The organism is Micromonospora sp. CA-246542, from assembly GCF_050942905.1.
In the GTDB taxonomy this organism is placed as follows: domain Bacteria; phylum Actinomycetota; class Actinomycetes; order Mycobacteriales; family Micromonosporaceae; genus Micromonospora.
Map to the genome: position 1 here is coordinate 2,857,843 of NZ_CP192040.1, position 227,957 is coordinate 3,085,799.

The 227,957-nt window shown below is 71.9% G+C and carries 208 protein-coding genes, 6 pseudogenes and 3 riboswitches (2 of these 217 only partly in view); of the genes and pseudogenes, 122 read left to right on the plus strand and 92 right to left on the minus strand.

Going from position 1 to position 227,957, the window contains the following annotated elements:
- The 10 genes in view from ACQP0N_RS13340 to ACQP0N_RS13385 are tightly spaced (at most 59 nt apart) and all read left to right on the plus strand, a layout consistent with a single transcriptional unit that may run on beyond the window.
- Positions 1-338, plus strand: partial view of an anthranilate synthase component II gene (locus ACQP0N_RS13340; protein ID WP_433120381.1) — the 3' portion only. Its footprint begins 355 nt before the window's first position; only the last 338 of its 693 coding nucleotides appear in the window; its start codon lies beyond the left edge, outside the window; it ends in the stop codon at positions 336-338.
- Complete coding sequence (locus ACQP0N_RS13345) at positions 335-1,123, plus strand: B3/B4 domain-containing protein (RefSeq protein ID WP_433120383.1); 789 nt, start codon at positions 335-337, stop codon at positions 1,121-1,123. Before ACQP0N_RS13340 ends, ACQP0N_RS13345 begins: the two co-directional genes overlap by 4 nt.
- A complete protein-coding gene (locus ACQP0N_RS13350) occupies positions 1,120-2,355 on the plus strand; it encodes an ATP-grasp domain-containing protein (RefSeq protein WP_433120385.1) in 1,236 nt (411 codons plus the stop codon). The genes ACQP0N_RS13345 and ACQP0N_RS13350 overlap by 4 nt, the downstream gene beginning before the upstream one ends.
- On the plus strand, positions 2,346-3,566 hold the full coding sequence (locus ACQP0N_RS13355; RefSeq protein ID WP_433120387.1) for an MFS transporter: 1,221 nt from the start codon (positions 2,346-2,348) through the stop codon (positions 3,564-3,566). Before ACQP0N_RS13350 ends, ACQP0N_RS13355 begins: the two co-directional genes overlap by 10 nt.
- Before the next feature lie 29 nt (positions 3,567-3,595).
- Positions 3,596-4,900 (plus strand): TrpB-like pyridoxal phosphate-dependent enzyme, encoded by a 1,305-nt coding sequence (locus ACQP0N_RS13360; protein WP_433120389.1) that lies wholly within the window; start codon positions 3,596-3,598, stop codon positions 4,898-4,900.
- Between the two features lie 59 nt (positions 4,901-4,959).
- A complete protein-coding gene (locus ACQP0N_RS13365; protein WP_433120391.1) occupies positions 4,960-5,658 on the plus strand; it encodes a flavodoxin family protein in 699 nt (232 codons plus the stop codon).
- Positions 5,648-5,995, plus strand: a complete 348-nt coding sequence (locus ACQP0N_RS13370; protein WP_433120393.1) for a cupin domain-containing protein — start codon at positions 5,648-5,650, stop codon at positions 5,993-5,995. The genes ACQP0N_RS13365 and ACQP0N_RS13370 overlap by 11 nt, the downstream gene beginning before the upstream one ends.
- Positions 5,992-6,360 (plus strand): chorismate mutase, encoded by a 369-nt coding sequence (locus tag ACQP0N_RS13375; protein WP_433120395.1) that lies wholly within the window; start codon positions 5,992-5,994, stop codon positions 6,358-6,360. The genes ACQP0N_RS13370 and ACQP0N_RS13375 overlap by 4 nt, the downstream gene beginning before the upstream one ends.
- Positions 6,357-6,788 (plus strand): hypothetical protein, encoded by a 432-nt coding sequence (locus tag ACQP0N_RS13380; protein WP_433120397.1) that lies wholly within the window; start codon positions 6,357-6,359, stop codon positions 6,786-6,788. The genes ACQP0N_RS13375 and ACQP0N_RS13380 overlap by 4 nt, the downstream gene beginning before the upstream one ends.
- Positions 6,749-7,816 (plus strand): UbiD family decarboxylase domain-containing protein, encoded by a 1,068-nt coding sequence (locus ACQP0N_RS13385; RefSeq protein WP_433120399.1) that lies wholly within the window; start codon positions 6,749-6,751, stop codon positions 7,814-7,816. Before ACQP0N_RS13380 ends, ACQP0N_RS13385 begins: the two co-directional genes overlap by 40 nt.
- Here ACQP0N_RS13385 and ACQP0N_RS13390 read toward each other — a convergent pair.
- The gene (locus tag ACQP0N_RS13390) at positions 7,761-9,272 is read right to left on the minus strand and encodes a PLP-dependent aminotransferase family protein (protein WP_433120401.1); all 1,512 of its coding nucleotides are present in this window, start codon (positions 9,270-9,272) and stop codon (positions 7,761-7,763) included. The two genes, ACQP0N_RS13385 and ACQP0N_RS13390, sit on opposite strands and share 56 nt — an antisense overlap.
- A 23-nt stretch (positions 9,273-9,295) precedes the next feature.
- Positions 9,296-9,790 (minus strand): MarR family winged helix-turn-helix transcriptional regulator, encoded by a 495-nt coding sequence (locus tag ACQP0N_RS13395; RefSeq protein ID WP_433120403.1) that lies wholly within the window; start codon positions 9,788-9,790, stop codon positions 9,296-9,298.
- A 153-nt stretch (positions 9,791-9,943) separates the two neighbouring features.
- Here ACQP0N_RS13395 and ACQP0N_RS13400 point away from each other — a divergent pair, with 153 nt between their 5' ends.
- A complete protein-coding gene (locus ACQP0N_RS13400) occupies positions 9,944-10,366 on the plus strand; it encodes a DUF6069 family protein (protein ID WP_433120404.1) in 423 nt (140 codons plus the stop codon).
- A gap of 56 nt (positions 10,367-10,422) precedes the next feature.
- Here the strand turns inward: ACQP0N_RS13400 and ACQP0N_RS13405 are convergent, their stop codons facing one another.
- Entirely contained in the window at positions 10,423-10,806 is a 384-nt protein-coding gene (locus tag ACQP0N_RS13405; RefSeq protein WP_433120406.1) for a DUF6223 family protein, read from the minus strand.
- A gap of 790 nt (positions 10,807-11,596) precedes the next feature.
- Between ACQP0N_RS13405 and ACQP0N_RS13410 the strand changes: the two genes are divergently transcribed.
- The 3 genes from ACQP0N_RS13410 to ACQP0N_RS13420 all read left to right on the plus strand — a co-directional run bounded on the left by ACQP0N_RS13410 (position 11,597) and on the right by ACQP0N_RS13420 (position 13,787).
- On the plus strand, positions 11,597-12,139 hold the full coding sequence (locus ACQP0N_RS13410) for a sensor histidine kinase (protein WP_433121613.1): 543 nt from the start codon (positions 11,597-11,599) through the stop codon (positions 12,137-12,139).
- Complete coding sequence (locus ACQP0N_RS13415) at positions 12,136-12,798, plus strand: response regulator (RefSeq protein WP_433120408.1); 663 nt, start codon at positions 12,136-12,138, stop codon at positions 12,796-12,798. Before ACQP0N_RS13410 ends, ACQP0N_RS13415 begins: the two co-directional genes overlap by 4 nt.
- An 80-nt stretch (positions 12,799-12,878) precedes the next feature.
- Positions 12,879-13,787: a hypothetical protein gene (locus ACQP0N_RS13420; protein WP_433120410.1), complete on the plus strand. Its 909-nt coding sequence runs from the start codon at positions 12,879-12,881 to the stop codon at positions 13,785-13,787.
- 112 nt (positions 13,788-13,899) lie between these two features.
- On the opposite strand, the pseudogene ACQP0N_RS13425 reads toward ACQP0N_RS13420, so the two are convergent.
- A pseudogene (locus tag ACQP0N_RS13425) lies at positions 13,900-14,292 on the minus strand (helix-turn-helix domain-containing protein); the annotation flags it as partial.
- Positions 14,293-14,399: 107 nt separating this feature from the next.
- A complete protein-coding gene (locus tag ACQP0N_RS13430; protein WP_433120412.1) occupies positions 14,400-14,537 on the minus strand; it encodes a hypothetical protein in 138 nt (45 codons plus the stop codon).
- 145 nt (positions 14,538-14,682) lie between these two features.
- On the opposite strand from ACQP0N_RS13430, the gene ACQP0N_RS13435 reads away from it, so the two are divergent.
- From ACQP0N_RS13435 to ACQP0N_RS13465, 7 genes are all read left to right on the plus strand, one after another.
- Positions 14,683-15,501: a basic amino acid ABC transporter substrate-binding protein gene (locus ACQP0N_RS13435; protein WP_433120414.1), complete on the plus strand. Its 819-nt coding sequence runs from the start codon at positions 14,683-14,685 to the stop codon at positions 15,499-15,501.
- A 78-nt stretch (positions 15,502-15,579) separates the two neighbouring features.
- Positions 15,580-16,374 (plus strand): amino acid ABC transporter permease, encoded by a 795-nt coding sequence (locus tag ACQP0N_RS13440; protein WP_355050116.1) that lies wholly within the window; start codon positions 15,580-15,582, stop codon positions 16,372-16,374.
- Between the two features lie 5 nt (positions 16,375-16,379).
- Entirely contained in the window at positions 16,380-17,216 is an 837-nt protein-coding gene (locus ACQP0N_RS13445) for an amino acid ABC transporter ATP-binding protein (protein ID WP_433120416.1), read from the plus strand.
- Between the two features lie 232 nt (positions 17,217-17,448).
- On the plus strand, positions 17,449-18,453 hold the full coding sequence (locus ACQP0N_RS13450) for a multicopper oxidase domain-containing protein (RefSeq protein WP_355050114.1): 1,005 nt from the start codon (positions 17,449-17,451) through the stop codon (positions 18,451-18,453).
- 19 nt (positions 18,454-18,472) lie between these two features.
- The gene (locus ACQP0N_RS13455; RefSeq protein WP_433120419.1) at positions 18,473-22,423 is read left to right on the plus strand and encodes a ThuA domain-containing protein; all 3,951 of its coding nucleotides are present in this window, start codon (positions 18,473-18,475) and stop codon (positions 22,421-22,423) included.
- Positions 22,424-22,431: 8 nt separating this feature from the next.
- Positions 22,432-23,961, plus strand: coding sequence for an OmpL47-type beta-barrel domain-containing protein (locus ACQP0N_RS13460; RefSeq protein ID WP_433120422.1), 1,530 nt, complete (start codon positions 22,432-22,434; stop codon positions 23,959-23,961).
- A 32-nt stretch (positions 23,962-23,993) separates the two neighbouring features.
- Positions 23,994-24,971: a hypothetical protein gene (locus ACQP0N_RS13465; RefSeq protein ID WP_433120424.1), complete on the plus strand. Its 978-nt coding sequence runs from the start codon at positions 23,994-23,996 to the stop codon at positions 24,969-24,971.
- Positions 24,972-25,089: 118 nt separating this feature from the next.
- Here the strand turns inward: ACQP0N_RS13465 and ACQP0N_RS13470 are convergent, their stop codons facing one another.
- The gene (locus tag ACQP0N_RS13470; protein ID WP_433120426.1) at positions 25,090-25,719 is read right to left on the minus strand and encodes an HD domain-containing protein; all 630 of its coding nucleotides are present in this window, start codon (positions 25,717-25,719) and stop codon (positions 25,090-25,092) included.
- 536 nt (positions 25,720-26,255) lie between these two features.
- On the opposite strand from ACQP0N_RS13470, the gene ACQP0N_RS13475 reads away from it, so the two are divergent.
- The 3 genes from ACQP0N_RS13475 (at position 26,256) to ACQP0N_RS13485 (ending at position 28,367) form a co-directional block, all read left to right on the plus strand.
- A complete protein-coding gene (locus ACQP0N_RS13475) occupies positions 26,256-27,467 on the plus strand; it encodes a helix-turn-helix domain-containing protein (protein WP_433120428.1) in 1,212 nt (403 codons plus the stop codon).
- Positions 27,468-27,802: 335 nt separating this feature from the next.
- Positions 27,803-27,982 carry a hypothetical protein gene (locus ACQP0N_RS13480; RefSeq protein ID WP_433120430.1) on the plus strand — a complete coding sequence of 60 codons (180 nt, stop codon included), beginning with the start codon at positions 27,803-27,805 and terminating at the stop codon, positions 27,980-27,982.
- Positions 27,983-28,193: 211 nt separating this feature from the next.
- The gene (locus tag ACQP0N_RS13485; protein ID WP_433120432.1) at positions 28,194-28,367 is read left to right on the plus strand and encodes a hypothetical protein; all 174 of its coding nucleotides are present in this window, start codon (positions 28,194-28,196) and stop codon (positions 28,365-28,367) included.
- A gap of 1,662 nt (positions 28,368-30,029) precedes the next feature.
- Here ACQP0N_RS13485 and ACQP0N_RS13490 read toward each other — a convergent pair.
- Positions 30,030-31,154 (minus strand): DUF1996 domain-containing protein, encoded by a 1,125-nt coding sequence (locus ACQP0N_RS13490; RefSeq protein WP_433120434.1) that lies wholly within the window; start codon positions 31,152-31,154, stop codon positions 30,030-30,032.
- Positions 31,155-31,931: 777 nt separating this feature from the next.
- On the opposite strand from ACQP0N_RS13490, the gene glsA reads away from it, so the two are divergent.
- The 4 genes from glsA (at position 31,932) to ACQP0N_RS13510 (ending at position 36,524) form a co-directional block, all read left to right on the plus strand.
- Complete coding sequence (glsA, locus tag ACQP0N_RS13495; RefSeq protein ID WP_433120436.1) at positions 31,932-33,485, plus strand: glutaminase A; 1,554 nt, start codon at positions 31,932-31,934, stop codon at positions 33,483-33,485.
- Positions 33,486-33,548: 63 nt separating this feature from the next.
- Positions 33,549-34,568 carry a glutamine synthetase gene (gene glnII, locus ACQP0N_RS13500; RefSeq protein WP_396799678.1) on the plus strand — a complete coding sequence of 340 codons (1,020 nt, stop codon included), beginning with the start codon at positions 33,549-33,551 and terminating at the stop codon, positions 34,566-34,568.
- 80 nt (positions 34,569-34,648) lie between these two features.
- Positions 34,649-35,968 carry an ammonium transporter gene (locus tag ACQP0N_RS13505; RefSeq protein WP_433120438.1) on the plus strand — a complete coding sequence of 440 codons (1,320 nt, stop codon included), beginning with the start codon at positions 34,649-34,651 and terminating at the stop codon, positions 35,966-35,968.
- A gap of 178 nt (positions 35,969-36,146) precedes the next feature.
- Positions 36,147-36,524, plus strand: coding sequence for a MerR family transcriptional regulator (locus ACQP0N_RS13510; protein WP_433120440.1), 378 nt, complete (start codon positions 36,147-36,149; stop codon positions 36,522-36,524).
- Here the strand turns inward: ACQP0N_RS13510 and ACQP0N_RS13515 are convergent.
- Positions 36,500-37,666: an ROK family protein gene (locus tag ACQP0N_RS13515; RefSeq protein ID WP_433120442.1), complete on the minus strand. Its 1,167-nt coding sequence runs from the start codon at positions 37,664-37,666 to the stop codon at positions 36,500-36,502. The two genes, ACQP0N_RS13510 and ACQP0N_RS13515, sit on opposite strands and share 25 nt — an antisense overlap.
- A gap of 41 nt (positions 37,667-37,707) precedes the next feature.
- Here ACQP0N_RS13515 and ACQP0N_RS13520 point away from each other — a divergent pair, with 41 nt between their 5' ends.
- Positions 37,708-38,928 (plus strand): MFS transporter, encoded by a 1,221-nt coding sequence (locus tag ACQP0N_RS13520; protein ID WP_433120444.1) that lies wholly within the window; start codon positions 37,708-37,710, stop codon positions 38,926-38,928.
- Positions 38,929-38,944: 16 nt separating this feature from the next.
- Here the strand turns inward: ACQP0N_RS13520 and ACQP0N_RS13525 are convergent, their stop codons facing one another.
- Positions 38,945-40,330 (minus strand): serine hydrolase domain-containing protein, encoded by a 1,386-nt coding sequence (locus ACQP0N_RS13525; RefSeq protein ID WP_433120446.1) that lies wholly within the window; start codon positions 40,328-40,330, stop codon positions 38,945-38,947.
- A gap of 228 nt (positions 40,331-40,558) precedes the next feature.
- Here ACQP0N_RS13525 and ACQP0N_RS13530 point away from each other — a divergent pair, with 228 nt between their 5' ends.
- Positions 40,559-41,935, plus strand: a complete 1,377-nt coding sequence (locus tag ACQP0N_RS13530) for an FAD-dependent oxidoreductase (protein ID WP_433120448.1) — start codon at positions 40,559-40,561, stop codon at positions 41,933-41,935.
- Between the two features lie 49 nt (positions 41,936-41,984).
- On the opposite strand, the gene ACQP0N_RS13535 is transcribed toward ACQP0N_RS13530, so the two are convergent.
- Together ACQP0N_RS13535 and ACQP0N_RS13540 are read right to left on the minus strand one after the other, a co-directional pair.
- The gene (locus ACQP0N_RS13535) at positions 41,985-42,461 is read right to left on the minus strand and encodes a heme-degrading domain-containing protein (protein ID WP_433120450.1); all 477 of its coding nucleotides are present in this window, start codon (positions 42,459-42,461) and stop codon (positions 41,985-41,987) included.
- A gap of 17 nt (positions 42,462-42,478) precedes the next feature.
- Positions 42,479-43,930: an SDR family NAD(P)-dependent oxidoreductase gene (locus tag ACQP0N_RS13540; protein ID WP_355050097.1), complete on the minus strand. Its 1,452-nt coding sequence runs from the start codon at positions 43,928-43,930 to the stop codon at positions 42,479-42,481.
- Positions 43,931-44,081: 151 nt separating this feature from the next.
- On the opposite strand from ACQP0N_RS13540, the gene ACQP0N_RS13545 reads away from it, so the two are divergent.
- Positions 44,082-44,339, plus strand: a complete 258-nt coding sequence (locus ACQP0N_RS13545; protein WP_433120453.1) for an AfsR/SARP family transcriptional regulator — start codon at positions 44,082-44,084, stop codon at positions 44,337-44,339.
- Positions 44,336-45,157 carry an AfsR/SARP family transcriptional regulator gene (locus ACQP0N_RS13550; protein ID WP_433120455.1) on the plus strand — a complete coding sequence of 274 codons (822 nt, stop codon included), beginning with the start codon at positions 44,336-44,338 and terminating at the stop codon, positions 45,155-45,157. The genes ACQP0N_RS13545 and ACQP0N_RS13550 overlap by 4 nt, the downstream gene beginning before the upstream one ends.
- A 2,099-nt stretch (positions 45,158-47,256) precedes the next feature.
- Here ACQP0N_RS13550 and ACQP0N_RS13555 read toward each other — a convergent pair.
- Complete coding sequence (locus ACQP0N_RS13555; RefSeq protein WP_355050095.1) at positions 47,257-48,084, minus strand: ABC transporter permease; 828 nt, start codon at positions 48,082-48,084, stop codon at positions 47,257-47,259.
- Positions 48,081-49,061: an ATP-binding cassette domain-containing protein gene (locus tag ACQP0N_RS13560; RefSeq protein ID WP_433120457.1), complete on the minus strand. Its 981-nt coding sequence runs from the start codon at positions 49,059-49,061 to the stop codon at positions 48,081-48,083. Before ACQP0N_RS13560 ends, ACQP0N_RS13555 begins: the two co-directional genes overlap by 4 nt.
- Positions 49,062-49,339: 278 nt before the next feature.
- Between ACQP0N_RS13560 and ACQP0N_RS13565 the strand changes: the two genes are divergently transcribed.
- The 4 genes from ACQP0N_RS13565 (at position 49,340) to pdxY (ending at position 52,531) form a co-directional block, all read left to right on the plus strand.
- Entirely contained in the window at positions 49,340-50,281 is a 942-nt protein-coding gene (locus tag ACQP0N_RS13565; RefSeq protein WP_433120459.1) for a hypothetical protein, read from the plus strand.
- Between the two features lie 151 nt (positions 50,282-50,432).
- Positions 50,433-50,576, plus strand: a complete 144-nt coding sequence (locus tag ACQP0N_RS13570) for a hypothetical protein (protein ID WP_433120461.1) — start codon at positions 50,433-50,435, stop codon at positions 50,574-50,576.
- Between the two features lie 171 nt (positions 50,577-50,747).
- Positions 50,748-51,533 (plus strand): S1 family peptidase, encoded by a 786-nt coding sequence (locus ACQP0N_RS13575; protein WP_396832748.1) that lies wholly within the window; start codon positions 50,748-50,750, stop codon positions 51,531-51,533.
- A gap of 146 nt (positions 51,534-51,679) precedes the next feature.
- Complete coding sequence (gene pdxY / locus ACQP0N_RS13580) at positions 51,680-52,531, plus strand: pyridoxal kinase PdxY (protein ID WP_396799663.1); 852 nt, start codon at positions 51,680-51,682, stop codon at positions 52,529-52,531.
- A gap of 24 nt (positions 52,532-52,555) precedes the next feature.
- Here pdxY and ACQP0N_RS13585 read toward each other — a convergent pair whose 3' ends face one another.
- On the minus strand, positions 52,556-53,482 hold the full coding sequence (locus tag ACQP0N_RS13585; RefSeq protein ID WP_396832746.1) for an acetamidase/formamidase family protein: 927 nt from the start codon (positions 53,480-53,482) through the stop codon (positions 52,556-52,558).
- 94 nt (positions 53,483-53,576) lie between these two features.
- A complete protein-coding gene (locus ACQP0N_RS13590; protein WP_433120463.1) occupies positions 53,577-54,644 on the minus strand; it encodes a hypothetical protein in 1,068 nt (355 codons plus the stop codon).
- A 353-nt stretch (positions 54,645-54,997) separates the two neighbouring features.
- Between ACQP0N_RS13590 and ACQP0N_RS13595 the strand changes: the two genes are divergently transcribed.
- Positions 54,998-55,756: a cellulose binding domain-containing protein gene (locus tag ACQP0N_RS13595; RefSeq protein WP_433120465.1), complete on the plus strand. Its 759-nt coding sequence runs from the start codon at positions 54,998-55,000 to the stop codon at positions 55,754-55,756.
- Positions 55,757-55,788: 32 nt separating this feature from the next.
- Here ACQP0N_RS13595 and ACQP0N_RS13600 read toward each other — a convergent pair whose 3' ends face one another.
- The 10 genes from ACQP0N_RS13600 to ACQP0N_RS13645 form a co-directional block, all read right to left on the minus strand.
- The gene (locus ACQP0N_RS13600) at positions 55,789-56,586 is read right to left on the minus strand and encodes an SAM-dependent methyltransferase (RefSeq protein WP_433120467.1); all 798 of its coding nucleotides are present in this window, start codon (positions 56,584-56,586) and stop codon (positions 55,789-55,791) included.
- Between the two features lie 108 nt (positions 56,587-56,694).
- Entirely contained in the window at positions 56,695-57,075 is a 381-nt protein-coding gene (locus ACQP0N_RS13605; protein ID WP_433120470.1) for a YccF domain-containing protein, read from the minus strand.
- A 51-nt stretch (positions 57,076-57,126) separates the two neighbouring features.
- On the minus strand, positions 57,127-57,396 hold the full coding sequence (locus tag ACQP0N_RS13610) for a cellulose binding domain-containing protein (protein WP_433120472.1): 270 nt from the start codon (positions 57,394-57,396) through the stop codon (positions 57,127-57,129).
- Between the two features lie 85 nt (positions 57,397-57,481).
- Positions 57,482-57,859 (minus strand): hypothetical protein, encoded by a 378-nt coding sequence (locus ACQP0N_RS13615; protein ID WP_433120474.1) that lies wholly within the window; start codon positions 57,857-57,859, stop codon positions 57,482-57,484.
- 71 nt (positions 57,860-57,930) lie between these two features.
- The gene (locus tag ACQP0N_RS13620) at positions 57,931-58,314 is read right to left on the minus strand and encodes a DUF742 domain-containing protein (RefSeq protein ID WP_433121615.1); all 384 of its coding nucleotides are present in this window, start codon (positions 58,312-58,314) and stop codon (positions 57,931-57,933) included.
- Positions 58,289-58,738 (minus strand): roadblock/LC7 domain-containing protein, encoded by a 450-nt coding sequence (locus tag ACQP0N_RS13625; RefSeq protein WP_433120475.1) that lies wholly within the window; start codon positions 58,736-58,738, stop codon positions 58,289-58,291. The genes ACQP0N_RS13620 and ACQP0N_RS13625 overlap by 26 nt, the downstream gene beginning before the upstream one ends.
- Positions 58,735-60,705, minus strand: a complete 1,971-nt coding sequence (locus ACQP0N_RS13630; RefSeq protein ID WP_433120477.1) for a nitrate- and nitrite sensing domain-containing protein — start codon at positions 60,703-60,705, stop codon at positions 58,735-58,737. The genes ACQP0N_RS13625 and ACQP0N_RS13630 overlap by 4 nt, the downstream gene beginning before the upstream one ends.
- 25 nt (positions 60,706-60,730) lie before the next feature.
- On the minus strand, positions 60,731-61,441 hold the full coding sequence (locus ACQP0N_RS13635; RefSeq protein ID WP_433120479.1) for a helix-turn-helix transcriptional regulator: 711 nt from the start codon (positions 61,439-61,441) through the stop codon (positions 60,731-60,733).
- Complete coding sequence (locus ACQP0N_RS13640) at positions 61,327-63,297, minus strand: hypothetical protein (RefSeq protein ID WP_433120481.1); 1,971 nt, start codon at positions 63,295-63,297, stop codon at positions 61,327-61,329. Before ACQP0N_RS13640 ends, ACQP0N_RS13635 begins: the two co-directional genes overlap by 115 nt.
- Positions 63,298-63,302: 5 nt before the next feature.
- Complete coding sequence (locus ACQP0N_RS13645; RefSeq protein ID WP_433120483.1) at positions 63,303-64,574, minus strand: Hsp70 family protein; 1,272 nt, start codon at positions 64,572-64,574, stop codon at positions 63,303-63,305.
- Between the two features lie 296 nt (positions 64,575-64,870).
- Between ACQP0N_RS13645 and ACQP0N_RS13650 the strand changes: the two genes are divergently transcribed.
- The 4 genes from ACQP0N_RS13650 (at position 64,871) to ACQP0N_RS13665 (ending at position 75,030) form a co-directional block, all read left to right on the plus strand.
- Positions 64,871-65,758 carry an IniB N-terminal domain-containing protein gene (locus ACQP0N_RS13650; RefSeq protein WP_433120485.1) on the plus strand — a complete coding sequence of 296 codons (888 nt, stop codon included), beginning with the start codon at positions 64,871-64,873 and terminating at the stop codon, positions 65,756-65,758.
- A gap of 115 nt (positions 65,759-65,873) precedes the next feature.
- The gene (locus ACQP0N_RS13655) at positions 65,874-67,730 is read left to right on the plus strand and encodes a dynamin family protein (RefSeq protein ID WP_433120487.1); all 1,857 of its coding nucleotides are present in this window, start codon (positions 65,874-65,876) and stop codon (positions 67,728-67,730) included.
- Positions 67,727-69,187 (plus strand): dynamin family protein, encoded by a 1,461-nt coding sequence (locus ACQP0N_RS13660; protein WP_433120489.1) that lies wholly within the window; start codon positions 67,727-67,729, stop codon positions 69,185-69,187. The genes ACQP0N_RS13655 and ACQP0N_RS13660 overlap by 4 nt, the downstream gene beginning before the upstream one ends.
- A 218-nt stretch (positions 69,188-69,405) precedes the next feature.
- On the plus strand, positions 69,406-75,030 hold the full coding sequence (locus ACQP0N_RS13665) for a GH92 family glycosyl hydrolase (protein WP_433120491.1): 5,625 nt from the start codon (positions 69,406-69,408) through the stop codon (positions 75,028-75,030).
- A gap of 307 nt (positions 75,031-75,337) precedes the next feature.
- Here the strand turns inward: ACQP0N_RS13665 and ACQP0N_RS13670 are convergent, their stop codons facing one another.
- Genes ACQP0N_RS13670 through ACQP0N_RS13680 form a run of 3 tightly spaced genes read right to left on the minus strand, consistent with a single transcriptional unit; the run spans position 75,338 to position 76,931 of the window.
- On the minus strand, positions 75,338-75,940 hold the full coding sequence (locus ACQP0N_RS13670) for a histidine phosphatase family protein (RefSeq protein WP_433120493.1): 603 nt from the start codon (positions 75,938-75,940) through the stop codon (positions 75,338-75,340).
- Positions 75,937-76,737: a CbtA family protein gene (locus tag ACQP0N_RS13675; RefSeq protein ID WP_433120495.1), complete on the minus strand. Its 801-nt coding sequence runs from the start codon at positions 76,735-76,737 to the stop codon at positions 75,937-75,939. Before ACQP0N_RS13675 ends, ACQP0N_RS13670 begins: the two co-directional genes overlap by 4 nt.
- Positions 76,728-76,931: a CbtB domain-containing protein gene (locus ACQP0N_RS13680; RefSeq protein ID WP_433120497.1), complete on the minus strand. Its 204-nt coding sequence runs from the start codon at positions 76,929-76,931 to the stop codon at positions 76,728-76,730. Before ACQP0N_RS13680 ends, ACQP0N_RS13675 begins: the two co-directional genes overlap by 10 nt.
- 35 nt (positions 76,932-76,966) lie before the next feature.
- Positions 76,967-77,106: riboswitch (cobalamin riboswitch) on the minus strand.
- 142 nt (positions 77,107-77,248) lie between these two features.
- Positions 77,249-77,462, plus strand: a riboswitch (cobalamin riboswitch).
- A gap of 194 nt (positions 77,463-77,656) precedes the next feature.
- Between ACQP0N_RS13680 and ACQP0N_RS13685 the strand changes: the two genes are divergently transcribed.
- Positions 77,657-79,993: a ribonucleoside-diphosphate reductase subunit alpha gene (locus tag ACQP0N_RS13685; RefSeq protein ID WP_433121617.1), complete on the plus strand. Its 2,337-nt coding sequence runs from the start codon at positions 77,657-77,659 to the stop codon at positions 79,991-79,993.
- Between the two features lie 50 nt (positions 79,994-80,043).
- Positions 80,044-81,039, plus strand: coding sequence for a ribonucleotide-diphosphate reductase subunit beta (locus ACQP0N_RS13690; protein ID WP_433121619.1), 996 nt, complete (start codon positions 80,044-80,046; stop codon positions 81,037-81,039).
- A gap of 164 nt (positions 81,040-81,203) precedes the next feature.
- Here the strand turns inward: ACQP0N_RS13690 and ACQP0N_RS13695 are convergent, their stop codons facing one another.
- Both ACQP0N_RS13695 and ACQP0N_RS13700 read right to left on the minus strand, forming a co-directional pair.
- Positions 81,204-83,018, minus strand: a complete 1,815-nt coding sequence (locus tag ACQP0N_RS13695; RefSeq protein ID WP_433120499.1) for a family 43 glycosylhydrolase — start codon at positions 83,016-83,018, stop codon at positions 81,204-81,206.
- A 404-nt stretch (positions 83,019-83,422) separates the two neighbouring features.
- Positions 83,423-84,193: a FadR/GntR family transcriptional regulator gene (locus tag ACQP0N_RS13700; protein ID WP_433120500.1), complete on the minus strand. Its 771-nt coding sequence runs from the start codon at positions 84,191-84,193 to the stop codon at positions 83,423-83,425.
- 151 nt (positions 84,194-84,344) lie between these two features.
- Between ACQP0N_RS13700 and ACQP0N_RS13705 the strand changes: the two genes are divergently transcribed.
- From ACQP0N_RS13705 to ACQP0N_RS13740, 8 genes are all read left to right on the plus strand, one after another.
- Positions 84,345-85,613 carry an ABC transporter substrate-binding protein gene (locus ACQP0N_RS13705; RefSeq protein ID WP_433120502.1) on the plus strand — a complete coding sequence of 423 codons (1,269 nt, stop codon included), beginning with the start codon at positions 84,345-84,347 and terminating at the stop codon, positions 85,611-85,613.
- A 4-nt stretch (positions 85,614-85,617) separates the two neighbouring features.
- Positions 85,618-86,598: a carbohydrate ABC transporter permease gene (locus ACQP0N_RS13710; RefSeq protein ID WP_355050069.1), complete on the plus strand. Its 981-nt coding sequence runs from the start codon at positions 85,618-85,620 to the stop codon at positions 86,596-86,598.
- A complete protein-coding gene (locus ACQP0N_RS13715; protein ID WP_355050068.1) occupies positions 86,598-87,425 on the plus strand; it encodes a carbohydrate ABC transporter permease in 828 nt (275 codons plus the stop codon). The genes ACQP0N_RS13710 and ACQP0N_RS13715 overlap by 1 nt, the downstream gene beginning before the upstream one ends.
- Before the next feature lies 1 nt (position 87,426).
- Positions 87,427-88,662, plus strand: coding sequence for a mandelate racemase/muconate lactonizing enzyme family protein (locus ACQP0N_RS13720; protein WP_433120505.1), 1,236 nt, complete (start codon positions 87,427-87,429; stop codon positions 88,660-88,662).
- A gap of 137 nt (positions 88,663-88,799) precedes the next feature.
- A complete protein-coding gene (locus tag ACQP0N_RS13725; RefSeq protein WP_433120507.1) occupies positions 88,800-89,828 on the plus strand; it encodes a zinc-dependent alcohol dehydrogenase in 1,029 nt (342 codons plus the stop codon).
- Entirely contained in the window at positions 89,825-90,586 is a 762-nt protein-coding gene (locus ACQP0N_RS13730) for an SDR family NAD(P)-dependent oxidoreductase (RefSeq protein ID WP_425733489.1), read from the plus strand. Before ACQP0N_RS13725 ends, ACQP0N_RS13730 begins: the two co-directional genes overlap by 4 nt.
- Entirely contained in the window at positions 90,583-91,461 is an 879-nt protein-coding gene (locus ACQP0N_RS13735; protein ID WP_433120510.1) for an amidohydrolase family protein, read from the plus strand. The genes ACQP0N_RS13730 and ACQP0N_RS13735 overlap by 4 nt, the downstream gene beginning before the upstream one ends.
- A complete protein-coding gene (locus ACQP0N_RS13740; protein WP_433120512.1) occupies positions 91,458-92,429 on the plus strand; it encodes an aldo/keto reductase in 972 nt (323 codons plus the stop codon). Before ACQP0N_RS13735 ends, ACQP0N_RS13740 begins: the two co-directional genes overlap by 4 nt.
- Before the next feature lie 84 nt (positions 92,430-92,513).
- On the opposite strand, the gene ACQP0N_RS13745 is transcribed toward ACQP0N_RS13740, so the two are convergent.
- On the minus strand, positions 92,514-96,068 hold the full coding sequence (locus ACQP0N_RS13745; protein WP_433120515.1) for a ThuA domain-containing protein: 3,555 nt from the start codon (positions 96,066-96,068) through the stop codon (positions 92,514-92,516).
- A gap of 524 nt (positions 96,069-96,592) precedes the next feature.
- Here ACQP0N_RS13745 and ACQP0N_RS13750 point away from each other — a divergent pair.
- The 7 genes from ACQP0N_RS13750 to ACQP0N_RS13780 all read left to right on the plus strand — a co-directional run bounded on the left by ACQP0N_RS13750 (position 96,593) and on the right by ACQP0N_RS13780 (position 106,523).
- On the plus strand, positions 96,593-98,104 hold the full coding sequence (locus ACQP0N_RS13750) for a sugar ABC transporter ATP-binding protein (protein ID WP_433120517.1): 1,512 nt from the start codon (positions 96,593-96,595) through the stop codon (positions 98,102-98,104).
- On the plus strand, positions 98,101-99,075 hold the full coding sequence (locus tag ACQP0N_RS13755; RefSeq protein ID WP_355050060.1) for an ABC transporter permease: 975 nt from the start codon (positions 98,101-98,103) through the stop codon (positions 99,073-99,075). Before ACQP0N_RS13750 ends, ACQP0N_RS13755 begins: the two co-directional genes overlap by 4 nt.
- A 2-nt stretch (positions 99,076-99,077) precedes the next feature.
- Positions 99,078-100,055, plus strand: coding sequence for an ABC transporter permease (locus tag ACQP0N_RS13760; protein WP_433120519.1), 978 nt, complete (start codon positions 99,078-99,080; stop codon positions 100,053-100,055).
- Positions 100,056-100,065: 10 nt separating this feature from the next.
- Positions 100,066-101,256 (plus strand): substrate-binding domain-containing protein, encoded by a 1,191-nt coding sequence (locus ACQP0N_RS13765; RefSeq protein WP_433120521.1) that lies wholly within the window; start codon positions 100,066-100,068, stop codon positions 101,254-101,256.
- A gap of 6 nt (positions 101,257-101,262) precedes the next feature.
- The gene (locus tag ACQP0N_RS13770; protein ID WP_433120523.1) at positions 101,263-102,114 is read left to right on the plus strand and encodes a sugar phosphate isomerase/epimerase family protein; all 852 of its coding nucleotides are present in this window, start codon (positions 101,263-101,265) and stop codon (positions 102,112-102,114) included.
- Between the two features lie 72 nt (positions 102,115-102,186).
- Complete coding sequence (locus ACQP0N_RS13775) at positions 102,187-104,583, plus strand: ricin-type beta-trefoil lectin domain protein (RefSeq protein ID WP_433120525.1); 2,397 nt, start codon at positions 102,187-102,189, stop codon at positions 104,581-104,583.
- Positions 104,584-104,846: 263 nt separating this feature from the next.
- Complete coding sequence (locus ACQP0N_RS13780; RefSeq protein ID WP_433120527.1) at positions 104,847-106,523, plus strand: glycoside hydrolase family 27 protein; 1,677 nt, start codon at positions 104,847-104,849, stop codon at positions 106,521-106,523.
- Between the two features lie 135 nt (positions 106,524-106,658).
- Here ACQP0N_RS13780 and ACQP0N_RS13785 read toward each other — a convergent pair whose 3' ends face one another.
- On the minus strand, positions 106,659-107,684 hold the full coding sequence (locus ACQP0N_RS13785) for a LacI family DNA-binding transcriptional regulator (RefSeq protein WP_433120529.1): 1,026 nt from the start codon (positions 107,682-107,684) through the stop codon (positions 106,659-106,661).
- 361 nt (positions 107,685-108,045) lie between these two features.
- Between ACQP0N_RS13785 and ACQP0N_RS13790 the strand changes: the two genes are divergently transcribed.
- Genes ACQP0N_RS13790 through ACQP0N_RS13805 form a run of 4 tightly spaced genes read left to right on the plus strand, consistent with a single transcriptional unit; the run spans position 108,046 to position 112,348 of the window.
- Positions 108,046-109,401 carry an ABC transporter substrate-binding protein gene (locus ACQP0N_RS13790; RefSeq protein ID WP_433120531.1) on the plus strand — a complete coding sequence of 452 codons (1,356 nt, stop codon included), beginning with the start codon at positions 108,046-108,048 and terminating at the stop codon, positions 109,399-109,401.
- Positions 109,398-110,369: a carbohydrate ABC transporter permease gene (locus ACQP0N_RS13795; protein ID WP_433120533.1), complete on the plus strand. Its 972-nt coding sequence runs from the start codon at positions 109,398-109,400 to the stop codon at positions 110,367-110,369. Before ACQP0N_RS13790 ends, ACQP0N_RS13795 begins: the two co-directional genes overlap by 4 nt.
- Positions 110,366-111,190, plus strand: coding sequence for a carbohydrate ABC transporter permease (locus ACQP0N_RS13800; RefSeq protein WP_433120535.1), 825 nt, complete (start codon positions 110,366-110,368; stop codon positions 111,188-111,190). Before ACQP0N_RS13795 ends, ACQP0N_RS13800 begins: the two co-directional genes overlap by 4 nt.
- Positions 111,191-111,193: 3 nt before the next feature.
- Positions 111,194-112,348 carry a serine hydrolase domain-containing protein gene (locus tag ACQP0N_RS13805; protein ID WP_433120537.1) on the plus strand — a complete coding sequence of 385 codons (1,155 nt, stop codon included), beginning with the start codon at positions 111,194-111,196 and terminating at the stop codon, positions 112,346-112,348.
- A 100-nt stretch (positions 112,349-112,448) separates the two neighbouring features.
- Here ACQP0N_RS13805 and ACQP0N_RS13810 read toward each other — a convergent pair whose 3' ends face one another.
- Positions 112,449-113,876 (minus strand): endo-1,4-beta-xylanase, encoded by a 1,428-nt coding sequence (locus ACQP0N_RS13810; protein WP_433120539.1) that lies wholly within the window; start codon positions 113,874-113,876, stop codon positions 112,449-112,451.
- 667 nt (positions 113,877-114,543) lie between these two features.
- Between ACQP0N_RS13810 and ACQP0N_RS13815 the strand changes: the two genes are divergently transcribed.
- From ACQP0N_RS13815 to ACQP0N_RS13825, 3 genes are read left to right on the plus strand one after another with little or no spacing between them, the layout of a single operon-like run.
- The gene (locus tag ACQP0N_RS13815) at positions 114,544-115,551 is read left to right on the plus strand and encodes an ABC transporter permease (protein ID WP_433120541.1); all 1,008 of its coding nucleotides are present in this window, start codon (positions 114,544-114,546) and stop codon (positions 115,549-115,551) included.
- 40 nt (positions 115,552-115,591) lie between these two features.
- A complete protein-coding gene (locus ACQP0N_RS13820) occupies positions 115,592-116,644 on the plus strand; it encodes an ABC transporter substrate-binding protein (RefSeq protein ID WP_355050047.1) in 1,053 nt (350 codons plus the stop codon).
- Positions 116,644-117,453, plus strand: a complete 810-nt coding sequence (locus tag ACQP0N_RS13825; protein ID WP_433120543.1) for an ATP-binding cassette domain-containing protein — start codon at positions 116,644-116,646, stop codon at positions 117,451-117,453. Before ACQP0N_RS13820 ends, ACQP0N_RS13825 begins: the two co-directional genes overlap by 1 nt.
- Before the next feature lie 88 nt (positions 117,454-117,541).
- On the opposite strand, the gene ACQP0N_RS13830 is transcribed toward ACQP0N_RS13825, so the two are convergent.
- Positions 117,542-118,237 carry a FadR/GntR family transcriptional regulator gene (locus ACQP0N_RS13830; RefSeq protein ID WP_355050045.1) on the minus strand — a complete coding sequence of 232 codons (696 nt, stop codon included), beginning with the start codon at positions 118,235-118,237 and terminating at the stop codon, positions 117,542-117,544.
- An 8-nt stretch (positions 118,238-118,245) separates the two neighbouring features.
- Positions 118,246-119,640, minus strand: coding sequence for an enolase C-terminal domain-like protein (locus ACQP0N_RS13835; protein WP_433120545.1), 1,395 nt, complete (start codon positions 119,638-119,640; stop codon positions 118,246-118,248).
- A gap of 407 nt (positions 119,641-120,047) precedes the next feature.
- Between ACQP0N_RS13835 and ACQP0N_RS13840 the strand changes: the two genes are divergently transcribed.
- Positions 120,048-120,542, plus strand: a complete 495-nt coding sequence (locus tag ACQP0N_RS13840; RefSeq protein ID WP_355050043.1) for a GNAT family N-acetyltransferase — start codon at positions 120,048-120,050, stop codon at positions 120,540-120,542.
- A 70-nt stretch (positions 120,543-120,612) separates the two neighbouring features.
- Here the strand turns inward: ACQP0N_RS13840 and ACQP0N_RS13845 are convergent, their stop codons facing one another.
- Together ACQP0N_RS13845 and ACQP0N_RS13850 are read right to left on the minus strand one after the other, a co-directional pair.
- A complete protein-coding gene (locus ACQP0N_RS13845; protein ID WP_433120547.1) occupies positions 120,613-120,966 on the minus strand; it encodes a TraR/DksA family transcriptional regulator in 354 nt (117 codons plus the stop codon).
- A gap of 37 nt (positions 120,967-121,003) precedes the next feature.
- A complete protein-coding gene (locus ACQP0N_RS13850) occupies positions 121,004-121,951 on the minus strand; it encodes an ion transporter (protein WP_433120549.1) in 948 nt (315 codons plus the stop codon).
- Positions 121,952-122,137: 186 nt separating this feature from the next.
- On the opposite strand from ACQP0N_RS13850, the gene ACQP0N_RS13855 reads away from it, so the two are divergent.
- The gene (locus ACQP0N_RS13855; protein ID WP_433120551.1) at positions 122,138-122,266 is read left to right on the plus strand and encodes a hypothetical protein; all 129 of its coding nucleotides are present in this window, start codon (positions 122,138-122,140) and stop codon (positions 122,264-122,266) included.
- Between the two features lie 415 nt (positions 122,267-122,681).
- Here ACQP0N_RS13855 and ACQP0N_RS13860 read toward each other — a convergent pair whose 3' ends face one another.
- Positions 122,682-123,821: an ice-binding family protein gene (locus tag ACQP0N_RS13860; RefSeq protein WP_433120553.1), complete on the minus strand. Its 1,140-nt coding sequence runs from the start codon at positions 123,819-123,821 to the stop codon at positions 122,682-122,684.
- A 379-nt stretch (positions 123,822-124,200) separates the two neighbouring features.
- Between ACQP0N_RS13860 and ACQP0N_RS13865 the strand changes: the two genes are divergently transcribed.
- Positions 124,201-124,893 (plus strand): TetR/AcrR family transcriptional regulator, encoded by a 693-nt coding sequence (locus ACQP0N_RS13865; protein WP_433120555.1) that lies wholly within the window; start codon positions 124,201-124,203, stop codon positions 124,891-124,893.
- A 59-nt stretch (positions 124,894-124,952) separates the two neighbouring features.
- Here the strand turns inward: ACQP0N_RS13865 and ACQP0N_RS13870 are convergent, their stop codons facing one another.
- Complete coding sequence (locus ACQP0N_RS13870; RefSeq protein ID WP_433120557.1) at positions 124,953-125,810, minus strand: SDR family oxidoreductase; 858 nt, start codon at positions 125,808-125,810, stop codon at positions 124,953-124,955.
- Between the two features lie 96 nt (positions 125,811-125,906).
- Here ACQP0N_RS13870 and ACQP0N_RS13875 point away from each other — a divergent pair, with 96 nt between their 5' ends.
- A complete protein-coding gene (locus ACQP0N_RS13875; protein WP_433121621.1) occupies positions 125,907-126,293 on the plus strand; it encodes a winged helix-turn-helix transcriptional regulator in 387 nt (128 codons plus the stop codon).
- Between the two features lie 27 nt (positions 126,294-126,320).
- Here the strand turns inward: ACQP0N_RS13875 and ACQP0N_RS13880 are convergent, their stop codons facing one another.
- Together ACQP0N_RS13880 and ACQP0N_RS13885 are read right to left on the minus strand one after the other, a co-directional pair.
- Entirely contained in the window at positions 126,321-126,956 is a 636-nt protein-coding gene (locus ACQP0N_RS13880) for a DUF6624 domain-containing protein (RefSeq protein ID WP_433120559.1), read from the minus strand.
- Positions 126,957-127,011: 55 nt separating this feature from the next.
- The gene (locus ACQP0N_RS13885) at positions 127,012-127,974 is read right to left on the minus strand and encodes a helix-turn-helix transcriptional regulator (RefSeq protein ID WP_433120561.1); all 963 of its coding nucleotides are present in this window, start codon (positions 127,972-127,974) and stop codon (positions 127,012-127,014) included.
- Between the two features lie 366 nt (positions 127,975-128,340).
- Here ACQP0N_RS13885 and ACQP0N_RS13890 point away from each other — a divergent pair, with 366 nt between their 5' ends.
- The 3 genes from ACQP0N_RS13890 (at position 128,341) to ACQP0N_RS13900 (ending at position 132,719) form a co-directional block, all read left to right on the plus strand.
- The gene (locus tag ACQP0N_RS13890) at positions 128,341-129,003 is read left to right on the plus strand and encodes a hypothetical protein (RefSeq protein ID WP_355050036.1); all 663 of its coding nucleotides are present in this window, start codon (positions 128,341-128,343) and stop codon (positions 129,001-129,003) included.
- Between the two features lie 84 nt (positions 129,004-129,087).
- Positions 129,088-131,040, plus strand: a complete 1,953-nt coding sequence (locus ACQP0N_RS13895; protein WP_433120562.1) for a Xaa-Pro dipeptidyl-peptidase — start codon at positions 129,088-129,090, stop codon at positions 131,038-131,040.
- Positions 131,041-131,210: 170 nt separating this feature from the next.
- Positions 131,211-132,719 (plus strand): phosphoesterase, encoded by a 1,509-nt coding sequence (locus ACQP0N_RS13900; RefSeq protein ID WP_433120564.1) that lies wholly within the window; start codon positions 131,211-131,213, stop codon positions 132,717-132,719.
- 73 nt (positions 132,720-132,792) lie between these two features.
- Here ACQP0N_RS13900 and ACQP0N_RS13905 read toward each other — a convergent pair whose 3' ends face one another.
- On the minus strand, positions 132,793-133,317 hold the full coding sequence (locus tag ACQP0N_RS13905) for a MarR family winged helix-turn-helix transcriptional regulator (protein WP_433120566.1): 525 nt from the start codon (positions 133,315-133,317) through the stop codon (positions 132,793-132,795).
- A gap of 113 nt (positions 133,318-133,430) precedes the next feature.
- Here ACQP0N_RS13905 and ACQP0N_RS13910 point away from each other — a divergent pair, with 113 nt between their 5' ends.
- Genes ACQP0N_RS13910 through ACQP0N_RS13920 form a run of 3 tightly spaced genes read left to right on the plus strand, consistent with a single transcriptional unit; the run spans position 133,431 to position 136,913 of the window.
- The gene (locus ACQP0N_RS13910) at positions 133,431-135,023 is read left to right on the plus strand and encodes an LLM class flavin-dependent oxidoreductase (RefSeq protein WP_433120567.1); all 1,593 of its coding nucleotides are present in this window, start codon (positions 133,431-133,433) and stop codon (positions 135,021-135,023) included.
- Between the two features lie 40 nt (positions 135,024-135,063).
- The gene (locus tag ACQP0N_RS13915) at positions 135,064-135,660 is read left to right on the plus strand and encodes an ArsR/SmtB family transcription factor (RefSeq protein ID WP_433120569.1); all 597 of its coding nucleotides are present in this window, start codon (positions 135,064-135,066) and stop codon (positions 135,658-135,660) included.
- Positions 135,657-136,913, plus strand: coding sequence for an MFS transporter (locus tag ACQP0N_RS13920; RefSeq protein WP_433120571.1), 1,257 nt, complete (start codon positions 135,657-135,659; stop codon positions 136,911-136,913). Before ACQP0N_RS13915 ends, ACQP0N_RS13920 begins: the two co-directional genes overlap by 4 nt.
- A gap of 196 nt (positions 136,914-137,109) precedes the next feature.
- Here the strand turns inward: ACQP0N_RS13920 and ACQP0N_RS13925 are convergent, their stop codons facing one another.
- From ACQP0N_RS13925 to ACQP0N_RS13940, 4 genes are all read right to left on the minus strand, one after another.
- Entirely contained in the window at positions 137,110-137,805 is a 696-nt protein-coding gene (locus ACQP0N_RS13925) for an alpha/beta fold hydrolase (RefSeq protein WP_433120573.1), read from the minus strand.
- Between the two features lie 39 nt (positions 137,806-137,844).
- Entirely contained in the window at positions 137,845-138,225 is a 381-nt protein-coding gene (locus ACQP0N_RS13930) for a VOC family protein (RefSeq protein WP_433120575.1), read from the minus strand.
- 65 nt (positions 138,226-138,290) lie between these two features.
- Entirely contained in the window at positions 138,291-139,328 is a 1,038-nt protein-coding gene (locus tag ACQP0N_RS13935; RefSeq protein ID WP_433120577.1) for an L-dopachrome tautomerase-related protein, read from the minus strand.
- A gap of 109 nt (positions 139,329-139,437) precedes the next feature.
- Positions 139,438-139,848: an MmcQ/YjbR family DNA-binding protein gene (locus tag ACQP0N_RS13940; RefSeq protein WP_433120579.1), complete on the minus strand. Its 411-nt coding sequence runs from the start codon at positions 139,846-139,848 to the stop codon at positions 139,438-139,440.
- A gap of 144 nt (positions 139,849-139,992) precedes the next feature.
- Between ACQP0N_RS13940 and ACQP0N_RS13945 the strand changes: the two genes are divergently transcribed.
- On the plus strand, positions 139,993-141,795 hold the full coding sequence (locus ACQP0N_RS13945) for an acyl-CoA dehydrogenase (protein WP_433120581.1): 1,803 nt from the start codon (positions 139,993-139,995) through the stop codon (positions 141,793-141,795).
- A gap of 12 nt (positions 141,796-141,807) precedes the next feature.
- On the opposite strand, the gene ACQP0N_RS13950 is transcribed toward ACQP0N_RS13945, so the two are convergent.
- Positions 141,808-141,984 (minus strand): hypothetical protein, encoded by a 177-nt coding sequence (locus tag ACQP0N_RS13950; RefSeq protein WP_355050023.1) that lies wholly within the window; start codon positions 141,982-141,984, stop codon positions 141,808-141,810.
- 244 nt (positions 141,985-142,228) lie between these two features.
- Complete coding sequence (locus ACQP0N_RS13955; RefSeq protein ID WP_433120583.1) at positions 142,229-142,942, minus strand: spermidine synthase; 714 nt, start codon at positions 142,940-142,942, stop codon at positions 142,229-142,231.
- Between the two features lie 126 nt (positions 142,943-143,068).
- Here ACQP0N_RS13955 and eccB point away from each other — a divergent pair, with 126 nt between their 5' ends.
- Entirely contained in the window at positions 143,069-144,439 is a 1,371-nt protein-coding gene (eccB, locus tag ACQP0N_RS13960) for a type VII secretion protein EccB (protein ID WP_433120585.1), read from the plus strand.
- Between the two features lie 45 nt (positions 144,440-144,484).
- Here eccB and ACQP0N_RS13965 read toward each other — a convergent pair whose 3' ends face one another.
- The 4 genes from ACQP0N_RS13965 to ACQP0N_RS13980 form a co-directional block, all read right to left on the minus strand.
- Positions 144,485-145,090 (minus strand): class I SAM-dependent methyltransferase, encoded by a 606-nt coding sequence (locus tag ACQP0N_RS13965; protein WP_355050020.1) that lies wholly within the window; start codon positions 145,088-145,090, stop codon positions 144,485-144,487.
- A 61-nt stretch (positions 145,091-145,151) separates the two neighbouring features.
- Positions 145,152-146,018 (minus strand): carbohydrate ABC transporter permease, encoded by an 867-nt coding sequence (locus ACQP0N_RS13970; protein WP_433120587.1) that lies wholly within the window; start codon positions 146,016-146,018, stop codon positions 145,152-145,154.
- A complete protein-coding gene (locus ACQP0N_RS13975) occupies positions 146,018-146,968 on the minus strand; it encodes a carbohydrate ABC transporter permease (RefSeq protein WP_357172154.1) in 951 nt (316 codons plus the stop codon). Before ACQP0N_RS13975 ends, ACQP0N_RS13970 begins: the two co-directional genes overlap by 1 nt.
- The gene (locus tag ACQP0N_RS13980) at positions 146,965-148,359 is read right to left on the minus strand and encodes an ABC transporter substrate-binding protein (protein WP_433120590.1); all 1,395 of its coding nucleotides are present in this window, start codon (positions 148,357-148,359) and stop codon (positions 146,965-146,967) included. The genes ACQP0N_RS13975 and ACQP0N_RS13980 overlap by 4 nt, the downstream gene beginning before the upstream one ends.
- A 116-nt stretch (positions 148,360-148,475) precedes the next feature.
- Between ACQP0N_RS13980 and ACQP0N_RS13985 the strand changes: the two genes are divergently transcribed.
- From ACQP0N_RS13985 to ACQP0N_RS14005, 5 genes are read left to right on the plus strand one after another with little or no spacing between them, the layout of a single operon-like run.
- Positions 148,476-149,513, plus strand: coding sequence for a zinc-dependent alcohol dehydrogenase (locus tag ACQP0N_RS13985; RefSeq protein WP_433120592.1), 1,038 nt, complete (start codon positions 148,476-148,478; stop codon positions 149,511-149,513).
- The gene (locus ACQP0N_RS13990) at positions 149,514-150,335 is read left to right on the plus strand and encodes a TIM barrel protein (protein ID WP_433120594.1); all 822 of its coding nucleotides are present in this window, start codon (positions 149,514-149,516) and stop codon (positions 150,333-150,335) included.
- Entirely contained in the window at positions 150,332-151,672 is a 1,341-nt protein-coding gene (locus tag ACQP0N_RS13995) for an MGH1-like glycoside hydrolase domain-containing protein (RefSeq protein ID WP_433120596.1), read from the plus strand. Before ACQP0N_RS13990 ends, ACQP0N_RS13995 begins: the two co-directional genes overlap by 4 nt.
- 57 nt (positions 151,673-151,729) lie before the next feature.
- The gene (locus tag ACQP0N_RS14000) at positions 151,730-152,128 is read left to right on the plus strand and encodes an NUDIX hydrolase (RefSeq protein ID WP_433120598.1); all 399 of its coding nucleotides are present in this window, start codon (positions 151,730-151,732) and stop codon (positions 152,126-152,128) included.
- A gap of 54 nt (positions 152,129-152,182) precedes the next feature.
- Complete coding sequence (locus ACQP0N_RS14005; RefSeq protein WP_433120600.1) at positions 152,183-152,686, plus strand: DUF2267 domain-containing protein; 504 nt, start codon at positions 152,183-152,185, stop codon at positions 152,684-152,686.
- A gap of 22 nt (positions 152,687-152,708) precedes the next feature.
- Here ACQP0N_RS14005 and ACQP0N_RS14010 read toward each other — a convergent pair whose 3' ends face one another.
- Together ACQP0N_RS14010 and ACQP0N_RS14015 are read right to left on the minus strand one after the other, a co-directional pair.
- Positions 152,709-154,052, minus strand: a complete 1,344-nt coding sequence (locus ACQP0N_RS14010) for a hypothetical protein (RefSeq protein ID WP_433120602.1) — start codon at positions 154,050-154,052, stop codon at positions 152,709-152,711.
- A gap of 49 nt (positions 154,053-154,101) precedes the next feature.
- Positions 154,102-154,617 (minus strand): NUDIX hydrolase, encoded by a 516-nt coding sequence (locus ACQP0N_RS14015; protein ID WP_433120604.1) that lies wholly within the window; start codon positions 154,615-154,617, stop codon positions 154,102-154,104.
- A gap of 64 nt (positions 154,618-154,681) precedes the next feature.
- On the opposite strand from ACQP0N_RS14015, the gene ACQP0N_RS14020 reads away from it, so the two are divergent.
- Entirely contained in the window at positions 154,682-155,173 is a 492-nt protein-coding gene (locus ACQP0N_RS14020; protein WP_433120606.1) for a type II toxin-antitoxin system PemK/MazF family toxin, read from the plus strand.
- A gap of 27 nt (positions 155,174-155,200) precedes the next feature.
- Here the strand turns inward: ACQP0N_RS14020 and ACQP0N_RS14025 are convergent, their stop codons facing one another.
- Positions 155,201-155,851, minus strand: coding sequence for a flavodoxin family protein (locus tag ACQP0N_RS14025; RefSeq protein WP_433120608.1), 651 nt, complete (start codon positions 155,849-155,851; stop codon positions 155,201-155,203).
- A gap of 152 nt (positions 155,852-156,003) precedes the next feature.
- Here ACQP0N_RS14025 and ACQP0N_RS14030 point away from each other — a divergent pair, with 152 nt between their 5' ends.
- From ACQP0N_RS14030 to rox, 4 genes are all read left to right on the plus strand, one after another.
- A complete protein-coding gene (locus ACQP0N_RS14030) occupies positions 156,004-156,348 on the plus strand; it encodes an ArsR/SmtB family transcription factor (protein ID WP_433120609.1) in 345 nt (114 codons plus the stop codon).
- A complete protein-coding gene (locus ACQP0N_RS14035; protein WP_433120611.1) occupies positions 156,332-156,805 on the plus strand; it encodes an SRPBCC family protein in 474 nt (157 codons plus the stop codon). Before ACQP0N_RS14030 ends, ACQP0N_RS14035 begins: the two co-directional genes overlap by 17 nt.
- Positions 156,806-156,954: 149 nt before the next feature.
- Complete coding sequence (locus ACQP0N_RS14040; RefSeq protein ID WP_433120613.1) at positions 156,955-157,893, plus strand: phosphotransferase enzyme family protein; 939 nt, start codon at positions 156,955-156,957, stop codon at positions 157,891-157,893.
- 142 nt (positions 157,894-158,035) lie between these two features.
- On the plus strand, positions 158,036-159,460 hold the full coding sequence (gene rox / locus ACQP0N_RS14045) for a rifampin monooxygenase (protein ID WP_433120615.1): 1,425 nt from the start codon (positions 158,036-158,038) through the stop codon (positions 159,458-159,460).
- Here rox and ACQP0N_RS14050 read toward each other — a convergent pair.
- Positions 159,457-160,104, minus strand: a complete 648-nt coding sequence (locus tag ACQP0N_RS14050; protein ID WP_396799779.1) for a GGDEF domain-containing protein — start codon at positions 160,102-160,104, stop codon at positions 159,457-159,459. The genes rox and ACQP0N_RS14050 overlap by 4 nt on opposite strands.
- A gap of 270 nt (positions 160,105-160,374) precedes the next feature.
- Here ACQP0N_RS14050 and ACQP0N_RS14055 point away from each other — a divergent pair, with 270 nt between their 5' ends.
- The 8 genes from ACQP0N_RS14055 to ACQP0N_RS14090 all read left to right on the plus strand — a co-directional run bounded on the left by ACQP0N_RS14055 (position 160,375) and on the right by ACQP0N_RS14090 (position 166,170).
- The gene (locus ACQP0N_RS14055; RefSeq protein ID WP_355050003.1) at positions 160,375-160,614 is read left to right on the plus strand and encodes a DUF397 domain-containing protein; all 240 of its coding nucleotides are present in this window, start codon (positions 160,375-160,377) and stop codon (positions 160,612-160,614) included.
- Between the two features lie 138 nt (positions 160,615-160,752).
- Positions 160,753-161,640, plus strand: a complete 888-nt coding sequence (locus ACQP0N_RS14060; RefSeq protein ID WP_355050002.1) for a helix-turn-helix domain-containing protein — start codon at positions 160,753-160,755, stop codon at positions 161,638-161,640.
- A gap of 124 nt (positions 161,641-161,764) precedes the next feature.
- A complete protein-coding gene (locus ACQP0N_RS14065) occupies positions 161,765-162,808 on the plus strand; it encodes a LacI family DNA-binding transcriptional regulator (protein ID WP_433120618.1) in 1,044 nt (347 codons plus the stop codon).
- A gap of 2 nt (positions 162,809-162,810) precedes the next feature.
- Positions 162,811-163,005: a hypothetical protein gene (locus ACQP0N_RS14070; protein ID WP_433120620.1), complete on the plus strand. Its 195-nt coding sequence runs from the start codon at positions 162,811-162,813 to the stop codon at positions 163,003-163,005.
- Between the two features lie 94 nt (positions 163,006-163,099).
- Positions 163,100-163,981 (plus strand): serine/threonine-protein kinase, encoded by an 882-nt coding sequence (locus ACQP0N_RS14075; RefSeq protein ID WP_433120622.1) that lies wholly within the window; start codon positions 163,100-163,102, stop codon positions 163,979-163,981.
- 14 nt (positions 163,982-163,995) lie between these two features.
- A complete protein-coding gene (locus tag ACQP0N_RS14080; protein ID WP_433120624.1) occupies positions 163,996-164,577 on the plus strand; it encodes a hypothetical protein in 582 nt (193 codons plus the stop codon).
- Positions 164,578-164,591: 14 nt separating this feature from the next.
- Positions 164,592-165,467: an alpha/beta fold hydrolase gene (locus ACQP0N_RS14085; protein WP_433120626.1), complete on the plus strand. Its 876-nt coding sequence runs from the start codon at positions 164,592-164,594 to the stop codon at positions 165,465-165,467.
- 58 nt (positions 165,468-165,525) lie between these two features.
- Positions 165,526-166,170 carry a histidine phosphatase family protein gene (locus tag ACQP0N_RS14090; protein ID WP_355049997.1) on the plus strand — a complete coding sequence of 215 codons (645 nt, stop codon included), beginning with the start codon at positions 165,526-165,528 and terminating at the stop codon, positions 166,168-166,170.
- A gap of 27 nt (positions 166,171-166,197) precedes the next feature.
- Here ACQP0N_RS14090 and ACQP0N_RS14095 read toward each other — a convergent pair whose 3' ends face one another.
- Genes ACQP0N_RS14095 through ACQP0N_RS14105 form a run of 3 tightly spaced genes read right to left on the minus strand, consistent with a single transcriptional unit; the run spans position 166,198 to position 167,912 of the window.
- Positions 166,198-166,695, minus strand: coding sequence for a DinB family protein (locus ACQP0N_RS14095; protein ID WP_357121477.1), 498 nt, complete (start codon positions 166,693-166,695; stop codon positions 166,198-166,200).
- A gap of 48 nt (positions 166,696-166,743) precedes the next feature.
- Positions 166,744-167,187: a VOC family protein gene (locus tag ACQP0N_RS14100; RefSeq protein WP_433120629.1), complete on the minus strand. Its 444-nt coding sequence runs from the start codon at positions 167,185-167,187 to the stop codon at positions 166,744-166,746.
- A 44-nt stretch (positions 167,188-167,231) separates the two neighbouring features.
- Positions 167,232-167,912 carry a carbon-nitrogen hydrolase family protein gene (locus ACQP0N_RS14105; protein WP_433121624.1) on the minus strand — a complete coding sequence of 227 codons (681 nt, stop codon included), beginning with the start codon at positions 167,910-167,912 and terminating at the stop codon, positions 167,232-167,234.
- Between the two features lie 100 nt (positions 167,913-168,012).
- Here ACQP0N_RS14105 and ACQP0N_RS14110 point away from each other — a divergent pair, with 100 nt between their 5' ends.
- The 7 genes from ACQP0N_RS14110 to ACQP0N_RS14140 all read left to right on the plus strand — a co-directional run bounded on the left by ACQP0N_RS14110 (position 168,013) and on the right by ACQP0N_RS14140 (position 174,501).
- Entirely contained in the window at positions 168,013-168,804 is a 792-nt protein-coding gene (locus ACQP0N_RS14110; RefSeq protein ID WP_433120631.1) for a DedA family protein, read from the plus strand.
- A 52-nt stretch (positions 168,805-168,856) separates the two neighbouring features.
- Entirely contained in the window at positions 168,857-170,011 is a 1,155-nt protein-coding gene (locus tag ACQP0N_RS14115; RefSeq protein ID WP_433120633.1) for a sensor histidine kinase, read from the plus strand.
- Complete coding sequence (locus ACQP0N_RS14120) at positions 170,002-170,649, plus strand: response regulator transcription factor (protein WP_433120635.1); 648 nt, start codon at positions 170,002-170,004, stop codon at positions 170,647-170,649. Before ACQP0N_RS14115 ends, ACQP0N_RS14120 begins: the two co-directional genes overlap by 10 nt.
- 281 nt (positions 170,650-170,930) lie before the next feature.
- Positions 170,931-171,515, plus strand: a complete 585-nt coding sequence (locus ACQP0N_RS14125) for a hypothetical protein (RefSeq protein WP_433120638.1) — start codon at positions 170,931-170,933, stop codon at positions 171,513-171,515.
- A 330-nt stretch (positions 171,516-171,845) separates the two neighbouring features.
- Positions 171,846-172,265: a protein-tyrosine phosphatase family protein gene (locus tag ACQP0N_RS14130; protein ID WP_433120640.1), complete on the plus strand. Its 420-nt coding sequence runs from the start codon at positions 171,846-171,848 to the stop codon at positions 172,263-172,265.
- Between the two features lie 63 nt (positions 172,266-172,328).
- Positions 172,329-173,561, plus strand: a complete 1,233-nt coding sequence (locus ACQP0N_RS14135) for a D-alanyl-D-alanine carboxypeptidase family protein (protein WP_433120642.1) — start codon at positions 172,329-172,331, stop codon at positions 173,559-173,561.
- Positions 173,562-173,652: 91 nt separating this feature from the next.
- Positions 173,653-174,501: a peptidylprolyl isomerase gene (locus tag ACQP0N_RS14140; protein ID WP_355049990.1), complete on the plus strand. Its 849-nt coding sequence runs from the start codon at positions 173,653-173,655 to the stop codon at positions 174,499-174,501.
- Between the two features lie 126 nt (positions 174,502-174,627).
- Here ACQP0N_RS14140 and ACQP0N_RS14145 read toward each other — a convergent pair whose 3' ends face one another.
- Positions 174,628-175,650: a LacI family DNA-binding transcriptional regulator gene (locus ACQP0N_RS14145; protein WP_355049989.1), complete on the minus strand. Its 1,023-nt coding sequence runs from the start codon at positions 175,648-175,650 to the stop codon at positions 174,628-174,630.
- Between the two features lie 214 nt (positions 175,651-175,864).
- Between ACQP0N_RS14145 and ACQP0N_RS14150 the strand changes: the two genes are divergently transcribed.
- On the plus strand, positions 175,865-176,884 hold the full coding sequence (locus ACQP0N_RS14150; RefSeq protein ID WP_433121626.1) for an acetylxylan esterase: 1,020 nt from the start codon (positions 175,865-175,867) through the stop codon (positions 176,882-176,884).
- Between the two features lie 77 nt (positions 176,885-176,961).
- Complete coding sequence (locus ACQP0N_RS14155; protein WP_433120645.1) at positions 176,962-177,834, plus strand: M15 family metallopeptidase; 873 nt, start codon at positions 176,962-176,964, stop codon at positions 177,832-177,834.
- A 10-nt stretch (positions 177,835-177,844) separates the two neighbouring features.
- Here ACQP0N_RS14155 and ACQP0N_RS14160 read toward each other — a convergent pair whose 3' ends face one another.
- The gene (locus ACQP0N_RS14160) at positions 177,845-179,032 is read right to left on the minus strand and encodes a spore photoproduct lyase family protein (protein WP_433120647.1); all 1,188 of its coding nucleotides are present in this window, start codon (positions 179,030-179,032) and stop codon (positions 177,845-177,847) included.
- A gap of 201 nt (positions 179,033-179,233) precedes the next feature.
- Between ACQP0N_RS14160 and ACQP0N_RS14165 the strand changes: the two genes are divergently transcribed.
- From ACQP0N_RS14165 to ACQP0N_RS14175, 3 genes are all read left to right on the plus strand, one after another.
- Positions 179,234-180,514: an RICIN domain-containing protein gene (locus tag ACQP0N_RS14165; RefSeq protein ID WP_433120648.1), complete on the plus strand. Its 1,281-nt coding sequence runs from the start codon at positions 179,234-179,236 to the stop codon at positions 180,512-180,514.
- A 286-nt stretch (positions 180,515-180,800) separates the two neighbouring features.
- Positions 180,801-180,926 (plus strand): hypothetical protein, encoded by a 126-nt coding sequence (locus tag ACQP0N_RS14170; RefSeq protein WP_433120650.1) that lies wholly within the window; start codon positions 180,801-180,803, stop codon positions 180,924-180,926.
- A gap of 138 nt (positions 180,927-181,064) precedes the next feature.
- Positions 181,065-182,264: an RtcB family protein gene (locus ACQP0N_RS14175; protein WP_433120652.1), complete on the plus strand. Its 1,200-nt coding sequence runs from the start codon at positions 181,065-181,067 to the stop codon at positions 182,262-182,264.
- Between the two features lie 43 nt (positions 182,265-182,307).
- On the opposite strand, the gene ACQP0N_RS14180 is transcribed toward ACQP0N_RS14175, so the two are convergent.
- The 6 genes from ACQP0N_RS14180 to ACQP0N_RS14205 all read right to left on the minus strand — a co-directional run bounded on the left by ACQP0N_RS14180 (position 182,308) and on the right by ACQP0N_RS14205 (position 188,588).
- A complete protein-coding gene (locus tag ACQP0N_RS14180) occupies positions 182,308-183,099 on the minus strand; it encodes a maleylpyruvate isomerase family mycothiol-dependent enzyme (RefSeq protein WP_433120654.1) in 792 nt (263 codons plus the stop codon).
- 128 nt (positions 183,100-183,227) lie between these two features.
- Entirely contained in the window at positions 183,228-184,721 is a 1,494-nt protein-coding gene (locus ACQP0N_RS14185) for a DHA2 family efflux MFS transporter permease subunit (protein ID WP_433120656.1), read from the minus strand.
- 33 nt (positions 184,722-184,754) lie between these two features.
- On the minus strand, positions 184,755-185,390 hold the full coding sequence (locus ACQP0N_RS14190; RefSeq protein ID WP_355049982.1) for a TetR/AcrR family transcriptional regulator: 636 nt from the start codon (positions 185,388-185,390) through the stop codon (positions 184,755-184,757).
- A 105-nt stretch (positions 185,391-185,495) separates the two neighbouring features.
- Positions 185,496-186,431, minus strand: a complete 936-nt coding sequence (locus tag ACQP0N_RS14195; protein WP_433120658.1) for a Gmad2 immunoglobulin-like domain-containing protein — start codon at positions 186,429-186,431, stop codon at positions 185,496-185,498.
- A gap of 14 nt (positions 186,432-186,445) precedes the next feature.
- A complete protein-coding gene (locus tag ACQP0N_RS14200; RefSeq protein WP_433120660.1) occupies positions 186,446-187,894 on the minus strand; it encodes a sensor histidine kinase in 1,449 nt (482 codons plus the stop codon).
- 13 nt (positions 187,895-187,907) lie between these two features.
- A complete protein-coding gene (locus ACQP0N_RS14205) occupies positions 187,908-188,588 on the minus strand; it encodes a response regulator (protein ID WP_433120662.1) in 681 nt (226 codons plus the stop codon).
- A gap of 161 nt (positions 188,589-188,749) precedes the next feature.
- Between ACQP0N_RS14205 and ACQP0N_RS14210 the strand changes: the two genes are divergently transcribed.
- Positions 188,750-189,082, plus strand: a complete 333-nt coding sequence (locus ACQP0N_RS14210; RefSeq protein WP_357392783.1) for an L-rhamnose mutarotase — start codon at positions 188,750-188,752, stop codon at positions 189,080-189,082.
- Between the two features lie 63 nt (positions 189,083-189,145).
- On the opposite strand, the gene ACQP0N_RS14215 is transcribed toward ACQP0N_RS14210, so the two are convergent.
- Entirely contained in the window at positions 189,146-190,063 is a 918-nt protein-coding gene (locus ACQP0N_RS14215) for an NADP-dependent oxidoreductase (RefSeq protein WP_433120664.1), read from the minus strand.
- Positions 190,064-190,309: 246 nt separating this feature from the next.
- Complete coding sequence (locus ACQP0N_RS14220) at positions 190,310-190,903, minus strand: AMIN-like domain-containing (lipo)protein (RefSeq protein ID WP_433120666.1); 594 nt, start codon at positions 190,901-190,903, stop codon at positions 190,310-190,312.
- Between the two features lie 230 nt (positions 190,904-191,133).
- Between ACQP0N_RS14220 and ACQP0N_RS14225 the strand changes: the two genes are divergently transcribed.
- Positions 191,134-191,796, plus strand: coding sequence for a hypothetical protein (locus ACQP0N_RS14225; RefSeq protein ID WP_433120668.1), 663 nt, complete (start codon positions 191,134-191,136; stop codon positions 191,794-191,796).
- Between the two features lie 9 nt (positions 191,797-191,805).
- Here the strand turns inward: ACQP0N_RS14225 and ACQP0N_RS14230 are convergent, their stop codons facing one another.
- Positions 191,806-192,627 (minus strand): DUF3152 domain-containing protein, encoded by an 822-nt coding sequence (locus ACQP0N_RS14230; protein ID WP_433120670.1) that lies wholly within the window; start codon positions 192,625-192,627, stop codon positions 191,806-191,808.
- 140 nt (positions 192,628-192,767) lie between these two features.
- Between ACQP0N_RS14230 and ACQP0N_RS14235 the strand changes: the two genes are divergently transcribed.
- Positions 192,768-193,280 (plus strand): SigE family RNA polymerase sigma factor, encoded by a 513-nt coding sequence (locus tag ACQP0N_RS14235; RefSeq protein WP_433120671.1) that lies wholly within the window; start codon positions 192,768-192,770, stop codon positions 193,278-193,280.
- On the plus strand, positions 193,277-194,038 hold the full coding sequence (locus tag ACQP0N_RS14240; RefSeq protein ID WP_433120673.1) for a hypothetical protein: 762 nt from the start codon (positions 193,277-193,279) through the stop codon (positions 194,036-194,038). Before ACQP0N_RS14235 ends, ACQP0N_RS14240 begins: the two co-directional genes overlap by 4 nt.
- A gap of 47 nt (positions 194,039-194,085) precedes the next feature.
- Here the strand turns inward: ACQP0N_RS14240 and ACQP0N_RS14245 are convergent, their stop codons facing one another.
- Both ACQP0N_RS14245 and ACQP0N_RS14250 read right to left on the minus strand, forming a co-directional pair.
- Positions 194,086-194,520: an ATP-binding protein gene (locus tag ACQP0N_RS14245; protein ID WP_433120675.1), complete on the minus strand. Its 435-nt coding sequence runs from the start codon at positions 194,518-194,520 to the stop codon at positions 194,086-194,088.
- Positions 194,517-196,886, minus strand: coding sequence for an ATP-binding protein (locus tag ACQP0N_RS14250; RefSeq protein WP_433120677.1), 2,370 nt, complete (start codon positions 196,884-196,886; stop codon positions 194,517-194,519). Before ACQP0N_RS14250 ends, ACQP0N_RS14245 begins: the two co-directional genes overlap by 4 nt.
- Before the next feature lie 204 nt (positions 196,887-197,090).
- Between ACQP0N_RS14250 and ACQP0N_RS14255 the strand changes: the two genes are divergently transcribed.
- A complete protein-coding gene (locus ACQP0N_RS14255; RefSeq protein WP_433120679.1) occupies positions 197,091-198,848 on the plus strand; it encodes a M28 family peptidase in 1,758 nt (585 codons plus the stop codon).
- 132 nt (positions 198,849-198,980) lie between these two features.
- Positions 198,981-199,487 (plus strand): hypothetical protein, encoded by a 507-nt coding sequence (locus tag ACQP0N_RS14260; protein WP_355049970.1) that lies wholly within the window; start codon positions 198,981-198,983, stop codon positions 199,485-199,487.
- Between the two features lie 106 nt (positions 199,488-199,593).
- On the opposite strand, the gene ACQP0N_RS14265 is transcribed toward ACQP0N_RS14260, so the two are convergent.
- Entirely contained in the window at positions 199,594-200,292 is a 699-nt protein-coding gene (locus ACQP0N_RS14265; protein ID WP_433120681.1) for an SDR family oxidoreductase, read from the minus strand.
- Between the two features lie 191 nt (positions 200,293-200,483).
- Between ACQP0N_RS14265 and htpG the strand changes: the two genes are divergently transcribed.
- Positions 200,484-202,400: a molecular chaperone HtpG gene (gene htpG, locus ACQP0N_RS14270; RefSeq protein ID WP_396799549.1), complete on the plus strand. Its 1,917-nt coding sequence runs from the start codon at positions 200,484-200,486 to the stop codon at positions 202,398-202,400.
- A 154-nt stretch (positions 202,401-202,554) separates the two neighbouring features.
- On the opposite strand, the gene ACQP0N_RS14275 is transcribed toward htpG, so the two are convergent.
- Both ACQP0N_RS14275 and ACQP0N_RS14280 read right to left on the minus strand, forming a co-directional pair.
- Positions 202,555-204,612 carry an ATP-binding protein gene (locus ACQP0N_RS14275; protein WP_433120684.1) on the minus strand — a complete coding sequence of 686 codons (2,058 nt, stop codon included), beginning with the start codon at positions 204,610-204,612 and terminating at the stop codon, positions 202,555-202,557.
- A gap of 98 nt (positions 204,613-204,710) precedes the next feature.
- A pseudogene (locus ACQP0N_RS14280) lies at positions 204,711-205,469 on the minus strand (AfsR/SARP family transcriptional regulator); the annotation flags it as partial.
- Between the two features lie 98 nt (positions 205,470-205,567).
- On the opposite strand from ACQP0N_RS14280, the gene ACQP0N_RS14285 reads away from it, so the two are divergent.
- The gene (locus ACQP0N_RS14285; protein ID WP_433120686.1) at positions 205,568-205,957 is read left to right on the plus strand and encodes a peptidase inhibitor family I36 protein; all 390 of its coding nucleotides are present in this window, start codon (positions 205,568-205,570) and stop codon (positions 205,955-205,957) included.
- Positions 205,958-206,065: 108 nt separating this feature from the next.
- Here the strand turns inward: ACQP0N_RS14285 and ACQP0N_RS14290 are convergent, their stop codons facing one another.
- Positions 206,066-206,554: a peptidoglycan-binding domain-containing protein gene (locus ACQP0N_RS14290; RefSeq protein WP_433120688.1), complete on the minus strand. Its 489-nt coding sequence runs from the start codon at positions 206,552-206,554 to the stop codon at positions 206,066-206,068.
- Positions 206,555-206,824: 270 nt separating this feature from the next.
- A riboswitch (cyclic di-AMP (ydaO/yuaA leader) is annotated at positions 206,825-206,993 on the plus strand.
- On the opposite strand from ACQP0N_RS14290, the gene ACQP0N_RS14295 reads away from it, so the two are divergent.
- Complete coding sequence (locus tag ACQP0N_RS14295) at positions 206,993-207,661, plus strand: transglycosylase family protein (protein ID WP_433120690.1); 669 nt, start codon at positions 206,993-206,995, stop codon at positions 207,659-207,661. It overlaps the preceding riboswitch by 1 nt.
- Before the next feature lie 75 nt (positions 207,662-207,736).
- Here the strand turns inward: ACQP0N_RS14295 and ACQP0N_RS14300 are convergent, their stop codons facing one another.
- The 6 genes and pseudogenes from ACQP0N_RS14300 to ACQP0N_RS14325 form a co-directional block, all read right to left on the minus strand.
- Positions 207,737-208,093 (minus strand): hypothetical protein, encoded by a 357-nt coding sequence (locus tag ACQP0N_RS14300; protein ID WP_433120692.1) that lies wholly within the window; start codon positions 208,091-208,093, stop codon positions 207,737-207,739.
- Positions 208,094-208,196: 103 nt separating this feature from the next.
- Positions 208,197-209,383, minus strand: a pseudogene (gene dinB, locus ACQP0N_RS14305) (DNA polymerase IV).
- Positions 209,384-209,440: 57 nt separating this feature from the next.
- A complete protein-coding gene (locus ACQP0N_RS14310; protein ID WP_396799775.1) occupies positions 209,441-209,878 on the minus strand; it encodes a VOC family protein in 438 nt (145 codons plus the stop codon).
- Positions 209,879-209,968: 90 nt separating this feature from the next.
- A complete protein-coding gene (locus ACQP0N_RS14315) occupies positions 209,969-210,610 on the minus strand; it encodes a GNAT family N-acetyltransferase (protein ID WP_433120694.1) in 642 nt (213 codons plus the stop codon).
- A gap of 368 nt (positions 210,611-210,978) precedes the next feature.
- The gene (locus ACQP0N_RS14320) at positions 210,979-212,553 is read right to left on the minus strand and encodes a glutamate synthase-related protein (protein WP_433120696.1); all 1,575 of its coding nucleotides are present in this window, start codon (positions 212,551-212,553) and stop codon (positions 210,979-210,981) included.
- Between the two features lie 204 nt (positions 212,554-212,757).
- Positions 212,758-213,888 carry a peptidoglycan recognition protein family protein gene (locus tag ACQP0N_RS14325; protein WP_433120698.1) on the minus strand — a complete coding sequence of 377 codons (1,131 nt, stop codon included), beginning with the start codon at positions 213,886-213,888 and terminating at the stop codon, positions 212,758-212,760.
- Positions 213,889-214,061: 173 nt separating this feature from the next.
- On the opposite strand from ACQP0N_RS14325, the pseudogene ACQP0N_RS14330 reads away from it, so the two are divergent.
- Positions 214,062-214,707 (plus strand): annotated as a pseudogene (locus tag ACQP0N_RS14330) (mechanosensitive ion channel family protein); the annotation flags it as partial.
- Between the two features lie 835 nt (positions 214,708-215,542).
- Positions 215,543-216,833: pseudogene (locus ACQP0N_RS14335) on the plus strand (MFS transporter).
- Between the two features lie 49 nt (positions 216,834-216,882).
- On the opposite strand, the gene ACQP0N_RS14340 reads toward ACQP0N_RS14335, so the two are convergent.
- The 3 genes from ACQP0N_RS14340 to ACQP0N_RS14350 form a co-directional block, all read right to left on the minus strand.
- On the minus strand, positions 216,883-217,269 hold the full coding sequence (locus ACQP0N_RS14340) for a VOC family protein (RefSeq protein ID WP_433120700.1): 387 nt from the start codon (positions 217,267-217,269) through the stop codon (positions 216,883-216,885).
- Positions 217,269-218,000 carry a hypothetical protein gene (locus ACQP0N_RS14345; RefSeq protein ID WP_433120702.1) on the minus strand — a complete coding sequence of 244 codons (732 nt, stop codon included), beginning with the start codon at positions 217,998-218,000 and terminating at the stop codon, positions 217,269-217,271. The genes ACQP0N_RS14340 and ACQP0N_RS14345 overlap by 1 nt, the downstream gene beginning before the upstream one ends.
- Before the next feature lie 201 nt (positions 218,001-218,201).
- A complete protein-coding gene (locus ACQP0N_RS14350; RefSeq protein WP_433120704.1) occupies positions 218,202-218,621 on the minus strand; it encodes a YchJ family protein in 420 nt (139 codons plus the stop codon).
- A gap of 97 nt (positions 218,622-218,718) precedes the next feature.
- Here ACQP0N_RS14350 and ACQP0N_RS14355 point away from each other — a divergent pair, with 97 nt between their 5' ends.
- Complete coding sequence (locus ACQP0N_RS14355; protein WP_433120706.1) at positions 218,719-219,426, plus strand: MBL fold metallo-hydrolase; 708 nt, start codon at positions 218,719-218,721, stop codon at positions 219,424-219,426.
- A gap of 12 nt (positions 219,427-219,438) precedes the next feature.
- On the opposite strand, the gene ACQP0N_RS14360 is transcribed toward ACQP0N_RS14355, so the two are convergent.
- Positions 219,439-220,545: a magnesium and cobalt transport protein CorA gene (locus ACQP0N_RS14360; RefSeq protein WP_433120708.1), complete on the minus strand. Its 1,107-nt coding sequence runs from the start codon at positions 220,543-220,545 to the stop codon at positions 219,439-219,441.
- Between the two features lie 146 nt (positions 220,546-220,691).
- Between ACQP0N_RS14360 and ACQP0N_RS14365 the strand changes: the two genes are divergently transcribed.
- A complete protein-coding gene (locus tag ACQP0N_RS14365) occupies positions 220,692-221,159 on the plus strand; it encodes an NUDIX domain-containing protein (protein WP_433120710.1) in 468 nt (155 codons plus the stop codon).
- A 220-nt stretch (positions 221,160-221,379) separates the two neighbouring features.
- Here the strand turns inward: ACQP0N_RS14365 and ACQP0N_RS14370 are convergent, their stop codons facing one another.
- Positions 221,380-221,994, minus strand: a complete 615-nt coding sequence (locus tag ACQP0N_RS14370; RefSeq protein WP_433120711.1) for a class F sortase — start codon at positions 221,992-221,994, stop codon at positions 221,380-221,382.
- A gap of 88 nt (positions 221,995-222,082) precedes the next feature.
- Entirely contained in the window at positions 222,083-222,577 is a 495-nt protein-coding gene (locus tag ACQP0N_RS14375) for a hypothetical protein (protein WP_425731765.1), read from the minus strand.
- Positions 222,578-222,880: 303 nt separating this feature from the next.
- Between ACQP0N_RS14375 and ACQP0N_RS14380 the strand changes: the two genes are divergently transcribed.
- Positions 222,881-224,125 (plus strand): lycopene cyclase family protein, encoded by a 1,245-nt coding sequence (locus ACQP0N_RS14380; RefSeq protein WP_433120714.1) that lies wholly within the window; start codon positions 222,881-222,883, stop codon positions 224,123-224,125.
- Positions 224,126-224,135: 10 nt separating this feature from the next.
- On the opposite strand, the gene ACQP0N_RS14385 is transcribed toward ACQP0N_RS14380, so the two are convergent.
- Positions 224,136-225,245, minus strand: coding sequence for a serine hydrolase domain-containing protein (locus ACQP0N_RS14385; protein WP_433120716.1), 1,110 nt, complete (start codon positions 225,243-225,245; stop codon positions 224,136-224,138).
- Between the two features lie 169 nt (positions 225,246-225,414).
- Between ACQP0N_RS14385 and rnhA the strand changes: the two genes are divergently transcribed.
- Positions 225,415-225,879 carry a ribonuclease HI gene (rnhA, locus tag ACQP0N_RS14390; protein WP_396799530.1) on the plus strand — a complete coding sequence of 155 codons (465 nt, stop codon included), beginning with the start codon at positions 225,415-225,417 and terminating at the stop codon, positions 225,877-225,879.
- Here rnhA and ACQP0N_RS14395 read toward each other — a convergent pair.
- The 3 genes and pseudogenes from ACQP0N_RS14395 to ACQP0N_RS14405 form a co-directional block, all read right to left on the minus strand.
- Complete coding sequence (locus ACQP0N_RS14395; protein WP_355049949.1) at positions 225,876-226,118, minus strand: preprotein translocase YidC; 243 nt, start codon at positions 226,116-226,118, stop codon at positions 225,876-225,878. The genes rnhA and ACQP0N_RS14395 overlap by 4 nt on opposite strands.
- 199 nt (positions 226,119-226,317) lie before the next feature.
- Positions 226,318-227,157: pseudogene (locus ACQP0N_RS14400) on the minus strand (pentapeptide repeat-containing protein); the annotation flags it as partial.
- A gap of 80 nt (positions 227,158-227,237) precedes the next feature.
- Positions 227,238-227,957: the 3' portion of a DUF5919 domain-containing protein gene (locus tag ACQP0N_RS14405; RefSeq protein ID WP_433120718.1), read on the minus strand. It continues 375 nt past the right edge of the window; 720 of the gene's 1,095 nt are visible here — the last part of the coding sequence; its start codon lies beyond the right edge, outside the window; its stop codon occupies positions 227,238-227,240.

Sequence of the window (227,957 nt, forward strand, 5' to 3'; positions counted from 1 at the left end):
CCGCGCCGCTCACCGTCACCCGCTACCACTCGCTGATCGTCGCGGACCCGGTGCCCCCGGCCCTGCGGGTGACCGCCCGGTCGTCCGACGACGGCTACGTGATGGGGGTACGACACCAGACGCTCGCGGTGCAGGGGGTGCAGTTCCACCCGGAGAGCGTGCTCACCGAGGCCGGCCTGCGGTTGTTCGACAACTTCCTGCGCCACGCGTCGACGACCGCGCAACGGCCACCCGGATTGGCCTCACCGGATCACCCCGGATTGGCCACAAGCGGTGGTCGTCCCGCTGGGTACGGTCGGGCGGACAATCGGCCCCGACTCTCACGAGGATCACGATGACCCAGCTCAGCGACGGTGCGGCCACTCTCACCGTCCGCATCGACGACCGGGTGTTGACCGCGGTGCCGGACTACGTGCTCGGCGTGCTCGCCGTAGCGCTGGTCGAGGTCGTACCGGCGCCTCCCGCCGTGTCGGCGTTGCTGACCGCCGCCGAGGACGCGCTGCACGGCGCCGGCCTGGACAAGGCCGGCGTGGCCGACCTGCCGGGCATCGCGGCCTGGCGCGAGGCGTACCGGGCGGTGGGGGTGAACCCGAACCGGTTCCCCTGCGCCGCCGAATCGATCACCCGCCGGGTGGCCAAGGGTGACCGGCTGCCCCGGATCAACGCCCTGGTCGACCTCTGCAACGCCGTCTCGCTCGGCGCGGCGCTGCCGGTGGCGTCGTGCGCCGTCGACGGCCTCACCGACCTCGTGGTGCGGCCGGCCGACGGCACCGAGACGTACCTGCCGCTGGGCGTTCCCGACGCGCCCGAGCATCCCGAGCCCGGTGAGGTCGTCTACGCCGACGCCGACGGGCGGGCCCACTCGCGGCGCTGGAACTGGCGGCAGGGCCACCTGGTCCGCACCGACCTGGGCCCGCACGCGTTGCTGCTCACCGTCGAGTCGGCCCACCCCGGCGGACGGGCGGAGGTGGTGGACGCGCTGGCCCGCCTCGGCGGCGTCCTCGCCGAGATGTCCGCCGGCCCACGGCAGGAGGCGGTGCTCGACCGCGACGCGACAAGCGCCGTCCTGCGTACCGCGGGCCCGCTGAGCCCGGCGGGCAGCAACGGTCGGAGCCGTCGATGAACGACGCGATCCTGGTGATCTACCGCCCGGCGGCCGGTCGGTACGCCGCCCAGTTCCGCGCCGTGGTCGCCGCCGCCGCCGAGCGGGGCGTGGCGACCGTCGCGCTGCTGCCGAGCGGGCAGCCGTCCGCCGACACCGCCGGTCTGCCCTGCTACCACGCCGACCTCGACGACCGCGAGGCCGTCCGTTCGGTCGTCGCGACGATCGTCGCCGAGCACCCGGTGCGGCGCGTCTTCCCGCTCTTCGAGGGCGACGTGCTGACCGCCGCGCACTGCCGACGGGACCACGGCATCGACGGGCTCGACCCGGAGGGGGCGCTGACCTTCCGCGACAAGAACGTCATGCACCGCCGCGCCACCGAGCTGGGTGTGCCGGTGGCTCGCTCGTGCCGCCCCGAGACGGTCGGGGCGGTCGCCGAGTTCGCCGCCGAGGTGGGCTGGCCGGTGGTCGTCAAGCCGTACGCCGGCTGGGCCTGCGGCGACACGCACCGGGTGGACTCCGTCGAGGACCTGGCCCGGGTGTGGCCGCTGATCGCCGACGACCGGCACGACTACCGGGTGGAGGAGTACGTCCGGGGCGCCGAGTACCACGTCGACTCGCTGCTGCGCGACGGCGAGGTGGTCTTCGAGCAACTCTCCCGCTACACGTACTCCGTTCTGGAGTTCCGCGACGAGCCCGGCGGCACGGTCTCCCGCAAACACGACCTGACCGACGCCGAGCGGCGGATCCTGGCCGCCAGCGCCACCGTGCTGCGTGGCTTCGGGATGCGGACCGGCGTGGCGCACGTCGAGTTCTTCCTCCGCGACGACGGCGAGGTGGTCTTCGGCGAGGCGGCGGCCCGGGCCGGTGGCGGCTCGATCGTCCCCGCCATCGAGGCCGGGCGGGGGATCAACCTGGCCGGGGAGTGGTGCCGCCTCGAACTGGACCCGGAGCACGTGCCGACGACCACGCTCGGGCCGGAGATCGGCACCGAGTACCTGTGCTCCGACCGGTACGGGCGGATCACCTCGATCACCTCGGCAGAACAGCTGCGGGCGCTCGACGCGGTACGCGACGCGGACGTGTGGAAGCGCGTCGGTGACGTGCTCGCCGCGCCGACCGCCTCGAACGACGTGCTCGGCTGGTACGTCTGCGAGGGGCGGGACTTCGACTCCGTCTGCGCCCGATTCAAGGTCATCCGCGACTCGTTCGAGGTGCGCACCGAACCGGTGGGGGAGTCGTCATGTGGCTGAGCCGGTTCCGGGCCCTGCCCCGCCCGCTGCGGATGCTGGTGTACGCGTCCTTCATCAACCGGGCCGGCATGTTCGTCTTTCCCCTGCTCGCGGTCTACCTGGTGCAGAGCCGGCACCTCAGCACCGGCGAGGCGGGCGTGCTGATCTCCGTGGGCAGCACCGGCCTGCTCGCCGGCAGCCTGCTCAGCGGGCCGGTCTGCGTCCGCGCCGGCCGCCGCGCCGCGCTGGTGGCGAGCCTGCTGCTCAACGCGGCCGGCTATCTGGGACTGGCCCTGGTCGACGGTCCCACCTGGACGTACGCGGTGCTGCTCTTCGTCGCGCTGGTCGGCATGGGCATGTTCTCCCCGGCGGCCAACACGCTGATCGCCGACCTGACCGAGCCGGGCGAGCGGCCCTTCGCGTACACCGTCAGCTATCTGGCCAACAACCTCGGCATGGGGGTCGGCCCGCTGCTCGGGGGGTTCGCGGCGGCCCTGTCGTACGAGCTGATGTTCGCCGGGAACATCCTGCTCGGTCTGCTCGCGGCGGCCACCATCTGGCTGTTCGTACCCGCCGAGACCCGCCGTGCCCCGACGACCGCGCCGGTCGTCACCACCCGCTGGGCCGGGCTGCGGCGGGATGTCGACGTGGCGCTGCTGGTGCTGGTCTCCTTCTGTTACGTCGCGCCGCTGATCGGCCTGGAATACACGCTGCCCCTCGCGGTCACCACCGTGCTGCACTCGTCGGTGGCGGTGGTCGGCGCGGTCTACACCATCAACAGCGTCGTCGTGGTCAGCGCCAGCCTGCTGATCGAGAAGCGGATCAAGGCGTACTCGACCCGGGTCCTGCTGATCGTGGCCGGCCTGCTCTGGTCGGCCGGCATGGCCGTCCTGGTGTTCGCCTTCTCACTGCCCGCCGTGCTGCTCTCCACGGTGGTCTGGACCCTCGGGGAGATCATCGCCTCGGTGGTGGTGCCCACCTACATCGCCGACCACGTCGAGGAACGGCGGGTCTCCAGCTTCATGGCCCTGAACGCTTTCGTGCTCAGCTCCGCCCGGTTGGTCGTGCCGATGGGTCTCGGCTTCGTCTGGCAGACCCAGGGGCACCGGCCCGTCCTCCTGATTCTCCTGCTGACCCCGGTGGTCGGTGTGGTCGCGTTCGCGGCGCTGCGAATCCGACCGGCCGTCCGGCCCGTGCCGGCGCCCGCCGAACCGGCCACCGCCAGTCCCTGAGACCCACCCACCCCTCATCGGAAGGCGCCATGACGACGTCGAAGTTCGTGCTGCCCGAGAGCGACATCCCGACGACCTGGTACAACGTGGTTCCCGACCTGCCCAAGGGGCTCCCCCCGATGCTGCACCCCGGCACCCGGGAACCCCTCACCCCGGCGGATCTCGAACCGCTCTTCGCGAGCGGCATGATCGAGCAGGAGTTCAGCACCGACCGGGACGTGGAGATCCCCGGGCCGGTGCTGGACATCTACCGCCAGTGGCGGCCCAGCCCGCTCGTCCGCGCCCACCGTCTGGAAAAGGCCCTCGACACGCCGGCCCGGATCTACTTCAAGTACGAGGGGGTCAGCCCGGCCGGCAGCCACAAGCCGAACACGGCCGTGCCGCAGGCGTACTACAGCAAGCTCGACGGCGTGCGGCGGCTGACCACGGAAACCGGCGCCGGCCAGTGGGGCAGCTCGCTCTCGATGGCCTGCACGTACTTCGGCCTCGACTGCGAGGTCTTCATGGTGCGGGTCAGCTACGACCAGAAGCCGTACCGGCGGGGGCTGATGGAGACGTTCGGCGCGTCGGTCACGGCGAGCCCGAGCGACCGTACCGAGGCGGGCCGGGCCGCGCTCGCCGCCGACCCGCACTCCACCGGGAGCCTCGGCCTGGCCATCTCCGAGGCGGTGGAGGCCGCGATGGTCAGCGGTGGCGCCGCCAAGTACGCCCTCGGCTCGGTGCTCAACCTGGTGTTGATGCACCAGACGATCATCGGCCAGGAGGCGCTGCTCCAACTCGCCATGGCCGACGACTACCCGGACGTCGTGGTCGGCGCGGCCGGCGGTGGCTCCAACTTCGCCGGGCTGGCCCTGCCGTTCCTGCGCCGCCAACTGGGCGGCGGCCCGGCCGTGCGGTTCATCGCGGTCGAGCCGTCCTCCTGCCCGTCGCTGACCCAGGGCACCTACGAATACGACTTCGGCGACACCGCCGGCCTCACCCCGCTGACCAAGATGCACACCCTGGGCCACGAGTTCCGCCCACCGGCGATCCACGCCGGTGGCCTGCGATACCACGGCATGGCGCCGATCATCAGCGCGCTGCGGGACATCGACCTCATCGAGGCGCGTGCCGTGCCGCAGAGCGCGTGCTTCGAGGCCGGTGTGCTGTTCGCCCGCAACGAGGGGATCGTGCCCGCGCCGGAGTCCACCCACGCCGTCCGGGTGGCGGTGGACGAGGCGCTGCGCTGCCGGGAGACGGGCGAGTCGAAGGCGATCGTCTTCTCCCTCTCGGGGCACGGCCACTTCGACATGCAGGCCTACATCGACTACTTCGCCGGAAAGCTGACGGACTGACCTCGCTGGGGCGGACGCCGTCGTGGCGTCCGCCCCCGCGCCGAGCACCGGGGGCGCCAATGCACAGCGAAGCAGCCACCATCCTCGCCATCAACGGGTCGGAACGGGCCGGCGGCAACACCGACCACGCCATCGCGCACGCGGGCCGGCTGATCGCCGAACGCGGCGCGACCCTGCGCACGATCGTGCTCCGCGAGCACCGCATCTCGCCGTGCAGCCCGTGCGGCGACTGCAACAGCCGTACCCTGCCCTGCCGGGTGGACGACGACGTCCCCGCCCTGGTGGAGCAGATGGCCGCCGCCGACGGGCTCATCTACGCGGCCCCGGTGCACGGCTTCGGCCTCGCCCACCTCATGCAGGTCTTCATCGAGCGCGCGGGCGTCGGCTATCTGCGGTTCAACCGGCCGCTGGCCGACAAGGTCGGCGGCATCATCGTCACCGGACGTCGGTACAGCGACTCCTCCGTGCACAACCAGATCGTCAACAACCTGCTGCTCAACCGCATGATCCTGGTGGGCAGCGGATTCCCCGTCCTGTTGCGCAACACCACCGGCAGCCCCGGGCTGACCGACGCCGAGGGCGTCGACGCGCTGGAGCGGATGGTGCACCGGATGCTCGACATGGTGCAGCTGCTCAAGCGGCACCAGCGGGTCGACGGTGGCCCGGTCCTACCGCGCCGGGACCGCAACGAACGCGTCCCGCGGCCCCGCCGCCCCGAAACCGTCCAGAGCAGAGGAGATATCGAGAATGTCCACTGAGCAGGTCACCACCCCGGTCGGCATCGACTTCCCGGCCACCGAGTGGGAGAGGTGGGACAAGCCGGGCGCCGAGGGCCGGGTCAAGATGACGTACGTGGGCGGCCAGCGGCTGCGCCTGCTGGAGCTGCCGCCCGGCTTCGACGAGCACCACTGGTGCCTGCGCGGACACACCGGCTACGTGCTCCAGGGCGAGTTCACCATCCACTTCCGGGACCGGTCGGTGCCGTGCCGCCCCGGCATGGGGTTCGTCATCCCCGACGACGAGGAGCACCGGTCGCAGGGCAGCGACGCCGAGCCCACCGTCGTCTTCGTGATCGACCAGGTTCCGCAGCCGTGAGCGACCAGCACAGCGTCGCCTCGTCGGCCGGGTCGACGCCGGCCGGCGACGCCGACGGGCCGGCCCGGATCGCCGAGCTTCGGGTCGCCATCGACGGGCTCGACCGGCAGATCATCGCCCTGCTCGCCGAGCGCACCCGGGTGGTGCGGGAGCTGACCGTGCACAAGACCGACGAGACGACCGTCCGCTCACCCGAGCGGGTGCGGCAGGTCCTCGACCGCGTACACGCCCTGGCGGTCGGGCACGGCATGCCGCCCGAGGTGGCCGTCGGCACGTACCGCGCCCTCATCGAGGAGCTGACCCTGATGCAGCTCGACATGCTGGCGGCCCGCCGCGCCGCCGCCGCGGCGACGGACACCAGATGAGCCACCGTCGGCCCGTCGACCTGCGGCACGCCCTGGCCAGCCTCGACCCGCTCCCCGGCGAGCTGGTGCGGGTCGCCACCGAGCTGCCCGCCCGCTACGGCGTGTCCGCCCACTACGCCCGCTGGGCGGGCGCGCCCGCCGCCCCGCCCACCGGCGCCGGCCCGGCCGTGCTCTTCGACCGGGTACGCCCCGACGACGGACCCACCCGGGCGGTGCTGATGGGCCTCTACGGCACCCGTCGACGAGCCGCCGGCCTGCTCGGCTGCACGCCCGCCGAGCTGCCGCACCGGCTGCTCGACGCGGTGGGCGCCCCCGCCCGGCGGAGTCCGCCGCCGACGCGTCCCGCTGGCCGCGCGAGTCGCTGCCGCTGGACCTCACCGCGCTGCCGGTGCCGGTCCTCACCGACGAGGACGCCGGGCCCTACCTGACCCTCGGCGCGGTGCTCGCCACCGACCCGGACACCGGGGTCCGCAACCTGTCCGTGCACCGCATGTGCGTGCAGGGGCCCGACACGCTGACCATCTGGATGGTGCCGGGACGCGACCTGGAACTCGCGTACCAGGCCGCCCTGCGCCGGGGTCGTTCCCTGCCGGTGGCGATCCACCTCGGCCTCAGCCCGGCGGTGCTGCTCTCCTCCTGCTGCCCGACCTCGCTGGTCCCGCCCGACCTCGACGAGCTGGCGGTGGCCGGCGCGCTCGCCGGCCAGCCGGTGGAACTGCTGCCCTGCGCCACGGTGGACGCCGAGTTCATCGCCCACGCCGAGTACGTCATCGAGGGTGAGCTGCTGGCCGACCACGCGCCGGAGAGCGCACACGGCACGGTGGCCACGCCGGAGTTCCTCGGCTACCAGGGCCGCGCGCATCCCTCGCTGCCGCTGATCCGGGCCACGGCGATCACCGCTCGGGAGAGCCCGATCCTGCAGGCGGTCTCCGGGCCCGGGCACGAGCAGTCGATCCTGCTCGGCTTCGGGATGGAGGCCGCCGTGCTGGACGTGCTGCGGCGGCGGGGCACACCGGCGCTCGCGGCGCACTGCCACACCGCCGGCGGCGGTCAGCTCATGGTGGTGCTCCAGTGGCCGGCCAAGCGCGGGCCGGAGGACGACGTCGCGGTGCGCGCCGCCGCCGAGGCGGTGCTTGAGCAGTTCCGGATGGCCAAGCTGGTGCTGTGCGTGGGCGAGGACGTGGACATCGAGTCCGACCAGGACCTGTGGTGGGCGATGGTCACCCGGTTCCAGGCCGACCAGGACCTGGTCGTGCTGCCCGACCGGGAAGGCTTCCCCCTCGACCCGAGCCAGCACACCGGCTACTCGCCGTCGCTCTCGGCCGACGGGCGCACGGCCAAGGCCGTGTTCGACTGCACCGTCCCGTACGCCCAGAGCGCGCGGTTCCACCGGCCCCGCTTCACCGAGCCGTCGCGTCCCGCACCGCGGCGGCCAGCAGCGCCACTCCCTCGGTGATCCGAGCGGTGGGCAACGCCGCGTACCCGATCAGGAAGGTCGGCTCGCTCGGCGGTCGGGTGACGAAGTAGCCCGAGGCGGGGTAGACCCGTACGCCCCGGGCGGCGGCGGCGCGCACGATCTCGGCCTCGTCGACGTCGTGCGCCCCGCCCAGGGTCACGAGCACGTGCAGCCCGGCCGCCGTGCCGGAGATCCGTACTCCCGCGCCGAAGTGTTCGTACAGCGCTTCCAGCAGCCGGGCGCGACGCTGGCGGTAGAGGCGGTCCATCCGGCCGATGTGCCGGGCGTACGCGCCGGAGGAGATGAACTCGGCCAACGCCTCCTGGGTCACCGTCGGGGTCAGCCGGTCGGTGATCCACTTGATGCCCAGGAACGGCCGGACGAGGTGCGGCGGCAACACCGCGTATCCGATGCGCAGCGACGGGAAGAGGGTCTTGCTGAAGCTGCCGACGTAGACCACGTCCGCGTCCTGCGGGTCGGCGGCCAACGACGCGAGCCGCTCCTCGGCGAAGGTGAACTCGTTGTGGTAGTCGTCCTCCAGCACCGTCGCCGTGTGGTCGCGGGCCCAGCGCAGCAACGCCCGCCGTCGCCGGTCGGACATGATGAACCCGGTCGGGAACTGGTGCGACGGCGTGACGTAGACGAGGCGTACCCGGGCCGGGTCGAGGCCGTGCGCGCGGACCCGGCAGTCGATCTCGTCGACCCGCAGGCCCTCCTCGTCGACCGGGACCGGCACCACGGCGGCCCGCGAGTAGCCGAAGATCTGCCGCAGCACGGTGTGGCTCGGATCCTCGATGACCACCACGTCGTCCGGGCCGACGAGCAGTCGGACCAGGATGTCCATGGCCTGGGTCGCGCCGCTGGTCACGACCGTGTCCTCGCGCCGGGCGTCCAGCGCCCGGCTGCGTCGCAGCAGCGCGGTGATCTGGGTACGCAACGACGGGGAACCCTCGGCCGGGCCGTAGCCCAACGCCACCGCGTCGGCCCGGCTCACCGCGTCGGCGAGCGACTGCCGCCACCGGGTCACCGGAAAGCTGGCCAGCGCCGGGGTGCCGTGCCGGAAGTCGTACGTGCCGTCCGGTCGGTGCATCGGCGCCGGTTCCCAGGGCTTCCAGAGGGGACTGCCGGCGTCGGTGGGCAGTGGGGGCTCGGGTCGCAGGTGCGCGCGGGCGGCGCGGGGGACCCGCGGTGGCGCGTCGGCCGGGGCGGCGCTGACCCGCGTGCCGGAACCCCGCCGGGACGTGAGCACCCCGTTGGCCCGCAGCAACTCGTAGGCACGGGTCACCACCGTGCGGGACACCCCGAGCTGGTGTGCCAGTTCACGGCTGGGCGGCACCGCGTCGCCGGGGCGCAGCCGGCCGGCGCGTACGGATGAGCTGATCTGGTCGCAGAGTTGCTGCTGCAACGGCACCGCGCTGGCGCGGTCCAGCGTGACGAGGAGCTGGTCCGAACTCACCTGGGCATGCTCCCCGATCGAGGTCAGGCTGCCCGGGAGGATCGCCTGCGGGCGGGACGGTCGGTCTGCACGAATGTCGACAGTCGGCCCTGCACCAGCCGATCGAGCACGTCCAGGAAGATCGCGCGCTCGCGCGACGGGACCGTGGCGAGGATGTCCGCCTGCAACTCCGCGACGATCTGCCGCGCCTCGGCGACCAGCCGCTCGCCGTCCGGAGTGACGGTGACGATGCGGGCGCGTCGGTCGGTCGTCGAGGTGCGACGCCCGACCAGGCCGGCACGTTCCAGCTCGTCGAGGGTGACGACCATCGTCGTCTTGTCGATGCCGCACATCTCGCCGAGCTGGCTCTGGGTGAACTCGCCGGTGAGACCGCGATCGAGCACGCAGTAGGCACGTGTCGAGATGCTCAGGCCGGAGAGGGCGGCGGCGTGTTCCTGAGCCAGCGCGTGGGTGGCCCAGGACATCAGGAACATCAGGTCTGGTGTCGCGGCATCGGGCCCGGAGGTTCCGGTGGTCATGGCGGCAGCCTAGCAACTGGTTCGTGATTCGAACTATCTCGTAGCGGAGCATCGCCGCCCGACGAACAAGTTAAGAACGAGATAGTAAAGAACGGAACCTTCTGATACGGTTCGATCTCGACAGCACGTCCCCTCCACTGAGGAGTCACCCTGATGTCTGCCGAAGCCTCTGTTCCCCGTGCCGGTGCCAGCGCCTCGCATCTGCGAGATCGGGCCATCACCGTCGCGGTCGCGGCGCTCGCCGCCGTGGCCGTGTGGTCGATCGCGACCCTCGCCGGCGCGCAGCTCACCGTCGACCAGGGCACCGGCCCGCGGGATGTCACGGTGCTCGCCGTCGTCCTGAACTCCGTGATCGCGGCGCTGCTCGGTTGGGGCCTGCTCGCGGTGCTCGAGCGCTTCCGGGCGAGCGCCAGGACGATCTGGACGGGGATCGCTCTCGTCGTCCTCGTGCTGTCGCTCGTGCCGGCCTCCCTGGTCGACGCCTCGGCCGGCACCCGGGTCGCCCTCGTCCTGATGCACCTCGTGGTGGGCGCGGTCGTGATCGTGGGCTTGCGCAGGGGCGCGCGGGGCGCCTGACGGCTGCTGCCCGTCGCCTCTCCTGCCCCCCGTGGAGCAGGAGAGGCGACACCGTTTCAGGCGCGCACGCGGCGCAGCGCCAGACCGCCGAGGCCCAGCGCGGCCAACCCGACCACCAGGGCCACGTACGCCCCGCCCCGACCGTTGCCGGTGCCGATCCCGCTGTCGGAGGTCGCCACCACCAACGCGCCGAGGCCCACGGCGAGCAGTCCGGACGCCAGGGCCACGGTCGCGCCGAGCATCCCGCTGCCGGTGCCGACGCGACTGGTCGGCCGGGCCAGGGCCAGCGCGCCGACGATCACCCCCGCCAGGCCCAGCAGGCCGCCCACGCTCGCCCCGAGTCGACCGGCGCTCATGGTGGTGACGCTGGCCGCCAACGGCTGGTCCGGAGCGGCGATCCCCTCGATCAGGGCGGACGTGGCAGCGGTGAACACCGACATGTGCTTCTCCTTCTCGTACGTCGTGGTGTGCCGTTCGATCGTGTCGCCGCGCCGGCCGCCGGTCGTCCGGCAACCGGAGGCTCTTCGTCCTGCCGCGGCGGGCGCAGGCGGCTGCCGCGTACGACGCACCCGCCGCGCGACTACCACGGACGCGGTAGTCGACGGTCGTTCGCGCGCAGGAGTCGCCCGGTGCGCGCGCCGGGCTAGGGTGCGCGCATGAGCACAGGGCGTGCCGTTGTCCGGGACTGGGCCATCGCCGTCGGCGTGGCGGTGGTGCTGCTGGTCGCCGGGCGATCCATGGGCCCTTCCACGATGGGCCTCGACCTGCTGGGCTATGCGCTGCTGGCCGCCGGTGGTCTGGCGTTGGCGGCGCGTCGCCGCGCTCCGGTCGCCGTCCTGGCCGTCACCGGGCTGTGCGCGGTGGGGTACCAGGCGGTCGGTTTCGACGTGCCGGCCGTGGCCTTCCTGTTCGCGGTGTACACCGGTGTGCGGGCGGGCCACCGCGTCGTCACGGTCGTCGCCGCCGTGCTGATGCTCGTCGCGTTGCCGCTCACCGCGCTCGCCCCACCCCAGGACCTGCCGCTGGGCGACGCGCTCGCGCGGGCCCGGGGCGCGCTGGAGGTGGCGTGGCTGATCGCCGCCGGCGCGGCGGGGAGGCGTTGCGGCAGGCCGAGCGGCGGGCCGACGAGGCCGAGCGCACCCGGAGGAGACCGCGCGCCGACGGGCCGACGAGGAGCGGCTGCACATCGCGCGGGAGCTGCACGACTCGCTGACCCACCAGATCTCGATCATCAAGGTGCAGGCGGAGGTGGCCGTCCACCTGGCCCGCCGGCGTGGCGAGGCGGTGCCGGAGGCGTTGCTGGCGATCCGGGAGGCCGGCCGGGAGGCCAGCCGCGAGCTGCGCGCGACCCTGGAGGCGCTGCGGGACGACAGCCGGAACCCGCCGCGTGGCATCGACCACCTGCCGGAGCTGGTCCAGCGGGCTCGGCTGGCCGGGCTGGACGCGACGTTGACGGTGCAGGGGCGGCGACAGGCCGTGCCGGTGGCCGTGGACCGGACCGCCTACCGCATCGTCCAGGAGTCCCTCACCAACGTCGCACGGCACGCCGCCGCGGCCACCGCGTCGGTCCACGTCGACTACCGTCCGGACGCCCTCGCGATCCGGGTCGACGACGACGGCGCCGCCACGCCGGCCGCCGCCCCGGCGCCCGGCGTCGGGCTGCTCGGGATGCGCGAACGGGTCACCGCCCTGGGCGGTCGCCTGCACGCGGCCCCCCGCGACGAGGGCGGCTTTACCGTCCACGCCGAACTTCCCGTCGGGCCGTCCGCGTGATCCGCGTCCTGCTGGTCGACGACCAGGCGCTGCTGCGCAGCGGCTTCCGCGCGCTCCTGGACATCGAGGACGACATCGAGGTGGTGGCCGAGGCGGCCGACGGTCTCCAAGGGGTCGCCCTCGCCCGACGTCACCTGCCCGACATCGCGCTCATCGACATCCAGATGCCGGTGCTGGACGGTATCGAGGCGACCCGGCTCATCGCCGCGGACCCGGCGCTGGCCGGCGTGCACGTCGTCATCCTGACCAACTACGGCCTCGACGAGCACGTCTTCCACGCGCTCCGCGCCGGCGCCGCCGGTTTCCTCGTGAAGGACATCGAGCCGGAGGACTTCCTGCACGCCGTACGCGTCGCCGCCCGGGGGGACGCGCTGCTCGCGCCGTCGATCACCCGCCGCCTCATCGACCGGTACGTCGCCGAACCACAGCACCTGCGGGTACCGACCGGGCTGCGGGAGCTGACCAGCCGGGAACGCGAGGCCGTCGTCCTGGTCGCCCAGGGCATGTCGAACGACGAGGTCGCGGCACGAATGGTGATCAGCCCGCTGACCGCCAAGACCCACATCAACCGGGCCATGGCCAAGCTGCACGCCCGCGACCGCGCCCAACTGGTCGTCGTCGCGTACGAGTCCGGGCTGGTGGCCCCGCGTCAGCACTGAGGTCGGCGGGCCGCCGGACCAGGGACGGCGTCCAGGCTTGCCGCGCGGCGCCCCGGTCGACCCGTGCCATGATTGCGCCCATGGGCAAGCAGCAGCACGTCGGCGGGGCCGACCGGCACAGCGGGTCGGGAACCACGGCCGACCGTCCGACCGACGGCGGGGCGGACGCGCGACTCGCCCTCGCACAGGACCCCGCAACGCCACAGATGACCCTCATCGACCTGGCGTCGGACGCGTCGGTCACGGTGCGCAAGGCGGTCGCGGCGCGGCCGGACGCGCCCGCGCAGGCTCTGCGGACGTTGACCCGCGATCACGATCGTCAGGTCCGGGAGGCGGTGGCGCGCAATCCCGCCACGTCGATCGGCAACCTCCTGCGTCTCGTCAAGGACGCCGACCGGTGGGTCCGGTGGGCCGTCGCCGGCAACCCGGCCTGCGACGAGTCGGTCCGCCGGGTGATGGTCGTCGCGCCCGACAAGGAGCTGCGGGGCCTGCTCGCCGAGACCCGCGAGTTGGAGCCCCACCTCGCCGCCGAGCTGGTCGAGGACGCCTCACCCGAGGTACGCGAACGACTCGCCACCCACACCCACGACCTTGAGGTCATCGTCGCCCTGTTGGCCGACCGCACCGTCCGCGTGCGCAAGGGGCTCGCCCGCAACCCGCGGACCACCGCCGCGCAGCGCAGCGCCCTGGCCAGGGACCCGGCGGTGGACGTGCGGGCGGCCCTGGTCCGCACGTTGGAGTTGGACGAGGCGGATCTGGCGGTTCTGGTCGACGACCGTGCCGTGCAGGTACGCCTGGCCATGGCCACGTCCGAACTCATCCCGTCGCACGTGCGGAAGGCGCTCGAGAACGACCCCGACGACATGGTGGCCGCCGCGGCGCGCGATCATCGCTCCGGCGCCGGCAGCTCGCCGGTGGTGCGGGCACCCCGGATCGGGTCCCGCCGCCCCGACGGCGGCTCCCGCCGGCAGGGACGCGCCGACACCTGACGTCGGCGGGGCCCTACGGCGTCCGCGCGCTCGGCTCACCGGCGCGATGTTCCCACCCGCGACGGGGCCGGCGGGTGATCCCGGTGCCGGTCGACGACGCCGCCTCGACCGGAAGGTCCCGGCCGGCGAGGCGGCGGAGCAGATCGCGGATCTGGCGCTTGTCCGCGGCCGAGACGGTGTCGTCCAGCAACCGTCGGCGGATGGTGCCCATGTCCGTCTCGACCTCCGCCAGGGCCCGGGGCATGACGGCCGCGTTCGGCATCGCGAGGGGCCGGATCGCGGCGGCGATGGAGAGGTCGAGGGTGGCGCAGAGGCTACGCACCTTTGCCAGCTCGGGGTAGCGCTGCCAGTCTCCGGCGAGCCAGCGGAACAGCGTCGAGCGGCTCACGCCGGTGTGGTGGGCGATGTCGCCGACGGTCCAGCCGTGTTCCTCACGGGCGTCGTCGACGGCCTGGCGGACGAACTCCGCGAAGGCCATCTGAGGTGTCGTGGGGTAGGTGTCCATCCTCAGGTCCTGCCCTCCCATCCGGGTTGATCTGCCCTGCGGTGACGGCGGTACCACTGATCGTCTATCAGCTTCTGCGGCGGCGCAGCGGCGCTCGGGGCCGTGGCCTACTCCTTCGGGGTGGTACGGATACTCAAATGCCGGTCGTGGCGGCGGATCGGCAGCAGCGAACGGCGGTCCGCCAGGGCGAACGGGTGGGCCTGGTCCCGTTCGCCGTCCCCTTCGGGGCCGACTGTCCCGTTCACGGACTGTGATGGTCGCCGCAGCACTGCGACTACAACGCGTGACCTGAGTTACCGTTCGTCGAATCAGGTACCGTCCCCTGTCACACCGTCTTCGCACCAACCTGGCTGCCCGCACAACGGGAAGCCGAACCGGAGGGACACACTCGTGAGGGTCCGTAGCGCAGTCCGTCAGGCCGGCCTCGTCGTGGCGATCGCCGCTCTGGCGGTGACCGCGGGATGTGCCAAGAAGGACGACAGCGAGGTCCAGGCCAGCGGGGTCAAGCTGGTCGAGGCCGGCAAGCTGACCGTCTGCACCCACCTGCCGTACCCGCCGTTCCAGTCCAAGGACGCCAGCGGCAAGGTCACCGGGTTCGACGTCGACGTGATGGACCTCGTGGCCAAGGAGTTGGGCGTCGAGCAGACGATCATCGACACGCCCTTCGAGGGCATCAAGTCCGGCCAGGACCTGAACACCGGCAAGTGCGACGCGGCCGCCGCCGGCATGACCATCACCGCCGAGCGGCAGAAGGTGATGAACTTCTCCGACCCGTACTTCGACGCGACGCAGGCGATGCTGGTCAAGACCGGGAAGCCGTACAAGTCGCTCGACGACCTGCGGGGCAAGAAGCTCGGCGTGCAGGCGGCCACCACCGGCCGCGACTACGCCCGCAAGTTCGAGAAGGAGAAGGGCCTCCAGCTCGTCGAGTTCGAGGATCTCGCCGCCCTCCAGCAGGCCGTCGCGAACGGTCAGGTCGAGGCCGCCGTCAACGACCTGCCGGTGTGGACCGAGTACCTGCGCAAGAACCCGGGTGGGTTCGAGGTGACCGCCGAGTTCGACACGGGCGAGCAGTACGGGTTCTCGGTGAAGAAGGACGGCAACCCGGAACTGCTCAAGAAGATCAACGAGACGCTGGCCAAGGCCAAGCAGGACGGCTCGTACGACACGATCTACTCCAAGTGGATCGGCAAGCGCCCGAACGCCTGATCGACGCTCCAAAGGGGTAGGGTGCGCGGACCGCGTGCCCTACCCCGTCGGCACAATCCGGGAAGGCAACGAGCCAACGTGAAGCTGCGCCGCCGCCAGCGGGAACGACTGTCCCTCGGTATCCAGTACCTGGTCTTCGTCGCGATCATCGCCGCGGTGCTCCTCGCCGCGGACTGGGGCAGGCTCAAGGACGCGTTCTTCCGCGTCGACATCATCGAGTCGATGTTCCCGACGATCATCACCGTGGCGCTGCGCAACACGATCCTCTACACGTTGGGCGCGTTCGCCTTCGGCCTCGTGTTCGGCACCGTCCTCGCGCTGATGCGGTTGTCCCGGGTGGCGCCGTACCGCTGGCTGGCGACCGCGTACATCGAGCTGTTCCGGGGGCTGCCGGCGCTGCTGGTGCTCTTCCTCGTCGGGTACGGCATCCCCATCGCCTTTCCGGAGCGGCAGATCCCCGGCGGCGTGTTCGGCTCGATCGCGATCGGTCTCGGTCTGACCGCTGCCGCGTACATGGCCGAGACCATCCGCGCCGGCATCCAGGCGGTGCCGAAGGGGCAGATGGAGGCGGCCCGCACCCTCGGCATGTCGCACTTCACCGCCATGCGCACGATCGTCATCCCGCAGGCGTTCCGGATCGTCATCCCGCCGCTGACGAACGAGCTCATCCTGCTCACCAAGGACTCGTCGCTGGCGTACGTGCTGGGCGTGACGGCACAGACCATCGAGGTCACCAAGTTCGGCCGGGACATGCTCAACGACCGGGTGAACGCCACCCCGCTGCTGGTGGCCGGCCTCGCCTACCTGGTCATCACCCTGCCGCTGTCCCAGGTGGTACGCCGCCTCGAACTCCGCTACGCCAAGGCCCGGTGACCCGCATGACGACCAACCCCTCCCGTCCCGCCGTCCAGATCCGTGACCTGCACAAGTCGTTCGGGCCGATCGAGGTGCTCAAGGGCATCGACTTCGAGGTCGGCCAGGGCGAGGTCGTCTGCGTGATCGGGCCGTCCGGGTCCGGAAAGTCGACCCTGCTGCGCTGTGTCGACCTGTTGGAGGAGCCCACCGCCGGCACGATCTGGGTGAACGGCGTGGAGATGACCGACCCGGACGTCGAGATCGACGCGGTCCGCCGGGGCATCGGCATGGTGTTCCAGTCGTTCAACCTGTTCCCGCACCTGACCGTGCTCCGCAACCTCACCGTCGCCCAGCGCAAGGTGCTGCGCCGCTCCCGCGCGGAGGCCGAGCGGATCGCGCGGGCCAATCTGGAGCGGGTCGGCCTCACCGACAAGGCCGACGCGTTCCCCGCGCAGCTCTCCGGCGGGCAGCAGCAGCGGGTCGCGATCGCCCGGTCGCTCTCGATGGACCCGAAGCTGATGCTCTTCGACGAGCCGACCTCGGCGCTCGACCCGGAGTTGGTCGGTGACGTGCTCACCGTCATGCGCGGGCTCGCCGAGGACGGCATGACGATGATGGTGGTCACCCACGAGATGGCGTTCGCCCGGGACGTCGCCGACCGGGTCGTGTTCATGGACGGTGGCGTCGTCGTCGAGCAGGGGCCGCCGCAGGAGGTGCTGGGCGCGCCGAAGCACGAACGGACCCGCGCGTTCCTCTCTCGCGTCCTCGACCCGACGCACGCCCGGGTCGGCCAGCCCGAGCAGACGCCCGCGCCGCCCCAGGCCCCCAGCCTGCCGGCCGACGACCGGCACGGTCTCTGACACCACCAGCGCCGGCCGATCGATGGCCGTTGTGATGTCGCGGTAATCTTCCTGCAATCAGACCCTGTACTTTTGTCGATGGATTACATAAGTTGGGTTCATCCATCGAAAGTTCTGAGTCTTCCGAGCGAAGTCCGCGACGATCCTCACCCCAGTCGTGCTGCCGCCTTGTGCTCGGCGGTCGATGCACCCTGCGCTCGTCGCGTCTTCGCCCGGTCGGGAACGGAGACCCATGGACGATCACGCCGTTGGCTCCCATCGCCACCTGTCCCGCCGATCACTGATCGCCACCGGGGCGCTCGCCGCCGGAGCGTTGGGCGCGTCCGCCCCCACGCTCGGGAGCGCCTTCGGAGGCAGCCCCGCGCAGGCCGCCGCCGGAGTGACCAGGAAGGTCACCATCTACGCCGAGCAGTTGCCCGGCGGGCTGTACGGCTACGGCCTCGCACCCGGCCAGGCCACCGTGCCCGGGCCGGTGCTGGAGATCTACGAGGGTGACACCCTGGAGATCACCCTGGTCAACACCACCGACCAGCGGCTGTCCATCCACCCGCACGGCGTGGACTACAGCACCGACTCGGACGGCAGTCCGTTCAACGACTCCTTCAACAACCCCGGCGAGACACGGACGTACGTGTGGCGCTCGCACGAGATGGTGGCCGCGTCGGGTCGCCGGTACATGCCCGGCAGCGCCGGCTACTGGCACTACCACGACCACGCCATGGGCACCGACCACGGCACGGCCGGCGTCGCGAAGGGACTGTACGGCGCGCTGATCGTCCGGCGTCGGGGCGACATCCTGCCGGAGAAGCAGTTCACGGTCGTGTTCCACGACATGACGATCAACAACCGGATGGCACCGAACACGCCCATGTTCGAGGCGAATCTGGGCCAGCGGGTGGAGTGGCTCGCCATCGGGCACGGCAACCTGTTCCACACCTTCCACCTGCACGCCCACCGCTGGGCGGACAACCGCACCGGGATGCTCGAAGGGCCGGCCGATCCGAGCCTGGTCGTCGACAACAAGGACCTCAACCCGGGCAGCTCGTTCGGGTTCCAGGTGCTGGCCGGGGAGGGCGTCGGGCCCGGCGCGTGGATGTACCACTGCCACGTGCAGAACCACTCCGACGGCGGCATGGCCGGGATCTTCCTGGTGCGCAACGCCGACGGCAGCATGCCCCCCGGCGCCGAGGAGGCGATCCACCGGTTCCAGGGCCACACCCACACGCACGGAAGCTGACCGAAAGGTGGGGACGGGGATGACAAGAGACCTACGACGAACCCTCGCCGCGATAGCGGCCTTCGCCACGCTGATCCCGGCCACGACCACGGCATCGGCGGCGGCAGCCGCGCCGCGAGCGGAGACCGCGGCACCAGCGCCGGCGCAGCAGAGCGGCACGGCCGTGCTCGTGTTCCACGGGCCGGTGGCCGAGCAGCAGGACCCGGTGGCGCGCGCGGTGGACACCATCCGACAACTTGCGGCCAGTCATGACATCGATGTCATGGCCACCACGGACCCGGGTGTGTTCACTCCGACCAAGCTGTCCGCGTACCGGAGCGTGGTGTTCCTCTCCGCGACGGGCGCCGCGCTCAACCGCGACCAGGAGTTGGCGCTCCAGGCCTATATGAAGGCCGGCGGCGGCTTCGTCGGCATCGCCGACGCCGCCCGCGCGCAGGTCGACTCGACCTGGTTCACCGGCCTGATCGGCGCCCGCCCGGCCGGCGCGATCCCGGTCGCCGAGCCGGTGGCCCGGGTGACCGCCAGCGGCGAGAACCCGCCCACCGAGACCAAGGAGAAGCTGACCGACGGCGACGCCAACACGAAATGGCTGGTCCGCACGCCCACGGCCTGGGTGACCTACGAGCTGGCCGCGCCGAAGAGGATCACCGGGTACGCGCTGACGTCGGCAAACGACTTCGTCGGACGGGACCCGAAGGACTGGACCCTCCAGGGCTCCACGGACGGCCAGAGCTGGACCGATCTGGACCGGCGCACCAACCAGACGTTCGCCGAACGGTTCCAGACCCGGCGGTTCGACATCGCCTCGCCGCAGGAGTTCAGCCGGTACCGGCTGAACATCACCGCCAACAGCGGTGAGCCGCTGATCCAGCTCGCCGACCTGCGCCTGTTCACCGGCACGGCCACCGCGCCGCCGCCGACCCCGGTGAACCGGGCAGTGGTCGACATCCTGGACCGCAAACACCCGGCCACCGCGTCGCTGCCGCTGACCCTCACCCGGTCGGACCGCTGGGACAACTGGGAGACGAACCCGATCGGCGCGGTGCACACCCTCGCCCAGGTCGAGGAACGGCACTACGACCCGGGTCCGGGCGCGAACGGCCCGTTCCACCCGGTGTCCTGGTGCCGGGACTACGACGGTGGGCGGTCGTTCTACACCGGCATGGGCCACACCGAGGGCAGCTACGGCGAGGAGGCGTTCCGGGCGCACCTGACCGGGGCGCTGAACTGGACCACCGGCCGCGTACGCGGTGACTGCCAGGCGACGATCGCCGCGAACTACAAGGTCGAGCGGCTGACCGCCGCGAACCAGACCGGGCAGCTCGACCAGATCGGCGAGCCGCACGGGCTCACCATCGCCCCCGACGGCACCGTCTTCTACGTCGGCAAGGCGGCCTGCCCGAGCGGCCCGATCGCGGACTGGAACGACCCGAACGTCGGCAAGGGCTGCGGCACCATCCACTCCTACGACCCGCGCAGCAAGCAGGTCAAGCTGCTCACCACCCTGGAGGTGATGGGCAACCGGGGCAGTGGCTCGGAGTTGGTGAAGAACGAGGAGGGCCTGCTCGGCATCGTGCCCGACCCGACGTTCGCCGAGAACGGCTGGCTCTACGTCTACTGGATGCCACACGAGTCGATCGACCGGGTCAAGCGGGTCGGGCAGCGCACCATCTCCCGCTTCACGTACGACCGGACGACCCAGACGATCGACCAGGGCACCCGCAAGGACCTGTTGCAGTTCCCGGTGCAGATCCACAGCTGCTGCCACGCGGGTGGCGGCATGGCGTTCGACGCCAAGGGCAACCTCTACGTCGGCTCCGGCGACAACAACTCCTCCGAGGGGTCGCAGGGCTACTCCGGCAACAACTGGACCGAGGAGTACCAGGGGACCTCGTTCCAGGACGCCCGCCGTACGTCGGGCAACACCAACGACCTCGCCGGGAAGATCATCCGGATCCACCCGGAGGCGGACGGCACGTACACCATCCCGCCGGGCAACCTCTTCCCACCGGGCACCGAGAAGACCCGGCCGGAGATCTACGTGATGGGCGTGCGCAACATCGCCCGCCTCCAGATCGACCCGGTGCACCAGTGGCTGACCGCCGGCTGGGTCGGCCCGGACGCCTCGTCGCCCAGCCCGACCCTCGGTCCGGCGAAGTACGAGACGGCCACCATCATCACCTCGGCCGGCAACCAGGGCTGGCCGTACTGCATGGGTAACCGGCAGCCGTACCGGGACCGCAGCAACACCGACGCCAGCGTGCTGACCGGCTGGTACGACTGCGACAACCTGAAGAACACCTCGCCGCGCAACACCGGGCTGGAGGACATCCCGGCGGCCCGGGACAACATGATCTGGTACTCGCCGGACGGCGGCGGCCCGGTCTTCCCGAAGCGGACCGACGGCAGTGGCCTTCCGACCTACGTCGCGGCCGACGCCACCTACACGCAGCCGTACCTGCGCGGCGGCGGGCAGGCCATCATGTCCGGCCCCACCTACCACCGCAGCCTCGTCGACACCGACAGCGGCGTCGCGTGGCCGGAGCACTGGGACGGCAAGTGGCTCATCGGCGACCAGTCGAACCCGGTCAACCGGGTCGCGGTCACCGTCGACGAGGCCGGCGTGCCGCAGGCCGCCCCGCCGGTGTACGCCGAGTCGCTGCGGGCCATCATTCCCAGCGGCAACGGCGACAACCGGTTGCAGAGCTGGATGGACGCCAAGTTCGGCCCGGACGGCGCGCTCTACCTGCTCGACTACGGAGGCGGCTTCTTCAGCCTGAGCCCCAACCAGAAGCTGATCCGGGTCACCTACACCGGTGGCGCCCCCACCCCGGCGCCGGCAGCGACCTCGGTGGCCGTGCAGAACAAGCCGCTGACGATCGCCTTCACCGGCTCGAAGTCCGGCGGCGTGAGCCACCGATGGGAGTTCGGCGACGGCGGCACCTCGACCGAGGCAGACCCCCGACACACGTACGCCAAGGTCGGCACCTACACCGCGAAGCTCACCGTCACGTACGCCGACGGCGAGACGGCGATCGTGCGGACCACCGTCACGGTCGGCTGCGCGGTGCCCGACGCCCGGGCCACGGTCTGGCTCGGCGACACCGACACCGGCGTGCCCAGTCGGACGGTCGGGCAGGGCTGCACGATCAACGACCTCATCGACGACGAGAGCACCTGGCCCGACCACAACGCCTTCGTCCGGCACGTCACCGCGGTGACCCGCGGGTTGCAGGACGACGGCCTGCTCAACGCCCGCGAAGCGGGCACGCTCACCCGCCTGGCCGCCGCCTCCGACATCGGCCGGGACGGTCGCACCGGGTACGAGCCGCTCTACGACGGCACCGCCGAGTCGCTGCGCGGCTGGGAGCAGGCCCCGACGGGCTCGTTCAGCATCCAGCCCGACGGGGCGCTGCGCTCCAGCGGCGGCCTCGGCATGCTCTGGCACACCAGGGAGCTGGGCGACTTCTCGCTGAAGGTGCAGTTCAAGGACATCGCGCCGGGCACCAACCGGGCCAACACCGGTGTCTTCATCCGGTTCCCGGACCTGCGGGTCCCGCTGGAGCAGCGGCCAGAAGGCAGCTGCGGCACCATCGGGTCGGCCCGGACCTCGACCGCCTGGATGGCGATCTACTGCGGACACGAGATCCAGATCTACGACGGCGAGAGCGGCGAGCCGCAGAAGACCGGCTCGGTCTACAACTTCGACCCGGTGCCGCTCGCCCAGGCCGGCGTCACCCCGAAGAACGTGTGGAACGACTACGAGATCCGCGTGGTCGGGCAGCACTACACGATGATCCGCAACGGCGTGGTGATCAACGAGTTCGACAACACGCCGGGCAAGCAGTCCTCCCGGGCCGGCGACCCGCCGACCGACCTGCGGCAGTTCCTGCGCGGCTTCATCGGGCTGCAGAACCACGGCGACAACGACCTGACCGAGTTCCGCAACATCCGTGTGCGCGAGCTCTAGGAGAGACGATGATCCGACGACTCACGGCCGCGTTGGCGGCGGTCCTGCTCACGGTCGCGCCGTTGGCCGCGCCACCCGCCTCCGCCGCCCCGCGCGCCGCCGCGGACCAGGTGCTCACCTGGACCGCCGACGACAACACCACCCGCTACAAGTCCGTGCCCACCACCGCGATGGCCGGCGCGACGACGATCGTCTGGGAGAACAGCGCGGCCACCGGCAACACCACCGGTATGCCGCACACGCTGACCTTCGACACGTCCACCGAGGGCTACAACCACGACGTCACCATCAACATCCTGGCCAGTCCGTTCGACGCCAACAACGGCCGCCACGAAGCGACCGTCACGCTGACCCCGGGCCGGTACCGCTACTTCTGCGCCATCCCCGGCCACAGCCAGATGGTCGGCGAGCTGGTGGTCACCGACGGCGGGGGAGGGGGCGACACCACGCCACCGACCGTCACCGCCGCCGTGTCCGGTGACCGCGACGGCGACGGCAACTACGTCGGCGCGGCGACGGTGACCGTCACGGCCACCGACGCGGGCTCCGGCGTGGACACCGTCGAATACCAGGTCGACGACACCAGCTTCCAGCCGTACACCGAGCCGGTGCAGGTGAACGCGGTCGGCGACCACTCGGTCCAGTTCCGCGCCACCGACCGGGACGGCAACACCAGCGCCGTCGGCTCGGTGTCGTTCCGGGTCGTCGAGCCGACCGAGGAGGACACCACCGCGCCGACGGTCACGGCCGCGCTGACCGGCGACCGCGACGGCGACGGCAACTTCATCGGTACGGCCACCGCCACGCTGACCGCCACCGACGCCGGGTCGGGGGTCGCCACCATCGAGTACGCCCTCGACGGGGCCGCCTTCACGGCGTACACGAGTCCCGTCGTGGTGACCGCCACCGGGATGCACATGCTGCACTACCGGGCCACCGACGTCGCCGGCAACACCTCGGCCGAGCAGATGGCCCACTTCACCGTCGTCGCGCCGCCGGCCGAGGACACCACCCCACCCGCCGTGACGGCCACGGTGGCCGGCGACCGGAACGGCGACGGCGCGTACGTCGGCGGCGCGACCGTGACCGTCACGGCCACCGACGCCGACTCGGGCGTGGCACGGACCGAGTACGCCCTCGACAGCGGCGCGTGGACCGCGTACACCGCGCCGGTCGTCGTCCGCGCCGTCGGGGCGCACACCCTGCGCTACCGGGCGACGGACACCGCCGGAAACACCGCCACCGAGCAGTCGGCGACGTTCACCGTCGTGGCCGACGGCACCGACGCCTGCCCCGCCTCCGACACGCGGGACACGGTGGTCATCGACGGCGTCGACACCGGAGTGGCGAACGTCGACACCGGTGACGGCTGCACCATCAACGATCTGATCGACGAACACGCCGACTACCCGGGCCACCCCGACTTCGTCCGGCACGTCGAGGCGGTCACCACCGCCCTCGTGACCGCCGGAACGCTCACCAAGCGCCAGCAGGGCGCCATCGTCCGGGCCGCGGCCCGATCGGACGTCGGCGCATGAGCCCCCGCATCTCATCCAGAGGGAGAACCACGATGCCCGGACGTACCGTCGCCAAGCTGGCCACCGTGAGCGCCGTCATCGCCGCCTCGGTGTTCGCCGTGGCGCCCACCGCCCACGCCGACCTGGTCACCCACTGCATCGGCACCGGCGGCGCGGTGACCGTGCCCAACGACCTGCTCGTCCCGGCCGGCGAGTCCTGCGCGCTGACCGGCACCACGATCACCGGCAACGTCACCGTCGCCGCCGGGGCCAACCTGGTGGTCACCGGCGGGCGGGTCAGCGGAGAGGTACGGATCGCCGCAGACGGCTACCTCGACGCCACCGAGACGACCGTCGACGGCCAGGTCGTGCTGGCCGCCGGGGGCTACGGCGTCTTCCTGTCCGACGCCCGGACCGGCGCGTTGACCGTCCGGCCGAAGGGCTCGGCGACCATCGACAGCTTCCTGTTCGCCGAGGCGTCGACGATCAGCGGGAACGTCACCGTCGGCGCCGGTGAGGTACGGCTCGACCAGGGCACCGAGGTGACCCGCAACGTCAGCAGCACCGGCACGTACTACACCGACGTGCACGACTCGTTCGTCGACGGCACGCTCTCGGTGCTCAACAGCGCCACCGGCAGTGTCGTGTGCGGCAGCGCCGTCCGGGGCAGGGCCACCTTCGCCGGCAACCTCGGCGGCGTCCAGCTCGGCCCGAACGGAACCCTGGACAGTTGCGCCTCGGGCGGCTACTGGGGCGCGGACGTCAGCGTCACCAACACCACCGGTGGCGTCACCGTCGACGACAACATCATCAACGGCCAGTTGACGGTGACGGGCAACGACCCGGCCGCGCAGGTGGCGGCGAACAACCGCATCCGGGGCGGCGTGACGGGCGACGAGGCCGCGCCGAGCGCCAACCGGGCGGCCCGGATGACCGCCGCCGACCGGGAGGACGCGGGCGACGAGCGGGCCGAGGTTCGTCGTACCTCGGCGGTGCAGGAGGCCACCGAGGCGGGCGCGGCGAAGCTCTAGACGATCGACGTGACGGTGGCCGGTCACCCCTCGGGGTGACCGGCCACCGCCGTCGTACCGGGTCGGACCCGTCGCGGCGGCGTCTGCGTGTTTGGTGCGGCGTCGGAGAATCCCGGATCTAGAGGTCGCCAGTCAGAGGCCGGTACGGACGGGCCGGTGTCGGCTGGTCCGCCGACTGTGGCGGGGGTGTGAGCCAGGCGAGTGGTTGTCCGGTGAGGGCGGCGTCGGCGAGGCGGAGGGCGCTGGCGGTCTTGAGCGCCGCTCGTGAGCTGTCGATCCAGCGCTGAACGTTGTCGATGCCCTGATGGCGGTACTCGACGGCCTGGACGAGGCATTCCAACTTGTCTGCGTCACGGGCGACGACGGCTTCACGTGTCTCGCCGGCTTCGTATTCGGCGACTGCGGCGGTGATGACGTCGGCGACGGCCGGTGGGCAGGCGGCGACCTGGTCGGCGGTGACGGCGGTGTTGGGTACGGCGGTGAGGTAGCGCCTGGCGATGTGGGGGATGTCGGTGATCCGGGTTTCCTGGGTGTCGTGCAGGGTGCAGAGCATCGACACGCGGGCTGGGTCGGCACCCTCCATGGCGGCGAGCATCATTCCGATGAGCGCTGTTCGGAACGAGTGTTCGGCGATGGACTCGGGTTGCTTGACGCCGGCGAACCACCAGCCGGTGCGGGCGGCGCGTTTGAGGACGCCGGCTTCGAAGATGAAGCTCATCGCTGCGGCGGCGTCGTGGTCGTCGGTCATCTGCCCGTCCCTGTGCCGGTGAGTCCGTCCGCCCGCAGGCGGTAGGCGATAGGCGATAGAGGTTAGTTCCTGCCGCGACTGCGTGGAGATCCGGTCACTGTCCAGGAGCGGGACGCTGCGGTCGAGGAACGTCCGGGTCACGGCGAGGTTGTCGAGGGCGAGATCGCGTCGTGCGGCCCAGCAGAGTTCAGGCGTTGGGACGTCAAGGGGCCATGAATTGATTCCTATCGGAGTAACAGGTTGGCAATTCCTAACGAGGTAGCGCCGATTCAAGATCGGCCAGCCAGCGCTCAACAGCAGGCTGCATAGTGCCCTCAATGTCGATCGGGTCATACGTCTCACGCAGTGCCCCGATCACGTCTGCTCCGAGGTTCCTGAACGCCTTATCCGCTAGCGAGGGGCCAGGGTCCTGATGTCGGCGCGGGAGGCGGTACGCGGCGTGTGAGGGGTTATGAGGCGGTGGGTAAGCCGGTAGCGTTGGGTGGGCACGGCGGCCTGGGCGTCAACGGTACGTCCGCGTCACGAGGAGGTCCGGGATGGATTCCTTGCCGGAGTTGACTTTCGGGCAGAGGTTGAAGGTCTACCGGGAGAGGGCCGGGAAGACCCGTGCGGTGCTCGGGGGATTGGTCGGGCGCAGCGCCGAGTGGGTCAAGGCAGTGGAGACCGATCGCATCCTGCCGCCGCGTATTCACATGCTGGATCGCATCGCGCGTGCTCTCAAGGTCGAGGTGTCTGCCTTGGCCGGGGAGCTGAGCACGCGCTCTGCTGTGGTCAACGGACCGGAACATCCGGCGCTGGCGTCAGTCCGGGACGCGGTGAACCGCTTCGCAATTTCCGACGAGGCATCCCTGGGGTCGTTGACGAGCCTGCGAGAGCGGCTCGCGATGGCATGGCGGGCGCGCCATCAGGCGTCGGATCACCGCACGGTGCTGGGCGGGTTGTTGCCGGGGCTGCTGCGCGACGCGCAGCGTGCCGCGTTGGCGTACGAGGGTGCCGAGCGTCGGCGGGCTCAGGCCCTGTTGGCGGAGACGTTCGGGCTGACGCAGATGTTCCTTGCCTATCAGCCCGCTGCCGAGTTGTTGTGGCGGGTTGCGGACCGCGCGATGGTGGCGGCGCAGGAGTCCGGCGACCCGGAGGCGGTGGCCTGCGCGGGATGGTTCCTGTGCCAGGTGCACCGGGATGCGGGTGACTGGGACACCGCGATGGCGGTGACCCTGGACCTCCTGGCAGCGCTGGAGCCGCGCGCGGCCGACGGGACCACGAACCTGTTGGCGCTGTGGGGGGCACTGAATTTCGAGGCTGCCTACACCGCCGCCCGTGCTGGTGAGGAAGGCCGGGCGTGGCGGTACTGGGATCGCGCGGATCGGGTGGCGCAGCGCCTGCCGCAGGGCTTCTATCAGCCGCAGACGTCGTTCTCACAGGTCATCATGGGTGCCCACGCGGTGACGGTGGCGGTGGAGTTGCAGAAGTCCGGTGAAGCGGTGCGCCAGGCACGCCGTCATGATTCGGCGGCGATTCCGTCGAGGCCGCGCCGGGCACGTCATCTCATCGAGGTCGCGCGGGCGCACTACGGCAAGGACGACAAGGAAACGGCCGTGCTGAGCCTCCGGCAGGCGTACGAGTCGGCACCGGAGACGATCCGCTTCAACGGGTACGCCCGGCAGATCACCTTGGACCTGCTCGACGGTCCGCGTTCCACTCGGGACGACGCCCGTGACCTTGCGGCCAAAGTCGGGCTGCTCTCGTGATCCAGGGGTAGGAACCTTACCCATTCCGCTCTGCGACCCACCGTAGCTTCTCGCTCACGAGATGCGGCGGGCGGTGCGGGTATCGCCTGGTCGCCGCGTCTCTCTCAGCTTCGAGGGCAGGCCCGTCCTCGTGCTCGAACGAGGGAGGGGCCCGTGCGGCGAATCTCGTATGACGAATACCTCTCGGCCACCGCACTGACTCTCGCCCGCAGGCATCGGCCGGTGTGGTCATGGCTGAGCTGGCGACGCGTCTGCCGCTGCGGAGCCGAGTTGCCCTGCCGTTCCCGGCACCGGATCCCAATCAGTCGTGGCCACTGGCCGCATGAAGGTGAGCGGTGAGCAGCGGGCAGCGGAAGGCGATCGTCGCCGTGCACGTCCGAGGGCTGGAGGGGATGTGGGCCGGCTGCCGGGCGTGGTCGTCGCGGCTCACGCCGTACCCGTGCTGGCAGGTGGACTGGGTGACCAGTCGCCGGGCGCGGTCGATGACGGCGGCGCTGCTCGGAGACAGCGCATGACGACGCACGGCCCGGTGCTGCCGACCTGGAGTTGTGGCGGCTGCGACGCGCCCTGGCCCTGCCGCACGCGGCAGCGCGAGCTACGTGCGGAGTTCGACGACGCTCCGCTTTCCCTGGCTTTCTACCTGGGTGCCCACCTGGTGCGGGCCTCCGAAGACCTGACCTGGGTGCCGGCGGGGACTCTGCACAGACGCTTCCTTGGTTGGCTTCGGTGAGCATCCTGCGGTCCGGCGACGAGAAGTTCCACTACAGCGACGGCTCCCACAAGTGGGTACCGCCAGATCCGGACTACGACCAAGAGATCTGGGACGAACAGGTCCGCCAACACAAGCAAGGCCATTTGAGGAACGTGCACCCGAAGGTGCGGGTCCAGCATCTCGTCTGATGCCAGACCTCCGACTATGCGAGGTCTCCGGTCTCCGATTCCCGGCGGTGGCTGAGCCGTCCACCGGAGACCTCGCTGTGTCGATCACCGGCGCACGACGATCCGCGGACCAACTCAGATCGACGACCGCTCTGGTCCCACCCCGGCCGCAACGTCACGGCAGTCGGCGGCGATGGATTCCCAGCCTCGCCGGTCGTACGACCTCCTGAATCCGGGTGCCGGGATGTCCGCGTCCACCCGAAGCCGTCCAGCCAGAGAGCGGTGACGGTCGGCGGCGGTCGCCGGCACTTCCGTGACTGGCGACCACCGCCGTCTCCTGTCCAGCGTCTGGCAAAGGGGCCGCCTGGTGGCAACCACCGTCGTACCCGAGGCGTCAGACTGTGGCCGCACCGACTCCGCCGGGTCAGTCTGTTCGCCGCGGCCTGCGGTCGCCCGCGCGTCGGGCTTTGCCGGCTGATCCGCGCGGAGTGTTCGGAACAGTCCCGAACAGGCTGAACCCTTCACGGCGGAATTGCCATAGTGAACGTTGGATGGGTGCCGGCCAGTCCGGTTCATCCGCTGCGGTAACCACCCCAAACACATCGGGAGACGCTGTGCTAAAACGCAATGCCATACGGTTAGCCGCCGTTGCTGGAGCCGCCTTACTGGCCTTCGGAATTGCCCCGTCCCAGGCTTCAGCTGACACCTCTGTCGACAAATCGGTTGCGGCGGCAGAAGGGCCTATCGTGGTAGTGGAATCCGACGTTGCGGAATCTTTTGGACCTCCCGGGCAAGATTCGACCTGCACTTATGCGAGCTTCGCCGCAGGCTGCTTTAGGCGATACGGCGACGTCTTTTATGTGCAGGACTCCCGAGCCAACATGAGCAGCCCCTACCTGCACTGGCAGAACCAGCTTCGCGGCCCCAACGGATCCTGGACGCTCTACCGCGCCGGTAAGTGCTGGAACATGCTGGACGCCCCGAACTGGGGGGTCTGCAACAAGGATTTCTACGAGCACTCAACGGTGCGGTCGGATGGCGGTCAGGGAAGTCAGCTCAGATGGCAATTGTGTGCTCCCTCCCCGGTAGGTAACGATAGTTGCACCGCCTGGACGGGCTGGATCAGCAACAACCAGTGACGGACCGCGCCGGGGATTGCGCTCCTATTGCCTAAAGCGGGGCTGGGGGGATCCCACATCGGCGCGTTTGGCAACACCCCTCCGCTAGCCTGCCACGCCTGTGGTGCCGGTGCCGGCACTACGGGCGTGGCGGCTGCCCCGACCCGCGTCGGACTGGTAGCTACGCGCATCGCGCAGATCAGGCAGGCAATCGCCGCGAGCGGGGCGCACCTCCGCAGTCAGCCTCGGCGGGCAGCGTGGGCGGCTGGCGCCTCGGCGTCCTCTACGGGCCGAACGAGTACGTGAACCTGCGCAACGCAGTCGGCTTGCGTGTCATGCGGGTCGGATCCAAGTACCACATCGGGGCCGACTACCCGAGGTCATGCCCGCCGACCAGTCCACCCTGACCGCCTTGCAGCGGTTTTGGGGCCGCCTCCGGCATCCCACACCACGGCCCCCTCAGCGACACTGAGGCAGCCGCGTTCGAGCGCGCCCAAGATGACCTCAACGCCCGGTACAGCCCGCCAGTGGGGCGCGTAAGGCGTCTCCAGTGGGTCGGGGAGGACTAGAAGTTGCCGGCGGAGTTGCACTTGACCTTCTGGTCCAGGCAGTTGCGGACCCTTGCGGCCAGCGCCTCGTCCTTCCAGGCGTTGAAGAAGTCCGCGTGCATCGAGAACGAGGTGCCGGACGCGAGGGTGATGCCGTCCGTGTTCGCGCTCAACGGGTACGAGATCACGAAGGACACCGACGGGACGGGCACCGGGTGACTCTTCGGGCAGGCTCCGGTGTGGTCGCCGTTGGCCATGTGCGCCTTGTGGTCGGGGCTGTCCAGGTGCTTGCCGTCCCAGCAGTCCGGGAAGGTGATCTGCCGGACGACGTGCGCGGTCTTGGCGCAGACCGGGAAGGTCTTGTCGGCGCTGCGGCCGATCTCGCCGCCAATGCCGGCGCACCAGAAGTGGTTGCCCTGCTTGTCCGGGGTGTCCACCTGGTTCTTGGCATTGCCGGTGATCATCCGCAGACCGAACGGGAAGGGCTGGGTCCTACTCGGGTCCTTCAGGCGGGATCCGTAGTAGACGGTCACCTCGGTCGGGTCGACGACCTTGCCGTTCTGGTACATGGTCGGCACCCAGTAGGCCGACTGGTCGTCCGGCGAGTTGCAGGTGGTCGCCTTCGACGCCCGCAGCGACTCCGCCGTCGAGTTGGCGTCGGTCGACTTGTTGCCCCAGAAGGTGTGGTTGTGCGAGCCGCCGGCCAGCTTTGGCAGGACGATCGGGTCGTCACCGTTGTGGTGGCTGACCGTGCAGCCGACGTTGAACTCGGCAACCTTCACCGGGTTGCCGGTCACCGGCTTCGGCTTGCGCGCGAAGAACGCCCTCGTCGCGGCGGCCTGCGCGGCGGCGTCGACGGTGATCCACCCACCCGACGTGGTGGGCGCGGCGGCGGTCGTGGACGAGGTGCCGGGCTTGGCGGGAGCGGACGGGCTGGTCGAGGTGCCCGGGGCGCTCGGCGTGGTCGCCGGGGCGGGCGTCGGCGTCGCGGGTCCGGACGAGCCGATGCCGGTGTCGCTGGACGGGCCGGACGCGCCGGGCGTGCCGGGGGACTCCTTGCATCCGCCGGTGAATGCCAGGCCCACCACCAGCAGGGCGGTCAGGGCGCGACGGTGTCGAGGGGTGGATCGCAGATGTGTCAACGAGGGTGCACCTTTCTTCCGAGAAGAAAGAGTACGAGTCGACCCCCCGCGCCTATCCGGCCGCGCCGATTAAATATGCCTTAAATATCGCTCCGGGATTGCCCTGTCAGCTCTGCGCGACGGTCTGTCCTGTCGATTTGATATCGATTCTCGAAAAGACGTAATCGGCGGGTCCGTCGGCAGTCCATCCCCACCGCCGCGCGGGTGTCGGCGGTGTCGCCAGCATCCCACGGGGTCGTCCGCCCCGGTGCCCCTCGGCCGCACGAGGCGTCGCGACAGATGCCGGGCCGGCCTGGGCAGCCGCGGTCGCGTTCGTCGACGACGGGCGGACCGGCGGCTACCCGGGCGCGTACGACGGCTGGGTGACCGCGTGTGCGCGACCATGACATCGGAGGCGTGCGCCCAACGGATTCACCCAACCTGTTCAAAGGTGTGTGAGAAATCACCGTAGTGGTAGTGCTGGCCCTATTCACTCACGTGTCCCGGCACCCCCGATGGTGCGGTTGGGGGGCGGCAGTCGCAGGTAAGAGGAAATCAAGCGGACGTACACCGGTCCCTCCTAGTCTTCGAAAGGTCGGTGGGTCGACCGTCACCGGAGCACGACTGCCGCTAGATGGCGCCGCCACCGCCTTGTCACCATTGATTACGGAGTAGTTGAAACCCGCTATGCCCGCGACCAGGAAAGCCAGAGCCATGCCACGTCGCCCCGATCAGGCGTGGTCCCGCCGTGTCGAGCCGTCCGGCTCCGACGATTTTGCGGCCGCAGAGTACGGGAAGTTGTTCGGGTCCTTCACGGTCGACGCCGACGGGACGGTCGCGGTGGCGGAACTCGTCGGCCGGCTGCGCGCCGCAGGCATCTCGGAGACGGACCCGCGCCTGGTCGAGGTGCGGTTCGCCACCAGCGGCGACGGTCCGGCCCGCTTCGACATATCCCGTTTCGTCGCGTGGTGCAGGACGGGTGGCGGTGTCATCGAGAGGTCCCTTCGCGGAGACCTCGTCATTCCGGACTTCGCCGCCTTGCAGACGGAGATCTTCTCGATCTACGAGGGCCTCAGGGGTGAGGACGGGGGGCAGGTCGCCGATTACATCCCGCAGCTCGGCCGCGTCGATCCGGAGAATTTCGGGATCGCGTTGTGCACGACCGACGGACAGCGTTTCGCCGTGGGGGACGCGGAGACCCCGTTCTGCGTCCAGTCGGTCTGCAAGCCGATCAACTATTGTCTGGCGCTGGAGCAGCACGGCGCCGAACAGGTCCACCGGCACGTGGGGCGGGAACCCAGCGGTCGCGGGTTCAACGAGCTGACATTGAACAACGAGGGCCTTCCGCACAACCCGATGATCAATTCGGGGGCGATCATGTGCTGCTCGCTGCTGCGCCCGAGGTGGGAGATGGCCGACCGTTTCGACCACGTCGCCGAAACGTGGCGCAGCTTGGCCGGCGGCGGGACGGTCGGCTTCAACAATGCCGTCTATCTCTCGGAACGGCGTACGGCGGATCGGAACTTCGCTCTCGGGTACTTCATGCGCGAGCACCAGGCCTTTCCGGACGGCACCGACCTCACCGAGACATTGGAGTTCTACTTCCAGTGCTGTTCCATCGAGGTCGACGCGCGGTCGCTGTCGGTCGTTGCCGCCTCGCTCGCCAACGGCGGCGTCAACCCCCTCACCCGGGAGCGGATCTTCTCGGCTGACACCGCACGCAAGTGCCTGTCGCTGATGTCGTCGTGCGGGATGTACGACTATTCGGGGGAGTTCGCCTTCACCATCGGTCTGCCGGCGAAGAGCGGTGTCTCCGGCGGACTCATGATCGTGGTTCCCGGCGTGATGGGCGTCTGCGTCTGGTCGCCCCGCCTCGACGCGCTCGGCAACTCCGTCCGGGGAGTCGCGTTCTGCAAGGAACTCATCAACCGGTTCAACTTCCACGTCTACGACTCGTTGGCCGCCGGGGAGGACTCCGGCAAACGCGACCCGCGACGTGGCAGGAACGAGGACGAGGTGGCGTCGACCACGCGGTTGCTGTGGGCCGCCAGTCACGGCGATCTGGAGTACGTCCGGCTCGCGCTGGCCGCGGGGAAGGATCCGAACTCCGCCGACTACGACCGGCGGACGGCGCTGCACCTGGCCGCCTCCGACGGAAACCTCGACGTGGTCCAGTACCTCCTGGACCGGGGGGCCGATCCAACTCTGCGGGACCGCTGGGGAGGGACGGCGCTCTCCGATGCCGAACGCGGAGCACATGACAACGTTGTCGCGCTGCTCACGTCGACGCCGGGCGAGGGCCCGGCGTCCGCCACCCTCGTGCGAACCGACGCGCCGCTCGCGGCGGTCTGAACCGTCCGTTCCACCGATCACGATTTCGTGGGCCATCCGGCCCGATCACAGGAGAAGAGACCCATGGCGTACAAGGCTGAATACATCTGGATCGACGGCACCGCGCCGACCGCGAAGCTCCGGTCGAAGACGAAGATCATCGAGGACGGCGTCACGCCGGGCACGTGGGGCTTCGACGGCTCCAGCACCAACCAGGCCGAGGGCAGCAGCTCCGACCGTGTCCTCGAACCGGTCGCCACCTACGCCGACCCCATCCGCGGCGGGGCGCACCTGCTGGTGCTCTGCGAGGTGTTCAACACCGACGGCACCCCGCACGAGTCCAACACGCGGGCGCTGCTGCGTCCGGTGGCCGAGCAGTTCGCCGGCCAGGAGTCGTTGTTCGGCATCGAGCAGGAGTACACGTTCTTCAAGGGCTCCCGCCCGCTGGGCTTCCCGGACGGCGGCTACCCGGCTCCGCAGGGCGGCTACTACTGCGGTGTGGGCGCGGACGAGATCTACGGCCGTGCCGTGGTCGAGAAGCACCTGGACAACTGCCTCGCCGCGGGCCTGTCCCTCTCCGGCATCAACGCCGAGGTCATGCCCGGCCAGTGGGAGTTCCAGGTCGGTCCGCTGTCCCCGCTGGAGGTCGCCGACCAGCTGTGGATCGCCCGCTGGCTCCTGCACCGCACGGCCGAGGACTTCGGCATCTCCGCGACCCTGGAGCCGAAGCCCGCGCGGGGTGACTGGAACGGCGCCGGCGCGCACACCAACTTCTCGACGCGCGCCATGCGGGAGAACTATTCGGCGATCATCGAGGCCTGCGAGGCCCTCGGCCGGGGCGACAAGCCCGCCGAGCACATCCGCAACTACGGCGCCGGCGTCGAGGCCCGCCTGACCGGCGCGCACGAGACGGCGCCCTGGAACGAGTACAGCTACGGCGTCTCGGATCGCGGTGCTTCCGTCCGCATCCCGTGGCAGGTGGAGATCGACAAGAAGGGCTACATCGAGGACCGCCGGCCCAACGCCAATGTCGACCCGTACACCGTGACCCGCCTCATCGTCGACACCTGCTGCAGCGCCCTGGAGGCCGCCGACCTCGTGTGAGGCGGGCGGACCACGGTCCGCGGACGACATTCACCACGCCGCACTGCTGCGGCAGCTACCACGACATGGAGTGCATCTCGATGCCAGACGGCTTCGACGCGGGGGATACCGCATTCGTTCTGATCAGTGCCGCGTTGGTCATGCTGATGACCCCCGGCCTGGCGTTCTTCTACGGCGGGATGGTTCGCGTGAAGAGCGTTCTCAACATGCTGCTGATGAGCTTCATCAGCCTGGGCATCGTCAGCGTGCTCTGGGTGACCTACGGATACTCGCTCGCCTTCGGCGACGACGTCGGTGGACGCGGACTCGTCGGCGATCTGAGCAACGTGGGCCTGAGCGGCATCTCGGACACCACGTTGACGGGCAGCATTCCGGTGCTCGCGTTCGCGGTCTTCCAGATGATGTTCGCCGTCATCACCCCGGCCCTGATCAGCGGGGCGATCGCCGACCGTGCCAGGTTCGGCGCGTGGATGCTGTTCGTCGCGCTCTGGGTGACCGTGGTGTATTTCCCGGTGGCCCACTGGGTGTGGCAGGCCGACGGTTGGATCTTCAAGCTCGGCGTGAAGGACTTTGCCGGAGGCACGGCGGTCCACATCAACGCCGGCATGGCCGCCCTCGGCGCGCTCCTCGTCCTCGGCAACCGGGTCGGCTTCCGGCGTGAGTCGATGCGGGCGCACAGCCTGCCGCTCGTGATGCTCGGCTCCGGCCTGCTGTGGTTCGGGTGGTTCGGGTTCAACGCCGGATCGGCCCTCGCCGCCAATGGCACCGCCAGCGTCGCCTTCATGAACACCCAGGTGGCGGCCGGTGCCGGCATGATCGGATGGCTCGTCTGGGAGCGCGTACGCAAGGGTGGCTTCACCTCCCTGGGCGCCGCGTCGGGCGCGGTCGCCGGCCTGGTGGCGATCACCCCCGCCTGCGCGGTCGTGAACACCTGGGGTGCGATCGCCATCGGTGTCATCGCCGGTGTCGTCTGCGCCTGGGCCGTCGGCCTCAAGGACCGCTTCGGCTACGACGACTCACTGGACGTCGTGGCGGTTCACGCGGTCGGTGGTTTCGTCGGGACGCTGCTCATCGGAGTGTTCGACACCACCGACGGCCTCGTCGCCGGCGCCGGTGCCGGGCAACTGGGGAAGCAGGCAATCGGCGCCTTCGCCGTCGCCGCGTATTCGGTGGCGCTGACCTGGCTGCTCGTCAAGATCATTGATGTGACGGTCGGCTTCCGGGTGCCGCGATCGGACGAGGTCGCCGGTATCGACCAGGTCCTGCACGCGGAGAGCGCCTACGACTTCGACGTGAGCGAGGGGCGGGCCGACCCGGTCGGCTCGACCGGCGGCCGGGCGCAGGACAGGACCGCCCAGCATCCGATCATGGACGTCCTCAACGGCCCGTACACCCGCTGACCGACTGCGACGGACATCGCCGTGGTCCGGACCGGGAGGGGTGCGCCAACCCCGCCCGGTCCGCCGGCGTACGTCGACGGGAGCCGTCGCACTGGCAGCCGTCGCGTGGACGACGCTAGAATCTGACGCTGACGTCAGAGGTAAGTGTTGTCGGCGTCACCACGTGAGGGGAGGGGCCGTGCGGATCGGAGAACTCGCCACCAGCACGGGAGTGTCGGTGCGCGCCCTGCGCTATTACGAGGAGCAGTCGCTGCTGATCCCCGAGCGCAGCGGCGGTGGCCAGCGCCAGTACGGCGATAAAGCGGTCGACCGCGTCCAGCTCATCCAGACGCTGTACGCCGCGGGTCTGTCCAGCCGGACGATCCTGGATCTGCTGCCCTGCGTCGACGCGCAGGTCAACACCCCGCAGTCCCGTGCCCTGCTGAACGCCGAACGGGATCGCATCACCCACCAGATCGACCAGCTCGTCCAGGTTCGGGATCGCCTCGACGCGGTGATCAGCGCCAGCGAGGACCCGGGCAACGGCTGCGGCTACGCCGACGAGACCCCGCGATAGTCGCCCGTGGGACGGTGCTGTCGCACGGTCGCGGGCGGTGCGCCGGAAGTGAGGTCGGGGATGCCGTAGAGCTGGTCGAGGACCTGGATCGCGGCCCCGGCGGCGATCACGTCCGCGCCGAGGGTGGAGAGGGTCACGGTCGGGGCGAGCCAGTCCGTACGGCGCACGTCGGTACGGACGGCCTGCTCCACGGCGGCGCGGTAGACCTCGGCGTGGCGCAGCAGATCCGCGCCGGCGAGGACCACGTGGGCGAGGTCGAGGGTCTGGAGCAGGTTGACGACGCCGATCGCCAGGACCCGGGCGGCACGCGGGACGTCCCCAGCCTCGGCGGCACGGAGGTGGACGACCTCCAGGCAGCCGTGACGTCCGCAGACGCAGACGGGCCCGTCCAGGTCGACGACCGTGTGGCCGAACTCGCCGGCGTTGGTGTGTGCCCCCCGATGGGCCGCGCCGCCCAGCCAGAAGCCGCCCCCGATGCCGGATTCGACCATGATGAGCGCCGCGTCGCCGAATGTCGCGCCGTGCCGCCACGCCTCGGCGGTGACACCGGCGGTCACGTCCTTGTCCAGGTGCACCGGCAGACGAAGGCGCGCTTCGGCCAGTTCGCGCAGCGGTACGTCGTGCCAGTGTCGTAGGCCGTGCGCGTCCCGGACCAGCCCGTTGGCGTGGTCCAGAGGGCCGATCATGCCGAGGCCCACGCCGGTCAGCCGGTCCCGTAGCGCGGGGTCCTCGGTGATCGTCCCGATCGTCCCGATGCCGGCGCAGAGGGCGTCGAGGAGCTGTTCCGGGGTGAAGTCCGCGGGCAGCGGTCGGACCGTCGAGTGGCGCACGGCGCCGGCCAGGTCGACCAGGACCAGTCGCAGCGTGCGCCGGGCGACGTGCGCGCCGATCGCGTACCGACTGTCGGGGACCAGCTCGTAGACGACCGCGGGTTTGCCGATGCCCGGGCGGCGGACACCGGCGGGTCGGATCAGGCCGTCGGCGCTCAGGCGCGCGATGACCTTGGAGACGGCCTGCGGGGTCAGGCCGGTGGCGGCGACGACCGTCGACCGTTCGAACGTCCCTGCCGTACGCCCCACGGCCAGCACCTGCGCCTGGTTGTAGCCGCGCAGGAACGTCACGTCCGCTGTGGTACGCGTCATCTCGCCACTCTATTACGCAACGCTGTTGCTAAATTCGCTCGGTGAACGCACTGAGCAGAGGTCAACGGCTCGCGGCGCTCGCCGCCCTGGCACTGGGCGGCGTGGCGGTCGGCCTGACGGAGTTCGTGGCCATGGGCCTGCTCCCCGAGATGGCACGCGACCTGCTCGCCCAGGACTACGCCCGATCCTCGTCGGACGCCGTCGCCCGGGCCGGTTGGATGATCACGGCGTACGCGCTGGGCGTCGTCGTGGGCGCTCCCCTGATCGCGGCACTCAGCGCCCGCCTGCCCCGCCGCAGGCTCGTACTCGGGCTGCTCGTCCTCTTCGCCGCCGGCACGATCGCCTCGGCGACCGCCCCGAACTTCGAGCTGGTGCTGGTCGCGCGGTTCGTCGCGGCGCTGCCGCACGGCGCGTACTTCGGGGCGGCCGGCCTGCTCGCCGCGACCCTGATGGGCCCCGGTAACGAGGCGCGGGGCTTCGCCACCGTGCTCGGAGGCCTGACCGTGAGCAACGTGGTGGGCGTACCGCTGATCACCCGGCTCGGGCAGGAGGCCGGCTGGCGTACGGCGTACCTGGTCATCGCCGGTGTCTTCCTGCTCACGCTGCTGGCCGTGCTGGCGGTCGTGCCGGAGGTCGCCGCGGCGGCGGACGGCTCGCCGGCCGCCGAGCTGCGGGCCCTGCGGACCTCGCAGGTCTGGCTGGTCGCGGCCACCGGCGCGATCGGCTTCGCCGGATTCTTCGCGGTCGACTCGTACATCGCGCCGGTCACCACCGACGTCGCCGGGCTCTCCGCCGCGACGGTGCCGTGGGTGCTGGTCGCGGTGGGCCTCGGCATGACCGTCGGCAACGCCCTCGGCGGTTGGCTCGCCGACCGGGATCTGCGTCGCAGCCAGATGATCGGCTTCGTGGCGATGATCGCCAGCATCGGCGTGTTCAGTCTCGTCGCGTCGCACCCGGTGGGTCTCTTCGTGGGCGCGTTCGGTGTCGGCGCGACGAGTCTCTACCTCGGTCCGGTCCTGCAGGCACGCCTCATCACGGTCGCCCCCGGCGCCCAGTTGATGGGCGCGGCGCTCAACCAGTCCGCCATGAACATCGCGAACAGCCTGGGCGCGGCGCTGGGCAGCGTCGGCATCGCCGCCGGGCTCGGCTACCTCGCGCCGGCGCGGGTGGGCCTGGTCCTGGCGGTCGTCGGGCTGGGCCTGGGAATCGTCAGCTACGCGGGGCGTCGTCGGGACCGGGAGCCGGCCGCCGTGGCGGGCTGACCGCCGCCGGCGTCGGTCAGGTGACCGACGAGGCGAGGAGGTCGCCGACGGACGCGCGGACCGGATCGGGATTCGCCCAGGACCAGTTCGGGTGGGCCCGGTTCGTGAGCAGGGCGAGGACCAGCTTGCGGCCCGGGTCGACCAGCAGCGAGGGACCGGCGAACCCGGTGTGGCCGAAGGTGCGACCCGACGCGAGCCGGCCCATGAACCACTGCTGGTTGAGCACGACGCCGAGACCGTGGGCGGCCGTACGGTGCGGACGCTCCGGGTCGACGGCCGGCTTGCCCGCGTTGTGGTTGGTGAGCATCCGGCGCACGGTGTCGGCGGCGAGGACCCGTCGGCCCTGGTAGGTGCCACCGTCGAGGAGCATCTGGCCGACCGCCGCGAGATCGCTGGCGCTGGCGAACACCCCCGCGTGACCGGCGACGCCCCCGAGGTGGTTGGCGACGTCGTCGTGCACGGTGCCTCGGAGGAGGCCGCGCGACGAGCGGGCGTCGGTGGCGACCATTCGGGCCGCCCTCTCGCTGGCCGACAGCCAGGTCGTGGGGGCGAAGCCGGTGTCGCGCAGGCCGAGTGGACCGGTGAGGTTCGCCTTGAGCGCCTGGTCGAGGCGTTTGCCGGTGACCTTCTCGACGATCTTGCCGGCGACCATGAGGCCGACGCTGGAGTAGCGGAACGTGTCCCCGGGCACGGCGCCCGAGACCAGCGGTGTGGCGAGGACCGCGTTCCACCGGGCGGCGTTGTCCGGCAGGCCGGTGACCTTGGCACCGACCGGGAGACCGCTGGTGTGGGTGAGCAGCATCTCGACGGTGACGCGGTCCTTGCCCGTGCCGGTGAACCCCGGCAGATAGTCGCGCACCGGGGCGCCCAGGTCGACACGGCCCCTGTCGACCTGCTGGAGCAGCAGGATGGCGGTGTAGACCTTGGTGACCGAGGCGAGGTCGAAGATGGAGTCCGGGCGCATGGCGACCCGGCTCTTCGCCGCGAGCAGTTTCGGTCCGGCCGCGTAGCGCAGGGCCTCCCCGACCGCGGTGTGCACGGTCATCTTGCCGTTGACCAGCACGAGGGCGACCGCACCGGGAAAACCGTGGTGCGTGACGGTCTGTGCCGAGGCGGGCAGGTGTCGCCGCAGCAACGCGGTCACGTCCGCGGCGTACCGGGCCTGGTTGCCCGGCGCGCCCGCGCCGGCCGTGGGGGAGGCGCTCGGCGTACCCGACGAAGCGGCCGTGGGCTTTCCGGCCGCGCCGAATCCCACCCTGTTCCCCGCCGCGTCGGTGGCCGTCACCGTGCCGCCCGGGTCGGCCCCACCCGCCGACTCGCCGCCGCTGTCGCCGCAGCCGGTGAGAGCGGAGGTCGCAGCGGCCAGGCCAACGCCGAGCAGGGTACGACGGGCGACGGGCATGCCGGTGATGTTGACAGATCCGAATCGTGCGCGCCAAGCCCAATCAGCCGTACGCTCACCTCGTCCAGCGTTCTGGCCGGTTTCCGACACCTGTGCGGGCCGTACGGGCGACCGTCACCGCCTGTGCAACGATCGTCAGGCATCCTGTCGAACGGCCGGCGCCGCCGGTCTGTCCGTGCGGCAGACCCGGGGGAGGGTGCCCTGCCTCGTACTCCTTTGGAGAGCACCATGTCCCTCTCCCCGGTTCGGGTCTTCGCCGCGTTGAACGCCGTGCGACCTCCCGAGCAGCCAACTCCGGTCCTGGGCAAGGCGGTGGTGGTCGGCGGCAGCGTCGCCGGCCTGCTGGCCGCCCGGGTCCTGTCCGACCACGCCGAGAGCGTGATCCTCATCGACCGGGACGACCCGCAGGTCAGCGGCGCCCGGCCCGGCGTGCCCCAGGGCACCCAACTGCACGCGCTGCTGCCCGGCGGTCTTCTGCAACTGGAGCAGTTGTTTCCCGGGTTCCGCCAGCAGGCGCTGGCCCACGGCGCGGTCGAGGCGCCACCCGCCACCCGACGCAGCTACCTCGACGGTCGACGCAAGGTGGTCGTACCCGACGACGACGACAGCCTCGCCGGCAGTCGGCCGCTGCTGGAAGGGCTGATCCGCCAGCAGGTGCTCCGACTCCCCAACGTCAAGACCGTCACCGCCCGCGCCACCGGGCTCGTGATCGAGGGCGACGCGGTCACCGGTGTGCGCTGCGAGGTCAACGGGGTGGCCGGCGTCGAGGGCGGCGACCTGGTTGTCGACGCCATGGGCCGGTCCAGCCGACTCTCCGACTGGCTGGAACAGGCCGGTTGGGAGCGGCCCGCCACCCGCCGGATGCCGGTGCACCTCAACTACGCCACCGCGCTGTTCCGACGCCCGGAGCAGACCCCTCAGACGCGCGTCGTCATGGCCCTGCACACCCCAGGGACCATGACGGACGTCGCCGGCGCCGCCTTCTTCGCCATCGAGGACGGTCGGTGGATGGCCATGATGGCCGGCTACGGCGACGACCGGCCGGGGCGCACCGCGCAGGACTTCGTCCGACGGCTGCGCGAGCAGTTCCCGCCCGAGTTCGGCGAGGTCGCCGACCAGGAGATGATCGGTGACGTGCAGACCTACCACCACGCCGACAGCCGGCGTCGGGACTTCCACGCGTTGCGGCGCTTCCCGGCCCGGCTCGTCAGCGTGGGCGACGCCGTCGCGTCGTTCAACCCGGTGTACGGGCAGGGGATGACGGCCGCGGCCCTGCACGCGGCCTGCCTGTCGGCGTACCTACGCCCCGGCCCGGACCTGAGCGTGCCGGCCCGCCACTTCCTCGACCTGCAGAAGGTCGTGGTCGACGCCGCGTGGTCGACGTCGACCTCCGCCGACCTGGCGCTGCCGCACGTCGACGGCCCCTACCCGCGCGGCTACCGGGTCACGAGCTGGGCGAGCCGGCAGATCCTCACGGCGACCGTGACGGACGTGGCGATCGCGCGCCGCTTCAACGAGGTCGTCTCCATGCGTGAGCACCCGCTGTCGCTGGCCAAACTCGGCGTGATCCTGGGCGCCGTGCGCGCCAACCGTCGGGCGCGCTGACGGACAACCCCGCCGCCCGTCCGGCGTCTGACGGGCGGCGGGTTCGCCGCTACCGCGCGGCCGACCGCAGGATGTCGACGACGAAGCGGTGGTCGTCCAACTGCGGAAGCCCGGAGACGCCCATCCAGCCCACCACGCCGGTGCCGCGCACCCGCAGTGGCAGCGCGCCCCCGGCGGCGGCGTACCGGGAGGCCGGCAGCCCGTAACGCTCGGTCAGCGTCACGTTCTTGTCCTGGCAGAGCCGGGCCACGTAGAGCGACGAGTGCTCGAACCGCATCACCACCCGGCCCTTGCGGCGCAGCCAGGCGTCGTTGTCCTGGGTGGAGCCGGGCAGGCCACAGTGGAACAGCTGACGCCCGGCCCGCCACACGCCCACCGCGACCGGCAGCGCCCGCTCGCTCGCGGCGGCCACCGCGCGCATGGCCAGCTCGTACGCGTCCGTCTCGGACAGGCCGGTACGTTCCAGCTCCGCCTCCTCGCGGAGCAGCTCGTCCAGGGTCGGCCAGGAATCGTGGTCGGATGTCATGGGTTTCTCCTCGTCGTTCACCAGGCGCACGGCGCGTAGTCCTTCAGGAAGCAGCCGTACAGGTCCTCGCCCTGCTCGCCGCGGACGATCGGGTCGTACACCCGGGCCGCGCCGTCGACCAGGTCCAGCGGGGCGTGGAACCCCTCGTCGGCCAGGCGCATCTTCGTCGGGTGCGGCCGCTCGTCGGTGATCCAACCCGTGTCGACGCTGGTCATCAGGATGCCGTCGGTCAGCATCTCCTGGGCGCTGGTGCGGGTCAGCATGTTCAACGCGGCCTTGGCCATGTTGGTGTGCGGGTGCCCCGGACCCTTGTAGCCGCGACCGAACTGACCCTCCATCGCCGAGACGTTCACCACGTACTTGCGGCGGGCCGGCGCGGCGGCCATCGCCGGACGTAGCCGGCTGACCAGCACGAACGGTGCGGTCACGTTGCACAACTGCACTTCCAGCAGCTCGACCGGGTCGACCTCCTGCACCCGCTGCACCCAGCTGTTGACCGGGTCGAGATCCGGCACGAGACCGCCGGCGTCGATGGCGGTGGACGCCGCGATCCGCTCCGGCGAGGCCGACCCGCTGGTCAACGCCAGCGCGGTGAGCGCGTGCGGGGTGAGGGCCGGCGACTCCGAGCCGGCGGTGAGCGCGCCACCCGCGCCGGCCGCCTTGGTGAACGTGATCAGCTCCGGCAGGGGCCCGTCCGGCAGGGCCGCGGCCTCCGCGGCGACGAGCTGGGCGTACGCCCCGGGCGAGCGGCGGACCGTCTGCGCCGCGTTGTTGATCAGGATGTCGAGGGGGCCCTGGCTGCTGACCGAGTCGGCAAGGGCGATCACCTGCGCCGGGTCGCGCAGGTCGATGCCGACGATCCGCAGGCGGTGCAGCCAGTCCGCGCTGTCGGGCATCGCGGCGAACCGGCGGACCGCGTCGTGCGGGAACCGGGTCGTCACCGTCGTGTGCGCACCGTCGCGCAGCAGCCGCAGCGCGATGTACATGCCGATCTTCGCGCGCCCGCCGGTGAGCAGCGCGCGCCGGCCGGTCAGGTCGGTACGGGCGTCCCGGCGCTCCCGGTTCAGCGCGGCGCAGGACGGGCAGAGCTGGTGGTAGAAGGCGTCCACCTCGCGGTAGCGCTGCTTGCAGATGTAGCAGCCGCGCGGGTTGTGCAGGAGCCCCGCCGTCGTGCCGCTGGTGGGGGAGGCGAGGGGGATGCCCTGGGTCTCGTCGTCGATCCGACCCGGGGCGCCGGTGGCCGTGGCCTCCGTCACCGCACGGTCGGCCGCCAGGATGGCGTCGCGTCGCTCCTCACGTCGCCGCTGCTTGATCACCTTGTAGAGCCTCGCGGTGGCCCGCTGCACCCGCACCACGTCGGGGTGGTCGGGAGGAAGGGCCTCCAACGCCTCGAAGACGCTCAGGCAGGTCTCCAGCCGGTTCCGGTCGATGCCGCCCTGAGCGTTGTCGGGAATGTTGTCCACCGTCATGCGTCGTTGTCTCGTCCCGTTTCCTGTGCCGGATTTCGCCGGCCCACCCCAAGTCCGACCCGAAACTGTACGCACCGCGGCGTCCCGGCCGCACCCCACGCCGTCGGGCACCCTGCACGGCTCTGTGGTGCGCGTGAGGGATGCTGGTCCCGTGCAGATCACCATCCTCGGTCCCCTCGCCGTCGACGGCCGGCCGGTCCGGGGCGAGCGGTTGGCCGCGGTGCTCCGCGCGCTCGTCGACGCGCGCGGTCGGGCGGTCTCCACCAGCCTGCTCGTGGACGCGGTCTGGGATGGCGCCCCGCCGGACGACGCGACCGGTGCCGTGCAGGCGCTCGTGTCCCGCGTCCGCCGTCTCGGGCTGCCCGTGGTGGCCGTGCCGGGGGTTACCGCCTGCCGGCCGAGGAGGTGACCGTCGACGCGGTCGAGGCACGGGCGCTCGTCGAGGGCGGTCGGGTCGCGCTGCGGGCCGGCGACGCGCGCGCGGCCCGCGACGCGGCCGACCGGGCCCGTGCCCTGTTCCCCGAGGTGCCGGAGATCGCCGGCGCGGACGACGCGCGCCTGTTCGCCGACGTCGCCGCGCTGCGCGCCGAGGCCGCGCTCGCCGGCGCGGGCCCGTACGACGAGGTCGACCTGCGCCGGCTGGCCGCGCGGACGCCCCCGGACGAGCCGTCGGCCGCCCTGCTCGTGCGGGTGCTCGCCGTGCAGGGGCGGGAGGCGGAGGCGCTGGAGGTGGTCGAGCGTCTCCGCGACGAGTTGGCGGACCGCTACGGGACCGATCCGTCCCCGGTGATCACACAGGTCCACCTGGCCCTCCTGCGCGGCGAACTCAACCAGCCGGCCGTCCTGGCGCCACCCCGTCCGCCGGCACGCGTCGTCCTGCCCGCCGCCTGGCGCCGGCCGATGACCGCCCTGCTGGGCCGCGAGCGGGACGTCGAGGCCCTGGAGACGGCGCTCGACGAGTCGGCCCTCGTGACGATCGTGGCGACCGGCGGCGCGGGCAAGACCCGCCTCGCCGCCGAGGTCACCCGGCGCGCGGCGGCGGCCGGGCAGGGGTACGGGTGGTCGAGCTGGCCGGCCTGCGCTCGCCCGACGAGGTGCTGCCCACCGTGCTCGCGGCGCTCGGCGGCGCCGACACCTCGTCCACCGGCGGCAACCTGGGCCTCGAACGCCGGGTGCTCAGCCCCGAGGAGCGTATGCGTGCCGTGGCGCCGGACCTCGACGGCCTGATCGTGCTGGACAACTGCGAGCACGTCCTCGACGCGGTCGCCACCGTGGTCGCCGATCTGCTCGCGGTGGCCTCCCCGGAGGTGGCGGTGCTCGCGACCAGCCGCGCCCCGCTGGGCCTGGCCGGCGAGTGGGTCCACCGACTGACCGCCCTTCCGGACTCCGACGCGCTCGGGCTGCTCGAATCCCGGGCACGGGCCGGTGGCGCGGTGCCGACCTGGGACGCCGCCCGGGCTCTCGAGCTGTGCAACCGGCTGGACAACCTGCCGTTGGCCCTCGAACTGGCCGCCGCGCGGCTGCGGCACATGCCGATCGACGACGTGCTCGCCGGGTTGGCCGACCGGTTCGCCCTGCTCGACGACGCGCTGCGCGGGCTGCCGGAACGCCACGCCAGCCTGTGGGCGATGGTCGACTGGAGCCGCGAACTGCTCGCCCCCGACGACCGGGCGCTGCTGGAACGGGTCGCGGTCATCCCCGCGCCGTTCACCGCCGACCTCGCCGCCGCGGTCGCCGGGACGCCGGACGTCCGTCGTGGCCTCGCCACGCTCGTCGAACAGTCCCTGCTGACCCTGGTCGAGGCCGACGGGCCACCGCGCTACCGGATGTTGGAGACCGTCCGTGAGTACGGCGAGGCCCGGCTCGGCGCGTCCGGCGACCGGGACGTGGCGATGGCCGGCCTCACCGGGTGGGCCCGGCACGAGGCCGTGGCGCTGGCCGCCCGCCTTGTCGGTCCCGAGCAGGTCGTGGCGCTCGACCGCTGCGCGACCGAGCAGGACAACCTGCTGGCCGGCCTGCGCTGGGCGCTGAGCCACGACGACGAGCCCGCCGCCGTCGACGTCGCCACCGCGCTGCTGCACCTCTGGACGGTGCGCGGCCTGCACCTGGAGGTCCTCGCCTGGGCGCGTTCGCTGCTGCACGTCGACGAGCCGCGTCGGCGGCGGCGATCGGCGATCCTGGGCGGCCGGGCCAGCGGTCGACCGCTGCCGGACGGCGACCGGCTCGCCTGGACCTGCCTGCTGATCGGCGTGAACGCCGGCATCAGCGCCGACCTGCGGCCGGCCGTGCTCGCCCGGCGGGCGCTGCGCACCCTCCTGAGCGAACGGCCCGCCGAGGTGTCACCGAGGCTGACCGCGCTCGCGTCGGCGTTGCCCGGCTTCGACACGTCCGACGTCCAGGAGAGTCTCAAGAGCGCGGGCGAACTGATCGCCCACCCGGACCCGTACGTGCAGGGGCTCGGGCTGTTCGCGCGTGCGGCGGTACGCGAGAACGGCGGCCTGCCGGAGTCGTCGATCGAGGACGCCGAGCAGGCGTACCACCGGTTCGAGGTCGCCGGTGACCACTGGGGCATGGCGATGGCGGCGGGCGCCGTGGGGCAGTTCCTGCTTCCGGGACGGGAGGAACGCTCGGCCGAGTGGCTGACGCGCAGCGTCCGGCACATGGAGATGATCGGGGCCCAGCAGGACGCGCGGTCGGTGCGGGTGCGCCTCGACGTCCACCTCGCCCTGACCGGTGACGAGGAGGCGGAGCGGCGCCTCGGGGAGATGGCCGGCTCGGGTCAGGCCGAGCAGGTGGACGTCGCGCAGGCGCTGCTCGGCCTGGCTCAGGTCGCCTGGCAGCGCGAGCGGTACGACGAGGCGCTCGCCCGCGCCGAGGACGTGACCCGTACTCTCGTGGCCTGGACCGGACCGCCGCCGCAGCCGCGGGTGATGGTGCGGACCGCGGCTGCGGTGCTCTACCTGCGGGTGGCCCACGCGCGGCGGGACACCGGCGGTGCGGCCGACGCCCGCGCCGCGTCGCTGCTGTCCGCCGCCCGCGACGACGCGCTGACGTCGCGGGACCTGCCGGTGATCGGCGCGTGGGCGTCGGGCGGGGCGGAACTCGCCGCCGGTCGGGGTGATATCGACACCGCTCGTGAACTGTTCGCGATCGCCCGGCGGATCGGCACGCACATGGAGATGTTCCTCCCCGCCGGGCAGGGCGAACAGCTCATCGCCGCTCTCGGGGACGAGAGTCGGCGTGAGCAGTTGCTGGCCGCCTGGCGCGAGCGTCCGGTCGCCGTCGCGGTCGCCCGCATCCGCGAACTGATGGACGACCTGCTCTAGCTAGACCTTCTTGCGGTAGGCGCGCAACGCCATCGGCATGAACACCGCCACGAAGCCGGCGCACCAGGCGAGGGTCCACCACACGTGCGCGTCGAGCGGGGTGCCGAGGAACAGTCCGCGGACCGAGGCCACCAGGTGGGTCATCGGGTTGACCTTGACGAAGGCCTGCATCCAGCCGGGCAGGGTGTCGGTGCCGACGAACACGTTCGACCCGAAGCTCAGCGGCATGATCAGGGCGAACATCAGGCCCTGCACGGCGCCCGGGGTACGCACCTTCATCGACACCCAGACCGGCAGCCAGCTCAGGCAGAGCGCGAACAGCACCGCGAGCACGCAGCCGGCGATCGCCCGGAACGGGTCGGTGTCGATCCGGAAGCCCATCAGGTAGCCGATCGCGAGGGTCGAGACCGTGACGATCACGTACCGGACGACGTCGCCGAGGACCGCGCCGACAAGCGGTGCGGAGCGGGGGACCGGCAGCGACCGGAACCGGTCGAAGATGCCCTTGGCGATGTCGGTGTTGAGGTTCACGCCGATCGCGATCGCCCCGGTCGCGATGGTCTGCGCCAGGATGCCCGGCAGCAGGAACTGCAGGTAGTCATGGGTGGAGCCGGCGACCGCCCCGCCGAAGATGTAGACGAAGATGACCAGGAACAGCACCGGTTGCAGCGTGACGTCGATCAGCGCCTCGGGCGTACGCCAGGTCTTGATGAGGCTGCGCTTGGCGAGCGCCAGCGAGTGCCGCACCAGTCGGAACGGTCGCGGGTTCACCGCTGCCGTCGACAGCGCCGGACCCGTCGTGGGTGGTGCGTCCAACTGGGTGCTCATGCCGCTACCTCCGTACGCGAAGTGGTGTCGTCCTCGGATGCCGTACGCCCGGTGAGGGTGAAGAACACCTCGTCGAGGCTGGGCAGGTGCAGGGAGAGTTCGGTGACGGCGATGCCGGCGGAGGCCAGGCGCGCGACGCTCTCGGTCAGCGCCGTGTCGTCGGCGACCGGCACGGCGAGGACGCCCCTGCGGATCTCGTCGGCCGGCCCGCCCGAGCCGACGTCGGTCAGGATCGCCGCGGTCCGGCGAAGCTGCCCCGGGTCGGTCGGCCGGACCTCGAGGGTCTGCCCGCCGACGATCCGCTTGAGCCCGTCGGGCGTGTCGTGCGCGATGACCCGTCCGTGGTCGATCACCGTGATCGCGTCGGCCAGCGCGTCGGCCTCCTCCAGGTACTGCGTGGTGAGCAGCACCGTCGAGCCGTTGGTCACCAACGACCGGACCACGTCCCACATGTCCTCGCGCTTGGCCGGGTCCAGCCCGGTCGTCGGCTCGTCCAGGAAGATCACGTCCGGCGAGCCCACGAGGCTCGCGGCCAGGTCGAGCCGCCGCCGCATACCCCCGGAGTACGTCTTGGCGGGCCGGTTCGCGGCGTCGGTCAGGTCGAACCACTCGAGCAGTTCGGTGGCCCGCCGCCGGGCACCGGCGCGACCGAGGTCCAGCAGCGTGCCGAACAGTTCCAGGTTCTGCCGCCCGGTCAGGTCCTCGTCGACCGAGGCGTACTGGCCGGTGAGGCCGATCCGCTGCCGGACCCGCCCGGCGTCGCGGACGACGTCGAAGCCGCCGATCCGGGCGCTCCCGGCGTCCGGGGTCAGCAGGGTGGAGAGGATGCGGACGGCCGTGGTCTTGCCGGCGCCGTTGGGACCGAGCACCCCGAGCACCGTCCCCCGGGGTACGGCGAGGTCCACGCCCTGTAGCGCCTTCGTCTTGCCGAAGGTCTTGACGAGGCCCTCGGCCTCGATCACCAGATCGGTTGTCATGCCGACCAGCGTGCGCGGCGCACCTGACACGGCTCCGACACGCCGCTGACAGCCCCGCCGACGCGGGCTGACACCGTGCCGACGCGAGGGCGGCCGTCGGCGCGGGCGTCACGATATGCTGGCGGCGGCAGAGCGCCTGCCCGCGCCCGATGTGGTGGCCCACGCCCGACCACATACCTGGGGCCAAGAGTCGCCGACTCCGCGCGGTCGTGTCGATTCTCGGCGTGCCGGTCACGTCGCCCGCTCCGTGGAGCGCGTGGGGCTGCACCGGAGGCGTCATGTCCGATCACCCGTCCCACCGTTCCCCCGTCGCGGGCCGCGCCCGCAGGCGCGCCATCCGGGAGCAGGCGGCCCGCACCGGCGTCGACTACTCGGTGGCCGCCCGGCAACTCGACTCGGCCGGTCTGAAGCCCGGCGAAACCCTCGCCAGTTACGGCCGGACGATCTATCCGACCAGCGCCGACCCGTACCGTCAGGCCCTCGTCGACCGCCGCGAACGGCGCTCGTTCGGCGAACGGGTGGCCGACACGCGCCGCGCGGCGACGCTGCCGGAGGGCCGCGCCGCGCACCTCGTCGAACGTTTCCCGCCCAGCCGTGGGCCGGCCGGCTCCGGCGTCGGTCCGCTCTACCACGGCGAAGGTCGGCAGGAGTTGCTTGCCATGCTGTACCTCGTGGTCGCGGCCGAGTCGCCCGGACTGCTCCCGGAGGTGGGGGACGTCGCCTGGATCGCGGAGCTGGGCGAGGACACGGCGGTCGACACCGCCTGCTCCGATGTCGACCGGGAGGCCCGCCGGCTGCTCGACGAGACGCCGACGCGGCTCTGGTCGGCGATCGAGGAGGCGTTGGCCGTCGTCGAGGCTGGCGTGGACGGGCAGCTCCGCCACGCGGCGGTCCGCCAGGCCGCGCTGCTGCGCACGATGATGACGCCGCGCCTCGGCTCCGTGGACGAGCCGTTCGTACCGGGACTGCCGGCCGCCGGCGTGGGACAGATCCTCGACGCGCTGCTCATCGTGGCCGACGACGGGCATGCCCCGGGCACCCGGGTACGACGTGTCGCGGGGGCGGACGACGCGCGACTGGCCACGATCGTCGGGGCGCGATGGGGATCGGCGGGGCCACCGGTGGGCTACCTCGTCTGGCCCGACGGCGCGACGGCGTCCGTGTCCGTTCCGGCCGACGGCCTGGTGGTGCTGGCCGGGCAGGAGTCCGTTCCGCGGTGAGCCGGCCGCCGTCCGGTCACCGCCTCGGAATCCGGGGTTGGTGCGCTCGCCGGCCGCTGCCATAATGACGGTGGCGCCCGTCGATGTCCGTGGGCCCGGGGGAAGCCCTCCGCAAGGCGCGGATGGTGGGGGTCGAAACCCGGAGGCCGCGATGGACCTTGTCCCCGACTCTACCGCCCTCTCCAGCCTGGTCGACCTGCTCGGCGCGGTGCTGCAACTGGCCGCCGCGGTGGTCAGCCTCATCGCGATCCTCGCCGCCCGTGGGCGTCGTCGTCGGCGGGACCGCGACGTCTAGGGCCTGTTTCATGAGGGCGGCCGGCCAGTCCTCATGAAACAGGCCCTGGCAATCCATAACCTCGGGGTACGACCCAGAGGGGATGACCCGCAACATCCATTCCCATCAATACGATTACCGCTATCGATCAGGTGCGCCCACAAGGCGTGCCGTCCCGAAGCGGAGGAATGCATGGTTCGCTGGCGTACCCTCACCGGCCTGGTGGCCGCCGCGCTGGCCGCGGCCAGCCTCACCCTCGCGGCACCCGCCGCCGCGGCCGACAACCCCGTCACGCCGAACGTGGTCGGCGGCACCCGCGCCGCCCAGGGCGAGTTCCCGTTCATGGTGCGGCTCTCGATGGGCTGCGGCGGGGCCCTCTACAGCTCCCGGCTGGTGCTCACCGCCGCACACTGCGTGGGCGCGACCGGCACCAACACCAGCATCACCGCGACCCTCGGGGTGGTCGACCTCCAGTCGTCCAGCCGGATCACCGTCCGCTCCAACTACGTCTACCGCGCGCCCGGCTACAACGGCAACGGTAAGGACTGGGCGCTGATCCGCCTGGCCACCCCCGTCACCGGGCTGAGCACGTTGAAGATCGCCACCACGACCGCGTACGACAGCGGCACCTTCACCGTCGCCGGCTGGGGCGCGGCGCGCGAGGGTGGCGCGCAGCAGCGGTACCTGCTCAAGGCCACCGTCCCGTTCGTCAGCGACTCCACCTGCAACTCCAACTATGGAGGCGACCTCATCCCCGCCGAGGAGATCTGCGCCGGCTACGCCAGCGGCGGCACCGACACCTGCCAGGGCGACTCGGGTGGCCCGATGTTCCGCCGCGACGCCACCAACGCCTGGATCCAGGTCGGCATCGTCAGCTGGGGCAACGGCTGCGCCCGACCCAACTACCCGGGCGTCTACACCCAGGTGAGCTACTTCGCCTCGTCGATCGCCTCGGCCGCGGCGAGCCTCGGCGGCTGACCGCGCGGCACGAGGGGGCGGCCCGGATTTCGGCGGTCCGGGCCGCCCCCGAGTGCCGTGTGGCGTCCGGGCGAACCGCAGTGGGCCAGCCGACAGAATCGGTGGCCCGCGCGTGCCGGGGCGGACGGGGCGGCCATGATGGGTCCGTGCAGATCCTGTCCATCCAGTCGTCGGTCGCCTACGGCCACGTCGGCAACTCGGCCGCCGTCTTCCCCCTGCAACGTCTCGGGCACGAGGTGTGGCCGGTGTTGACCGTCCACTTCTCCAACCACACCGGGTACGGCGCGTGGCGCGGCCCGTTGCTGGCGGCCGCCGACGTGGCCGAGGTGATCGCGGGCATCGCCGACCGGGGCGTTCTCGGCAGCGCCGACGCGGTGCTGTCCGGTTACCAGGGCGACCCGGCGATGGGCGCCGTGATCCTGGACGCCGTCGCCCAGGTCAAGGCCGCCAACCCGGCCGCCGTGTACTGCTGCGACCCGGTGATGGGCGACGTCGGCCGGGGGATGTTCGTCCGGCCCGGCATCCCGGAGTACCTGCGCGACACCGTCGTGCCGCGCGCCGACATCATCACGCCGAACCACTTCGAGTTGGACTTCCTCGCCGGCCGTACGACCACCACCCTCGCCCAGGTGCTGGAGGCGGTCGACGTCGTCCGCGCCACCGGGCCGAGGCACGCCCTGGTGACGAGCGTGCTGCACGACGACGTGCCGGCGGGTTCGCTGGAGGTCGTGGCGGTCTCCGACGAGGGCGCCTGGGCGGTCACCACCCCGCTGCTGCCGATCAACCCGAACGGCGGCGGAGACGTCACCGCGGCGCTGTACCTGGCGCACCTGTCGACCACCGGCTCACCGGCCACCGCGCTGGAGCGCACCGTCTCCTCGGTCTTCACCGTCCTCGAAGCGACCCTCGCGGCGGGCACCCGGGAGATCCAACTCATCGCCGCGCAGGACGCGATCGCCGAGCCGCCGGCCCGGTTCACGGCCCGCCGGCTGCGCTGACGCCGGTTCCGGGCCGGCGTCGGCTCAGCGCAGCGCGTCGTCGCGCAGCACCGCGTGCGCGCCGACGGTCTGGTTGACGATCTGGGTCACCCGTACGTCGACGACGACGCTGGCCAGCGCCACCGCGTCCGGCCGGCTGAGACCGTGCAGCCGTTGCAGCAGGGTCATCATCGCCTCCAGGGCACCGAGCGTCGCCTCGTCGAGGGACGCTCCCACGCCCAGCGTCAGCCAGGCGTCGGCGGTGCGGGCCACCGGTCCGGTGACCGGGAAGTCGTCGCGGACGTCGAAGGTCAGCGTCACCTCGTCCATCGGGCACTCGATCGCCGTGCCGCCCACCTCGCCGTCGCCCTGAGCGGCGTGCCCGTCCCCGACCGAGAACAACGCTCCGTCGACCGTGATCGGCAGCAGCAGCGTGGTCCCGGCGGTCAGGTCCTTGCAGTCCAGGTTGCCGCCGCACTCGCGCGGCGGGGTGGTGGAGTGCCGTCCCGGTTCCGCCGGCGGCATGCCGAGCACCCCCATGAAGGGGCGCAACGCCACCGTGTGACCGTGCTGGTTGCGGCCGGTCATCGTTGCCGGGTCCAGCTCCCAGGCGTGTACCACCTGTGTCGACTCGACGTCGTAGCGCTCGTTGAAGGCGCTCGGCCACCCGCCCGCCACCGTCGTACCCCACGTGCCCGGGACGATCGCGTCGATGCGTACCGCGAGGGTCTGGCCGGCGCGAGCCCCGCGGACCGCGACCGGCCCGACGAGCGCGTGCCCGTCCTCGGGCCGCCGCTGCGGGACCCGGGGGCGGTCCCGGTTCGCGCCGCCGGGGTACGGGCCGGCGGACCACCAGCAGTCCAGGGTGCGGTAGGTGACGGTGTCGCCGGAGTCGATGGTGAGCACCGGCGTGAGGTCGGGGGAGAAGTGCCCGTGCAGGGTCTTGTCGTCCGGTGCGAGGGTGTGTCGCATCTGCGCAGGCTACGTGTCGATCCGGGGTGGCGCGACCGCCGGTGGGCGCAGGTGCGCGGCCGAACGGGTCGGCCGCGCACCTGCGCGGATCGGGTCAGTCGACGGTCGGCGGTGCCGTGCGGGCCGCGTCGGCCAGTGCCTTAGCCGCAGTGGCGTACGGGTTGTAGCTGTAGCCGCGCGCCAACCCGGCCGGGACGGTGAAGTACTCGACCGACAGCTTCGCCGGGTCGCTGGCCAGCTCGCCACGGGCGGGTACGTCGTTACCGTCGTCCCAGCCCCAGGGGGCGTTCGCGGAGTTCGCCGAGCAGCTCCAGGTGCCGACGCCGCAGTCGCCGGAGGTGTCCCCGGCGAAGGTGCCCAGGCTGGCGAAGAGATTCGCGTTCGTCCGCTGCGCCCACAGACCGCCGGCGGCGAAGATGTCGACGAGCTGGTAACGGACGTCGCGGTCGTCGCCGTTCTCCGGCGTCTCGGCCACCGTGGACGGGTAGTAGACCAGGCCGTCGCCGTTGATGGCGTACTGCGGGTACGCCTTCAGTCCGTGGCCCTGCGCCTCCTGGGCGGTGACCGGGTGGGTGAAGGAGTCGTGCGGCGAGGACTGGAACTGCAGGGTGCCGTCGACGCTCTCCCGGCCGCTGGTCCAGGTGCTGCCGGCCGGGGTGTACGAGTAGAAGTCGCTGTGCGCGACGGTGACCGCGCCGCGCAGGACGCCGTACGCGGAGCCGTCCCGCTCGATCGCGAAGAGGACGCCCTCGCCGTCGTTCTCGTGCTCGGTCTCGAAGAACGGGTGGTCGGTCCAGTCCCGGGGGTGGAAGAACAGGTACGTGATGTACCAGTGCGTGCTCGTCTCCACGACGGAGTAGTACACGTGCGCGGCGAGCGACGTGCCGGACGCCCCGGTGCGGTCCCAGTTGTTGCGCCCGTTCAGATCGCCGTCGAAGTCCACGGCGGTGACGTAGTCACTCCGGCCGCCCAGGGCGTGGGTGCCGGTGGCGTCGACGTCCTGGTAGTGGATGGGCGCCCAGCGCAGGGCCAGGTCGGCCCGGCTGGGAGCGGCGGTTGCGGGTGACGGCGTCGTGAGCGGGGTGAGCGTCAGCGCCACCACGGTGGCCGCCGCCGTCAGTGCCCTCGTCACCCGTCGGTTGGTGTTGCTCCTGTCGCGCATGGTGTGCTCCCGCGTCGAAGTGACAGACCATGATGGATGATCGTCGATCCGGGGTTCCGGCGCGTGTCCTCGCGGCGACGGGAAGGCGGCGGGCGTCCGACGGGCTCGCGACACCCCGCTTGTATCGACAATCGTCGAATGCAATGCTGTGGTTCGGCCGCGCTCGGGAGCCGGCGTGGTCGATCTCTGCTCCGGAGTCGGGGACGCGCGAGGTGGCCCCACCACCCGCGCGCGGGCAGTCCCCGTCAGCGGCCGCATGCCGATCGCCGTCGGGCGGCCGCCGCACAGGTCCGGACCCGTACGGTCGGCCGCCCATCCGTGGCCGCGACGGCGACGGCTTCTCGGAGGTACGGATGCGTCGCATCTTGCTGGCTCTCACGACCATCGCCCTGACCACCGCCACGACCGGCTGGGCCGCGACCACCGGCGTCGCCCAGGCGGCGCCGACACCCACGGCGTCGGTCACGGCGGCGCCGACACCCACCCCGGTCTGCCCGCCGGCACTGCCCATCGGTGGTCGGGTGTCCGCAGCCACCACCACCAGCCTGACCGTCGTCTACTTCATCGCGCTCAGCCCGCCGTGCGGCTACCGGCCGCCGATCACCGTCGGACTCTTCGCCAGCCGCGAGGACGCCTACGCGTGGCGGAACCCGGTGGCCGAGTTGGTCTCCGCCGAGCGCGACGGCACCGTCACCTTCGACCGGCTGACCCCCGACACCGAGTACTGGTTCGGGTTCCGCGACTCCGAGGGCAGGTGGGAGCCCTACTACGGGGGGAGCGGCCGGACCGCCGCGCTGACGTCCTGCCGGGCGACCGCCACCATCGACTCCCGCTGGGGCACCGGATTCGTCGCCACCGTGACGGTCCGCAACGTCGGCACGCAGCGGTTGGACCAGTGGCGCGTCTCCTGGCGCTGGGCCGGCGACGAGCGGATCCAGGCGGTGTGGGGCGGTGTCGTCGACCCGGCCGGCGCTGACGTGGTGGTGCGCAACGCACCGTACAACGGAACGCTGGCGCCGGACGGGTCGACGACGTTCGGTCTGCTCGCGACGGCCAGCGCGCCGACGGCCAGCGCGCCGCCGGCCGGGCTGACGCTGACCTGCGCGCGCTGATCCGGGCGACGTACCCGGGGGTCGGCGTCGCGTCAGGGCTTGCGGGCCACCGCGCCGTAGGCGTCGATCCCCCGGGCGTCGGCCTCGTCCGGACGCCACAGCGGGATCGGCACGAGACCAGGCTCGACCAGCGTCAACCCGGCGAAGCAGCCGGCGAGATCCTCCGGGCTGCGCAGGATGTACGGGACACCGCCGTTCTCGGCCAGCCGCTGCGCGCCGGAGACCACCTGCGGGCTGGTGTTGGTGCCGTCCCAGAGCACCAGGTGGCTGCCGGACGCCGTCGCGCCCATCGTCCGATCGACGATCGAGCGCACCACTTCCAGATCCGGCTCGTACCCCAGCACGCCCATGAACATGACGGCGATCGGCTGGTCGAAGTCGAGCGTCCGCGCCGCCTCGGCGAGGATGGCCTCCGGGTCGTGGTAGTCGGCCGGCACGTACGTCGTGACACCCTGGACAGTCGTGCTGGACAGCAGCGCGCGGGCGTGCACGAGGACCATCGGATCGTTGTCGACGTACACGATCCGCGCGTCGGGCGTGACGCCCTGGGCGACCGCGTGGGTGTTCTGCATGGTCGGCAGGCCGGTGCCGATGTCCAGGAACTGCCGGATGCCCGCCTCGGCGGCCAGGTACCGGACCGCCCGGACCAGGAAGCGGCGGGACTGCTGCGCCATCAGGACGATCTCCGGGTAGACCTCGGCGACCGCGTCACCGGCCGCCCGGTCGGACTGGAAGTTGTCCTTGCCGCCCATCCAGTAGTTCCAGATCCGCGCCGCGTGCGGCACGTCGGGCTGAAGCGTCGCGGTGAGTTCGGCATCCGGGCCGGCCATGCCAGGCTCCTATCGAGGGGTCCGTCGGGGTGAAACGGATTGTCCACTATCGACGCCGCCGGCCCCGACCGGGTCGCCCGCGACCGGGACGGACGACCCGTCGACGTGTCACGGCGCTTCGACGACCTCCCGGCCCAGCGGCCAGAAGGCGGCCGGGACGAGCTTGAAGTTGGCGATGCCGAAGGGGATCCCGATGATCGTCACGCAGAGCGCGATGCCAGCGAGGACGTGGGACAGGGCCAGCCACCAACCGGCCAGCACCACCCAGAGCACGTTCGCCAGCCCGGAGCCGACGCCCGCGCCCGGTTTGGGCGCCAGCGTGCGGCCGAAGGGCCACAGCGAGTAGACGGCGAGGCGCAGCGCGGCGACGCCGAACGGGATGGTGACGACCAGCAGGAAGCAGATCAGCGCGGCGAAGCCGTAGCCGATCGCCAGCACGAGGCCACCGCCGAAGATGAGCCACAGGACGTTCAGGACGAAGCGAATCACCCCTTGAGCATGAGCGATGCTCGCCACCGGGTCCGGCCCGCCTGCCGGGCTTCAGTTCGACAGGCCGCCGCAGGCGATCCCGTCGATCGTGCACGCCGTCGGTGTCGCGCCGACCACCGCGCCGTTGACCCGGAAGGTCACCCGCGTCGAGCCGCTGCCCGGGACCTGCCCCACGCTGCCGTCCGGCACGAACGTCCACACCGCGCCGTCCTGGGTGGCCCGCGCGCCCTCGACCGCGCTGACCCGCAGCGACTCCCGGGGCAGCGTGATGGTCAGCGTCCACCGCGTCGCCGGCACCGGCCCCGGATTGCTGATCGTCACGGTCGCGCCGTAGCTGAGCAGCGCGTTGTCCTCGATGACGAAGTCGGCGGCGAGGGCGGCCGGGGTCGGGGAGGCCGACGAGGGGTCACGGCCGGCGCGCCGGCCGGCGGCTCGACGGGTGGCCGCGCGGCGCTGGCCGAGGGCGACCCCACGGTGGTCGGGCTGGTGGCGGCCGGCTGTGCCTGCCCCGGGGCGTACCGGGGCCCGGCGTGCCCAGCTGGTCCACCGACGGGGGCGCGTCCAGGGTCACCGGCGCGAGCTGCTCCGGGGTACGCACCACGCTGACGATCGAGACCACCGTCGCCACCACCACCCCGAGCGCCGCGAATACGGCGACCCAGGTGGCCCGCGACACGTCGGCCTGGCCGGTGACCACCCGCCGTACGGCTGCGGCAGCGGCCACGATCCGGTCCAGCAGGATGATCGCCACAGTACGCCGTGGCTGCGGCGGTGTTGCCGGCACTGCCTCTCTCCCCTTCACTTCGTCGCCGGACGCCCGCCCGCGACCGCCGGGTCGCGGTGGCACCCGAGCGGTCACAGGGCGCGCAGCCCGACGAGTATCGACTCGAGCAGCTCCTGCGACGGCAGCTCCGACAGCGACGGCGGTTCGTGCGTCTCGACCAACCCCGCCCCCAGCAGGTCACCGAGGAGGACCCGAACGGTGCCGAGGGGCAGATCCAGCTCGGCGCTGACCTCAGCCACCGACACTGGATGGTGACACAGCTCGACGATCCGCGCCTGTTCGGGGAAGAGCGACGTGGGCGACGTCGCCGACCGCCGCGCGACGACCAGTGAAATCAGGTCGAACCGGCCGCGCTCGGGCGTCGTACGCCCACCGGTCATGGTGTACGGACGGGCGACCGGGCCGGCGTCGTCGTCATACCACGCCTCGTCAGCGGAGCCGGCGCTGGGCACCAGAATCTCCGCTCCTCGCCGCGGCGGCGGTCTCCAGGCGGATCGGCAGGTGCCGTTCGGCCTGCCCGACGAAGAGCGCGACCTCGTACGCCATGTCGCCCACCTCGACCTCGTCGCCCGAGATCCGTACGGTGAGGATGGTCCCGTTCGAGATGGTGGCGACGAAGAGGAACGCCCGCGACATCTGCACCACGATCTGGCGCAGCGCGCCCGCGTCGCAGGTCCGGGTGGCGGCCAGTCCCAGCGCCAACAGGCCGGCAACGATCCCGGAGATCTCTTCGGCCAGCTTCGCCTGCACCTGCCGGGAACCGCCGAGCGGGAGCCCGTCCGGGGAGAGCACCACGGCGAACTCCGCACCGCGTACCCGGTCGACCAGGCGGTCCAGCGCGCCGGTCAGGCTGTCCTCGGTGACCACTGCGTGCGTCATCGATGTCTCCTCGTTGTTCTCGTGATCGGCAGCTCGACGGTCTCGGGGCCGGCGTTGCCGGAGCCGGGCACGGTCGGCCCGGATTGGCGGATCCGCATCGGCAGACCGTCGGCGCCGCCCGCCGGGCCGGCGTCGGGCACCGCGCCGGGCATCGGCCGGTACGCGGGCCCCGGCGACGTCGCGTCCGGGCCGCCGGTCACGGTGACCAGCTCGGCCGGCAGGTGCACGATGGCAGCCGTCCCGCCGCGTCGGCTCGGCCGCAGGACGACCCGGGCACCGCACCGGGCGGCCAGCAGGGCGACCGCGGACAACCCTCCGGCGTCGCTCGGCGGGTCGGTCGGCGGGCTGGCGAGCAGGCGGTTCGCCTCGTCGAGCGCGGTGGCGTCGAGGCCGGGACCGTCGTCGACCACCACGATCGCGCAGCCGTGCGGCCGGTGCTCGCCGGTGACCCGGACCGTGGTGTCGGTGGTCGAGAAGGTCAGGGCGTTCTCGATCAGCTCGGCCAACAGGTGCACGACGTCCGTGACGGCGGGGCCGGCGAGCGACCACGGCCAGTGCGGCGCCACCAGGACCCGGTGGTACTCCGGCACCTCGGCGACCGCGCCGCGCGTCACGTCGAGTAGGGGGACCGGGCGTCGCCAGCGGCGCGCGGGCCGCGCCCCGGCGAGGGTGATCACCTTTTCCACGTTGCGGCGGATGCGGGTGGTGAGATGGTCGAGCTGGAACAGCTCGTCGGCCTCCGCGGCGTCGTGTTCCCGCCGCTGCATCGCGTCGAGCAGGTCGAGCTGGTCGCGCAGCAGGACCTGGTTGCGCCGGGTGATCCCCAGGAACAGGTCGGCCGCGTGACGTTCCCGCGCCGGCCCGCCGCCCCGCTGATCGCCGCCGTTCTCGGCGACGGGCGGCAGACGGTCGGCGGGTACGTCCGGCGGTTCGTGCCGGCGCTGGTCGGCGCCCGGCGGGGCGTCGTGCGCGGGCTCGCGGCGTACGGCTTTGGCCCAGCTCAGCAGCACCGCGAGTACGGCGATCAGCCCGAGACCCACCACCAGGCCGGTCCGCCCCACGATCACCGCGGCGCCGGGTGTGGCCCGTTCGACGCTCGCGCGGGCGGTCGTCGTCACCAGCTCGTGCAGCGCGCCGAGGGCGGGGTCCGCCGCCGCGCGCCACTCCTGCGCGCTGACCCCACGCAGCGCGTCGGCCCGGTCCGTGCGCAGCAGCGCGTCCTCCACGGCGAGCAGGCCCGCGAACTCGGGGCCCGCCACGAGCCGCTGGTACGTGCGGTGGCCGTCGCCCGGCAGGCCGGCCGTCGCCTCGGCCCGGGAGTACCGCTGGACGGCCACCAGCTCGACCAACCGGCGGCGCTCCTCGACGCTCAGTCGCCCGCTCAGCACGGCCGCCGTGACCAGGGTGTCCTCCCGGGCCAGCAGCTCACGGGCACGGGCCAGCGCGATCACCGCGCGGGTGTCGACCGCCAGCCTGCTCTCGTGCGCGCCCCACTCCGGTCCGTACACGTCGAAGGCGGCGTCGACGAGCTGGTCGTACCCGTCGACCGCGCCCGCCTGGTCGAGCTGCCCGTCGTCCACCCGGGACCGGATCGCCCCCAGTCCGTTCAGCCTCCGGATCAGGGTCTCGGCCCGGTCGCGGACCGCGCCCGCGCTGAGCAGGCGCAGGTCGTGTCCGTTCCCGAACGCCCGGACCTGCGCCGCCGCCCCGTCGGTCGCCGCCCGCGCCCCGGCCAGCGTGGCCCGCGCGGGAGCGGCGCCGGCCAGCGTCTCAGCGGTCGCCCGACGCTCGGTCTGCAGGCTCAGGACCAGCCGGTCGATGGGCTGACCCAGGGTGTCGGCCAGGGCCCGCACCCGCAGCAGGTCGGCGGCGTCCTGGCCGGTCAGCCAGGCCGCGTACGACCACAACGTGAGCAGCACCGCCGCCGTCGCGACGAGCCGGACCCCCGATCGCCGTGCGCGCGTCACGTGGCGCTCCGTCCGGTGCGCCGGCTCATCGGGCCGACCGCTGCGGCCATGGCTGCCCGGCGGCGTCGCTGGCCCGGTCGGCGACCATGGTCCGCAGCAACGCCAGCAGTTCCGCCCGGTTGGCGCAGTGCAGCCGGTTGCGCATGCGCGCCACGTGGTGCTCCACGGTCTTGGCCGAGATGAAGAGCCGATCACCGATCTCCCGGTAGGTCAGCCCGGCCAGCACCAGCTCGGCCACCTCGTACTCGCGGTCGCTCAGCCCCTGCTGGGTGGGGCCGGCGGCGGCGACGGGCGTGGCGGTCGCGCCGTCGCTCGGGCGCTGCCCACCGGTCGCGCCGCCCGACCGACCCTGGAGCACCCGGGCGCACTCGAGCAGAGTGGTCATCGCCCGCCGGTCCGCGGTGCGGATCGCGGCCTGCCCGGCGAGGCGGGCGCCGTCCCAGCACAGCCCGGTGTCGTGCAGGCCCCGGGCGGCGGCCTCGACCCGCACCGGGTCGACCACACCCCGTAGCACCTCGACCCAGCTCTCGGCGGCCGCGGCGACCACACCGGCGTAGCGGCTGTGCTCGGCGGCGGCGAGCAGGGCGGCGACGTGGTCGTCGGCGGCCGTCGGCTCGCCGGTCAGGATGGCGGCGTGCAGGCCGCTCCAGTGCAGCGGGACGCTCCACAGGGTCGGTGAGCCGAGTCGGTCGAGCAGCGCGGCGCCCTCCCGCAGGTACGGCGCCAACCGGGCCACGTCACCGAGCCGCGCGCCCGCGATGGCCAGTTCGCCCAGCGGCAGCAGCGTGAACAGGTCGACCCCGTGGCGGACCACCGCCTCCAGCGCCTGGCCCCACCCCGCTTGAGCGCGCCGAGGTCGCTGGTGCGCCGGGCGATGCCCATCCGCAGCGCGGCGGCGAAGAGCAGGTCGCGGGATTCCAACGGGCGTTCGTCGGCGGTGACCGTGGCGAGCCGCTCGGCGGCCGCGAGCGTCTGACCTCGGACCATGAGGATCCAGGCCTGCAACAGCCGGTGCCGGCGGGCCATCAGCGGGCCGCCGACACCGCCGGCCTGCGCGCGGTGCAGGACCCGCTCGGCGATGTCCAGCTCGCCACAGTGCACGGCGGTCAGCGCGGCGAGCGCGGCCGGACTGTCCGGCAGGAGGGCCGCCCGACCGTCCGGTTCCAGCAGGGCGGCGGACTGCACGAGCGCGGAGAGCGCCGCGCTCGGCGTGCCGGTGACGCCCTCGCGTACTCCGTCGGCCATCAGCCGGGCGGCGCTGGCGTGCAGGGTGGGCGGTGCGCCGGCGGGCTCGTCCACGCGCGGCCCGGCGGCGGTCAGGTCGCCGATGGCGAACCCGCCCACGGCGGCGAACGCCACCGACGAGGCGGTGCCCGACCAGCGGTACAGCTCGACGCTGCGGCTGGCATGGCCCCGGTGCGCCAGCGCGGTCGCGGCCACCGCGGCCGCCTCGGCGCGGACCGCCGGGTCGGCGGTGGTCAGCAGCCGGTCCGCCAGGCGCAGCGCGTCGTCGAGGTCACCGGCGAGCGCGGCCGCGAGAGCCTGCCGGGCGCCGGTCGGGTGCCCGGCCGCGGTGGCGGCGGCGAACAGCTCGGCGGCGAAGGCCGGCTCATCGGCAAGCGCCTCCTGCGCCGCCGCGGCGAGTGTCGGGGCCGGACAGTCGCCGAGGACGCCCACCGCGAGCAGCGAGCGGACCAGCGGTAGCACCGGGCCGCCCCGGGCGAGCTGCAACTCGGTGAGGCGTCGCCAGAGGGCGCTGCGCTCGGTGGCCGGACTGAGCGTGGTGACGGCCCGGCGGACCAGCGGGGTGAGCCGGCCGTCCGCGCCGATCAGGCCGGCCGCCCGGGTCGTGGCGATCAGCTCGTCGACCGCCTCCGGCTCCTGATCGAGGAGCGGGCCGAGCATGGCCACCGGCAGCGGTACGCCGGCCGCGACCGCGAGCAACAGTCGTCGTACGGGGGCGGGCTGGATCTCCAGCTCCGGCGCGAACTCGAGGACGACGGTCCGGGGCGGCTCGGTCGGGACGGTGGCCAGGCTCGGTGCCGCGCGTAGACCGCGGGTGAGCCGCTCGACGTCGCGGGGGACGCCACCGGTCTGCGTGTGCACGAAGTCGACGAGTTCGGCGCGCTGGGTCAACTCGGGAACGGCGGCGACGCAGGCCCCGGTCTGCTCCCGGGTGAACGGCCCGAGCAGCACGGCCTGCCCGTCGCGGCGCAGCGTGTCGACCAGCTCGGTCAGGGCTGCCGACCGGGGCCAGGGGCGGTGGGCGACGACCAACCGGTGCCGGCGGGTGGCGACCAGGCGCAGCAGCACGCCGATCCGCTCGTCGTCGAGCAGGTGCGCGTCGTCGACCAGGATCAGGTCATCCGGGTCGACGGGCTCGCCGGGCCCGGGAACGCCCGTGTGGACGGTGACGCCGGCCCGTTGCTGGAGGCGCGTCAGCTCGGCGAGCAGGGCGGTCTTGCCGTGCCCGGCGGGTCCGGCCAGGCCGACGGTGAGCGGCGCGACCGGATCGTCGGCGACCCGGTCCAGCAGGGCCCTGGACGCCCGGCCCAGCACCAGTCGGGATTCGACGAGGTCTTTCATGATCATGGTGGTCATCCTTCGCGTCCCCGGCTGAGCGTCAGTGCCAGGCGGGACGCCTTCGGCAGGTCGAGGGGCAGGATCCGGACCGGCGGTCGGGGTGGCGGTTCGCCCGGATCGGTGGCGTGGTTCCGGGGCCGCCGTAGGGCCGGGATGCTCGCCCGGCCGCCACCCGGGACCGGCGCCGGATCGCGGACCGGGGCCGGGGGTCCGGGGCGCGGTCGGGGTGACACCACCTGGCAGGCGGCGCTCGCCGCTCCGGTGGCGGCGGTGAGCTGCGCGTCCGGTTCGACCTCGACCGGCACACCGAGCGCCGTGCTGATCAGCTCGGTGACCAGCGGGATGCGGGTCGAGCCGCCGGCCAACAGGACCCCGTCGAGCTGCGTCGGCGTCAGGCCGGCGCCGTGCACGGTGCGCAGCAGGAGGTCCACGGTGGCCTGCACGGTGGGGCGGATCATCGCCTCGAACTGCGCGCGGGTCACCGGTATCCGCGCCGGACCGCTCGGCAGGCTCAACACCACGTCGGCGGCCGGCTCAACGGTCAGCGCCCGCTTGACCCGGTCACACTCGGCCGGCAGGCCACGCAGGGCCGCCTGGTGGTCCCGCCGCCCGATGGCGGCCAGCTCCCGGGACAGCACGGTACGGACGTGGCTGGCCAGCAGCTCGTCGAAGTCGGCCCCGCCGATCGGGTCGAGACCCTGTGGCGTGCCGAAGCTCTGGTAGGTGCCGCGCGGGGTGCGCCGGACTAGGGCCGCCTCGAAACTGGCGCCGCCCAACGCGTAGACGGCCGCCGTGGTGCCCGCGAAGCCACGCGCCGCGTGACTCTCCGCGACCGTGACCGTGCGGGGGAGCAGTGTCACCGTGCGCAACCCGAGGTCGACGAGCGCCCGGCGCAGCAGCTCCCGCCGGTACGGCCGCCAGCTGGCGGGGTGGCTGAGCACGACCGCCTCGGCCGGGCCGCCTTCCGCGGCGTGCACCTGCTCCACGACCCAGGCCGCCAACTCCGCCGTGAGGGTCTGCGGCGCGCACGCCTCGCCGCCGAGCAGCAGGGGCACGTCGTCGCCGATGCGACGGACGAAATCCCTGCTGGTACGACTGCCGTCGTCGGTGGCGGGCCCGCCGATGTGCAGCGCGCCGTCCTCGGCCAGGTGCAGCACCGACGGTACGAGCGGCGATCCGGCGTTCAGCGGGACAGCCTCCGGACGCGTCCAGGTACGGCCGTCGCGCCGAGCGACGGCGGCGGCGGTGTTGGTGCTTCCGATGTCTATCCCCAGGACGTACGGCATCCGTCTCTTCTCTTTCCGCGAGTGGCCGGCTGATGGCGATGGCGTCGGCGCTGTCCGGCGACCCACCCCCGGCGAAACCCGCGGGCCCCTACGTTCGTACCAGAGATCACTGCGTGGTCGGCACCCTAATCTGACCGGGACGGTTTCCCCCAGTCCCCCTAACGGGGGAGCCGGCGAATGCCCTAACGCGGCGTGATCGGTTGCGGGCTCAGCCCCGATGTCCGGGGCCGCCCCCGGCCATAGTGTTCCTCTCGACGAACGACGGCCGCCGATGCCAATCCGAGGAGAACCGGCACATGGACTCGCAACAGACCCTCCACGACTTCGTGCTCGACCTGCTGACCAACCCCGACGCGCGGTCGGCGTTCGACCTCGACCCGGAGGGCGCGCTGCACGCCGCGGGGCTCAGCGACATCACCGCCGCCGACGTGCAGGACGTGGTGCCGCTGGTGGTCGACTACGCGCCGGGCGCGGGCCTCGCGCCGCTGACCCCGGTGGTCGGGCAGCTCGGGTTCGACCCGCTGGTGACCGATGCCACCGACGTGGTCGGTCAGTTGCAGAGCGTGGCGCAGCAGATCAGCGTCACCAGCTCGCCGTCCGGTGTGGACGTCAAGGCCGGTGTGCTCGGCGCCATCGCGGTCGACCCGTCGACCGTCGCCGCCGGGGTGAGCGTGCTGCCGGGTGTCGGCCTGGGTGTCGGGCCGAGCGGCCTCGACACCGACCTGACCGGGGTGGCCGACGTGGCGCACACGCTCGACGCGGACGTGGTGCAGCCGGTCGACGGGATCGTCGACCCGGTGCTGGGCGGCGCGACGGGTACGGTCGGGGACCCGACCAGCGTGCTCGGCGTGACCGACCCGGTGCTCGGCGGTGACGTGACCGGTGGTGTCCTCTCCGGCGTGCACGGTCAGGTCGACGGCATCGTCGGCTCCCTCGGGGTCCACGACACCCTGGGTGGCCTGGGCCTCGGCGACGGCGCGGTCGGCGGCGTGGTGCCGCCGGTGGACGTTCCGTCCGTGGTGGGCGGTGTCACGCACCACGTGGACAGTCTCCTTCCCGGGGTCACCGGCACGGTCGGTGACGTCACGGGTGGGCTCACCGACGGTGTGACCGGCGACTCGCACGACGGGGGGCCCGCCTCGTCGGACCACGGGTTGCTGGGCATCACCGGCGGTCTGCTCTGACGGGATTTTCCGTCGGAAGCGGGGGGCCGGGTCGCGTCGAGCGACCCGGCCCTTCCCGGTTTCCTTCCCGGCACCTCTTGCTAATTGAGCCGAAATCCGCACACTTGGTGCGGTGATGGCGGGGATCTGGCTGGACGTACTGGACGAGATCGCCCGGACGTGCACGACACACGGTCGCGGCGATCTGTTGCTGACGGTCCGGCAGAAGCGTGCCCAACTGCTCGACCCGACGTTGCGGGTCCTGGTCGTCGGCGAGCCGAACCAGGGCAAGAGTCAGCTCATCAACGCGATCATCAACGCGCCGGCCTGCCCGGTCGGTGACGGTCGCACCACCGTCCTGCCGACGGTGGTGCAGCACGCCGAAGCCGCCTGCGCCACGATGGTCCAGGCGCCGGCGCCGCCGGCCGGACGGCCCGCGGGAGCGCCGGCGGCGACGCTCGCCGAGCGGACCCCGCTGGCGCTCGACCAGGTCGCGGCCGGCGTGTCCGGCACGGTCGGGCGTCGGCCGGGGGGCGGTCCGGCGTACGTCGAGATCGGGCTGCCCCGGGCGCTGCTCGCTGCCGGACTGGTGCTGGTGGACACTCCGGGTACCGACGAGGTCGCCGCGCTCGGCGCGGCCGCGGAGGTGGCCGCCTCGACCCGCGCGGACGCCGTGCTGCTGGTCTCCGACTCCACGAGGGAACTCTCGGTGGCCGAGCTGAACATGCTGCTGCATGTCATGCGCTCGCAACCGAACGTGGTCGTGGTGCAGAGCAAGACCGACCTGGTGGCGGACTGGCGGACGGTCGCCGAACGCAACCGGCAACACCTCGCCGATGCCGGCGTCCCGGCGCCGCTGATCCCGGTGTCGGCGACGCTGCGGCTGCGTGCGGCGGCGGCCGACGACCGTGGCCTCAACGCCGAGTCCGGCTTTCCGGCGCTGATCGCCCGTCTGCAACGGGACCTGGCCGGCAAGGCCGACCACCTGGCGCGGGCGTCGGTGCAGGCGGTGGCCCGTACGGTGGTGGAGCAACTGGCCGCGCCGCTGCGCGCCGAGTTGGCGACGCAGGAGGCCGAGGAGCAGTCTGGGCCGATCTCGCGGCTGCACGCGGCCCAGCGGGAGGTCGACGAGCTGCGGCGCTGCTCGACCCGCTGGCAGAACACCCTCAACGACGAGATGGCCGACCTGCTCTCCGACATCGAGTACGACCTGCGGGACCGGACGCGCCAGATCCTGCGGGCGGTCGACGAGGCGTTCGATGAGGCCGATCCGCTCACCGCCTGGGACACCTTCGACGAGTGGCTGTCGCGCAGCCTGGTCGAGGCCGCGGAGGCCAACCACGAGTGGCTGGTCCAGCGCTGTGACTGGATCGCCCGCCGGGTGGCCGCCCATTTCAACCGGTACGGCTACGACGTGCTGCCGCCCTGGTCGATGACCATGCCGGAGGATCTCGGCGACCGGCTGCCGGACCTGGAGCGGCCGAGGATCGACCGGTTCACGACGGGTCAGAAGCTGTTCACCGGCATGAAGGGCTCGTACGGCGGCATGCTGATGTTCGGCCTCGCGACCACCCTGGCCGGGATGCCGATGATCAACCCGGTCTCGGTCGGCATCGGCGCCCTCTTCGGCGGCAAGAGCATCCGCGACGAGAGCAAGCAGATGTTGCGCCGCCGGCAGGCGACCGTGAAGACGGCCATCCAGCGGCATGTCGACGAGTTCTTCGTCCGGATGGTCCGGGACTGCCGGGACGCCGCCCGGCAGGTGCAACGGATGCTGCGCGACCACTTCACGGGTCTGACCGAGGAGTTGCAGGAGGCCATCGTGCAGTCGTTCCGCAGCGCGAAGCAGGAGGCCGACACCGATGTCGCCCTGCGCGAGCAGCGGCAGCGGGAGATCCGGTCGAGGATGACCCGCCTCGCCGCGCTCTACGAGCAGTCCCAGCACCTGACCGCCACCCGGTCGACCCCGGTGCTGTTGGAGCCCGGGGCATGACTGTCGGGGTGCGGTTGGACGAGGCGGCCTGGGGGCTGCTGCACCAGGCGCTGGAGGTCTACCAGCACGACGCGCGGGCGGTCGGGCGGTTGCGGCACCAGATCGCGCGGTTGGAGCAGCCGCTGCGGATCGCGGTCGTCGGGCCGTGGCGGGCGGGCAAGTCGACGGTGCTCAACGCGCTGATGGGGGAGGAGGTCGCGCCGGTCGAGGGCGCCGACGGCGCGTTCACCTGGTACGAGGACGGCGCGTCGCCGGGCGCCACCGCCTACCCGGTGGGGCAACCTCCGCAGGAGCTGACGGTGGTCAAGTCGGCGACCGGCATGCGGGTGGATCTCGGCTGGCGTGCCGGGGAGGTACGCGACATCGTGGTGCGGTGGCCGACGCGGGCGCTGCGGCAGGTGACGCTCGTCGATACCCCGGCGCTCGGCACGGTCGATGAGCAGGGGCACGCGCCGGTGCTGGACCGGGTGCTGGCCGACGCGGACGCGGTGTTGTTCCTGACCCGGGATGGCCGCGACAGCGATCTGCGGGTGCTGGAGTCCGCTCGGGACAGTGCGGTCGGGCAGGCCGCCCCGGTTAACGTGATCATGGTGTTGTCCCGGGCGGACGAGGTCGGCGGTGGCCGGATCGACGGGCTGCTCACGGCCCGACAGTTGGCCCGTCGGCACCATCGTGATCCCCGGGTGGGCGCGTTGGCCGTCACCGTGGTGGCGTGCAGTGGAGCGGTCGGCCTCGCGGGTCGGCTGCTCGGCGAGTCCGACTTCGCCGCGCTGGCGACGCTGGCCGGGGTGCCCCGCGCCGGGTTGGAGCCCCACCTGCTCTCCGCCGACCGCTTCGTCCGTGGCGACCTGCCGGTACGCCTCGACCCCGAGATGCGCGCGGGCCTGCTGGACCGGTTCGGCCTCTTCGGTATCCGGCTGGCCACGACGCTGGTACGAGGTGGGTTCGACACCCGGGTGGCGATGTCGGCCGAGCTGATCCGGCGCAGTGGGCTCACCGAGCTGCGTGAGTCGATGACCCGCTGTTTCGTCGATCGGCGCGACGCGCTCAAGGCGCGCTCGGCGCTGGCCGCCGTGGAGTCCCTGGTGCGGGCCGAGCCGGTCCGGGGCAGCGACGAGTTGGTCGGCGCGATCGAGCAGATCCTGGCGGGCGCGCACGAGTTCCGTGAGTTGCGCCTGCTGGTGGCGTTGCGCAACGCCCGTCTCGGTTTCGACGCCGAGTTGGCCGCCGAGGCGCAGCGGCTGGTCGGCGGCGAGGGCGTCTCCCTGGCCGCCCGGCTCGGTGTCGAGCACGAGGCGACCACCCAACGGCTCTGGGAGACCGCCGCGGACGCCCAGTGGCGGTGGCGGGACCGGGCGGAGGATCCGCTGCTCCCACTGACCCAGCGGCGCGGCGCCGAGGTGGTCGTGCGTAGCTGCGAGGGGATGCTGGCCGAGCTGGCGGCGGGCGGTCGCTGAGCGGCCGCGAGTCCACCCGGGACGCTACGGGCGCGTTTCGCGGCGATCAACCCATTGACAGGGCCGTGGTTGCCCGGAAGCATCTGCCCAACATCCACCGGATCTGCCCTCGCTTGTCAGGCACGCCCGATGACAACGATGTCAGAGCCGGTCCACCCTCCACTGCCACCCAGACGCTCGACGTACTCGACCGGATCGAGTCGAAAGGTCCCGCCCCCATGCCGTATCTCCCCCGTACGCGCGCCGTCTCCCTGCGGATAGCCGTGGCGACAACCGCCGCCCTGCTGCCCCTGGGGATGGTCGTCGCCGCGCCGCTGGCCAGCGCCGCGCCGAGCGCCCCGCCACCGGGCGCCTTCCGTTCCTCGTTCGAAACGGCCGACCCGCAGCCCGCCACGAGCACCGTCGAGATCGACCGCTCGGGTCGGCCGGTGCAGGGCAACCTCAGCGGGTCCAGCGACGCGAACCTGCCCGGCAGCCTGCTCGGCCAGGTCGAGGCCACCACCGCGAGCGCCCAGAACCCGCCGAACGAGATCGCGGCGAACCTCGCCGACGGGAACCCGTCGACCAAGTGGCTGGCGTTCGAATCGACCGCGTGGGTGACGTACCAACTGGCCAAGCCAGCGGTCGTCAAGCGGTACGCGCTGACCTCGGCGGACGACGAGCCGGGCCGCGACCCCCGCGACTTCACCCTCCAGGGATCCACCGACGGCAGCGCCTGGGTCGACCTGGACCGCCAGACGAAGCAGAGTTTCGCCAAGCGGTTCGCCACCAACAGGTACGGCGTCACCAACACGACGGCCTACGGCTGGTACCGGCTGGTGGTCTCCGCGAACTCCGGCGACACTCTCACCCAGCTCGCCAGCTGGGACATCAGCGACGGCTCGGACGTCCGACCACCGGCCACGCCCATGGTCACCGAGATCGGCCCCGGCCCGGCCGGCGGTTACACGACGAAGCCGGGCGTCGGCTTCACCGGGCTGGCCGCGCTGCGCTACTACGGTGGCGCCCAGACCGGCGGCCGCTCGTACGCGACGAACAAGCTGTTCGACGTCGACATCCCGGTCGGGCCGAACACCCGCCTGTCGTACCGGATCTTCCCCGAGTTCACCGGCCAGGACGCCCGCTACCCGTCCACCTACGCCTCGGTCGACCTGCACTTCACCGACGGCAGCTACCTCAGTGGACGCTCGGCCGTCGACCAGCACGGCAACCCGCTGACCCCGGCCGGCCAGGGCGCCTCGAAGGTGCTCTTCGCCGACCAGTGGAACGCGGTCAGCGCCGACATCGGCGCCGTCGCGCGCGGCAAGACGATCGACCGCGTCCTGCTGGCGTACGACGACCTGCAGGCCACCGAGGAGACCCTCTTCCAGGGGTGGCTCGACGACGTCGAGGTGACTCCGAACCCGGCGACGATCGACGGCTCCCGGCTGACGAACTACGTCGACACCCGACGAGGCACCAACTCCACGGGCGGGTTCTCGCGGGGCAACAACCTGCCGATCACCGCCGTACCGAACGGGTTCAACTTCTTCACCCCGGTGACCGACGCGACCTCGGACTCCTGGGAGTACGACTACCACCGCGCCAACAACGCCGCCAACCTGCCCACGTTGCAGGGCCTCGCGATCTCCCACGAGCCCAGCCCCTGGATGGGCGACCGAAACCAGATGTCGGTGATGCCGGTGGCCGGCGACGGCCCCCTCACCGGGCCACCCGCCAGCCGGGCGCTGGCCTTCCGCCACGACGACGAGACGGCTCGGCCGGACCTCTACCGGGTCGCGCTGCAGAACGGCCTGGTCGCCGAGATGTCGCCGACCGACCACGCCGGCATCATGCGGTTCACCTTCGGGCCGGGACCGTCGACCGGAAGTCTCGTCTTCGCCAAGGGCACCTTCACCCTCGGCGCCGACAGCACGTTCACCGGCTGGGTCGACAACGGAAGCGGCCTCTCGGCCGGACGTAGCCGGATGTTCGTGTCCGGTGAGTTCGACCGCGCGCCGGCAGCCGTCACGGCGACGTCCGCGACCTTCGACGTCTCCGCGAACCGTCAGGTGACGATGCGGATCGCGACCTCGTTCCTCTCCGTCGAGCAGGCCCGTCGCAACCTCGACCTGGAGGTGACCGGCCGGAGCTTCGACGCGATCCGCGACGCCGCCACCGCCGCCTGGAAGGACCGCCTCGGCCGGGTCGAGCTGCGGGGCGCGACCGAGACGCAACTCGTCACCATGTACTCGAACCTGTACCGGCTGAACCTCTACCCGAACTCGCAGTCGGAGAACACCGGCACCGCCGCCGCCCCCCGCTGGCAGTACGCGAGCCCGGTGTCCGCGCCGACCGGCACGTCGACCGCCACCCGGACCGGCGCGAAGATCGTCGACGGGCAGATCTACGTCAACAACGGGTTCTGGGACACCTACCGCACGGTGTGGCCCGCGTACTCGCTGCTCTACCCGGACGTCGCCGCGAAGATCTCGGACGGGTTCGTCCAGCACTACCGCGACGGCGGCTGGATCGCCCGCTGGTCGTCGCCCGGCTACGCCGACCTGATGACCGGCACCAGCGCGAACGTGGCGCTGGCGCAGGCGTACCTCACCGGGGTCAAGCTGCCCGACCCGCTCGCGGCGTACGACGCGGCCGTCAAGGACGCGACCGTCGCGTCCGGACGTGGCGCGGTCGGCCGCAAGGGCATCGAGACGTCGCTGTTCCTCGGTTACACGCCGACCAGCACCGGCGAGTCGGTGTCGTGGGCGCTGGAGGGCTACATCAACGACTACGGCATCGGCAACATGGCCGCCGCGTTGGCGAAGGACCCGGCCACGCCGAAGTCGCGGCGCGACCAGCTCACGGAGGAGTCCCGGTACTTCCTGGAGCGGGCCCGCAACTACGTCCATCTCTTCGACGCCAAGACGAAGCTCTTCCAGGGCCGCGACGCGGCCGGCACGTTCCTCGCCGGTGACCCGCTGGACTGGGGTGGCGTCTACACCGAGACCAACGGCTGGAACTTCGCGTTCACCGCACAGCAGGACCCTCAGGGCCTGATCAACCTGTACGGCGGGCAGAAGGCGCTACGCGACAAGCTCGACACCTTCTTCGCCACGCCGGAGAACGCCGACCGCCCCGGCGGCTACGGCGGCGTCATCCACGAGATGATCGAGGCCCGCGCGGTGCGGATGGGGCAGCTCGGCATGAGCAACCAGCCGTCGCACCACATCCCGTACCTGTATGACGTCGCCGGCGCTCCGGCGAAGACCCAGGCGGCCGTGCGTGAGATCCTGCGGCGTCTCTACGTGGGCAGCGAGATCGGTCAGGGCTACCTGGGCGACGAGGACAACGGCGAGATGTCGGCCTGGTACGTCCTCAGCTCGCTGGGCATCTACCCGTTGCAGGCCGGGTCGACCCACTGGGCGATCGGCTCGCCGCAGTTCACCCGGATGACCGTGCACCGCCCGACCGGCGACATCGTGGTCAACGCCGCGAACAACAGCAACCGCAACGTGTACGTGCAGAGCGTGAAGGTCAACGGCAAGAAGCAGCGCGACGTCTCGGTCGAGGTGTCCGCGCTCGCCAGGGGCGGAACGATCGACTTCCAGATGGGGCCGAACCCGTCGTCGTGGGGCACCGGTCGCGACGCCACGCCCCCGTCGCTGACCAAGGGCGACGCCGTACCGCAGCCGTTGCAGGACGTCACCGGGCCGGGCCTCGGCACCGCCACCGTCAGCGGCGGTCCGGACGCGTCGACGCTGTTCGACGACTCGTCCACCACCCAGCTGACGACGTCGTCGGGCACGCCGCAGATCGGCTGGGCGACCCGGGGCGGCCGGCAGAAGCCGACCTACTACACCATCACCTCCGGCGCGACCGCGGGCGACCCGGCGGACTGGCGGTTGCAGGGCTCCACCGACGGCCTGACCTGGAGCACGCTGGACGCGCGGGCGGGCGAGGTGTTCCGCTGGCGCAACCAGACCCGGCCGTTCCGGATCGACAAGCCCGGGCGGTACTCCCAGTTCCGCCTCGTCGTGACGAAGACCGTCGGCGCGGCACAGCCGACCCTCGCCGAGATCGAGCTGCTCGCCGGGGGGGACCTCGACCTGAGCGGCGGTGACATCACGGTGACCGCCACCGATGGCGTGCACGCCCGCTCCGGCGCGCCCGCCACGATGGCCCTCGCCACGGTCACCGGCGGCGTCGCCGACGACTACCGGGCCACGATCGACTGGGGTGACGGCTCACCGGCCACCGAGGGCACCCTGACGCTGAGTTCCCGGGAGGTCTACCGCGTCAGCGGCGAGCACACCTACGCCACGCCGGGCTACCACCAGGCGAGCGTCACGGTGACCGACGGCGTCGGTCAGGGCTCGGTGACGGTCGGCGTCGACGTCGCGTACGCGGCGAACTCCGGCCTCACCGCGGCATTCGACACCGTGTGTGTCGGCGACGAGGGCACCCTCGCGGCGGACTGCGACGCGAAGTCGTGGGCGTACTCGCGGGCGGCACTCGCGGAGGCCGGCGTGACCCAGGGGCAGCGGCACCAGGTGTCGGGCACCGCGCTGGGCTTCACCCTGCCGCAGGTGCCGGCCGGGCAGCCGGACAACGCCACCGGCAACGGCGCGACGATCGCCCTGCGCCTGCCGGCCGACGCCCGGAGCATCTCGTTCATCGGCGCCGGTACGCAGGGCAACCAGGCAACGACCGGCACGGCGACGTTCAGCGACGGCAGCACCGCCAGCATTCCGATCCAGTTCAGTGACTGGACGCTGGGCGGCAACGCCAACGGGACGCCGTCGTACGGCAACATCGTCGTCGCGAAGTCCGCGTACCGGCTCAGTGGCACGAGCCGCGACGGCGCCCAGCCGTTCCTGTTCGCCACCACGCCGTACCAGATTCCGGCGGGTAGGACGCTGGTCTCGGTGACCCTGCCGACGCAGACCGGCGACCCGCGCTCGGCGGGCCGGATCCACGTGTTCGCCGTCGCCGACGACGGCACGCCGGCCGCCCCGCTGGTGACCGCCGCCCCGGGCGACCAGAGCGTCGACGCCGGGCAGGTCCTCACGGCGAACCTCGGATCGGTGACCGGCGGTCTCCCCGACACGAGCGGCTACCACGCCCGCGTCCAGTGGGGCGACGGCACGGTTCCGGACGACGCCACGGTCGGTGCGGACGGCGCGCTGAGCGGCCGGCACACCTACGCCCGTGAGGGCACCTACACGGTGCGCGTCACCGCGTGGGACACGGTGTCCAGCAGCACCGCGACCTTCACCGTGACCGTCCGGCGGGCCGGGGCGGCCACCACCCTCGCGGTGTCCGGCACGCAGTCGGTCGCCGCTGGCGACGCGGTCACGGTCGTCGGCAGCGGGTTCGCCGCCGGCGAGCGGGTGACGGTGGGCCTCGCGGCTGGCACGACCCGCGAGGTGACGGTCTCGGCGTCCGCGACGGGCACGGTCCGCGCGACCGTCGCGACCTCCGGGGACACGCCACCGGGGCGGTACGCCGTCCGCGCCACCGGCGCGTCCTCCGGTACACCGGCGACGGCAACCGTGCAGGTGACCGTGGGCTCGACGGACCCGGCCTACCAGCCGCGCCTGTCGTTGCCCACGCCGTCCGCGCGCCGCGGAACGTCGATCACGGTCGACGGCTCCGGCTTCGCGCCGAACGAGGAGATCACGGTCAGCCTCGGCGACGGCCGTCGGGTCGGCACGGTACACGCGAACGGTGACGGCGTCGTCGCCGGCGGGACCGTCGGCGTCCCGGATTCGACGGAGCCCGGAGTCACCAGTGTGACGCTGTCCGGAACCCGCTCGAAGACGACGGTGTCCCGACCGTTGACGGTCACCGTCACGAAGTAGACCGGAAGCACAACAGTCGGGCGGGCCGTGCTCCACGGCCCGCCCGACGCCCGTTCCAGGCCCGCCCGATCTCGACTCCGAGACGCGGGTCGCGCGGCCGCCCGTCCCGCATGGCCGTGCCGCTCCCGGCGAGCGGCGGGGCCAGGTCGCGGATGAGGGACATACCGCAGAGTCATATTTATACCTCTGCGGTATATCGCCTCTGCGGTATGTCACTCGCCGGTCTGTGGCCCGCCGACCGCGCTGCGCCCGCCGACCGCGCTGCCCCGGATCTGGGGCAGCTCTACAGGAGCCGTGGTAGAACTCGTCAGCCGTTCGGCGGTGCCGGTGCCGACGCCGCGTCCAGGCGCAACTGCCACCGTGGGCCGTGGGCGGTGAGTCGGACGATCGCCAGCGGCGCGACGTCGAGCTGTCGGTACGTCGCCAGCGGCAGATCCAGGGCATGCACGAGCGCGACCCGGATCACGAGTGGGTGGGTGACGGCCGTGAGCCGTCGGCCGAGGCCACGCTGCGCGTCCAGCCACCGGCCGACGCGCTGGCGTACCGCGACGATCGACTCACCACCGTGCGGCGTGGCGTCCAGCGTGGACAGCCACTCGCCTAGCGCGTCCGGCCGCTCCGCCGCGATCTCCGCGAGGGGCCGGCCCGACCACTCGCCGTAGTCACAGTCGGCCAGGGCCGCCTCGACGGTGGGCGCGAGTCCGAAGATCTCGGCGGTCTCGACGGCCGCCGCCGCGGGGCTGGACAGGCATACGACCGCGTCGCCGTCACGCCGGCCCGTACCAGCGGGGGACAGGGCGAGGGCGGCACGCCGGCCGCCCTCGTCCAGGCTGTCGTTCCCGCCGAACCGGGCCTGCCGCAGGGCGGCGGTGTGACCGTGGGCGACCAGCCGCAGGCTGGTGGCGCTCACCCGGCCAGTCGTGCGCCGGCGACCGCGCGCTGGCGGTGCATCAGGGCGGCGAAGAGCAGGCCGATGCCGGTCCACAGCACCATCTGGGTGCCGAGCGAGGCGAGCCGGAAGCTCCACAGCAGCGTCGCGGGGAAGTCGCCGGGGACCTCCTGGAACGACGGCAGCACCACATAGGACACGACGGTGACCAGCAGGAAACCGCCGACCGCCGCGCTGGCCCGCAGCCACACCGGCGCGTGCTCACCCACCGATCGGTAGCCGAGCGAACCGGACCAGACCGCGACCAGGCCGAGTACCACCATCAGCAGGTAGGTGAACGTGCGCTGGTTGATGGTGGACGGGTCGCCGACGGCCGGTGGATTCGGTGGGTACTTGACGAACGGCACGATCACCGCGCCGAGCAGCGCACCGCCGGCCAGCAACAACCCGGACCGCCCGTCGTCGGCGGTCCGCCGACGCCGGGCCAGCAGGACGTACGCGCTGGCCAGCAGGCCGCCCATGGCGGCGCCGAACAGGCCGGTGGCCAGGAACAGGCCGCCGCGTTGGCCGTTGCGGCCGACCAGGGCCTCCTCGCCGTGCTGGTGCCCGTCGGCGACGGCCTCGGCGTGCTGGTGCCCGTCGGCGGCGGGCTCGGCGTGGGTGGCCGCCTCCTCGATGGCGATGGCCGCCTCGACGTGTGGTTCGCCGACGACGTAGGCGAACGTCCCGGCGAGCAGGCCGGCCACCAGGCCGGCGAGCAGCCCGCGCAGCAGGACCGTGACGAACGTGGGTGCGGTGCCGGTGCCGGTCAGTGGCACGGGACACCGAGCAGGTGCCGGCCGTCGTGCATCAGCTCGTGCAGGTACATCCCGCTGCGCGAGACCGCGCCCTGGTCGAAGGCGACGAGGTAGGTCAGCAGTGCGAGCAGGGCGACGGTGGCCAGGACCGTCCACACGAGACGGGTCGGGACAGCGGGGTGTGCCAGCGGCTGGCTGGACGTGGAGCTGGACATGCGTGAACGAACCTCCTCGGGGATGACGCGTCCCCATCGCAAGGCTGCGGACGACCGAGCGTCCTGGCTCGCGCCCCCCGGGCTGGGGGCCGCTCACAGTGGCGCGACCGCGCCGGATTCTCACCGGCTTCCCTCGCGTCGCCGCAGATAGTGGGTCGACCGTATCGGTGCCGGTTCGCCTCGGTCAAGCCGATGGCGACGGTCGGGGCGTCACCGCCCGTCGGCCGGCTCCGAGCCGATCGACGAGGGTCGTCATCGTCGACCGCGACACGCCGGACCCGACATGTGGGGTGTGACAAACGTGCTCGCCCCTATATATGGTGTCGACCGCAGCTGGTTCGGCCACTCCTGGTGAGTGGTCGAGGCAAGAGGGAACCCGGTGGAAGTCCGGGACTGTCCCGCAGCGGTGAGTGGGAACGACCGCCGTCATCAGCACTGGGCCAACGGCCTGGGAAGCGACGGCCAGTAGGTGACCGGGCCGGCCCGGTCGCGCCCGCGAGTCCGAAGACCTGCCAGCGCGCCGCGTACCCGAACCTCGGGTGCGCGGCGGTCCGAGGCCGCGCGGAACGGCTGACGCCACCTGACCCACGCCCACGCTGGCGTGGCGTCGACGGCGTCCGTCCCCCCGCGTCCGAGGGCCCTTGAGGTCTCGAACTCCCGAGGAGTGAGTGGTGACAGTCACCGAGGTGGTCCCGGTCAGCGGCGAGGCCGCGCGGCGGACCCCGATGCAGGTGCGCAAGCGCGACGGCGGCACCGAGGCCGTGGACGTGAACAAGATCGTCCGGGCGGTCGAGCGGTGGGCCGACGACCTGACCGAGGTCGACCCGATGCGGGTGGCCACCCGTACGATCAGCGGCCTCTACGACGGCGCGACGACCGCCGAGCTGGACCGGCTGTCGATCCAGACGGCGGTCGAGATGATCGGTGCGGAGCCGCAGTACTCGCGCCTGGCCGCGCGGCTGTTGGCCGGCTACGTCGACAAGGAGGTGCGGCGGCAGGGCATCACCTCGTTCAGCGCGGCGATCCGGGCCGGCCACGCCGAGGGTCTGATCGGTGACGAGACCGCCGCGTTCGTCGCCGCGCACGCGGAGACGTTCGACGACGCCGTCGACCCCGACGGCGACCGTCGCTTCGAGTACTTCGGGCTGCGCACCGTCTACGACCGGTACCTGCTGCGTCACCCCACCACCCGGCTGGTGCTGGAGACCCCGCAGTACTGGCTGCTACGGGTGGCCTGCGGCCTGTCCCGTACGCCGGACGAGGCGGTCGACTTCTACCGGCTGATGTCCAGCCTCGCCTATCTGCCCAGCTCGCCGACCCTGTTCAACTCCGGCACCCGACACACCCAGATGTCCTCGTGCTATCTCGTGGACTCGCCGCGCGACGAACTGGACTCGATCTACGCGCGCTACGCCCAGGTCGCCAACCTGTCCAAGTTCGCCGGTGGCATCGGCATCGCGTACTCCCGGGTCCGGTCCCGGGGCGCGCTGATCCGGGGCACGAACGGGCAGTCAAACGGCATCGTGCCGTGGCTGCGCACACTGGACGCGAGCGTCGCGGCGGTCAACCAGGGCGGGCGGCGAAAGGGCGCGGCCTGCGTCTACCTGGAGCCGTGGCACCCGGACATCGAGGATTTCCTCCAGCTCCGGGACAACACGGGCGAGGACGCCCGGCGTACGCACAATCTCAACCTGGCCAACTGGGTCCCGGACGAGTTCATGCGCCGGGTCGAGGCCGACGAGATGTGGTCGCTGTTCGATCCCGACGAGGTGCCCGAACTGCCGGACCTGTGGGGCGAGCGGTTCGACGCCGCGTACCGGGCCGCCGAGGCGCAGGGCCGCTACGTGCGGCAGCTGCCGGCCCGCGAGCTGTACGGGAAGATGATGCGGACCCTGGCCCAGACCGGCAACGGCTGGATGACCTTCAAGGACGCGGCCAACCGGCTGTGCAACCAGACGGCCGAGCCGGGCAACGTGGTGCACCTCTCCAACCTCTGCACCGAGATCATCGAGGTGTCCAGCGACGACGAGACCGCCGTGTGCAACCTCGGCTCGGTGAACGTCGCCGCCCACCTGACCGATGACGGCATCGACTGGGAACGGCTGCGCGCCACGGTTCGGACGGCGGTGACGTTCCTCGACCGGGTCATCGACATCAACTACTACCCGACCCCGCAGGCGGCGGCGAGCAACCCCCGTTGGCGGCCGGTCGGGCTCGGGCTGATGGGGTTGCAGGACGTGTTCTTCGCGCTGCGGCTGCCGTTCGACGCACCGGCCGCGCGGGAGCTGTCCACCCGGATCAGCGAGGAGCTGTACCTGACCGCGCTGGAGACCTCCGCCGACCTGGCCCGCCAGTTCGGCGCACACCCGGCGTTCGCGCAGACCCGGGCCGCGCGGGGCCGCCTGCAACCGGACCTGTGGGGTGTCGAGGGTACGCAGACCGCGCGCTGGGCCGCGCTACGCCAGGAGGTCGAGGAGTACGGGCTGCGCAACTCGCTGCTGGTGGCGGTCGCCCCGACCGCGACGATCGCCTCGATCGCCGGCTGCTACGAGTGCGTCGAACCGCAGGTGTCCAACCTGTTCAAGCGCGAGACGCTCTCGGGGGAGTTCCTCCAGGTCAACACCGCTCTCGTACGCGAGTTGAAGGCCCGCGGCCTGTGGACCGAGCAGATCCGGTCGGCGATCAAGCGCGCCGAGGGGTCGGTGCAGTCCGTCATGGAGCTGCCGGCCGACGTGCGGGAGCTGTTCCGCACCGCGTGGGAGCTGCCGCAGCGTGCGCTGATCGACCTGGCCGCCGCCCGGGCGCCGTTCATCGACCAGTCCCAGTCGCTGAACCTGTTCCTGGCCTCGCCCACCATCGGCAAGCTCTCCTCGATGTACCTGTACGCCTGGAAGACCGGGCTGAAGACCACCTACTACCTGCGGTCCCGGCCGGCCACCCGGATCCAGCAGGCCACCGTCAGCGCGGTGCCGCCCGTCGTACCCGTCGTCCCTGTCTCGGTCGACGCCGAGGCGCTGGCCTGCTCGCTGGAGAACCCCGAGTCGTGCGAGGCGTGCCAGTGACCGTCGCCGACACCACCACGGACCGCACCACCGACGCGAGGACCACGTACATGCTGCTCGACCCCGGGATGGACCTGACTCTCCGTCCGATGCGCTACCCGCACTTCTTCGACCGGTTCCGGGACGCCATCCGCAACACGTGGACGGTCGAGGAGGTCGACCTGCACGCCGACCTCGCCGACCTGGACCGGCTGTCCCCGGCCGAGCGGCACCTGGTCAGCCGCCTCGTCGCGTTCTTCGCCACCGGCGACACGATCGTCGCCAACAACCTCGTGCTCAATCTGTACCAGCACGTCAACAGCCCGGAAGGTCGGCTCTACCTGTCGCGGCAGCTGTTCGAGGAGGCCGTGCACGTCCAGTTCTACCTGAACCTGCTCGACACGTACGTGCCCGACGAGACCGAGCGGTTCGAAGCCTTCGCCGCCATCGAGAACATCCCGTCGATCCGTCGCAAGGCCGAGTTCTGCTTCCGCTGGATCGACTCCCTGGGCGACCTGCGGGAGCTGCGTACCCGCGAGGACCGGCGGGCGTTCCTGCTCAACCTGATCTGTTTCGCCGCCTGCATCGAGGGGTTGTTCTTCTACGGCGCGTTCGCGTACGTCTACTTCCTGCGCTCGCGTGGCCTGCTGCACGGGCTGGCGTCGGGGACCAACTGGGTGTTCCGCGACGAGTCCATGCACATGGCGTTCGCGTTCGACGTCGTCGACACCGTACGCGCCGAGGAGCCCGATCTGTTCGACGACGACCTGGCCGACCAGGTCCGCCGGATGCTCACCGAGGCGGTCGAGTGCGAGGTCCAGTTCGCCGAGGACCTGGTGGGCCAGGGGGTGCCCGGTCTCACCCTGGCGGACATGCGGCAGTACCTGCAGCACGTCGCCGACCGCCGGCTCGCCCAGCTCGGGATCGCGCCGCACTACGGGTCGGCCAACCCGTTCGCCTTCATGGAGTTGCAGGACGTGCAGGAGCTGTCCAACTTCTTCGAGCGGCGGGTGTCGGCGTACCAGGTCGGGGTGACCGGCACGGTCGCCTTCGACGACGACTTCTAGGACCCCCACCCCACCCCCGGCCCCGCCCCGTCGATCATGAAGTTGTTGCTCCCCTATCGGCGTGTCGGGGGCATTAACTCCATGATCGACGTCGGCGGCGGACGGGGTGTGGGGATGGGGTGGGGGTGTTTTTGGGGGGCGGGAACCCGGGGGGGGTAGGGGCGCTAGGCGGGGGCGCAGGTTGGGGTGGTGGTCGGGGGACTGCTTGAGGTGGTGGAGCTGAGGTAGCCGGCGGTGGTCGAGGTTCCCGGCGCGAGCTGGCCGTTGTAGGCGGCGTTCGCGACGGTCACCTGGCTACCCGACTGGGTGAGGGTGCCGTTCCAGACCTGGGACACCGTCTGTCCGCTGGCGAGCGTCCAGGTGACCCGCCAGCCGTTCAGCGCCGACGATCCGGAGTTGGTGACCGTGAGCCGCCCCTCGAAACCGCCCTGCCAGGTGTTCACCACGGTGTTGGTGACCGCGCAGGACGTCCCGGCCGGGCTGGTCGGCGTGGGAGTGGTCGTGGGCGTCGGGATGGGCGTCGGCGTCGGGTCCGCGGTCGGGCTCGGCGTCGGCGTCGGGGTCGGCGTCGGGGTGGGCGTGGTGCCGTTGGCCTGGAACTGCCACCAGTTGAGGTTGAACAGGGTGCCGCTGCCGCCGGTGAACCGCAGGTACAGGTCCTGGGTGCCGGTGACGCCGGAGACCGGGCAGGAGACGGTCTGCCACGTCTGCCACGCACCGGTGCCGGGTACCGCGCAGCTGCCCACCCGGGTGCCGGTGGGGCTACCGAGGCGCATTTCGATGGTGCCGCCGGACGTCGCCGAGGCGACCCGGGCCGAGAAGGACGTCGCGCCCGTACCGAAGCCGACGCCCTTGACCTTGATGTAGTCCCCGTTCTCGATCCACCCGACGTTCATCCCGCCCTCGCTGGCCGGCTCGGTCTCGATGCCGGAGCCCCAGGCGATGGTCTCGGCCTCCTGCCGCACGTACGGGTTCAGCGTGCCGATCTGCGGCGCGCCCGTCGTGGTCATGTTGATCGTCGGGATGGTGCCGTTGGTGTTGTACGTGAACTTCTCCACGGCCACCGAACGGGTGTAACCGCCACCGCCGGGCAGCGCTCCGTTGTGGTAGAAGAAGTACGAGCCGCCGTTGAAGTCGATGACTCCCGGGTGGTTGGTGAAACTCGCACCCTGGCGGGGCATGACCGTGCCGCGATAGGTCCACGGGCCGGTCGGGCCGGTGGCGGTCGAGTATCCGATGAACTCGGAGCAGCACTCCGCCGCGAACACGTTGTAGTAGGTGCCGTTGCGCTTGTAGACCCAGGGGCCCTCCTCGTAGAGGGTGGGCCGGCTCGCGTTGCCGCTGCGGGCGCCGAACCCGGCGGTGGTGAGCGGGATCTTGGTGGCGCTGCCGCTGTAGGAGATCATGTCGGCGTTCAGCCGGACGTACCACAGGTTCGGGTTGCCCCAGTACAGGTACGCCTGACCGTCGTCGTCGACGAAGACCGTGGGGTCGATCTCGCCGTTGCCCACCAGGGGACGGCCGATGGCGTCCCGGAACGGCCCGGTGGGGCTGTCGGCGACCGCGACGCCGATGGCCATCGAGTTGGTGGCCCGGGCGGTGACCGGCACGTACCAGTAGAACTTGCCGTTGCGGGCGACGACCTGGCCGGCCCACGCGTTGGCGCTCGCCCAGCTGAAGGTGGCGAGGCTCAGTGGCGAGCCGTGGTCGGTCCAGTTGACCATGTCGGCGGACGACCACACCCGCCAGTCCTTCATGGTGAAGTACGTCGAGCCGTCCTCGTCGTGGCCGGTGTAGAGGTAGACGCGTCCGTTGTGGACCAGGGGCGCCGGGTCGGCGGTGTAGATGTGCTGGACGATGGGGTTGTCCGCGCGGGCGGCCGTGGCCGGCATCAGCGTCGAGACGAGCAGCAGGCTCGTGAGCCAGGCGAGACCGCGCCGGAGCCGGGTCGTGGTCCGTGGTGGCGGTGTGGGGCGCATCGGTACCTCCAGGGTGGGTCACGACGGGCGGGCGGCCCGCCGCGTGCGCTGGCGGCGTGTCGCGGGTGTCGTCGCGGGTCGCTCGGGTGGGCTGCGGCGGTGCCGCGAGCACGGCAGGAGGGGATCGGGTGTCCACCCTGGCTCCCGCGTGCGGCGGCCCGCCGTCGTCGACGGCGGTGGTCAACGTCCCTGAGGGGAGGCCCGGTCACCCACCAGCGGGCGTTGGTCATGCACTGCTCCATCGACCTCGGCGGATCGAGTGGAGCGGTGAAGCGTGCCCTTCGCCTCTGCGGCCCGAGGGTAGTCTGTTATCGCTAACATTCTCAAGCGATGGATGGACCTGGATTTCTCGCCGGCCTCACGGACGGGTCGGCGTGGGGTCGCACCAGGGGTCGGCGGAGCGGTCAGCGCTGCAACCGGGTGGGGCTCCCCGGTCCGCTGCGGCGCACGAGCCACGCCTCCGTGATGTGCGTGAACATCGCCTGCGCGGCACCGTCCGGGTCGTGGGCGGCGATGCGCTCGTAGATGCGCCGGTGCCCCTGGTTCGACGCCACGCACATGGCCCGCTCGGGCTGGCCCATGTAGCGGGCGGTGTTGACGACCTGACTCTCCAGGGACCGGACGACGCCCCGGGCGATGCGGTTGCCGGACGCCTGCATGACCGTGTCGTGGAAGGCGCGGTCGTGCTCCTGGTAGGTGACGTGGTCGTCGACCAGCTCGTCCATGCGGTCCACCAGGGCGCGTAGCCGGTCGATCGCCGCCTCGTCGGCGAGGCGGGCGGCCACGTTGGCCATGTCGGACTCCAGCACCCGGCGGGTGACCACCAGGTCGTCCAGGATCGCCAGGGTGTCGTCCTCGGCGATGGTCGCCGCGAGGACGAGTTCGTCGAGCATGTCCCATGACGAGGGCGGGGTGACGAGCGTTCCGCTGCCCTGGCGGACCTGCACGAGCCCCTTCTCCTGCAAAATCTTCACCGCTTCCCGGATGACGGTGCGGCTCACCGAGAAGGTCTCGCAGAGCACCGGCTCGGGGGGCAGTGGCGTGCCCGAGGGGTGTGCTCCCTGGACGATGCGGGTCACCAACTCGGCCGTGATCGCCTGGGCCAGATTCGTCGGGCGACGCGTCCAGGTCGGTGTCGCCGTGCCGTTGACGGCCGACTGGTTCGATGTCGTCACGTTCACCTCCGCGTGGCCGCGGGAGCGGGCCCACGAGTCCGCCCCAGTGTACGGGCAACCGTTGACGTCAGACGTCATACGAGTTACGTTCTCGTCAATCTTGCATCGACGGCCGGCGTCTCGGCCACTCCCCATATGAAGGTGAGCAACGATGAAGCAACGAGCAGTGTGGTCCGCGGTCCTCGTTGCAGGGCTGGCCCTGACAGGCTGTGGAAGCGCGACAGGTTCGGGTTCATCGTCCGAAGGCTCGGACAAGAAGCTGGTCGTCTGGGACTGGAAGTCCGGCGAGGCCAGCTCCGCCCAGTACGTGGAGAAGGCCAAGGCCGACTTCGCCAAGAAGCACAAGGACGTCAAGGTCGAGTTCGTCGCCCAGCCGTTCGAGGAGTACTACACGCTGTTGGGCGCGGCCCTCCAGTCGGGCAAGGGGCCGGACGTCATCCTGTTCAACGGTGGCGGCCAGATCCGCGACCGGGTGGCCTCGCTCCAGCCGCTCGACGAGTACGTCGGCGAGGACCGGCAGCGGCTGGCCGGCTGGGAGGCGTTCGCGAAGGACGGCAAGACGTACGCCTCCCCGGTGACGCTGCAGGGCCACCCGATCTACTACAACAAGACGCTCTACGAGAAGGCCGGTCTCGACCCGGCGAAGCCCGCCACGACCTGGCAGGAGTTCGTCGCCAACTGCGGTGTCATCACCAAGCAGACCGGCGCCAAGTGCTTCTCCGTCGGCAACAAGGAGGGCTACGGCATCCAGTTCTTCCTGTCGGCCATGGCATCGGGCGTGCTGACCCCGCAGGAATACGACAACTGGATCGCCGGCAAGCGCGACTGGAAGTCGCCGAACGTCAAGCGGCTCTTCGAGCTGTGGAAGGAGACCGGCACCGCCAAGCTGAACAACGACGGCGCGAACTCCACCGCCCTGTTCAACGACGCGTTCGCCGTGTTCCAGTCCGGCAAGGCCGCCCACATGATCGGCCTCATGTCCGACATCGGGCACTGGAAGGACTTCAACGAGTTCATCACGCCGGAGAAGCTGGGCGTGATGATGGCCCCGACGGTGACCAGCGGCGTGACCTCCAGCCTGCCGTACGACGGCGGCATCGGGTACGCGGTCGCCAAGTGGACCAAGGACCCGAAGGTGGCCGCCGACCTGGTGCGCTCGCTGAGCTCCACCGAGGCGCTGAAGGCGTTCTACGCCAACGCCGGCGCGATCACCGCGGACACGACGATCGACGTGTCGGCGAGTGGGCCGGCCGTCACCACGATCGTCTCCGCGCTCAAGACCGGCAAGCCGGCGGTGCACGTGGCGCTCTCCTCGAAGTCGCTCGACCTGATGGGCCGCCTCTCGCAGCAGTTGCTCAGCGGCTCGATCAGCGTGGACGAGGTCGTGAAGCAGATGGCCGCCTCGGACACGGCGGGCTGATCTCGTGACGATCGGCAAGTCACTCCCGTCGGTCCGCTCGGCTTCGGCCGGGCGGGCCGGCGGGGTCCCGCCCTCCGCACCGCCGCCTCGCGACCGCGCCGTCTCGCGGCGCGCCGCCGGCGGCCGACGCGCCGAGCAACTGGCACCCTTCGTGCTGGTCGCCCCGGCCGTCCTGATCCTCGTGCTGCTGCGGCTGTACCCGCTCGTGCTCGGTGTCAACTTCTCCTTCACCGGCGACGGCGACCGCGACGGGGCGATGGTCGGCTTTGACAACTACGTCCACCTGCTCCAGGATCCGCTGTTCCAGCAGGCGCTGCGCAACGTGGGACTGCTGGTCCTGCTCCTGCCGGTGGCGGTGGCCATTCCGGGTCTACTCGCCACGTTCATCTACCTGCGCGTGCCGGGGCACCGGTTCTACCGCAGCGTCTACTTCTTCCCGGCCGTGCTGTCCCCGGTCATCGTCGGCGCGATCTTCAATCTGCTGCTCTCGTTTGACGGTCCTGTCAACGTTGTCCTGTCCACGGTGGGCATCGGGCCGGTGGACTGGCTCGGTGATCCGGACGTCGCCATGTTCGCGGTCGTCGGTGTGCACGTGTGGGCGACCTTCGGAATGGCCCTGGTTGTCTTCCTCGCGGGCTTCGCGACCCTGGACGCGGCCCTGCTGGACGCCGCGCGGGTGGACGGCGCGTCCCTGGCCCAGGTGATCTGGCACGTGATCATCCCCAGCCTGACCCGCACCATCCAGTTCGTCTTCGTGACCACGATGATCGGGATGCTGACGTCCATGTTCGGCCTGCTCTACGTCATGACCAGTGGCGGTCCGGAGGGCTCGACCTACCTGCCGGAGTACTACATCTGGATCCAACAGGGGCGGATGAACCGACCGGCCCTCGCGTCGGCCGCGTCCACCGTTCTGTTCGTCATCATGCTCGTCGTCGGGCTGCTACAGCTCAAGCTGCTCCGACGCGCGGGGAGGGAGGACTGATGTCCCGCGTCCGACTGGGCAGATGGTTGCTCGTGATCCCGATGGGGCTCCTCGCGGTCGCGACGATCTACCCCCTCCTGTTCACGGCGAACGTCGCCATGAAGACCCGCCGGGAGTACATCCTCGACCGCTTCGGGCTGGCGGACTCCCTGCACTTCGAGAACATCACCAAGGCGTGGACCAGCGTCGGCATGGGCCGGTACACCGCCAACTCGATCCTCGTCGTGGGTTGCGCGGTGTTCCTGCTGCTGCTGTTCGGGTCGATGGCCGGATTCGCGCTGAGCCAACTGCGCTTCCGGGGCTCGACGGCGCTGTTCATCGGCTGCCTCGCGGCGCTCTTCATCCCCTTCCAGGTGATCATGGTGCCGCTGGCCCGGGTGATGGCCGACAGCGGTCTGGTCGACACGTACCCGGGACTGATCCTCGCGTACGTCGCGCAGTTCCTGCCCTTCACGGTCTTCCTGATGACCAGCTACTACCGCACCATCCCGGCGGAGATCGTCGACGCGGCCCGGATCGACGGCAACACCGTGTACGGCGTCTACCGGCGGATCATGCTGCCGCTGGGCGCTCCGGCGCTGCTGTCCGTGGGCATCCTCAACACGCTGTTCTGCTGGAACGACGTGCTCATCTCGCTGCTGCTGATGCCGTCGGCCGACCACCGGACCCTCATGGTCGGGGTGACCTCGCTGCGGGGGCAGTACTCCGAGGACATTCCCACCTTCGCCTCCGGGGTGCTCATCGCGGCGATCCCGGTCCTGGCGGTCTACCTGTTCCTTCAGCGCCAGATCGCCGACGGCGTCGCCGCTGGTTCCACGAAAGGCTGACATGCGCATCACCGGGTATCGAACCCTGACGACGGTCCAGGAGTGGGGCCGACCCGTCGGCGACGCCAACGGCGTGTTCCCCGACGGCGTGACGACACTGCCGATCACGATCGTCGAGACCGACGAGGGGATCGACGGCATCGGCCTCGGGCCGCATGTGGAGATCGACAAGATCTTCCCGGCCATCGAAGGGGAAGATCCCCGCGCGGTGTCCACCCTGTACGACCGGATGCTGCGGCAGACGTTCAAGGCCGGGCACGCCGGCCTGGTGTTCGGGACGATCGGCGCGCTGGACACCGCCCTGTGGGACATCAAGGCGAAGATGGCCGGCGAGCCGCTCTGGCGCCTGCTCGGCGGGCGGGACCGGCGTGTTCCCGCGTACGCCTCCGGTCTCGACATCGGGCTGACCGACGACGAACTCGTCGCCGAGTACGAGGTCTACGCCGGGTACGGCCTGCGGGCCGCCAAGCTCAAGGGCGGTCTCGACATCGAGCGGGACCGGCACCGGCTCGGCCTGGTCCGGGAGGTGCTGACCGAGGCCGGTCACGGCCGACGGCCGGGCCTGATGCTCGACGTCAACGAGGCGTGGTCGCGCAAGCAGGCCGTGCGCCACGTGGCCGAGTTGGAACGTACCCTCGATCTGATCTGGATCGAGGAGCCGGTCCGCCGCTGGGACGCCGAGGGCCTGGCCGCCGTGGGTCGGGGCGTACGGGCCTCGATCGCCACCGGTGAGAACCTCACCGGGCTGGAGCAGTACCGACCGCTGATCGCGGCGGGCGCGGTCGACATCGTGCAGACGGCCGCCGTCTGGGGGGTCACCCACTTCCTGCGGGTGGCGGCCCTGGCACACGCCAACGACCTACCGGTCAGCCCCATCGGCAACATTCCCGTCGGTCTCCTGCACGCCGCGACCTCGGTGCCCAACCACCTGGTGAGCGAGTTGCAGGATCTCCGACCACCGAAGGGCATCGGCCTCGACCTGCACGTCGAGGACGGCGCGTTCGTCCTGGGTGAGACACCCGGTCTCGGGGTACGGGTGGACGAGGCGGCGATCGCGGCCGCCGGACACCGTCCGGGCACTCCGACCGCCGACAGCCCGAACGTCCGTCCGGAGCGAGCCGGCAAGCGGCTGCTCGCGGTGGCCGAGCACCCGGTCGCCGCCGTGCCGGCCGGGGTCGAGGCCCTGCTCGTCGACGCGGTCACGTCCCCGAACGACGTGGCGCCGCTGCGGCACTGAGCCGGTACGGACCGTAACCGCGCTGGACCTCAATTGGTCGGATGATTACCGTGTCCGTGGCGCCGACTCCGCGGACGCGGCTCCGGCCGCCCTGTCACCCGCACCGTACGTATCCACCACGTCGAGACGGAGCAGCAGTGAAGGCAGTTGTCTACAAGGGAGCACGGGACCTCGGGATCGAGGACCGCGCACCGGAACCGCCGGGCCCCGGCCAGGTACGGATCGCGGTGGCGTACACCGGGATCTGCGGTACGGACCTGCACATCTTCCACGGCGACATGGACGCCCGGGTCGGCGCGTCGGCGGTCCTGGGACACGAGATGTCGGGGCGCGTCGCCGCGGTCGGCGACGGCGTGACCGACCTGCGGGTCGGGCAGCCCGTCACCGTGATGCCCACGCGCGCCTGCGGGCAGTGCCCGGCGTGCCGTCGTGGACACTCGCACATCTGTCACGCGATGGACTTCCTCGGCATCGACTCGCCCGGCGCGATGCAGTCGTCCTGGACGGTGCCGGCCGACCTGGTGCTGCCGCTCCCCGATGACCTGCCGTTGGACCGCGCGGCGCTCGTCGAGCCCGTCGCCGTGGCGGTGCACGACGTCGGCCGGGCGCAGGTGGCGTCCGGCGAGCACGTGGTCGTCGTCGGCGGGGGCCCGGTGGGCGTCCTCATCGCCGCCGTCGCCCGTGAGCGGGGGGCCCAGGTCCTGCTCGTCGAACCGGACGGTTTCCGGCGCGGAGTCGCGTCGGGCATCGGCATCGAGGCCGTCGACCCGGGGCCGACCGACGTGGTGGCGCTGGTCAACGAACGGACCGGCGGCGCGGGCGCGGACGTCGCGTTCGAGGTTTCCGGTTCGGCCGCCGGCGTCGGCACGGCGGTGGACGTGCTCACCACCCGGGGCCGGCTGGTGATGGTGGCGATCCACCCGCAGCCACGTCCGGTGAACCTGCACCGCTTCTTCTGGCGGGAACTGGAGTTGCTGGGCGCGCGGCTGTACCGGCGCGAGGACGTCGTCGAGGCGATCCGGCTGGTGGCGGCGGGCGTCATCCCGGCCCAGGAGCTGATCTCCCGGGTGCTCCCGGTGGCCGGCGTCACCGACGCGTTCACGGCCCTGGAGTCCGGCGGAGGTGTCATGAAGGTGCTGCTCGACTGGCGGGAGGAGGAGCGATGAGCGTCCTGTTCGACCTGACCGGACGGACCGCCCTGGTGACCGGGGCCCGGCGGGGGATCGGCCTGGCGATGGCCGAGGCGCTGGCGTTGGCCGGCGCGGACATCATCGGGGTGTCGGCGCAGTTGGAGCCGGAGGGCAGTGAGGTCCAACGGCGCGTCGAGGCCGCCGGTCGCCGGTTCACCGGCATCCGGACCGACCTGGGCGACCGGGCCGCGGTGTACCGGCTGGCCGAGGAGGCCGAGGCGGTCGCGCCGGTGGACATCCTGGTGAACAACGGCGGCACGATCGCCCGGGCGCCGGCCGTGGAGCACCCCGACGAGATGTGGGACCGGGTGGTGCAGGTGAACCTGTCCAGCCAGTTCGTGCTGACCCGGGAGATCGGCCGGCGGATGGTCGACCGGGGTCGCGGCAAGGTCATCTTCACCGCCTCGCTGCTGAGCTTCCAGGGCGGCATCAACGTCGCGAGCTACACGGCGGCCAAGTCCGGCCTCGCCGGGCTGACCAGGGCGCTGTCCAACGAGTGGGCCGGACACGGCGTCAACGTCAACGCGATCGCACCCGGCTACATCGCCACCGACAACACCCAGGCGCTGCGCGACGACCCGGTACGCAACGACGCCATCCTGGGTCGGATCCCGGCCGGCCGGTGGGGACGCGCCGACGATCTGGCCGGCGCCACCGTGTTCCTGGCCGCCGCCGCGTCGGACTACGTGCACGGCACCGTCCTGCCCGTCGACGGCGGATGGTTGGGCCGATGACCGGGCCCACGCCGACCGGGCGTCCCGGCATCATCGACGCGCACCACCACCTCTGGGTCCGCGCCCGGCACCCGCAACCGTGGATCGACCCGGACACGATGGCGGCCATCGACAACGACTTCACCCCGGCGGATCTCGCTCCGGCGGCGCGGGCCGCCGGGGTCACCGAGACCGTCGTCGTGCAGTCCATCGCCTCCGTGGCGGAGACCGAACACCTGTTGGGCATCGCGGCCGACGATCCCCTCATCGGCGGCGTCGTCGGCTGGGTCAACCTCGCCGCCGACGACATCGACGAGCGCCTCGACCGGCTGCGCGCCGCCCGCGGCGGGGAGCGGCTGGTCGCCATCCGCCACCTGGTCCAGTCCGAGCCCGACCCGGCGTACCTCGACCGGCGCGACGTCCGGCGGGGCATCGCGGCCGTCGGGGCCGCCGATCTCGCCTACGACCTGCTGGTCCGCGACCATCAACTGCCGGCGGCCACGCGGCTCGTCCGGGACCTGCCCGAGGTGTCGTTCGTCCTGGACCACCTCGCCAAGCCGTCGCTCGGCAGGGGAGACCTGGGCGACTGGCCCGCCAACCTGCGGGCGCTCGCCGCCGAGCCGAACGTCACCGCGAAGCTCTCCGGCCTGGTGACCGAGGTGGACGGCTCGTCCTGGTCCGCTGCCGACCTGCGCCCCGCCATCGACCACGCGCTCGACGCGTTCGGGGCGCACCGGCTCATGTTCGGCTCCGACTGGCCGGTGTGCCTGCTCGCCAGCTCCTACACCCGGTGGGTCGGCGTCCTCGCCGACCTGCTGGAACCGCTCGCCGACGCGGAGCAGGCGTCGATCTGGCGGGAGACCGCCGTCCGCGCGTACGGGTTGGGGGAGCCGTGACGGGCCGGGAGCTGCCCCGGCGACCGGGGGTACGCCTCACCACGCTGGGCTTCGGCGCGGCGCAGGGCGGCAACCTGTACCGGGGAACGTCGGACGAGGAGTTCGCGGCGGCCCTCGACACCGCCTGGGACGCCGGCATCCGGTACTTCGACACCGCGCCGCACTACGGTCTCGGCCTGTCCGAGCGCCGGGTGGGGGCGGCGCTGCGGTCCCGGCCCCGCGACGAGTACGTGGTGTCGACGAAGGTCGGGCGGCTGCTCGTACCCTCGCCCGAGGGCGCGCGGGACCGCGACCCGGAGGGGTTCGACGTGCCGGCCGACCACCGGCGGGTCTGGGACTTCAGCCGCGACGGTGTCCTGCGGTCGTTGGAGGCCAGCCTGGACCGCACCGGCCTGGACCGCGTGGACGTGGTGTACCTGCACGACCCGGACGAGCACTGGGAGCAGGCGGCGACCGAGGCGGTACCGGCGCTGGTCGAGCTGCGTGACCAGGGGGTCGTCGGCGCGATCGGCGCCGGCATGAACCAGTCGGCGATGCTGGCCCGCTTCGTCCGGGAGACCGACATCGACGTGGTGATGTGCGCCGGCCGCTACACCCTCCTCGAACAGGGCGCGGCCGACGACCTGCTGCCGGCCGCGCAGTCCGCGGGGGTGGGCGTGGTGATCGCCGGGGTCTACAACTCCGGGCTGCTGGCCCGCGACCAGCCACCGGCCGACGCGACCTACAACTACCAGCAGGCGCCGCCCGAGGTGATCGAACGGGCCCGGCGGATCGCGGCGGTCTGTCAGGAGTACGGCGTCACGCTGCCCCAGGCGGCGCTGGCGTTCGTCCGCCGGCACCCGGTGGTGGTCTCGACGGTGGTCGGCCTGCGGGACGAGGCCCAGGTGACCGAGACCCTGCGCCGCTTCGACGCGGACGTCCCGGAGCAGCTGTGGGTGGCACTGCGCGACGCCGGACTGCTCCGCTGACGGCGCGGCGCTGAAAAGCCGGAGCGCCGGCCACCCGTCGTCAGGAGCGGGTGGCCGGCGCTTCGTTCGCGCCAGGTCCGGTGGTCAGACCTGGGTGAACCGCCACTGCTGGTTGGCGGCGCTGTGGCAGCCCCACTGCAGCAGTCGGGCCCCGTCGGCGGTCGAGGCACCGTTGACGTCCACGCAGAGCCCGCTCAGCGCGCTCTTGACCGTGTAGACACCGGTGGTGCCGGTCGCCGTCACGGTGAACTTCTGTTGGTTGGAGTTGTTGCAGGTGGTGTGTTGCAGGAAGGCGCCCTGCGCGGTCGAGCCTCCGACGACGTCGAGGCACTTACCGCTGTGCACCGCCTTGAGGTAGACGGCGCCGCTACCGGCGTCCACCGCCTGCCACTTCTGGTTGTTGGCCCCGGTGGCCGCCCACTGCACCACCTGGGCGCCGTCGGCGGTGGAGACACCGCTGACGTCCATCAGCTTGCCGCTGTGTTGGGCCGTGAGGGTCCAGGTCTTTCCGGCCACGCCACCACCGGTGTCGCTGCCGGGGACCCCCACGCCGTTGCCGCCGAAGGTGAAGGCGTCGAGGTCGAACCAGTTGGATGAGCTGCCCTTGAACACCATGTAGAGGGTGTGCGTCCCGGACAGGGCCGCGACGCTCGTCGCCGCCGTGGACTGGTAGTTGTCCCAGCCGCCGGTGCTGGGCACCGACGTCGTCGCCAGCAGGGTGCCGGTCGGCGAGTCGGCCCGCAGCTCGATGGAACCCCCACCACTGGGCGACGACAGACGGTAGCTGACGGTGCTGATGCCCGACAGGCTCATCGGGTTGAACGCCACCCAGTCGTTGTTGGAGATGTCGCCGACGCGCTTGCCGCTCTCCGCGGCGCTCTGGTCGACGACCCGGATGCCGGACTGGCTGCTGAAGTACTCGGCCTGCTTGTGCTTCGGTTGCAGGATCGCCGTCGCGTAGCCGGTCAGCGGCGAGCCGCCGCCCGAGCCGCCGTTGTCGGTGTAGCGGGCGTTGAGCACGTAGTACAGGTTCGCGCCCTCGGGGTGCCCACCGAGCAGGTCGGTGGAGATGGTCCCCGAACACCCCGGGTACTCGGTGGTCTCGTGGGCGTGGTCGTCGTGGCCGAGGGCCGGGTTGACGAACACCTTGGTGCAGTCGATGGCCGCGCCGCCGGGGTCGGAGACACTGACCGTGTACGAGACCTTGTCGCCGAAGTTCAGCATGCCGCCGTTGGGCGGCACGTTGATGGTGACCACCGGGGCGGTGTTGCCGACGGTGATCTGCACGTTGGCGAAGCCGGTCTTGCCGGTGTTGTCGGTGACCTTCAGCTGCGCGGTGTAGTCGCCGTTGGCCGTGTAGGTGTGTGCCGGGTTGGCTGCCGTGGACGTACCACCGTCACCGAAGGTCCACTGGTAGCTGAGGGTGTTGCCAGGGTCCGGGTCGTTGGTGCCGGCGCTGCTGAACTGGACGGTCAGCGGGGCGCTGCCGCTGGTCGGCGTGCCGACGGCCTTGGCGATCGGTGACCGGCCGCCCTGGATGTAGTCGATCCGGTAGAGCCCGGAGTCGTTGTTGCCGCCGCCGAAGTTCGAGCCCCACTCCAGCAGGTACAGCGAGCCGTCGGGGCCGAACTCCATGTCCATGGGCTTGTTGAAGTTGCCGCCGGGCAGGAACGGGTTGGTCCGGGTGACCGCCGTCGAGGAGTCGAAGTGGACCTCCTTGACGTAGTTGCGGGCCCACTCGTAGAAGAAGTGCACGCCGTCGTAGTACGGCGGGAACTTCGTGGCCGACGGGTTGTTCGCGTTGTACCGGTACACCGGGCCGCCCATCGGGGCCGACCCGCCGGAGCCCAGCTCGGGGAAGGTGGTCGAGGCCGGGTAGCCGTACCAGATGTTCGGCGAGACGACCGGCTTGAGGTTGACCAGGCCGGTGTTGTTGGGCGAGTTGTTGACCGGCGCGCTGCAGTTGAACTTCGCCCCGACCACACCGGTGTCCGGGTTGAACGGCGCGTACGGCTGGTTGTTGCCGTGGCAGAACGGCCAGCCGTAGTTGCCGGCCGTCTTGATCACGTTCAGCTCGACGAGACCCTCCGGGCCGCGGTTGGTCGTCGGCGGGTTGCGGTCCGGGCCGTAGTCGGCCAGGTAGACCCACCCGGTGGTCGGGTCGATCGAGAAGCGGAACGGGTTGCGGAAGCCCATGGCGTACACCTCGGGCTTGGTCTGCGCCGTGCCCTGGGGGTAGAGGTTGCCCGTCGGGATGGTGTACCCGCCGCTGGCCGAGGGCTTGATCCGCAGGAGCTTGCCCCGCAGGTCGTTGGTGTTACCGGCGGACCGGGCGGCGTCCAGGTTGGACTTGCCCGAGCGCCAGTCCAGCGGGGCGTACCCCTGCCAGTTGGGGTCGAGGTTGGGCGGCGTGTCGTCGCCGGTGCCGATGTAGAGGTTGCCGTCCGGGCCGAAGTCGATGTAGCCGCCGGTGTGCCCGGGCTCCGCGAAGGTCCGGTCCCGGTACGCGGGGATGTCGATGATCCGGGCCTCGGTGGACAGGTTGAGCGTGTCACCGGAGAGCGTGTAGCGGGACACCCGGTTGACGTCGGTCGAGCTGCTCGCGGGTGAGTGGTACAGGTACACGTACCCGTTGCTGGCGAACGCGGGGTCTATCGCCACGCCGGTCAGGCCGTCCTCACCGCCGGTGTAGACGCTCAGCGTGGCAGCGGTGACGGTGCTGTTCGTGCTCGGCTTGAAGATCTTGACCTGGCCACCCCGCTGGACGTACAGGACGCGACCGTCCGGCAGCACGGACAGCGCCATCGGGTCCGCGGTGTTGTCGTCGAGGGTGCGCTTCTCGAAGTTGCCCCAGACGGTGCCGCCGCAGTCGCCGGGCAGGTTGCCGGCGGCCCACTTGATGCCGCCCAGGACGTGGTTGCGGAAGTAGGTCTCGCTGTAGGAGTCGATGGCGTGGCCCATCGCGGTGGCCCACACCCGTCCGCCACCGGTGTTGCGGCACCACGAGATCGGGTGGTCCGGGCCCATCGCCCGTGAGCCTGGGTTGTAGGTGCGCTCGTCGGCGGTCACCAGGACGTGCACGTTGCCGCGCGGGTTGGAGTCGAAGTTGTACCACTCCTCGCTGCGGCTCCAGCGGTCCGGCAGGCCGACCGTCGAGGGGTGCTGCTTGTCGGCGACGATGGCCGTGCCGGCCAGCACGCCGGGGGAGTGCTCCGGCATGTGGGCGCCGCCGTTCATCATCTGGTCCCACCACGGGTACTCAGACTCGATGCCCATGTCGGTGGCGTTGTGCACGCCCACGATCCCCTTGCCGCTGGCGAGGTAACCCTCGATGGCCTGCCGCTGGGAGGCCGAGGTCCAGACCATGCCGGAGGTCTGGAGCATGATGACCACGTCGAAGGTGGCGAGGTTGGCGGCCGTGAAGACGCTCGCGTCCTCGGTCGCCACCACCTCGAAGTTGTTCGCGGCGGCCTGCTGCTGGATCATCGAGATCCCGGCGGGGATCGAGTCGTGCCGGTAGCCGGCGGTCTTGGTGAACAACAGGGCGCGGAACGCCGGGGCGGCCGACGCTGGCGGGGCCAGGCCGAGGGCCACCAACAGGCCGACGATCAATCCGATGATCAGTGTGGGGCGACGCATGCCGTCTCCTAGGTCTGGGCGGGCAACTGGCGAGTGCGAGCACGGGCCGACAGCGCGTCAGGTCGTGCCTGGGCGCGCGAGAGCCACGGGTGTGCTGGTCGCGGTCGTCGTGCCGTACGCCGAGACGGCAGTCAGCCCCGCTGGATGTCACACAGCGTGATGTGGGCTGTGATCTCGTCCATGGTCTGCGAGGTCAGGATGAATCATCCATTGAGGAGTGTCAATATAACGTCGAGCGTCTGATGTTACCCCCGGGTAGGGGTGGTCGGGCCTGACCGGTCCATGCCCGCACTCGTGCCGATCGAGTGCTGGGCCTGGCTGTCACCGCAGATCGAGGATTGCGGACCCGCATCCAAACATCTATCTTCATACGTGTGATGTTTCCTCGATGTCAAGGAAATGTTTGCACCATAAAAACGCAAGTTCTTCAGCAAGCTGCGAAAGTGCGTCACTCAGCGCGTCGAACGGCCTACCGGCGGCTGTGCTGACCTCGTCGATGACTACTATCTGTAAGGGCTATCGGGATGTCAGATCCACCACCGGCACCGCTGCTGGCCCTGCGGGGCATCGGCAAGTCGTTCCTCGGTGTACGCGTCCTCGAGGGCGTCGACCTCGACGTCGCGCCGGGCGAGGTGCACGCCGTCGTCGGTGAGAACGGCGCCGGGAAGTCGACGCTCATGAAGATCGTCTCGGGCGGGTACGCCCCGGACGAGGGCACCGTCGAGTTCGCCGGCCAACCGCGCGCGTTCCACGGCCCCCGTGATGCCCAGCGCGCCGGCGTCGGCATCATCCACCAGGAATTCAACCTGCTGCCCGAGCGCACCGTCGCGGAGAACGTCTACCTGGGCCACGAACCGGTCCGGCGTGGGTTGGTCGACCGCCGCGCGATGCTCGACCGCACCCGCGAACTGCTCACCTCGATCGGCGAGACCGCCCTGCCGGCCGACGCCCGGGTCGGGCGGCTCGGCGTCGCCCAGCAGCAGGTCGTCGAGATCGCCAAGGCGCTCGCCCTGGACGCGCGACTGCTCATCATGGACGAGCCGACGGCGGCCCTCGCGGACCAGGAGGTCGAACTGCTCTACGGGCTGGTGCGCCGCCTCCAGGAGCGCGGGATCGGTCTGCTGTACGTGTCGCACCGGCTCACCGAGGTCTTCGACCTGTCCAGCCGGATCACCGTGCTCAAGGACGGTCGCCGGGTGACCACGGTGGACACCGCGAGCACGACCGCCGACGAGCTGGTCCGGCACATGGTCGGCCGCGAGCTGTCCAGCTACTACCCCGAGCGGGCCGGCCCCGACGACCGTGGGCCGGTACGGCTCACCGTCCGCGACGGGGGTAACCGCAAGCTGCGGGGAGTGAACCTCGAGTTGCGCGCCGGCGAGGTGCTCGGCGTCGGCGGCCTACAGGGCTCCGGACGATCCGCGCTCGCCCGGGCGCTCTTCGGCGTGGCACCGCTCACGACGGGCGCCGTCGAATTGGATGGCGAACCGGTGCGGCTGCGCTCGCCGCGCGCTGCCATGCGGGCCGGCATCGCGTACGTCACCGAGGACCGCAAGGGCGAGGGCATCGTGGCACGGCAATCGGTGCTCGACAACGCGCTGCTGGCCAGCCGGGCCGCCTTCGCGACACGGTCCGGTCGCGCCGCCCGCACGGCACGGGTACGCGAGCTGCTCGCCGCCGTGGAGGTCCGCGCGGCCGGCGACGACCAGGAGATCCGCTTCCTCTCCGGCGGCAACCAGCAGAAGGTGGTGCTGGCCCGGTGGCTGGCGCTGAGCCCGCGCATCCTGATCTTCGACGAGCCGACCCGGGGCATCGACGTGGGGGCGAAATCCGCCATCCACGACCTCGTCCGCCGCCTCGCCAGCGACGGCGCGGCGGTGCTGATGATCTCCTCGGAGCTGCCGGAGCTGCTCGGTATGAGCGACCGGATCGTCGTCCTGCGCGACGGTCGGATCGCGGGCGAACTGCCCGCCGGCGCGACCGAGGAGGACGTCGTCGCCCTGGCCGTCGGCACCGTCCGAGAGGTTGCCTCATGACCGCCCTGTCGCTGCGTCCGGCCCGCCGTGCCGTGCCGGGCGTGTACGTGGCCCTTGCCCTCACCCTCGTGGTCGGCTGGCTGATCGTCATGCTCGACGGTGGTCAGCTCTTCAACCAGTCGACGACGGTGAGCCTGCTGCACGTCGCCGCCGGCCTCGGGCTCGTCGCCGTCGGGCAGACCCTGGTCATCCTCGGTGGATCGCTCGACCTCTCCGTGGCGTTCGTGATCAGCCTCAGCACCCTGGTGGCGGCCGAGGCGATGAACGGCAGCGACGGCGCCCTGCTTCCGGCGATCGGGCTGGCGCTCGCGGTCAGCGCCGGCGTGGGACTGCTCAACGGGCTGCTCGTCACCAAGCTGCGGATCAACGCGTTCATCGCGACCCTCGGCGTCGGACTGCTGCTCAAGGGCTACCTCGACAACGGCTACGACGGCCCGGCCGGCGAGAGCGCGCCCGCTCTCGTCCGGACGCTCGGCTACCAGCGGATCGGCCCGGTGCCGGTGTCCTTCCTGCTGCTGCTCGCGGTGACCGCGGCGGCCTGGTTCGCCCTCTCGCGTACCCGGTTCGGCCACCACCTGGTCGCCGTCGGGGGCGATCCGGAGGTCGCCCGGCTCTCCGGCGTCCGCAACGACCGGGTCCTTGTCACGGCCCACGTGCTGTGCTCCCTCTGTGCCGGGCTGGCCGGCGTCTATCTGGCCAGCCGGCTCGGCTCCGGCGCCCCACGGGTGGGCACCGAAGGGCTCTACGACCTGGAGTCCATTGCCGCGGTGGTCCTCGGTGGCACCGCCCTCGCGGGCGGGCGCGGGGGCGTCCTCGGCACGATCGGCGGCGTGCTGCTGCTCGCCAGCATCGACGCGGTCTTCAACCAGCTCGAGGTCGACGCGTTCTTCAAGCAGGTGATCCGTGGCGTGATCATCATCGCCGCGGTCGCCGTCTACGCCCGACGGGCCATGCGAAAGGCGGGGTCCTGACCATGCGGGTCGCCGAGCGTCGTCCGCTCACCCTCCGGATCCGCCCCGACGGGATCGCGCCGATCGCCGCGCTCCTGGCGGTGCTGCTGATCATCATCGCGTTCGTCCAACCCGACTTCCTCGCCCCCGGGTCGCTGATGTCGTTCCTGGGTCGCTCCGCGCCGATCATCCTGCTCGCCGCCGGCCAGTACTTCGTGATCGTCAGCGGCGAGTTCGACCTCTCGGTGGGCTCCCTGGTCACGGCGCAGGTCGTCGTGGCCGCCCGCCTCATCGACAGCGACCCGTCGCGCACCTGGCCGGTGGTCGCGTTGCTGCTCGTCGGCGGCGCGTTCGTCGGGCTGGTCAACGGTCTGGTCACCACGGTGCTGCGGGTGCCGTCCTTCATCACCACCCTGGGCATGTTCCTGATCCTCGTCGGCGCTGTCTACCTGTGGTCCGACGGCGCACCGAAGGGCGGCCTCTCCGAGGAGTTCCGCCGGTTCGGCCGACGGGCCATCGAGGACGTGCCGCTGCTCGGCCGGATCCCGTACGCGCTGCTCGTGCTGGTGGTCGTCGCCGCGATCGCCGTGGTGCTGACGCGTTCGGACTTCGGCCGGACGCTCGTCGCCGTCGGGGACAATCCGCGCACCGCCGAGTTGAGCGGCGTACGCGTGAATCTCACCAAGACGATCGCGTTCGTGCTCAGCGGTGTCGCGGCGGCGGTCGCGGCGATCCTGCTCGGCGGGTACAGCGGTGTGTCGTTCCAGGCCGGCGTCGGCCTGGAGTTCGCCGCGATCACCGCCGTCGTGCTCGGCGGGGTCGCCCTCGGCGGCGGTCGCGGTTCGGTCGTCGGGGCGATGCTCGGTGCGCTGACCCTCGAGACGCTCTTCGCGCTGATGAACTTCACCGGCGTCTCCGGTGCCCTCAGATCGACCGTCCAGGGCGTGATCATCCTGCTCGCCGTGGCGGTCTCGGCTTCGCGTTCCTCCTCCTCAAGATAAAGGTGATTCGATGAGACGATCCATGACCGCCCTGGCCGCGGCCGGTGTGCTGACGCTGGCCGCCGCCGGGTGTGCCACGGACGAGCCGACCGCGTCCCCGTCCGGCAGCGCGTCCGCCGCTGCGGGGTCCGGCACCGGGGAGCAGTCCAAGTTCTTCGTGCAGGCCGACTACGACAACGAGCTGGCGTTGCTCGACGCCGCCCCGACGGGCCCGGCGGACAAGCCGTGGGAGCAGGTGCTCAACCCCAAGATGGTGGACACCGCCAAGTTCAAGAAGGCCGGTCCGCACAAGATCTGCTTCTCGAACGCGGCGCTGAACAACCCGTGGCGGCAGGTCGGGTTCAAGACCATGCAGGCCGAGGTCGAGGCGCAGAAGTCCCGCATCAGCGAGTTCGTGCACGTCGACGCCGAGGGCAAGGACCAGAAGCAGATCGCCGACATCAACGATCTGCTCGGCAAGAGCTGCGACGCGCTCATCGTGTCGCCGAACACCACCGCCACGCTCACCCCGGCCGTCGAGGCCGCCTGCAAGGCCGGCCTGCCGGTGGTCGTCTTCGACCGGGGCGTCAACACGACCTGCCCGGTGACGTTCATCAACCCGGTGGGCGGCTACGGCTTCGGCCACGTCGGCGCGGAGTTCGTCAGCCAGAAGATGAAGCCCGGCGGCAAGCTGCTGGCGCTGCGCATCCTGCCCGGCGTCGATGTGCTGGAGACCCGCTGGTCGGCCGCGAAGATCGCGCTGGACAAGGCGAAGGTCGACGTCGTGGGCGTGGAGTTCACCGACGGCGACCCCGCCAAGACCAAGAAGATCGTGAACGACTACATCCAGCGGTACGGCACGATCGACGGGGTCTGGATGGACGCCGGAGCGGTCGCCGTGGCGGCGGTCGAGGCGTTCCAGGACGCCGGCAAGCCCGTGCCGCCGATGAACGGCGAGGACCAGCTCGACTTCCTGAAGCTCTGGAAGGACAAGCAGCTCACCGCCATCGCGCCGACCTACCCGACGTACCAGTGGCGGACGCCGGTCATCGCCGCTCTGGACATCCTCGACGGTAAGCAGGTGTCCAGCCCGTGGAAGCTGCCGCAGCCCACGATCACCCAGGACAACCTGGACCAGTACCTCGACGCGAGCATGCCGCCGCTGCACTACGCGATGTGCGGCTGCCGTGACCTGCCCGGCTACCCCCAGCGCTGGAAGTAGGTTGCGGTGTACGCCATTGGCGTCAACCCCTGGGTGTGGGCCTCGCCGGTCGACGACGAGGCTCTCGCCCGGTTGATCCCGCGGATCGCCTCGTTCGGATTCGACGCGGTCGAACTGCCGATCGAGCAGCCCGGCGACTGGGATCCCGTCCGCACGCGGGACCTGCTGGCCGAGCACGGCCTCGCTGCGGCCGGGGTCTGCGCGGTCACCCCGCCCGGGCGGGACCTGGTGGACACCACGCCGGCCGTCGTCGAGTCGACCGTCGCGTACCTCATGGGGTGTGTGGCGAGCGCGGCGGCGGTCGGCGCGCCCTGCGTCGGCGGTCCGGTGTACGCGGCCGTCGGGCGCACCTGGCGGATGTCGGCGGCGGCCCGCGCCGCCTGCTACGCCGACTTCCGGCGGGCGCTCGCGCCGGTCGCGGACCGGGCCGGCGAGTGCGGCGTGAGCATCGGTGTCGAGGCGTTGAACCGCTACGAGACGAGCGTGGTCAACACCGTCGAGCAGACGATCGAGGCGATCGACGGTCTGCCCGACAGCGTCGGCATCATGATCGATACGTACCACATGAACATCGAGGAGGCAGACCCCTACGCGGCCCTCGCGCTGGCCGGTCCGCACATCAAGCACGTCCAGGTCAGTGGCACCGATCGGGGCGCTCCCGGCGCGGACCACTTCGACTGGCCCCGCTTCTTCTCCGTCCTGCGGGGCACCGGCTACCGGGGCGCGGTCTGCATCGAGTCGTTCACGGCCGACAACGCGACCATCGCCACCGCGGCGTCGATCTGGCGGCCCCTGGCCCCCACCCAGGACCGCCTCGCCGTCGACGGCCTGCACCACCTCCGCAAGGTCGTCGCCTGACCGGGCGCCGGCACGCCCATGTTGTTAGCGCTAACCCCACCACCCCACCTCTACCCCCCAGGAGACCGTCCCGTGTCCGTCTCATCCATCTCCGTGGCGCGCCGGCTTCTCGCCGGCGCCGCCACGGCGGCACTGACCGCTCTGGTCGCCGTCACCGCCTCGGCCACACCGGCCGCCGCGGCGACCACCACCCTCTACGCGTCCCCGTCCGGCGGCGGTAGCACCTGCTCCGCCAGCCAGCCGTGCTCGCTGGCCGGCGCCCAGGCCGCCGTCCGGACGCTCAACAGCTCCATGTCCGGCGACATCGTCGTGGAACTGGCCGACGGCGTGTACCGGCTCACCTCGCCGCTGCGGCTGACCGCCGCCGACTCCGGCTCAGGCGGCTACCAGGTGATCTGGCGGGCGGCCGCCTCGGCCCGCCCGACGATCAGCGGCGCGCGGGCGGTCACCGGCTGGTCGCTCGTCGACTCCGCGAAGAACATCTGGCGGGCCAGCGTCCCCGCCGGGCTGGACAGCCGTCAGCTCTACGTCAACGGCGCCATCGCCACCCGGGCGCGTACCGCCGTCAACCGCGCCGACTTCACCTTCACCACGAGCGGCATGCGGTTCAGCAACAGCGCGCTGAGCTACCTGAACAACGTCGGTAACCAGAGCCGGGTGGAGGTGGAGAGCGTCGGCTCGTTCACCGACCGGTACTCGCCCGTGCAGAGCATCAGCGGAAACTTCCTGACGATGCAGCAGCCGGCCTGGAACAACAACACGTTCGGCTTCGACACCCTGTCCCGTCCGCACCGGGCCGGGCCGTTCTACCTGGCCAACGCGTACGAGTTCCTCGACTCGGCGGGGGAGTGGTATCTCAACCCGGGCAGTGGGCAGCTCAACTACATCCCGCTCGCCGGGCAGAACATGAACAGCGTCAGCGTGGAGCTGCCGCAGCTCCAGTCGCTGGTCAACGTGGGCGGCACGTACGACGCGCCCGCGCACCACATCTCGTTCAGCGGCATCACCTTCACCGGCACGAGCTGGCTCGGCCCGAGCAGCAGCAACGGCTTCGCCGACCAGCAGACCGGCGCGCACATCGTCGGCACCTGGGCCCGCCCGTCCGACGCGTTGACCTCCTGCCAGGAGGGCTGCCCGCTGTTCGAGGCCACCCGGCCGAGCTGGGCCCAGATGCCCGCGGCCGTGCAGGTGTCGGCCGCCAACACCATCTCCTTCAGCGACTCGCAGTTCGTCAACCTGGGTCAGACGGCCATCGGCATCGGCAACGACGCCAACGCCCACGCGAGCGGCGTCGGCCTGGGCACCAGCAACATCACGGTCACCCGCTCCGAGATCGCCCGCAACTCGGCCGGCGGCATCGTGGTCGGCGGCGTGCGCGCCGACGCCCACCACCCCGGCGACCAGCGGATGGTCAACCGGAACGTCACCATCAGCAACAACCGGGTGCACGACCTGGGCGTGGAGTACCGGGGCGTGGTGTCGATCCTGACCACCTACGTCAGCACCTCGTTGGTCTCGCAGAACGAGGTCTACAACATGCCGTACACCGGGCTGTCGGTCGGCTACGGCTGGGGCGCCAACGACGCCGGTGGCAGCCAGCACTACGCCAACCGGGGCCTCTACAACTACCAGCCGCGCTACTCCACGGCCACGACCGCGTCGAACAACCAGGTCATCGGCAACTACGTGCACGACGTGATGCAGCAGATGACCGACGGCGGGTGCATCTACACGCTCTCGGCGAACCCGGGCGGGACCATCAACCAGAATTACTGCCTGCGAACCAACGGCTGGTTCGGGCTCTACTTCGACGAGGGCTCGCGCTACTACACCGCCCGCAACAACGTGTTCTCCTCCACCGGCACCTGGGCTACCGCGAACTACTACTACGCGGAGAACATGGGCAACTTCACCGTCACCAACAACTGGTCGACCAACGGCAGCACCAACGTGACGAACGGCGACCGGGGCAACGTGGTCAACAGCAACGTCACGGTCTCCAACGGAAACTGGCCGTCGGGCGCGCAGTCCGTGATCGCGGCAGCCGGCGTCCAGAGCGGCGGCAACACCAACCCGCAGAGTGGGCAGATCGTGGGCGTCCAGTCGGGTCGCTGCGCCGAGATCGGCGGATCCGTCACCACCAACGGCACGCAGGCCCAGCTCTGGGACTGCATCAGCGGAGCAACCAACCAGCGGTGGACGGTGACCGCCAGCCGGCAGCTCATGGTGTACGGCAACAAGTGCCTGGACGCTTCCGGTGCCGGCACCGTCAACGGCACCAAGGTGGTGATCTGGGACTGCAACGGCCAGGCCAACCAGCAGTGGAACGTCAACGCCAACGGCACGATCACCGGCGTGCAGTCGGGCCTCTGCCTGGACGCGAACGGCGCCGCGACGGCGAACGGCACGAAGCTCATCCTCTGGTCGTGCAACGGCGGCACCAACCAGCAGTGGCAGTTGCGCGGCTGAGCCAGGGCCCGCCCCGGCAGGCGGTCCCCGTCGGTCACCCGAGACCGACGGGGGCTGCCCCTGCACGTCGACGGCCGGCCCGAGCTTCGACCGGCGGGAACTGGCAAGACGTCAAAACATAGAACTAGTTGAATTCGACGAAACGGCTCCGTAATATGACCGGCGTCCGCTGTTAACGCTAACAGTGGTCGCGCACACGACGGTGCCCGCCTCATCCGGGTTGCCGTCCCCCGTGGATGGCACTACCGAAAGGACGCTCCCGAATGAAGCGATTCCGAGCCCGTCACTGGGGGCGGGCAGCGGCGGCCGGGCTTCTCGTGGCCGCCGCCCTCGTGGGCCTGCGGGCTCCCGGGGCCCAGGCGCTGGAGAACGGCGTCGCCCGGACACCCCCGATGGGGTGGAACAGCTGGAACTCCTTCGGTTGCAACATCAACGAAGGGCTGATCCGGCAGACCGCCGACGCGATGGTCAGCAACGGAATGCGCGATCTGGGCTACCAGTACGTCGTGGTCGACGACTGCTGGTTCAACCCGAACCGCGACAGCTCCGGCAACCTCCAGGGCGACCCGACCCGCTTCCCGAGCGGGATGAAGGCGCTCGGCGACTACCTGCACGCCCGGGGGCTGAAGTTCGGCCTCTACCAGGTGCCGGTGGACAAGACCTGCGCCCAGTACTTCAACAGCTATCCGGGCGCGACCGGCAGCCAGGGTCACGAGGCGCAGGACGCCCGACAGTTCGCCGCCTGGGGCGTCGACTTCCTCAAGTACGACTGGTGCTCGCCGAACGGCAGCATCAACGACCAGGTCACCACGTTCGCGAAGATGCGCGACGCGCTGGCCGCGACCGGCCGGCCGATCGTCTACAGCATCAACTCCAACAGCATCCACGCCAAGACCGGCCCGCAGCGCAACTGGGGCGACGTGGCGAACATGTGGCGCACCACCGAGGACATCACCAACGCGTGGGACACCGGGCAGACCAACGGCTACCCGATGGGCATCCAGAACATCATCAACGTGACCGTGCCGCTGGCCTCGTACGCGCGCCCGGGTGGATTCAACGACCCGGACATGATGGAGGTCGGCCGGGGCGGTATGAACGACACCGAGATGCGCAGCCACTTCGCGATGTGGGCGATGATGGCGTCGCCGTTGATCGCCGGCAACGACGTCCGCAACATGAACGCCGCGACGCAGACGATCCTCAAGAACGCCAACCTGATCGGCATCAACCAGGACGCCCTGGGCTTGCAGGCCGGCCAGGTGTCGTTCGACGGCACCCGTCGCGTGCTGGCCAAGCGGCTGGCCAACGGTGACGTCGCGGTCGCGCTGTTCAACCAGAGCGGTTCGACGACGACGATCTCCACGACGGCCGCCGCCGTCGGCAAGTCCGGCAGCTCCTTCACCCTGGTGGACGCCTGGAACAACACCACCAGCACGAGCACCGGCTCCATCTCCGCCAGCGTCCCGGCGCACGGCACGGTGGTGTACCGGGTCAGTGGCGGCGACACCAGCACCCCGCCGCCGACCACGCCGCCGCCGACCACCACCCCGCCGCCGACGACCTCCTTCGCGTTGGCGAGCGTTGCCTCCGGCCGCTGCCTGGACGTCCCGCAGAGCAACACCACCAACGGCACCCAGCCGGTGATCTGGGACTGCAACGGGGCCGCCAACCAGCGGTGGACGGCCAACGGACAGACCCTCCAGGCGCTCGGCAAGTGTCTGGACGCGCCCACCAACGCCAGCGCCGGCAGCAAGGTCCAGATCTGGGACTGCAACGGCGGCGCCAACCAACGGTGGACGTTCAACTCGAACGGCACGATCAGCGGAGCGTCGTCGGGCCTCTGTCTCGACGTCAACAACAACGCGACCGCCAACGGCACCACGGTGCTCCTCTGGACCTGCACCGGGGCCTCCAACCAACGCTGGACCCGGCGCTAGCCACACCGCGCTGACAGCTCGACAGGTCCGGTCCGGGGCGGCACGGCCCCGGACCGGACCTGTCGTCGTCCGGCCCCGTCGAGCCGGGCGCGGGCGTGTGCCGGTGCGGGCCCGCCCGCGCAGGGAGCGCCCGGATCAGGCGGCGGGAGGCGCGAGGGACCGGCGTCGGCGCAGCGGCATCGCGACGAGCGACCGCTCGGCGGCCCCGCTGTCCAGGAGCAGTTCCACCGCGCGCCTCCCCATCTGCTCGTGCGGTAGCGCGGTGGTCGCGAGGCTGGGACGTAGCCAGGCGGCGATCGGATCGTCGTCGAACGAGATCACCGAGATGTCGTCCGGGACGGTCAGGCCCGCCTCGCCGAGTGCCTGGTAGGCGCCGAACGCCAGCCGGTCGTTCATGCAGATGATGGCGCTTGGTCGTTGGGTTCGGTTCAGCAGGGCGCGCGTGGCGGCGTAACCGTGTTCGGGCAGCCACTCGGTGCAGAAGGACTCCGCCAGGAGGGTGACGCCCGCGTCGCTCAGCGCCTGCTGGATGCCGTGCAGGCGGGCCCGGGCGGCGAGGGAGATCTCCTGGTCGCCCTCCTTGATCCGGTTGCGGCCGATGAGCGCGATGGCGTCGCGGTGACCGTACTCCAGCAGGGCGGTGGCGACCGCGCGACCGGCCCGGTCGTCGTCGGGAAGCACGCAGGGCAGGTTGTCCGAGCTGGTGGCGTTGAGCAGCACCACCGGGCCGCCGAGGATGGCGGGGGGCACCGTGAGCCGCCGGGTGGCCATCGCCGCGTAGATCACCCCGTCGACCTGCCGGTCGAGCATGGCCTCGATGGCGTACTGCTCGAAGGTGGCATCGCCCTGCGTCTCGGTGATGAGCAGCACGTGGTCGCGTTCCCGGGCCGCGTCGAGCGCGCCGCGGATGAGGCCGCCGGCGAAGCGGGTGGTGGCGACGATGTCGGAGACGAACGCGATGGTCGCGGTCTTGCGGGTACGCAGGCTGCGTGCGGCCAGGTTGGGCCGGTAGCCCAGCTCCTCGGCGGCGGCGAACACGCGTTGGTGTGCCTCGGCCGAGAGCCGGGTGCCCTCCCTGCCGTTCAGCACCATCGACGCGGCGGTCTTGGACAGCCCGGCCCGCCGTGCGACGTCGGCCAGGGTTGCTCTGTTGCGGCCCATCTGTCCTCCGAATCAGGCGCGGCGCCACGGGCTCCCGCTCCCGCCCATCATGATGCGTCGGCGCACGGAGCCCGGCCCCGGTCGGGTCGGGCGTGGTGTGAACCCGATGTTTCCGGACCGTTGCCAGGTTGTCCTTGACAGCCTCCGGTGTCACGCGCATGCTCTGCTAAATCAGTTTAGCGGCCACTTTTGGCGCGTCGGTAGACGCCGTCGGTCGCCTGCTGAGTCGGTACGCGAGCGCGGCGGCGCGAGGTGGTCACGGTGTACGTGTCGTGGCGGCTCGCCCGTCGCGAAGGTCCCGGTGGAGCCGTCGCGCGGCCGTGGGTCGTGGGACGCGCGGAGGAAACATAGGAGTCATGACATGGCACAAACGCTGACGACATTCCCGCGACGCGGCGCGCTGGTCCTCGGACCGCTGCTGGTGCTGGGGCTCGCCGCCACGGCGTGCAGCGCGCCCGGAGCCGACCGGTCGTCGACCGCCGGGCCCGATGCCGCCGTCAAGACGGACCTGGGCACCGGGCCGGTCACCCTCCAGATGTACGCGGAGACCGGCTTTCCGCTGGCCAAGGCGCTGGCTGACGAGTTCTCCAAGCAGCACCCGAACGTCACGTTCAACATCCGCGAGGACCAGTTCACGGTCATCGTGGAGAACGCCCCCCGCGTGATGGCCTCGGACAACGCGCCCGACATCATCCGGCTCCCCACGATGGTCGACCTCGTGAAGGACGACCTGCTCAAGAACCTCGACCCGTACGTCACCGCGTACGGCTGGGACAAGTTCCCCGCCTCGCAGCTCGTGCAGTTGCGCGTCGGCGACGAGACGCGGGGCGTCGGATCGCTCTACGGCATGGGGCTCGGCTACAGCGTCACCGGCGTCTTCTACAACAAGAAGCTGGCCGCCCAGGTCGGCATGACCCAGCCGCCGGCCACGGTCGCGGAGTTCCAGCAGGTGCTGGCGAAGGCGAAGACCAGCGGGGTCCAGCCGATCATGCAGTTCAACAAGAACACCGCGGGCATCAACTTCCCGCACCAGGCGCTGCAGAACCAGTTCGGCGACCCGGCCCAGGTGGCGGACTGGATCTTCCAGAAGCCGGGAGCCACCTTCGACACGCCGGCCGCGCTGAAGGCCACCCAGACCATCCAGAAGTGGGCGCAGGCCGGCTACTTCACCAAGGACGCCAACGCCCTGGACTACGCGGGCATGGTCGGGCAGTTCCAGAAGGGGAACGGTCTGTTCATGTTCAACGGCGACTGGGAGTCGGCGAACCTCGACAAGACGATGGCCGGCAACGTGGGCTTCTTCCTGTTCCCCGGCGAGGCCGCCGGCGCCAAGCACGTGGCGATGTCCGCCCCCAACACCTTCGGGGTCTCCGCCAAGGCCAAGAACCCGGACGCCGCCGCGTTCTTCCTCAACTGGGTCCACACCAACGCCAAGGCGCGAGAGATCGCCGTGACGGTCGGCGGGTCCAGCCCGGGTGGCCCGAGCGACCTTCCGGTGCCGGCCGCCGCCCCGAACACCGTGCTGGCCGAGACCCTCAAGGCGGCGCAGCAGCTCGGGGCCGAGAACGGCGCGGTCGACTTCACCGCGAACGCGACCGGTGGCATCTTCGCCGCCGCGATCACGCCCGAGATGCAGAAGCTGGTCGCCGGCCAGCAGACGCCCGAGGGGTACGTCAAGGCGGTCCAGGCCGAGTACGAGAAGGAACTGTCCCGATGACGTCTGCCCTCGGCAGCGCACCACCAGGGCGGGACGGCCGGGCGTCGTCCGTGGATCGTCCCGCTCGTCCCGCCTCCGCGCGGGCCCACCGACGCCGGTGGGCCCGCGCGGCCGGGACCGGCTGGTTGTTCGTCCTGCCCGCCTTCGTGATGTACGCGGTCTTCGTCCTGCGGCCCCTCGCCCTGACCGTCCAGTACTCGCTCTACGACTGGAACGGGATCGGGGTCGCCCGCTGGGCCGGCCTGGACAACTACGTCACGGTCTTCACCGACAGCGACCTACTGAAGATCATCTCCAACGCGATCATCCTGATCGTCTTCTTCAGCCTCATCCCGGTCGCGCTCGGGTTGCTGGTGGCGAGCGTGGTCCGCCGGATCACCACCGGCGCGTTCGGCACCGTGGTCCGGACGATCCTGTTCCTGCCCCAGGTCATTCCCCTGGTGGCGGCCGGCATCGCGTGGAGTTGGCTGCTCTCGACCAACGGTCTGGTCAACCAGGTGCTGCGCGCCGTCGGGCTCGGTGGCCTGGCCCGCGCCTGGCTGGGCGACTTCGACACCGCGCTGCCCGCCGTCGGGGTGATCGGGGCGTGGGTCCTGCTCGGCCTCTGCACGATCCTGCTGGTGACCGGCATGAGCAAGATCGATCCGGCGCTCTACGAGGCCGCCCGGCTGGACGGCGCGGGGCCGGTCCGCGAGTTCCTCGCGGTGACCCTGCCCAGCCTGCGTCAGGAGATCGGGGTCTGCCTGACCGTCACGAGCATCGCCGCGTTGGCCAGCTTCGACATCGTCTACATCTCCACCAGCGGCGGACCGGGCCTGCAGACCACCGTCCCCGGTCTGGAGATCTACCGGCTGGCCTTCTCGCAGCGTCAGGTGGGGTTGGCCTCGGCGCTCGCCGTCGTACTGATGGTCCTGGTACTGGCGTTCGTGCTGCCGATCCAGCGACTCACCCGGGGGGAGAAGCCGTGAACCTGAGCCGACGTGAGCAGCTGACCGGTCGGGTTTTCCTGATCGCCCTGATCCTCGTGACCCTGCTGCCGTTCGTGAGCATGCTCTCGGCCGCCCTGCAACCGCGCGGCACCGTGCCCGACGGTCTGGCCTGGCCGTCGGACCCGCAGTGGGGCAACTTCGCCGACGCGTTCACCGCCGCCAACATGGGCGCGCTGCTGCGCTCCAGCCTGCTCATCGTGGCGGGCGTCGTACCGGTGTCCGTGCTCATCGCCACCATGGCCGGTTTCGGGCTCGGTCAGTTGCGGGTGCCCGGCGGCCGGCTCGTCTTCGGTCTGCTGCTGCTCGGCCTCACGCTGCCCTTCGAGGCCGTCGTCACCCCGCTCTACTACCAGATGCAGGACCTCGGCCTGCTCAACACCCGGTGGGCCATCATCCTGCCGCTGATCGGCCTCTACATGCCGTTCGCGGTGTTCTGGATGCGCGCCCACTTCACCAACGTGCCGGTCGAGCTGTCCGAGGCCGCCCGGGTGGACGGCAGCAGCACCTGGCAGCTGTTCTGGCGGGTCCATGTGCCGCTGGCCCGACCGGCCATCGCCTCGCTGACGATCCTGATGTTCCTCTGGACGTGGAACCAGTTCCTGCTCGCGATCGTGCTGGTCGACGACGCCACCAAACGCACGATGGCCGGAGCGCTCGGCGCGTTTCAGGGCCAGTGGGGCACCGACCTGGTGCTGCTGTGCGCTGGCTCGCTGCTGATCCTCACCCCTACCCTCATCGTGTTCCTGATCTTCCAGCGACAGTTCATCAAGGCCCTGATCCAGGGCTCACTGAAGGGATAGGCAGTGGCCACGCAGCCGCAGATCCACGGCGACGTCGACGAGCGCTACGGGCGCGTCGCCGACGCGTTCCGCGACAACTTCACCCTCCGCGGTGAGGTCGGCGCCGCGGTCACCCTCTACGTGCGCGGCCGCAAGGTCGTCGACCTGTACGGCGGGCTGGCCGACTCCCGCACCGGGCGGCCCTGGACGGCGCACACGCCGGTCGTCGTCTTCTCGTGCACCAAGGGGATCCTGGCGATCTGCGCGTACCTGCTCGCCCAGCAGGGACGCCTCGACCTCGACGCGCCCGTGACGCGTTACTGGCCGGAGTTCGGCCAGCACGGCAAGGCGGACATTCCCGTACGGTGGCTGCTCACCCACCAGTCCGGCCTGCCGGCGCTGGACCGGCCGCTGACCCTCGACGAGGTGCTCGCGTGGGACCCGGTCATCGCGGCGATCGAGGCGCAGACCCCCCTGTGGGAACCGGGTACGGCGCACAGCTACCACTCGATGACCTACGGGTGGCTCGTCGGCGAGGTCATCCACCGGGTCACCGGTCAGCTTCCCGGCGCGTACTTCCGCGACACCGTCGCCGGCCCGCTGGGACTGCGTACCTGGCTCGGGCTGCCCGCCGCCGAGCGCGACGACGTGGCCTGGGATCTGGCCCCACCACCGGACGCCGATCCCTTCGTCGACCCGGTCGCCGAGCGGGGGATCACCATGGGCGGCGCGTTCGCCTTCCCCGCCGACGCCGACGGTCTGGTCAGCTTCAACGACCCGGACATCCAGGCGGCCGGCATTCCGGGCGCGGGAGCGGTGAGCACCGCGGACGGCCTCGCCCGCCTCTACGCGGCCTGCGTGTCCGACGTGGGCGGCGGGCCCCTGCTCACCGGGGCGTCGGTCGACGACGCGGTCGTCGTCCGCTCGCGGGGCCAGCAACGGCACGGCCCGCCCGACACCGGCCAGCGCTGGGGCACCGGTTTCCTGCTGCACTCCGAGCCGGCCCGGCCGCTGCTGGGGGAGCGCAGCTTCGGCCACGACGGCGCCGGCGGCAATCTCGCCTTCGCCGACGCGTACCACGAGGTGGGTTTCGGCTACGTGGTCAACCAGATGTACGGCGCGGGCGACGAGCGCGCCAACCGGCTCACCGCCGCCGTCCGCTCCTGCCTCGACGCCTGAGGCGGGGTAGGCGTACCCCCATGACGGCGAGCACCCCCGGGGCGCGCGGTGGTCCGCGCGGCCCCGGGGGCGCTCAGGGGGTGAGCTGAGAGGGGACGGGTCAGCTCGCGGTGCAGGTCGGAGTGGCGGACGGGCCGGCGCCGGTGCCCTGGAAACCGAACTCCGTGCTGCCGCCCGCGCCGATCTGGCCGTTGTAGTCGACGTTGCGGAAGTCCACCGCACCCGAGGAGCCGCTGGCCTGCGCGCTCCAGGTGTTGGTGACGGCGGCGCCCGAGGGCAGCGTGATCCGGACCGACCAGCCCCGCACGGCCGTCGAGCCGGCGTTGACCTTGACCGTCGCGACGAAGCCACCGTTCCAGGAGTTCAGCGACACCGAGGCGGTGCACCCGCTACCGGTGGGCGGAGGAGTGGTCGGCGGCGGCGTCGTGGGCGGGGGAGTGGTCGGCGGTGGAGTGGTCGGCGGAGGGGTGGTCGGCGGCGGCGTGGTCGGGGTGCCGGTGCCCGCGTTGAGGGCGTTGAGGACGGAGGTGTACGCCGCCTTCTTGTTGCCCGACCGGTCGAACAGCAGCGGGTTGTCGTTGCTGCGCCACGAGTCGCTGTCCCGGACCCCCCACACCGTGATGCCGGTGCAGCGGGGGATGGCCATGCAGGCCCGGGTCACTTGGGCGTAGGCGTTGGCCTGGTTGGAGCCCTGGGCGATGTCCAGCTCGGTGATCTGGACGTCGACCCCGAGGTCGGCGAAGCGCTGCAGGTTGGCCTGGTAGTCGCCCGGCACCGAGGTGCCGAGGTGGGACTGGAAGCCGACGCAGTCGATCGGCACGCCGCGGGACTTGAAGTCGCGGACCATGTTGTAGATGCCGGTGGACTTGGCGTTGATGCCGTCGGTGTTGTAGTCGTTGTAGCAGAGCTTGGCGCCCGGGTCGGCGGCGCGGGCGGCGCGGAACGCTACTTCGATCCAGTCGTTGCCGGTGCGCTGCAGGTTCGAGTCGCGTCGCCCGCCGGAGCCGCCGTCGGCGAACGCCTCGTTCACCACGTCCCACGCGTAGATCTTGCCGCGGTAGTGGGTGGCGACCTGGGTGACGTGGTTGATGGCGGCGTTGCGCAGCGCGGTGCCGGACATGCCCTGCGCCCAACCCGGCTGCTGCTGGTACCAGAGCAGCGTGTGGCCGCGCACGATCATGCCGTGCGACTGGGCGTGGGCGACGATCTGGTCCCCGCCGCTGTAGTTGAACCGGCCCTGCTGCGGCTCGGTGGCGTCCCACTTCATCTCGTTCTCGGGAGTGAGCTGGTTGAACTCCCGGTTCACGATGCCAGCGAACTGACTGTCGGACAGCTTGAAGGCGGGTACCGCGGCGCCGTAGTAGCGGCCCTTCTCGGCCGCCGAGGCGCCCAGCGTGGTGCCGGCGTTGGCGGTCGAGGTCACCGCCACCGTCGCGGCGACCGCCGCGAGGGTGGCCGCGAGCGGCACCAGCACCCGACGGCCCCGGAACCGGGGTCGCGGTGCGCTTTCGTCGGGGATCTTGTCCATGGTCCTGCCTTTCGACAAATGGTGGCGGCGGAGTCGAGGTCGGCCTGCCCGACCGGCGAGGGACTGCCGGGGGCCGTACGGGCGGGATTCGGCGGTGCCCGGGACGGCCGACGGGTCGACAACGGTGCTGTCTGCGGGGCGGACGTCACGATGGACAGCCGCGTGCGTGGACGCGGGAATGACGTAACGCCGGACAGGTGTGGCTCGGACAGATCACCGGCCGTCGACCGGGTCGTGGGACCCGATGCCCTTCGAGGTGCCGGTGGTTCCGAACGGGAGGGACGTGCCCTCGACTCCTTGGCGGAACATAGCATGTTATCGATAACATGCTCAAGGCGGCCGGTGGCCGTGCGGCAGACGCCTCCGCTGACCACATTGGCGGCCCTCCCGGACCGGACCCGGTCGGCGGGTCTTTTGGTCGGACGTATCGTGCCCGAGGTGCGAATAACGATGCCACAACATGCCGGTAAGACCTTGGCAACACGAGTGTGACCATGGCAAGGTAACGCCTGATCATTGCAAACATCTGATCTATCGTGCGGGCATTGCGGGGCGTGGCCCGTGCGTGACTTCCTGGGGAGGTCCGGTTGCGAGCGAGAGCGTCAATCACCGGCGGCGGCGCGTGCCGAGCCGGGCGAGACACAGTGGACGACGGCCGGGCCCGGCGATGAGTGCCGTCGAGGCGACCGATCAGGCCCACGGCGGCGCGCTCAACGACTGGTTGCGCGAGCGGATCTCGCACGCGCTGTCCGAGTTCACCGCCGCGACCGCGCTCGTCGTCCTGTTCGTCGCGTTGAGCTTCGCCAGTCCCTACTTCCTGACGGCGGACAACCTGTTCAACATCGGCGCGCAGACCGCGGTGATCGCCATCATCGCCGCCGCGCAGACGATGGTCATCATCACCAAGGGCATCGACCTGTCGGTCGGCTCGGTCGCCGCGCTCGCCGGCGTGGCGGGCGCGATGGTCGTACGGGACCTGGGTTTTCCGCTCCTCGCGGCCACGGCGGTCGCGATCGGTGTCGGCGCCCTGGCGGGACTGCTGAACGGGTTGCTGGTCACCGTCGCCCGGATCCCCCCGTTCATCGCGACGCTGGGCACGATGTCGGTCGGGCGGGGCCTGGTCTTCATCATCACCGGCGCGGTCGGCGTCTACGGGCTGCCCAAGTCGTTCCAGCTGCTCGGCAACGGAGAGATCATCGGCATTCCGTTCGCCGTCGTGATCACCGCCCTGGTCGCCGTCGGGGTGGCCTTCCTGCTCTCGCAGACCCGCTTCGGGCAGTACACCTACGCGATGGGTTCCAACCTGGAGGCGGCCCGCCGCTCGGGCATCCCGGTGGGTCGCTACCTGACCTACGTGTACGTCCTGGCGGGTGTCCTGGTCGGCCTCGGCGGCATGATCGCCGCCTCCCGGGTCAACTCCGGGCAGCCGAACTACGGAATCTCGCTGGAACTCGACGTCATCGCCGCCGCGGTCATCGGCGGCGCCAGCCTGTTCGGCGGGCAGGGCCGCATCGTCGGGACCATCATCGGCGCCTTCCTCATCGCCCTGGTCCGCAACGGCGCCGTCCTGCTCGACATCAGCATCCACTACCAGCAGGTGATCGTCGGCCTGATCATCTGGGCTGCCGTCTACTTCGACCAGTACCGCCGTCGGCGGCTGGAGTCACGGGGCTGATCTGCCGTTCCCGCAGCTCACCAGAGGAAGGACGCACACCATGGCACACACCACCATCCGCCGACGTCCACGGGGTCACCTCCTGCGCGCGCAGGCCATCCTCGCCGCCGCCGCGGCGGCCGCGCTGCTCAGCGCCTGCGGCGGAGTCGAGGTCCGCGACGGAGGCGACGGCGCGACCAAGGACGCCTCCGGGCCGCTGAAGCTCGCCGTCGTACCCAAGGCCGTCGGGGCCGACTACTGGAACACGGTGAAGGCGGGCGCCGAGTGCGCCGCGCAGCGCGCCGGCAACGTCACCGTCCAGTGGGACGGGGTGACCACCGAGACCGACGTGGAGGGTCAGGTCAACCTGATCCAGAACTTCGTCACCAAGAAGGTCGACGGGATCGTCTACGCGGCCACCGACTCCCGCGCCTTGGCGCCGGCCACCGACCAGGCGATCGGCGCGAACATCCCGGTCGCGATGATCGACTCGGGCACCAGCCCGCAGCCGTCGAGCGTGCCGCTCTTCGCCACCGACAACAAGGCGTCGGCCGTCGAGGCGGCCAAGCTGCTCGCCACCGAGCTGGGCCCCGGTAACCACGACGTGGCGCTGGTGGAGTTCCAGCCGGGCTCGCAGACCAACACCGAGCGGGTCGACGGCTTCAAGGAGGGCCTCAAGCAGTTCCCCAACCTCAAGCTGGTCGGCCAGCAGCCCAGCCGCAGCGACGTCAACGAGGCGCGGCGGGTCACCGAGAACATCCTCACCGCGAACCCCAACCTCGCCGGCATCTTCGCCGCAAACGAGCCGAGCGTGCTCGGCGCGGCGCAGGCCATCCAGGCGGCGGGCAAGTCCGGCAAGGTGGTCATCATCGGTTGGGACGCCGCCCCGGACGAGATCGCCGGACTGCGTAACGGCCAGATCTCCGCGCTGGTCGTGCAGAATCCCTTCAAGATGGGCTACTTCGGCGTCGACAAGATGGTCAAGCACCTCCGGGACAAGGCGCCGCTGGCGTCGGCGGACACCGGCGTCACCTTCGTCACCAAGAAGAACATCGACTCGCCGGAGATCAAGGCGGTGCTCGAGCCCAGCTGCGCCAACCCCCCGGTGCAGTGATGGCGACGACCTCCGCGCCGACGACCGACAACGACCAGCGGCGGTCTCCCGAGGAGCCGCCGGTGCTCGAAGCCCGGGGGATCGTCAAGCGGTTCGGCCACGTCGAGGCGCTGCGCGGCGCCGACTTCACGGTCCACCGGGGCGAGGTCGTCGCCCTCATCGGTGACAACGGCGCCGGCAAGAGCACGCTGGTCAAGACGCTCTCCGGCGTGCACGCGCCGGACGAGGGCGAGATCCGGATAGGTGGTCGTCCCGTTCAGTTCGGGACTCCGGTGGACGCCCGGCGCGCGGGGGTGGAGACCGTCTACCAGGATCTCGCGGTCGCCGACGACCTCAGCGTCGCCGCCAACCTCTACCTCGGGCGGGAGATCCTGCGGTCCGGGCCGCTCGGTCGGCTGGGCCTGCTCGACAAGCGCGCCATGCGCCACGGCGCCGCCGCGGCCCTCGACGAGTTGGGCGTACGGATCCCACGGGTCACCACGCCGATCGCGATGCTGTCCGGCGGGCAGCGGCAGTGCGTCGCGGTCGCGCGGGCGATCATCTGGGCGACGAACGTGGTCATCCTCGACGAGCCCACCGCGGCGCTGGGCGTCGTGCAGACCGAGCGGGTGCTCGACGTGGTGCGGCGGGCGCGTGAGGCGGGCATGTCGGTGGTGCTGGTGAGTCACAACATGCCGCAGGTTCTGGAGATCGCCGACCGGGTGGAGGTGCTGCGTCTCGGCCGGCGGGCGGCTCGGCTGCGCGCCGACGAGGTCAGCACCGACGATCTGGTCGCGGCGATGACCGGAAGCAAGAGCGACGAGCGGTGACAGGGGTCGCCCGCCCGTGAGCGCGCGGTGCACCGGGAACGGTGCCACCGACGAGCGGCACGGGCGGGCGATCAGTCGACGGCGCCGGTCAGCCCTCGTCGGGCAACCCCTGGAGCGACTCCTCCACACCGATCAGGTGGTTGGCCATCCGGGTGCGGGCCCGCTCCGGGTCGCGCGCCCGGAGGGCCTTGAGGATCGCCACGTGCTCGTCGTGGGTGCGCCGGTCCGCGCCCTCCTCGTGCAGGCTCCGCCAGAGCCGCCCGCGCAGCGTGCGCCCGGCGAACGCCTCGATCAGGCCGATGAGCACCGGGTTGTCGGCGTGTGCGGCGATGATCCGGTGGAACGCGATGTCGATTTCCATGATGCGCTCGTGGTCCTGCGGCGACCGGCCGGCGATCCGGGCCGCCTCGTCGAGCAGTTCGGCGGCCTGGGCCAGGGCCTCGTCGGTGATCCTGGTCGCGGCCAACCGGGCGGCCTCGCACTCGAGCAGGCGGCGGACGGTGTGGATGTGCCGTCCGTCGCCCTGCCCCTGGAAGTCGACCACGAAGCCCATCGGGGCCAGCAGTTGCGGCGCGTCGAGGTTCGTGACGTACGTGCCGTCACCCTGGCGGATGTTGACGATGCCGAGGATCGACAGCGCGGACATCCCCTCGCGCAGCGAGCCCCGCGAGACGCCGAGGGATTCGGCGAGGTCCTTCTCGATGGGCAGCCGGTCCCCGGGCTTGAACGTCCCTTCCAGGATCATCCGCTTGATGCCGTTCACGACCTCGTCGGTGCGGGACATGACACCTCCTAGCGGCCGGCGGGGGTGGCGGCTCCACCCGCGATGACGTACGGCTCCGGAGATGACACGGTAGCCGCCTCGGTCGAAGCCCAGTAGCGGCCGTCCGGGAACCGGTACCGTTCGATCGACTCGGGGTGCATACGGGTGGAGTAGCCGGGCGCGTCGGGCAGGACGTATCCGCTGCCCCAACCGGTGTCCCGGATGACGCACGGATCGGTGAAGTGCTCGTGCAGGTGGTCGACGAACTCGGTGACGCGGCCGGTGAGATCCCCCGAGACCGCGACGTAGTCGAGCACCGACACGTGTTGGACCATCTCGCAGAGCCCGACGCCGCCCGCGTGCGGGCACACCGGGACGCCGAACTTCGCGGCGAGCAGCAGCACCGCGACGATCTCGTTGACGCTGGCCAGCCGGCCCGTGTCCAACTGGCAGAAGTCGATGGCCTCGGCCTGGAACAACTGCTTGAACATCACCCGGTTGTGGCAGTGCTCGCCGGTGGCGACGCCGACAGGAGCGACGGCGCGGCGCACGGCCGCGTGGCCCAGGATGTCGTCCGGGCTGGTCGGCTCCTCGATCCACAGTGGGGTGAAACGGGCCAGCGCCCTGACCCACTCGATGGCCTGGTCGACGTCCCACACCTGGTTGGCGTCGAGCATCAGGTTGCGGTCCGGGCCGAGGATCTCCCGGGCGATGGTGCACCGACGGATGTCGTCGTCGAGGTCGGCGCCCACCTTGAGCTTGACGTAACCGTAGCCGGAGTCGACGGCCTCCTGGCACAGCCGGCGCAGCTTGTCGTCGCCGTACCCGAGCCAGCCCGCCGAGGTGGTGTAGGCCGGGTAACCGGTGCGTGCCAGCTCGGCGAGGCGGTCGGCCTTCGTGCTCTGCTGTGCCCGCAGGATGTCCAGCGCCTCGTCCCGGGTCAGCGCGTCGGACAGGTAACGCAGGTCCGCGATGTCGACGAGTTGTTCGGGGGACATGTCGGTGAGCAGCCGCCACAGCGGTTTGTCGGCCAGTCGCGCGACCAGATCCCAGGCCGCGTTCAGCACGGCCGCCAGGGACAGGTGGACGACGCCCTTCTCCGGGCCGAGCCAGCGCAGCTGGGTGTCGGAGGTGAGCAGGCGGTAGACCGCGCCCATGTCGGCGGCCATCGTGGCGACGTCCAGGCCGACCAGGCGGTGGGCCTGGTGGGCCGCCGCCGCCACGACGATGTCGTTGCCCCGACCGATGGTGAAGGTGAGGCCGTGACCCGCGAGCGGTACGCCGGCGCTGTCGACGCCGTCGGTGTGCAGGATGACGTAGGCCGCCGAGTAGTCGCCGTCCTTGTTCATGGCGTCGGACCCATCAGCGGTCAGCGAGGTGGGAAAGCGGACGTCCTCGACGGTGACGCCAGTGATCTGCGGCATGCGCTCCTCGCCCGGCTCGGCTAAAGATCAGATGATCATTCGGAGTATACGGAGGGCGGTTTGGATGCGTCAACGACGCCATCGAGCCCATACGCATAGACATCCAACGTTTCCTCGCGCTCTTCGCGACGGACCGCGCCGGTCGCTCGCGGCGGCTCACGCCGTTGCGGCGCGGTTGCGGTAAGGGAACCTGCGAGTTGCGGGGAAGATTGGACGTTCACATTCGCGGCCGATCGAACCGACGTGGCGAGCTGCCAGCATCGAATCGATACATCACATCTTTCGACGAGCGGACGCCGGACGTGCGGGATGCCGGTGAGCGCGGCGGAAAGCCGGTGTCCCCGCACGGTACAACTGTCTGACACAGCAGACCCGCGACACCGTGGACAGAAGATCGGAGCCTGACCGTGGCCGAGACGACCCTGCGACCGATGAGCCCCGGCGACGCGGACCGCGTCCTGGCGATCTACCAACTCGGCCTCGACGGCGGGGATGCCAGCTTCGAGGTCACCGCACCGACCTGGGCGGCCTTCGACGCCAGCCGGATCGCCGCGCACCGGTTCGTGGCGGTCGCCGACGGCCTCGTCCTCGGCTGGGTCGCCGTCACGCCGACGTCGAGCCGCCCGGTCTACGCCGGCGTCGTCGAGCACTCCGTCTACGTCGATCCGGCGGCTCAGGGACGCGGAGTCGGCCGGCTGTTGCTCGACGCGCTGATCACCTCGACCGAGGGCGCCGGCATCTGGACGATCCAGTCCGGCATCTTCCCCGAGAACACCGCCAGCCTCGCCCTGCACCGCCGGGCCGGCTTCCGTGTCATCGGCGTACGCGAGCGGATCGGCCGCCACCACGACCGCTGGCGTGACGTCGTCCTGCTGGAACGCCGCAGTTCCACCGTCGTCTGACCGGAACCCGTCCGCGCCCGGACACCCCCGCCGCGTCCGCCGGGCACCGGGTCCGCGGGCGCCGCCACCGTCATCGTCGGCTGGCGCAGGCGACGCAGGTACGCGCCGACGGGCGGGCCGCGAGCCGTTCGGCGGGGATCGGGCGGGAGCACCGTTCGCAGACGCCGTAGGTGCCCGCGGCGACGCGGCTCAGCGCCTCGTCCAGTTCGGCGACGCGTCGACGGGCCGCGGCCAGCACGGCGCTCAGTTGTGCCCGCTCGAACGCGATCGTGCTGCCCTCGGGGTCGTGTTCGTCGTCGGCGTTCGAGGACCGGGACGTCTCGAACAGGCTCCGCAGGTCGCCCTCGAGCGCGGCGATCTCGGCGGTGGTCTCGTCGCGTCGTCGGTGCAGATCCGCGCGAATCGCGCTGGGCTCGGTGTCCATGACGGTTCCACGCTACGCGCGGGGAACGAACGCGGGGTCAGCGTTCGGCGCGCACCTGGACGCGATGCGGCCGGCCGTGCGCGTCCTCCCGGTCGATCCGCAACTCCCGCTCCAACTCGCCGATGACCGCGCGCAGGTCGTCCAGCCGCTGGGTGAGTGCGATGCGGTCCACCTCGTCGGGGATGCCGTCACCGTCCTCGTCGTAGCCGGGGGCCAACCGCTCCGTCATCTCCAGACGACGGGCCTCCTCCATGGAGTTCACGATGACCGCGATGAGGATGTTGAGCAGCAGGTTGACCGTGATCACCACGTAGCTGACGTAGTAGAGCAGCGTCCACGGCGAGATGGCGAGCCTCTGCTCGACGAGGTCCGGCAGCGTCTCCAGCGACAGCAGCACGAACAGCGTCAGCAACGACCTGCCGATGTCCCCGTACTCGTCGGGATACCGGTCGCCGAAGATCAGCCAGCCGGCCATCCCGTACACGTAGAGCGTCACCACGGCCAGCGCGAGGAATCCGGTGACGCCGGGCAGACTGCGCCACAGCGCGGAGACGATGGTCCGCAGGCCCGGCGAGAACCGCACCAGCCGGACCATCCGGGCGACCCGCACCACGCGCAACAGCGCCGCGTCGCCGTGCAGGCCCGGAACGAAGATGGCGGCGATCACGAGGAAGTCGAAGACGTTCCAACCGTGCCGGAAGAAGTCCTGTGGACGCCGGCCGTACGCCGCCAACCGGACGCCGATCTCGATGGTGAAGACGGCGCGGAAGAACAGCTCCAGCCCGTGCAGCGCGCCGGTCGCGGGGAACAGCCCCTCGTACGTCTCCAGCCCGAGGACGATCCCGTTGGCGAGGATGACGACGACGATGCCGATCTCGAAGGGACGCGACCGGGCGAGCCGTGCGCAGGCGTCGGTGACGGTGGGCCGGCGATCGTCGGGGCGTGACCGCTCACCTCGCTGCGCGGGAGCGGGCGCACCGCTCACCAGGCGGCCGATCTGTCGGAACGTGCCAGGGTCACCGCCAGGACCCACCCTTGGTCGTGGTGGCGGCGCGGGAGCATGGCGACCACCCTAGGCCGCGTTTTCAAAGGTTCACAACCATTGGCGTATCGCGGCGATAGTGACGGTGGCCTGGAACGACTGACAGCTGCCGAACCGAGAGGAGCGAGGATGCCGTCGCCGGAGACACTGGCACGCGACCAGATCACCGCCTTCCCGCACGGCTACGCGCGGGCCGTCGAGGCCGGCGACATCGTCGCCGTTGCCGCGGGCTACAGCCGAGACGTCCATCGAGGGTGACCCGGGCAGGGCGGCGGCCGTCATCAACGACGCCGGGTACCGGGCCGTTCTCGACGAACCGCACACGGCGATGACCGAGCAATTTGGTCTTACCGGAGCCAGGGTGACGGTCCTCGACGTTCTCGATCTCGCACCGAAGGTACGTTCTCATACCGACCGAGTGGACATTGGACTTCGCGCCGTCGCAGGGCAAGGCCGGCAGCTTGCAGTTCGCACAGACCTACCTGGTGCGCTGCGAGGGCGACCAACCACAGATTCTGCTCTACGTTTGCACGTGCGCGCGGACGACCTCATGCGCGAGCTGGGCTCGCCGGCTGACGGTCCATGGCGAATACGTCGTCGGCCCGCCCCCGGTGGGGAGCGGGCCGACAACGTGAGGTGGCCCGGCCGGAATCACACCGGCCGGGCCCACCGATCAGGACTCCAGGCGTCGACGCCGGGCGAGGAGGAACGCGACCGCGCCCAGGACGACCATCACACCTCCGACGCCGGTCATGGCCGGGACTGCACCGCCGCCGGTGACCGGCAGGATGGGTTGATTGCCGCCCCCACCAGGTCTGCCGGGTGCTCCCGGGCTACCGGGGCTGCCGGGTGCTCCAGGGCTGCCGGGTGCGCCGGGGCTGCCGGGCGCGCCGGGGCTGCCGGGTGCGCCGGGCGCGCCGGGTGCTCCAGGGCTACCGGGTGCTCCGGGTGCTCCAGGGCTGCCGGGGGCGCCGGGGCTGCCGGGGGCGCCGGGGCTGCCGGGGGCGCCGGGGCTGCCGGGGGCGCCGGGGGCGCCGGGGCTGCCGGGTGCGCCGGGGCTACCGGGCGGGCCGGACGGGCCGGGTGGGCCGGTGGGCCCGGGTGGGCCGGTGGGCCCGGGTGGGCCGGTCGGTCCAGGCGGGCCCGTCGGCCCGGCGCAGATCGGTGCGGTGATGACGTTGGTGTCGAGGGTGACGGCGGCGGTGCGGGCCAGCGCGCGGCCCTGGAGGGTCGCGCCCGTGGCCATCGTGATCGCGGCCTGAGCCATGATGGTGCCCACGAAGGTGGTGCCGGTGCCGATCGTCGCCGAGCTGCCGATCTTCCAGAACACGTTGCAGGCGGACGCCCCGTTGATCAGGACGACGCTGCTGTTCGACGCCGTCGTCAGCGAGGAGTCGACCTGGAAGATGAACACGGCCGACGGGTCGCCCTGGCCGTTGAGCGTCAACGCTCCGGTCAGTTGGGCGGCCCCGATCCGGTAGACCCCTTCGTTGAGTGTGTTGCCACCCAGCTCCGCCGGGAGGTTGGTGAACGGGGTCCGACCGGCGGCGTCGTTGAAGGCGATGGTCAGGTCGCTCTGAGCTTGGAGCGCGACCGCGTCGCCCAGGTGCACCTCCCCGCCGATGGTGGCCGTTCCGAAGCCGGACGCGGTGTTTCCGGGGAACCGCCCGAGGCTCTGGGCCAGGAAGCTGGGGCCGGTGTTGGTGGGCTCCGCGCCGGCGAGGACGGAGAAGTCGGCCGCCGTCCCCAGGTTGACCGGTGCTTCCTGCGCGTTTGCGGCGGTCGAGCTGAAGAGCAGCAGGCTGGCTGCCACCGTGGCGGCTGCGCAAGCCGCGAGCGACGGCAGGACCACCCGCCGCCGTAGCCAAATCTTGGGTTTAGCTGTCACAGAACACCCTCCGTGGGTACTACTCGCAGGAGACGTCCAACGAGTGGCGTCCTGCGTGATGCGGCCTGAATGGCGCCGATGAAGCGCGCTGACCACCACACCACGTCAAATGTGCCAATGAAGGAGAATTGGGACAATAGCCCAAGCCCGTCTATTCGATCGGACTGACATTCGCATTCGCTTTCGCCGATTCTGGGCGTAGCGGAGCGGGTCCCGGCCCGAGAAACCCGCCTAAGGAGTGCCCGCCGCGCGACCCTGCGCGGTGCCTGCGGGCGGACCCCGTCAGCGGCTCTAGAGTGGGTCGGTGACCGACGCAGCGGGGAGGTCCGGCGACTCCGGGGCCGGCCGGCAGCCGGTCTGGGCCAGACCCCAACGGGGAACCCGTGGCCCCGCGCCGACGCACAGCCGGGAGGCGATCGTCGCGGCGGCGATCACCCTGGCCGACACCGAAGGGCTCGCCGCGGTGTCGATGCGGGCCGTCGCCGCGGTGCTGGGCACCGGCGCCGGATCGCTCTACCGCTACCTGTCGTCCCGCGACGACCTGCTCGACCTGATGACCGACCACGTCGTGGGGGAGCTGCGGCCGTACCCGCCGGAGCGGGACGACTGGCGGGACGAGATGCTGCTGGTGGCCCGCCAGCAGTTGGCCCTGTTCCGCGCCCACCCGTGGCTGGTGGACGTGATCCAACGGCCGTCGGGCGTCGGTCCCGAGAGCCTGGCCTGGTTCGACAACTGCATCCGGATCATGGAACCCGTGCGCTGCGCCGTCAGCGCCAAGTTCGAGGCGATCGCCGTGCTGACCGGCGTGGTGAGCCTGTTCGCCCGCAGCGAGGCCGCCGCCGGGTCACCCAGCTTCGCGGGGGTCGACCTCGGGGCGTACCCACATCTCGTCGCGGCCCTCGGCCGGGTCGGGCCGCCGACGCCCCCGACGGACCTCTTCGAGCGGACGCTGCGCAGCCTGCTGACCGGACTGCTGACGCCGGCGTCCCCCGATTGAACGGGCGGGCGACGGGGGCGTGCCCCGTCGCCCGCCCGCATGACGAACCCGGGCCCGAGTCAGGCGCGCGCGGCGCGGATGGCGTCGCGGAGCCCGGTCGTGGGTCGACCGATCAACCGGCCGAGGTCGTCGCTGTCGGTGGCCAGCTCGCCGATGGCGATCGAGTGGTCGAGCGCGGCCACGAACCCGGCGGTGCCGGCGTCGAGCCCGACGTTCTGGAGCGCGGAGGCCAACTCGGCGGTCGACATGTCCCGGTGCACGACGGTCGTGCCGGTGACCTCGGTGACGGCGTCGGCCAGCTCGTCGAAGGTGAACGCGGTGCCGCCCAACTCGTAGACGGCGTTGCCGCCCTCGTCCCGGGTCAGCGCCGCCGCGGCGGCGGCCGCGTAGTCGGTCCGGGGAGCGGCCGAGACCTTGCTGCCGCCGGTGGCGCCGAGGATGGTGCCACTCGCCAGGTACTGCGGGAGCTGATCGGTGTAGTTCTCGGTGTACCAGCCGTTGCGCAGCACCATGTACGACAGGCCCGACGCGGCCAGCACCTCCTCGGTGGCCTTGTGCTCGGGAGCGAGCGGGTTCGTGGTCGTGTCGGCCTTCAGGATGCTGGTGTAGACCAGGCGCTCCACCCCGGCGAGCCGGGCGGCGTCGATGACCGCGGTGTGCTGGGGCACCCGCTGCCCCGGGGTGTCCCCGGAGATGAGCAGCAGACGGCGTACGCCAGCCACGGCGCCGGGCAGCGTCGAGGGGTCGTCGTAGTCGGCCTGCCGGATCTCGACGCCGCGGGCGGCCAGGTCGGCGGCCTTCTGCGGGCTGCGGACGACGGCGGCGATCTCGGCGGCGGGCACACCGGCGTCGAGCAGGTGCTCGATCACCAGCCGGCCGAGACGGCCGGTGGCGCCGGTGACGGCATAGGTGGGCATGGGGACCTCCGATGAGCGGTTACTTCTAGTAAGCACTTACGAATCTACAGCACAAGTCGTTGAGTAAGCTTCGGGTAGGCTGGTGACGTGACCGACATGCCGGCCCAGGACCCGGCGGGGCCTATCCAGGAATTCGTCAGCGATGTCTTCGCACGGAGCTGCACCTCCCGTGCCGCCTTCGAGGACGTCACGTCGAAGTGGGCCTCGCTCGCCCTGCTCGCGCTCGGCGAGGGCAGCTACCGGTTCAACGCCCTGCGGCGGCGCATCGAGGGGGTCAGCGAGCGGATGCTCTCCCAGACCCTGCAGACGCTGGAGCGCGACGGGATGCTCACCCGGGAGGTGCTCACCGCGATCCCGCCGCGCGTCGAATACACGCTCACCCCGCTCGGTGTCCGGGTCGCCGAGCAGCTCCGTGGTCTCGCCGACCTGCTGGAAGCCTCGGTGCCCGAGGTGCGGGCCGCCCGCGAGCGGGAGCGGCCCTGAGGGCCCGTCCCGCGCTGGACGATCACCCTAGTTGGTGTCCTGGGCGCAGATCGTGGTCATCTCGGCGAGGTAGCTCGTTAGTGTGGGCAGGCCAGCCTCGGCCCGGCGGCGTTCGACGCCCGGCTCGTCCCTGATCGGGGTCGCCGGGACGGGACCGTCCGGCCCGCAGCGGATCTGTGTCCCGTACACCTGGGGCTCGCCCTTGGCCACGGCGACCCGGTCCTCGAGGTAGGCGAGGTTGCCCGGCGACGCCTGGCGGGCGGCGACGGCCGCGCGCAGCAGGTCCAGCGCCTCCTGTTGGAAGGCGGGGTCCAGGTCGGAGTGCTGGACGATGGCCCAGGCGGCGTTGCCCCCGTCCTCGCCCACGAGAGCGAAGGTCGGCCAGCCGTGGGTACGGATGATCTCTTTCAGGCGAAGGGTACGGGCCTGGTCGGACTCGGTCTGCGGGGTGCCCTCGCGGTCGGCCTGGTCGCGCTCCAGCATCGCGATCAACTCGTCGTGCAGCGCCTTGTCGAAGGCGGCGGGGGAGACGGAGGTTCCGGGGGAGGGGGACGTGGGCGGGGGGTCGCCCGTAGGGCCGTCGGTGGTCCCGGGCGAGGTGCCGCAGCCGGTGAGGAGCAGCAGGCACACCAGCGGTCGGGCGAACCTCGACGGTAGCTTCACAGCATCGATTTTCGTCGCTGCCAAGACGTGTCACAAGGTCGACGCCGGGGCGACCTCAGGCGTGCAGCGTCTCGCGGGGCGGCACCCCGTAGCTGGCGTGGTACCAGGCGGTGAACCTGCTGTGGCTGGCGAATCCCCAACGACTGGCGATGGCCGACACGGTCTCCCGTCGAGGGTCGGCCCGGACCAGGTCGTGGTGCGCCCGGTCGAGCCGGACCCGGCGCAGGTACGCCATCGGTGTGGTGCCGAGGTGGCGACGGAAGGCGAGCTGCACCGCGCGCAGGGAGACGGCGGCGGCGTTGGCGATGTCGGCGGCGCCGATGTCCCGGTCGGCGTTCTCCTCCATGAAGGCGATGGCGCGACGCAGGGTCGCGGTGCTGGCGTCGTGGCGGTCCCGGGCCGTCTCGTCGGTGAACGCCGTGTTGGGAAGGATCGCGAGCGCCGCCGCCGCGAGCATGCGGGCGGCGCTGCCGATCACCAGCGGCTGGGCGCTGGCGGTCGGGCTGTTCAGGACGACGTCGTTCACGTACCTGGTGGTCCGTCGCCACTGCCGGGTGAGGGCCGCGTCGACGGGGCCGAGGTCGGTGAAACGGATCGGACCGGGCCGCCGAGCCGGCGCGGCGGTCGCCACCTGTCTCAGTACCCCGAGGTCCAGGACGCAGAGTTCCACCTCGCCGGGTTCCCACCGCAGGTTGAACGGCTCGCCCGGCCGGTTGGTCAGGAACACGTCGCCGGGGCCGAAGCGGTGGGTCTCCCCCTGAGAGGTACGGCTGATCAGGGCGCTGCGGGTACGGCAGATGATCAGCCCGTCGATGTCGCCCACCTCGATGTCGAGATGGGCGCTCTGGCCGGTCGTGGCGAGGGCGAACGGCCCGGCGTCGACGCGCTGGTGGACGAGGTGGTAGCCGGTCCCGCCCGCGTGGATACGCAGGTCCGCGGTGTATGTGCTGGCCAGGAAGCGGTGGATGGCCGCCGGGTCGTGACTCTCGAATGCTCGGGCCTGCACTGGTGACGTCATCCGCTGTCTCCGTCCGAGAGGAGACCGCCGGTCGGATCGGGACCGGCGGTGTGGTCGGGACGTGGCTGGGCGCACGTGCCGGTGATCGCGGCGCGTTGCCGACCGGATCGGCGGTGGTGGTGGCGTCATTCCCAGCGAATCACATATCTATTTATGGGAATTCCACCATACGGCAACCGGCCGTGTACGTCGGTCGATCCGCCGTTTTGCCGAGTCGATTTCGCTTTCCGGCTATCGCACGCGGTGATCCTGCGCCCGCTGTCCTAGTCGCCTCCGGTGCGGCAGCGAAATCTTGTTCATGATCTCCCGGGCGTCCCGACGCCCGGACAACAGCCGGAGATCCGGCCGACAGGCGGGGGTGAGTCGTTGGACGGTACCGATCCGGACCGCGTCGTACGACTGGCGGTGGCCGAGGCGTTGGCGCGGGTGGCGGACGAGGACAGCCTAGGACTGGGCGAGGGTGACGCGCTGATGAGCCTCGGCGTCGCGCTGCGAGAGGTGCTGCGCCGCGCGCTCGACGACCGCGTCCCGCTGACCACGCCCGAGTTCGTCGACCTGTGCCGCGACCTGCGGCTCAACCGCGACTCGTTCGACCTTCTGGGGCACTACCTGCTCACGGCGTTGCTGGCCCACCACGTCGGGCCGGACGCCCTGGTACGCGTCGGGGCGCTCCTCGGCACCGTCCGGCGCTACCTGCCCGGCGCCCGGCCGCCCGCGCACCGCAACGAAGGGCCCGAGCGCCGGCGACGCGACGTCCGCGCGGACAACAGCGTCGTGGGCCGCTACCGGCGTGCCAAGCTGCCCGAGCACCTGCCCAACCCGCCGAGCTGGACGTGTACCGGCTGTGGCCGCGAATGGCCCTGCGCGACCAAGCAGAGTCAACTGCTCGCCGAGTTCGGTGGCGCGCGCGCCTCCCTCGCCGTCTACCTCGGCTCGTGCCTCGTCGCCGCCGCCCAGGACCTGCCGACGCTGCCCCTGCCCAGCGCACGACACCGCTTCCTGGGCTGGCTGCCCCGCGCCCGGATCTGACGACGGCGCGCCGCCGTGGGGGCTGGGCAAAGAGGCATCGATGCGATGGAATGTCCTGGACGCGTCGTACCCGGAAGGACACCGATGCCGACCTCCCGAACCCGCGCACGTAGTGCCGCTGCCATCGCCGGCCTGCTGGTCGCGACGCTCGCCGCCGCTCCCGCCAGCGCCGACCCGTCCGACCGTCACCGTCCGGCCCCACCCCACGTCGTCGGCACCGCCACGGTCCCCGCCTACTCCTACGCCAGCGCCATCCGGGAGAGCGTCTGGGTCGAGACCCGTACCGACAGCGACGGCGACGGCGTCCGCGACCGGGTCGCGGTGGACATCGTCCGGCCCCGGGAGGCCGCCGCCGCAGGGGTCCGCGTACCGGTCGTCATGGAGGCGTCGCCCTACTACCTCTGCTGCGGACGGGGCAACGAGGGCGAGTTCAAGGCGTACGACACGTCCGGCGTCATCGCCTCGGTGCCCCTGTTCTACGACAACTACTTCGTCCCGCGCGGGTACGCCTTCGTCGCCGTGGATCTCGCCGGCACCGCCCGCTCGACCGGGTGCGAGGACGTCGGAGGCCCGGTCGAGGTGGGCAGCGCCCGGGCGGTGGTGGACTGGCTCAACGGCCGGGCCCGCGCGTACACGGCCGACGGGCGGCCGGTCGACGCCGGCTGGAGCACCGGCCGCGTCGGCATGATCGGCAAGTCGTGGGACGGCTCGGTCGCCAACGGGGTCGCCGCCACGGGCGTGCCGGGCCTGGCCACCATCGTGCCCATCTCGGCGATCTCAAGCTGGTACGACTACGTGCGATACCAGGGGACGCTGGTGTCGACCGACTATCCCGGCTGGCTGCACTCGGTCGTCAGCAGCCGCCCGGAGGCCGCCTGCGCGGCGATGCTCGCCCGGCTGCGGGCGGACAGCGCCGAGGAGACCGGCGACTACAACGGGTTCTGGGGGCAGCGCGACTACCGACCGTCGGCCGACCGGGTGCGGGCCAGTGTCCTCGTGGCACACGGTCTCAACGACCTGAACGTCACCACGAACCAGTTCGCCCGCTGGTGGCAGGAGTTGGCCGAGCGGGGCGTACCCCGCAAGCTGTGGCTCTCCCAGGCCGGCCACCAGGATCCGTTCGACGTACGACGCGCCGAGTGGGTGGCGACCCTGCACCGCTGGTTCGACTACTGGTTGCAGGAGTTGCCGAACGGGGTGATGGACGAACCGAGGGTCGACCTGGAGACCGCGCCCGGCAGGTGGACGACGCAGCGCGACTGGCCCGCGCCCGGCACCCGAAACGTGCGGGTTCCCCTCGGCGTCGGCGACGGCGTGACCGGCACCCTCGGCGGCCGCGGTGCGCGGCCTGGTCAGGAACGGTCGTACGTCGACGAGGCGCTGACCGAGGACGCGGTGGTCGCCGAGCCGAACAGGGCGACCGCCGGCCGGCTGGTCTTCCTCTCCGGTCCGCTGGACTCCGCGCTGCGGATCTCCGGCAGCGCGTCGGTACGACTGCGCGTCCGGGTGGATCGGCCGACCACGCAGCTGAGCGCCCGCCTGGTCGACTACGGCACCGCCGAGCGGAGCTGGTTCGGGGCGGTGCGGACGTTGGACACCGAATCCTGCTGGGGTGCGTCCACCCCGGCCGACGACGCCTGCTACCACGACACCGAGGAGATCACCGAAGTGTCCGACCACGCGGTGCTGGCCCGGGGCTGGCTCGACGCCGCGCACCATCGTTCGCTGCGGTTCACCACGCCGCTGCGGGCGGACCGGTGGTACACGGTCACCGTGCCGCTGAACGCGTACGACGCGGTGGTGCCGGCCGGGCACGTCCTCGGCCTGGTGCTCGGTCAGAGCGACCCGGAGTTCACGATGGCCGAGGACCAGGACGCCACCGTCCGGGTCGACCTCGGGCGCAGCGAACTGGTCCTGCCGGTCGCCGGCCGGACCGGGTTGCCCGCCGTCGACGTCGCGCCCACGGTGGTCACCGCACCCGCCGCGCCGTCGACGGCCGGATCGGCACGCGTGGAGCGGGAGCGCCAACGGCCCTGATCCTGCCGCCCCGCTGTCGTTTCGTCACCCAGCGGCGCGTCACCGTGCCCTTCAACGGGCTCGGCCAGGGAGTTCACCGGGTACCCGTCCGGCGTACGGCGGGCGTTCACCGACCTCTTCGAGGCTCCTTGATCGAAAGAGCATTCGCTTGATCGAGGAGAGGCTCTGACGTGAGAGACAAGCAAGCCGAAGAGGTCGAGCGCGCGCAGTTGTCGCGGCGCAAGCTGGTCAAGTACGCGGGTGTCGGCGCGACGCTGGCCGCCGCGAGCCCGCTGGTGGGCGGCGGGGCTGCGTGGGCCGACGAGGAGCGCCGGCCGGGCGACGACGAGGCCGACCGGGGCGGTGTCAAGAACCGGTCGTGGCGCGCGGGTGACCACCACGTCCACTCCGAGTACAGCGGCGAATTCGACACCACCAAGAGCCCGATCGTCTTCCACAAGGGCGCGGACGCGGTCTACCCGATCGTCACCAACGCCATCATGGCCAAGAACTTCGGCCTGACCTGGGCGATGTGCACCGACCACGGTGGGCCGACGCACTCGAAGGTCAACATCGAGCAGGCGTACCCCGACCTGCTGCGCTCGCGCAAGCTCGTCCCCGAGGTGCTCCAGTTCTGGGGCATGGAGTTCGACGCGCCCTCGCTGGACCACCACACGCTGATGATCCCGCGCCACGACGACGAGGCGAAGCAGCTCTTCGAGCTGGAGAGCCGCTTCGCCAAGTACGACGCGTTCCCCACCGACCCGGCCCGCGACACCGAGGCCAAGATGGTGGAGTTCCTCAAGGTCGCCCGGGGTATGCCGCACAAGCCGCTGGTGATCGCCCACCACGCCTCCCGTTCGGCGCCCGGCCTCGGCGTCTACGGCCAGGACACCCCGCGCGAGTTCCGTAACGGCAACAACGCCGCGCCCGACGTGTACATCGGCTTCGAGGGCGCGCCCGGTCACCAGGCCGGTCCGCTCAACGGCGGCAAGCGTGGCGGGTACGGCAACCACCCCACCTACGGCGGCTTCGACCAGATGACCGCACGGGTCGGTGGCCTCTGGGACTCGCTCCTCGGCGAGGGTCGGCGCTGGTGGATCACCGCGACGTCCGACTCGCACGTGCACTGGACGCGCGGCGGCTCGGACTTCTGGCCGGGGGAGTACAGCAAGACCTACGTGTACGCGCGCCAGGACTACGGCGACATCATGGACGGCCTGCGCAACGGCCGGATCTGGGTGACCACCGGCGACCTGATCCGCAGCCTCGACGTGAGCGCCACGTCGCAGGGCAAGACGGCTGAGGTCGGCGAGACCATCACGGTCAACCGTCGCAGCCGTACCGACGTCGAGATCGAGATCCGGTTCCGCCCGCAGGACGGGGTGAACGGCAACGGCGACCGGCCGGAGGTCCGTCGCGTCGACCTGATCGTCGGGCAGATCACCGGACCGAGCGCCAACCTGGACGCCGACACCAACCCCACCACCAAGGTGGTGGCCCGGTTCGGCCCGCGCGACTGGCGTCGGCAGGGTCACGACTACGTCATCCGGCACACCCTGCGCAACGTCGAGGCCGACACGTACGCCCGGGTGCGCGGCACCAGCACCGACGAGGCCGAGCCCCTCGCGGATGGCCTTGAGAGCCCGTGGGACGACCTGTGGTTCTACTCCAACCCGGTGTTCGTGCACGTCCGCTGATCCCACCCCACCCCCCCTGTTGATCAAGAGGTTCGCGTCAGGATTCCGGCCTTCGGTGACGCGAACCTCTTGATCAACGAGGCTCCGTGGGTGGAGCGGGGTGGATGTGGGTTACCGCTTCGCAGAGGTTGCGGAGCGGATCGGTGGCCTGGGTGGAGCAGGCCACTCTTTGCAGCAGGGTCCGCAGGGTCGTCGACTCGGCCGGCGCGAGCGACCCCAACAGGTGCGCCTCCACCCGTCGTAGCGCCTCGCGTCGCTGCTCCCAGGCCGCCCGCCCGGCGTCGGTGACGTCCACCAGTCGGCTGCGCCGGTCGGACGGGTCGGGCCGCCGGGCCACGAATCCGGGGCGTTCGAGGTCGTCGATCAGGTACGTCAGCACGGTGCGGTCGATCCCCAACTCCTCGGCGATCGCGCCCTGGTTACGGCCCGGGCCGGTGACCGAGGCGGTGAGCACCTGATAACCGCGCGGGCCACCCGGAAAATCGGTCAGCACGTGCTCGGCCGCTCGGACGTAGCCACGGAAGACGATTCCCAGCATCCAGCCCAGGTCGTCATCGAGCGGATCGGGCCGTTCCGGCCGGTCGGTGGCACCCGTCATACCCCGACGATAGCCGAAGTCACAGACCTTGTTGGCAGCAGATGTTCTGTCTGGCATAAGGTTGGCCTCACGACGCATCGCGCGACGCGGCGCGTACGACAGGAGGCTCGCACATGAGCGACTACGGCCACGACCTGGTCTTCGGCTCGTTCACCACGCCCGGGAACGACGACCCGGACCGCACCGTCGGGCTCGCCGTCCTGGCCGAGCAGGTCGGTCTGGACCTGGTCACCTTCCAGGACCACCCCTACCAGCCACGGTTCCTGGACACCTGGACCCTGCTGAGCTTCGTCGCCGCCCGGACCGACCGGGTGCACCTGTCCGCGAACGTCACCAACCTGCCGCTGCGCCCACCCGCCGTGCTCGCCCGCAGCGTCGCCAGCCTCGACCTGCTCACCGGAGGTCGGGTCGCGTTGGGCCTCGGCGCGGGCGCGTTCTGGGATGCCATCGAGGCGATGGGCGGGCGGCGGCTGACCCCCGGGCAGGGCGTCCGGGCGTTGGAGGAGGGGATCGACGTCCTCCGGCAGATGTGGGACGCCCCGGCGCGCGGCGGTGTGCGGGTCGACGGCGAGTTTCACCGGGTGGTCGGCGCGAAGCGCGGCCCGGCCCCCGCCCACGCGGTGCCGATCTGGCTCGGGGCGTACAAGCCGCGCATGCTCGCGCTCACCGGTCGCCGGGCCGACGGCTGGCTGCCCTCGCTCGGCTACCTCGAACCCGGTGATCTGGCCCGGGGCAACGCCGTCATCGACGACGCGGCGCACGAGGCCGGCCGTTCACCCGCCGACGTCCGCCGGCTGCTCAACATCTCCGGCACCTTCTCCACGGTGGGCCGCGGCCCGTTGCACGGACCCGTCGAGCAGTGGGTGCGGGAGCTGACCGAGTTGGCGCTGGGGGACGGGATCGGCACGTTCATCCTGGCCAGCGACGACCCCGACGACCTGCGCCGATTCGCCGGTGAGGTGGCGCCCGCCGTGCGCGAACTGGTGGCGACCGAGCGCGACCGGGGCGCCGCGTCGGTGCGTACCCCCGCCGAGGTCCTTGCGGACACCCAGCCGGCGGCGGTCGTCGCGCCCTCCGCGCCGCGGGCCCGGGCGCGGGTGAGCGCCGGCGCCTTCGCGGTCGTGCCGACCCCCGACGACGGCCGCCGGCTCAGCGACCGGCAGGTCTGGGACGAGGCGGCCCGCCCCACCGGGCCGACGCCCGATCCCACCCGCACCTACACCGCCCACGAGCAGGCCACCGGCCAGCACCTGGTGCAGGTGCACGACGGGCTGCGCGCCGAGCTGGCGCAGATCCACGACCTGATCGAGCAGGTCGCGGCGGGCGAGATCGACGCCGGCGCGGCGCGGTCACAGATCAACACGATGACCATGCGGCAGAACCGGTGGACGTTGGGGGCGTACTGCGAGTCCTACTGCCGCATCGTCACCACCCACCACACCATCGAGGACCAGGCGCTCTTTCCGCGCCTGCGGCAGGCCGACCCGCGGCTGCGCCCGGTCGTCGACCGGCTGGAGCAGGAGCACCACGTCATCCACGAGGTGTTGGAGGGCGTCGACAAGGCGCTGGTGGCGTACGTCGGCGCGCCGGACGGGCTGGCCGAGCTGCGCGCCGCGGTGAACCTGTTGACCGACGCCCTGCTGTCGCACCTGAGCTACGAGGAGCGGGAGCTGGTTGAGCCGCTCGCTCGCCTGGGGGTGAGCTGACCGGGTTGCCCCGACAGATCTGAGAGACTACTTTCGAAACATGTCTCTCAAGAATCCGTACGGGGATTTCGAGATCACCGAGCCGCAGGCCCTGCGGGCGTTGGCGCACCCCGTCCGCCTGGCCATCCTCGACCGGCTCCAGCGACACGGCCCGTCCACCGCCACCGGGCTGTCGCCGCACGTCGGGGCCACGCCGTCGGTGGTGAGCTGGCACCTGCGCCACCTCGCGACGTTCGGCCTGGTCGCCGACGCGGACGGGAGCACCAGCAAGCGGGAGCGCTGGTGGCAGGCGACCGCCCGCGGGTTCCGCTTCAGCCTTCCGGACGACGCCGAGGGGCAGGCCGCGGCGCGGCAGCTCCGCGGCGAGATGTTCGCCCGGTACGCCGAGACGCCCCAGCACTGGCTGTTGCGGGAGGAGCCCCGGCTCGACGACACCTGGCGCGCGTTGGCCGGGGTGGCCGACACCTCATTCATCGCCACTCCCGACGAGATGCGTCAGCTGGAGGAGGCGATCGAGAACCTGCTGGCCCCGTACGTGCGGCGCAAGGACGACGACACACCCCCGGCCGGCGCGCAGGTCGTACGGATGCTGCGCTACCTGCTGCCCGAGGCCGCCGACGACGAGTCCGCGTCATGACCGCCGTCGACGCCCCGACCGCGTTTGCCCCACACCGCGACCGACGCTTCCGTACCTTCTGGATCGGTCAGACGATCACGGCGTTCGGCGACCGGATCAGCGAGCTGGCCCTGCCCCTGATCGCCGTCGCCCTGCTCGCCGCGACTCCCGTGCAGGTCAGTGTCCTCACCGCGCTGATCTGGCTGCCCAACCTGCTGGGCCTGTTCCTCGGCGCGTGGGTGGACCAGCGCACCCACAAACGCCGTCTCCTGATCATCGCGGACCTGGTCCGCGCTGTCGTACTGCTCAGCCTCCCGGTGGCGTACCTGTTCGGCGCGGTCACCCTGACCCAGCTCTACCTGGTGGCGCTGCTCACCGGCGCCGGAGCGGTGCTGTTCGCCCTGGGGCAACAGGCGTTCTTCGTCGCCCTGGTGCCGCGCTCGGCGTACGTGGAGGCCAACAGCAAACTCAGCGTGAGCCGGTCCCTGTCGTTCATCGTCGGCCCGGCCGTCGGCGGCGGGCTCGTCCAGGCGCTCAGCGCGCCGGTGGCGATCCTCGTCGACGCGGTGTCCTTCCTCTTCTCCGCGCTGCTGCTGCGTCGTATCCCGGTCACCGAACCCCCGCCACCGCCACGGAAGACGTCCACGCTCGGCATGGTCCGCGAGGGCATGACGCTGGTGCTGCGCCACCCGGTGCTGCGCGCCGCGCTCGGCTGCACCAGCACCGTCAACTTCTTCACCTTCATCGCCTCGGCGCTGCTGGTGCTCTACGCCAACCGGGAACTCGGCCTGTCGGCCGGCGCGATCGGCGTCGCGTTCGGCGTCGGAGCGCTCGGCGGCCTGGCCGGCGCGGCCCTGGCGCCCCGCATCTCGCGAGCCATCGGGCTCGGCCGGACGGCGATGATCGGCGCGGTGGTGTTCCCCGCCCCGCTGGCGCTGACGGCGTTGATCAACGGCCCGACCTGGGCGAAGGTGGCCATGCTCGCGGCCATCGAGTTGGTGTCCAGCGTCGGCGTGATGCTGATGGACGTCAACCTCAACGCCCTGCTCGCCGCCGTCACCCCGGACGACGCGCGCGGTCGTCGAGCGGGCGCGTACAGCGCCGTCAACTACGGCATCCGGCCGCTCGGCGCGCTGGTCGGCGGCGCGCTCGGCACCACCCTCGGACTGCGGCCGACCCTGGTCGTCGCCGGACTGGGCGGTGTGCTCGCCGTGTTGTGGCTGCTCGCGTCCCCGGTACGCCACATCAGGACCCTCGACAGCGTCACGCCGTGATCGTCCCGGCCTGGCCGTCGCCCGGCTTGTGCCGCTCCTGACTGGCCGTCGCCTCGCGTGTGCCGCTCCTGACTGGAGGCAACTGCCTCCCGAAGCGTGATGCCGGTGAGTCATCTTGATGACTCACCGGCATCACGCTCATCGCACCGATAGCCCCTCGAGCCGACCTGGACGGCGTGCCGGCACCGGCCGCCGGTCAGCTCGCCTCCGCCGCGAGCAGCGCGGCCAACTCGGCGGGCTGGGAGAACATCGGCCAGTGACCGGTGGCCATCGTGAGGAGCCGCCAGCGCTCGCTGGCGAGCAGCGTCGCCACGACGTCGTTGGGCTCGGGCCCGTCGAGCAGGCACTTGACGTACGTCGTCGGCAACTCGCCCAGCGAACGGGTCAGCACGGCCGGCTCGGTCAGCGAGGGCCCCGGATGCGGAGTGGCGCCCTTGAGCAGCCGCGCGATCTGCTCGTCGGTGAGACCCTGACCGTCGAACTCGGCCGGGGCGAGCGGCGGCCAGTCGCCGCCGTTGTCGGCGAGCACCGACTCGAACGCCGCCTGACCCTGCCACCAGCCGGATGCGAACGACCCGCCGTCGACCGGCACCTCCGAGTCGAGGAAGACCACGCGGGTCAACCGGTCGCCGATCCGCTCGGCGGCCTGCCCCACCGGGATGCCCGAGTAGCTGTGCCCGACGAGCACCACGTCGCGCAGGTCGCGGCGTTCGATCTCGTCGACGATGTCCCGCACGTGGGTCTGCTGGCCGGCCGGCACTCCCTGCCTCTCGGCGAGACCGGAGAGGGTCAGGGGAAAGGTCTGGTGGCCGGCCGCCCGCAGGGGCGGCGTCACCTCGTCCCACGCCCAGGACCCCAGCCACGCTCCTGCCACCAACACCAGATCAGCCATGGCCGGAACCCTACTGCGGCCCTGCGACAGGTGCGCGCGTCACGACCAGGTCCGGGCCTGGGCGTCGAACACCTCAGGTGGACTCTCGACCGGCAGGACGCAGAGCAGGTGCCCGCCGGGCGCCCGCAGGATGCGGCACTCCATCCACCGCGTCACCTCGGTGGCGCCCAGGCCGACCAGCCGGGCGGTCTCGGCCGGCACGTCGTCGGTCTCGATGTCGAGGTGGTAGCGCGGCGCGTCGTCGACGGCCTGGACGGCGGTGACCAGGCCCGGCACCGCCTCGTGCAGACCCACGAACTGCGGCTCCTCCGGGTGGGACCGGGTGACGACGCCCAGGGCCGCCGACCAGAACTCCGCCGCCCGCGCGGCCTCCGCCTCGGGCGCGTCGATGAGCAACGCGTACACACGGCTTCGATGCATGCGAGGCAGGATATCCAGGACGGCCACCGGCCGCCCGCCGTGGCGATCTGCGCTGGACCGCGGCCTCAGCCGTGGTCCGACGGTGGCGGGCCGGCATCGACGGGCATCCGGTAGATGTGCACCGGGTAGGCGACGGCCGGGTGCCCGCCGTTGAACCCGGCCGTCAGGTGCAGTTGGGCCGCCGGCAGCCAGAGTTGCCCCTCGGTGTCGAGCCACATCGCGTCCACCCAGTTCAGGCGTTGGTCCGCGACGAGCGTACGCACGCTGCGGTCCGGCCCCACCGCGAGGATGCGGCGGTTCTCGACGTCGCTGACGTAGATGGTGCCGCGCGCGTCGATGGCCGTGCCGCCGGTGCTCGGGGTGTCCGACCAGGGCTCGACCCGCCGGGCCAACTCGTCGGCCGACAGCGTCGGGTCGTCCAGCCACCGGGTGCCGATCCGGGACATTCCACCCGAGGCCGGCTGGTAGTACAGCCACCGACCGTCCGGCGACACCTCCAGTTGGTCGGCGTGCAGGCACACCTCGGCGCCGCCGGGATCCCGCAGCGCTCGACCGTCGGCGACCACCGGACTGCCCACCGTGCTCGGGTGCCCGTCCAACACCCGTCGGCACGCGCCCGAGTCGAGATCCACGACGATGAGGCCGGGCGCGCCGGCGTCGGTGACGTACGCCGTGCCGTCGTGGAACCGGACGTCGTCGACGTAGCTGTGCGGACGCACCGCGCCGTCGAGGTGGTAGACCCGGTCCACCCGGTCGCCGTCCACGTCGACGACGATCAGCCGCGCCCCACCGGGCACCTGGTCGCCGCCGAGCTGCGGCGCCCCCGAATCGATGATCCACAGTCGACCGTCCGGACCGGCGCGCAACGCGTTGACGTGCACGAACGTCCCGTCCGGCGGTTGGTCCTGCGCATTCCAGGCGGCGTCCGGGTACGGGTTTCGACGGCCGTCCGGCAGCGCCTCCACCACCTGCACACCCGGCCCGTCCGCCGAGGGATAGCTCAGGAAGATCCGCCCCCGCAGCGTGGTCACACCAGTGCACACCCGCTCCTCGGCGAGCACCGGTGTCAACCGGGGGTCCTCCTCGGTTCCCCGCAAAGACATGGGTCCGCTCCTCGCGCCACGGGCGACGTCGCCGTAGCCGTCGATGGTCCGCCGTTGGCGCGGTATCCCCGTGCCGGCCCCGGCGAAACTCCGGCCTCGCCGGGTGCCCTCAGCCGGGCCGGTCGACAAGTGCGACGAGCCGCTTGGGCGCCTGCACGCAGTAGCTCTCGGTGAGCAGCTCGCCCACCTCGTCCCAGTCGGTGTCCGCGTTCAGGACCATGCCCAGCACGTTCGGGCTCCAGTCCGGCTTGTAGAAGGGATGGCCGATGCTCAGGAGACCAGCGATCTCGTCGAGCGGCGATCGGAAGACCAAGAGGCAGGCCGGACGGTCGAGCGCGGCGGCGCGCGCGTGCACCGCCTGACGGTCGGGGTCGACGGTGAGCACATGGGCGAACGTGCGTCGTCGGATCCGCCAACGCGTGCCCACCCAGGCCGGCTCCTCGTACGTCTCCGGCAATCCGCGGCAGACCGGGCGCAGCCGGTCGAGAACCTCGGGGTCGACGTCTCCGGGTGCGGTCACGGGCAGGGACCCTAGTCGGCGGGTACGACAACGACGCCCGCCGTGGGGCGGCGGTGGTGTGCTCCCGGCGCATCGGTCAGGATGGGTCGGGGTCGACGCCGGCCGCCCCCGACCCGACACCCCCGAACCCCGCCGAGGAGTTTCGTGCCCTCCACCCTGCTCTCCCGCCGTGACCTGGACTTCCTGCTGCACGACTGGCTGCGGGTGTCGCACCTCGTCGAGCGTCCCCGCTACGCCGAGCACTCCCGGGAGACCTTCGACGACGCCCTCGACCTCGCCGAACGGGTGGCAACCGACCAGTTCGCCCCGCACAACCGGGCCGCCGACCTCGCCGAGCCCACGGTCGACGGGAACCGGGTGCGGACGATCCCGGAGATCGCGGCGGCGTTGCGCAGTTTCGCCGAGACGGGCCTGCTCACCGCCGCGATGGACGACTCCGTCGGTGGTCTGCAATTGCCGCATGCCGTCGCCGCGGCCTGCTTCGCCTGGTTCCAGGCGGCCAACGTGGCCACCTCCGCGTACCCGCTGCTGACCCTGGGCAACGCCAACCTGCTGCTGGCGCACGGCAGCGCCGAGCAGGTCGACACCTACGTCCGGCCGATGCTCGAGGGCCGGTTCTTCGGCACCATGTGCCTGTCCGAGCCGCACGCCGGCAGCTCACTGGCCGACATCGTCACCCGGGCCGAGCCGCAGACCGACGGCACGTACCGCCTGTTCGGCACCAAGATGTGGATCTCCGGTGGAGACCACGAGCTGGCCGAGAACATCGTCCACCTGGTGTTGGCGCGGATACCCGGCGGTCCGCCCGGGGTGAAGGGCATCTCGCTGTTCGTCGTACCCAAGGTGCTGGTCGGCCCGAACGGCTCGCTGGGGGAGCGCAACGACGTGGCGCTGGTCGGACTCAACCACAAGATGGGGTTTCGCGGCACCACCAACGCGCTGCTCAGCTTCGGCGACGGCGGGCACACCCCGGGCGGCCAGTCCGGCGCGGTGGGCCACCTGGTCGGCGCGCCCCACCAGGGACTGGCCCAGATGTTCCACATGATGAACGAGGCCCGGATCGGCGTCGGGGCCGGCGCCACCGCGCTGGGCTACACCGGCTACCTCAAGAGCCTGGCGTACGCCCGGGAACGGCCGCAGGGCCGACCGGTCGGCGCGAAGGACCCGGCCACGCCGCAGGTGCCGATCATCGACCACCCCGACGTACGCCGGATGTTGCTGGCGCAGAAGAGTTACGTGGAGGGGGCGCTCGCCCTGGTGCTCTACTGCGCCCGGCTGCTCGACGAGGAGAAGACCGCGCCGACCGACGCGGACCGCGAGCGGGCGCACCTGCTGTTGGACGTGCTCACCCCGATCGCCAAGAGCTGGCCGTCGCAGTGGTGCCTGGCGGCGAACGACCTGGCCATCCAGGTCCTCGGCGGCGCCGGCTACACGCGCGACCACGACGTGGAGCAGCACTACCGCGACAACCGGCTCAACCCGATCCACGAGGGCACCCACGGGATCCAGGCGCTGGACCTGCTGGGGCGCAAGATGACCATGCACGGCGGCGCGGGCCTGCTCCTGCTGACCGAGACGATGGGGGACACCGTCGCGCGGGCGCGGCTGGCCGGCGGCGAGGCCGCTGAACTGGCCGAGCGGCTGGACACGGCGGTGCGACGGATCACCACCGTCACCCGGCGGCTCTGGGCCGGCGGCGACCCGGTGCTCGCCCTGGCCAACGCCAGCGCGTACCTCGAGGCGGTCGGGCACGTGGTGGTCGCCTGGATCTGGCTCGAGCAGGTGCTGGCGCTGCCGCCCGCCGAGAGCGGCGATTCCTTCCACGCCGGGAAGCGACAGGCCGCCCGCTACTTCTTCAGTGTCGAACTGCCCCGCACGGGACCCCAGTTCGACCTGCTGGACAGCCTCGACCGCACCGCGCTCGACATGCGCGCGGACTGGTTCTGACCGGGCCCGGTGTCAGCGTCGACGGCCCTGGTGGTGCATGGCCTGCCGCCCCTTGACCACACCCAGGATGATCACGATCACCAGCGCGATCAGACCGATGATGATCAGCCAGCGGACCGCTTCGAGAATCAGCCCGAGCAGAATCAGCACGCCAGCCACCACGCCGACGACCCAGAGCAGGGCACGCATCGCGACCTCCCGTAACTCGGCCGCGGCGCGAGATGCGGCGACCCCAGGCCCGACCTTCCCGCCCCCGCGAAACCCAAACACGCCCCCGGGCGTCCACCCCTGCGCGATCTTGCACTTTCTGCCCCGGCGAAAGGGACTTAAGTCCGCAGATCACCAACAGAATCTGCAAGATCGGCGGGGACGGGGACGGGGACGGGGACGGGGACGGGGACGAGGGCGGGGACGAGGGCGGGGGTGGGGTGGGTCAGGGGCGGGCGACGTAGACGGTGTTGGCGGACTGGCCACCGGTCAGCGGGTTGGCGAACGGCACGACGTGCGCCCGTACGGTCGTGAACACCTTCCCGAGCGCCGTGGTGAACCCGTCGTCCGGTGGGTCGTCGGACCAGAGCGCGAAGACACCCTCCGGACGGAGCAGCGCGGCGAGCCGACGGAGGCCGTCCGGTGTGTAGAACGGCGCGTGGCTCGGGTGCAGGACGTTGCGCGGCGAGTGGTCGACGTCGAGGAGGACCGCGTCGAAGCGTCGCCCGGGCGCTTCGGCGTCGAACCCCTCGTCGCCCGCCACGGCGGCGAAGAAGTCGGCCCGCACGAACCGGGTCCGCGGGTCCTCGGCCAGCCCGGCCGCGAAGGGCAGCAGCCCTCGCCGGTGCCAGTCGATGACGTCCTCGATGGCCTCCACCACCAGTAGCGCCCGTACCCGTGGGTCGGCCAGCGCGGTGCACGCCGTGTAGCCCAGTCCGAGGCCGCCGACCACCACGTCGAGCGTGTCACCGGCCAGTTCGGCGAGGCCGAGGCGGGCCAGCTCGATCTCGGCGACGGGGAAGAGGCTGGACATCAGGTACTCGTCGTCGAGCTTGACCTCGTACACCTCGACCTGGAGCGCCGGGTCGCGACGCCGCCGCAGGCTGATCGCGCCGATCGGTGTCTCCCGCCAGGCCAGTTCCTCGAAACGCGCGCCCACGGTGCCCTCTCGCCGCCGGATTCGTCCCCGAATGGTACCGACCGGGTTCCGCCCCGCCACGCAGGGTCCACGGGACATCGACGCAGCGCATATCCTGTGCCCGGTCGAACCAGCGGAAGGGACCCCATGCCGTCGCGGCAGGATCAGCTGCACTCCTACCAGTTCAGCGTCCAGCGGGCGGTCGCCGCGCTGGTGATGCGGGAGACCGACCCGGCCCAGTCGCCGTTCCGACGGCTGGCGGGCGCGGGCCTGGCCAGCGTCCTCGTCGCGGTGATCGGGCTCGGGGGAGCGGCGCTGTACGGCCTGTTCGCCGGTGGTGGCAAGGGCTGGCGGGACCCGGGCGCGGTGATCGTGGAGAAGGAGTCCGGCGCCCGTTTCGTGTACCGCGAGGAGAAGCTGCACCCGGTGCTCAACTACGCCTCGGCGTTGCTGATCGTCGGGGCGGACCGGTCGAAGACGGTACTGGTCTCCCGGCGGTCGATCGACGGAGTGCCGCGTGGCCTGCCACTGGGCATCGCCGACGCGCCGGACTCGTTGCCCGCGCCGGGTCGCCTCGCGAAGTCGCCCTGGACGGTCTGCTCGACGACGGCCGACGCGGACTCCCGTTCGGCGCTGCTCATCGGCGTCGACCCCGACGGCGGCCGGCCCCTCGGCGACGAGGCGCTGCTGCTCCGCCATCCGGATGGCGACCTGCACCTCGTGTGGCACCAGCGTCGTTACCTGATCCGCGATCCCAACCGGGTGCTGGCCGCGCTCGCGACCACCCGGACGCGGGCGGTGCCCGTCGCGCCGGCACTGCTCAACGCCCTCCCCGCCGGGGTCGACCTGGCCCCGCCGCAACTGCCCGGCGAGGGACGGCCCTCCGCCCGGGTGCCGGGCGCCACCATCGGGCAGGTCTACCTGGTCCGCAACTCCGGCGGCGGCCGGCAGTACGCGGTGGCGCTCGACGACGGGCTGGCCGGGATCACCGAGTTGCAGGCCGGGCTGCTGTTGGCCCGGACCGGGCAGGGGGAGTCGGAGCCGATGACGTTGGGTCGGTTCGCCGCGCTGCCCACGATGCCCGATCTCGCCCCGAGCGGCCCGACCGCTCCGCCGCCCGCCCCGCCCAGGCTCGCCGCCACCGACGAGGCGGCGATCTGCGCCCGCGTCGGCGACGACGACGCGGGCGAGGTGCGTTGGGGCGTACACCTGCCGGACCTGGCGGCCGTTCCGCGGACCGCGCCGTCCGGCGGCGCGGCGCTGGCCGACCACGTGGTGGTGCAGCCCGGCGGCGGCGCGGTGGTCGAGGCCGCCGCGGCGCCCGGCGCGTCCGGCGGGGCGGTGTCCGTGGTCACCGACCTGGGCCGGCGGTACGTGCTGGCCGACCGGGAGGTGCTGCCGATGCTCGGGTACCGCGACGTGCGACCGGTGCGGCTGCCGGCCGGCCTGGTCAGTCTCGTGCCGGCGGGCGCGACCCTCGACCCGGCCGCGGCCCGGGCCGTCGCCGCCCCGTCCTGACGCCGCTCGGACCGTTCGCGGCGCCGTCCCGACGCCGCCCGGGCGTCAGGTTGCCGGCCGGCGCAGGACGCTGACCGCGAAGGGCGCGTCGTCCCGCCACGGGCGCAGGTCCCAGGTGGCGAAGCGGTGTTCGAGGCGCAGCCCGGCGGCGACCGCGTCGGCGTCGAACGCGGTCAGCGGGTAACCGCGTTCGGTGCCGAAGCCCACCGCCAGGACGCCGTCCGGGCGCAGGTGCCCGGCGAGGCGGCGCAGCACCTCCGGCTCGGTGCCGACGGCGACGAACGCGAGCACGTTGCCGGCGAGCACGGCGGCGTCGAACGGCTCGCCCTCTCCCATGGCCGGCAGGTCCAGGTCGGCCAGGTCGGCGACGAGCCAGCGCGGACCGGGATGATCGGCGCGGGCGGCCTCCACCAGGACGGGGTCGGCGTCCACCCCGACGACGGTGTGCCCGCGCTGGGCCAGGGCCGCGCCGACCCGACCGGTGCCACTGCCGGCGTCCAGGATCCGGGACCCGGGCTCGACCAGCGTGTCCACCAGTCGGGCCTCGCCGGCCAGGTCGGCGCCCTCGGCGGCGAGTTTGCGGAACCGGTCGACGTACCACTGCGAGTGCTCCGGACCGGTGTCGGTCGCCCAGCGGGTCGGATTGGCCATACGGCCCACGGTAACCGGGTCGGCCGGGGCCGGGCTGGCGGGTGCGCCGATCGGTGGCGGCTCAGCCCTTCTCCGCGCCGCTGGTCAGGCCCTCGGTCAGCAGCCGTTCGCTGGCGAAGAAGAGGATCACGATGGGCAGGGTGAGGACGACCGACCCGGCCATCAGCACCGTCTTGGGCACCTCCACGCCGTCGGAGAGCAGCGACAGGCCGAGCGACACCGTCCAGCGGTCGGGTTTGTCGACCAGGAACAGCAGGGCGAACAGGAACTCGTTCCAGGCGATCATGAAGTCGTAGAGCGCGACCGCCATGATCGACGGCATCGCGAGGGGCAGGCTGACCCGGCGGATGATGCCGAGCCGACCGGCGCCGTCGATGGCCGCGGATTCCTCCAGGCTGACCGGGATGGTCTCGAAGTAGTTCTTCAGCATGTAGACCGACACCGGCAGGGTCTGCGAGACGTAGACCAGCACCAGCCCGAACAGCGAACCGCGCAGCCCGGCGAGGCTGAACACCACGAACAGCGGGATCGCGATGACGATTGAGGGGAAGAGGTAGACCGCCAGGAACAGGAAGTCGACCTGCCGCCGACCGAAGAACCGCAGCCGGGCCACCGCGTACGCGCCGGGGATCGCGACGAACAGCGTGAGGACGGTCGCCGCGACCGCCACGAACGCGCTGTTGCGGATGAAGGTGAGGAATCCCTGGCCGCCGTCGTCGGTGGCCTTGAGGACCTCGGCGTACGTGGCCACGGTCAGCTCGCCGAAGCCGACGACCAGCGCGCCCGGGTCGAGCAGCAGCCGTTCGATGGGGCGTATCGAGAGCACCAGCATGTAGTAGAAGGGGAAGACGGTGACCACCAGGAACGCGGCGATCACCAGGCGGCGCAGCCAGCGCAGGCTCACCGTCTCGACCATGTCCCGGTCCATCAGCCGACCCTCCGTCCGAAGAAGCGCAGGTAGATCAGCACGAACACGATGAGCACCACGGCCAGCACGACCGCCTGCGCGGCAGCGGCCCCGACGTCGGTCCGGGCGGTGAGGAACTCGTAGACCCGGACGCTAACCACCTCCGTGCCGGCGGCCCCGCCGGTGAGCAGGTAGACGTCGTCGAACTTGTTGAACGTCATGATGAAGCGCAGCACGCCCAGCAGGGCGATCACCGGCAGGAGCTGCGGCAGCAGGATGTGCCGGAACCGCTGCGTGGGCGTGGCCCCGTCGACGCGGGCGGCCTCCTCCAGTTCGCCGGGCACCGCCTGGAGACGGGCCAGCAGGAACAGGAACGCGAACGGGAAGTACCGCCATGCCTCGAACGTGATGACCGTGGCCAGCGCGGTCGACTCCTGGGTGAGGAACGGCACCGGCGCGTCCCAGCCCAACAGGCGCTGCCCCCAGTGGTTCACGATGCCGAGCTGCGGGTCGAGCATCACCTGCCAGACGAAGGTCACCGCGACCACCGGCGCCACGTACGGCAGCAGCATGGAGGCCCGTACGAGGGTGCGGCCGCGGAACGGCCGGCGGACGACGAGCGCGGCGATCAGGCCGAGCACGATCGACCCGACGGTGCCCCCGACGCTGTAGAGCAGCGTGACCCACAGCGTGTCGGCGAAGCCGGGGGTGTGCAGCACCCGGTCGATGTTGTCCAGGGTCAGCTCGCCGAACAGGCCGGTCTTGCGCAGGGTGGCGAGCCGGACCCGTTGGAAGGCGAGCACCACGGTCCAGACGATCGGGATGCCGATGACGACGATGGTGACGAGCAGGGTCGGCGCGACCAACGCCAGCCCGGCGCGGGACTCTCGGCGACGCAGCGTCAGCGGACGACGACGCGCCCGCTCCGGCCGCTCTTCGGTGGGGGAGCGGCCGGGCGCGGTGGTGGTCAATTGACGCCTGCCTTGATCGCCTCGACGTCCTTCTTGGCCCGACCGGCGGCGGCCGCCGCGTCGGATTTGCCGGCGGTGAGGTCACCCAGCACCTTGGGCACCGGAAGTTCACCGAGCATCGCGCCGACCAGCTTGCCCTGGCCCTGGCTGAGTCCCCAGCGCCCGAACGTGTCCGGGCTGCGCCGCAGGGTGGCGAGCACGTCGTCGCCGTACACGTCGGTGAGGGGCTTCTTGGTGTCGACGCCGGCCGGGCTGGTGGTCCAGGCGTTCAGAAACGCCTCCGGCTCGGCCGGGGTTCCCTTGCGCACCGGGAAGCGGCCCTCGGGGGACATGCCGAACCAGCGCGGGTATCCGTCGCCGAGCAGGTACTCCACGAAGGACTTGGCCGGGTCGGTCACCGCGCCGTCCAGCACCGCCCACGAGCTGATCTCGCCGTACTGGGCGGGTTCGGTGCCGTTCGGACCCTTGATCGCGGTGACGAACCCGCTGTTCTTGGCGAGGAACGCCGGGTCGCCCTGGCACTGCGGGCACGTCGGCTTGGCGTCGTTCCGCAGCCCGGCCAACTCGTCGAGGATGAACGGCGACCAGATCACCATGGCCGCCTTGCCGGCGAAGTAGGTGGCCCGGGTGGTGTCGACGTCCTGCGCGCCCTTGACAGAGCTGGTGCGGATCAGGTCGCCGTAGAAGCGGAACGCCTCGACGCACTGCGGGGAGTCGAGGGTGACGGCGCCGGAGTCGTCGGTGAGCTGGCATCCGTTGGCCAGGGCCAGGTGCTCGAAGGTCTGTTGGGTGAACACGTCGCTCGCCGAGGTGGCGGCGGTGATGCCGGCGACCCCGCCGGTGTTCAGCTTCGTCGCGGCGGTGGCGATCCGCTCGTACGTGTCGGGGGCGGGCAGGCCGGCGGCGTCGAACAGGTCCTTGCGGTAGACGAGCAGTTGCCCCCACCCGTCGCTGGGCACGGAGAGCTGCTTGCCGTCGTCGGAGGTGAGTTCCAACGCCCGGGGGGAGAACGTCTGCCGGCCCAGCTCGTCGACGACCTCCGCGTTCGCCGAGGCGTGCAGCAGCTCGTTGCCCGCGAGCGTACGGATGCCGGCCAGGGAGACCGAGCCGACCACGTCGGGCAGCTCACCGGCGGCGGCGTTTGCGGCGATCAGCGAGGGGAACTGGTCCTCGTTGACGGTGACGAGGTCGACCTGGATCCCGGTCTTGGCGGTGAAGTCGGCGATGATCGCCTTGGTGGCGGTGACGCGGTCGGCGACGTCCTCCAGGCTCCACACGGTGATCTTCTTGTTGTTGCTGTCGGACCCGTCGTCTCCGCAGGCCAGCAGGGTGGACGTGGTCAGTGCCAGGATCAGGGTGGTGGCGAGTATCCGCCTCGGAGGTGCTGACATCGGTGGCACTCCTCTCGAAGGGTACAAGAGGGATCCAACACCTTCGATTGATCAATAGCAAGACATATGGCTATTTTTTGGCTATCCTGGAGCCCAGTGCTACCGGGATGTGACACATGGGCAACTGGGTGGTCTCCCTCGCCGGGCCTCGACAGATCAGTCTCGAGCCCTGCCCGCCAGATCCGCTCGGTCCCGGCCAGGTCCGGGTCCGCACCTGTTACTCGGGCATCTCCGCCGGCACCGAGCTGACCCTCTACCGGGGCAGCAATCCCCGGCTCCGCAAGGACTGGGACGACACCGCCCGCATGTTCGTCCCCCGTCAGGCCCCCGTGCCGTACCCGTTGGTCGGCTTCGGCTACGAGGAGGTCGGCGAGGTCGTCGAGGTGGCCGCCGAGGTCGCCGACCGGTATCCGGGCCAGCTCGTGTGGGGCATCTGGGGGCACCGCGCCGAGGCCGTGCTCCCCGCCGACGCGGTCCGTCCCCTGCCCGTCGGGCTGGACCCGCTCGCCGCGGTCTTCGCCCGGCCCGGGGCCATCGCGTTGACCGCCGTGCTCGCCGGCGACCTGCACCTGGGCGACTGGGTCGGCGTCTTCGGGCAGGGCGTCATCGGGCTGCTCGCCACCCGCCTCGCGGCGCTGTCCGGCGCCCGGGTGGTGGCCGTCGACCGGGTGCCCGGCCGGCTGGCCCATGCCACCCACTACGGCGCACGGACCACCGTGGACGCCGAGGTCCGGTCCGCCGCCGCCGTGCTGCGCGAAGCCACCGGCGGCCGGGGCGCGGACGTCTGCCTGGAGCTGTCCGGGGCGTACCCGGCGCTGCACGAGGCGATCCGCTCCACCGCCCACGCCGGCCGGGTCGTGGCCGCCGGCTTCTACCAGGGCCAGGCCGACGGGCTCGGCCTCGGTGAGGAGTTCCACCACAACCGCATCCAGCTGGTGGCCGCCCAGGTCTCCGGGCCCACCCCCGCGCCGGGCATGGCCGGCCGGTGGACCGGAGACCGGGTGGCACAGACCTTCATGGAGCTGGTGGCCGACCGCAGCGTCGACCCGCTGCCGCTGGTCAGCCACATCGTCGACGCCAGCGCGGTCGCCGACGCCCTCGCGCTGCTCGACCGCGGCGCCGGTGACGTCCTCCAAGTGGTGTTGAGGTTCTAGATGACCACCATCGCGCTCGCCTGCCAGGAACAACTCCTGCCGGGCACCAACCTGATCCAGAAGTACGCCCTCGCCACCGCGCTCGGCTACCAGGGCATCGAGCTGCGCGGTCGCGGTGACCTCGCGTTCGCCCGCCGCCTGCCCGAGCTGCGCCGGGCCCGCGCCGCCGGCGTGGTGATGCCCACCGTCTGCGTCGAGATGACCCACTTCATCGGCGACTTCGACCCCGACCGGTCCGCCGACGCGGTCCGCAACCTGCGCTCCCAACTCTCGGTCATCGCCGAGTTGGGCGGCATCGGGGTGATGACCCCGGCCGCGTGGGGGATGTTCTCCCGGCGGCTGCCGCCCTTCGAACCGCCACGCCCGCCGGCCGGCGACCGGCAGGTGCTCCTGGACGCCCTCGGCGAGCTGGGCGAACACGCCCGGGCCGAGGGGGTCACCCTGTTCCTCGAACCCCTCAACCGGTACGAGGACCACATGGTCAACCGGCTCGACGAGGCGGTCGCCCTGTGCGCCGCCCTCGGGCTGCCCTCGGTCCGGGTGGTCGCCGACACCTTCCACATGAACATCGAGGAGGACGACCCGCACCGGGCGCTGCGCGCCGCCGCGCCGTACCTCGGGCACGTGCAGGTCAGCGACTCCAACCGGTACCAGCCCGGCGCCGGGCACCTGGACTGGCCGGGCCTTGTGCGGACCCTGCTGGAGCTGGACTACTCAGGCTGGCTGTCCCTCGAATGCCGGCTACGCGGCGACCCCGTCCGCGCCCTCGGCGAGGCCGTCACGGTGCTGCGGCACGCGCTGCCCCGCCGGGCCGCCGCATGACCGCCGACGCCGTACCGGCCCGCATCGGTGGTACGGCCGAGCCGGCCGGGCTGAGCCGGCTGGCCGTCGCCACCCTCGACGCGAACTGGGAGCACGACCACACGGTGCCGTCGCGCACGCTCTACCCGCACCAGTGGAGCTGGGACTCGGCGTTCATCGCGATCGGGCTGGCCCACGTCCGGCCCGGGCGGGCCTGGCGGGAGCTGGCGAGTCTGTTCCGGGCGCAGTGGGCCGACGGACGGGTGCCACACATCGTGTTCAACCCGGCGCTGCGGGTCGGCGCGTACTTCCCCGGCCCGCAGCTGTGGCGCTCGGCCGACGTGCCGGGCGCCCCGGGGGTCGACACCTCCGGCCTCGTCCAGCCGCCGGTGCACGCTCTCGCCGCGCTGCTGGCCTATCGGCGGGCGCCCGACCAGAGTGGCCTGGCCGCCCTGCGCCGGCTCTACCCGGCGCTGGTCGCCCAGCAGCGCTATCTGTCCGAGCGTCGGGATGTGGCCGGCGGCGGGCTGGTGTGCGTCGTGCACCCCTGGGAGTCCGGTCTGGACAACAGCCCCGCCTGGGACGAGCCGATGGCCGCGGTCGACGCCGAGGCGGCCGTCATGCGCGCGTACCGCCGGCACGACACCGCGCACGCCGACGCCGCGCACCGCCCCACGGACCTGGACTACGCGCGCTACCTGGCGATCGTCGCGGCCTACCGCGACCACGGCTACGCCGACCGAGACCTGGCCGACGGCCATCCGTTCCTGGTGGAGTGCCCGCTGTTCAACGCCGCGTTCGGCTCCGCCGAGCACGCGCTTGCCGACATCGCCACGCTGATCGGCGTCGACCCGGGCCCACACCGGGTCCGCGCGGACCGTGTCACCGAGGCGTTGGTACGACGGCTGTACGACCCGGTCACCGGCACGTTCCAACCCCGCGACCTGCGCACCGGCCGGCTCGTCGGCGCGCGTACCGTTCTCGGGCTCGCGCCGCTGCTGCTGCCCAACCTGCCTGCCCGGCAGGTCGACGCGCTCGTCGCCGAGGCGACGTCGGCACGCTTCGGGGTGGCCGAGCGGATGGAGCGGCCGCTGCCCAGCCACGACCGCACCGCGCCCGACTTCGAGCCGCTGCGCTACTGGCGGGGGCCGAGCTGGCTGAACATCGGCTGGCTGGTGCGGCGCGGGCTGACCACCCACGGTCACCCGGAGCTGGCCGCCGGCCTACGCCGTTCGATGATCGATCTGGTGGCCGGCGCGGGCTGCCACGAGTACTTCCACCCCGACACGGGGGCCGGGCTGGGCTCACCGTCGTTCGGTTGGACCGCCGCGCTCCTGCTCGACCTCCTCGCCGCGTGAATGTTCTCGCCGGCGTGAGGTGGTAACGTGCGCGCTCCCAGCGGGGCGGGAGGCGGCGTGCGCGAGATCGACAAGGTGGCGTGGATCCTGATCGAGGACGCCCGGGTGCTGAGCACCCGGTCGCAGGGCAAGGACGTGTGGTACCTGCCCGGCGGCAAGCGCGAGCCCGGGGAGAGCGACCTGGAGACCCTGCGCCGGGAGATCGGTGAGGAGTTGAGCGTCGAGGTGGAGGTGCGCGGGGCGACGCACCTGGGCACGTTCACCGCGCAGGCGCACGGGCACGCGGCCGGCGTCGCGGTGCGCATGATCTGCTACCAGGCCGGATATCGGGGACGGTTGCAGCCGGCCAGCGAGATCGCCGAGATGGCCTGGCTCGGGTACGCCGACCGGCACCTCACCTCCCCGGTCGACCAGCTCATCTTCGACCACCTGTTGGCCGCCGACCTGCTGCGCTGACTGGCCCGCTTCCGGCGCTGTTTGCTCCCGTCGGGCGCGGGTAACCGCCCGGGCGTGACCGACAGCGCGGGCGGCGACGGGTTTGGGCACTTCATCGACGCGGTGTCCCGGCGCTCCGGCCTACCGACCGGGCAGGCTGCCGCTCTCGCCCGCGCGGTGCTCACCACGATGGCGGAACGCGTCACCGGTGCCGCGCCCGACCCCGCCGGGCACCTCCCCGACCAGGTCGACGGCTACCTGTACGACTTCGCGCCGGACGCCCACCCGACCGACCCGGTCCCGGCCGTCACGACCGGCGGTGACGTGCTCGACACCGGTGTGGGCCTCGACGTCAGTGGGCCGGCCACGCCGCCACCCATGGACGCCGGTCCGGTGGACTTCCTGCGCCGGGTGAGCCAGCGTGCCGGAGTCGACGCGGCCACGGCACGGTTGGGCACGGGCGCCGTCTTCGCGACCCTGCGCGAGGCGGTGACCGTACGGGAGTTCCACGAGATGGTGGCCCGACTGCCCCGCGACGGGAGCGAGCCCGATCCCGTCTGGCCGACGAGCGATTGGTGATATCCGGTGCGGATCGACGGCGTCACCTCTCGGCGTCGGGCAGCTCCTCGGGCTCGGTGACCCAGGCCGAGAAGACCGGCACCCCGTGCCAGGGCCCGGTGCTCCCGTCCGCCCTGCTGTCGGTGGCGACGGCCACCACGGCGTACGGGTGGCCGAAGCGAAGCTCGGCAGTGCGGGCGACCCCCTCCGGTGGCAGGCTGACCGTGCCGAACATCCCGGTCACCGCCGCCGCCTCGAACCCGTACCGGCCGTACCGGGCCATCGCCACCTGACCCGCCTCGAAACCCTGGACCGGTTGGCCGAGTGCCCGAGCCAGTGTGACGACCGCGGCCTCGAAGCCCAACGTCTCGGCCGTGAGATCGTGCTCGCTCCGCGCCGACCAGCAGGGGAGTACCGCCTGATGCCGCTCCTCGCGGCCATCGCGCGCACGGGTCCGTACCGGCTCCTCGCGCAGCGTCCACAGCGGGGTCTCGCCGAGGGGCAGGTCGAACAGTGACCGCTGGCCCGCCGGTTGCGCGCCGTCGGCCGCGCCGGCGCTGAGACGGTACGCGGCGGCGAGCACATCGCTCGCCGGCACGTCCGGCGCGGCGGCCACCGAGAGGACCACCAGCCCCGCGCCCTCGCTCGCTTGGGCGCGGGCGGCGTGCACGATCACGTCACCCGCCCGTTCGGTCGCGACGATGGCGCTCCGGTGCCCGTGGCTCGGGCTGCGCAACGCCTGACGGAGATCGCCGGCCCAGGCGCTACCGGGACCGAGCGCGCGGGCGTCGGTGACGTCGAACGGCTCGGCCCACGAGATCCGGGTGGCCAGCGCGCTGGCTAGGGCGAACACCACGTCCGGGCGGACCTTCAGGGGGAACGTCTCGATCAGGCCGTCGGTGTTCTCGCGCGCCCAGGCGTCCAACCCGGCCTGGTCGGGGAGCGCCCCGACCTCGGTCGTCGCCGGGAGCGTGGCCCGCCATCCGGCCGACTCGTCGACTCCTCGAACCGCTCGGAGCCACAGCGCCGTGGCGGACGCGACCAGCGGGTGCGGCGAATCCAGCAGGACACGCGCCACGTCGGCCGCGCTGGCCAGGTCGGTGCCCAGGGCCGCCACCAGCCCCTCGCCCGTCGCGTACCGGGCCGCCGCGTCTGACCCGGTCACCGCTTCCGGCCCGCTCGCCGCGTCCGCGTCGGCCGCGTCCGCGTCGGCCGCGTCCGAGTCGGCCGCGTCCGGGCCGGTCGGCTGGGCGGCTTCGGTCGTCGCGGCGCTGACGGCGAGCAGCAGCCAGGCGCCGAGCGGGGAGGCGACGTGGTGCCGATCGCCGATGGTGGCGTGCAGCCGTTCGGCGTACGCGGACAGCGGGCCGTGCAGGTCGGTCGTCATGCCCCCACTCTGCCCGGCGCGACCCGGTCCGGCATCCGCACCGACCCGGTCACGACCACAGCTCGAACGGCTCGTCGATCCGCTCACCGGCAAGGAAGGGCGTGATCAGCCGGGGGAGCTGACCGGGATAGAAGCGTTCGGCGCTGGTCACCACGTCGGCCAGTGGCCACCAGCGGAAGCCGAAGTAGTCCTCCCGCTCGTAGTCGAGCCGGTCGGTCTCGTCCACGTCCGGGCCGGGAACGGCCAGTCGTACGGCGACGATCACCTCGTCCTGGACGTGGCGCAACTGGCGGTGCGGGAAGCTGGCCCGCCGTCGCCAGGTCGGCGCGCCCACCTGGCTGGCGGTGACGATGATGCCGGTCTCCTCGCGTAGCTCGCGCACCGCAGTCTCCCGGTACGTCTCGCCCGGGTCCATGCCGCCGCCGGGCAGCTCCCACCAGGTGCCGAGCCGAGGGTGGTCCGGGTCGCGGGTGTGGAACAGCAGCACCCGGTCGGAGTCGTCGATGACGACCACGCGCACCGCGCGCCGTTCGAGGATCGGCAGGTCGTCGGGCAGTTGGTCCATCGGCTCAGTCTGCCGCAGCGCTCCGGCTCCGGGGGTCCGCGCGGGGGCCGGTAGGCTGCCCGCCGTGGCTGGTCTGTTGAGGAACGTGGCGCAACGCATCTCCCGGGTGGGCGCGGCGATTCCGTCGCCCCGGCGTAGTGGGCCGTCTCCGGCGCGGGTGGCCCGCCCCCGCCAGGTGAACGCGTTGCAGCGGCGCGAGCTGAGCTACGCGCCGGAGGTCGACGGCCAGGCCGACCCGGGTGAGATCGTCTGGACGTGGGTGCCGTACGAGGACGACCCCCGCCAGGGCAAGGACCGCCCGGTGCTGGTGGTGGGGCGGCACAGCCGGACGCTGTTCGGGCTGATGCTGTCCAGTCAGAGCGAGCGGGACGGGCAGCGGCACTGGTTCGCGCTCGGCCCCGGCGAGTGGGACCGGGACAAGCGGCCGAGCTGGGTCCGGCTGGACCGGGTGCTCACCATGCGCGAGGACAGCATCCGCCGCGAGGGCGCCGTGCTGGATCGGCCCCGGTTCGACCGGGTCGGGCAGGCGCTGCGCGCCGGCTACGGCTGGCGCTGACCGTACCCTCGGCGGCCGGACGGACCATCAGGCCGGCTCGCGGCTCGGGCCGACCGCGGCGCCCTGCGCCTCCGGCGGCGGGTACGGCTGCTCGGCGAGCAGCCGGGCGAGATGAGCGCTGTTGAGCGCGAGGGCCTTTGTGGTACGACCGGTGGTGTCCGGCTTGGGACCGACGTCGCGGTAGTCCACCGTGTGCAGCGCCTCGCCGACCCAGTAGGTCGCGCCGGCCGCGGCCACGGTGAAGCCCACCTCGTTGAGCGCTCCCTGGACCTCGGCGATGGTGTGGTGCGCGCCGTCCTCGTTGCCCACGACCGCGACGCCGGCCACCTTGCCGTAGGTGAGCAGCCGTCCCTCGTCGTCGGTCTCGGACAGCTCGGCGTCGAGGCGTTCGAGGACCATCTTGGTGACGCTCGCGGGCTGGCCGAGCCAGATCGGGGTGGCGATGATGAGGATCTGGGCGGCGAGGAGCTTGGCGCGGATGGCGGGCCAACCGTCGCCGTTGCCCTCGTCGGTCGACACCCCGAAGCGCACGTCGTGGTCGACCACCCGGACGATCTCGCCGTCCACGCCCTGACGGGACAGTTCGGCCAGCACCTCCCGGCCCAGTTGCTCGGAGCTGGAGGGGGCCGGCGACGGCTTGAGGGTGCAGTTGAGTACCAGGGCGCGGACGCTCACCACGAGGGGTTCCTCTCGTCGGTCGTATCGGGCTGTTCTCCCCGTACCCGTGTGTCGGGCCGAATCACGGTCTTGTTTCGGTGAAACCGTTGACGGGCGGCGGTCGAGCTGTAGATTCAACCCGACGGTTAATTAGCTAGGTGGTTGAAAGCGACATGACAGCGGACCCGGTCAGCGCCGTGTTCGGCGCGCTCGCCGACCCGACCCGCCGCGCCATCCTGGCCCGGCTCGCCACCGGTGAGGCGACGGTCAACGAACTGGCCTCGCCGTTCCCGATCAGCGTCCAGGCCATCTCCAAGCACCTGGGCGTGCTGGAGCGCGCCGGGCTGATCGTGCGGACCCGCGACGCCCAGTGGCGGCGGTGCCGCCTCGACCCGACGCCGCTGCGCACCGTCGCCGAGTGGGTCGACCAGTACCGCCGGCTCTGGGCCGAACGCTACGACGCCCTCGACGACTATCTACACGACCTGAAGGAGACCAGCCATGACCGAGACCCGTGACCTGACGGTCGACGTGTCCTCCGAGCGGGACATCACGATGGTCCGTTCGTTCGACGCCCCGCGAGACCTCGTCTTCGCCGCGCACACCCAGGCCGAGCACCTCAAGCAATGGTGGTGCCGGGGCAATCCGGCGGATGTCGAGATCGACTTCCGCGAGGGTGGCCGCTATCGCATCGTCGAGCACGCTCCGGACGGCAACGACTACGCCTTCCGGGGTGAGTTCCGGCAGATCGCCGCGCCGGAGCGGATCGTGCAGACCTTCGAGTTCGAGGGCATGCCCGGCCAGGTGGCGGTGGAGACGCTCGTCTTCACCGAGCAGGACGGCGGCACGCTGCTCACCAGCACCACTCGCTTCGACACCGCCGCCCAGCGCGACGGCATGGTCGAGACCGGCATGGCGCAGGGCACCGCCGAGTCGTACGCGGCCCTCGACCGGCACCTGTCCACCCTGCACTGACGGACCGGACCACGTTGATCAAGAGGTTCGCGTCAGAATATGAGCCGATCGTGACGCGAACCTCTTGATCGACACGGGTGGGGTGTGGGGTGCGGGGTGCGGGGGTTGTGGGGTGGGTTGAGGAGGCGTTCGGGCTTCGGTTGTCCACTATGGACGAGATTCCGTATGGGGCTGATCCGCGGGCTCGGCTCTGGCGGGGTGGGACGGACGACGGTGGGCGGTACGCCGTCAAGGTCAGTGGTGGCGGTACGCCGGCCGGCCTGATCGTGGCCGCGCACCTGGCCGAGCGGGGCGTGCCGGGTGTCGCGGCGCCGGTCCGCACCCGTGCCGGGCGGCTGTACGCCGAGCGCGACGGGGTACGCCTCTCCGTGGTCCCGTGGGTGTCCGACCTGCGGGCGCTGGACGGCCCGATGAGCGAGGCGCACTGGCGTGCCTACGGGGAACTGCTGGCCGCCGTGCACGCGGTCCCGGTGACCGGTGAACTGGAACGGCTGCTGCCGGGCGGCGGTGACGCGTACCCCTCGATTCTGGCCGCGACCCGGGACGTGGCCGGACGGCTTCGTGACCAGGCCGACTCGGGCGATCCGCTGGTCGCCGACCTGGCCGCGACCTGGGCGGCGGACGCCGACCGGGTGTCCACGCTGCTCGCTGGGGTCGAACGGCTCGCCGGCCGACGTGCGGGGCCGACGGTGGTCTGCCACGGCGATCCGCACCTGGGCAACCTGCTGCTCGGCCCGGACGGCCAGGTCTGGTTGATCGACTGGGACGACGCGGTGCTCGCCCCGCGCGAGTGTGACCTGATGTTCGTCGTGGGCGGGGTGCTCGCCTTCGCGCCGATCACCCCCGGGCAGGAGAGGGCCGTGCTCGCCGGGTACGGCGCGGTCGACGTCGACGCGGCGCGGCTGGCCTGGTTCCTCGCGGTACGCGCGCTCGACGACCTCAGCGACTGGACCCGTCAGGCGTTGGACCCCTGCGGCAGCCCCGACGATCGCGCGACGGCCGCCCGGATCGTCCGTGGGCTGGTGTCGCCGGTCGGCCTGGTCACCCTCGCCGACGTGGCACTGCGTGACCTCGACGAACGGCGCTGAGAGGCCCGGAAACGCGAAACGGCAGGGAGATCAAGCTCCCTGCCACCTCTAACGTATATCGCACCCGGGGTCTTGCGGCAAGACCCCCGTCGTGCCGCAGAATCGTCACCCGAAGCCCAAACCTGGGAAAATCGGGGGAATCGTGATCGATGTCATTATTGCCGGCGGCGGACCGACCGGTCTGATGCTCGCCAGTGAGTTGCGACTGCACGACGTACGCGTGGTCGTGCTGGAGAGGGATGCCGAGCCGACCCGCTTCGTCCGTTCACTCGGCCTGCACGCGCGCAGCATCGAGATCATGGACCAGCGCGGACTGCTGGAGCGCTTCCTCGCCCTGGGTACGCGGCATCCGCTCGGGGGCTACTTCGCGGCGATCCCCAAGCCGCCGCCGGGCGGCCTCGACAGTGCCCACGCGTACGTGCTCGGTATCCCGCAGACCACCACGGACCGCCTCCTGGCGGAACACGCCGTGGAGGTCGGCGTCCAATTCCGGCGCGGCTGTGAGGTCGTCGGGCTGAGCCAGGACGACGACGCGGTGACGGTGGAACTGGCCGACGGCACGCGGCTGACGTCGCGGTTTCTCGTCGGCTGCGACGGCGGTCGGAGCACCGTCCGTCGGCTCCTCGGCGTCGACTTCCCGGGTGAACCCAGCCGGGTCGACTCGCTGCTGGGCGAGATGGAGGTGGGGGTACCCCCGCAGACGGTGGCGGACGTGGTCGCCGAGGTGCGCAGGACCCACCTCCGCTTCGGTCTCGGGCCACTCGGGGACGGTGTGTACCGGGTCCTCGTGCCCGCCGACACAGTGGCCGAGGACCGCGACATCCCGCCGACGATCGAGGATTTCCAACAGCAACTGCGGGCGTACGCGGGCACCGACTTCGGCGTGCACTCGCCGCGCTGGCTGTCCCGCTTCGGCGACGCCACCCGGTTGGCCGAGCGGTACCGGGTCGGCCGGGTGCTGCTGGCCGGCGACGCCGCGCACATCCACCCACCGACCGGCGGGCAGGGCCTCAACCTCGGCATCCAGGACGCGGTCAACCTCGGTTGGAAACTGGCTGCCGAGGTCGCCGGCTGGGCGCCCGACGGGCTGCTGGACAGCTACCACACCGAGCGGCACCCGGTGGCCGCGGACGTCCTCGTCAACACCCGTGCGCAGATGTTCCTGCTGTCACCGGACCCGGGGCCGCAGGCGGTACGCCACCTGTTGTCGGAGCTGATGGACTTCGAGGACGTGAACCGGTACCTGATCGAGAAGGTCACCGCGATCGGCGTCCGCTACGACTTCGGCACGGTTCACGAGCTGCTCGGGCGGCACCTGCGGGACGTCCGGCTGACCCGGGGACGGCTCTACGAACTGATGCGGGCCGGCCGCGGGCTGCTGCTGGACGCGACCGGTCGCCTCTCGGTCGCCGGGTGGGCGGACCGGGTCGACCACGTCGTCGACGTCGGTGACGGGTTCGACGTACCCGGTGTGCTGCTGCGTCCGGACGGCCACGTGGCGTGGGTCGGTGACGATCAGAGCGACCTGGTGGGCCAGCTGCGCCGGTGGTTCGGCGCGAGCCGCTAGTCCCGAAAGAGGGAGCTGTCGACGAGTTGTCGCGGCGCCCGCGGGCCGGAGAGGCTCTTCGCCTGGTACATGGCCGCGTCGGCGCGGCTGAGCGCGTCGGTGAGTTGGGCCGGACAGGTCACCGGGGCGAGCCCCACCGACGCGGTGACCCGGACACTGCACCCGGTCAGCCGGATCGGCGCGGCGACGGTCTCGCTGAGGCGTCGGGTGGCGTGCTCGATCCAGCGTCGGTCGACGGTCGGACTGGCGAGCAGCCCCGCGAACTCGTCGCCGCCGAGGCGGGCGACGAGGTTGTCGCCCGCGAACCCGGCCAGTCGTTCCGCGACGCTGATCAGCACCTGGTCGCCGGCGGCGTGCCCGTACCGGTCGTTGATCTGCTTGAAGTCGTCGAGGTCGAGCACGATGGCGATCAGCGGCTGGCCGTCGGCGTTGGTGAGCAGGGCGGCCGCGAGACGGTAGAAGGCGCGGCGGTTGGGCAGCCCGGTGAGCGGGTCGTGACTGGCGGCGTGGCGTTCGGCGGCCAGCTCGGCCTGGAGGTGCTCGATCTCGGCCTCGGCGCGTACGGCGCGGCGACGCAGTTGCCAGGAGGAGAGCAGGGCACCCGCGGCACAGACGCCGGAGGCAACGCTCATCGGATCCGGCAGGAGACCTCCCATCGCCGCGACCGCCTCCCGCCTTCGGTCTGCGCGGCGCGCCTGCCGCGTCGGGGTCAGTTTTCCCTGGTCATCACCCCGCTCGGGGTAACGCAAAGTGAACGGATAAGCACCGATCACGTGCGTTATCATGCTCGCCATCCGGTGCAGATGCAATAGCAGATGCACGTGCATAACGGCCCGACCCCGATACCGCACCCTCGCCGCGTCACCGCTCCTCCCACGGGCACCGGCGGACTCGTGAGCAGAAAGACGCCTCTCATGCAGCAGCCACCCAATGGCGTTCCGATCCCTCAGTTGCCCCATTTGACCTGGCAGAAGAGTCGCCGTAGCAACCCGAGCGGCAACTGCGTCGAACTCGCCGAACTGCCCGGAGGGGCCGGCATCGCCGTCCGCAACTCGCGTCACCCGGAAGGGCCGGCGCTGATCTACACAGTGGACGAGATCGCCGCCTTCGTGCTCGGCGCCCGCGACGGGGACTTCGACCATCTGATCAACTGACCGGCCGCGCGGGGCGGTCCCAGCGATGGGACTGAATCGCCGGTCCGGAGGAGTTCACCTCACTGTCGGTCCATGGCATGCTTACACGTCGGTCGGGCTCGGTGCCCGACCACGTGGTCGGTATCCGGAGGTCCGCACGTGACGATGGTTCCCGCCGAGGGCGGCCCGACAACCGGGCCGACCGTGCTGCGCATGCTGCTCGGCGCCCAGCTTCGTCGGCTGCGGGAGTCCAGCGGGGTGACCCGGGAGGGCGCCGGGTGGGAGATCCGCTCCTCCGAGTCGAAGATCAGCCGGATGGAGCTGGGCCGGGTCGGCTTCAAGGAACGTGACGTCTCCGACCTGCTCACCCTCTACGGCGTCAGCGACGAGGGGGAGCGCGAGGCGCTACTCAAGCTCGCGCGGGACGCCAACAGTCCTGGTTGGTGGCACCGTTACGGCGACGTACTGCCCAGTTGGTTCCAGTCCTACCTGGGCCTGGAGGCGGCGGCGGCGCTGATCCGCAGCTACGAGGTGCAGTTCGTGCCCGGCCTGTTGCAGACCCGGGAGTACGCCCGGGCGGTCGTGTTGCTCGGGCACGGCGGCGCCGGCGTCGCCGAGATCGACCGCCGGGTGGATCTGCGCATGCAGCGTCAGCAACTGCTGCTCCGGGACAAGCCGCCGCTGCTCTGGGCCGTGGTGGACGAGGCGGCGCTGCGCCGCCCGATCGGCGGTCCCGAGGTGATGCGGGGCCAGCTCACCGCGCTCATCGAGGCGACCAAGTCGCCCACCGTCCGACTTCAGGTCATCCCCTTCGCCGCAGGTGGTCACGCGGCGGCCGGTGGCGCCTTCACCATCCTGCGCTTCGGTGACCAGGAGCTGCCCGACATCGTCTACATCGAACAGTTGACCAGCGCCCTCTACCTGGACAAGCGCGACGACCTCGACTACTACGCCGTGGCCATGGAACGGCTCTGCGTCGAGGCGGAGCCGCCGGAGCGTACGCCGGAGATCCTGGGCCGGTTGCTGGAGGAGACCTACCCGCAGTGACGGTGCCCTGAGGCGCGCGCGGGTTCGTTCGCATTGACCGCTGCTGACGTGTCGGGCTAGTCTCTGTATCGATCCAGTCTGAATCGATACAGAGGGGCGTCGAGTGAAGCCGACACTGCAAGCCGTGGCGGACGCCGTCGGTGTCTCCCGCAGCACCGTGTCCAATGCCTACAGTCGCCCCGACCAGCTCTCCTCGGCCCTGCGCGAGCGGATCCTCGCCGCCGCGCGCCAGCTCGGCTACCCGGGACCCAACCCGACCGCCCGCTCCCTGCGCCGCGGCTTCGTCGGCTCGATCGGCGTGCTGTTCACGTCGCAGCTGTCGTACGCCTTCACCGACCCCTTCGCCGTCCGCTTCCTCGCCGGGGTGGGCGCCGCGACCGAGCGACACGGCACCAGCATGCTGCTCGTTCCCCTGCCGCAGGCGCAGGCCGACGCCCGGCGGGCCGTGGAGAACGCCGCCGTGGACGGCTTCTGCGTGTACTGCGTGGCCGACGAGGAGTGGGCGCTGGACGTCATCCGGGCGCGCGGCCTGCCGTACGTCAGCACGGCCGTACCCGAGGACGCCGCCGCCGACAAGCGGTTCGTCGGCATCGACGAGCGGGCCGCCGCGCGCAGCGTCGCCGCGCACGTGGCCGGTCTCGGCCACCGGCGGGTCGCCCTGCTCGTGGATTCCGTCCTGCCCGACGCGCCCGCCGGTCCGGTGACCCTGGCCGGGTTCGAGCACGCCCGGCACCCGACGACCCGTGGCCGGCTCGCCGGATTCGCCGACGCGTTCGCCGAGGTCGGCGTCGCCTGGTCGGAGCTGACACTGCTCAACGCCCCCGGCAACAGTGGCCACGCCGCGTCGGCCGCCGTCGCCGGGCTGTTCGACCGGTCCGAGCCGCCCACCGCCGTGCTGGCCGGCACCGACGTGCTCGCCCTCGGCGTGCTCGACGCCCTGGCCCGGCGACCGAACGGCACCCACCCGCCGGTCTCGGTGACCGGGTTCGACGACGTGCCCGAGGCGGCGGCGGCCGGCCTCACCACCGTCCGGCAGCCGGCGCAGGAGAAGGGCCGGATCGCCGCCGAACTGCTGCTCGACCCGCCCTCGGACGCTGCCGCAGGTCACGTGCTGCTACCCACCGAACTCGTCGTCCGGGCCTCCACCGGACCTCACGTCAGGAGTTGACCATGGAATTTCCGACCGGATACGTCACTGCCCTGGACGCGATGAACCGCCACGTCTCCTCGGCCCGACCGGACGCCCCGGTCGTCGTCGAGCGCGCCCGCCGGCCGCTGCTCGCCCCGACCCGGCAGTTGACCGCCGTCGCCCTGCGCCGGCTCGCCGACCGGATCCAGCCCCGACCGGTGCCCCGCTGCTCCTGAACACCCGCCTATTCCGGCACTCCGAGGACGAACAGTGCCGGTCCGGACACGTAGGGTGGTCGATCGCGCACTCGCCGGGCAGACTGGTCTGGCCATGTCACCCTTCACCCCCACCCTCCGCCTCCACGACCGCTACGTGCTGCACGAGCGGATCGGTCTCGGCGGCATGTCCGAGGTGTGGCGGGCCGACGACGACGTGCTCGGCCGGCCGGTGGCGATCAAGGTACTCGCCGGCCAGCTCGCCGCCGACCCGCACCTGCGGGCCACCATCCAGCGCGAGGCCCGCGCGGCCGCCCGGCTGACCCACCCGCACGTCACCCAGGTGTACGACTACGCCGAGGCGACCCTGGCCGATGGTGTCGTCGTCCCGTACCTCGTGATGGAGCTGGTCGAGGGCCACAACCTGGCCGACCGGCTGCGCTCCGGCCCGCTGCCCTGGCCCGAGGCGGTCCGGGTGGCCGGGCACATCGCCGCCGCGCTGGCCGCCGCGCACCGCATCGGGGTCGTGCACCGCGACGTGAAGCCGGGCAACGTGATGCTCACCGACACCGGGGCCAAGGTGCTCGACTTCGGCATCGCCGCGCTCGGTGGGCTCGACAGCCAGTCCGGCGAGCCGGTGATGGGAACACCCGCGTACTTCGCCCCGGAACGCCTCGCCGCCGGCCCACCCGACCCGGCCAGCGACGTGTACGCCCTCGGGGCGCTGCTCTACCGCATGCTCACCGGCGAGGCTCCGCTGCCCGTGCAGACCTGGGAGGACGCGATCGAGGTGCACCGGCGGGGCACGCCGGTGCCGCCGCTGCGAGTGCCCGGCCTACCCGCCGACATCGCCGAGCTGACCCTCGCCTGCCTCGCCGCCGACCCGGCCCGTCGGCCCAGCGCCGCACAGCTCGCCCGCCGGTTCGGCGCCGGCCAGCCGGTCGAGCCCCCACCGAGCTGCTCCGGATCGTCCCGGCCGCCCACCCGCCCACCCTGATCGACCGCTCGGCCGTGATCGACCGCTCGGCCGCCCGGCCCGCGCCGGTCGTGTCCGCGCCGGTTCGACGCCGTCCGCGCCGGCCCCTGGCGCTCGCCCTCGCGGCCGGTCTCGCCGTGCTTGTCGGCGTCGGCGCGCTGCTCACCCAGGGTTTCGGCGCACCCGACACGTCCGGCCCCGGGCCGGTGGCCGCCCCGTCGTCGCCCTCCACCACGGCGCCCTCGCCCCGGACGCCGTCGCAGTCGCCGAAGCCGGCGACGTCGACCTCCCCGTCGCCCCGCCCCAGCAGCGCCGTGCCGTCGGCCGTCGGGCAGGGGTTGCCGGTCAGCTTCCGCCAGGTCAGCGACGAGTTCGACCAGGTGCTCGCCGCGGCGGTGGCCCGTGGCGACGTCGACCGCAGAACCGCCGAGGAGCTGCGCGACGACCTCGCCGACGTGAACCGACGGACCCGGGACCGCGAGCGGCGCATCGCCGACCTGCGGGACACCATCGGCGAGCTGGTGGACCGTGGCCGGTTGCCCCGGCAGACCGCCGTCCAGCTCGACGCGTTGCTGGCCCAGACCCGTGAGCTACCCACCGATCGCGCCAACGACTGAGTAGTCTCACCGGCATGACGACGACGCAGACACACCGCCTCGCCGTACCCGGTGCTGACCTGGTCTACGACGTCCGAGGTCCACTGCCTCCGACCGGCGTGCGTCGCGCGTTGCTTCTGATCGGCCAGCCGATGACGGCGGAGGGTTTCGGCGCGCTCGCCCCGCACCTCACGGACCGGACCGTCATCACGTACGACCCGCGCGGTCTCGGCCGCAGTACCCGGAGCGACGGTCGGTCCGACCAGACGCCACAGCAGCAGGCGGCCGATCTGCACCTGCTCGTCGAGGCCCTCGGCGCCGGGCCGGTGGACGTGTTCGCCAGCAGCGGCGGCGCGGTGACCGCGCTCGAACTCGTCGCGACCCACCCCGGCGACGTCGGCACGCTGGTGGCGCACGAGCCGCCGATCAACGCGGTGCTTCCGGACGCCGCCGCAGCCGAGCGCGCTCGGAACGCGTTCTACGAGGCGTACCGCGCCAAGGGGTTCGGCGCCGGCATGGCCGCCTTCACCGCGATGACGTCGTGGCAGGGCGAGTTCACCGACGCCTACTTCGCCCAGCTCGCGCCGGACCCGGCGATGTTCGGCCTGCCGACCGAGGACGACGGCAGCCGCGACGATCCGTTGCTGTCCAACAGCTCATGGGCGATCACCGACTACCGCCCCGACGCGGGCGTCCTCACGGCGGCGTCGACTCGGATCGTGGTCGCGGTCGGCGCGGAGTCGGCCGGTACCTACACCGCACGCACGGCCCTCGGCACGGCGGCGCTGCTCGGCCAGGAGGCCGTGGTGTTCCCGAGTCACCACGGCGGCTTCCTCGGCGGCGAGCACGGATACGCGGGCAAGCCGGAGGAGTTCGCCGCGCGGCTGCGCGAGGTCCTGGACGCCGACTGACGCCGTCGTCGATCCGGACGGCTGATCCATCCGCCGGCGTCGCTGGCATGATGGGCCGATGCGAACACGGCTGATCTTCGTGCGTCACGGTGAGTCGGTCCACCAGGTCGACGGGATCGTGGGCGGACCGCACGGGTGCCGAGGGTTGACGTCGCTCGGCCACGACCAGGCCCACCGGCTGGCCCAGCGGCTCGTCGACGACTACGCCGTCGAGGGGTCGGTGGCGGTGTACTCGTCGGTGCTGCGTCGCGCCGTCGAAACCGCGCAGCCCATCGCCGCGGCGCTCGGCGTCCGGCCGCTGGCCGACTGCGGCCTCTGCACCTGGCACACCCCGCCGTACGCCGACGGGCTGCCGGTCACCCGCTTCCGCACCGAGCACGCGGTAGCCGGTGGGGGAGTGTTCCGCCCGTTCGAGGACGGCAACGAGAGCTGGGCCGAGTTGGTCGTCCGCGTCAGCCGCGCCGTCATGGAGATCGCGCACCGGCACCGGGGCGGCACCGTGGTCCTGGTCGGCCACAGCGAGACCGTGGAGGGCGCCTTCCACGCGCTCGCCGCGCAGCCGATCTTCCGGGCGTTCGACCTGGAGGTGCCCCCGGCGTCGATCAGCGAGTGGGTCACCGACCACGACACCGGCGGCTGGCCGCCGGCCCGCTGGACCCTGCGCCGCTTCGGCGACACCGTCCAGGGTCGGCTGGCGCTCTGATCCGTCGACGCCCGCCGGGCCGGGGCGTCAGTCGCGCAGGATCTGCTCGCGCAGGATCTCCGCGTGCCCGCAGTGCTGCGCCAACTCGCGCAGGACGTGCAGGTACATCCAGCGCAGTGGCAGCGGGCCGCGTCGGTTGCCGTGCAGCACGTCGTCCAGACCCAGCGACGCCGTCGCGCGGCGGGACGCCTCGCACGCTTCGCGGTGGGCCTGCTGGATGCTGGCGATGGTGTCGCCGTCGTCGAGGATGAACGACTCGTCCGGCGTCGCCGGGATGCCGATCTCGGCACGCGACCGGCACGTGATCGCCTCGTCGAACCAGACCTTCTCCACGAAGGCCGCGTGCTTCACCAGACCCAGCAGTGTCGTCCGCGACGGCACCAGCGAGCGTCGTGCCTGCTCCTCGGTCAGCCCGTCCAGGGCCTCGTTGAGCGCGCGGCGATGCTCGTCGATGAAGGCCTCGATCTGCGTCTGGGCTGGCTGGTCGACGACGTCGTCGGCGAAGGTGGGCGGGAAAACGGTCATGGACCGAAGCATGTCAAGGGCGTCGCCCGGGATCAACCAAGGCACGGCTCACCCGCCGAACGAGACGAGTGCGCCGCGTTCGTCGAAGACCGCCGTACCCGCCCAGGCGATCTCCCACCGGTTGCCCTCCGGGTCGGCGATGTATGCCGAGCGGCCACCCCACGAACGGTCGGTCGGCCCCGCCACGACCGACGCCCCCGCCGCGACAGCCGCCTCGAAGGCCGCGTCGACCTCCGCGCGGTCGTCGACGTTGCAGGCCAGCGTCACGCCGGACCAGCCACCGGCGGGATCGGCGACACCCGGCGCCGCCTCGGCCGCCAGCTCGGGCAGCGGGTAGAGGGCGAGCAGAACGCCTCCGAGCAGGAAGGCCGACCAGCCGTCGTCGCTGGCGGGCAGCTCCGGCCAGCCCAGGGACCGGTAGAAGGATCGCAGTCGGCCCAGGTCGCGGGCGCCCAGGGTGACCACGGAAAGTCGAGGAGGAATCGCGCTCATCGCCCGATCCTGCCGCACCCGTACGACAGGAAACGCCGGCGTCCTCAGTGGATCGAGGTCGCCGCCCACTCGCCCGGTGTCGTGCCGACCCGGGTGGCCACGTCACCGTTCGGTGTCCAGATGGCCGAGCGGCCGGCCGCCTCGCGGTAACCGCCGCCGGTCGACCCGGCGAAGCTCGCCATCACCACCCAGACTCGGTGCGTCGTGACGATCCGCTGCGCCCGCTCGTCCGGCACGGCGGCGTCCCGGGCCGACTCCAGCACCCCCGCCGCGTACACGTCGATCCCCAGGGCCGCCGTCGCCCGCGCGTGCGTGGCGACACCGGTGTCCTTACAGACCGCCAGCCCGATCCGCCATCCGTCGACGTCGAGCACGCCCGGTGCGTCGCCCGGCCGGAACCGCTGCGGCTCGACGCCGCCCAGCCACATCTTCCGGTACGCCACCGTCACCCCGTCACCGGTCACCGCCAGCACTCCGATGTGGTCACCGGTCACCGGCGCGCCGGCCAGCGCCACCGTGCCCACCTCGGCGCACGCGTCGACAAGTGGCGTCAACCGCCGGTCGTCGAGCGGCACGATCGGCCCCTGCAACTCGTACCCCGTCAGGGACAGCTCCGGGAAGACCACCACCCGGGCGCGCGCCGCGCGGACCGCGTCGGCGTGCGCCCGCGCGTTCTCCGCGACGTCCAGGGGTACGCACGGCGGCTGCGCCACCGCGAGCCGCAGAGGGGTGCGGTTTTCCGCACCTTGACCGGTGGGGGCGACCCGCGGCGTCGGATGGTCCGCCTCATGGTCGATTCTCAGGATCGGTTCGTAGCGTGGGGACATGATTCGAACGTCGCACGCCGTCCTCGCCACCGGAACCCCCGCCGCCGCGGCCGAACCGCCGCAGGGCGGGATCGTCGGGTACGTCAGCGATCTGGTGGAACGGCTCGGCGGGCCGGGGGCCGGTCTGGCGGTGGCGTTGGAGAACCTGTTTCCGCCGATCCCGAGCGAGGTCATCCTGCCGTTGGCCGGCTTCGTGGCCGCGCAGGGTCGGATCAGCCTGGTCGGCGCGATCTTCTGGACCACCCTGGGTTCGGTGGTCGGCGCGCTGGCGCTCTACCTGATCGGCGCGTCCCTGGGCCGGGACCGGATGCGCGCCATCGTCGCCCGACTGCCCCTGGTGAAGCTCAGCGACGTCGACCGGACCGAGGCGTGGTTCCTGCGGCACGGGGTGAAGGCGGTGTTCTTCGGCCGGATGATCCCGATCTTCCGAAGCCTGATCTCCATCCCGGCCGGGGTGGAGCGGATGCCGGTGCGGACCTTCCTGCTCTACACCACGCTGGGCAGCCTGATCTGGAACAGCGCCTTCGTGCTCGCCGGCTACCTGCTCGGTGACAACTGGCACCTCGTCGAGGGCTACGTCGGCACACTCCAGAACGTGGTGATCATCGCGTGCGTCGCGGCCGTCGCCTGGTTCGTCGGCTCGCGGGTGCTGAAGGCCCGCCGCGCCGACCGGAACCCCGAATCGGACCCGGCTCTCTCTCGCCACGGTGCGCCCCCGGCGGGGACGCCGGATCCCGACGGCCGGGGCACCCTCTACCGGGGCGCCTCCTGGGCCTCGGACGAGCGCTAGCCCGTCGCCTCCGCGAGATGTCTCCGGTGCAGCGGAACGAAGGGGTCGCCAGGTGAGTGGGGAACGGCGGACCGGCCGCTGGTGGGCCCGTGTGCGGCTGCCGGTGGGCGTCGCCGCCGGGAGCGCGACGGCCGTCGTCGAGCTTGGCTTCCTGGCCGTCGCGGCGGTCGCGCTCGCCGCGTCCGCGCTCGTGCCCGGCCGCCGGACCGCGGAGCTGACCAGACGGTACGCGGGACAGCTCGTACACCTGGAACGTCGGCGCCTCGCCGGTCTGCTCGGCGCGAACGAGCCGCCCGCGGCACCCGGAGTGTCCACCCGGCGACAGGTCGGCTACCTGGCCGCCCGGCTGCTGCCCGGCATGCTCGGCCTGCTGGCGTACGCCGTGCTGGGCATCGGGCTGGTGCTCGCGGGGATCGTGCTGCGGGCGGCGGTACGCGGTGAGCTGAGCCTCCTCGACGCGCTGTCCCAGGTCGCCGTGGGGGCCGTGCTGCTCCTGCTCAACGTCCAGGCCCTCGCCAGCATCGCCGCTCTGGACGTCCGGCTGGCCCGGCGGCTGCTGCGCCCCGGCCGTCGGGCGGAGCTGACCCGGCGGGTGCAGGAGCTGACCAGCAGCCGGGCGGCGGTCATCGCAGCGGTCGACGCCGAACGGCAGCGCATCGAACGCGACCTGCACGACGGTCTCCAGCAGCGGCTGGTCGCCCTCGGCATGCTGCTCGGGAGGGCCCGCCGCGCCCGGGACGCCGACCGCGCCCGCGCTCTGGTCGCCCAGGCACACGAGGACGTGCAGCGGGCCGTCGCGGAGTTGCGGGAGGTGGCGTGGCGGGTCTACCCGTCGGCGCTGGACGCCAGCGATCTGGGTGAGGTGCTGGCCATGGTCGCCCGTGGCTCCGAGGTGCCGGTGCGGATCCGCTGCGACCTGCCGCTTCGCCCGGCACGACAGATCGAGACGGTGCTCTACTTCGTGGCCTGCGAGTCGCTCACCAACGCCGCGAAACACGCCGCCGCTACCCTGGTCACGGTCGAGATCGGGGTACGGGAAGGGTGGATCCGCATGCGGGTGCACGACGACGGCGTCGGCGGTGCGGATCTCACCGGGCGCGGGCTCTCCGGGTTGGCCCGACGGGTCGCCGCGCTGGACGGCCGCCTGGGCGTGACGAGCCCGGCCGGCGGTCCGACCATCGTGCTCGCGGAACTGCCGTGCGCCTAGTTCTCGCCGAAGACTCGACCCTGCTCCGGGAGGGCCTCACCCGGCTGCTGGCGGAGGAGGACCACGAGGTGGCCGCGGCCGTCGGCACCGCCGACGAGCTTGTCGAGGCGGTCGGCCGGTCCCGTCCCGACGTGGTCGTCACCGATGTCCGGATGCCGCCCACCCACACCGACGACGGGTTGCGTGCCGCGTTGGAGATCCGCGAGCGCTGGCCCGACACCGGGGTCCTCGTGCTCTCCCAGTACGTCGAGCGGCGCTACGCCGCCCGGCTGCTCGCGGACCGTCCCGAAGGAGTCGGTTACCTGCTCAAGGACCGGGTCGCCCAGGTGGACGACTTCCTCGACGCCCTCGACCGGGTCGCCGCCCGGGGCACGGCGCTCGACCCGGAGGTGGTCCGTCAGGTGGTGGCCGGTTCGGAGCGACCCGATCCGTTCGGCCGACTCACCCCACGCGAACGGGACGTCCTGCACGAGATGGCCCAGGGGTACACGAACGCCGCTGTCGCCCAGCGGTTGCACGTGTCGCAGAGCGCCGTGGAGAAGCACGTCAACGCCATCTTCGACAAGCTCGGCCTCGCCCACACGACGGGCTACAGCCGCCGTATCCTCGCGGTCCTGCGCTACCTGGGCACGCCCTAGCCGATCGCTCGGGCGGTATGTCCAGTCGTGGGCAGTTATGGGGTGTGACCGGGTGCATCCCCGGGCCGGAATCGTGGCCGGCCCGGGGTCGTTACACACCCTGACGATCGCAGGACCACGGCCACCCCGACCGGGGGAATGGTCGGCCGGACCCGGTCGTTGCAGACCCCCGGAACGAAGACCTTCCCCGATTTGTGCGGCGCCGGACGAGGTGCGCACATCCGCGTCGCCGTTCCCCTGTGGTGACGCGGGTGTTTCCTACCCCCGAAGGAGCTACCCCCATGAACACGATCTTCCGTAAGAGCATGCTGTCCGTTGCCGGTCTCGCGTTCGCCGGTGGTGTCTTCGCCGGCCCGATCGCCCATGTCGCCGCCTCGAGCACCGACGCCCGGCCGGTCGCCGTGGTGCAGGCCGACAAGCCCGACCCGAGCAAGCTGATCCCGCACGGCACTCAGGGCGACCAGTCGCACATCGACCTGAACGACGAGCAGACCGCCAACGCCAAGGCCATCATCGCGGCCACGAAGAAGGCGGGTCTGCCCGAGCGGGCCGCGGTCATCTCGATCGCGACGAGCCTGCAGGAGTCGAAGCTGGAGAACCTGGGTCACCTCGGCGACATGAACGACCACGACTCGTTGGGTCTGTTCCAGCAGCGCCCGTCGAGCGGTTGGGGCACGCCGGAGCAGATCACCGACCCCGAGTACTCCACCACCGCGTTCCTCAAGGGCCTCAAGCAGGTTGACGGCTGGCAGGACATGCCGCTGACCGAGGCCGCGCAGACCGTGCAGGTCTCGGCCTACCCGGACGCGTACGCCCAGTGGGAGCAGCAGGCCGCCGACCTGGTCGGCCAGTACTGGAACAGCTGACCCACCGCACGACCCGACCGATGGCCGGCGCCCCCCGGGGTGCCGGCCATCGGCATCTTCACCCACCCGGCCCTGGCCCGAACGACCTCGCCGGAGCGGGAACACCGGGAGGCGTCGGCTGGTTGTGAACCAGTGTCGGTGTGACTCAGTGTCCCCGGGCCTCACCTACATAGCCCTCGCGGAATACCGTTCGGCTGGAACCGCGTCGCGCCACTCGCCGAGAGGCGACCTGCACACCGACACCGGCGCCGCCCCCGACCACGGTCGGGGGCGGCGCTGCTGTGCCCGCCGGGCACGACGAGCCACCCTCGGTCGCGGCACAATGTGCCGATGGATGCCGCGCAGACCTGGCCGGAGGAGCCCGGTGTGCTCGTACTGCCCAGCGGGGCGCGGGTACGAGGACGCCGTATCGCCGCGACCGCCTCGCCGGCCGACTTCGCCCTGTTGCTGGCGCCCGGTCCGGAACCGACCTGGCCACACCGGCGGATCCGCTGGCCCGACTTCTGGGTACCGGTCGACCGTGCGGACGCGCTCGACGCGCTGCGCGAGGCGCTGCGGAGAGCACGCGACGGCGAACGCGTCGAGGTGGCCTGCCGGGGCGGGATCGGCCGCACCGGCACGGCGCTGGCCGCGCTGGCGATCCTCGACGGACTACCGGCCGAGCGGGCGGTGCCCTGGGTCCGGGCCGGCTACCACCCGAAGGCGGTCGAGACACCCTGGCAGCGGCGGTGGCTACGCACCATCGCCTGAGCACCGCACCGCCGACCCGCCAACCGCCCCCGCCGGGCGATCTTGTTGACTAGGGTCGGGCACATGAGAGCTGCTGCGCTGCTGGCGGTCACGGCGTCCGCCGTCCTGCTCGCTCCCGCGCCGGCTGTCGGCACGGCGGCTGCGGCCACGCGTACCGCTGCCGCCCCGTCGGCCGTGCGGTGTCCGCGGGCGTCGGCGCCGACGGTGTCCCGGCCGCCGCGCCCGTCGCCCCCGCCCGCCGTGCCCGAGGCTCGGGTGGTCGGCGGCGTCGCACTGGCGACCAGCGGCCTGGTCGTGCCGGCCGGCGTGGACGCGCCACCGGCGATCACCGCCACGTCGTGGCTGGTCGCGGACCTCGACTCCGGCCAGGTGCTCGGCGGCTGCGGCCCGCACGAGTACGGCACCCCGGCCAGCGTCCAGAAGCTGTTGCTGGCGGCCACGATGATGCCCCGACTCGACCCCGCCCAGACGGTGACCGTCACCGCGGCGGACATGAACATCGAGCCCGGCTCGTCCGCCGTCGGCCTGGTCGAGGGCGGCCGCTACACGATCGAGACGATCTGGCTGGGGCTGCTGCTGAACTCCGGCAACGAGGCGGCGAACGCGCTGGCCCGCCTCGGCGGCGGCCCGGACGGCGCGGCCGGGGGAGTGCGCGCCATGAACGAGCAGGCGCACCACCTCGGCGCGCTCCAGACACACGCTGTCACCCCGTCCGGTCTGGACGGCAAGGGCCAGTTCACCAGCGCGTACGACCTGGCGCTGATCGCCCGGGCCTGCTTCGCGCAGCCGACGTTCCGCCGGTACGCGCTCACCGACCTGGCGACGATCCCCGCGCAGCCGGCACAGCGGACGAAGGGCTTCCAGATCCAGAACGAGAACCAGCTCATCTACCGGTACCCGGGCGCGTTGGGCGGCAAGACGGGCTTCACCGACCTGGCGCGGCACACGTACGTCGGCGCGGCGCAACGCGACGGTCGCCGACTGGTGGTGACGTTGCTGGGTGCCGAGCCGACGCCGAAGCGGGGCTGGGAGCAGGGCGCGGCCCTGTTGGACTGGGGTTTCTCACTGCCCCGCGACGCCGGTGTCGGTCGCCTGGTCGAGCCGGGAGAGCTGACCGCCACACCGTCGGCCACCCCGTCCGTGCTGGCCGCGCCCGGTCCGCCCCGCCCGGCGGCGGCCAGCGGTCCGGCGCACACCGGTTCCGGCTGGCTCTGGTCGGTCTCCGCGCTCAGTGGCGCGGGGGTGCTGGTGCTGCTCGGCGGGCTGCTGTGGCACCGTCGCCGCCGGCTGTCCTGACGGGTCGGCAACCGGCCGCAGCGATCGACAACCGGCTGCGGCATCCATAGACTCCGGTCTTTCTGGCAGCGCGAGTCCCAGGAGGATCCCTGTGTCGAGTGAACGCGAAACGCCCTCCGGCGCGGCGGCACCCCGCCCGTCGGTACGTGCGCTGACCCGCCTCGCGGGCGTGACGGCGATCGCCGCGGCGCTGGTCGTCGGCGCTTCGGCCACCGCGCTGGCCGCGCCGGGCGCGACCGTCGACGCGTCCGGCGTCGCCAGCGTGGCGCACGCTCCGGCGCCGCCCGCCGCTGACCGCCCGCCGCGCACCACGCACGGCCCGTGCGCGTACACCGAGACGCCCGACGAGCCGGCCGCCCGACCCGTGCCGCTGCCACCCGACCCGCGCCGCACGCCGGACCGGGGCACCGTCCGCGTGACGCTCTCCACGAACCAGGGGCCGATCGGGTTGACCCTGGACCGGGCTGCCGCGCCGTGCACGGTGCAGAGCTTCCTACACCTGGTCGGTAAGCGGTTCTACGACCGCACCCCGTGTCACCGGCTCACCGCGTACCCGACGCTCAGCGTGTTGCAGTGCGGCGACCCGTCCGGCACCGGCGAGGGCGGGCCGGGCTACCGGTACCGCGACGAACTGCCCACCGACCTGCCGCCCGCGCCCACCGACCCGACCGGCGTACGCCGGCTCTACGCGCGGGGCGTGCTGGCGATGGCCAACGCCGGTCCGGACACCAACGGCAGCCAGTTCTTCCTGGTGTACGCGGACTCGGCGCTGCGCCCCAACTACACGATCTTCGGGACGGTCGACGCGGCCGGGCTGGACACGTTGGACCGGATCGCCGCCGGAGGCATCGCGCCGACGGCCGAGGATCCCGCGCCGGTCGACGGCGCGCCCGCCCTGCCGGTGACCATCTGTCGGGCCGTACGCGCACACCACCACTGATCCGCTGGGCGCGGTGGGCGGCGAGGGCCGCTCACCGCGACGCCGGTTGCCGGAATTTCCGGTATCCCGACCGGTAGCGGCGGAACCAGGTATCCGACCCGGTTCAGGCCGTTGGAACGACGGGGGTCACCCGGTCGACGGCACGGTGGTGCTGTCCCGGACGACCAGTTCGGTGGCGAGCTCCACCCGGGGGGAGTCGATGCCCTCACCCTGGGCCAGCCGCAGTACCGTCCGCGCCGCGAGGCGGCCCATCTCCACCAGGGGCTGCCGGACGGTGGTCAGCGGCGGGGACGCCCAGCGGGCCTCCGGCAGGTCGTCGAATCCCACCACGCTGACGTCGTCGGGAACCCGCAGCCCTCGCCGGCGGATGGCCTCGTAGACGCCGAACGCCATCTGGTCGCTGGCCGCGAAGATGCCGGTCGGCGGATCGGCCAGGTCGAGCAGCGCCGTGCCGCCCGCGAAGCCGGAGGCGTGGTAGAAGTCGCCCGGGTAGATCAGCGCGTCGTCCACCGGCACTCCGGCGGCCTCCAGCCCGGCCCGGTAGCCGTCGAGTCGGGCCCGACTGCACAGCAGATGTGTCGGTCCGGCCACGAATCCGATCCGGCGGTGACCGACCGCCAGCAGGTGTTCGGTCGCGGCGAGCCCGCCCGCCCAGTTGGTGGCGCCGATGGTCGGCACGTCCATGGCCGGCACGCCGGCCGGGTCGACGACCACCACCGGCACGTTGAGGCGGCGTAGCTGTGCGTGCAGCGGCGGGCTCAGGTGCGACGTCACGAAGATGACCCCGTCGGTGGCCCGGGTGCGCAGGTTCTGCAACCACTGCCGGGCCGCGGTGGGCTGCCGGTGAATCGCGGAGACGACGGTGCCGACACCCGCGCCGTGCCCGACGTCCTCGACGCCCCGGATGATCTCCACGGCCCAGGGGCTGTCCAGGTCGTTGAAGACCAGGTCGACGAGGCCCGCGCGGCGGACGCTGCGGCTGCTGCGGCGTCGGTAGCCGTGGTGGCGCAACAGCTCCTCGACGCGTTCCCGGGTGTCGGGGGCCACATCGGACCGGCCGTTGAGCACCCGTGACACGGTCGGCACCGAGACGCCGGCCTCCCGTGCGATCGCGGTGATGGTCACCCTGCGTCCGTCGTCCGCGTCCACCCGTGTCTCCTTCACCGCTCCGGGAGGGGCCACCGCCCGCGTCGCCCGTCCCGTGTCCCGGAACGGCACGCCCGCTCCTCGGGTCATCTTGCCTCACCGAGGGGGGTTGACGACACGCCAGGTCGGTCATAGCGTTCGGCAGAGTTGCGGAAATGTTCCGGTAATTTGTCGGATGCGTCTCGCCGTACCGTCCCGCGTGACAGACAAGGACGCCATGTACACGGACCTGCCCGAGGAGCAGCTACGCGAGTACCGCGGCGTGGTGCGCGAGCCCGCCGACTTCGACGACTTCTGGGCGCGCACCCTGGTGCAGGCGCGCGAGGCGGCGTGGCCGGTCCGGCTCGAACCCGTGGTGACCGGGCTGACCGCCATCGACGTGTACGACGTGACGTTCCCCGGCTTCGCCGGACAGCCCGTACGGGCCTGGCTCAGGGTTCCCCACGGCACCGGCACCGCCCTGCCGACTGTCGTGCAGTACGTGGGCTACGGCGGCGGGCGTGGGCACCCACTGGAGAACCTGCTCTGGGCGACCGCCGGGTTCACCCATCTACAGATGGACACCCGGGGGCAGGGTTCCGGCTGGAGCCGGGGCGACACCGCGGATCTGGGCGCGACAGGCGCGCAGGCGCCCGGCGTGGCGACGCGGGGCATCGCCGACCCACGCACGTACTACTACCGACGGTTGATCACCGACGCGGTACGGGCCGTGGACGCCGCCCGTACCCTGCCCATGGTCGACCCGACCCGACTGGCGGTGCTGGGGCACAGCCAGGGCGGGGCCATGGCGCTCGCGGCCGGCGCGTTGGCGCCCGGTGTGCGGGCGGTGGTGGCCCTCGTGCCGTTCCTGTGCGACATCCCCCGCGCCGTTGTGGTCACCGATGCCCACCCGTACCGGGAGATCCGTGACTACCTGGCGATCCACCGCGACGCCGAGGAGCGGACGCTGACGACCCTGTCGTACGTCGACGGGGTCAACTTCGCGCGGCGCTGTCGCCGGCCCACCCGCTACTCGGTGGCGTTGATGGACGACATCGTGCCGCCCTCGGGTGTCTACGCCGCCCACAACTCCCACGCCGGGCCGACGGAGTTGTCGGTGTGGCGCTACAACGGCCACGAGGCCGGGGGTATCGACGACGACGAGGCGGCCCTGCGCTTCCTCGCCGCGCAGTTGGTCGAGACACCCGAGGCGACGAAGGCCGCCGTCCACCCGGTTCCGCTGACGCGCGGCGCGTGAGCGGAACCGCTGGACCAGCGCGGGACGCGCCGACCGATCTGCCGCGCGTCGCCGACAGGTTTTGGTAGACAGGACCTGTGCGCAGGGCAGGACGGTTGGGTGGCGTTGCGGTGCTCGCGCTCGCCGCGGCGCTGGGTGGCTGCTCCTCGCCGCCACGCCCCGCGCCGACGGTCGCCACCCCGGTCTCGGCGAGCCCTCGACCGACGCCTGGCAGCCCTACCGCCCGCCCGAGCGCGACCCCGCCGCGCGCGGGCGGGTTGCCGGGTTTCGTGGTGCTGACCGACGTCGACCCGCGAATCCACGCCGACATCCGGTACGCCACGGCGCACAACTTCGTGGGCCGGCCGATCGCCGGCTACCGCGAACCGCTGTGCCTGCTCACCCGGTCGGCGGCCGAGGGGCTGCGCCGGGTCCAGGACGCCGCGCTCGTCGGGGGCCACAGCCTCAAGGTGTACGACTGCTACCGCCCGCAGCCGGCGGTGGACGACTTCGTCGCCTGGTCGAAGCGTCCCGGTGAGCAGCAGACCAAGGCCGAGTTCTACCCGGACCTGGCGAAGGACCGGCTCTTCGCCGACGGCTACATCGGCGCGCCGACCGCGCACAGCCGGGGCAGCACGATAGACCTGACCCTCGTCGACGAGCCCGCCGCCAGCCAGCCCCCGTACCGGCCCGGCCAGTCGCTGGTGGCCTGCACCGCGCCCCGGGCGCGACGCTTCCCGGACAACAGCATCGACATGGGTACGGGCTTCGACTGCTTCGACGCCCGAGCGCACACCGACGACCCCCGGATCACCGGGACCGCCCGGGACAACCGGCGGTTGTTGCGACGGCTGATGACCGACGCCGGATTCGTGAACTATGACCGGGAATGGTGGCACTACCGCCTGCGTGACGAGCCGTACCCGAACAGGTTCTTCGCCGCGCCGGTCGCCCGTTCGTCGGTCGGCTGAGACCCGGCGGTCAGGTCCAGTAGAGGACGCGGCAGGCGGGTATCCGCGCGGCCAGCTCGTCGGTGAACCACCCTCGCAGCTCGGCCATCGTGTCCCGGGGGTAGACGTACTTCACCGCGCCGAATTTGCCGTGCTTGCGGCTGCGCGCCGCCACGTCCATCTCCAACCGGGTACGCGGGTACCAGCCGAGCAGCACCTCCCGGCTGCCGGGCGTGAACCGGTGGGTGATCAGCTCGGCGGTCAGGTCCAGCTCCGGCACCCCGTCGACCGCCGCGCGGACCTGGTCCAGCAGGTCGCCGTACGCCTCGCGCCAGTCGGGCAGCGCGATGATGGGCGCGATGGTCAGCCCGACGGGATAACCGTCGAGCGCGAGCCGGCGCAGGGCGGCGAGCCGGTCCGGCACCCGGGCGGTGCCGCCCTCGAACCGCTGGCTGACCGGCGCGCAGTTGACGCTGAACCGGACCCGGGTGCGCCCGTGGTGGGGCAGGCCGACGAAGCTGTCCACGTCGGCGTACTTGGTGGTCCAGCGCAACTGCACGGGGGCGTCCCAGTCGGCGAAGTGCCGCACCGCCCGTTGCCAACTGCCGGTCAGGTGCTCCAGCGCCAGAGGGTCGGTATAGCAGGACGCCTCGAACGTGGTGCCCTCGTCGGCGCGACGCGCGTCGCGGCTGGTCACCGTGCCGCGCCCGGCGTACGGAGTCAGTCCGGCGAGGATCTCGTCGAGGTCCGCGTACACCCGGGTCACCGGCGGGCCGGAGAGCGAGCCGGCCAGGTAGCAGTACTGGCAGTGCGCGGGGCAGCCCTCGGCGAGGTCGACGCGCCAGTCGGCGCTGGGCGCGATGGGTTGCAGGTCGCGGCGGGACGGCGGGCTCGCCACGATCGCCATGGTCGCCTTGGCCCGGGCGTACGTCTCGCGGTCGGTCTGCCCGCGTACTCCGCTGAGTCGGTTGGAGCGGAGCCGTTCCACCTCGATGCCGAGCGCCTGAACCCGGTCGACGATCCGTTGTCCGTGCGGGTGGTCCAGGGCGGCGGGGGTGGCCACCACCCGACCGGGGGTCCAGCGACGCGCGGGTCGCGCCGCCGGGGCGAGGGCGGCCAGGTCGCGGATCGGCACCCGCTCGCCGCTGGCGTCGTGCGGCGCGGCGGGTACGTCCACGGCCAGCGGCGTGTCGACGTCGACGGCGTCCGGGCTGGTCATCGGGCCGGAGTACCCGTTGCCGCAGGAATCCCACCCGATCGCCGTCCTGGCGATTGACGCCGCAGGTCGGGAACGCATAACCTTTCGTCTATCTGTAAACCTTGTGAACAGATATACGTCTGACGCGGCGGCGCGCGTCCCGACCGAAGGGACGATCAGGTGATCGCAGAACTCTCCGTTCGTACCAGAAGGATCTTGTCCGTGTTCGTCGCCCTCGTCGTGGCCGTGAGCGCTGGCGTCGGCCTCGGCGTCGCACACAGCGCGCAGGCCGCGCCGACGTTCAAGGTCCTGGCCTTCTACAACGGCACCTGGGACGACGCGCACATCGACTTCGTCAAGGACGCGCGCGCCTGGTTCCCGCAGGCCGCCGCCCAGTACGGCTTCTCCTGGGAGGCCACCAACAACTGGAGTCTGCTGAACACGTCCAACCTGGCCCAGTACAAGGTCGTCATGTTCCTGGACGACGCGCCGCCCGCCGCCCAGCGCCCCGCCTTCCAGCAGTACATGCAGAACGGCGGCGCGTGGATGGGCTTCCACGTCAGCGCGTGGACCGACAATCCGTCGAGCTGGAGCTGGTACTACAACACGTTCCTCGGCTCCGGCTCGTTCCGGACCAACACCTGGCTCCCGACCCGGGTCACCATGCGCGTCGACAACCGCACCCACGCGGCCACCCGGAACCTGCCGGCGACGTTCTCGTCGTCGTTCAGCGAGTGGTACTCGTGGAGCAACGACCTGCGGCAGAACTCCAACATCGACATCCTGGCCTCGGTCGACCCGTCGAGCTTCCCGGTCGGCACCGACCCCAACCAGTCCTGGTACAGCGGTTACTACCCGCTGGTCTGGAGCAATCGGCAGTACAAGATGATCTACGCCAACTTCGGGCACAACAAGATGGACTACGGCACCAAGACCGGCCTGTCGTCCACCTTCGACAGCGCCCAGCAGAACAAGCTGCTGATCGACGGGCTGCACTGGCTCGCCGGCGTCGGCACGTCGCCGACCCCGACCCCCACGCCCACCCCGACCGGCAGCGCCGGCCCGATCTCGCCGACCGCCTGGCACACCGTCGTCAACCGGGGCAGCGGCAAGTGCGTGGACGCGCGGGCCGCCGGCACCGCGAACGGCACCGCGATCCAGCAGTACGCCTGCAACAACAGCACCGCCCAGCAGTACCAGTTCGTCCCGACCAGCGACGGCTACCTGCGGGTCAACAACCGCAACAACAGCGCGCAGGTGCTCGATGTCACCGACCGGTCGACCGCCGACTCGGCCCCCATCCAGCTCTGGTCCTACAGCGGCGGCGTCAACCAGCAGTGGCGCGCGGAGTCCGAGGGCGGCGGCTACTACCGCCTGGTCAACCGCAGCAGCGGCAAGTGCCTGGACGTGCCGGGAGCATCGACGGCGGACAGCGTCCAGCTCATCCAGTACACCTGCAACGGCACCGCGGCACAGTCGTTCCGGCTGGTGGCCGCGTCGTAGGGCCAGTACGACGACGGTCGGTTCGTCGGCTCCGTCACGGTCCCGCGCCGGAGGAGGCCACCTGCGCGTCGGCTCCTTTGCTCTGCTTCAGCGGAGGAAACACCGGGTGTCCGACTATCGGACGTCAGGGTGTCGCCTGGATTGAAGCAGAGCAAAGGTGGACTCGACCACCATCGCCCGCCCGCGGTCGCTCGGGGCGGCGGCGATAATCCATTGCGGACTCGCCGCCGCCCCTTCTAGGCTCGGCGGCGCACGGCCAACTGATCAACCCCGGAGGGAGTACGCCATGTCGCGCCGCGTCCGCACCGACGCCCGCCGGTGTCTGCTCCCCACCGGCACCCCCGCGCTCGACATCACCGCCCCGTGTGCCTATCGCACCTTGCGGGGCAACGGGTCGGGGTGGCGCGACTGACGCCGACGCTCATCGCGTCCGCCGGCCGCCCATCCCACCGGGATCGGGCGGCCCTTTCGTATCCGCGTACCGCCGCCGGCCCACAGTCGGCCGGCGCATGATCGATATCGGTCACCCGCACGACAGAAGGAGACCATCATGGGATTCACCCCGCTCGCCGGGACCCGGGCGCCGGTCCGGGTCTGGACCGACCCGTACGCCATCGAGCCGCAGGCCGCGAAGCAGCTGCGGAACATCGGCGCGCTGCCCTGGGTGCAGGGTGTCGCCGTGATGCCGGACGTGCACTTCGGCAAGGGCGCGACGGTCGGCTCGGTGATCGCCATGCGACAGGCCGTCTCGCCGGCCGCCGTCGGCGTCGACATCGGTTGCGGCATGTCGGCGGTACGCACCTCGCTGACCGCCGTCGACCTGCCCGACGACCTGGCCGGGCTGCGGTCCGCGATCGAGGCCACCATCCCGGTCGGCTTCGCCCAGCGGCCCGAGGCCGTCAACCCGCGTCGGGTCCGTGGCCTGGAGCAGGCCGGCTGGGACGACTTCTGGGGTCGCTTCGCCGGTCTGGACCCTCGGGTGGCGCAGCTTGAGACGCGGGCCCAGCGGCAGATCGGGACGCTCGGCGGCGGTAACCACTTCATCGAGGTCTGCCTCGAGCAGGGCGGCGACGACGAGGGCCGGGTCTGGCTGATGCTGCACTCGGGGTCCCGCAACATCGGCAAGGAACTGGCCGAGCGGCACATCGGCGTGGCCCGGCGGTTGCCGCACAACGCCGACCTGCCCGACCGGGACCTCGCCGTGTTCCTCGCCGGCACGCCGGAGATGGACGCGTACCGGCGGGACCTGTGGTGGGCGCAGGAGTACGCGCGGCGCAACCGGGCCGTCATGCTGGCCCTGCTCTGCAACGTGGTGCGCGAGCAGTTCCCGCAGGTCGGCTACGACGAGCCCATCTCCTGCCACCACAACTACGTCTCCGAGGAGAGCTACGACGGCGTCGACGTGCTGGTCACCCGCAAGGGCGCGATCCGGGCCGGCCGGGGTGACCTGGGCATCATCCCCGGCTCGATGGGGACCGGGTCGTACATCGTGCGGGGCCGGGGTAACCCGGACGCGTACTGCTCGGCGTCGCACGGTGCCGGGCGGCGGATGTCACGGGCGCAGGCGAAGCGGACGTTCAGCACCGCCGACCTGGCCGCGCAGACCGCCGGCGTGGAGTGCCGCAAGGACGCCGGGGTGGTCGACGAGATCCCCGGCGCGTACAAGGACATCACCGCCGTGATGGCCCAGCAGGAAGACCTGGTGGAGGTGGTCGCGCACCTCAAGCAGGTCGTCTGCGTCAAGGGCTGAAGAGGGTACGCGCGGGCCGGGAGCACCGGCCCGCGCGTCATCCTCAGAAGCCGACGAAGACCCGACGCAGGTCGTCCAGGGTCACCGGGCCGCTCACCCGTACACCGTCCGGCGTATAGCGGGACCCGAGCCGGCCGACCACCAGCCGCAGCCACGCCTCGGCCGGCAGGGACAACTCGCCGTCCGGCTGCTCGGGCGTGTCGGTCAGCGCGATCGGCTCGCCGAGCCGCAGCCCGAACGTCCGCTCCGGATCCCGCAGCCGTACCAGCAGGGTCGCCTCGCGGCCGGCCAGCTCCGCGGGCCGGCTGGTCCAGCTCAGCATGCCGCCGAGCTGGTCGAGGAGCAGCGGCACCGCCTCCGGCGTCACCGCCGCGAACGGGTTGAACGCCACCTCGGCGTCCCACTGGTGCAGGGCGAACTCGCTGAGCCGGAACCGGGCGGCGGTGGCTACGTCGACCGGGTCGGGCAGGAAGCCGAGGTTGATCCGCAGTGTCTGGCGGGTCTCGGCGTCCAGCGCCTCGTACGCCTCGACCAGACGCTCGTTGGACGCCAGGAAGCCGGCGGCGTGCTCCTCGGGGGACATGGCGTCCCAGCGCTGCCACACGCCACGGTTGAAGTCGCCGTCCGGGGCGGGCGTGCCCTCGATGGAGGCGTTCAGGCCCGCGAGGCCGATCTCGGCGCCGCTGCCCAGGTGGCTGAGCACCTGGGAGACCTGCCATTCGCTGGCCCCGGAGGGCTGGCGCAGGTCGTCGTCCTTCAGGTCGCGCACGAGCGCGGCGAGCTCCTCGTGGCCCGCCCGTAGCGCGTGGATGATCTGGTCGGCAGCCGTGGACATGTGTCTCCTCAACGGATCTTCGACGATGGTCGGGACGCTACCGGACGGTCTGCGCCGGCCGGACGCACCCGGTGTGCGCCGCCCGGCCCGTACCCCATCGGGCGCGGGCCGGGCGGCGTCGTTCGGGCTCAGCCCATGTGCACGGCGTTGCCGGCCGGGATGTCCTCCTTGCGCACCTTCACCAGGACCAGGGTGACCAGCCCGGCGAGCACGATCAGGACCGCGCCCCAGGCGAACGCGACGCGGTACCCGTGCACCAGCGCCTCCACCTGCGTCGCCGGGTTCGGCGCCCGGCCGACCAGGTACGCGGCGACCGCGCTGGTGTAGAAGGTGTTCAGCAGCGCGGTGCCGAGTGAGCCACCGACCTGCTGGGTGGCGTTGAGCGTCGCGCTGGCCGCGCCGGCGTCGTGCTCCGGCACCCCGACCAGCGCGAGGCTGGACAGCGGGACGAAGGTGAAGCCGAGACCCAGGCCCAGGACGACCTGCGCGGGCAGCAGGTGGGTGAGGAACGAGGTGTCGACGTCGATCTGGGTCAGCACCAGCATGCCCGCGGCGGCGAGCACCGCACCGGCGACCATCAGCGGCTTGGCGCCCAGTCGCGGCATGAGCTGGCTGGCGCCACCCGCGGCGATCAGCACACCGGCGGTGACCGGCAGCGACGCGAGGCCGGCCTCCAGGGGCTTGTACTGCAACACCACCTGGAAGTAGAAGGTCAGGAAGAGGAACGCCCCGAACAGGCCCGCGCCGATCAGCGTCGAGGTGAGGTACGCCCCGCCCCGGTTGCGGTCCAGGATGATCCGCAGCGGCAGCAGCGGGTGGTTGGTGCGCAGCTCGATCACCACGAAGGCGGCCAGCAGCACCACACCGGCGGCGATGAATCCGAGCGTGGCGGTCGCGTCCCAACCGTCCTCGGCCGCCTTGGTGAAGCCGTAGACGAGGGAGACCAGACCGGCGGTGACGACGACCGCGCCGGGCACGTCGTAGCGGGTGTTGCCGTGCGCCCGGCTCTCCGGCACGAGCGGGAGGGCGAAGGCGATCGCGACGGCGGCGACCGGGATGTTGACCAGCAGGCACCAGCGCCAGTCGGCGTACTCGGTCAGCACCCCGCCGAGCAGCAGCCCGACCGCGGAGCCGCCACCGGCGATCGCGCCGTATACGGCGAACGCCTTGGCGCGCTCGGTGGCCTCGGTGAACAGCACCGTGAGCAGGGCCAGGGCGGCCGGCGCGAGCAGCGCGCCGAACGCGCCCTGCAACGCGCGGGCGGCGAAGAGCATCCCACCGGTGGTGGCGAGGCCGCCCAGCGCGGAGGCCAGCGCGAAGCCGGTCATGCCGACCAGGAAGGTGCGCTTGCGCCCCCAGTAGTCGGCGATCCGGCCGCCGAGCAGGAGCAGACCGCCGAAGGCCAGCGTGTAGGCGGTGATCACCCACTGCCGGTTCGCGTCGGTGATCCCCAGGTCGGCCTGGGCCTGCGGGAGCGCGATGTTCACGATGGTGGCGTCGAGGACGACCATCAGCTGCGAGACCGCGATGACCCCCAGGGCGATCCAGCGCCGCGGGTGCGGGGCGCCTGTCGACGTCCCGGCGCCGGGGGCGCCGGGGGCGGTCGAGGTGGTTCCGGGCATGGTGAAGCCTTCCGTGGTGCGGATGTTGATGGATCAGGCCTGGGACGGGCGGTCGTGCCGGTAGGTCAGGACCGGGATCAGCACCTGGTCGACGACCTGGGTGAGGAACGCGTCGTCGGCGGGTAGACCGTGCGCGACCAGTCGGGACATGAGGAGCGCGGGCGCGAGATCGTGGAACAGGTCCCGTTCGCCGGCCTCCGGGGGGATCTCCCCACGGGCGGCGGCGCGGACGAGGACGGCGGTGCTGGCCACCCGACCGGCGGGCAGCACCTGGTGGCGTACCAGACGCTCCAGCTCCGGACTCGTCCGCATCGCGAAGGTCAGCGCCTGCATCAGGTCGCAGTCGGCGACACAGATGGCGGCGGTGGCGCGGAGCAGCTCGAGCAGGTCACCCCGCAGTGAGCCGGTGTCGGTTGGGTTGAGCACGCCGACCTGGCGGTCGCTCAGGGCGGCGACGACCAGCTCGGCCTTGCCGTCCCACCGTCGGTAGATGGTGGCCTTGCTCACGTGGGCGCGGGCGGCCACGGCGTCGATGGTCATCCGGTCGTAGCCGACCTCGCGCAGCAGGTCGATCACCACGCTGAACAGGTCGGTGCTCGTGCACCGGGCCGACCGCGCGGCCGGCACGCCGACGCCCGCGCTCACCTGCTGACCCTCCAGCACTGGCACCCCCCGTGAAACGATGTCGTACTGACCATAGTTCGCTCGGAGCCCTTCTTGCAGGCTTTTATGAGGTGCGTCGCATCGAGCGAGCGAAACGGTCGCGTTTCGCGCTCAGCTGTCGGGCGGCGCGAGGAGCACCGGCACGGTCACCGTGTTGATCCGTGTGCCGTCGCGGGCCGACACCTCGTACACCTCGATCGTGCCGTGCTGCTGCCTGGTCGTACGCCAGTTCACCACCACCCGGTAGTCGCCCCGGCAGCCACTGCCGCAGCTCGCCGTGCCGAAGGCGGTGGCCACCTGGCGGCCGGCGTCGTCCAGCACCCGGACGCTCACCGTGGCCTCGAACACGTCCGCCGTGCCGCTGACGGTAAGCGGGGCGGTGACCCTCTCGCCGACGCTCGGCCCGGTGACCACGATCGGCGCGAGCAGTCCCGGATAGTCGGCCCGACCGACCGGTGCGCCACCGGGGAAGCGGACCCGCCGGACGGTGGGGAACTGCGTGAGCGTCCACACCACCTGCGCCTCGCGCAGCCGCCGACGGTCCGGCGGGTCGTCGGCGAGTGGGACTGGACCGAGCGTCGCCACGCCGTCGGCGATGCGGGTGACCTCGACGGTGTTCGGCAGCAGGGTGACCATCCCGGTGGCGGCCTCGGCCGGCGTCGGCCCGGCGGACAGCTCAGTCAGGGCGAGCCGGGACGTCGCGACGGTGGCCGGTCGGGTGCGCCGGGTGGGCACGAGCCGCCCGGAGCGGACGTACCACAGCTCGATCGTCACCGGCTCCGGCCGGCGGGTCCCGGTGACCGCCGGCGTCGGCGGACGCGGCGGGGTGGCGCTGGTCGGCGGAGGGGTTCCCGGCTCCGACGCCGGAACCGGGGCGTCGGACGCCCTGCCTGCGGTGGGCGCGACCGTCGGCGGCGACACGGTGGGCGCCGCGCCCAGGACACCGGAACGGGGAGTGCCACAGCCGGCGAGGACGAGCGCGGCGACGAGCATCGCGCTGCCCGCCGCACGGCACCAGTCACGCCCCGTCGCGCCGAAGCGGCTCATCCCGCCTCCCTCCTTCACGCTCTCGTCGGGTCGGGTCGGGTCGGGTCGGGTCGGGTCGGGTCGGGTCGGGTCGGGCTCGGCTGGCCGGGGCCGTGGGCGGGCAGTTCCAGGCGGAACCGCGTGCCGACGCCCGGCGCGCTGCGCACGCTCAGCACCCCGCCCAGCACCGCCGCGTGTTCCCGCGCGATCGCCAGACCGAGGCCGCTGCCCGAGGCCGAGCGCGCGGCGTCGACCTTGTGGAACCGGTCGAACACCAACGGCAGGTGCGCGTCCGGGATGCCAGGCCCCTGGTCGGCCACCTCGAACACGACGCCGGGGCCCGCCGCGCGCACGCTCGCGGAGATCTCACCGCCGCCGTGCTCGACCGCGTTGGCGACCAGGTTGGCCAGGACCCGCTCCAGGTGGCGAGGGTCCGTGCGCAGCGCGACGGGATCGCCGGTCACCAGCACCCGGTCCGACCAGCCGCGCGCCGCGACGATCGCGCGCAGCAGCGCCAGCGCGTCCACCGGCTCGACGCTCGGGCGGTCCCGCCCGGCGTCCAGCCGCGAGATCTCCATCAGGTCCTCGATCAGGCGGCGCAGCCGGACCACGTCCCCGACCAGCAGCCGCGCGGCCGGCCGGGCGTCGTCGGGCAGCCGGTCCAGCTGCTCGCGCAGCAGCGAGGCCGCCGCCACCAGGGCGGTCACCGGGGTACGCAGCTCGTGCGCGACGTCGGCGGTGAACCGTCGCTCCCGGGCCTGCGCGGCCGACAGGGCGGCGATCTTCGCCTCCAGCGCCTCGGCCATCTCGTTGAACGACGCGGCCCACGCGCTGAACTCGTCCCGCCCGCGTACCGGCAGACGGGTGGCGAGCAGCCCCTCGGTGAGCGCCCGGGCGGCGCGGCTGGCCCGGCCCACCGGTTCCAGGGCGCGGCGGGCCAGGAGGTTGCCCACCGTGGCGGCGACCAGGACGACCACCACCCAGCCGGCCAGCAGCGCGGCGTACACCTGGTTCAGGTCGGCCGCGATGTCGTCCTCCACGGTGATCACGTACAGCTCGGCGGTCGAACCGGGGATACGCCCGCCCACCACCAGCAGTCGGGGGCGCTGCGCCGACGTCGACCGCTGGTACGCGAGCTGCCCGTCCGCGACCGACGCCCGCAGGCGCGCACCCAGGGCCGGTGCGTACCCGGGGTGGGAGGGACGGGTGACGCCGTCGACGAGGACCACGTGCCGACCGCTGCCCTCGAAACTGGTGAGCAGTTCGGCGTCGCGCTGGTCGTTCAACGGCGGGAACTGTCCGGCGAGCACGAGCTGGTAACGGGCGTCGGCGGTCGCCTGGCGCAGCGACGCGTCCCACCAGGACTGCCGCAGCAGCAGCCCGGTCCCGCCGGCGAGCAACCCGGCGGACACCCCGGCGACCAGCACGAACGCGATCGTCAGTCGGCGACGCAGCCGGCCGGGCGGCACCGGGCGTACGGCCATCGCCGACCTCCCGTCAACCGTCGGACAGTTTGTAGCCCGCGCCGCGTACCGTGCGGATGCGCCGCGGGTGCGCCGGATCGTCCTCGACCTTCGCGCGCAGCCTCTGCACCGCCACGTCGACGAGCCGTGAGTCACCCAGGAAGCGGTGGTTCCAGACCAGGTCCAGCAACAGCTCCCGGGTGAAGACCTGGCCGGGGCGTCGGGCCAGCTCCAGCAGGAGCCGGAACTCGGTGGCGGTCAGCTCCACCTCCCGGCCGTCCCGGCGTACCACGAATGCGCCCGGGTCGATCTCCAGGTCGCCGACGGCGATGGTGCGCGACGGCGTCGGCGCGCTCACCCGCCGCAGCACCGAGCGGACCCGGGCCACCAGCTCCGGCAGGTCGAAGGGCTTGCGCAGGTAGTCGTCCGCGCCGCACTCCAGACCGACCACCACGTCGAGCGTGTCGGTGCGCGCGGTCAGCATGAGGATCGGCACCTGGCTGGTGCGCCGGATCTCCCGGCACACCTCCAGACCGTCCAGTTCGGGCAGCATGACGTCGAGAACGATCAGGTCGACCGGGTGCGCGCGCCAGGTCACGAGCGCCTGTCGTCCGTCGGTGGCGGTGTCGACCCGGAAGCCGGCGCGGCGCAGACCGAGGGCGGTGACCTCCCGGATGGAGACGTCGTCCTCGACCACCAGTACGCGGCCCTCCATCAGTCGAGGGTAGACCCGTGACCACTGTGCGTAACCCTGGCGGAACGGTCGTCATCGGCGGCCGGTCGGGTCCTCATCCCGGCACCGTCCACCCGCTACGGTCAGGTGCCTCCGGGCATCCCCCTCACACGAAAGGGCACGACGTGCGACGTCATGGCTGCGTGATCCGACTCCGCCCCGAGCAGCGGGAGACCTACCTGCGGTTACACGCCGCCGTCTGGCCGAGCGTCGAGCAGACGCTGCGCGAGGCGAACTTCCGCAACTACACGATCTTCCTCCACGACGACCTGCTCTTCGGCTACTACGAGTACGTCGGCGACGACTACGAGGCCGACCTGCGGCTGATCGCCGCGGACCCGCAGACCCAGGAGTGGTGGAAGCTGACCGACCCGTGCCAGGAGTCGCTGGCCGAGCCCGGCTCGGGGGACTGGTGGGCCCCGATGCGCGAGGTCTGGCACCTGGCCGACGAGGCCCCGCAGGGCTCCGCCGGCTAGCCGTTCCACGGTCGGCGCGCCGGCTCCCGCCTCGACCTCGGTGGGAGCCGGCGCGGATCCCGGTCAGTCCGCGATCTTGATGATCGTCTTGCCCGCCGTGCGCTGGCGTCGGGCGAACGCCGAGGCCGTCTCGTCGAGCGGCCGTACCGCGCCCACGATGGGCCTGAGCCGTCCGGTGCGGACACGTTCGGCGAGGTCGACCAGCCGGGCACGGTCCGGCTCGACGACGAAGAAGACGGCTCGCCCGTCCCTGGGCTGGACCTCGGGCGGCGCGGCGATGGTGACCACGGTGCCGCCGGGGCGGACCAGCTCGGTCGACCGTCGCAGGATGTCGCCACCGATGACGTCGAGCACCACGTCCACCTCGCCGATCTGTCGCAGGTCGTCGGCGTCCAGGTCGGCGAAGGCCTGCGCGCCGAGAGACAGCGCGACGTCCCGGTCGGCGGCGCGACCGGTGCCGATCACCCGGGCGCCCACCTCCCGCGCGAGTTGGACGGCGATCGAGCCGACACCTCCGGCGGCGCCGTGCACGAGAACGGTCTGACCGGCCGTGAGGTGGGCGTGGTCGAACAGCCCCTGCCACGCGGTCAGTCCGGAGATCGGTAGCGTCGCGGCCACCGTGTGGTCGACGTCGGCCGCCAGCGGGGCGAGGTTCCGCGCCTCCACCGCCGTGTACTCGGCGAGGGATCCGTCGCGGGCCCAGTCGGTCAGGCCGAACACCCGCTGACCCACGGTGAGGCCGGTGGTGCCGTAGCCGAGGTCGGCCACGACACCCGAGAGCTCGTGGCCGGGGATGGTGGGCGTCCGGTCACGCCCCGCGCGGTCGGTCCACGTCGTCGGCCAGTCGAGCTCCCCGGGTGTGAAACCGGCGGCGTGGACGCGCACGATGACGTCGTTCTCCGCGGCGTGGGGGTACGGCATGTCGGTCAGGGTGAGTCCCTGCACCCCGGCGTCACGGTCGCGTACGGTGATGGCTCTCATGCTCGTGGTCTTTCAGCTCGGCCAGGGTGCGCCGACGATGCGCTCGACCGTCGTCACGCGCCGGAAGCCGGGAACGAAGTGTTCGAGATAATCGGAGTTGACGGTGCCGATCGTGGTTTCGGTTCGATTCTTCAGCCCGTCGACCGTGGTGCGCAGGAATTCGTTCTTGAAATCCCCGCGCGGATGCCACCACCCTGAGGCACGGTCGCCCGGGTCCGACCGGGCTGGGCCGGGGTACGGCGGCGGTCACCACTGGTGGGCGACGTCGAGCACGATCCGGCTGTGGGTGCCCGGACCGGCCAGCACGACGGCGCGGAACGGCAGCCGGGCCCGTACGCCGACGGCGAAGGTGGTGTAGCCCTCGAAGCTGCCGCCGAACACCACGTCGCGCAGCGTCGGGTAGCGCAGCAGGTTCGTGACGTGCGTGCCGACCGGGTACGGCACCGTGCCGAGGTGGTCGGCGTCGTACGCCGGGGCCCGCAGCGAGACCCGCAGCAGCGCGCCTCCGGCGGTGTACGGCGACAGCGCGAGCCCCTCGCCCTCGGTCCAGGTCTCGCCGTAGCCGATCGTGTACCCGTCGACCGGGCCGGCGAACTCGAACACCACCCGGTCGTAGCAGTCGTGCTGGCCCGTCCGGACGTCGACCAGGGGGGCGTCGCTGAGCGCGCCGGCCGACTTCTCCCCGCTGCCCCAGGTGATCCCGCAGTACGCCGCCTCGGTGGCGGCGCGCGCCGAGCCGGCGCCTGTCGCGCTGCTGGTGCCCGCCGCGCTGCTGCCCGCCGTGGCGAGCACTCCGGCGAGGACGACCGCCGTCGCGGTCAGCGCGCTCCTGATCCTCATCGTGGTTCTCCGTTCGGTGTCCCGGGGTCACGTCGCGGCGGCTCTGCCGGTGACCCTCAGTCGTCACCGTCGTCCCGCCCCGACACGGGCACCTCGCCGCCGGGTAACCGCTGGGTAACAGCCGACGACGCGCCGCTATCGGCGTCAGCTGCGGCGTGGCGTGGCGTGGCACCCCACGGCGTCCCACCTTGCGATACGGTGCGTCGCATCGGCACCTCGGAGGTGGATGGATGCCTGCCGTCGTCGTCCTCGCGTTGACCCTCGCCCTCGCCCCGACGCCCACACCCGCGCCGACGCCGACGGTGTCCGCCACACCGGGTCCGCTCGGTGAACTGGTCGGCGGTGTCGGCCGGATCGTCGGCGACCTGCTGGGCGGCCGCGGTACGCCCACACCGGTCCCGACGTCGAGCGGCACCCGTGCCCCGACCTCCGGCCCGAGCCGACCATCCGCGACCGCGCCCAGCCCGTCGACGCCCGGCGCGAACCCCGGGCCCGCGGAGTCGCCGGCCGGTGCCCGGGCCACGGTCCCGCCCGATCGCCCCGACGGGCGCGCGGGCACCAACGGACGCGACCCGGCCGTGCCCGTGCGGGGCGGCGACACCCCGGCGCCGATCGTCGCGCCGGCCATCGCCGACCCCGTCCGCGACGGCTGGCCACCCGTGTCCTATCTCCTGGTGGCGGCGGTCCTGGTCGGGTTGGCGGTGCTGCTGCTGCGCCGTCGTAGCAGTGCCGGTCCCTCGGCGGTTCCCGCACCGACTCCCGACCCGACGCCATCTCCCGATCCCGATCCCGGGCCGGACAACGTCCGCCGCCTGCCGACCAGCCTCAACGCCATCTACGAGCTGGGTCGGCTGGACGAGCGACTCGAGCAGGAGCGCCGCCGCCGACCCTGACCGGCGGTCTCAGTGCTTCGGGTACGCGCCCTCGCGCCGGGGGATCGCGTCGTCGTACGCCCCGGACGGGCCGTGGTAGCGGGTCGCGCCGCTCGGGTACGGCCACGCGTTGGCACGGCAACCGTGCAGGCCCAACGTCTGCTGCTGCATCACCGGCGCCGGCCGGCCCGATCCCGGGCAGCGTTCGTGGCCGAACCCGAGGCGGTGCCCCACCTCGTGGTTGACCATGTACTGCCGGTAGGTGGTCAGGCTCGCGCCGTAGTCCGGCACGCTCGACACCCAGCGCGCCACGTTCAGCACCACCTTGTTGCCGCTGCGGCAGGACGTGTAGCCGTCCGGCACGTCCTGGCAGAGAGTGTCGCGGGTGCCGGGGGTCGCCAGGTAGATGGTGAAGTCCGCCGGATCGCCGGAGCCCACCCGCCGCAGCCGCCAGTCCCCGCCCGCCGTCCATCCGCGCGGGTCGTTCAACGTCGCGGTGATCGCGGTGGCGATGTCACCCGCCGCGAGACCATGGATGTCGCGTTCCACGGCGACCCGATAGCGCAGCAAGGTGCCGCTCTCCGCGCCACCGCGCGTCGTCTCGGCGGCGGCGATCGTCCAGCGGTTGCCGCCGGTCGCGGGATAGCTGACCGGACGGTTGGGCGTGCTGCGGGTGCCGAGGATTCCGACGCCGGTCGGCCGGTTCGTGGCGTGGTCACCGGGTCGCGGTCCGGTGGCGGGGTCTCCGGCGGGCTGCCCGGCCGCTGGCCCCGTGCATCCGGTGAGCAGCGCCACCGCCAGCAGTGACGCCGCCGAGGCCAGATGCCACCGGCGGGTACCCTTCGTCGACATGTCTCTCCCCTCGCGCGTCGCCTGGAGGCGGGCGCACAGGAGAAGACGGGTCGTGGCGACGAAAAGTTGAAGTGATCCGGGTCTCAACCTTTCGGCGGGCGCACCCGTCTGAGGTGATGTGGCACGGGGGAGGGTTCGCGGTGGCGCGGGGTGACGCGGAGTTCGTCGAGTTCGCGCGGGCGGCGTCCGCGCGGCTCGTGCACGCCGCGTTCCTGATGACCGGCGACCACCACCAGGCCGAGGACGCCGCGCAGACCGCGCTGGTCCGCACCTACGCGTCGTGGTCGCGGATCCACGACGACGACGCCTACGGGTACGCGCGTCGCACGTTGGTCAACCACCTGGTGGACCGGTGGCGACGGCCGATGCGGGAGTACCCGACCGACGAGGTGCCGGAGCAGCGACGCGGTGACGTGGCCGACGACGTGGGCGACGACGTGGCCACCCGGCGTTGGTTGGTCGCCATCCTCGGCGCGCTGAGCGCTCGGGAGCGGGCCATCGTCGTACTGCGGTACTACTTCGACCTGCCGGAGGCGCAGGTGGCCCGAGAACTCGCCGTGTCCGTGGGCACCGTCAAGAGCACCAGCTCACGGGCGCTGGAGAAGTTGCGCACCGCCGCGCCGCGTACCACCGACGAGGGGGCGCGCCGATGAGCGAGCTGGATCGGCTCCGGGACGCCATGCGGGCGACCGAACGCCCCGACGCCGTGATCGACCTGGCCCGGGTGATGCGTGACGGGCGGCGGTTGCGGACCCGTCGGCGGGTCACCGGAGCCGCTGCGGCAACACTCGCGGCCGGGCTGGTCGCCGTGACCGCGGTGACGGTCGACCCGAGCGGTTCGCGCGACTCCGCGCCGACGGAGCCCGCGCCCCCGGTCGCCGTGGCTTCACCTCCGGCCGGTGTCGCGCCGACGACGGCGGCGATGTCGGACGACTCGACGCCACCGCCCACGCAGGCTCGTGGCGTGCCGCATCCGAAGCCCCTGGGCCAGGTGATCGACTCCGGAGTAGGGCACGGCACCGACCGGCGGGTCTACTTCTTCGTCGCGGTGACGGTCCCGGGGGTGCCCAAGGTGACCATCGGGTTGGCCGCCGGTCGCCGTGCCGCGGACGGCACGGTGAGCACGGACCTCCTGGTCAACGACGTCGAGGGCGCCGACCGCAGCCCCGGCTTCCACCAGATCGGGTACGACGGGAGCGAGTCGGTCCTCCCGGTGCCTACCTTCGGCTACTTCGTCGGCCCGGCGGCGCGGATCACCGGCACCGTCGACGGTCGGCAGGTCGACGCCACGCTGCGGCGATGGAGTCTGGACAAGCAGGTCGTGATCTTCTGGTTCGATCCGAGCACGCTCACCCCCGGCAGGCGGCTGGACGGCATCGTCGCCCACGACGGTGCCGGTCGACGGCTCTGAGGCCGGGCGTGCCCTGGACGGGTAAATCCTGCTCAGGCCGTCCGGCGTCAGACCAGCCGGCGTTCGATGGTCACGGTCGTGCCCTCGCCGGTGGAGACGAGCCGTACGTCGCCGTAGGCGTTCATCAGCAGCGCGCCCCGGCCCCGGTCCATGGCCGGTCGACGGTCCCGCCAGGTGCCGAAGTCGCGTACCGAGATCCGGACCAGCGCGTCGCCCACCTGGAGCCGGACCCGCACCTCGGGGCGGCTGGGTCGTTGCGCGTGCTCGACGGCGTTGTTCATCGCCTCGGAGGCGGCGAGCAGCAGATCCTCCGCCACGTCCCCGTCGACGTCCAGGTCGTCCAACGCCAGCCGGACGTCCTGGCGCATGGCGGCCGCCGAGGTGGGCACCGACGGGTACGTCCACTGCTCGTCCAGCCGGTCGCCGATCCCGTCGTCGTCCGGGGTACCGGCCGTGGACTTGGCGGCCGGATCGCCGGTCACGCGATCCGCGAGGGGCGCGCTCGGACCGGGCTGGACCTCGACCGCCGTGGGTCGGGCGGAGGTGGGCGGCGTCGGGTCGCCGGCGGCGGCCGGCGCGGGGCGGCGTCGCCGGGTACCTCGGTGCGCGCGCGGCGGATGGCGGTCCGGATCCGGGCGATCAGCTCGGCGGCGGCGAACGGCTTCACCAGGTAGTCGTCGGCGCCCAGGCTCAGACCTGCCACGCTGGCCTCCTCGCCCGCCCGCGCGGAGAGCACAAGCACCGGCAGCGACCGGGTCGCGGGGTCCGCGCGCAACCGGCGGACCAGGTCGAAGCCGTCCAGCACGGGCATCATCACGTCGGTGAGCACCAGGTCCGGTAGCTCCCGGTGAATCGCGTCGAGGGCCTGCCGGCCGTCGGTGACCGACCGCACCCGCCAGCCCTGCGCGGCGAGCAGCCGACTCAGGTACGCGCGCATGTCGCTGTTGTCGTCGGCGAGCAGGATCCGTGCGCCGGCCAGCTCGTCGGCGGCCGGACCGGGCGCCGGGGCGGCCTCGGCGATATCTCCGGCCGGGTCGGTCAGCCAGCCCGTCGCCTCCTGGACGGCGGCGCGTGCCGCGTCGCCCCGCCCTTCGGGGGACGGACCGGTCGTCGCCGCGCGCCGCGCCGCCGACCAGGGCAGGGCCACGGTGAAGGTGGTGCCGGCGCCCACCTGGCTGGTCACCCGCACCTCGCCGCCCTCCAGCCGGGCCAGCTCGTTGACCAGGGCCAGGCCGATCCCGGTGCCCTCGTGGCTGCGCGACCGCGCGCCCTGCACCCGGTGGAAGCGTTCGAAGAGCTTCGGCAGGTCCGCCTCGGCGATCCCGATGCCGGTGTCGGCGACGGTCAGGCGTACCTCGTCGTGGTCGGCGTCCACGGCGACGCGGATGCCACCGATGAACGTGTACTTCAGGGCGTTGGACAGCAGGTTGGTGACGATGCGTTCCCAGTTGACCGGATCGACGGTGACCGGGTGGGGCAGCGGCGGGCAGTCGACGTCCAGGGTCAGTCCGGCCCGCTCGACGGCGGCCCGGAAGACGCTGGCCAGTTCGGCGGTGAGCGCCGGCAGGTCGACCTCGTGTGCGTCGCTGCGGGCCCGGCCGGCCTCCAGGCTGGAGAAGGTGAGCAGGCTGTTGACCAGCGTCAACAGCCGGGTCGCGCTGCGCCAGGCGGTCTCGACCCGCTCGCGCTGCGGGGGCGTCAGGGGCGCGGCGGTGTCGGCGAGGGCGTCGGCCAACGGCCCGAGCATGAGGGTCAGCGGGGTACGGAACTCGTGGCTGACGTTGGTGAAGAAGGTGGTCTTCACCCGGTCCAGCTCGGCCAGCGTCTCGGCCCGGCGTCGCTCCCGCTCGTACTCCTGGGCGTTGCGCACCGCCGTCGAGACCTGCTGCGTCAACAGTTGGTAGAAGGAGCGGTACGCCTCGTCCAGCGAGCGGTTGGGGCTGACGCCGACCAGCAGGACGCCGAGCGGCTGGTCCTCGGCACCCGACGGCAGCGGCAGCGCGAGCGCGGCGCGGGCCGGATCGCCCCACGGGCCGGCGGGCAGTGACAGCCGCCCGTCGAGGCCGGTCACGTCGGTGGGCCGCCCCGCCGCCGCGTCCGGTAGCCCCCAGGCGCGGGCCGTCGGGCCCGGGTCGGCCAGGTCGACGACGGTCGGCAGCGACCCGGTGATGGTCGCGTCGCGCGCGTCGCCGCCCGCGTGGGCGATCCGCCGCAGGGTTCCGCCGTCGCGCAGGTAGATCGCGGCGAACGGCACGTCCAGGGGGTGGCCGCCGATCGCGTCGATCAGCCGCGCGCAGGTCGCGTCCACGTCGACGGTGCGCCCGTCGCCGCGCAGGGACAGGTCGCGCAGCAGCCGCAGTCGCCGTTCGCCGACGACCTGTTCGGTGACCTCGCTGCACACCGTCAGCACGCCCACGGTGCGGCCGTCGTCGTCGCGGGCCGGGGCGTGCGAGACGCTGAAGTAGGCCTCCTCGCGGTAGCCGGCGCGCTCCAGCAGGAGCTGGAGGGCGGGTACCCAACTGGCCACCCCGGTCGCCATGGCCCGCTCGATCAGGGGTGCGAGGACGTCCCAGCCCTCGGCCAGGGTCACCCGTACGTCGTCGCCCAGCGCGCCGGGGTGCTTGTCGCCGATCAGCGCCGAGTACGCGTCGTTGTAGAGCTGCGAGAGGCGGTCGCCCCAGAGCAGCAGCATCGGGTAGCGGGAGGAGAGCACCATCCGTACGGCGGAGCGCAGGCTCTGCGGCCAGTCGGACACCGCGCCGAGCGGTGTGTCGGCCCAGTCCAGCTCCGCCATCAGCCGTCCGGTGGCCCCGCCGCCGTCGAACAGGTCGGTGCGGGGTCGTGTCACGCTCGACCCGGCCTCATCGCTAGCCCCCCGTTCCGGGCCCGACGACCCCTGCTGGTGTTACCTACCCATCCTGGCACCTCTACTCACCTGTGCCGACGCCGGTACCCACCGTCTAACGGGCGGGGGTTCGGGACGAACGTCCGATGTCACAGACATAGATATCTGTAAGTGTCTCGGTTATCTCTCCGACCCCGAGGAGCCCCCATGAGAGGTAGAACGCTGAGCGCGGGAATCGCGCTCGCCGTGTTCACCGGGATGACGGTGACGCTGGCCGCCCAGCCGGCGACCGCGTCACCTTCCGCCGCGACGACAGCGGGCCGGCCGATCGCCGCGTCCGCCGCCGTCCTGGCGGCGCCGGACATCTCCGTCACCAACGTCCAGGCGCACCTGACCCAGTTCAACTCCATCGCCAGTAGCAACGGCGGCAACCGGCGGGCCGGGTCCGCCGGCTACACCGCCTCGCTCAGCTACGTCAAGGGCAAGCTCCAGGCGGCCGGCTACACCGTCAGCGAGCAGTACTGCTCCAGCTGCACGTACCCGTCGAACAACCTCATCGCCGAGTGGCCCGGCGGCCCGGCCGACCAGGTGGTCATGTTCGGCGCCCACCTGGACAGTGTCTCGGCCGGCCCCGGCATCAACGACAACGGCTCCGGCTCGGCCACCCTGCTGGAGAACGCCCTGGTCCTCGCCGCGCAGAACCCGACCGTGACGAAGAAGGTCCGGTTCGCCTGGTGGACCGACGAGGAGCAGGGGCTCAACGGCTCCCGCTTCTACGTCAACTCGCTCAACTCCACCCAGCGTGGCTACATCAAGGGCTACTACAACTTCGACATGGTGGGCTCCACCAACGGCGGCTACTTCATCAACCGGGTCAGCTCCACCACGGCGGCGCCGCTGAAGGCGTACTGGGACTCGCTGGGGCTGCAACCGGAGGAGAACGTCGAGGGCCAGGGCCGCTCCGACGACTACTACTTCCAGCAGGCCGGCATCCCGACCTCCGGGTACGCGGCGGGCGCGAGCGCCCGTAAGACCAGCAGCCAGGCGGCCAAGTGGGGCGGCACCGCCAACGCGGCGTACGACTCCTGCTACCACCGGTCCTGTGACACCACCGCCAACGTCAGCGCCACCGTGCTGAACCGGTCAGCGGACGGTGTCGCGTACGCGCTGTGGCAGCTCGCCGTGGGCACCGGCACCCCGACCAACGACTTCTCGCTCGCGGTCAGCCCCACCGCGCTCAGCGTGGCCCGGGGCGCCAGCACCAGCGCCACGGTCAGCACCGCGACCACCTCCGGCTCGGCGCAGACGGTCAGCCTCAGCGCGTCCGGCGCGCCCAGCGGGGTGAGCGTCTCGTTCAGCCCGTCGTCGGTGACCTCCGGCGGCTCGGCCACGGTGACGCTGACCGCGTCGTCCAGCGCCGCCACCGGCACCGTCACCCTCACGGTCACCGGCACCGGCTCGGTCACCCGGACCGCCAGCCTCACCCTCACGGTGACCGGTTCCGGGGGCTGTGCCGGTGGGCAGGTGATCGGCAACGGTGGCTTCGAGAGCGGCAGTACGCCGTGGACCGCCTCCTCCGGCGTGATCACCAATTCCAGCGGCCAGGCGGCCCGGACCGGGTCGTACAAGGCGTGGCTCGACGGGTACGGCAGCACCCACACCGACACCCTGTCCCAGTCGGTGACCGTGCCGGCCGGATGCGCCAGCTACACGCTGTCGTTCTGGCTGCACATCGACACCGCCGAGACGACCGGCTCCACGGCGTACGACAAGCTCACCGTCCAGGTGGGCTCGACCACCCTGGCGACCTACTCGAACCTGAACGCCGCCTCCGGCTACACCCAGCGCACGTTCAACGTGGCCGGGTTCGCCGGGCAGACGGTGACCCTGAAGTTCACCGGCACCGAGGACTCGTCGTTGCAGACCAGCTTCGTGATCGACGACGTGACGCTGCAGGCCAGCTGAGGCGCGTCGGGTGGGGGCGTTCGTCGCGCGCTCCCACCCGACATCTGGTCACGCCCGTCTATCTCTGGTAGAAATCCTCCAAGGCCGGCCCCTGATTCGCAGAATTCCGCCCCTCTCGCGAACGGGAGTGCCATGTCACCCACTCGATCCACCCTGCGCCGCCGCGTGCTCACGCTGCTCGTGGCCACCCTGGCGGCGGTCTGCGCCACGTTCGGCCTGGCCGCCCCGGCCTTCGCCATCAGCCATTCCAGCGCCACCTCCCAGCTGCGCGCCGCCGGCATCTCCTGGACCTCCAGCGGCAACTGCAGCGACCGCAACGTGTCCACCTGCACCTCGTTCGACGGGGTCCGGCAGGCCACCATCGACGGCATCATCACCTTCAAGCGGGCCAGCGGCTGCGCGGTCACCATCACCGCGGGAACCGAGGTCGGGCACGCCGGGGGCACGTACAGCCACTGGAACGGCTACAAGCTCGACATCGCGCTGAGCACGTGCATCCAGAACTACATCTCCGCGAACTACGCGTACGTCGGCTACATCTCCGGCTTCGGGTACCAGTACCGCGCGCCGTCGGGCAACCTCTACACCAAGGAGGGGAGCCACTGGGACATCCTCTTCTACACCTGCGGTGGCTGCTGACCGCGAGTGTGACGGCGTACGCGGCGGGAGCTGACCGCGTACCCGATCAAGGGCCGCCGCCGGTGCATGCCGGCGGCGGCCCGTCGCGTTCCCGGTGGGGGAGCGGTCAGGGGAGCTGCGGGTAGAGCGCGGCGACGCCGCCCGCGAGCCCGGCCTGCACCTGCCGGCTGATGTCGTCGGTGACGATCTCGTACGCGTCGGCCTCGATGCCGTCGACGCCGATCCGGGCGATCTCCGCCGGGTCGGACTTGGGGCCGGTGACCGTCGCGGCCATGTCGGTGTCCATGTAGCCGACGTGCAGGCCGGCGACCCGGACGCCCCGCTCGGCGAGCTGGAGGCGCAGCGCGTTGGTCATCGCCCACTCGGCCGACTTCGCCGCGCCGTACGACCCGTGCAGGGGGAAATTCACCCAGGACAGCACGGACAGGACGTTGAGGATGGTTCCGCCGCCGTTGCCGGCGATGACCGGCGCGAAGGACCTGATCATCGACAGGTTGCCGATGTAGTGCGTCTCCAGCTCGAGCCGGATCAGGTCGAGGTCACCCTCGAGCAGGTCCGCCCGGCTGTCGATGCCGGCGTTGTTGACCAGCAGGTTCACGTCGCCGGCCAGCTTCGCGGCGGCGGCCACCGAGGCGGGGTCGGTGATGTCCAGCCGGACCGGCGTCACGCCGGGCAGGTCGACGCTGTCCGGGTTGCGCGCGCCGGCGTAGACCGTGGCTCCGCGGGCGACGAGCTCGGCGGCCAGGTGCCGGCCGAAGCCCCGGTTGGCGCCGGTGACGAGGGCGGTGCTTCCAGCGATCTTCATGGAGTGCTCCAGGGTTCGTGGCGGCTTCTCGACCGGAACGCTATCCGGCTGACTTCTGTTAGGCAAAGTCAGGTAGGTCACGCGACGGGCGCACGGGAATCGGGAATACGACCCGGAGGCGCACACACCTGCGCCCGTGACGACTCGTATCCTTTGCGCGAACCTCCGTACGAGCCGAGAAGGGAGACGGTGTGAGCAACCAGGCCGAGACGTTGGAGTTCCAGGCCGAGGCGCGTCAGCTCCTCCAGCTGGTCGTCCACTCGATCTACTCGAACAAGGACGTCTTCCTGCGGGAACTCATCTCGAACGCGTCCGACGCCCTGGACAAGCTGCGGCTGGCGACGCTCGTCGACAAGGACCTCGTCGCCGACACCGACGACCTGCACGTCACCATCGAGGTCGACCGGGACGCGCGCACGCTGACCGTGCGGGACAACGGCATCGGGATGACCCGTGACGAGGTGGTCCGGCTGATCGGCACGATCGCCAAGTCGGGCACCGCCGAGCTGCTGCGCCAGCTGCGCGAATCGGCCGACGCCCGCGCCTCGCAGGAACTGATCGGGCAGTTCGGCGTCGGCTTCTACGCCGCGTTCATGGTCGCCGACCGGGTCACCCTGCTGACCCGTAAGGCCGGCGAGACCGGCGGCACCCGCTGGGAGTCCACCGGCGAGGGCACCTACTCGATCGAGTCCGTCGACGAGGCGCCGGCGGGCACCTCGGTGACCCTGCACCTCAAGCCGGCCGACACCGAGGACAACCTGCACGACTACACCGCCGAGTGGACGATCCGCGAGATCGTCAAGCGCTACTCCGACTTCATCGCGTGGCCGATCCGCATGAGCGTCGAGCGCTCGGGCGCCGAGGGCGAGCCGCCCACCAGCGAGGTGCAGACCCTCAACTCGATGAAGGCGCTGTGGGCGCGTCCCCGCGACGAGGTCGACGCCGCCGAGTACAACGAGTTCTACAAGCACGTCAGCCACGACTGGGCCGACCCGCTCGAGGTCGTGCACATGAAGGGCGAGGGCACCTTCGAGTACGAGGCGCTGCTGTTCCTGCCCAGCCATGCCCCGCTGGACATGTTCTCCCCGCAGGGCCGCCGCGGCGTGCAGCTCTACGTCAAGCGCGTGTTCATCATGGACGACTGCGAGGCGCTGGTCCCCACCTACCTGCGCTTCGTCAAGGGTGTCGTCGACGCCCACGACCTGTCGCTGAACATCTCCCGCGAGATCCTCCAGCAGGACCGGCAGATCCAGATCGTCCGCCGCCGCCTGGTCAAGAAGGTCCTCGCCACCGTCAAGGACCTCAAGGCCAACCACGCCGAGCGCTACCGCACCTTCTGGACCGAGTTCGGCGCGGTGGTCAAGGAAGGGCTGATCGACGACGCCGACAACCGCGACACCCTGCTGGAGATCCTGTCGGTCGCGTCCACCCACGACGCGGCGGAGCCCACCGACCTGGCCGGCTACGTGTCGCGGATGAAGGACGGCCAGACCGACATCTGGTACGCCACCGGCGACTCCCGGACCACCATCGAGAACTCCCCGCACCTGGAGGCGTTCCGGGCCAAGGGCCACGAGGTGCTGCTGCTCACCGACCCGGTCGACGAGGTGTGGGTCGAGCGCGTCGGCGAGTACGACGGCCGGCCGTTGCGCTCGATCGCCAAGGGCCAGGTCGACCTGGACACCGACGAGGAGAAGCAGCAGGCCGAGGCCGAGCGTGAGCAGCAGCGGCAGGAGTTCGCCGCGCTGGTCGACTGGCTGGGCACAACCCTGGCCGACAGTGTCCGGGAGGTCCGCCTGTCCTCGCGGCTGACCACCTCACCGGCCTGTGTGGTCGGCGACGCGCACGACCTCACGCCGACGCTGGAGAAGATGTACCGGGCGATGGGGCACGAGGTCCCCTCGACCAAGCGGATCCTGGAGATCAATCCGGGTCACCCGCTGGTCGCCGGGCTGCGCAAGGCCCACGAGCAGGGCGACTCCGGTCCGGCCCTGACCGAGACCGCCGAGCTGCTGTACGGCCTGGCGGTCCTCGCCGAGGGCGGCGAGCTGGCCGACCCGGCCCGGTTCACCCGTACCCTCGCCGACCGGCTGGCGCGCACCCTGTAAGCCTTCTCGCGAACTGCCTCGCCTCGTCGATCATGGAGTTGTGGTGGGTGACAAAGCGCTCATCACGGTGCCTGACAGGCACCATGAATCCATGATCGACGAGGTCGGCAGACCGTGACGTCGCCACCGGTCATCGGCCGGGCGGTCCCCGCCGTCACGACCCGTCGGCTGCGGTGAGCCGTTGACGGATCCGCTCCGCGTCCGGGTGGCCGAGCTCGTCCAGGATGCCCAGCGCGGTCCGCCAACTCCGCGCCGCTTCCGCCTGGTCGCCGGCGTCGACCAACGCCTCCGCCAGGTGCGTCAGCGTGTCCGCCTCGTAGTACCGGTCCCGGAACTCCCGGTACAGCGCCAGCGCGTGCCGGTAGGCGACCACGGCCTCCGCTGGTCGCCCGGCGCGGTGCTGCGCGTAGCCGAGGGTGTCCCAGGTGGGCGCCTGGCCCTGCCGGTCGTCGAACTCGCGCAGCAGCTCCAGCGCCTGCTGGCACGCCTCAACGGCGGCGTCGTGCTCGCCGAGTTGGGCCCGATACCAGCCGACCGCGTTCAAGGCCATCGCCTGCCCGTAGCGGTGGCCCGCCTCCTGGTACAGCGCCAACGCCGCCTCGGCATGCCGGACCACCTCGGCTCGCCGGCCCTCCCGGTCGGCCACCTCGGCGAGATCGAGGTACGTGTGCGCCTGGTTGGCCGGGTCACCCAGCTCGCGGAACAGCTCCAGCGCCCGCCGGAGCTGACCGGGCGCCTCGTCGAGCCGGCCCAGCCGCGCCCGCGCCCGCGCCAGGCTGCGGTGCGCGTACGCCTGCCCGACCGCCGCGCCCGCGCGCCGCGCCGCCGCCAGCGCCGAACGCTGCACCGCCAACTGGTCGTGCCAGCCGCCCTGGCGGTCCAGGAAACTGGTCAGGCTCCACGCCAGTTGCCAGGCGTGCCGGTCGGCGCCGCTGGCGGCGCACCGTTCCACGAGCGCGATCAGCACGTCGCGCTCGCGCGTGAACCACGCCACCGCCTCGTCGTGGTCGCCGAACTTCTCCGGCCGTACGCCCGCGACGGCCGGGGCGAGGGTGATCGGATCCCAGTGCGGATGCAGCAGCACGGCCGCGGCGTGCGCGCTGTGCAGGTAGTGGTCGAAGAGCCGGCCACGCGCCTCGGCCCGGTCGCCGGCCGGATCATGCTCGGCGGACAGCTCGGCCGCGAACGCCCGCAACAGGTCGTGCATGGCGTACCGGTCCGGGGCGCGTTCCAGCATCAGATGCGCGTCCGCCAGTTCGGCGAACGCGGCTTGGACGGCCCGGTATCCGGCACCCACGAGACTGACGCCGGCCGCCGTGCTCACCGTGACGTCCGTGCTGCCCCCGACCAGCCGGAACAGCCGGGCGGTCGGCGCCGACAACAGCCGGTACGACCAGGACAACGCGGCCCGCACGCTGCTGTCGTGGTCGCCCGCGTCGAGACCGTCCAACCGGCTGCCGGCCCGCAGCTGCGCGCCCAACTCGGCCAGCGGTAGCTGGGGCCGGACCACCGCCCGGGCCGCCACCACGACCAGGGCCAGCGGTAGCCGGTCACAGAGTCGGACCAGGTCGTCGACCGCGGCCCGCTCCGCCTCCGCCCGCGCCCCGATCCGCGCGTACAGCAGGGCCTGGGCGTCGTCGGCGCTGAGCAGGTCCAGCACGACCGCCTCGGCGCCCTCGGTGGCCACCAGACCGGTGAGCCGGTCCCGGCTGGTCACCAGCACCAGGCATCCGGCCGTCCCCGGCAGCAGCGGCCGTACCTGCGCGGCGTCCCGGGCGTTGTCGAGCAGCACCAGTACCCGCCGACCGGCGAGCAGGCTCCGGTACAACGCAGTCTGCGCCTGCTCGTCCGCCGGCACCTCGCGTGGCGGCACCCCGAGCGCGGCCAGGAAGCCCCGGACGACCTGTTCCGCGCTTCGGACGACGCCGCTGTGGCCGTAGCCTTCCAGGTTGGCGTAGAGCTGCCCGTCCGGGAAGTGCCCGACGGCCCGGTGTGCCCAGTGCACGGCGAGGGCCGTCTTGCCGACCCCGCCCGCTCCGGAGAGCACGGCCAGCGGGACGGCCCCGAGTCGTTCCTCGGCGGACGCCCGCAGCGCGTCCAGGCGTGCCAGCTCCGCACGTCGCCCGGCGAAGCCCCGGACATCCGACGGCAACTGCGCGGGGACCGGGCGGTCCGGCCGCGACGGGGCGACGATGACCGCGCCGGCCGGCACGGGGACACCTCCGGGGTCGGCGCGGGGACCTCACCGCGCAGGATGGCCTGGTGCAGCTGGCGAAGCTCGACGCCGGGGTCCACGCCGAGCGCGTCGGCGAGTCGGTCCCGCAGCCGGGCGTAGTACGTGAGTGCCTGCGACCCGCGACCAGCCGCGGCCAACGCGTGCAGCAGCACCGCGGCGACCGGTTCGTCGAGCGGATGCTCGTCGGCGAGCCGGGTCAGCGGATCGATCACCGCATCCGGCTCGCCCCGTCGCAAAAGTCCACGGGCCCACTGCACGGCGGTGTCGGTGTGCCGGCGATGCCAGTCCTGCCGGACCCGGGCCGCCCACTCGCCCGGCAGCCCGGCCAGCGGCTCGCCACGCCACAGCTCAAGCGCCCGGCGCAGCAGTTCCACCCGTTCGGGGTCCCCGTCGGGCAGCCGGTCGGCACGCTGCCGCAGCGCGTCGAAGTGCGGGCCGTCCACTGTCTCCGGTGGCAGGTCCAGCAGGTAACCGCCCGACCGTCGCGCCAGCACGTCCGGTGCGCCCGCGTCGGCCAGCACGCGGCGCAGCCGAGCGAGGTAGACGTGCAGGTTGTGGCGAACCCTGGGCGGCGACGAGTCGCCCCAGACCCGGTCCACCAGGGAGTCCAGGTGAACCGGTCGGCCCACGTCGACCGCCAGTGCGGCCAGTACGGCGCGCTGGCGGGCTGCTCCGGCATCAACCGGACGACCATCCGCCCAGACCTCGACCGGCCCGAGGACCCGAATCTCCATGAACCGCCACTCGCTGTACCGCCGGTCGCCCCACCGGCACCCCCGAGACAGCCGGATTGAGGTTCCGGCAGGAATTCGTCGACCTTCCGCGCAGATCATCGTTGGCACAAGGACATCGATCAATGCGATGTCGGCAACTCTACTCACGGCCGGTCCCGGTCGTGACGACACCGGAGGTCATCATCGTGCGAAGTGCTTTGCGAAGGTTCGCGTCCGCCCTGCTCGGCACGGTCGCCCTGGGCGCCGCGATCGGCGTCGCCCCGAGCCCGGCCCAGGCCGACTATGCCTGCCCGTCGGGACTGCTCTGCCTGTACTCCGGGGCGAACTTCAGCGGCGACATCTTCCTGCTCGACGGGCCGTACAACTGGTGTAAAGACGTCTCGTTGCCCTCGTACTTCCGCAACAAGACTCAGTCGATCATCAACAATCGGCCGTCCGGCACCGTCTCCACCTTCTGGGACAACGCCAACGCCACGGGCCTGCTCGGTTACCAGCACGCCTACGGCTACCGGGCGAACCTGGCGTACGACTCGGCGGCGATCGGGGGGACCTGGAACCAGCGGATCGAGGCGGTCCGGGTCTGCTGATCCGCGAGCGTCGCCGGGCAGGGGGGCAGCCGGCGACGCCGCACCGGGGAGGGGCCGCCACGGCGCCGGCCGGAGTCCACGGGGACTCCGGCCGGCGCTGTACGGCGGTCAGCCCGGGTAGTAGCAGACGTTGGGAATGACCGGTCCACCGTTGACCCCGAAGATCGCGAACCCCATGTACGCGCGGGTCTGCGGGCCGTACTCGCCGTCCTCGGCGATGTTCGCGTACACGATGTCCTCATTGATCTTGTGCTGGGCGTACCGGACGGCGTCCCGGGTCTTCGGACCGTAGTTGCCGTCGAGGGTGAGCGACCGCGCGTAGCAGTTGTTCAGCGCCTCCTGGAGCACCAGCACCGCGGAGCCCGAGTGGCCGTAGGTGAGGTAGCAGTGCTTGTTTCCGGTCTGCCAGCCGACGGTGGGCACGTGCATGTCCGCGCCACCCGGGTAGCCGCCGACCCGGTAGAAGGTCAGGCTGGTGCACGGGCTGGACGCCTGTGCGGCGGTCGGCGCGGCCAGGGTCAGGCCGGTGCCGGCCAGTAGGGCTACGAGGGTGAACGCGGCGCGGCGACGGCCGTTGCGACGCTGCTGGAGCGGCATGATCTCCTCCTGGGGTGTCGTTTCCGGGACGGACCCGGTGTGCTCCAGAGCATCGCGACCGCCTGTCTACGGTTTCCTGTCCGAACGTCAATTCACCGTGGCAGCAGACCCTGATCGGAAACGGTCCATGATGGCCGCTGCACAGGTGCAGGTCGTCCGCAACCGCTGGCCGGAGCGCCCCGCGTGAGCCGGTGAACAACTTCACAAGCGTTGGGCGACCGTCACCCACCGTGCCTACCGTCGGTCGGGTCCACCACCGTGGACGCCGCGACCGGCAACGCCAAATCCTGCCCCCGGTCGTCGGAAACAGAACCCGGGCAGGAGCGGGGGACCCAACGTTCCTCGGTGCATGTCACCTCGGGGTGAAGCCGCCAGCGCGCGGCCGGGCTCCTCGGCCCGAACCCGACAGCTCACCTCGCCGGCGTGGAGGAACGATCCATGACGTCTACGTACACCCCCCGTCATCGACGGGTCACCACCCGCCGCGTCGCCGTCGGTACCCTGGCCGTCGGCGCGGTCACCGGCGCCGTCGCCCTCTTCGGCCCGGCGGCCCCGGCCCAGGCCGGTGTCAACTGGGACGCGATCGCCCAGTGCGAGTCCGGCGGCAACTGGAAAATCAATACCGGGAACGGCTACTACGGCGGGTTGCAGTTCTCCCAGGGCACCTGGGCCGGCTACGGCGGCACGAAGTACGCCGCCCGCGCCGACCTGGCCAGCCGTGGCGAGCAGATCGCGATCGCCGAGAAGGTGCTCGACGGGCAGGGCATCGGCGCGTGGCCGACCTGCGGCCGCAAGGGCGGCTCGTCCGGCGGTACCTCGACGAAGTCCACCGCGAAGTCCCCGACGAAGTCGACCTCCAAGTCGTCGACGTCCACCTCCGGCAAGGAGCGGCCGTCCCGCGGCGACCAGCCGGCCACCCGTGGTCACGAGCGGACCGCCCCGGCGGCCAGCGGCGACACGTACGTGGTCGCGCCGGGGGACACCCTGTCGGAGATCGCCGAGCGGCACCCCCGCAGCGGCGGCTGGCAGGCCCTGTACGAGCGCAACCGTCAGCTGATCGGCGCGGACCCGGGCCTAATCTTCCCGGGGCAGCGGCTCGCTCTCTGACGTACCCACAGGCGAACGCTCGGCCGGGTCACCGGCCGAGCGTTCGTTCGTCTGGCGCTGTCCTCGCGGGACGGGTCACGCCGCCGAGGCGGCCGACCTCGCCTCGCGGCGGGCCATCACGTCGCCGTTCCAGCCCCAGCGCTGCGCCGGCGCGGCGGGCTCGGCCGGCCAGCCGGTGCCGCGCCCGCCACCGTCGATGGCCGTCTCGACCGAGTCGGAGGTGCTGCGGGCAAGTCGCAACGACTGCTCGGCGGTCGTACGCGCCGCACACGGCCAGGACTGGCCGGCGCACTGGAGGTTGCGGCAGTGACCCTCGTCGTCGGCCTCGTGGGCCTCGAGCACGTCGACCGCGAGCTGCCAGAGCAGCGGGTCGGTCACGTCGTCCGGGCGTTCGGCGCTACGGCTCGGTCGGTTGCTGGTCTCGTCGGACATGGGCCCCCCTCGTCAGGCATTCCCCTCAAGATTTCACCTGTGTGCGGTCGGCTAAACCGCCGACCTGCTGTGATGTGTCTCCGGTCGCAGCAACCAGGGCGTTCTAGTCCGGCAATAGCGGCATCTCGACACCGGGAGCGCGGCCGAGCAGCACCGCCCGGGTGAGCGCCGTCGAGCCGAATCGGTCGCGGACCGCGTCCACGGCGGCGTCCAGGTCGGCCCCGGTGTCGGCCTGGAACGGCAGTTCCGGCTGCACCGGGTTGTCGTCCAGGTTGCCGACCGAGACGCCGAGCAGGGTGACACCGCGTCGGTCGATCTCCGGTAGGGCGGCCCGCAGCAGTGTCCGGGCGGCGGCGAGCAGCGGGGTGGTGTCCGCGGTCGCCTTGCGCACCGTGTGCGAGCGGGTGGCGCGGGTGTAGTCGCCGAAACGTAGCCGCAGCACCACGGTGCGTCCGGACCGTCCGGCCGCCCGCATCCGCCGGGTGACCCGGTCGACCAGGCCGGCCAGGATGGCGTCCAGCTCCGCCGGCGCATGGGGGCACGCCCCAACGCGTGCTGCGCGCCCATCGAGCCCCGGCGGCGGCCCACCTGCACCGCCCGGGGGTCCCGGTTGTGGGCGAGAGCGTGCAGGTGTCGGCCGGCGCCCGCCCCGAGCAGGGACACCAGCGCGGCCTCGCCGAGCCGGGCCACGTCCGCGACGGTGCGGATCCGGCGGTCCCGAAGCTTCGCGGCGGTGACCGGGCCGACGCCCCAGAGCCGTTCCACCGGCAGCGGGTGCAGGAACGCCGTCTCGGCGTCGGGGGCGACGACAAGCAGCCCATCCGGCTTCGCCACTCCGCTGGCGACCTTCGCCAGGAACTTCGTCCGGGCCACACCCACCGTGATCGGCAGGCCGACCCGGTCGCGGACCTCCCGGCGCAGCCGCTGGGCGATGTCGGCCGGTGTGCCGACCAGCCGGCGCAGCCCGCCCACGTCGAGGAACGCCTCGTCGATGGAGAGCCCCTCGACCAGCGGCGTGGTCTGCCGGAAGATCTCGAACACCGCCCGGCTGGCCTGCGTGTACGCCGACATCCGGGGCGGCACCACGATCGCGTCCGGGCAGAGCCGTCGTGCCTGCTGACCGCCCATCGCGCTGCGCACGCCCCGCGCCTTCGCCTCGTAGCTGGCCGCCAGCACCACGCCACCGCCGACGATCACCGGCCGCCCGCGCAGGCGCGGGTCGTCACGCTGCTCGACCGACGCGTAGAAGGCGTCCAGGTCGGCGTGCAGGATGTGGGCGTCGTGCGACACGTACACATGTTCGCATGGTGGCCGATCGTCGCGGCAGTGAGCTGGGAGAACGCCCGCTCAGTCGAGGCAGAACTCGTTGCCCTCCGGGTCTGCCATGACGATGTGGCCGGCGCCGAGCGGGGGAGCGGGCTCGTGGCGGGCGAGCCGCGTGGCGCCCCGAGCGGTGAGCCGGTCGGCCTCCGCCTCCAGGGCCGCCATCCGGTCGTCGCCCGTCAGCCCCGGCGCGGCCCGCACATCGAGGTGGACGCGATTCTTGGCCTGCTTGCCCTCCGGCACCCGCTGGAAGAACAGCCGTGGCCCGGCACCCGCCGGGTCGACCACCGCCGACGCGTCGTTGCGGCGCTCGGGAGGCACGCCCATCGCGTCCAGCGCGGCCTCCCACGAGTCGAAGCCCCCGGGCGGGCCCTGCAACTCGTAGCCGAGGGTGTCGGCCCAGAACGCCGACAGAGCGGCCGGATCGGCGGCGTCGAACGTAATCTGCACTTCACGGGCCATGGCTGCATCCTCGTTTCCGGTCTGGTCGGTCATGCCGCCATCCTCTCGTGACGGACCGACAGGATCGGTGCGACAGCGGGTGCGGTCCGGTCACAGGTCGTCGAAGGGGCGGGCGTAGCGGAATTCGCCCCGGATCGATCCGTCCCAGGCGGTCAGCGGTCGGGCCATGAAGTACTGCGGGCCCCACGGCTGCGGCGGGGTGACGCCCAGCTCGACGGCCGGCCGGAACCCGAAACGCGGGTAGTACTCGGGGTGCCCGAGCAGCACCACGAGCGCCTCGTCTCGGGCGTCGGCCGCGCCCAGGACCGCGTGCATCAAGGCGCTGCCGACCCCGCGCCGCTGCCAGCCGGGCAGCACGCCGAGCGGTCCGAGGCCCAACGCCACCGGCGCGTCCGCCACGCGGGCCCGCGTGGCCACCACGTGACCCACCACCAGGCCGTCCGTATCAACCGCCACCAGGGAGTACGGGGGCAGCCACCCGTCGTCGACGCGCAACGCGTCAACCAGCGTGGCCTCGACCGGCAGGCGACCGTCGCGACCGGCGTCGGCGCTGCTGGTGGCGGTGTCCGCGCTGGGCCCGTGTTCCGGCCCGTGGCCCGGATCGTCGTTCGGCCCCTGGTCCGGCCCGTGGTCTGGATCGTCGGCGGGGCCGTGATCGGCGGCGGAGAAGGCCGCGGCGTGCACGGCCCGGATGGCGTCGACATCGGCGGGGGTCTCGCGTCGGATCAGCACCGCGCCACCATAGGCCGGCCGGGAACGCGACTCCACGAGTTATTCGCGTGGTATCGGACGACGCCACGGGAGACTCTGGCCGACCCGCGTCTTGGGTGGCATCGGGTGGCCACCGCAGAGGCCTCGCGACGGAAGCACCACAAGAAGCCTGATGCCTGTGAGTCATCTTGATGACTCACACGCATCACGCTCATTGGGGCCCTGGGCCCTGGGCCCTGGGCCCTGGGCCCTGGGCCGTGGGCCGTGGCCCTGGGCCGTGGGCCGTGGGCCGTGGGCCGTGGGCCGTGGGCCGTGGGCCCTGGGCCCTGGGCCGTTCGGCCCGGGGGGCGTGGGCGGTGGGGCGCTGGGCCCTTGGGCCGTGGGCAGGATCAGCCGACGGCGGTGGGTGACGGCGGGGCGCTGCCGCCCTGGGGCGCCTCCGGGGTCATCAGCCGGATGATCTCTTTCTGGTCGGCAGGGGAGGGCAGGCCCCAGTGCGGCCGGTACCCGTACACCTCGTGCAGTGGGGTGGAGCCGGTGCGGCCGTCCAGGATCTCCACGGCGTCCGTGCCGATCAGGCCGGGGTGTTCCACACCGCAGGCCTCGGCGACCTTGGTCAGGTCCCGGCGCAACGTCGCCAGGTAGCTGGCCGCCCGGATCGACTTGAGCGTCGGGTCGAGGCCCCGGGCCAGCCACGCGTTCTGTGTCGCCACCCCGGTGGGACAGGTGTCCGTGTGGCACTTCTGCGCCTGGATGCAGCCGATCGACAGCATCGCCTCCCGGCCCACGTTGACCATGTCGCAGCCGAGTGCGAACGCCACCACGGCGTTGTCCGGCAGGCCGAGCTTGCCGCTGCCGACGAACACCACCTGCTCGTGCAGGTCGTGCTCCGCGAAGACCTTGTAGACCCGGGAGAAGCCCTGTTGGAACGGGAGCGACACCGAATCGGTGAAGATCAGCGGGGCGGCGCCGGTGCCTCCCTCGCCGCCGTCGACCGTCACGAAGTCGACGCCCCGGCCCGTGTCCCGCATCAGACCGGCCAGCTCCTGCCAGAAGCTCAGGTCGCCGACCGCCGACTTGATGCCCACCGGCAGGCCCGTCTCGGCGGCCAGCAGCTCCACCCAGTCCAGCAGGCTGTCGCAGTCGGAGAACTCGGCGTGCCGCGATGGGCTCACGCAGTCCCGCCCGGCCGGGATGCCCCGGGTCGCGGCGATCTCGGCGGACACCTTCGCTCCGGGGAGAAGGCCGCCGAGGCTCGGCTTCGCCCCCTGGCTCAGCTTGATCTCCAAGGCGCGCACGGGGGCGCCGGCGACGAGGTCCCTGAGCCGGTCGAGGCTGAACCGGCCGTGTTCGTCGCGGCAGCCGAAGTACGCCGTACCGAGCTGGAAGACCAGCTCACCGCCGTTGCGGTGGTACGGCGAAAGGCCACCCTCGCCGGTGTTCTGCAGACACCCGGCGAGGGCAGCGCCCTTGTTCAACGCGGTGATGGCGTTGCCGGAGAGTGAGCCGAAGCTCATCCCGGAGATGTTGACCACCGACTCCGGCCGGAAGGCGCGCGCCCGACCCCGGGCCGCGCCGAGCACCTTCGCGCACGGCAGGCGGACATCGTGCCCGGCCGTCGGCGACGACGGTGGCACGGCGCGGCCGAACGTGCGGTGTTTGATGATCGGGTACCCGGGCGTGAACTCGATGTTGTTGTCCGTACCGAAGCCGAAGTAGTTGTTCTCCTGCTTGGCGGACGCGTACACCCAGCGGCGCTGGTCCCGGGTGAACGGGCGCTCCTCGTCGTTGCCCGCCACGATGTACTGCCGTAGCTCCGGTCCGATCGCCTCCAGCAGGTACCGGGCGCGGCCCAGCACCGGGAAGTTGCGCAGCAGCGCGTGGTCGCGCTGGATCAGATCCCTCGCGGCGAGCGCCGCGACGGCGGCGGCGACCGCGGGTACGGCTCGACGGGCCCAGGTCATGCCCAGCACTCTTTCCGCCCGCACCGTCGGCCAAACCGACCGGTCGCGCCGACGCGCTGGTCAGGACCCGGGCTGGGAGATGTTGACCAGCCAGCCGATGCCGCATCGTCGCAGGCCGACGGAGGGCCGACAACGAGACGCGCGGCTTCGCGCTGGTGGCGGGCCCGGTGCGGTGCGGGTTCGACCCGCACCGCACGCGGTGGCTCAGCCGTGCCGGAATGACTCGCGGACGGACCCGCCGACGATCGTGCACCACGTGCTGGTGCTGAGCTTGCCGTTGCGGGGCAGGCCGTGCAGCGCCTGAAGGTCCTGCACCGCCTTGCGGGTGGCGTGGTCGTAGGCGCCGGTGACGGTGACCGCGTACCCCTTCTTGGCCAGGATCTCCTGCACCGCGGTGACCGGCGCTCCGCTCGCGTGCTGGTCCAACTCGGGCGCCAGCGTCTCCCAGGTCGCCGTGGTGAGCGTGGCGTCCACGTCGACCGGGATGCCGTTGCGGGCCTGCCAGTCCTGCACGGCGGCCACGGTCGCGTCGTCGAACGTGCCGCTGACCGTCACGGCGTAGCCCCGGAAGGCCAGCAGGTGCTGCACCACCCGGACCGACGGCGAGCCGACGAACCGCCACAGGTCGGGCCAGCGACGTGCCGGCACATCACCGAGCGAGGTGCCGAGGGCGGCGTGCACGCGCCGCCGCAGCTCGGGGAACTGCCGGTAGAAGGCCGCGCCCGGGCAATCGGTCGTGCGGAAGTCCCAGTGGCCGAAGATGTCGTACGCGTGCAGCCCGTACTGCCGGCAGATCGTCACGCAGAGTTTGACCAGCGAGTCGGTGAGCGCCTCCGGTGGCGTCTCGGTGACGTAGGTGCCCTCGTTCTCGATGCCGATGGCCCGGCCGTTCTCACCCGGGCAGTGCGCCGCGATCATCTGGCGGTCGCCGGCTTCGAGGCGTTCCAGGCTGCCCCGGCGGCCCTCCAGTACGTAGCCGCCCCGGCTCACCGTGAAGTGCTGACCGGTGTCCGACCAGCCGTTGCCGTCCATGTGCAGGTCCTGGCAGTCGTGGGCCAGCTTGACCGCCTGCTCGCGGGAGTAGTCGGTGACGTTCGGGAACGCCATGTGATGCACGATGATCTTGTTGGTGGCGATGGCGCTTACCGACAGCGGGTCCGCCGGTGGGCGGGCGCCCCACTCGTCGCAGCCGATGATCCAGTCCAGGTCCGTGCCGGGGGCGGCCTGCGCCGCACCCGAAAAGGCGAGTTCGCTTCCGACGACGGCGACCGCGGCCGCGCCGAGACCGGCGCGCAGCAGTGTCCGGCGGTCCACTTCGGAATGCTCGACGTGCATGACATCTCCTCCTGCGGCCGACGGCGGGGGGATGAAAAGTAGCTCCAGTGGCCGCACGCAACACGGAGAATATTGCCAGACCCGCCGGCGCGCCAGGGGTCGGCGGCGTTTCCCTGCGCGCTGGTGGGGGTAGGTGGGGCGGACTATCCCCGCTGCCCCTAAGGAATGACCAGATGAGTGACAACGTCAGCGACGCGGTGGGCGACGCCCTCCGCTCGGTGATGCTCTTCCTGCCCAAGGCCGTCGCCTTCGTGGCGATCCTGGTGGCCGGATGGCTGATCGCCAAGGCCGTGTTGAAGATCGTCGAGAAGGTCCTCGAACGGGTCGGCTTCGACCGCGCCGTCGAGCGCGGCGGCATCCGTCGGGCCCTCAACCGTTCCCGCTACGACGCCAGCGACATCGTCGCGAAGCTCGCGTACTACGCGGTGCTGCTGTTCACCCTCCAGCTGGCCTTCGGCATCTGGGGACCCAACCCGATCTCCGACCTCATCACCGCCGTGGTCGCGTGGTTGCCCCGCGCCTTCGTCGCGATCGTCATCGTCGTGGTCGCCGCCGCCATCGCCAACGCCGTCAAGGACATCATCGGCGGCGCGCTCGGCGGGCTGTCGTACGGCCGGGCCCTGGCGGGCATCGCCTCGGTGTTCATCCTCGGCTTGGGCGTCATCGCCGCGTTGAACCAGATCGGCGTGGCCACCGCGGTCACCACCCCGGTGCTGATCGCCGTGCTGGCCACCGTCGGCGGCATCCTCGTGGTCGGAGTCGGTGGTGGCCTCATCCGTCCGATGCAGAGCCGCTGGGAGTCGTGGCTGACCCGCGCCGAGCAGGAGTCGCAGCTGATCGCCACGCACGCCCGCGCCTACCGGGCCTCCCGCGCCGAGGCCGAAGCCGAAGCCGCCCGCGCCGAGGCTGCTCGTGACGAGGAGGCTCGCGCGGCAGAGGCCCGTGCCGAAGCCGCTCGTGTCGAGGCCGAAGCGGTCCGCTCGACCGCCGCCCGCGCCGACGCGGACCGCACGTCGGCCGTCGGCCGCCCCTTCGAGGCGGACCGCACGTCGGGGACCACCCTCCCGTCGGATGCCGACGTCACGCAGGTGACGACCCGACCCTCCGACCCCGACGCCACGCAGATCGTGACCCGTCCGTCCGACGCGGACGCCACGCAGGTTGTGACCCGTCCGTCCGACGCGGACGCCACGCAGGTCGTGACCCGGCCGTCCGACGCGGACGCCACGCAGGTGACCCCTCGTCAGTCCGATCCCGAGGTCACGCAGGTGGTCACCCGGCCGTCGGACGCTGACGTCACGCAGGAGCGGCCGTCGACCGACGACACGACGCAGGTGGTGGCCCCCGGCCGGGACGCCGACACGACCCAGGTGATCAGCGGCGGTACGGTCCCCGGTCAGCGCACCGGCGACGACAGCGAGACCACGACGGTCATCCCGCCCGTGGACCCCGGCCGGCGCTGAGCCGGGTCGGGCCCAGCGGCGGTCCAGCGGGGCGGGATCCACCGGGATCCCGCCCCGCTCCCGTCTCGCCGGCCCGTCGAAACGCCTGGCCGGCGTCGGCGCGGCCGGTTTACCATCGCCGACATGACCTGGCGACATTGATCCCGTCCCGTAGGCCACACCCGTGGGCCACCGCGGACACCGCCCGTCCGGTGTCCGCGTCCACTCCCACGGGAAGGCCCTCATGAACCATCTCGCCGCGCGCGTGCCCGACCCGGCGGTGCGCCGCCTCTCGGCGACCCTCTACGGGTACGCGTTCCTCAGCGACCTCGTTCTGCTCTATCCGCTGTACGTGGTGCTCTTCGCCGACACCGGCCTGTCGGTGGGGCAGATCTCGTCGCTGTTCGTCATCTGGTCGGGCGCCGGGATCCTGTTCGAGGTGCCGTCCGGCGCGTGGGCCGACGTGGTGTCCCGCCGGCTGCTGCTGTGCCTCGCCCCGCTGGTGACCGCCGCCGGCTACGCGCTCTGGGTGCTGCTCCCGTCGTACCCGGCCTTCGCGGTCGGTTTCCTGCTCTGGGGCGCCGGTGGCGCGTTGGTCTCCGGCGCGTTGGAGGCACTGGTCTGGACCGAGTTGGCCCGCCTCGACGTCAGCGACCGGTACGCCCGGGTGCTCGGCCGCGCGCGCACCGCGGGCGTCCTGGGCGTGGTGGTCACGGGGGTGCTCGCCGGCCCGGTGTTCGCCGCCGGTGGGTACCCGGCGGTCGGCGCGGGCAGCGTGCTCGCCTGCCTGCTCGCCGCGACCGTCGCCACCCGGTTCCCCGAGCACCGCCCGCCGCCGGAAGCGCCGTCCAGCCCGGACGACCACGACGACGAGCTGACCTGGACCGAGACGATGCGGGCCGGTGTGCGACAGGTTCGTACGCGGCCACCCGTGCGAGCCGCCGTGCTGCTGGTCGCCGTGGTCGCCGCCGACTGGGGAGCGCTTGACGAGTACACGCCGCTGCTGGCCCTGGACACCGGCGCTGGGGTGCGGGCGGTGCCGCTGCTGCTCCTGCTGCTGTGGGCCGGCGTGACCGTGGGCGGGCTGCTCGCCCCGGTGGGCGAACGGCTCGGCCGTCGCGGCTACGCCGCGCTGCTGGGGCTCGTCGCGGTCGCGCTGGCCGGGGCGCACTCGTCCGGCATCCGGCCGGTTTCGCGCTGCTCGCGGTGGCGTTCGCGGCCGCGCAACTGACGACCGTCCTGGCCGACGCGCGACTACAGGCCCGGATCACCGGCGGCAGCCGCGCCACCGTCACCTCGCTGGCCGGGATGCTCACCGACGTGCTGATCATCGGGACGTACGCCGGGTACGGGCTGGTCGCCACGGCGGCCGGCAACGCGGTCGCGTTCGCGGTGGCCGCCGGGGCGTACCTCATCGTGGGCCTGGCGCTGCTGATCCGCCGCCGGCGCCCCGCGGCCGTGCGCGGCGGCGTCGCCGCGGCCGGCGCGCGCGGCCCGGGCTGAGGGTGTGGCCCGACGGCGGGTGGGCGCGTTCCCGCCGTCGGGCGTCCGCTCAACCGGCGACGTGCAGGAACGACCACTGGTGGCCGTCCGGATCGCGGAAACCGCGCATGTACATCGGCCCGCTCGCAAACCCCGGGCCCAGCGACTCGCCGCCGGCGGCCACCGCACGGTCGACCAGCTCGTCGACCTGCTCCCGGCTCTGCGCCGACAACCCCACGATGACCTCCCGGCTGACCGCCGTGTCGGTTGCGGCGACCCCGGTGTACGCCTCGAAGGCCGAGCGCACGTGCAGCACGAGCCGGGTGCCCTCGGACACGGTGAGCGTCATGCTGTCCCCGGCCGGTCCGGCTGGGTCGGTGCCGAAACCGAGCGCGCGGTAGAACTCGGCCGCGCTGGTCAGGTCACGCACCGGCAGGTTGATGAACGTCATGGTCATCAGGCGTCTCCGTTCGACTCGAGCAGCACCTTCAACGCGGTGAGCCGTTCCCGCCAGTACGCCTTCAACTCGGCGGCCTGCTCGGCTCCGGTCAACTTCTCGTGCAGGACGTTGATTCGGGTCTTCGACTCGCCGACCTCGTCGAAGCCGACGACGATCCGGGTGGGTCCGCCGTCCCAGTCGGCCCGGTAGCTGCGCGGCGCGGTGGCGGTGCGGACGCGCACCTCGACGCCGGGCAGCCAACGGGCGCGTACCGCCTCGTCGGAGACAGCCTCGAACAACAGCGCTGCCGGCACCGCCACCGTCCGGCTGGCGCTGGCGTCGAAGCCGCCGTCGCGGCGTTGGCCCGGCGAACGCAGGCCGCGTGCCTGCTCGTACCCGACGGTGATGGTCTGCGCCCACCATCCGGGCACCTCGTGCCCGATCAGCAGACGGGCGATCTCGGTGTGTGTCCGCTCGGCGGCGGACGCGGCGTCGAGCACGGCGAACCAGTCCGCCCAGCCCTGACCGGTCCGGTCGCGAAGGAGGTCGTCGGCGATCCGCTCGATCTGTGCGGCAGCGGGCGCCGCAGCCGCGTCGGAGGATCGTCCGGTCCGTGCCCTGGCGGACTCCGGAGACGGGGTCGGCCCGGCGGCCCGATTGATCAGGTGCCGACGGGCAGTGGTGTAGCTCTCGCCGGTTTTCGCCATCCGGGCGCGGACCCGGGTCTTGAACGATTTCTGCTCGGTCATCACATGCTCCCGGTCAACGGCACGGTCACCGGGACTCACGCTCCCGCCGACCCCGCCGGAGTGGGGCATGTGGCACCACGTCCCGAGGGCTCCGGGCCCCCTTTGCCTCCGCGTGGCCGGCGGCGTGAGCGCCGGGAGGGAGGTGCGGCGCAGGACTACGCCGCCGTCATCGTACGCCCGGATCGGCCGTCCGCGCAGTCGTCAGGGCTGGTCGCCGTCGAGGTAGACCCAGCGGCCGTCCTCGCGGACGAAGCGGCTGCGTTCGGTGAGCGTGCCCGGCTGGCCGGCCGCGCGGTAGTGGGCGTGGAACGTCACGGTGCCGGTGGCGTCGAGCAGGCCACCGCGTTCGGTCTCGACAATCTCCAGCCGCGTCCACCGCTGCGCCGGGTCCAGAACGAGTTGCTCCGGCCGGGTCAAGGAGTGCCAACTGCGCAGCAGGTAGTCGGCGTCGCCCAGCGCGAACGCGCTGAACCGCGAGCGCATCAACGCCTCGGCGGTCGACGCCGGGGCGGCGCCGCTGTGCGCGGGGGAGCAGCAGTCGGCGTACGCCCGGCCGGTGCCGCAGGGGCAGAGTTTGCCGGTCGTCGCGTTCGCCCGCCGGCCTCGTCCCGCTTTGCCCACCCGGCCATCCTGCCGCACCGCCGGCCGGCCCCGGCGATCGGCCGCCCGGTCGTCGACGGGCACCGATGGTTGACGGCCGTCTCTAGACTCCCGGGGCATGACGCGTTCCCCGGCGGTGTCGCTCGCTCCGAACGTCTGGCGCATTCCCACCGTGGGGCGCTCGGCCGTCAACTCGTATGCCTTCGTGGACGACGACGGCAGCGTGACGCTCGTCGACTGCGGGCTGGCCAAGGCCCCGGCCCGGATCGTGCGCGGACTGGCCGCGATGGGCAAGACGCCGGCGGACGTCACCCGCATCGTGCTCACGCACGCACACCCCGACCACGCGGGCGGGGCGGCCGAGATGTCCCGCCGCACCGGCGCGCCGGTCGCCGCGCACGCCGCCGACGTCGAGTACGCCGAGGCCGGCCACAATCCGCCCCCGGACCCGGCGGTGACCGGCGGGCGGTTCTTCGCCCGGGTTGCCGGCGGCAAGTTTCCAGCCGTGCGGGTGGCGCAGCCGCTCGCCGACGGCGACGTGCTCGACGTCGGCGGCGGCCTGCGGGTGGTGCACACCCCCGGGCACTCACCCGGCCACGTGTCGCTGCTGCACGAGCCGACCCGGCTCTTGATCACCGGGGACGCGCTGTTCAACGTGCTCGGCGTGCGCTGGGCGCCGAAGCTGTTGTGCAGTGACTTCCGGATGACGCAGCAGACCGCCCACGTGCTCGGGGAGCTGGAGTACGACGTCGCGGCGTTCACCCACGGGCCGGAGTTGACCGAACGTCCCCGCGAACGGATCCGCGCCTTCCTCGCCCGCCGCTGATCCGCTGCCCCTCTACAGCCAGCCCGAGCGGCGGAACAGGCGGTACAGGGCGAGCGCGGCCACCGCCATCAGGGCCAGCGCGCCCGCGTACCCGTAGCGCCAGGCCAGCTCGGGCATGTGATCGAAGTTCATGCCGTAGACGCCGGCGATGCCGGTCTGCGTGGCGGCGATCGCGGCCCACGCGGCGATCTTGCGCATGTCGTTGTTCTGCTCGACGGCGAGCTGCGCCAGGCGGGACTGGACGATCGAGGTGAGCAGGTCGTCGTACGCGGCCACCCGGTCCACGGCCCGACCCAGTCGGCCGTCGACGTCCACGAACCAGCGGTGCAGGACGCGCGGCGGTCCGTCGTCGGTCGGGTCGAGCAGTGTCCGCAGGGGCGTCTGGAGCGGGAGCACCGCCCGCTTGAACTCCACGACCTCCCGCTTGAGCTGGTAGATGTGCTGGATGTCGGCCGACCGGTCGCGGGCGAACACCGCCTCCTCGACGCGTTCCAGGTCGCGCTCCACGTGCCCGGCCACCTCCAGGTACGTGTCGACCATGCGGGCGCAGACCGCGTACGCCACCGCCCAGGGACCCGCGGCGAGCAGCGCCGGCCGGCGTTCGATGTCGGCGCGGACGTCGCGCAACGCCCCGGCCGCGCCGTGCCGCACGGTCACGGCGAAGCGGTCACCGAGCAGCACCATCACGTCACCCGTGTCGATCACCTCGGACGTGTCGGTCAGCTCGGCGTGCTCCACGTACCCGGCGGTGCGCAGCACCAGCAGGGTGACCGGCCCGTGCCGCTGCACGGTGGGACGGTGCCCGTCGGCGAGCGCCTGCTCGACGGTCAGCTCGTCCAGGCCGAAGGTGCGCCCCACCGCGGCGAGCACCGCCGGCCCCGGCTCGTGCAGTCCGAGCCACACGAAGGCGTCGCGGCTCCGCCGGGCGCTCGCGTACGCGTCGTCGTAGTGCGGCCGGCCCGGCTCGCGGCGACCCTTGACGTACACGGCGCAGTCGACCACGGCGTCCGGGTTGGACCGCCGGGGTGCGGGAGTGTCACCGCCGGGGCGACCGAGCAGTCGACGGGCCAGGGCACGTACGCCCCGACCGGCGCGGTCCCGTACCGCTCGCTGATCCACGACGCGCCCCCTCCCGCGCACCGTCGCGGCCACGGTGCTCGCAGGGCATGGTGCCATCGGACTCCGCCCAGCGGCGTCCCGCCCCCGACAACGGGGTGGGTTGCGCATGTCACGCCTGAGGGATAGCGCTCATCTAGGCTGCCCTGGTGACGGCGAATGAGATGCCAACCGTGGCAACCCCACGCGTCGCCGCCGGCGCCCTCTTCCTGGACAACGAAGGCAGGGTGCTGCTCGTACACCCGAGCTACAAGGAGCACTGGGAGATCCCGGGCGGCTACGTCGAACCCGGCGAATCGCCTCGTGCGGCGTGCATACGCGAGATTCGCGAAGAGCTCGACCTCTCCCCGGCGCTTGGGTCGATGCTGGTCGTGGACTGGGCACCCGCAGAACACGAGGGCGACAAGCTGCTTTTCATCTTCAACGGCGGATCGCTCAGCCCTGAGCAGGAGCGCGACATCCGCTTCGCGGACGGCGAACTGACCGAGTGGCGTTATGTGAGCGCAGAGTCCCTGGAAGGGTACGTGCCACGCCGGCTCGCCCGCAGGATCCGCATTTCGATCGCAGCTCTGAAAAACGGCACGTCCTCGTACGCGGAACACGGCAGCGTCGTCTAGACGGGTAACTCCCTACCCTTTGCTGGGGCGGTGGGCGCAGCCGGCGGTGGCCCTCGGTCACCTCCGCAGGGGCGGATGCGGTCGTGAGCGGTATACCTCAGAGTCATATTCATACCTCTGAGGTATACCGCTCAACAGCACATCAACACGGCCGGCAGCCAAACCGGATGGCCAGCGCCGTTAGCCTGGCCCCAGCCCTCTTCCTGAGTCAGGACTCGGCTCAGGCGGTACGGGTGGCGAAGACGACGATGTTGTCCACGTAGTTGCCGGTCGCGTCGTCGAACCGGCCGCCGCAGGTGATCAGGCGCAGCCCGGCGACGTCCGCCGGGCCGTAGACCAGGCCGCTGGGGAAGCGGTCCTTGGGGTACGCGTGGACCTCGTCCACGGTGAACGTGGCGACCCGTGCGTCGGCCCGGGTGACCTGGATCTCCTGGCCGGCGCGCAGCCGACCGAGGTCGAAGAAGACCGCCGGGCCGGCCGGCGAGTCGACGTGTCCGACCAGGACGGCGTTGCCGGTCTCGCCGGGGCTCACCCCGTGCCGGTACCAGCCGGCGAGGGTCGGCTTGTCCAGCGGGGGGACCTCCAGCACACCGGCGGCGTCCACGCCGACGGCGACGATCTCGGCGCGTACACCGATGGTGGGAATCTGGACCCGGACGGGCGCGGCGCGGGCCAGCGGCGCCAGGTCCGGCGCGGGCCGGGAGTGTGTCGGCGCGACGGCCGGCGGGCGTGGCGGCCGGGCCGGGCCGTCGGTGAGGCCGACCGTGATCAGCCCCAGTCCGGACACGCCGAGCAGGGCGACCACCGCCGCCAGAGTGCGTCGCCGCCACCACACGTGCCCACCTCCGTACGCGATGGTCAGGGTGCCCGTGCCGGCGACACCGGCACGGGCACCCGTCCTCTTGGGATGGAGCGGTCGCCGGTCAGGCGACGGTCGACACCGGTCGGCGTCGGCGTACCAGCAGCACCGCGCCCGCGGCGGCAGTGCCGAGCAGCGTGCCGCCGGCGGCGAGCGCGCCCGCGTCGCGTCCGTCCCGGCTGTCGCCGCCCGACCCGGCCGGGGCGCCGCCGATCGGCGTGACCGTGAAGGTGGCGCTGCCCGCCGAGCTGCCGTCGCCGCAGGTCGCGGCCACCGTGTACGTGCCCAGGGTGAAGCCGGCGGTGAACAGTTCGGCGCTGAGCCCGCCGCCCGCGGCGGCCGTGGTGGATCGGACGTTCTCGTCGCGGTTCGGTCCGGTGACCCGGAAGATGACGTCACCCGACTTCGGGTTGCAGGTCGTCGCGGTGAGCACGACGGTTCCTCCGACCGGGGTGGTGGCCGGTGACACGACGGTGTCGGCCAGTGCGGCGCCCGGCAGCAGGAGCGTGCCGAGACCCACGCCGAGCGCCGCCGAGCAGAGTGCTGTTGAGACCTTCATACGCGTCTTCCCTCACTTTTCGTCCGCTGACTGCGTGGGACGTCGTTCGGGTGGCCAACTCCGTGACTAGCACCGGTGTGCCCAACACTAGGTGGGTTGGGACCCCGATCAGGTGAAAATGAGAAACCTTCGTTGCCGTCACGTGTCCACCCGAAGGCGGGTCCTGGTGCGGGCCGACAGGATTGCGCCGATCTTGCGCTTTCGGTCGCCGACATGCGTGCCATGCCCTGTATGTCGCCACCGCAACTGCAAGATCGCGGTGCGAAGGGTGTCGTGGCAGTGCGGTGTGGCAGCGTGGTGCGGGTGAGCCACCTCGACGTTGATCTTGTGTTGGTGGGCGGCGGGGGCGCCGCCTCGTTGGTGCTCGCCGCCCTGGACCGGCACGGCGTCCGGGGCCTGCGGATCGCCGTCGTCGACCCGGTCCGTCGGCGCGGTCAGGACCGCACGTGGGCGTTCTGGGGCCATCCCGACACCGACCTCGACCCGCTGCTCAGCGCGAGCTGGCACCAGGTCGAGGTGGTCACGCCCGCCCAGCGTCGCGTCCTGGACCTGACCCCCCTGCGGTACGCCATGCTGCGCTCCGGCCCGGTCTACGACCGGGCTGCCGAGGCCGAGCGCCGGCTGGACGCGACGCGGATCGCGGCACCCGCCGACGTGGTCGGCGACGACGGCACCGGGGTGGTCGTGCGCGCCGGCGACGGGCGTGAGATCCGGGCCGGCTGGGCGCTCGACTCCCGCCCCCGGCCACCGGCACGTGCCGGCCGGACGACCTGGTTGCAGCACTTCCGTGGCTGGTGGCTGGAGGCCGACCGGCCGGTGTTCGACAGGCGACGGGCGGTGCTCATGGACTTCCGCACCCCGCAGCCCGCCCGGGGTGTCTCCTTCGGCTACGTGCTTCCGGTGAGCGACCGGTACGCCCTCGTCGAGTACACCGAGTTCTCGCCCGACCTGCTCACCGACGCCGGGTACGACACGGCGCTGGCCGACTACCGCGACCTGCTCGGGTTCGACCCGGACGGGCTGCGGGTCCGCGAGGTCGAGAACGGGGTGATCCCGATGACCGACGCGCCGTTCCCGGCCCGGCCCTCCCCGCGCGTCGTACGCCTCGGCACGGCCGGTGGCGCGACCCGCCCCTCCACCGGCTTCACCTTCTCCGCCATGTACCGCCAGGCCGACCAGGTGGCCCGCGCGCTCGCCGCCGGCCGGCCGCCGGTGCCGGCCCCCGCCTATCCGGCCCGGCACCGCTGGATGGACGCGGTGGCGCTGCGGGCGCTGGATTCCGGTGGCGTGGGCGGACCCGACTTCTTCGACCGGCTCTTCGACCGCAACCCGGCCGAGCGGGTCCTGCGCTTCCTCGACGGCGTCACCACCCCGGCCGAGGAGATCGCGATCATGAACTCGACCCGGCTCGGACCGATGATCGCCGCCACGGCCGGCGACGCGGCGCAACGCCTACGCGATCGCCTGCGGCCCGCCCGTTCGGCTCCGGCCATCCCGGCGGCCGTGGTGGGCGGTCCGCAGCGACCCGTCCCCGACCCGGAGAACTGACCCGACCTGCTCAGCGCCGGGCCGACACCGCGTCGCGAATCAACACCCGCAGGTCCTCCATCGGGTCACCGTCCCCGGCCGCCAGCAGGGTCTTCGTCGCCGCGACCGTCAACCCCAGCTCCGGGTACGCGTACGCGAGGCTGCCGCCGCTACCGGCCGCGCCGAACGAGCCGTCGTCGTCCACCGCGTACCCGAGTCCCCACGTCGTCTCCTGCCCGAACACCCACTCCGGGCCGGGCGGCCCGTCCGGCGTCGTCACGGCCCGGAGCCGGGCCGACGAGATCAGCCGTACGCCGTCCACCTCGCCGATCAGCGCGGCGAGCATCCGCGCCGCCGCGCGAGCGGTCATCGTGCCGGTGGCCGGCACCTCGGCGGTGAGGACGTCGGCCCGGCTGCCGACCTGCGCGCCCGGACGGACGCCGGGCGGGGCGACCCGGTCGAAGTTCGGCAGGTTGGCGCTCGCGAAGTCGAACAGCGCCGACAGGTTGCGGTCCTCCACCCGGGCCAGCCGGGGCAGGTCGGCAGCCGGTACCGCGAGGTACAGCTCGTCCGTGACGCCGAGCGGCCCGGCCACGTCCTCGGCGAGCACCGCCGAGACGCGCCGGCCCGTCACCCGGCGAACCACCTCACCGACCAGCCAGCCGAACGTCCACGCGTGGTACGCCTTCACCGCGCCGGGCGCGGCGATCGGCTCGGCGTCGGCCACGATCGCGCACATCCGGTCCCAGTCGGTGAAGTCCTCCGGCGTCACGTCCACCGGCAGGGCGGGCACACCCGCGGTGTGGGTGAGCGCGTGCCGCAGGGTGACCCCGTCCTTGCCGTGCCGGCCGAACTCCGGCCACACGTCGACGATCCGCAGGTCGTAGTCCAGCTCGCCGCGCTCGGCCAGTACGTGCGCCACGGTAGCGGTGAGGGCCTTACCGGTCGATACGCTCCAGATCGGCGTGTCGGCCGTCAGCGTGCGGCCGGTGGCCCGGTCGGCGCTGCCGGCGTGCAAGTCCAGGATCGGCGACCCGTGGAGGTACGCGGCGACCTGCACCCCGGATTCGCGCCCGCTGGCGATCAGCTCGTCGATCGTGCGCCGTACGTCGGCCCGCAGGCCGTCCCAGTTTCCGTCCACGGCGAACGACTCTGACAGATCGGGCCGCGCCGGGGCGCGCGATTTTCCGCGACCGCCGTACCCGCCTTGGCGACCGCGCAGTGTGCCGGGCGGTTCGGCAGACCCCTGGTCCGGGCGTGGCGGCCCCCGAACGGCCGGCGCGGGGTCACCGCCCGGTAGGTTGCCTGCCATGGCGGAGGGCAGGGGCGTGCAGATCTGGACCGACGGGGCGTGCAGCGGCAACCCCGGGCCGGGCGGCTGGGGGGCGCTGCTGCGCTACGGCGACCACGAGCGCGAGTTGTGCGGCGGCGAGGCCACGCCGACGACCAACAACCGGATGGAGCTGATGGCCGCCATCCAGGCGTTGGAGAGCCTGAACCGGCCGGTCACCGTCGAGTTGCACACCGACAGCACGTACGTGCGCAATGGCATCACGAGCTGGCTGGCGTCGTGGAAGCGCAACGGCTGGCGTACCGCCGCGAAGCAGCCGGTGAAGAACGCCGACCTGTGGCAGCGGTTGGAGGCGGCCTGCGAGCGCCACGAGGTCACCTGGCTGTGGGTCAAGGGGCACAACGGTCACCCGGAGAACGAGCGCGCGGACGGTCTGGCCAACAAGGGCATGACCGAGGCGCGCGCGGCGCTGGCGAGCCGCTAACCCCGGCGGGTCGCGTCGGGGTGCCCCGGCATGCTCGACCCGCCGCCGCTGCTGCCGGACGAGCCCCCGGCGACACCTGAATTGTCGCCCTCGGTCACGATGTCCGGCCGCTCGTCGGTGTCGGCCGGCGCGGGGACCTCGGTGTCCGCCTCGACCTGCACCAACGGCACCTGGCCGGCCTCGTCCTCGCTGTGCTGCGGGTCGCCCGGCAGCTCACCGTCGCGCTTTCGGTAGCCCACGCCGTGCCTCCCGTCGGTGCCGGTCCGCGTCGGCGGTGGCTACCCGGCGCGTCACCCACGAAACCTCGCCCGCCGGCAGCCGCCGGCTCGGTGACCGGGGTTGTCGGCGGCGGGGCGTTCGGCAGTCGCGGGACCAGCCGGCGGACGCCGACCTCGTACCGTCGTCAGCGTCGCCGCCCACGGCGGCTCGCAGCGGGGCGCGCACCGGGGTGAGCGCGAGCGCCGTCCAGTGCGGCGGCCGGGTCAGCGTCGCCGGCAGGGCCGTGCGCGCGTCACCGCGCGCGGCGTCGAGCTGCGACTGGTGCAGGAACAGCGTCGTCCGCAGGTCCGTGCCGCGCAGGTCGGCCCCGCGCAGGTCCGCACCCGTGACGTCGGCCAGGCCGAGGTCCACGCCGCGCAGGTCGGCGCCGATCAGCAGCGCGCCGCGCAGGTTGGCCCGGCGCAGGTCCGTCCGGCGCAGGTCGACGCCGAGGAGGTGGGCGCCCCGACGGTCGATGCCTCCGGGAGCGCGCGCCGCGTCGCTGGCGCGCGACAGCAGCGGATTGACCCGGGCCCGGTGCGCGTCGACGTCCACGGCGCGAAGGCCTGTCGGATCGCCCTCGGTGAGACCGGTGATCTCGACGCGGGCGCGGTCCAGCTCGGCGCGCAGCCCGGCCGAGGGGCCCAGCGACAACGCCTCGGTGAGATACCAGAGCAGTTCGTGCAGCGGGCGTAGCACCCGGAAGGCCTCGGCCATCGCGGGCAGGGTCTCCGGAGCGTCCCGCCAGTCCCGCCCACCGAAGGTGACCTGCGCGACCTGCTGCCCCGCGCCGAAGCAGTCGAAGACGGTGCAGCCCGCGAATCCGCGCTCCCGCAGCTCCGTGTGGATGCCGCAGCGGTGGTCTGCGCGCAGGTTCGGGCAGGCCCGCCCGGCCGGCTTGTCGATGGCGAAGTCGGCCGACGCGGCGAAGGCCGGCACCACGCAGCACAACCCGAAGCAGCGCGCGCAGTCGGCGGCGAGACGGGTCGGCCCGGGCGGCCCCGCGGGGTGCGTCGACACGTGAGCGGTCCTCCTGGCGATCGGGGCGGCGTACCCCCATTGTCGCGGGGGTCGTGTCCCCGCCGGGGACGGGGTCACCGTCAGTGCGCGTCGCTGGCCGCCGCGGAGCGAGGATCGGGGGTACGCGGACCGCCCGGTGGCGGCACCAGCCGGTGGATCTCCCGCTGGCCCCCGCCGTACTTCTGATCGAAGTGCCGGCGCACGGTGGCGGCCGGGGTGGGGTCCTCCTCGACGGGTTCCGCCAGCGCGAACACCGCCGGGGTGCCACCCGGGGCGCGCGGTGGCAGCACGGCCCGCACGGTCAGCGGACCGTTCACCTGGACCCCGCCGCAGTCGACGTAGTGCTGCCCGTCCACGCTGACATAGGGCACCTGCATGGTGACCACGTCGGAGTCGTCGTGGCGCAGCGTCACCGTGACCGACCAGTACCGCTCCAAGTTGACGGTTGCCTGCTCGTGCTCCCACAGCTCCTCGAAACGCGCGTGCACGAACCCACCCCAGGGGCTGTCCATGTCGACCTCGAGTTGCGGCACGTTGAACGACAGCTTCCCGATCGGGAAGAACGAGATCAGCGCCCGGCTGTCCCACTGGTAGAGCTGGATCGACGGGGACGCGTCGTACAGGCGAACCTGCAACCGGCGCTGCAACCGGGCGTCCAGGGTGTCCTGGAACAGCGCCAGGTGCCGCAGGTTGGTACGGATCTGGCGCGGCACGTCCACCCGCTGCCTCTCCAACTCCTCCGAGCGCTGCTGGGCGGCCGTGCAGTCCGGGTCGAGCAGGAGCAACTGCACCTGGGCGCC

Coding starts and splice junctions, on each gene's coding strand:
- ACQP0N_RS13460 (WP_433120422.1), top strand. CDS start 22,432: ATGATCCGACGACTCACGGCCGCGTTGGCGGCGGTCCTGCTCACGGTC.
- ACQP0N_RS13660 (WP_433120489.1), top strand. CDS start 67,727: ATGACTGTCGGGGTGCGGTTGGACGAGGCGGCCTGGGGGCTGCTGCAC.
- ACQP0N_RS13885 (WP_433120561.1), bottom strand. CDS start 127,974: ATGACGTCACCAGTGCAGGCCCGAGCATTCGAGAGTCACGACCCGGCG.
- ACQP0N_RS13570 (WP_433120461.1), top strand. CDS start 50,433: ATGGACCTTGTCCCCGACTCTACCGCCCTCTCCAGCCTGGTCGACCTG.
- ACQP0N_RS13715 (WP_355050068.1), top strand. CDS start 86,598: ATGTCCCGCGTCCGACTGGGCAGATGGTTGCTCGTGATCCCGATGGGG.
- ACQP0N_RS14205 (WP_433120662.1), bottom strand. CDS start 188,588: ATGGAGGGCCGCGTACTGGTGGTCGAGGACGACGTCTCCATCCGGGAG.
- ACQP0N_RS14325 (WP_433120698.1), bottom strand. CDS start 213,888: ATGCACGTCGAGCATTCCGAAGTGGACCGCCGGACACTGCTGCGCGCC.
- ACQP0N_RS13525 (WP_433120446.1), bottom strand. CDS start 40,330: ATGCCCGTCGCCCGTCGTACCCTGCTCGGCGTTGGCCTGGCCGCTGCG.
- ACQP0N_RS13950 (WP_355050023.1), bottom strand. CDS start 141,984: ATGCGTGCCCTGCTCTGGGTCGTCGGCGTGGTGGCTGGCGTGCTGATT.
- ACQP0N_RS13835 (WP_433120545.1), bottom strand. CDS start 119,640: ATGCCGCAGATCACTGGCGTCACCGTCGAGGACGTCCGCTTTCCCACC.
- ACQP0N_RS13745 (WP_433120515.1), bottom strand. CDS start 96,068: ATGCGTCGCCCCACACTGATCATCGGATTGATCGTCGGCCTGTTGGTG.
- glnII (WP_396799678.1), top strand. CDS start 33,549: ATGGCGTACAAGGCTGAATACATCTGGATCGACGGCACCGCGCCGACC.
- ACQP0N_RS14355 (WP_433120706.1), top strand. CDS start 218,719: ATGACGCGTTCCCCGGCGGTGTCGCTCGCTCCGAACGTCTGGCGCATT.
- ACQP0N_RS14070 (WP_433120620.1), top strand. CDS start 162,811: ATGGAATTTCCGACCGGATACGTCACTGCCCTGGACGCGATGAACCGC.
- ACQP0N_RS14320 (WP_433120696.1), bottom strand. CDS start 212,553: ATGACCTGGGCCCGTCGAGCCGTACCCGCGGTCGCCGCCGCCGTCGCG.
- ACQP0N_RS14135 (WP_433120642.1), top strand. CDS start 172,329: ATGAGAGCTGCTGCGCTGCTGGCGGTCACGGCGTCCGCCGTCCTGCTC.
- ACQP0N_RS13380 (WP_433120397.1), top strand. CDS start 6,357: ATGAGCCACCGTCGGCCCGTCGACCTGCGGCACGCCCTGGCCAGCCTC.
- ACQP0N_RS13720 (WP_433120505.1), top strand. CDS start 87,427: ATGCGCATCACCGGGTATCGAACCCTGACGACGGTCCAGGAGTGGGGC.
- ACQP0N_RS13750 (WP_433120517.1), top strand. CDS start 96,593: ATGTCAGATCCACCACCGGCACCGCTGCTGGCCCTGCGGGGCATCGGC.
- ACQP0N_RS14040 (WP_433120613.1), top strand. CDS start 156,955: ATGGACGAGATTCCGTATGGGGCTGATCCGCGGGCTCGGCTCTGGCGG.
- ACQP0N_RS13925 (WP_433120573.1), bottom strand. CDS start 137,805: ATGGCTGATCTGGTGTTGGTGGCAGGAGCGTGGCTGGGGTCCTGGGCG.
- ACQP0N_RS13405 (WP_433120406.1), bottom strand. CDS start 10,806: ATGTCGGTGTTCACCGCTGCCACGTCCGCCCTGATCGAGGGGATCGCC.
- ACQP0N_RS13600 (WP_433120467.1), bottom strand. CDS start 56,586: ATGGCCGGCCCGGATGCCGAACTCACCGCGACGCTTCAGCCCGACGTG.
- ACQP0N_RS13575 (WP_396832748.1), top strand. CDS start 50,748: ATGGTTCGCTGGCGTACCCTCACCGGCCTGGTGGCCGCCGCGCTGGCC.
- ACQP0N_RS13780 (WP_433120527.1), top strand. CDS start 104,847: ATGAAGCGATTCCGAGCCCGTCACTGGGGGCGGGCAGCGGCGGCCGGG.
- ACQP0N_RS13965 (WP_355050020.1), bottom strand. CDS start 145,090: ATGGCCAATCCGACCCGCTGGGCGACCGACACCGGTCCGGAGCACTCG.
- ACQP0N_RS13560 (WP_433120457.1), bottom strand. CDS start 49,061: ATGACAACCGATCTGGTGATCGAGGCCGAGGGCCTCGTCAAGACCTTC.
- ACQP0N_RS13990 (WP_433120594.1), top strand. CDS start 149,514: ATGACCACCATCGCGCTCGCCTGCCAGGAACAACTCCTGCCGGGCACC.
- ACQP0N_RS13455 (WP_433120419.1), top strand. CDS start 18,473: ATGACAAGAGACCTACGACGAACCCTCGCCGCGATAGCGGCCTTCGCC.
- eccB (WP_433120585.1), top strand. CDS start 143,069: ATGCCGTCGCGGCAGGATCAGCTGCACTCCTACCAGTTCAGCGTCCAG.
- ACQP0N_RS14180 (WP_433120654.1), bottom strand. CDS start 183,099: ATGTCCACGGCTGCCGACCAGATCATCCACGCGCTACGGGCGGGCCAC.
- ACQP0N_RS13540 (WP_355050097.1), bottom strand. CDS start 43,930: ATGACGGTGGACAACATTCCCGACAACGCTCAGGGCGGCATCGACCGG.
- ACQP0N_RS14125 (WP_433120638.1), top strand. CDS start 170,931: ATGAACACGATCTTCCGTAAGAGCATGCTGTCCGTTGCCGGTCTCGCG.
- rnhA (WP_396799530.1), top strand. CDS start 225,415: ATGGCGGAGGGCAGGGGCGTGCAGATCTGGACCGACGGGGCGTGCAGC.
- ACQP0N_RS13920 (WP_433120571.1), top strand. CDS start 135,657: ATGACCGCCGTCGACGCCCCGACCGCGTTTGCCCCACACCGCGACCGA.
- ACQP0N_RS14150 (WP_433121626.1), top strand. CDS start 175,865: ATGTACACGGACCTGCCCGAGGAGCAGCTACGCGAGTACCGCGGCGTG.
- ACQP0N_RS13450 (WP_355050114.1), top strand. CDS start 17,449: ATGGACGATCACGCCGTTGGCTCCCATCGCCACCTGTCCCGCCGATCA.
- ACQP0N_RS14230 (WP_433120670.1), bottom strand. CDS start 192,627: ATGTCGACGAAGGGTACCCGCCGGTGGCATCTGGCCTCGGCGGCGTCA.
- ACQP0N_RS14185 (WP_433120656.1), bottom strand. CDS start 184,721: ATGCCCGGAACCACCTCGACCGCCCCCGGCGCCCCCGGCGCCGGGACG.
- ACQP0N_RS14200 (WP_433120660.1), bottom strand. CDS start 187,894: ATGGCCGTACGCCCGGTGCCGCCCGGCCGGCTGCGTCGCCGACTGACG.
- ACQP0N_RS13895 (WP_433120562.1), top strand. CDS start 129,088: ATGCCGACCTCCCGAACCCGCGCACGTAGTGCCGCTGCCATCGCCGGC.
- ACQP0N_RS13420 (WP_433120410.1), top strand. CDS start 12,879: ATGGGCAAGCAGCAGCACGTCGGCGGGGCCGACCGGCACAGCGGGTCG.
- ACQP0N_RS14160 (WP_433120647.1), bottom strand. CDS start 179,032: ATGACCAGCCCGGACGCCGTCGACGTCGACACGCCGCTGGCCGTGGAC.
- ACQP0N_RS13825 (WP_433120543.1), top strand. CDS start 116,644: ATGGCGACGACCTCCGCGCCGACGACCGACAACGACCAGCGGCGGTCT.
- ACQP0N_RS13685 (WP_433121617.1), top strand. CDS start 77,657: ATGCAGGTGCGCAAGCGCGACGGCGGCACCGAGGCCGTGGACGTGAAC.
- ACQP0N_RS13730 (WP_425733489.1), top strand. CDS start 89,825: ATGAGCGTCCTGTTCGACCTGACCGGACGGACCGCCCTGGTGACCGGG.
- ACQP0N_RS14340 (WP_433120700.1), bottom strand. CDS start 217,269: ATGACCATGACGTTCATCAACCTGCCGGTGCGTGACCTGACCAGCGCG.
- ACQP0N_RS13655 (WP_433120487.1), top strand. CDS start 65,874: ATGGCGGGGATCTGGCTGGACGTACTGGACGAGATCGCCCGGACGTGC.
- ACQP0N_RS14090 (WP_355049997.1), top strand. CDS start 165,526: ATGCGAACACGGCTGATCTTCGTGCGTCACGGTGAGTCGGTCCACCAG.
- ACQP0N_RS13530 (WP_433120448.1), top strand. CDS start 40,559: ATGTCCCTCTCCCCGGTTCGGGTCTTCGCCGCGTTGAACGCCGTGCGA.
- ACQP0N_RS13985 (WP_433120592.1), top strand. CDS start 148,476: ATGGGCAACTGGGTGGTCTCCCTCGCCGGGCCTCGACAGATCAGTCTC.
- ACQP0N_RS14255 (WP_433120679.1), top strand. CDS start 197,091: ATGAGAGGTAGAACGCTGAGCGCGGGAATCGCGCTCGCCGTGTTCACC.
- ACQP0N_RS14075 (WP_433120622.1), top strand. CDS start 163,100: ATGTCACCCTTCACCCCCACCCTCCGCCTCCACGACCGCTACGTGCTG.
- ACQP0N_RS13815 (WP_433120541.1), top strand. CDS start 114,544: ATGAGTGCCGTCGAGGCGACCGATCAGGCCCACGGCGGCGCGCTCAAC.
- ACQP0N_RS13585 (WP_396832746.1), bottom strand. CDS start 53,482: ATGCGACACACCCTCGCACCGGACGACAAGACCCTGCACGGGCACTTC.
- ACQP0N_RS14300 (WP_433120692.1), bottom strand. CDS start 208,093: ATGTCCGACGAGACCAGCAACCGACCGAGCCGTAGCGCCGAACGCCCG.
- ACQP0N_RS13790 (WP_433120531.1), top strand. CDS start 108,046: ATGGCACAAACGCTGACGACATTCCCGCGACGCGGCGCGCTGGTCCTC.
- ACQP0N_RS14170 (WP_433120650.1), top strand. CDS start 180,801: ATGTCGCGCCGCGTCCGCACCGACGCCCGCCGGTGTCTGCTCCCCACC.
- ACQP0N_RS14345 (WP_433120702.1), bottom strand. CDS start 218,000: ATGACCGAGCAGAAATCGTTCAAGACCCGGGTCCGCGCCCGGATGGCG.
- ACQP0N_RS13855 (WP_433120551.1), top strand. CDS start 122,138: ATGCCGTCGCCGGAGACACTGGCACGCGACCAGATCACCGCCTTCCCG.
- ACQP0N_RS13915 (WP_433120569.1), top strand. CDS start 135,064: ATGTCTCTCAAGAATCCGTACGGGGATTTCGAGATCACCGAGCCGCAG.
- ACQP0N_RS13795 (WP_433120533.1), top strand. CDS start 109,398: ATGACGTCTGCCCTCGGCAGCGCACCACCAGGGCGGGACGGCCGGGCG.
- ACQP0N_RS13875 (WP_433121621.1), top strand. CDS start 125,907: ATGCCGGCCCAGGACCCGGCGGGGCCTATCCAGGAATTCGTCAGCGAT.
- ACQP0N_RS14375 (WP_425731765.1), bottom strand. CDS start 222,577: ATGAAGGTCTCAACAGCACTCTGCTCGGCGGCGCTCGGCGTGGGTCTC.
- ACQP0N_RS13995 (WP_433120596.1), top strand. CDS start 150,332: ATGACCGCCGACGCCGTACCGGCCCGCATCGGTGGTACGGCCGAGCCG.
- ACQP0N_RS13555 (WP_355050095.1), bottom strand. CDS start 48,084: ATGAGCACCCAGTTGGACGCACCACCCACGACGGGTCCGGCGCTGTCG.
- ACQP0N_RS13365 (WP_433120391.1), top strand. CDS start 4,960: ATGCACAGCGAAGCAGCCACCATCCTCGCCATCAACGGGTCGGAACGG.
- ACQP0N_RS14260 (WP_355049970.1), top strand. CDS start 198,981: ATGTCACCCACTCGATCCACCCTGCGCCGCCGCGTGCTCACGCTGCTC.
- ACQP0N_RS14220 (WP_433120666.1), bottom strand. CDS start 190,903: ATGAGGATCAGGAGCGCGCTGACCGCGACGGCGGTCGTCCTCGCCGGA.
- ACQP0N_RS13785 (WP_433120529.1), bottom strand. CDS start 107,684: ATGGGCCGCAACAGAGCAACCCTGGCCGACGTCGCACGGCGGGCCGGG.
- ACQP0N_RS13400 (WP_433120404.1), top strand. CDS start 9,944: ATGTCTGCCGAAGCCTCTGTTCCCCGTGCCGGTGCCAGCGCCTCGCAT.
- ACQP0N_RS13505 (WP_433120438.1), top strand. CDS start 34,649: ATGCCAGACGGCTTCGACGCGGGGGATACCGCATTCGTTCTGATCAGT.
- ACQP0N_RS14035 (WP_433120611.1), top strand. CDS start 156,332: ATGACCGAGACCCGTGACCTGACGGTCGACGTGTCCTCCGAGCGGGAC.
- ACQP0N_RS13445 (WP_433120416.1), top strand. CDS start 16,380: ATGACGACCAACCCCTCCCGTCCCGCCGTCCAGATCCGTGACCTGCAC.
- ACQP0N_RS14085 (WP_433120626.1), top strand. CDS start 164,592: ATGACGACGACGCAGACACACCGCCTCGCCGTACCCGGTGCTGACCTG.
- ACQP0N_RS14015 (WP_433120604.1), bottom strand. CDS start 154,617: ATGGACCAACTGCCCGACGACCTGCCGATCCTCGAACGGCGCGCGGTG.
- ACQP0N_RS14310 (WP_396799775.1), bottom strand. CDS start 209,878: ATGGCCCGTGAAGTGCAGATTACGTTCGACGCCGCCGATCCGGCCGCT.
- ACQP0N_RS14175 (WP_433120652.1), top strand. CDS start 181,065: ATGGGATTCACCCCGCTCGCCGGGACCCGGGCGCCGGTCCGGGTCTGG.
- ACQP0N_RS14240 (WP_433120673.1), top strand. CDS start 193,277: ATGAGCGAGCTGGATCGGCTCCGGGACGCCATGCGGGCGACCGAACGC.
- ACQP0N_RS13355 (WP_433120387.1), top strand. CDS start 2,346: ATGTGGCTGAGCCGGTTCCGGGCCCTGCCCCGCCCGCTGCGGATGCTG.
- ACQP0N_RS14295 (WP_433120690.1), top strand. CDS start 206,993: ATGACGTCTACGTACACCCCCCGTCATCGACGGGTCACCACCCGCCGC.
- ACQP0N_RS13830 (WP_355050045.1), bottom strand. CDS start 118,237: ATGTCCCGCACCGACGAGGTCGTGAACGGCATCAAGCGGATGATCCTG.
- ACQP0N_RS13595 (WP_433120465.1), top strand. CDS start 54,998: ATGCGTCGCATCTTGCTGGCTCTCACGACCATCGCCCTGACCACCGCC.
- ACQP0N_RS13870 (WP_433120557.1), bottom strand. CDS start 125,810: ATGCCCACCTATGCCGTCACCGGCGCCACCGGCCGTCTCGGCCGGCTG.
- ACQP0N_RS14225 (WP_433120668.1), top strand. CDS start 191,134: ATGCCTGCCGTCGTCGTCCTCGCGTTGACCCTCGCCCTCGCCCCGACG.
- ACQP0N_RS13360 (WP_433120389.1), top strand. CDS start 3,596: ATGACGACGTCGAAGTTCGTGCTGCCCGAGAGCGACATCCCGACGACC.
- ACQP0N_RS13565 (WP_433120459.1), top strand. CDS start 49,340: ATGTCCGATCACCCGTCCCACCGTTCCCCCGTCGCGGGCCGCGCCCGC.
- ACQP0N_RS13735 (WP_433120510.1), top strand. CDS start 90,583: ATGACCGGGCCCACGCCGACCGGGCGTCCCGGCATCATCGACGCGCAC.
- ACQP0N_RS14055 (WP_355050003.1), top strand. CDS start 160,375: ATGCAGCAGCCACCCAATGGCGTTCCGATCCCTCAGTTGCCCCATTTG.
- ACQP0N_RS14100 (WP_433120629.1), bottom strand. CDS start 167,187: ATGAGCGCGATTCCTCCTCGACTTTCCGTGGTCACCCTGGGCGCCCGC.
- ACQP0N_RS13535 (WP_433120450.1), bottom strand. CDS start 42,461: ATGACATCCGACCACGATTCCTGGCCGACCCTGGACGAGCTGCTCCGC.
- ACQP0N_RS13370 (WP_433120393.1), top strand. CDS start 5,648: ATGTCCACTGAGCAGGTCACCACCCCGGTCGGCATCGACTTCCCGGCC.
- ACQP0N_RS13640 (WP_433120481.1), bottom strand. CDS start 63,297: ATGATCATGAAAGACCTCGTCGAATCCCGACTGGTGCTGGGCCGGGCG.
- ACQP0N_RS13665 (WP_433120491.1), top strand. CDS start 69,406: ATGCCGTATCTCCCCCGTACGCGCGCCGTCTCCCTGCGGATAGCCGTG.
- ACQP0N_RS13980 (WP_433120590.1), bottom strand. CDS start 148,359: ATGTCAGCACCTCCGAGGCGGATACTCGCCACCACCCTGATCCTGGCA.
- ACQP0N_RS13905 (WP_433120566.1), bottom strand. CDS start 133,317: ATGACGGGTGCCACCGACCGGCCGGAACGGCCCGATCCGCTCGATGAC.
- ACQP0N_RS13465 (WP_433120424.1), top strand. CDS start 23,994: ATGCCCGGACGTACCGTCGCCAAGCTGGCCACCGTGAGCGCCGTCATC.
- ACQP0N_RS13345 (WP_433120383.1), top strand. CDS start 335: ATGACCCAGCTCAGCGACGGTGCGGCCACTCTCACCGTCCGCATCGAC.
- ACQP0N_RS13930 (WP_433120575.1), bottom strand. CDS start 138,225: ATGCATCGAAGCCGTGTGTACGCGTTGCTCATCGACGCGCCCGAGGCG.
- ACQP0N_RS13765 (WP_433120521.1), top strand. CDS start 100,066: ATGAGACGATCCATGACCGCCCTGGCCGCGGCCGGTGTGCTGACGCTG.
- ACQP0N_RS14290 (WP_433120688.1), bottom strand. CDS start 206,554: ATGCCGCTCCAGCAGCGTCGCAACGGCCGTCGCCGCGCCGCGTTCACC.
- ACQP0N_RS13645 (WP_433120483.1), bottom strand. CDS start 64,574: ATGCCGTACGTCCTGGGGATAGACATCGGAAGCACCAACACCGCCGCC.
- ACQP0N_RS13350 (WP_433120385.1), top strand. CDS start 1,120: ATGAACGACGCGATCCTGGTGATCTACCGCCCGGCGGCCGGTCGGTAC.
- ACQP0N_RS13760 (WP_433120519.1), top strand. CDS start 99,078: ATGCGGGTCGCCGAGCGTCGTCCGCTCACCCTCCGGATCCGCCCCGAC.
- ACQP0N_RS14030 (WP_433120609.1), top strand. CDS start 156,004: ATGACAGCGGACCCGGTCAGCGCCGTGTTCGGCGCGCTCGCCGACCCG.
- ACQP0N_RS13935 (WP_433120577.1), bottom strand. CDS start 139,328: ATGTCTTTGCGGGGAACCGAGGAGGACCCCCGGTTGACACCGGTGCTC.
- ACQP0N_RS13845 (WP_433120547.1), bottom strand. CDS start 120,966: ATGGACACCGAGCCCAGCGCGATTCGCGCGGATCTGCACCGACGACGC.
- ACQP0N_RS13810 (WP_433120539.1), bottom strand. CDS start 113,876: ATGGACAAGATCCCCGACGAAAGCGCACCGCGACCCCGGTTCCGGGGC.
- ACQP0N_RS14130 (WP_433120640.1), top strand. CDS start 171,846: ATGGATGCCGCGCAGACCTGGCCGGAGGAGCCCGGTGTGCTCGTACTG.
- ACQP0N_RS14010 (WP_433120602.1), bottom strand. CDS start 154,052: ATGACGACCGACCTGCACGGCCCGCTGTCCGCGTACGCCGAACGGCTG.
- ACQP0N_RS13695 (WP_433120499.1), bottom strand. CDS start 83,018: ATGCGCCCCACACCGCCACCACGGACCACGACCCGGCTCCGGCGCGGT.
- ACQP0N_RS13755 (WP_355050060.1), top strand. CDS start 98,101: ATGACCGCCCTGTCGCTGCGTCCGGCCCGCCGTGCCGTGCCGGGCGTG.
- ACQP0N_RS13650 (WP_433120485.1), top strand. CDS start 64,871: ATGGACTCGCAACAGACCCTCCACGACTTCGTGCTCGACCTGCTGACC.
- ACQP0N_RS14095 (WP_357121477.1), bottom strand. CDS start 166,695: ATGACCGTTTTCCCGCCCACCTTCGCCGACGACGTCGTCGACCAGCCA.
- ACQP0N_RS13515 (WP_433120442.1), bottom strand. CDS start 37,666: ATGACGCGTACCACAGCGGACGTGACGTTCCTGCGCGGCTACAACCAG.
- ACQP0N_RS14215 (WP_433120664.1), bottom strand. CDS start 190,063: ATGAGAGCCATCACCGTACGCGACCGTGACGCCGGGGTGCAGGGACTC.
- ACQP0N_RS13820 (WP_355050047.1), top strand. CDS start 115,592: ATGGCACACACCACCATCCGCCGACGTCCACGGGGTCACCTCCTGCGC.
- ACQP0N_RS13910 (WP_433120567.1), top strand. CDS start 133,431: ATGAGCGACTACGGCCACGACCTGGTCTTCGGCTCGTTCACCACGCCC.
- ACQP0N_RS13970 (WP_433120587.1), bottom strand. CDS start 146,018: ATGGACCGGGACATGGTCGAGACGGTGAGCCTGCGCTGGCTGCGCCGC.
- ACQP0N_RS13470 (WP_433120426.1), bottom strand. CDS start 25,719: ATGACCGACGACCACGACGCCGCCGCAGCGATGAGCTTCATCTTCGAA.
- ACQP0N_RS14265 (WP_433120681.1), bottom strand. CDS start 200,292: ATGAAGATCGCTGGAAGCACCGCCCTCGTCACCGGCGCCAACCGGGGC.
- ACQP0N_RS13590 (WP_433120463.1), bottom strand. CDS start 54,644: ATGCGCGACAGGAGCAACACCAACCGACGGGTGACGAGGGCACTGACG.
- ACQP0N_RS13705 (WP_433120502.1), top strand. CDS start 84,345: ATGAAGCAACGAGCAGTGTGGTCCGCGGTCCTCGTTGCAGGGCTGGCC.
- ACQP0N_RS13395 (WP_433120403.1), bottom strand. CDS start 9,790: ATGACCACCGGAACCTCCGGGCCCGATGCCGCGACACCAGACCTGATG.
- ACQP0N_RS14110 (WP_433120631.1), top strand. CDS start 168,013: ATGATTCGAACGTCGCACGCCGTCCTCGCCACCGGAACCCCCGCCGCC.
- ACQP0N_RS14195 (WP_433120658.1), bottom strand. CDS start 186,431: ATGAGCCGCTTCGGCGCGACGGGGCGTGACTGGTGCCGTGCGGCGGGC.
- ACQP0N_RS13690 (WP_433121619.1), top strand. CDS start 80,044: ATGCTGCTCGACCCCGGGATGGACCTGACTCTCCGTCCGATGCGCTAC.
- ACQP0N_RS13475 (WP_433120428.1), top strand. CDS start 26,256: ATGGATTCCTTGCCGGAGTTGACTTTCGGGCAGAGGTTGAAGGTCTAC.
- ACQP0N_RS13625 (WP_433120475.1), bottom strand. CDS start 58,738: ATGACGCACGCAGTGGTCACCGAGGACAGCCTGACCGGCGCGCTGGAC.
- ACQP0N_RS13680 (WP_433120497.1), bottom strand. CDS start 76,931: ATGTCCAGCTCCACGTCCAGCCAGCCGCTGGCACACCCCGCTGTCCCG.